Source organism: Pelosinus fermentans DSM 17108, assembly GCF_000271485.2.
Lineage (GTDB): Bacteria > Bacillota > Negativicutes > DSM-13327 > DSM-13327 > Pelosinus > Pelosinus fermentans.
Genome location: NZ_AKVN02000001.1, coordinates 3,929,972 through 4,160,657 on the forward strand (window position 1 = coordinate 3,929,972; position 230,686 = coordinate 4,160,657).

General features: G+C 41.4%; 221 protein-coding genes, 2 pseudogenes and 3 riboswitches (2 of these 226 cut by a window edge). Of the genes and pseudogenes, 59 read left to right on the forward strand and 164 right to left on the reverse strand.

The window, feature by feature from the left end; all coding sequences use genetic code 11:
- From FR7_RS18115 to FR7_RS18125, 3 genes are all read right to left on the reverse strand, one after another.
- On the reverse strand, window positions 1-403 hold the 5' portion of the coding sequence (locus tag FR7_RS18115) for an AraC family transcriptional regulator (RefSeq protein ID WP_007937318.1). The gene continues 398 nt to the left of window position 1, outside the view; the window shows 403 of its 801 coding nt (coding positions 1-403); the start codon lies at window positions 401-403; the stop codon falls past the left edge of the window.
- On the reverse strand, window positions 400-1,596 hold the full coding sequence (locus FR7_RS18120) for an MFS transporter (protein WP_007937319.1): 1,197 nt from the start codon (window positions 1,594-1,596) through the stop codon (window positions 400-402). Before FR7_RS18120 ends, FR7_RS18115 begins: the two co-directional genes overlap by 4 nt.
- A gap of 181 nt (window positions 1,597-1,777) precedes the next feature.
- Window positions 1,778-2,329, reverse strand: a complete 552-nt coding sequence (locus FR7_RS18125) for a cyclase family protein (RefSeq protein ID WP_007937320.1) — start codon at window positions 2,327-2,329, stop codon at window positions 1,778-1,780.
- A gap of 296 nt (window positions 2,330-2,625) precedes the next feature.
- Here FR7_RS18125 and FR7_RS18130 point away from each other — a divergent pair, with 296 nt between their 5' ends.
- Window positions 2,626-3,387 carry a tRNA threonylcarbamoyladenosine dehydratase gene (locus FR7_RS18130; protein ID WP_007937321.1) on the forward strand — a complete coding sequence of 254 codons (762 nt, stop codon included), beginning with the start codon at window positions 2,626-2,628 and terminating at the stop codon, window positions 3,385-3,387.
- Between the two features lie 414 nt (window positions 3,388-3,801).
- On the opposite strand, the gene FR7_RS18140 is transcribed toward FR7_RS18130, so the two are convergent.
- Genes FR7_RS18140 through FR7_RS18155 form a run of 4 tightly spaced genes read right to left on the reverse strand, consistent with a single transcriptional unit; the run spans window position 3,802 to window position 7,331 of the window.
- Complete coding sequence (locus FR7_RS18140; protein WP_007937323.1) at window positions 3,802-5,055, reverse strand: 3-isopropylmalate dehydratase large subunit; 1,254 nt, start codon at window positions 5,053-5,055, stop codon at window positions 3,802-3,804.
- 23 nt (window positions 5,056-5,078) lie between these two features.
- Complete coding sequence (locus tag FR7_RS18145; RefSeq protein ID WP_007937324.1) at window positions 5,079-5,573, reverse strand: LeuD/DmdB family oxidoreductase small subunit; 495 nt, start codon at window positions 5,571-5,573, stop codon at window positions 5,079-5,081.
- The gene (locus FR7_RS18150) at window positions 5,570-6,826 is read right to left on the reverse strand and encodes a 3-isopropylmalate dehydratase large subunit (RefSeq protein ID WP_007937325.1); all 1,257 of its coding nucleotides are present in this window, start codon (window positions 6,824-6,826) and stop codon (window positions 5,570-5,572) included. Before FR7_RS18150 ends, FR7_RS18145 begins: the two co-directional genes overlap by 4 nt.
- 13 nt (window positions 6,827-6,839) lie before the next feature.
- Window positions 6,840-7,331 carry a 3-isopropylmalate dehydratase small subunit gene (locus FR7_RS18155; protein WP_036667594.1) on the reverse strand — a complete coding sequence of 164 codons (492 nt, stop codon included), beginning with the start codon at window positions 7,329-7,331 and terminating at the stop codon, window positions 6,840-6,842.
- Between the two features lie 144 nt (window positions 7,332-7,475).
- Between FR7_RS18155 and FR7_RS18160 the strand changes: the two genes are divergently transcribed.
- From FR7_RS18160 to FR7_RS18175, 4 genes are all read left to right on the forward strand, one after another.
- Window positions 7,476-8,369: a LysR family transcriptional regulator gene (locus tag FR7_RS18160; RefSeq protein ID WP_007937327.1), complete on the forward strand. Its 894-nt coding sequence runs from the start codon at window positions 7,476-7,478 to the stop codon at window positions 8,367-8,369.
- Between the two features lie 771 nt (window positions 8,370-9,140).
- Window positions 9,141-10,100, forward strand: coding sequence for a helix-turn-helix domain-containing protein (locus tag FR7_RS18165; protein ID WP_007937328.1), 960 nt, complete (start codon window positions 9,141-9,143; stop codon window positions 10,098-10,100).
- A gap of 179 nt (window positions 10,101-10,279) precedes the next feature.
- Complete coding sequence (locus tag FR7_RS18170; protein ID WP_007937329.1) at window positions 10,280-12,079, forward strand: ABC transporter ATP-binding protein; 1,800 nt, start codon at window positions 10,280-10,282, stop codon at window positions 12,077-12,079.
- A gap of 94 nt (window positions 12,080-12,173) precedes the next feature.
- Complete coding sequence (locus FR7_RS18175; protein WP_237714902.1) at window positions 12,174-13,817, forward strand: ABC transporter ATP-binding protein; 1,644 nt, start codon at window positions 12,174-12,176, stop codon at window positions 13,815-13,817.
- A 194-nt stretch (window positions 13,818-14,011) separates the two neighbouring features.
- Here the strand turns inward: FR7_RS18175 and FR7_RS18180 are convergent, their stop codons facing one another.
- From FR7_RS18180 to FR7_RS18225, 10 genes and pseudogenes are all read right to left on the reverse strand, one after another.
- Window positions 14,012-15,400 carry an MATE family efflux transporter gene (locus tag FR7_RS18180; protein WP_007937331.1) on the reverse strand — a complete coding sequence of 463 codons (1,389 nt, stop codon included), beginning with the start codon at window positions 15,398-15,400 and terminating at the stop codon, window positions 14,012-14,014.
- Between the two features lie 78 nt (window positions 15,401-15,478).
- Window positions 15,479-15,694: pseudogene (locus FR7_RS18185) on the reverse strand (hypothetical protein); the annotation flags it as partial.
- A 75-nt stretch (window positions 15,695-15,769) separates the two neighbouring features.
- Window positions 15,770-16,384, reverse strand: coding sequence for a serine O-acetyltransferase EpsC (gene epsC / locus FR7_RS18190; protein ID WP_007937332.1), 615 nt, complete (start codon window positions 16,382-16,384; stop codon window positions 15,770-15,772).
- A 243-nt stretch (window positions 16,385-16,627) separates the two neighbouring features.
- The gene (locus FR7_RS18195) at window positions 16,628-17,395 is read right to left on the reverse strand and encodes a thioesterase II family protein (protein ID WP_007937338.1); all 768 of its coding nucleotides are present in this window, start codon (window positions 17,393-17,395) and stop codon (window positions 16,628-16,630) included.
- Window positions 17,392-26,034 carry a hybrid non-ribosomal peptide synthetase/type I polyketide synthase gene (locus FR7_RS18200; protein ID WP_007937340.1) on the reverse strand — a complete coding sequence of 2,881 codons (8,643 nt, stop codon included), beginning with the start codon at window positions 26,032-26,034 and terminating at the stop codon, window positions 17,392-17,394. Before FR7_RS18200 ends, FR7_RS18195 begins: the two co-directional genes overlap by 4 nt.
- On the reverse strand, window positions 26,024-28,216 hold the full coding sequence (locus tag FR7_RS18205) for an AMP-binding protein (protein WP_007937342.1): 2,193 nt from the start codon (window positions 28,214-28,216) through the stop codon (window positions 26,024-26,026). The genes FR7_RS18200 and FR7_RS18205 overlap by 11 nt, the downstream gene beginning before the upstream one ends.
- A gap of 33 nt (window positions 28,217-28,249) precedes the next feature.
- On the reverse strand, window positions 28,250-32,626 hold the full coding sequence (locus FR7_RS18210; RefSeq protein WP_007937343.1) for a non-ribosomal peptide synthetase: 4,377 nt from the start codon (window positions 32,624-32,626) through the stop codon (window positions 28,250-28,252).
- A gap of 58 nt (window positions 32,627-32,684) precedes the next feature.
- Window positions 32,685-34,967: a bifunctional Gfo/Idh/MocA family oxidoreductase/class I SAM-dependent methyltransferase gene (locus tag FR7_RS18215; RefSeq protein WP_007937345.1), complete on the reverse strand. Its 2,283-nt coding sequence runs from the start codon at window positions 34,965-34,967 to the stop codon at window positions 32,685-32,687.
- Entirely contained in the window at window positions 34,964-36,055 is a 1,092-nt protein-coding gene (locus tag FR7_RS18220) for a saccharopine dehydrogenase NADP-binding domain-containing protein (protein ID WP_007937347.1), read from the reverse strand. Before FR7_RS18220 ends, FR7_RS18215 begins: the two co-directional genes overlap by 4 nt.
- Window positions 36,052-39,771: an amino acid adenylation domain-containing protein gene (locus FR7_RS18225; protein WP_007937349.1), complete on the reverse strand. Its 3,720-nt coding sequence runs from the start codon at window positions 39,769-39,771 to the stop codon at window positions 36,052-36,054. Before FR7_RS18225 ends, FR7_RS18220 begins: the two co-directional genes overlap by 4 nt.
- Before the next feature lie 802 nt (window positions 39,772-40,573).
- On the opposite strand from FR7_RS18225, the gene FR7_RS18230 reads away from it, so the two are divergent.
- The 5 genes from FR7_RS18230 (at window position 40,574) to FR7_RS18250 (ending at window position 46,820) form a co-directional block, all read left to right on the forward strand.
- Window positions 40,574-41,551, forward strand: a complete 978-nt coding sequence (locus FR7_RS18230; protein WP_007937351.1) for an AraC family transcriptional regulator — start codon at window positions 40,574-40,576, stop codon at window positions 41,549-41,551.
- Between the two features lie 249 nt (window positions 41,552-41,800).
- Window positions 41,801-42,541, forward strand: coding sequence for an energy-coupling factor transporter transmembrane component T family protein (locus FR7_RS18235; RefSeq protein WP_007937353.1), 741 nt, complete (start codon window positions 41,801-41,803; stop codon window positions 42,539-42,541).
- Between the two features lie 70 nt (window positions 42,542-42,611).
- The gene (locus FR7_RS18240; RefSeq protein ID WP_007937356.1) at window positions 42,612-44,126 is read left to right on the forward strand and encodes an ABC transporter ATP-binding protein; all 1,515 of its coding nucleotides are present in this window, start codon (window positions 42,612-42,614) and stop codon (window positions 44,124-44,126) included.
- Window positions 44,127-44,148: 22 nt separating this feature from the next.
- Complete coding sequence (locus tag FR7_RS18245) at window positions 44,149-44,757, forward strand: MptD family putative ECF transporter S component (protein WP_007937357.1); 609 nt, start codon at window positions 44,149-44,151, stop codon at window positions 44,755-44,757.
- A 65-nt stretch (window positions 44,758-44,822) separates the two neighbouring features.
- Window positions 44,823-46,820, forward strand: a complete 1,998-nt coding sequence (locus FR7_RS18250) for a TonB-dependent receptor plug domain-containing protein (RefSeq protein WP_007937358.1) — start codon at window positions 44,823-44,825, stop codon at window positions 46,818-46,820.
- A 363-nt stretch (window positions 46,821-47,183) separates the two neighbouring features.
- Here the strand turns inward: FR7_RS18250 and FR7_RS18255 are convergent, their stop codons facing one another.
- The 8 genes from FR7_RS18255 to FR7_RS18290 all read right to left on the reverse strand — a co-directional run bounded on the left by FR7_RS18255 (window position 47,184) and on the right by FR7_RS18290 (window position 58,083).
- Window positions 47,184-47,720, reverse strand: a complete 537-nt coding sequence (locus FR7_RS18255) for a hydrolase (RefSeq protein ID WP_007937359.1) — start codon at window positions 47,718-47,720, stop codon at window positions 47,184-47,186.
- Between the two features lie 825 nt (window positions 47,721-48,545).
- Window positions 48,546-48,727: riboswitch (cobalamin riboswitch) on the reverse strand.
- Window positions 48,728-48,866: 139 nt separating this feature from the next.
- A complete protein-coding gene (locus FR7_RS18260; RefSeq protein WP_007937360.1) occupies window positions 48,867-50,066 on the reverse strand; it encodes an iron-containing alcohol dehydrogenase in 1,200 nt (399 codons plus the stop codon).
- A gap of 156 nt (window positions 50,067-50,222) precedes the next feature.
- Window positions 50,223-50,810 (reverse strand): YueI family protein, encoded by a 588-nt coding sequence (locus FR7_RS18265; RefSeq protein ID WP_007937361.1) that lies wholly within the window; start codon window positions 50,808-50,810, stop codon window positions 50,223-50,225.
- Between the two features lie 331 nt (window positions 50,811-51,141).
- Complete coding sequence (locus FR7_RS18270; protein ID WP_007937363.1) at window positions 51,142-52,545, reverse strand: hypothetical protein; 1,404 nt, start codon at window positions 52,543-52,545, stop codon at window positions 51,142-51,144.
- A gap of 200 nt (window positions 52,546-52,745) precedes the next feature.
- Window positions 52,746-54,143: an amino acid permease gene (locus FR7_RS18275; RefSeq protein ID WP_007937364.1), complete on the reverse strand. Its 1,398-nt coding sequence runs from the start codon at window positions 54,141-54,143 to the stop codon at window positions 52,746-52,748.
- Between the two features lie 158 nt (window positions 54,144-54,301).
- The gene (locus FR7_RS18280; RefSeq protein ID WP_007937365.1) at window positions 54,302-55,681 is read right to left on the reverse strand and encodes a tyrosine phenol-lyase; all 1,380 of its coding nucleotides are present in this window, start codon (window positions 55,679-55,681) and stop codon (window positions 54,302-54,304) included.
- 269 nt (window positions 55,682-55,950) lie between these two features.
- Window positions 55,951-57,498, reverse strand: a complete 1,548-nt coding sequence (locus FR7_RS18285; protein WP_007937366.1) for a sigma 54-interacting transcriptional regulator — start codon at window positions 57,496-57,498, stop codon at window positions 55,951-55,953.
- Between the two features lie 39 nt (window positions 57,499-57,537).
- Window positions 57,538-58,083 carry a guanylate kinase gene (locus FR7_RS18290; RefSeq protein ID WP_007937368.1) on the reverse strand — a complete coding sequence of 182 codons (546 nt, stop codon included), beginning with the start codon at window positions 58,081-58,083 and terminating at the stop codon, window positions 57,538-57,540.
- A gap of 211 nt (window positions 58,084-58,294) precedes the next feature.
- Between FR7_RS18290 and FR7_RS18295 the strand changes: the two genes are divergently transcribed.
- Window positions 58,295-59,569: a GGDEF domain-containing protein gene (locus FR7_RS18295; RefSeq protein WP_007937370.1), complete on the forward strand. Its 1,275-nt coding sequence runs from the start codon at window positions 58,295-58,297 to the stop codon at window positions 59,567-59,569.
- A 101-nt stretch (window positions 59,570-59,670) separates the two neighbouring features.
- On the opposite strand, the gene FR7_RS18300 is transcribed toward FR7_RS18295, so the two are convergent.
- From FR7_RS18300 to FR7_RS18340, 9 genes are all read right to left on the reverse strand, one after another.
- Window positions 59,671-60,753 carry a cyclic di-GMP phosphodiesterase gene (locus tag FR7_RS18300; RefSeq protein WP_007937372.1) on the reverse strand — a complete coding sequence of 361 codons (1,083 nt, stop codon included), beginning with the start codon at window positions 60,751-60,753 and terminating at the stop codon, window positions 59,671-59,673.
- Between the two features lie 200 nt (window positions 60,754-60,953).
- Window positions 60,954-61,376, reverse strand: coding sequence for a lecithin retinol acyltransferase family protein (locus tag FR7_RS18305; protein ID WP_007937374.1), 423 nt, complete (start codon window positions 61,374-61,376; stop codon window positions 60,954-60,956).
- Between the two features lie 164 nt (window positions 61,377-61,540).
- The gene (locus FR7_RS18310; protein ID WP_007937376.1) at window positions 61,541-62,107 is read right to left on the reverse strand and encodes a lipid-binding SYLF domain-containing protein; all 567 of its coding nucleotides are present in this window, start codon (window positions 62,105-62,107) and stop codon (window positions 61,541-61,543) included.
- A gap of 69 nt (window positions 62,108-62,176) precedes the next feature.
- Window positions 62,177-62,509, reverse strand: coding sequence for a hypothetical protein (locus FR7_RS18315; protein ID WP_017531324.1), 333 nt, complete (start codon window positions 62,507-62,509; stop codon window positions 62,177-62,179).
- Between the two features lie 67 nt (window positions 62,510-62,576).
- Complete coding sequence (locus tag FR7_RS18320; RefSeq protein WP_007937380.1) at window positions 62,577-62,864, reverse strand: sll1863 family stress response protein; 288 nt, start codon at window positions 62,862-62,864, stop codon at window positions 62,577-62,579.
- Between the two features lie 439 nt (window positions 62,865-63,303).
- The gene (locus FR7_RS18325) at window positions 63,304-63,636 is read right to left on the reverse strand and encodes a YtxH domain-containing protein (protein ID WP_007937381.1); all 333 of its coding nucleotides are present in this window, start codon (window positions 63,634-63,636) and stop codon (window positions 63,304-63,306) included.
- Between the two features lie 181 nt (window positions 63,637-63,817).
- On the reverse strand, window positions 63,818-64,018 hold the full coding sequence (locus FR7_RS18330) for a CsbD family protein (protein ID WP_007937382.1): 201 nt from the start codon (window positions 64,016-64,018) through the stop codon (window positions 63,818-63,820).
- Between the two features lie 180 nt (window positions 64,019-64,198).
- Complete coding sequence (locus FR7_RS18335; RefSeq protein ID WP_007937383.1) at window positions 64,199-66,997, reverse strand: PAS domain S-box protein; 2,799 nt, start codon at window positions 66,995-66,997, stop codon at window positions 64,199-64,201.
- A 238-nt stretch (window positions 66,998-67,235) separates the two neighbouring features.
- Entirely contained in the window at window positions 67,236-67,802 is a 567-nt protein-coding gene (locus FR7_RS18340; protein ID WP_007937384.1) for a bifunctional transcriptional activator/DNA repair enzyme AdaA, read from the reverse strand.
- A gap of 196 nt (window positions 67,803-67,998) precedes the next feature.
- Between FR7_RS18340 and FR7_RS18345 the strand changes: the two genes are divergently transcribed.
- A complete protein-coding gene (locus FR7_RS18345; RefSeq protein ID WP_007937386.1) occupies window positions 67,999-68,682 on the forward strand; it encodes a DNA alkylation repair protein in 684 nt (227 codons plus the stop codon).
- A gap of 153 nt (window positions 68,683-68,835) precedes the next feature.
- Here the strand turns inward: FR7_RS18345 and FR7_RS18350 are convergent, their stop codons facing one another.
- The 3 genes from FR7_RS18350 to FR7_RS18360 all read right to left on the reverse strand — a co-directional run bounded on the left by FR7_RS18350 (window position 68,836) and on the right by FR7_RS18360 (window position 72,515).
- Window positions 68,836-70,341 (reverse strand): phosphohexomutase domain-containing protein, encoded by a 1,506-nt coding sequence (locus tag FR7_RS18350; RefSeq protein WP_007937388.1) that lies wholly within the window; start codon window positions 70,339-70,341, stop codon window positions 68,836-68,838.
- A 238-nt stretch (window positions 70,342-70,579) separates the two neighbouring features.
- Window positions 70,580-72,085, reverse strand: coding sequence for an ArnT family glycosyltransferase (locus FR7_RS18355; RefSeq protein WP_017531322.1), 1,506 nt, complete (start codon window positions 72,083-72,085; stop codon window positions 70,580-70,582).
- A 226-nt stretch (window positions 72,086-72,311) separates the two neighbouring features.
- The gene (locus FR7_RS18360; RefSeq protein WP_007937391.1) at window positions 72,312-72,515 is read right to left on the reverse strand and encodes a hypothetical protein; all 204 of its coding nucleotides are present in this window, start codon (window positions 72,513-72,515) and stop codon (window positions 72,312-72,314) included.
- Window positions 72,516-72,803: 288 nt separating this feature from the next.
- Here FR7_RS18360 and FR7_RS18365 point away from each other — a divergent pair, with 288 nt between their 5' ends.
- On the forward strand, window positions 72,804-73,496 hold the full coding sequence (locus tag FR7_RS18365; RefSeq protein ID WP_007937393.1) for a response regulator transcription factor: 693 nt from the start codon (window positions 72,804-72,806) through the stop codon (window positions 73,494-73,496).
- Window positions 73,480-74,901, forward strand: coding sequence for a sensor histidine kinase (locus tag FR7_RS18370; RefSeq protein ID WP_007937395.1), 1,422 nt, complete (start codon window positions 73,480-73,482; stop codon window positions 74,899-74,901). Before FR7_RS18365 ends, FR7_RS18370 begins: the two co-directional genes overlap by 17 nt.
- A 132-nt stretch (window positions 74,902-75,033) precedes the next feature.
- On the opposite strand, the gene FR7_RS18375 is transcribed toward FR7_RS18370, so the two are convergent.
- The 3 genes from FR7_RS18375 to FR7_RS18385 form a co-directional block, all read right to left on the reverse strand.
- Window positions 75,034-75,624, reverse strand: a complete 591-nt coding sequence (locus tag FR7_RS18375; protein ID WP_007937396.1) for a hypothetical protein — start codon at window positions 75,622-75,624, stop codon at window positions 75,034-75,036.
- 325 nt (window positions 75,625-75,949) lie between these two features.
- On the reverse strand, window positions 75,950-79,105 hold the full coding sequence (locus FR7_RS18380) for an efflux RND transporter permease subunit (protein ID WP_007937397.1): 3,156 nt from the start codon (window positions 79,103-79,105) through the stop codon (window positions 75,950-75,952).
- Window positions 79,106-79,117: 12 nt separating this feature from the next.
- Window positions 79,118-80,284, reverse strand: a complete 1,167-nt coding sequence (locus FR7_RS18385) for an efflux RND transporter periplasmic adaptor subunit (protein ID WP_007937398.1) — start codon at window positions 80,282-80,284, stop codon at window positions 79,118-79,120.
- Between the two features lie 322 nt (window positions 80,285-80,606).
- Here FR7_RS18385 and FR7_RS18390 point away from each other — a divergent pair, with 322 nt between their 5' ends.
- Together FR7_RS18390 and FR7_RS18395 are read left to right on the forward strand one after the other, a co-directional pair.
- Window positions 80,607-81,038 carry a MarR family winged helix-turn-helix transcriptional regulator gene (locus FR7_RS18390; RefSeq protein WP_007937399.1) on the forward strand — a complete coding sequence of 144 codons (432 nt, stop codon included), beginning with the start codon at window positions 80,607-80,609 and terminating at the stop codon, window positions 81,036-81,038.
- Between the two features lie 318 nt (window positions 81,039-81,356).
- On the forward strand, window positions 81,357-82,283 hold the full coding sequence (locus tag FR7_RS18395) for a C40 family peptidase (protein ID WP_007937401.1): 927 nt from the start codon (window positions 81,357-81,359) through the stop codon (window positions 82,281-82,283).
- A 145-nt stretch (window positions 82,284-82,428) separates the two neighbouring features.
- Here FR7_RS18395 and FR7_RS23340 read toward each other — a convergent pair whose 3' ends face one another.
- Together FR7_RS23340 and FR7_RS18410 are read right to left on the reverse strand one after the other, a co-directional pair.
- Window positions 82,429-83,172: a mechanosensitive ion channel family protein gene (locus tag FR7_RS23340; RefSeq protein ID WP_237714904.1), complete on the reverse strand. Its 744-nt coding sequence runs from the start codon at window positions 83,170-83,172 to the stop codon at window positions 82,429-82,431.
- A gap of 433 nt (window positions 83,173-83,605) precedes the next feature.
- Window positions 83,606-85,264 (reverse strand): ABC1 kinase family protein, encoded by a 1,659-nt coding sequence (locus FR7_RS18410; RefSeq protein WP_007937406.1) that lies wholly within the window; start codon window positions 85,262-85,264, stop codon window positions 83,606-83,608.
- 503 nt (window positions 85,265-85,767) lie between these two features.
- Here FR7_RS18410 and FR7_RS18415 point away from each other — a divergent pair.
- Both FR7_RS18415 and FR7_RS18420 read left to right on the forward strand, forming a co-directional pair.
- Window positions 85,768-86,337, forward strand: a complete 570-nt coding sequence (locus FR7_RS18415) for a hypothetical protein (RefSeq protein WP_007937407.1) — start codon at window positions 85,768-85,770, stop codon at window positions 86,335-86,337.
- Between the two features lie 11 nt (window positions 86,338-86,348).
- On the forward strand, window positions 86,349-86,915 hold the full coding sequence (locus tag FR7_RS18420) for a CBO0543 family protein (RefSeq protein ID WP_007937408.1): 567 nt from the start codon (window positions 86,349-86,351) through the stop codon (window positions 86,913-86,915).
- Between the two features lie 80 nt (window positions 86,916-86,995).
- Here the strand turns inward: FR7_RS18420 and FR7_RS18425 are convergent, their stop codons facing one another.
- Window positions 86,996-88,456, reverse strand: coding sequence for a protein adenylyltransferase SelO (locus FR7_RS18425; protein WP_007937409.1), 1,461 nt, complete (start codon window positions 88,454-88,456; stop codon window positions 86,996-86,998).
- Window positions 88,457-88,749: 293 nt separating this feature from the next.
- A complete protein-coding gene (locus tag FR7_RS18430; RefSeq protein ID WP_007937411.1) occupies window positions 88,750-89,370 on the reverse strand; it encodes a superoxide dismutase in 621 nt (206 codons plus the stop codon).
- Window positions 89,371-89,639: 269 nt separating this feature from the next.
- Here FR7_RS18430 and FR7_RS18435 point away from each other — a divergent pair, with 269 nt between their 5' ends.
- Window positions 89,640-90,212, forward strand: coding sequence for a hypothetical protein (locus FR7_RS18435; protein WP_007937413.1), 573 nt, complete (start codon window positions 89,640-89,642; stop codon window positions 90,210-90,212).
- A gap of 79 nt (window positions 90,213-90,291) precedes the next feature.
- Here FR7_RS18435 and FR7_RS18440 read toward each other — a convergent pair whose 3' ends face one another.
- From FR7_RS18440 to FR7_RS18470, 7 genes are all read right to left on the reverse strand, one after another.
- Window positions 90,292-90,912: a DNA-3-methyladenine glycosylase family protein gene (locus FR7_RS18440; RefSeq protein ID WP_007937415.1), complete on the reverse strand. Its 621-nt coding sequence runs from the start codon at window positions 90,910-90,912 to the stop codon at window positions 90,292-90,294.
- A 1-nt stretch (window position 90,913) separates the two neighbouring features.
- The gene (locus FR7_RS18445; protein ID WP_007937417.1) at window positions 90,914-91,372 is read right to left on the reverse strand and encodes a methylated-DNA--[protein]-cysteine S-methyltransferase; all 459 of its coding nucleotides are present in this window, start codon (window positions 91,370-91,372) and stop codon (window positions 90,914-90,916) included.
- Between the two features lie 130 nt (window positions 91,373-91,502).
- Window positions 91,503-93,011, reverse strand: a complete 1,509-nt coding sequence (locus tag FR7_RS18450) for a sensor domain-containing diguanylate cyclase (RefSeq protein WP_007937419.1) — start codon at window positions 93,009-93,011, stop codon at window positions 91,503-91,505.
- Between the two features lie 170 nt (window positions 93,012-93,181).
- Complete coding sequence (gene fdhF, locus FR7_RS18455; protein ID WP_007937421.1) at window positions 93,182-95,314, reverse strand: formate dehydrogenase subunit alpha; 2,133 nt, start codon at window positions 95,312-95,314, stop codon at window positions 93,182-93,184.
- A gap of 24 nt (window positions 95,315-95,338) precedes the next feature.
- Entirely contained in the window at window positions 95,339-95,857 is a 519-nt protein-coding gene (locus tag FR7_RS18460) for a 4Fe-4S dicluster domain-containing protein (protein ID WP_007937423.1), read from the reverse strand.
- A gap of 128 nt (window positions 95,858-95,985) precedes the next feature.
- On the reverse strand, window positions 95,986-97,365 hold the full coding sequence (locus FR7_RS18465; RefSeq protein ID WP_237769554.1) for a [FeFe] hydrogenase, group A: 1,380 nt from the start codon (window positions 97,363-97,365) through the stop codon (window positions 95,986-95,988).
- A gap of 3 nt (window positions 97,366-97,368) precedes the next feature.
- Window positions 97,369-97,932, reverse strand: coding sequence for a 4Fe-4S dicluster domain-containing protein (locus FR7_RS18470; protein ID WP_007937426.1), 564 nt, complete (start codon window positions 97,930-97,932; stop codon window positions 97,369-97,371).
- A 265-nt stretch (window positions 97,933-98,197) separates the two neighbouring features.
- Here FR7_RS18470 and FR7_RS18475 point away from each other — a divergent pair, with 265 nt between their 5' ends.
- From FR7_RS18475 to FR7_RS18495, 5 genes are all read left to right on the forward strand, one after another.
- A complete protein-coding gene (locus FR7_RS18475) occupies window positions 98,198-99,100 on the forward strand; it encodes a LysR family transcriptional regulator (protein WP_007937428.1) in 903 nt (300 codons plus the stop codon).
- Between the two features lie 24 nt (window positions 99,101-99,124).
- Window positions 99,125-99,778, forward strand: a complete 654-nt coding sequence (gene mobA / locus FR7_RS18480) for a molybdenum cofactor guanylyltransferase (RefSeq protein WP_007937430.1) — start codon at window positions 99,125-99,127, stop codon at window positions 99,776-99,778.
- Between the two features lie 125 nt (window positions 99,779-99,903).
- A complete protein-coding gene (locus FR7_RS18485) occupies window positions 99,904-101,115 on the forward strand; it encodes a molybdopterin molybdotransferase MoeA (protein WP_007951356.1) in 1,212 nt (403 codons plus the stop codon).
- Window positions 101,116-101,152: 37 nt separating this feature from the next.
- The gene (locus FR7_RS18490) at window positions 101,153-102,169 is read left to right on the forward strand and encodes a molybdopterin-binding protein (protein WP_007937434.1); all 1,017 of its coding nucleotides are present in this window, start codon (window positions 101,153-101,155) and stop codon (window positions 102,167-102,169) included.
- A gap of 69 nt (window positions 102,170-102,238) precedes the next feature.
- Window positions 102,239-104,122, forward strand: coding sequence for a putative bifunctional diguanylate cyclase/phosphodiesterase (locus FR7_RS18495; RefSeq protein ID WP_007944151.1), 1,884 nt, complete (start codon window positions 102,239-102,241; stop codon window positions 104,120-104,122).
- A gap of 517 nt (window positions 104,123-104,639) precedes the next feature.
- Window positions 104,640-104,724, reverse strand: a riboswitch (cyclic di-GMP riboswitch).
- A 152-nt stretch (window positions 104,725-104,876) separates the two neighbouring features.
- On the opposite strand, the gene FR7_RS18500 is transcribed toward FR7_RS18495, so the two are convergent.
- Together FR7_RS18500 and FR7_RS18505 are read right to left on the reverse strand one after the other, a co-directional pair.
- On the reverse strand, window positions 104,877-105,566 hold the full coding sequence (locus FR7_RS18500; protein WP_007937438.1) for a 4Fe-4S double cluster binding domain-containing protein: 690 nt from the start codon (window positions 105,564-105,566) through the stop codon (window positions 104,877-104,879).
- A gap of 92 nt (window positions 105,567-105,658) precedes the next feature.
- A complete protein-coding gene (locus FR7_RS18505; protein WP_237769555.1) occupies window positions 105,659-106,531 on the reverse strand; it encodes a LysR family transcriptional regulator in 873 nt (290 codons plus the stop codon).
- A 429-nt stretch (window positions 106,532-106,960) separates the two neighbouring features.
- On the opposite strand from FR7_RS18505, the gene FR7_RS18510 reads away from it, so the two are divergent.
- A complete protein-coding gene (locus FR7_RS18510; RefSeq protein ID WP_007937449.1) occupies window positions 106,961-108,157 on the forward strand; it encodes an SAM-dependent methyltransferase in 1,197 nt (398 codons plus the stop codon).
- Between the two features lie 74 nt (window positions 108,158-108,231).
- Here the strand turns inward: FR7_RS18510 and abc-f are convergent, their stop codons facing one another.
- Entirely contained in the window at window positions 108,232-109,857 is a 1,626-nt protein-coding gene (gene abc-f / locus FR7_RS18515; protein WP_007937451.1) for a ribosomal protection-like ABC-F family protein, read from the reverse strand.
- An 823-nt stretch (window positions 109,858-110,680) separates the two neighbouring features.
- Here abc-f and FR7_RS18520 point away from each other — a divergent pair.
- The 11 genes from FR7_RS18520 to FR7_RS18570 are packed head-to-tail and all read left to right on the forward strand — an operon-like array spanning window position 110,681 to window position 120,338.
- A complete protein-coding gene (locus FR7_RS18520; protein ID WP_007937454.1) occupies window positions 110,681-111,037 on the forward strand; it encodes an NADH-quinone oxidoreductase subunit A in 357 nt (118 codons plus the stop codon).
- The gene (locus FR7_RS18525; RefSeq protein ID WP_007937455.1) at window positions 111,028-111,549 is read left to right on the forward strand and encodes an NADH-quinone oxidoreductase subunit B; all 522 of its coding nucleotides are present in this window, start codon (window positions 111,028-111,030) and stop codon (window positions 111,547-111,549) included. The genes FR7_RS18520 and FR7_RS18525 overlap by 10 nt, the downstream gene beginning before the upstream one ends.
- The gene (locus FR7_RS18530) at window positions 111,542-112,012 is read left to right on the forward strand and encodes an NADH-quinone oxidoreductase subunit C (RefSeq protein ID WP_007937456.1); all 471 of its coding nucleotides are present in this window, start codon (window positions 111,542-111,544) and stop codon (window positions 112,010-112,012) included. The genes FR7_RS18525 and FR7_RS18530 overlap by 8 nt, the downstream gene beginning before the upstream one ends.
- A 6-nt stretch (window positions 112,013-112,018) precedes the next feature.
- Window positions 112,019-113,116, forward strand: coding sequence for an NADH-quinone oxidoreductase subunit D (locus tag FR7_RS18535; RefSeq protein ID WP_007937457.1), 1,098 nt, complete (start codon window positions 112,019-112,021; stop codon window positions 113,114-113,116).
- A gap of 25 nt (window positions 113,117-113,141) precedes the next feature.
- On the forward strand, window positions 113,142-114,182 hold the full coding sequence (gene nuoH, locus FR7_RS18540; RefSeq protein WP_007937458.1) for an NADH-quinone oxidoreductase subunit NuoH: 1,041 nt from the start codon (window positions 113,142-113,144) through the stop codon (window positions 114,180-114,182).
- Between the two features lie 11 nt (window positions 114,183-114,193).
- On the forward strand, window positions 114,194-114,646 hold the full coding sequence (locus tag FR7_RS18545; RefSeq protein WP_007937460.1) for a NuoI/complex I 23 kDa subunit family protein: 453 nt from the start codon (window positions 114,194-114,196) through the stop codon (window positions 114,644-114,646).
- Window positions 114,643-115,149 (forward strand): NADH-quinone oxidoreductase subunit J family protein, encoded by a 507-nt coding sequence (locus FR7_RS18550; RefSeq protein WP_007937462.1) that lies wholly within the window; start codon window positions 114,643-114,645, stop codon window positions 115,147-115,149. The genes FR7_RS18545 and FR7_RS18550 overlap by 4 nt, the downstream gene beginning before the upstream one ends.
- A complete protein-coding gene (gene nuoK / locus FR7_RS18555; protein ID WP_007937465.1) occupies window positions 115,146-115,454 on the forward strand; it encodes an NADH-quinone oxidoreductase subunit NuoK in 309 nt (102 codons plus the stop codon). Before FR7_RS18550 ends, nuoK begins: the two co-directional genes overlap by 4 nt.
- Before the next feature lie 28 nt (window positions 115,455-115,482).
- On the forward strand, window positions 115,483-117,387 hold the full coding sequence (gene nuoL / locus FR7_RS18560; protein WP_007937467.1) for an NADH-quinone oxidoreductase subunit L: 1,905 nt from the start codon (window positions 115,483-115,485) through the stop codon (window positions 117,385-117,387).
- Window positions 117,388-118,923, forward strand: a complete 1,536-nt coding sequence (locus FR7_RS18565) for a complex I subunit 4 family protein (protein ID WP_007937470.1) — start codon at window positions 117,388-117,390, stop codon at window positions 118,921-118,923.
- Window positions 118,920-120,338, forward strand: coding sequence for an NADH-quinone oxidoreductase subunit N (locus FR7_RS18570; RefSeq protein WP_007937473.1), 1,419 nt, complete (start codon window positions 118,920-118,922; stop codon window positions 120,336-120,338). Before FR7_RS18565 ends, FR7_RS18570 begins: the two co-directional genes overlap by 4 nt.
- An 819-nt stretch (window positions 120,339-121,157) precedes the next feature.
- On the opposite strand, the gene FR7_RS18575 is transcribed toward FR7_RS18570, so the two are convergent.
- The 4 genes and pseudogenes from FR7_RS18575 to FR7_RS24660 all read right to left on the reverse strand — a co-directional run bounded on the left by FR7_RS18575 (window position 121,158) and on the right by FR7_RS24660 (window position 122,462).
- Window positions 121,158-121,364: a PTS sugar transporter subunit IIB gene (locus FR7_RS18575; RefSeq protein ID WP_007937474.1), complete on the reverse strand. Its 207-nt coding sequence runs from the start codon at window positions 121,362-121,364 to the stop codon at window positions 121,158-121,160.
- Window positions 121,365-121,390: 26 nt separating this feature from the next.
- On the reverse strand, window positions 121,391-121,660 hold the full coding sequence (locus FR7_RS18580) for a zinc-binding dehydrogenase (protein WP_007937475.1): 270 nt from the start codon (window positions 121,658-121,660) through the stop codon (window positions 121,391-121,393).
- On the reverse strand, window positions 121,653-121,841 hold the full coding sequence (locus FR7_RS18585) for a hypothetical protein (protein ID WP_007937476.1): 189 nt from the start codon (window positions 121,839-121,841) through the stop codon (window positions 121,653-121,655). Before FR7_RS18585 ends, FR7_RS18580 begins: the two co-directional genes overlap by 8 nt.
- A pseudogene (locus FR7_RS24660) lies at window positions 121,831-122,462 on the reverse strand (class II aldolase/adducin family protein). Before FR7_RS24660 ends, FR7_RS18585 begins: the two are co-directional and overlap by 11 nt.
- Before the next feature lie 362 nt (window positions 122,463-122,824).
- Here FR7_RS24660 and FR7_RS18600 point away from each other — a divergent pair.
- The 9 genes from FR7_RS18600 to FR7_RS18640 all read left to right on the forward strand — a co-directional run bounded on the left by FR7_RS18600 (window position 122,825) and on the right by FR7_RS18640 (window position 129,480).
- Complete coding sequence (locus FR7_RS18600; RefSeq protein WP_007937478.1) at window positions 122,825-123,259, forward strand: DUF134 domain-containing protein; 435 nt, start codon at window positions 122,825-122,827, stop codon at window positions 123,257-123,259.
- Between the two features lie 62 nt (window positions 123,260-123,321).
- Window positions 123,322-123,696 (forward strand): iron-sulfur cluster assembly scaffold protein, encoded by a 375-nt coding sequence (locus FR7_RS18605; RefSeq protein WP_007937480.1) that lies wholly within the window; start codon window positions 123,322-123,324, stop codon window positions 123,694-123,696.
- 66 nt (window positions 123,697-123,762) lie between these two features.
- Window positions 123,763-123,984 carry a DUF5320 family protein gene (locus FR7_RS18610; protein ID WP_007937481.1) on the forward strand — a complete coding sequence of 74 codons (222 nt, stop codon included), beginning with the start codon at window positions 123,763-123,765 and terminating at the stop codon, window positions 123,982-123,984.
- An 81-nt stretch (window positions 123,985-124,065) separates the two neighbouring features.
- Complete coding sequence (locus FR7_RS18615) at window positions 124,066-124,917, forward strand: nucleotide-binding protein (RefSeq protein WP_007937483.1); 852 nt, start codon at window positions 124,066-124,068, stop codon at window positions 124,915-124,917.
- On the forward strand, window positions 124,914-125,831 hold the full coding sequence (locus FR7_RS18620; protein ID WP_007937484.1) for an ATP-binding protein: 918 nt from the start codon (window positions 124,914-124,916) through the stop codon (window positions 125,829-125,831). The genes FR7_RS18615 and FR7_RS18620 overlap by 4 nt, the downstream gene beginning before the upstream one ends.
- A gap of 49 nt (window positions 125,832-125,880) precedes the next feature.
- Entirely contained in the window at window positions 125,881-126,849 is a 969-nt protein-coding gene (locus FR7_RS18625; protein ID WP_007937486.1) for a phenylacetate--CoA ligase family protein, read from the forward strand.
- Between the two features lie 53 nt (window positions 126,850-126,902).
- Window positions 126,903-127,271, forward strand: coding sequence for a NifB/NifX family molybdenum-iron cluster-binding protein (locus FR7_RS18630; protein ID WP_007937488.1), 369 nt, complete (start codon window positions 126,903-126,905; stop codon window positions 127,269-127,271).
- A 43-nt stretch (window positions 127,272-127,314) separates the two neighbouring features.
- The gene (locus FR7_RS18635; RefSeq protein WP_007937490.1) at window positions 127,315-128,523 is read left to right on the forward strand and encodes an iron-sulfur cluster carrier protein MrpORP; all 1,209 of its coding nucleotides are present in this window, start codon (window positions 127,315-127,317) and stop codon (window positions 128,521-128,523) included.
- A gap of 129 nt (window positions 128,524-128,652) precedes the next feature.
- On the forward strand, window positions 128,653-129,480 hold the full coding sequence (locus FR7_RS18640; RefSeq protein ID WP_007937493.1) for an MBL fold metallo-hydrolase: 828 nt from the start codon (window positions 128,653-128,655) through the stop codon (window positions 129,478-129,480).
- Window positions 129,481-129,616: 136 nt separating this feature from the next.
- Here the strand turns inward: FR7_RS18640 and FR7_RS18645 are convergent, their stop codons facing one another.
- The 4 genes from FR7_RS18645 to FR7_RS18660 are packed head-to-tail and all read right to left on the reverse strand — an operon-like array spanning window position 129,617 to window position 132,889.
- Window positions 129,617-131,311, reverse strand: a complete 1,695-nt coding sequence (locus tag FR7_RS18645; protein WP_007937494.1) for an FAD-dependent oxidoreductase — start codon at window positions 131,309-131,311, stop codon at window positions 129,617-129,619.
- Between the two features lie 23 nt (window positions 131,312-131,334).
- Window positions 131,335-131,580, reverse strand: coding sequence for a TIGR03905 family TSCPD domain-containing protein (locus FR7_RS18650; protein ID WP_007937495.1), 246 nt, complete (start codon window positions 131,578-131,580; stop codon window positions 131,335-131,337).
- Between the two features lie 48 nt (window positions 131,581-131,628).
- Window positions 131,629-132,210, reverse strand: coding sequence for a class I SAM-dependent methyltransferase (locus tag FR7_RS18655; protein ID WP_007937496.1), 582 nt, complete (start codon window positions 132,208-132,210; stop codon window positions 131,629-131,631).
- 28 nt (window positions 132,211-132,238) lie between these two features.
- Entirely contained in the window at window positions 132,239-132,889 is a 651-nt protein-coding gene (locus FR7_RS18660; protein ID WP_007937497.1) for a 4Fe-4S binding protein, read from the reverse strand.
- 250 nt (window positions 132,890-133,139) lie between these two features.
- On the opposite strand from FR7_RS18660, the gene FR7_RS18665 reads away from it, so the two are divergent.
- Entirely contained in the window at window positions 133,140-133,409 is a 270-nt protein-coding gene (locus tag FR7_RS18665) for a metal-sensitive transcriptional regulator (RefSeq protein WP_007937498.1), read from the forward strand.
- A gap of 327 nt (window positions 133,410-133,736) precedes the next feature.
- On the forward strand, window positions 133,737-136,355 hold the full coding sequence (locus FR7_RS18670) for a phosphoenolpyruvate synthase (protein ID WP_007937500.1): 2,619 nt from the start codon (window positions 133,737-133,739) through the stop codon (window positions 136,353-136,355).
- A 146-nt stretch (window positions 136,356-136,501) separates the two neighbouring features.
- On the opposite strand, the gene FR7_RS18675 is transcribed toward FR7_RS18670, so the two are convergent.
- On the reverse strand, window positions 136,502-136,843 hold the full coding sequence (locus FR7_RS18675) for a hypothetical protein (RefSeq protein ID WP_007937502.1): 342 nt from the start codon (window positions 136,841-136,843) through the stop codon (window positions 136,502-136,504).
- Between the two features lie 266 nt (window positions 136,844-137,109).
- Between FR7_RS18675 and FR7_RS18680 the strand changes: the two genes are divergently transcribed.
- Window positions 137,110-137,712 (forward strand): hypothetical protein, encoded by a 603-nt coding sequence (locus FR7_RS18680; RefSeq protein ID WP_007937504.1) that lies wholly within the window; start codon window positions 137,110-137,112, stop codon window positions 137,710-137,712.
- 81 nt (window positions 137,713-137,793) lie between these two features.
- Here the strand turns inward: FR7_RS18680 and FR7_RS23960 are convergent, their stop codons facing one another.
- The 8 genes from FR7_RS23960 to cuyB all read right to left on the reverse strand — a co-directional run bounded on the left by FR7_RS23960 (window position 137,794) and on the right by cuyB (window position 143,682).
- Window positions 137,794-137,946 (reverse strand): hypothetical protein, encoded by a 153-nt coding sequence (locus FR7_RS23960; RefSeq protein ID WP_007937513.1) that lies wholly within the window; start codon window positions 137,944-137,946, stop codon window positions 137,794-137,796.
- A 183-nt stretch (window positions 137,947-138,129) separates the two neighbouring features.
- On the reverse strand, window positions 138,130-138,582 hold the full coding sequence (locus FR7_RS18685) for an OmpH/Skp family outer membrane protein (protein ID WP_007937515.1): 453 nt from the start codon (window positions 138,580-138,582) through the stop codon (window positions 138,130-138,132).
- A 298-nt stretch (window positions 138,583-138,880) separates the two neighbouring features.
- Window positions 138,881-139,465 carry an OmpA family protein gene (locus tag FR7_RS18690; RefSeq protein WP_007937516.1) on the reverse strand — a complete coding sequence of 195 codons (585 nt, stop codon included), beginning with the start codon at window positions 139,463-139,465 and terminating at the stop codon, window positions 138,881-138,883.
- Window positions 139,455-141,053, reverse strand: a complete 1,599-nt coding sequence (locus tag FR7_RS18695) for a hypothetical protein (protein ID WP_237714909.1) — start codon at window positions 141,051-141,053, stop codon at window positions 139,455-139,457. The genes FR7_RS18690 and FR7_RS18695 overlap by 11 nt, the downstream gene beginning before the upstream one ends.
- 294 nt (window positions 141,054-141,347) lie before the next feature.
- Window positions 141,348-141,947 (reverse strand): tetratricopeptide repeat protein, encoded by a 600-nt coding sequence (locus FR7_RS18700; RefSeq protein WP_007937520.1) that lies wholly within the window; start codon window positions 141,945-141,947, stop codon window positions 141,348-141,350.
- A 211-nt stretch (window positions 141,948-142,158) separates the two neighbouring features.
- Window positions 142,159-142,305, reverse strand: a complete 147-nt coding sequence (locus tag FR7_RS23965; protein WP_007937522.1) for a hypothetical protein — start codon at window positions 142,303-142,305, stop codon at window positions 142,159-142,161.
- Window positions 142,306-142,527: 222 nt separating this feature from the next.
- Window positions 142,528-142,701, reverse strand: coding sequence for a hypothetical protein (locus FR7_RS23970; protein WP_007937524.1), 174 nt, complete (start codon window positions 142,699-142,701; stop codon window positions 142,528-142,530).
- 279 nt (window positions 142,702-142,980) lie between these two features.
- On the reverse strand, window positions 142,981-143,682 hold the full coding sequence (cuyB, locus tag FR7_RS18705; protein WP_007937525.1) for a cysteate racemase: 702 nt from the start codon (window positions 143,680-143,682) through the stop codon (window positions 142,981-142,983).
- 136 nt (window positions 143,683-143,818) lie between these two features.
- On the opposite strand from cuyB, the gene FR7_RS18710 reads away from it, so the two are divergent.
- Window positions 143,819-144,772 (forward strand): LysR family transcriptional regulator, encoded by a 954-nt coding sequence (locus FR7_RS18710; RefSeq protein ID WP_007937527.1) that lies wholly within the window; start codon window positions 143,819-143,821, stop codon window positions 144,770-144,772.
- A gap of 97 nt (window positions 144,773-144,869) precedes the next feature.
- Here FR7_RS18710 and FR7_RS18715 read toward each other — a convergent pair whose 3' ends face one another.
- Window positions 144,870-145,667 (reverse strand): nitroreductase family protein, encoded by a 798-nt coding sequence (locus tag FR7_RS18715; protein WP_007937530.1) that lies wholly within the window; start codon window positions 145,665-145,667, stop codon window positions 144,870-144,872.
- 175 nt (window positions 145,668-145,842) lie between these two features.
- Here FR7_RS18715 and FR7_RS18720 point away from each other — a divergent pair, with 175 nt between their 5' ends.
- Window positions 145,843-146,412, forward strand: a complete 570-nt coding sequence (locus FR7_RS18720) for a TetR/AcrR family transcriptional regulator (protein WP_007937532.1) — start codon at window positions 145,843-145,845, stop codon at window positions 146,410-146,412.
- A 453-nt stretch (window positions 146,413-146,865) separates the two neighbouring features.
- On the opposite strand, the gene FR7_RS18725 is transcribed toward FR7_RS18720, so the two are convergent.
- From FR7_RS18725 to FR7_RS18760, 8 genes are all read right to left on the reverse strand, one after another.
- Window positions 146,866-147,519 (reverse strand): 3-oxoacid CoA-transferase subunit B, encoded by a 654-nt coding sequence (locus FR7_RS18725; RefSeq protein WP_007937534.1) that lies wholly within the window; start codon window positions 147,517-147,519, stop codon window positions 146,866-146,868.
- A 14-nt stretch (window positions 147,520-147,533) separates the two neighbouring features.
- Window positions 147,534-148,181 (reverse strand): acetate CoA-transferase subunit alpha, encoded by a 648-nt coding sequence (gene atoD, locus FR7_RS18730; protein WP_007937537.1) that lies wholly within the window; start codon window positions 148,179-148,181, stop codon window positions 147,534-147,536.
- Window positions 148,182-148,250: 69 nt separating this feature from the next.
- Complete coding sequence (locus FR7_RS18735) at window positions 148,251-149,648, reverse strand: GntP family permease (protein WP_007937539.1); 1,398 nt, start codon at window positions 149,646-149,648, stop codon at window positions 148,251-148,253.
- 39 nt (window positions 149,649-149,687) lie between these two features.
- Window positions 149,688-150,716 (reverse strand): ketopantoate reductase family protein, encoded by a 1,029-nt coding sequence (locus tag FR7_RS18740; protein ID WP_007937541.1) that lies wholly within the window; start codon window positions 150,714-150,716, stop codon window positions 149,688-149,690.
- A 21-nt stretch (window positions 150,717-150,737) separates the two neighbouring features.
- A complete protein-coding gene (gene kce / locus FR7_RS18745) occupies window positions 150,738-151,667 on the reverse strand; it encodes a 3,5-dioxohexanoate:acetyl-CoA acetone transferase (RefSeq protein WP_007937543.1) in 930 nt (309 codons plus the stop codon).
- A 404-nt stretch (window positions 151,668-152,071) separates the two neighbouring features.
- Entirely contained in the window at window positions 152,072-153,418 is a 1,347-nt protein-coding gene (locus FR7_RS18750; protein WP_007937550.1) for a sigma-54 interaction domain-containing protein, read from the reverse strand.
- Window positions 153,419-153,785: 367 nt separating this feature from the next.
- The gene (locus tag FR7_RS18755; RefSeq protein WP_007937551.1) at window positions 153,786-154,352 is read right to left on the reverse strand and encodes a flavin reductase family protein; all 567 of its coding nucleotides are present in this window, start codon (window positions 154,350-154,352) and stop codon (window positions 153,786-153,788) included.
- Window positions 154,353-154,695: 343 nt separating this feature from the next.
- Entirely contained in the window at window positions 154,696-154,989 is a 294-nt protein-coding gene (locus FR7_RS18760) for a hypothetical protein (protein ID WP_007937553.1), read from the reverse strand.
- Between the two features lie 358 nt (window positions 154,990-155,347).
- Between FR7_RS18760 and FR7_RS18765 the strand changes: the two genes are divergently transcribed.
- A complete protein-coding gene (locus FR7_RS18765) occupies window positions 155,348-155,575 on the forward strand; it encodes a helix-turn-helix domain-containing protein (RefSeq protein ID WP_007937554.1) in 228 nt (75 codons plus the stop codon).
- 403 nt (window positions 155,576-155,978) lie between these two features.
- Here the strand turns inward: FR7_RS18765 and FR7_RS18770 are convergent, their stop codons facing one another.
- Both FR7_RS18770 and FR7_RS18775 read right to left on the reverse strand, forming a co-directional pair.
- Entirely contained in the window at window positions 155,979-156,812 is an 834-nt protein-coding gene (locus FR7_RS18770) for an epoxyqueuosine reductase (protein WP_007937556.1), read from the reverse strand.
- Window positions 156,813-156,896: 84 nt separating this feature from the next.
- Window positions 156,897-157,478, reverse strand: coding sequence for a TetR/AcrR family transcriptional regulator (locus FR7_RS18775; protein WP_007937558.1), 582 nt, complete (start codon window positions 157,476-157,478; stop codon window positions 156,897-156,899).
- 186 nt (window positions 157,479-157,664) lie between these two features.
- Between FR7_RS18775 and sstT the strand changes: the two genes are divergently transcribed.
- Both sstT and FR7_RS18785 read left to right on the forward strand, forming a co-directional pair.
- Entirely contained in the window at window positions 157,665-158,876 is a 1,212-nt protein-coding gene (gene sstT / locus FR7_RS18780) for a serine/threonine transporter SstT (protein WP_007937560.1), read from the forward strand.
- 862 nt (window positions 158,877-159,738) lie between these two features.
- Window positions 159,739-159,987, forward strand: coding sequence for a hypothetical protein (locus FR7_RS18785; RefSeq protein WP_007937562.1), 249 nt, complete (start codon window positions 159,739-159,741; stop codon window positions 159,985-159,987).
- Window positions 159,988-160,040: 53 nt separating this feature from the next.
- On the opposite strand, the gene ltrA is transcribed toward FR7_RS18785, so the two are convergent.
- The 7 genes from ltrA to FR7_RS18820 all read right to left on the reverse strand — a co-directional run bounded on the left by ltrA (window position 160,041) and on the right by FR7_RS18820 (window position 166,559).
- Window positions 160,041-161,450: a group II intron reverse transcriptase/maturase gene (gene ltrA / locus FR7_RS18790; RefSeq protein WP_007937569.1), complete on the reverse strand. Its 1,410-nt coding sequence runs from the start codon at window positions 161,448-161,450 to the stop codon at window positions 160,041-160,043.
- A 464-nt stretch (window positions 161,451-161,914) separates the two neighbouring features.
- Window positions 161,915-162,220, reverse strand: a complete 306-nt coding sequence (locus tag FR7_RS18795) for a hypothetical protein (RefSeq protein ID WP_007937571.1) — start codon at window positions 162,218-162,220, stop codon at window positions 161,915-161,917.
- Window positions 162,221-162,784: 564 nt separating this feature from the next.
- Window positions 162,785-163,270 carry a pyridoxamine 5'-phosphate oxidase family protein gene (locus tag FR7_RS18800; RefSeq protein WP_007937573.1) on the reverse strand — a complete coding sequence of 162 codons (486 nt, stop codon included), beginning with the start codon at window positions 163,268-163,270 and terminating at the stop codon, window positions 162,785-162,787.
- A gap of 46 nt (window positions 163,271-163,316) precedes the next feature.
- On the reverse strand, window positions 163,317-163,631 hold the full coding sequence (locus tag FR7_RS18805; protein ID WP_007937574.1) for a DMT family transporter: 315 nt from the start codon (window positions 163,629-163,631) through the stop codon (window positions 163,317-163,319).
- Between the two features lies 1 nt (window position 163,632).
- Complete coding sequence (locus FR7_RS18810) at window positions 163,633-163,968, reverse strand: DMT family transporter (protein ID WP_007937575.1); 336 nt, start codon at window positions 163,966-163,968, stop codon at window positions 163,633-163,635.
- A 72-nt stretch (window positions 163,969-164,040) separates the two neighbouring features.
- Window positions 164,041-164,138: riboswitch (guanidine-I (ykkC/yxkD leader) on the reverse strand.
- A 117-nt stretch (window positions 164,139-164,255) separates the two neighbouring features.
- The gene (locus tag FR7_RS18815; protein WP_007937576.1) at window positions 164,256-165,116 is read right to left on the reverse strand and encodes a Cof-type HAD-IIB family hydrolase; all 861 of its coding nucleotides are present in this window, start codon (window positions 165,114-165,116) and stop codon (window positions 164,256-164,258) included.
- Between the two features lie 603 nt (window positions 165,117-165,719).
- Complete coding sequence (locus tag FR7_RS18820) at window positions 165,720-166,559, reverse strand: helix-turn-helix transcriptional regulator (protein WP_007937577.1); 840 nt, start codon at window positions 166,557-166,559, stop codon at window positions 165,720-165,722.
- Between the two features lie 140 nt (window positions 166,560-166,699).
- Between FR7_RS18820 and FR7_RS18825 the strand changes: the two genes are divergently transcribed.
- The gene (locus FR7_RS18825; RefSeq protein WP_007937578.1) at window positions 166,700-167,554 is read left to right on the forward strand and encodes an NAD-dependent epimerase/dehydratase family protein; all 855 of its coding nucleotides are present in this window, start codon (window positions 166,700-166,702) and stop codon (window positions 167,552-167,554) included.
- A gap of 283 nt (window positions 167,555-167,837) precedes the next feature.
- On the opposite strand, the gene FR7_RS18830 is transcribed toward FR7_RS18825, so the two are convergent.
- From FR7_RS18830 to FR7_RS18840, 3 genes are all read right to left on the reverse strand, one after another.
- Window positions 167,838-170,174: an ATP-dependent DNA helicase gene (locus tag FR7_RS18830; RefSeq protein ID WP_007937579.1), complete on the reverse strand. Its 2,337-nt coding sequence runs from the start codon at window positions 170,172-170,174 to the stop codon at window positions 167,838-167,840.
- A 202-nt stretch (window positions 170,175-170,376) separates the two neighbouring features.
- The gene (locus tag FR7_RS18835; RefSeq protein WP_007937580.1) at window positions 170,377-171,327 is read right to left on the reverse strand and encodes a bile acid:sodium symporter family protein; all 951 of its coding nucleotides are present in this window, start codon (window positions 171,325-171,327) and stop codon (window positions 170,377-170,379) included.
- Window positions 171,328-171,441: 114 nt separating this feature from the next.
- Window positions 171,442-172,077 (reverse strand): LysE family translocator, encoded by a 636-nt coding sequence (locus tag FR7_RS18840; protein WP_007937582.1) that lies wholly within the window; start codon window positions 172,075-172,077, stop codon window positions 171,442-171,444.
- 138 nt (window positions 172,078-172,215) lie between these two features.
- Here FR7_RS18840 and FR7_RS18845 point away from each other — a divergent pair, with 138 nt between their 5' ends.
- Window positions 172,216-173,115 carry a PhzF family isomerase gene (locus FR7_RS18845; RefSeq protein WP_007937583.1) on the forward strand — a complete coding sequence of 300 codons (900 nt, stop codon included), beginning with the start codon at window positions 172,216-172,218 and terminating at the stop codon, window positions 173,113-173,115.
- A 748-nt stretch (window positions 173,116-173,863) separates the two neighbouring features.
- Here FR7_RS18845 and FR7_RS18850 read toward each other — a convergent pair.
- From FR7_RS18850 to FR7_RS24280, 5 genes are all read right to left on the reverse strand, one after another.
- Window positions 173,864-174,223 (reverse strand): putative zinc-binding protein, encoded by a 360-nt coding sequence (locus FR7_RS18850; RefSeq protein ID WP_007937584.1) that lies wholly within the window; start codon window positions 174,221-174,223, stop codon window positions 173,864-173,866.
- Window positions 174,224-174,276: 53 nt separating this feature from the next.
- A complete protein-coding gene (locus FR7_RS18855) occupies window positions 174,277-175,140 on the reverse strand; it encodes a permease (protein ID WP_007937585.1) in 864 nt (287 codons plus the stop codon).
- A gap of 52 nt (window positions 175,141-175,192) precedes the next feature.
- Window positions 175,193-175,645, reverse strand: a complete 453-nt coding sequence (locus FR7_RS18860) for a MarR family winged helix-turn-helix transcriptional regulator (RefSeq protein WP_007937586.1) — start codon at window positions 175,643-175,645, stop codon at window positions 175,193-175,195.
- Between the two features lie 179 nt (window positions 175,646-175,824).
- The gene (locus FR7_RS18865) at window positions 175,825-176,094 is read right to left on the reverse strand and encodes an ArsR/SmtB family transcription factor (RefSeq protein ID WP_082918272.1); all 270 of its coding nucleotides are present in this window, start codon (window positions 176,092-176,094) and stop codon (window positions 175,825-175,827) included.
- 6 nt (window positions 176,095-176,100) lie between these two features.
- Window positions 176,101-176,265, reverse strand: coding sequence for a hypothetical protein (locus FR7_RS24280; protein ID WP_237715587.1), 165 nt, complete (start codon window positions 176,263-176,265; stop codon window positions 176,101-176,103).
- Between the two features lie 436 nt (window positions 176,266-176,701).
- On the opposite strand from FR7_RS24280, the gene FR7_RS18870 reads away from it, so the two are divergent.
- Complete coding sequence (locus FR7_RS18870; RefSeq protein ID WP_007937588.1) at window positions 176,702-178,153, forward strand: SulP family inorganic anion transporter; 1,452 nt, start codon at window positions 176,702-176,704, stop codon at window positions 178,151-178,153.
- A gap of 41 nt (window positions 178,154-178,194) precedes the next feature.
- On the opposite strand, the gene FR7_RS24665 is transcribed toward FR7_RS18870, so the two are convergent.
- The 22 genes from FR7_RS24665 to FR7_RS18970 all read right to left on the reverse strand — a co-directional run bounded on the left by FR7_RS24665 (window position 178,195) and on the right by FR7_RS18970 (window position 202,353).
- Window positions 178,195-178,272 (reverse strand): universal stress protein, encoded by a 78-nt coding sequence (locus FR7_RS24665; protein WP_081490011.1) that lies wholly within the window; start codon window positions 178,270-178,272, stop codon window positions 178,195-178,197.
- A 26-nt stretch (window positions 178,273-178,298) separates the two neighbouring features.
- Window positions 178,299-178,607, reverse strand: a complete 309-nt coding sequence (locus FR7_RS18875) for a universal stress protein (protein ID WP_007937589.1) — start codon at window positions 178,605-178,607, stop codon at window positions 178,299-178,301.
- Window positions 178,608-178,857: 250 nt separating this feature from the next.
- Window positions 178,858-179,328 carry a Dps family protein gene (locus FR7_RS18880; RefSeq protein ID WP_007937591.1) on the reverse strand — a complete coding sequence of 157 codons (471 nt, stop codon included), beginning with the start codon at window positions 179,326-179,328 and terminating at the stop codon, window positions 178,858-178,860.
- Window positions 179,329-179,526: 198 nt separating this feature from the next.
- Window positions 179,527-180,117 (reverse strand): alpha/beta hydrolase, encoded by a 591-nt coding sequence (locus FR7_RS18885; RefSeq protein WP_007937593.1) that lies wholly within the window; start codon window positions 180,115-180,117, stop codon window positions 179,527-179,529.
- A 35-nt stretch (window positions 180,118-180,152) separates the two neighbouring features.
- Window positions 180,153-180,275, reverse strand: a complete 123-nt coding sequence (locus FR7_RS24490) for a hypothetical protein (protein ID WP_007937594.1) — start codon at window positions 180,273-180,275, stop codon at window positions 180,153-180,155.
- 282 nt (window positions 180,276-180,557) lie between these two features.
- Complete coding sequence (glmS, locus tag FR7_RS18890) at window positions 180,558-182,387, reverse strand: glutamine--fructose-6-phosphate transaminase (isomerizing) (RefSeq protein WP_007937596.1); 1,830 nt, start codon at window positions 182,385-182,387, stop codon at window positions 180,558-180,560.
- A 397-nt stretch (window positions 182,388-182,784) separates the two neighbouring features.
- Window positions 182,785-184,128 carry a phosphoglucosamine mutase gene (gene glmM, locus FR7_RS18895; RefSeq protein WP_007937598.1) on the reverse strand — a complete coding sequence of 448 codons (1,344 nt, stop codon included), beginning with the start codon at window positions 184,126-184,128 and terminating at the stop codon, window positions 182,785-182,787.
- A 22-nt stretch (window positions 184,129-184,150) separates the two neighbouring features.
- On the reverse strand, window positions 184,151-185,746 hold the full coding sequence (locus FR7_RS18900; protein WP_007937600.1) for an NAD(P)/FAD-dependent oxidoreductase: 1,596 nt from the start codon (window positions 185,744-185,746) through the stop codon (window positions 184,151-184,153).
- A 33-nt stretch (window positions 185,747-185,779) separates the two neighbouring features.
- Window positions 185,780-186,703 carry a CdaR family protein gene (locus FR7_RS18905; protein ID WP_007937602.1) on the reverse strand — a complete coding sequence of 308 codons (924 nt, stop codon included), beginning with the start codon at window positions 186,701-186,703 and terminating at the stop codon, window positions 185,780-185,782.
- On the reverse strand, window positions 186,703-187,521 hold the full coding sequence (cdaA, locus tag FR7_RS18910) for a diadenylate cyclase CdaA (RefSeq protein ID WP_007937605.1): 819 nt from the start codon (window positions 187,519-187,521) through the stop codon (window positions 186,703-186,705). Before cdaA ends, FR7_RS18905 begins: the two co-directional genes overlap by 1 nt.
- Before the next feature lie 160 nt (window positions 187,522-187,681).
- Window positions 187,682-188,755: a branched-chain amino acid aminotransferase gene (locus FR7_RS18915; RefSeq protein ID WP_007937607.1), complete on the reverse strand. Its 1,074-nt coding sequence runs from the start codon at window positions 188,753-188,755 to the stop codon at window positions 187,682-187,684.
- A gap of 285 nt (window positions 188,756-189,040) precedes the next feature.
- A complete protein-coding gene (argH, locus tag FR7_RS18920; protein ID WP_007937609.1) occupies window positions 189,041-190,456 on the reverse strand; it encodes an argininosuccinate lyase in 1,416 nt (471 codons plus the stop codon).
- The gene (locus FR7_RS18925) at window positions 190,453-191,667 is read right to left on the reverse strand and encodes an argininosuccinate synthase (protein ID WP_007937611.1); all 1,215 of its coding nucleotides are present in this window, start codon (window positions 191,665-191,667) and stop codon (window positions 190,453-190,455) included. Before FR7_RS18925 ends, argH begins: the two co-directional genes overlap by 4 nt.
- A 131-nt stretch (window positions 191,668-191,798) precedes the next feature.
- Window positions 191,799-192,746, reverse strand: coding sequence for an ornithine carbamoyltransferase (argF, locus tag FR7_RS18930; RefSeq protein WP_017531211.1), 948 nt, complete (start codon window positions 192,744-192,746; stop codon window positions 191,799-191,801).
- Between the two features lie 43 nt (window positions 192,747-192,789).
- Window positions 192,790-193,980, reverse strand: coding sequence for an acetylornithine transaminase (locus FR7_RS18935; protein ID WP_007937613.1), 1,191 nt, complete (start codon window positions 193,978-193,980; stop codon window positions 192,790-192,792).
- A 43-nt stretch (window positions 193,981-194,023) separates the two neighbouring features.
- On the reverse strand, window positions 194,024-194,908 hold the full coding sequence (gene argB / locus FR7_RS18940) for an acetylglutamate kinase (RefSeq protein WP_007937614.1): 885 nt from the start codon (window positions 194,906-194,908) through the stop codon (window positions 194,024-194,026).
- Between the two features lie 12 nt (window positions 194,909-194,920).
- Window positions 194,921-196,126 (reverse strand): bifunctional glutamate N-acetyltransferase/amino-acid acetyltransferase ArgJ, encoded by a 1,206-nt coding sequence (gene argJ, locus FR7_RS18945; RefSeq protein ID WP_007937615.1) that lies wholly within the window; start codon window positions 196,124-196,126, stop codon window positions 194,921-194,923.
- 31 nt (window positions 196,127-196,157) lie between these two features.
- Window positions 196,158-197,189, reverse strand: coding sequence for an N-acetyl-gamma-glutamyl-phosphate reductase (gene argC / locus FR7_RS18950; protein ID WP_007937616.1), 1,032 nt, complete (start codon window positions 197,187-197,189; stop codon window positions 196,158-196,160).
- A 155-nt stretch (window positions 197,190-197,344) separates the two neighbouring features.
- On the reverse strand, window positions 197,345-199,648 hold the full coding sequence (locus FR7_RS18955) for a diguanylate cyclase domain-containing protein (RefSeq protein WP_007937617.1): 2,304 nt from the start codon (window positions 199,646-199,648) through the stop codon (window positions 197,345-197,347).
- Window positions 199,649-199,998: 350 nt separating this feature from the next.
- Window positions 199,999-200,457, reverse strand: coding sequence for a YbaK/EbsC family protein (locus FR7_RS18960; protein ID WP_007937618.1), 459 nt, complete (start codon window positions 200,455-200,457; stop codon window positions 199,999-200,001).
- A 188-nt stretch (window positions 200,458-200,645) separates the two neighbouring features.
- Window positions 200,646-201,503 (reverse strand): AmmeMemoRadiSam system protein B, encoded by an 858-nt coding sequence (gene amrB, locus FR7_RS18965; RefSeq protein ID WP_007937628.1) that lies wholly within the window; start codon window positions 201,501-201,503, stop codon window positions 200,646-200,648.
- A gap of 133 nt (window positions 201,504-201,636) precedes the next feature.
- A complete protein-coding gene (locus tag FR7_RS18970; protein WP_017531212.1) occupies window positions 201,637-202,353 on the reverse strand; it encodes an N-acetylmuramoyl-L-alanine amidase in 717 nt (238 codons plus the stop codon).
- Window positions 202,354-202,571: 218 nt separating this feature from the next.
- Between FR7_RS18970 and FR7_RS18975 the strand changes: the two genes are divergently transcribed.
- Window positions 202,572-203,336 (forward strand): transglycosylase domain-containing protein, encoded by a 765-nt coding sequence (locus FR7_RS18975; protein ID WP_007937632.1) that lies wholly within the window; start codon window positions 202,572-202,574, stop codon window positions 203,334-203,336.
- A 27-nt stretch (window positions 203,337-203,363) separates the two neighbouring features.
- Here FR7_RS18975 and FR7_RS18980 read toward each other — a convergent pair whose 3' ends face one another.
- Window positions 203,364-204,020, reverse strand: a complete 657-nt coding sequence (locus FR7_RS18980) for a hypothetical protein (RefSeq protein WP_007937634.1) — start codon at window positions 204,018-204,020, stop codon at window positions 203,364-203,366.
- Between the two features lie 554 nt (window positions 204,021-204,574).
- On the opposite strand from FR7_RS18980, the gene FR7_RS18985 reads away from it, so the two are divergent.
- Window positions 204,575-204,832, forward strand: a complete 258-nt coding sequence (locus FR7_RS18985) for a hypothetical protein (RefSeq protein WP_007937638.1) — start codon at window positions 204,575-204,577, stop codon at window positions 204,830-204,832.
- Window positions 204,833-205,025: 193 nt separating this feature from the next.
- Here the strand turns inward: FR7_RS18985 and FR7_RS23975 are convergent, their stop codons facing one another.
- Window positions 205,026-205,187 carry a hypothetical protein gene (locus tag FR7_RS23975; RefSeq protein ID WP_007940585.1) on the reverse strand — a complete coding sequence of 54 codons (162 nt, stop codon included), beginning with the start codon at window positions 205,185-205,187 and terminating at the stop codon, window positions 205,026-205,028.
- A gap of 225 nt (window positions 205,188-205,412) precedes the next feature.
- A complete protein-coding gene (locus tag FR7_RS18990; RefSeq protein ID WP_007937640.1) occupies window positions 205,413-206,057 on the reverse strand; it encodes a hypothetical protein in 645 nt (214 codons plus the stop codon).
- 257 nt (window positions 206,058-206,314) lie between these two features.
- Here FR7_RS18990 and FR7_RS23980 point away from each other — a divergent pair, with 257 nt between their 5' ends.
- The gene (locus tag FR7_RS23980) at window positions 206,315-206,458 is read left to right on the forward strand and encodes a hypothetical protein (protein WP_007937642.1); all 144 of its coding nucleotides are present in this window, start codon (window positions 206,315-206,317) and stop codon (window positions 206,456-206,458) included.
- 128 nt (window positions 206,459-206,586) lie between these two features.
- On the opposite strand, the gene rpsI is transcribed toward FR7_RS23980, so the two are convergent.
- The 42 genes from rpsI to fusA all read right to left on the reverse strand — a co-directional run.
- On the reverse strand, window positions 206,587-206,979 hold the full coding sequence (rpsI, locus tag FR7_RS18995; protein ID WP_007937653.1) for a 30S ribosomal protein S9: 393 nt from the start codon (window positions 206,977-206,979) through the stop codon (window positions 206,587-206,589).
- A gap of 21 nt (window positions 206,980-207,000) precedes the next feature.
- Window positions 207,001-207,438, reverse strand: a complete 438-nt coding sequence (gene rplM / locus FR7_RS19000) for a 50S ribosomal protein L13 (RefSeq protein WP_007937655.1) — start codon at window positions 207,436-207,438, stop codon at window positions 207,001-207,003.
- A 180-nt stretch (window positions 207,439-207,618) separates the two neighbouring features.
- Entirely contained in the window at window positions 207,619-208,353 is a 735-nt protein-coding gene (gene truA, locus FR7_RS19005; protein ID WP_007937657.1) for a tRNA pseudouridine(38-40) synthase TruA, read from the reverse strand.
- 136 nt (window positions 208,354-208,489) lie between these two features.
- Window positions 208,490-210,709 (reverse strand): HelD family protein, encoded by a 2,220-nt coding sequence (locus FR7_RS19010; RefSeq protein WP_007937659.1) that lies wholly within the window; start codon window positions 210,707-210,709, stop codon window positions 208,490-208,492.
- A 181-nt stretch (window positions 210,710-210,890) separates the two neighbouring features.
- Window positions 210,891-211,694, reverse strand: a complete 804-nt coding sequence (locus FR7_RS19015) for an energy-coupling factor transporter transmembrane component T family protein (RefSeq protein WP_007937660.1) — start codon at window positions 211,692-211,694, stop codon at window positions 210,891-210,893.
- Between the two features lie 2 nt (window positions 211,695-211,696).
- Window positions 211,697-212,554 carry an energy-coupling factor transporter ATPase gene (locus FR7_RS19020; RefSeq protein ID WP_007937662.1) on the reverse strand — a complete coding sequence of 286 codons (858 nt, stop codon included), beginning with the start codon at window positions 212,552-212,554 and terminating at the stop codon, window positions 211,697-211,699.
- Window positions 212,545-213,378 (reverse strand): energy-coupling factor transporter ATPase, encoded by an 834-nt coding sequence (locus tag FR7_RS19025; protein ID WP_007937664.1) that lies wholly within the window; start codon window positions 213,376-213,378, stop codon window positions 212,545-212,547. The genes FR7_RS19020 and FR7_RS19025 overlap by 10 nt, the downstream gene beginning before the upstream one ends.
- Window positions 213,363-213,587 carry a hypothetical protein gene (locus tag FR7_RS24285; RefSeq protein ID WP_237769556.1) on the reverse strand — a complete coding sequence of 75 codons (225 nt, stop codon included), beginning with the start codon at window positions 213,585-213,587 and terminating at the stop codon, window positions 213,363-213,365. Before FR7_RS24285 ends, FR7_RS19025 begins: the two co-directional genes overlap by 16 nt.
- A 57-nt stretch (window positions 213,588-213,644) precedes the next feature.
- Entirely contained in the window at window positions 213,645-213,983 is a 339-nt protein-coding gene (rplQ, locus tag FR7_RS19035; protein ID WP_007937665.1) for a 50S ribosomal protein L17, read from the reverse strand.
- Between the two features lie 14 nt (window positions 213,984-213,997).
- Complete coding sequence (locus FR7_RS19040; protein ID WP_007937667.1) at window positions 213,998-214,957, reverse strand: DNA-directed RNA polymerase subunit alpha; 960 nt, start codon at window positions 214,955-214,957, stop codon at window positions 213,998-214,000.
- An 88-nt stretch (window positions 214,958-215,045) separates the two neighbouring features.
- Entirely contained in the window at window positions 215,046-215,681 is a 636-nt protein-coding gene (gene rpsD / locus FR7_RS19045; RefSeq protein ID WP_007937669.1) for a 30S ribosomal protein S4, read from the reverse strand.
- 26 nt (window positions 215,682-215,707) lie between these two features.
- Window positions 215,708-216,100, reverse strand: coding sequence for a 30S ribosomal protein S11 (rpsK, locus tag FR7_RS19050; protein ID WP_007937671.1), 393 nt, complete (start codon window positions 216,098-216,100; stop codon window positions 215,708-215,710).
- Window positions 216,101-216,117: 17 nt separating this feature from the next.
- Complete coding sequence (gene rpsM / locus FR7_RS19055; protein ID WP_007937673.1) at window positions 216,118-216,489, reverse strand: 30S ribosomal protein S13; 372 nt, start codon at window positions 216,487-216,489, stop codon at window positions 216,118-216,120.
- A 14-nt stretch (window positions 216,490-216,503) separates the two neighbouring features.
- Entirely contained in the window at window positions 216,504-216,617 is a 114-nt protein-coding gene (gene rpmJ / locus FR7_RS19060) for a 50S ribosomal protein L36 (protein WP_007937679.1), read from the reverse strand.
- Window positions 216,618-216,695: 78 nt separating this feature from the next.
- Window positions 216,696-216,914, reverse strand: coding sequence for a translation initiation factor IF-1 (gene infA, locus FR7_RS19065; protein ID WP_007937682.1), 219 nt, complete (start codon window positions 216,912-216,914; stop codon window positions 216,696-216,698).
- A gap of 24 nt (window positions 216,915-216,938) precedes the next feature.
- Window positions 216,939-217,223, reverse strand: coding sequence for a KOW domain-containing RNA-binding protein (locus FR7_RS19070; RefSeq protein WP_007937684.1), 285 nt, complete (start codon window positions 217,221-217,223; stop codon window positions 216,939-216,941).
- A gap of 12 nt (window positions 217,224-217,235) precedes the next feature.
- Window positions 217,236-217,982: a type I methionyl aminopeptidase gene (gene map / locus FR7_RS19075; RefSeq protein WP_007937686.1), complete on the reverse strand. Its 747-nt coding sequence runs from the start codon at window positions 217,980-217,982 to the stop codon at window positions 217,236-217,238.
- 2 nt (window positions 217,983-217,984) lie between these two features.
- Complete coding sequence (locus tag FR7_RS19080) at window positions 217,985-218,632, reverse strand: adenylate kinase (protein ID WP_007937688.1); 648 nt, start codon at window positions 218,630-218,632, stop codon at window positions 217,985-217,987.
- A gap of 15 nt (window positions 218,633-218,647) precedes the next feature.
- A complete protein-coding gene (secY, locus tag FR7_RS19085) occupies window positions 218,648-219,904 on the reverse strand; it encodes a preprotein translocase subunit SecY (protein WP_007937691.1) in 1,257 nt (418 codons plus the stop codon).
- Window positions 219,905-220,345: a 50S ribosomal protein L15 gene (rplO, locus tag FR7_RS19090; protein WP_007937692.1), complete on the reverse strand. Its 441-nt coding sequence runs from the start codon at window positions 220,343-220,345 to the stop codon at window positions 219,905-219,907.
- A 19-nt stretch (window positions 220,346-220,364) separates the two neighbouring features.
- Complete coding sequence (rpmD, locus tag FR7_RS19095; protein WP_007937694.1) at window positions 220,365-220,550, reverse strand: 50S ribosomal protein L30; 186 nt, start codon at window positions 220,548-220,550, stop codon at window positions 220,365-220,367.
- A gap of 13 nt (window positions 220,551-220,563) precedes the next feature.
- Entirely contained in the window at window positions 220,564-221,064 is a 501-nt protein-coding gene (rpsE, locus tag FR7_RS19100) for a 30S ribosomal protein S5 (RefSeq protein ID WP_007937696.1), read from the reverse strand.
- 18 nt (window positions 221,065-221,082) lie between these two features.
- The gene (rplR, locus tag FR7_RS19105; RefSeq protein ID WP_007937697.1) at window positions 221,083-221,445 is read right to left on the reverse strand and encodes a 50S ribosomal protein L18; all 363 of its coding nucleotides are present in this window, start codon (window positions 221,443-221,445) and stop codon (window positions 221,083-221,085) included.
- A gap of 26 nt (window positions 221,446-221,471) precedes the next feature.
- Window positions 221,472-222,023: a 50S ribosomal protein L6 gene (gene rplF / locus FR7_RS19110; RefSeq protein WP_007937699.1), complete on the reverse strand. Its 552-nt coding sequence runs from the start codon at window positions 222,021-222,023 to the stop codon at window positions 221,472-221,474.
- Window positions 222,024-222,048: 25 nt separating this feature from the next.
- Window positions 222,049-222,447: a 30S ribosomal protein S8 gene (rpsH, locus tag FR7_RS19115; RefSeq protein WP_007937701.1), complete on the reverse strand. Its 399-nt coding sequence runs from the start codon at window positions 222,445-222,447 to the stop codon at window positions 222,049-222,051.
- A 25-nt stretch (window positions 222,448-222,472) separates the two neighbouring features.
- Entirely contained in the window at window positions 222,473-222,658 is a 186-nt protein-coding gene (locus tag FR7_RS19120) for a type Z 30S ribosomal protein S14 (protein WP_007937703.1), read from the reverse strand.
- A 14-nt stretch (window positions 222,659-222,672) separates the two neighbouring features.
- Window positions 222,673-223,212 (reverse strand): 50S ribosomal protein L5, encoded by a 540-nt coding sequence (gene rplE / locus FR7_RS19125; protein ID WP_007937705.1) that lies wholly within the window; start codon window positions 223,210-223,212, stop codon window positions 222,673-222,675.
- A gap of 25 nt (window positions 223,213-223,237) precedes the next feature.
- Window positions 223,238-223,570, reverse strand: coding sequence for a 50S ribosomal protein L24 (gene rplX / locus FR7_RS19130; protein ID WP_007937707.1), 333 nt, complete (start codon window positions 223,568-223,570; stop codon window positions 223,238-223,240).
- 17 nt (window positions 223,571-223,587) lie between these two features.
- Complete coding sequence (gene rplN, locus FR7_RS19135; protein ID WP_007937713.1) at window positions 223,588-223,956, reverse strand: 50S ribosomal protein L14; 369 nt, start codon at window positions 223,954-223,956, stop codon at window positions 223,588-223,590.
- 68 nt (window positions 223,957-224,024) lie between these two features.
- On the reverse strand, window positions 224,025-224,282 hold the full coding sequence (gene rpsQ, locus FR7_RS19140) for a 30S ribosomal protein S17 (RefSeq protein WP_007937715.1): 258 nt from the start codon (window positions 224,280-224,282) through the stop codon (window positions 224,025-224,027).
- A 71-nt stretch (window positions 224,283-224,353) separates the two neighbouring features.
- Window positions 224,354-224,551, reverse strand: a complete 198-nt coding sequence (gene rpmC / locus FR7_RS19145) for a 50S ribosomal protein L29 (RefSeq protein WP_007937717.1) — start codon at window positions 224,549-224,551, stop codon at window positions 224,354-224,356.
- Window positions 224,541-224,996, reverse strand: coding sequence for a 50S ribosomal protein L16 (rplP, locus tag FR7_RS19150; protein ID WP_007937719.1), 456 nt, complete (start codon window positions 224,994-224,996; stop codon window positions 224,541-224,543). Before rplP ends, rpmC begins: the two co-directional genes overlap by 11 nt.
- On the reverse strand, window positions 224,996-225,664 hold the full coding sequence (gene rpsC / locus FR7_RS19155) for a 30S ribosomal protein S3 (protein ID WP_007937721.1): 669 nt from the start codon (window positions 225,662-225,664) through the stop codon (window positions 224,996-224,998). The genes rplP and rpsC overlap by 1 nt, the downstream gene beginning before the upstream one ends.
- Window positions 225,665-225,686: 22 nt before the next feature.
- On the reverse strand, window positions 225,687-226,019 hold the full coding sequence (gene rplV, locus FR7_RS19160; protein WP_007937723.1) for a 50S ribosomal protein L22: 333 nt from the start codon (window positions 226,017-226,019) through the stop codon (window positions 225,687-225,689).
- A gap of 32 nt (window positions 226,020-226,051) precedes the next feature.
- A complete protein-coding gene (gene rpsS / locus FR7_RS19165; protein ID WP_007937725.1) occupies window positions 226,052-226,333 on the reverse strand; it encodes a 30S ribosomal protein S19 in 282 nt (93 codons plus the stop codon).
- Between the two features lie 44 nt (window positions 226,334-226,377).
- Window positions 226,378-227,205, reverse strand: a complete 828-nt coding sequence (gene rplB, locus FR7_RS19170; RefSeq protein ID WP_007937726.1) for a 50S ribosomal protein L2 — start codon at window positions 227,203-227,205, stop codon at window positions 226,378-226,380.
- 30 nt (window positions 227,206-227,235) lie between these two features.
- Window positions 227,236-227,523: a 50S ribosomal protein L23 gene (gene rplW / locus FR7_RS19175; RefSeq protein ID WP_007937727.1), complete on the reverse strand. Its 288-nt coding sequence runs from the start codon at window positions 227,521-227,523 to the stop codon at window positions 227,236-227,238.
- A complete protein-coding gene (gene rplD, locus FR7_RS19180) occupies window positions 227,523-228,152 on the reverse strand; it encodes a 50S ribosomal protein L4 (RefSeq protein WP_007937728.1) in 630 nt (209 codons plus the stop codon). Before rplD ends, rplW begins: the two co-directional genes overlap by 1 nt.
- A gap of 78 nt (window positions 228,153-228,230) precedes the next feature.
- Window positions 228,231-228,872, reverse strand: a complete 642-nt coding sequence (rplC, locus tag FR7_RS19185) for a 50S ribosomal protein L3 (RefSeq protein WP_007937729.1) — start codon at window positions 228,870-228,872, stop codon at window positions 228,231-228,233.
- A gap of 14 nt (window positions 228,873-228,886) precedes the next feature.
- The gene (gene rpsJ / locus FR7_RS19190) at window positions 228,887-229,198 is read right to left on the reverse strand and encodes a 30S ribosomal protein S10 (protein ID WP_007937730.1); all 312 of its coding nucleotides are present in this window, start codon (window positions 229,196-229,198) and stop codon (window positions 228,887-228,889) included.
- Window positions 229,199-229,354: 156 nt separating this feature from the next.
- A complete protein-coding gene (gene tuf / locus FR7_RS19195; RefSeq protein WP_064448915.1) occupies window positions 229,355-230,557 on the reverse strand; it encodes an elongation factor Tu in 1,203 nt (400 codons plus the stop codon).
- 29 nt (window positions 230,558-230,586) lie between these two features.
- Window positions 230,587-230,686, reverse strand: the 3' portion of a protein-coding gene (fusA, locus tag FR7_RS19200) for an elongation factor G (protein WP_007937792.1). Its footprint extends 1,979 nt past the window's final position; 100 of the gene's 2,079 nt are visible here — the last part of the coding sequence; the start codon falls outside the window, past its right edge; it ends in the stop codon at window positions 230,587-230,589.

A 230,686-nucleotide genomic window follows, 5' to 3' on the forward strand; every position in this document is an offset into this window, starting at 1 on the left:
GACTTGCATGTTCCATTAGATTTTCCATCATCTTACTGGTCATTTTAAATATTTCTGGATCAGAGATCGCCTCAACAATTGGATTCTGGAAAAGAAATCTTTCTTTACTATCCATGAAACGATGTACCCATGCTGCATTGATAAACAGCATTTTATATTTCCATTGATCCTCCTGCTGTGGATTACAAGAATGTACTAAATTGGGAGGAATAAAAACAATTGTTTTCGGATTTACGTCTTCCCACTTACCTTCATACCAAAATGAGCTTGTTCCTTTATCTACAATGCCTAATGAATATTCCTCGTGAGCGTGCTTTCTATAGGAAAGCTGGCTGGTATCGCATAACTTTAATTCAAAATACGGCAACTCTTCATCACGGTAAAATTGTACTCCATTCATCATCCTGCCCTTTCCTTCCCTTCAAAACCACCTACCTTTCTCTTTATCACTGCAACAGCGATGGTAGTGATGGCTATGCAGATAGCGATACTATAATAAGAATAATGCACACCAATGGTATCATTCCCTATCCCCATCAGCATGTTGACAACCATTGCAATTAACGTGCCGCACATTAACATCAAACCGGTAACATAGGATGCTGCTTCCTTAAACACTCCATGGGCCGTGGTAATGATCGTGGGATAAATGATGGAATAAAATAAACCTGCAGCAGAAAATATAAGTAATCCTGCCTCTCCTAATAGAATCCCCACGGTAGATAAAAAAGACGCTGCACAGCCAAACAGCAGCATGCCTTTAAAAGCTCCTAACCGATCTACAATAAATCCGCCAAACAATCTGCCCACTGTTTCAAGACCAAAGAACAATGCGGCATAGAATGCCCTGTTATCTGCATCTAAGTTAAATTCTTCTCCCATATAATTCACAAACCAGTTTCCAATGCCATATTCTGAGGCTAGATAAAAACCTAAAGCAATAATATACAGATATAACACTTTATTTCTAAATAAATCTTTTTTTTGATACTGCACTTTTTCACTAGTGGGAGTATAAGGTATTTTAATGATTAGTAAATAGATCAATAAGGCCCCGCAGAACAGCAGCATGAAGACGTAGAATTGAGTCCATGGTATTCCTTTTGATAACAGATTCCCTGCAATTTTTTGTATTGCTGTATTACTGGCACCATAGGAAAAATTCACAAAATTCATGAGGACGGCAGTTGAAGCGACGGTCAATACCGGTCCTAATGTATTGACCCCAACATTAAACATAGCCATACCAACATTTAAGCCAAATAATCCAATGAGTAATATGATGTATGTCTTGCAAGTAATTAAAAGAATCAAAGAGGCCATCCCTACTATGAAACCAAAAACTATGACTTTCTTATAGCCTACCTTCTCAATAAAAATACCGCCAACATACTGGAACACTGCATAGGCCAAAAAACCTGCTGTCAGGACATAGCCAATCTGCGTATTATTAATACCAAAATCATCTTTGAAAAAAGGCACAAAAATACCTTTAAAATTATCGCTCATGGCCACGACTACATACATGAGGACTAATAAGATAATAATAGGAGTATTGCTAAATTGCCTAGTTTGAAGTTCTTTCGTATTCTTCATAAATAGCTCCTTTATTGTACAATTGGCGGATTCCATATTGAAATTTGAGCTTCCTATATCTTGCAAAGATTCTTATATTGTTCTATTTACTATAAAAATACAAACTCCTGCAAGATATCAACAGTCACCTTGCAGAAGTTTGTATTTACATCTTCTATTTTATTCATTACTTGCTGTACAATTAAAACTCTGCTATGACTCTGCAGGATAAACCTGTTGAATCCAAAAGATTTAAAGGAAAGCAATAGACCGTAAAGCTGTTGTTTCTTACCTTTTCATAAAGAGTATCGATGTTGCACAAATTCTCGATTACGAAAATATTATGATCTGCACAATGCTGATCTACTTCCCCATGTTTGGAAGCTTTCTGCAGTCCTGGCGCATCTACCCCAATCAAGCTTACTTTTTTCTCAATCAGAAAATCAATGACTGAATCGGATAGTTCTGCACTTTTTATTTGATACTCTTTTGCTCCATATCCATTTATTTTCAAATGATCTGTTTTAAATATTACAAAATCATTTTTTTCAATTTCAATATTGATATCCGTAATATTGACTTCCCTGTCTTTTATATTACTAATATCAATAATTTTACCCACTCTTTTAATATTTTCCAACAGAAATTCCTTATTCATAACATCACAATGAGTACCAAAATGTCCTAATTTTCTTGATGGATCATCTGTGATAAAATCAGATTTACTCATCTTAAGTGTTAAATCAATCAACATTACTTTCTACCTCCTGAATTTGCAGCGACAAATGAATGTCTAATTCCTTCATCCAATATAAGGATAAAGAGACATTTAAATCATTGTGTATATTCCACACAAACACTCACATTTCCTTGTCAGCATACCATAAAGAAGCTTTTTCTTTACAGATTTTTGCATTTAAATAAAAGCAAATTATATTTAGTTGAATTTTATAAGTATTTTTGATAAGATTTGGTTTGAGTTAAAACGTTTTTTAATAACGTTTACTTTTCCCAGCTGGCTAAATATTAATATGGAAAAAGGGTGACAACATGTTACATCAGTTCTCTAGAACCGAATTATTAATCGGGGCAGAAGCCTTAGAAAAATTGAAACAAAGTAAAGTAGCTGTCTTCGGTATTGGCGGTGTAGGCTCCTATACCGTGGAAGGTCTGGTCCGTGCTGGTGTAGGCAAGCTGGTATTGATTGATGATGACTGTGTGTGTCTTACAAATATTAACCGTCAATTGCTTGCGACTCGAAAAACCGTGGGTAAAGCGAAAGTCGAAGTAATGAAAGAACGAATCTTAGAGATTAACCCGGATGCAGAAGTTACGATCTTTCAAAAATTTTATATGCCAGACACTGCTGCTGAGTTAATCTTTGACGACTACGATTACATTGTAGACGCTATTGACACGGTAACGGGAAAAATTGATTTGATCGAAAAAGCCAAGGCTAACAATATTCCTATTATCAGCTGCATGGGAGCAGGCAATAAGCTTGATCCTACGAAATTCGAAGTAGCCGATATTTATAAAACATCCGTATGTCCTTTGGCAAAAGTTATGCGTAAAGAACTAAAAAAACGCGGCGTGCATTCCTTAAAGGTAGTCTACTCCAAAGAATTGCCTGTAACCCCAATCGAAACAGAAGGTTCTAATTGTGCAACTGGTTGTATCTGCCCCTCTGGCACTACCCGTAAATGCACCATCCGCCGCCAAATTCCTGGCAGCATCTCCTTTGTACCATCAGTCGCCGGATTAATCATTGCCGGCGAAGTCGTAAAAGATATTGCTTTTAAAGTAAAATGAACCCAGGCAGGATTTTTCCCTGGGCAGTTGCATATTTTTATTTCTATGGGTATAATATAAGAAAAGGACTGACGTGCTCGACACACGCCAGCCCTGCAGATTGTCTAACCGAAGGGTTAGGCCTAAAGTAAGAGTTATTAGGAAATAACCGCAGACCTTAGCCTAGGAAGCGGTTATTTCCTATTTATGATCAAAACAACGAGTGTTGCGAATGCTATCATGAGATACATTGCTTCAAACATTGATATCATCATACCACCCCTTTCTACAAGGGAATGGCTAACCACTCCTAGACAATCTGTACGTTTATTATAGCATATATTACCAGATCGGAAATAAGAAAATTTCGTCTCCGGCTTGTTCATTACACCGTGCCACCTTCATACTGAAGGTGGCTTTTATTATTTTTATGAATTATAAATACTTTCTTGGATCAACAATCTTACCTTCTAAAGCCGCTGCAGCAACGGTTGCAGGGGAGGCGAGAAATATTTCCGACTTCGGACTGCCCATTCTGCCTAAGAAATTACGATTGTTAGTGGCGATTACCCGCTCCCCATCTGATACAATCCCACCGCTCCTGCCACAGCATAAACCACAGGCTGGCGGATTCATAATCGCCCCGGCTTCCACTAAGATACCAATAATACCTGCCTTTGCAGCTTCTGCATAAATACTCCGGCTTGCCGGCGTAACAATTAATTTTGTAAAGGGAGCAATCTTGCGCCCTTTGAGAATCTTGGCGGCTACTTCTAAATCTTCAAACCTGCCATTGGTACAGGAACCGATAAATCCTTGATCAATTTTGCTTCCTAACAGTGCTTCTACGTCACTGATATTATCCACATTGGATGGACATGCAACCACAGGCTTAAAAGTGGAAGCATCATAGTTAAAGACTTTTTCGTAACTGGCATCTGGATCACTCTTAAGATCTTGGAATTGACTGCCTTCGACGCCGCTAAAAGCAAAAGTCTTTTCATCAGGCTCAATAACCCCAACCTTAGCTCCTGCTTCTACCGCCATATTGGAAAGAGTCATTCTGGAAGATATACTCAATCCTTTGATCGTAGAACCGCCAAATTCCAGTGCTTTATAAGTACCGCCATCAGCACCAATATCACCAAGAATCCTAAGAATTATATCTTTGGAATAAACACCCTTAGGCAGCTCGCCATTAATTGTAAACTTAAGAGTTGGCGGAACCTTAATCCACAATTGTCCCGTACCAAAAATCGCCGCCATCTCCGTATAGCCAATTCCTGTTGAGAAGGAACCAATGGCACCATAGGTCGTAGTATGGGAATCCGTACCAAAGACGACTTGACCGGGAACTACATAGCGTAACTCAGGCATTAATTGATGACAGACTCCATCTGCACGATGAACCGCCTTTATGTGCTGCTCCGCGGCAAAGGCATCGGCTATTTTATGATGACGAAAATCTTCAATAAAACTGGTGGGGACTAAGTGATCATAGACAAATACAATTTTATCTGGATTCCAAACTTTTTCAAAACCCATCTCTCTAAATTTCTCAACAACAAAGGGAGCAAAGATATCATGAACCATAACCCTATCCACATTCACATTGAGCAATTCTCCGGGTGTAACAGAACTTCTTTTCGTATTTCTCATGATTATTTTTTCAGTTAGCGTATAACCCATACTGCACTTCCTTTCCAGCAAAACTATTTGCCATTGCGCTTTCTCATAAAAGGAACTAATCCTCCCGCTTCTACCATCTGCAACAAATCCGTTGGAATGGATGCCACCTCAAAGGATTTTTCCCCTAGGAGAACTTGGCTGCTCTCTAAATGAACAGAGACATGATCTCCTTCACTGCAATAATCATACAGCTCACTATTCTCAAGCAGCAATAAACCATTATTAAATGCATTGCGGTAAAAGATCCTGGCATAGGACTTGGCAATAATGCAGCTTATCTTCAAAGCCGCCAATATCTCAGGAGCCTGCTCCCGAGACGAGCCGCAGCCAAAATTTTTACCTGCTACAATAATATCTCCTGGCTGGATCTGCGCTGCCAGCTCCGGTCTTAACGGGTTAAATGCATATTTTTTCATATCTTCTACGGTCTTTAAGGCAAGAAACTGCGTCGGAATAATAATATCCGTATCTATATCGTCCCCAAGTTTCCACACTCGTCCTTTGAAAGCTTCTTTCATACCACAAACCCCCTAGGATCGGTTATTTTCCCTGTAAGGGCAGAAGCGGCTACCGTTGCCGCAGAAGCAAGATATACGCTCGAGTTTGGATGACCTGCCCTGCCCTTGAAGTTTCTGGTCCCAGTGGAGATCAGGGTTTCCCCTTCACCAATTACGCCCTGGCAGCTTCCCCAGCAAACACTGCAATTGGGATTCAGCACCATGGCGCCGCTTTCTACAAAAATATCAATCAATCCCTCTGCTAAGGCCTCTAAAAATACTGCCTTTGAAGCAGGTGAAATCAATAGTTTCACATAAGGATCAATTTTCTTTCCCTGCAAAATTTGCGCTGCAGCGCGTAATTCCTCGATCCTGCCATTATTACAGGAACCGATAAAGCCCTGATCGATTTTCACATCCCCAATCTGGGTTACACCGACTACATCATCAACACAATGAGGAATGGCAATCATCGGTTCCAATTCATCAAGGTTATATTGATATGTTTTTTCATATACTGCATCTTCATCGCTTGTAAATAGATTCATGTCATGACGCCCTCTGGCTTCAACATAGTCAATCGCAGTTTGATCCGGCTCAACAAGGCCTGTTTTTGCCCCTGCTTCTACGGCCATATTACACAGCACTACCCGATCATCAACAGTAAATTTCTTCACTGCAGGACCGCCAAATTCCATAATTCTATAATTTGCTCCATTAGCCCCAATATCACCAATGATCTTCAAAATCAGATCCCTGGCATATACTCCTGCTTTGAAACTGCCCTCAATTTCAAACTTTAACGTTTCCGGAACCATCAGCCAAATTTCCCCTGTATGCATGACGGAAGTAAAATCCGTACAGCCTACCCCTGTGCCAAAGGCACCCAGACCACCATAAGAACAGGTATGAGAATCAGCAGCAATAACCAGCTGTCCTGGTACAACGAAATCTTCTATCATAATTTGATGACACACTCCTGTGCCTTCATAAAAGGGAATATCATGTTTTTGCGCAAATATTCGCATTTTTTTGTGTACCTGAGCAGTTTTTGCACTCTCTGAAGGTACGTTATGATCTACAATAAAAATCACTTTTTCAGGATCAAACACCTTTTCTGCTTTCAGCTGATTTTCAAATATATCAATATTCAAATGGGTTGTACCATCGTTGCTCATGCATAAATCAACTTTTGCTGTAATGATCTCTCCTGGTTTCACAAGATCCTTACCGCTGGCTCTGGCCAAGATTTTCTCTCCCATTGTCATTCCCATTATTGTACCCCCTTTACTTTTTATTTAAGAAACCAATTAAACCGCCTGCTTCTAAAATATTCATTACATGTGCAGGAAGTTTTGTAGATGTAAAATTTCGATCCTCTGTAACATTCTTAATCGTACCTTTTAGAACATCAATTTCCAATGTGTCGTTTTGTTCAACAGCATCATACACTTCTTTGCAAATCACAACCGGCAACCCAATATTGATTGCATTTCTAAAGAAGATTCTGGCAAAGGATTTCGCTACTACTGCGCTGATGCCCAGAGCTTTTAAGACTAAAGGAGCTTGCTCTCGGGACGAACCGGAACCAAAGTTTTCGCCCCCTACAATAATGTCACCTGGACACACGGTAGAAGCAAAGTTTTCATCTAAAGGCTCAAACGTATACTGTTTCATTTCCTCAACATTAGGCAGCAGCAAATACTGAGATGGAATGATTTGATCCGTATCCACATCATTCCCAAACTTCCATGCTTTCCCTGTGATCACGTTTATCATCTCTCTTTCCATACTTTCTATTAGAGCCTCTTTACTATGTTGGCTCTTATTTTTTGAAACACGCTCTATCATTATATTATAAAATTTAATATGATATAATAATAATACATATTAATTATACTTACTATAACAAGGAGTTATGTCATGCATGAAGATTTAGAGCTTTATAAAATTTTTCATACGGTAGCCTTCTACAAAAATATTTCTCACGCGGCAGAATCCTTATATATAAGCCAGCCAGCCGTAAGTAAATCCATCAAAAAACTAGAAACCCTCTTAGATGTCAAATTATTTTCCCGAGGCTCCAAAGGAGTTACTCTTACTGCCGAAGGGAAAATCTTCTATGAATATATTCAAAAAGCACTTCATATCATTGCTGATGGAGAAAACGTATTAATCGAACTTAAGAACAAAAAGCAAGGCATGATTACCATTGGTGTCAGCACCGTATTATGCAAATACTTTCTTTTATCACATCTGAAGCCGTTTATGAAACAATATCCTGAAATAAAAATAAAGATCATTAATAACACAACCTTTGATACCCTAAAAAATATTGATCAAGGAATGATTGATTTCGGCATTGTCAGCCGCCCCTTTAACATCAGTCCTTATACCTTTGTTAAATTAGCAGATATCCAGGACATTTTTGTTGCAGAGAAGGAGTATTTAGACTCATTGCAGATCGTAGAACCTAATGAGATCTTTTCCAAAGGTATCTTTATGCTCCTAGAGTCAGATAATATAACAAGACAATATATAGATCAATTTTTATTGGAAAATAATATCTTTATCAAACCAGAAGTCGAAATCAATACGATGGATTTCCTCATTGAATTTGCCAAAATCGGGCTGGGTATTACCGTTGCCATCCGAAACTTTGTTGAGAAAGATCTCGCAGAAGGAACCCTCATTGAAATCCCAGTATCACCGCCCATGCCTGCGAGAACCGTCGGTATTATTTATGATAAGAAAAGAACCTTATCCATCGCTACAGAAACCTTTTTGTCTTATCTACAGTCTCACGTGCTTAACTAATAAGAAAAACGCTACGCGTCCTTTAAAGCATAGAAAATAAACCGAACCGCAGAGGCGCAGAGAACACTGAGAAAAATAGATAAGGTTTAAAAAAAGCCTCACCCTTTCCAGCATTGTGTTCAACATAGGAATATGCGCAATTTACATTATTGCAATGTAAGACAGGCAACGGGTATATTACCCCGCTGCCTGTCTTTGTGCCTGCCACATAGTATATGGCGAAACTAGTATTGACGGAAAGAATGATGAATCTTCCTTCCATTAAGAATTATCTAAAATGGTTTGTTTAAATACATTCAAGTTGAAAATGGGTGCCAGTGCCGCTCCCAAGTTGCTGAACAAGAATAGCACCATCCGTTTCACATTCTGGATTCAAAATCATCAACTGTTAACATTTCAGAAAGCTTCGAAAAAATTTCTTCTAAGCTACTCCTTTGTAAACAATAATGCCAATGATAATTATTGTCAATTATCATTGGCATTATTATTTCCTAATTTTAGCAGATCAATTATCTTACCGCTAACCTAAGCATTGTAAAAATCTACTATTATAGTCAGACAAAAAATTCCCGTCAACAACATAGAGCGCGAAAAACACCTCTGACTATTGAAAATAATAATTATTATTGTTATGCTTAACAAGCAGGAGGGCAAACAAAGACTTAGCTTATGCCAACTCCTAATCTACAGGCAGAAACCTGAGTCGTTCTTACTTGACATCTGAAAATTCCGAAATTTTTATAACGCGACAAAGCAGGGAGATGAGATAACATGGCAATTACATTGGAAGACAGAGTATTTTACGGCAATAATATCACGATGTTTAAAAAAAATGAGGATTGTACCATATATAACATGAAAGATATCAACGGAGAAGGCACCATGACCTGCTACAAGGTGTTCCCCGGCATCGATCTGCTGTACAATGATTTTCACGTTCCGAGCTGCTTTTCAGAGTTTCGGCCAAAAGTAGACATGCTGGGAATCGACCATTGCCGGGAAGGGCGCATTGAATGGGAATTCCAGGATGGCTCATATATGTACTTGGAAGAAGGAGACCTGCAGATCAATGCGAAAGATAACCATGCCCTTGGCTTCGGATTTCCGCTCAGCCATTATCATGGTATTACGGTTGCAATATATATCGATGAAGCATTAAAAACGCTACCTACTCTCTTTGACGGGTTTTCTGTTGATTTGCAAGCCTTACGGGAAAAATTCTGTGCCGGCAAAAGACCATTTATCATGCGCGCCGAGGACTCTATTCAGCATATTTTTTCTGAGCTCTATACTGTACCTGACAAGATTAGGAAAAATTATTTTAAGATTAAGGTGTTGGAGTTACTGTTGTTTTTAAGCGTGCTTGATGTCCCCATAAATAGCAAAGAACGACCATATTTTCCCCAAAAGCAGGTTAAAACAGTAAAAGCAATTATGAAATACATCAGTGGAAATATCGACAGGCACTTCACTCTGAACGAATTATCTGCTAAGTTTGATATACCACTCACCTCGTTGAAGCTTTGTTTCAAAGGTGTCTATGGTACATCCATCAATGCCTATATGCGTTCTTATCGTATGCATGCGGCAGCATTAATGCTGCGCCAAAGCAATGAAAACGTGGCAGTTATCGCCGGAAAGGTGGGTTATGATAATTCCAGCAAATTCGCGGCAGCTTTCAAGACAGTGATGGGCATGTCTCCACTGGAACATCGAAAATCTTCTGTCTAAATGGAGCAAAAAGAGTTATTGCGGAGTAGATGGCGGCAATAAAAACAAATATAATACGGGTTGGTTAGTGATATCTAACCAACCCGTATTATATTTTTATAAGACAAACGTCTTAAAAAAATATTTTCTATAGAGGAAACGGTCTTTAAAACCAAAAAATCTCGAAGAGGTGAGCTAAAATGAAAGAAAAAAACTGGCTGGGAACCGTTTTGTCCTTTGCCACGGAGTGCAGGCTGAAGATGATCTTTTCGGTAATATGCGCCATTATCAGTGTCGCAGGCGGTATTGTGCCGTATATTGGCGTATATCAAATCATTGTTTTGTTTTTTGACGGAAAACAGACGGTAAACGGCATCTTATTCTGGGCGGCAATATGTCTGGGCGGTTATATCGTAAAGTTCGTTTTTTATGCCATATCCACAATGTTAGCGCATTTTTCCGCATACAGCATCTTAGAGAATATGCGGCTGAAGATTGCCGACAGATTAATGAAAGCTCCGCTGGGCACCGTGCTGAACCAGACAGTGGGAAAGCTGAAAAATGTGATTGTAGACCGGGTGGAAACCATCGAGGTGCCGCTGGCCCATCTGATTCCAGAAGGGATTTCCAACCTGCTTTTGCCCATCTGCGTATTTGTTTATCTCATGATGATTGATTGGCGCATGGCACTTGCAGCAATCGTTACGGTGCCGGTCGCAATTGCGGCCTATGCAATTATGATGAAAACGTTTAACAAACAGTATGCTGATTATATAGAATCCAACAACTATGTGAACAGCGTGATTGTCGAATATGTAGAGGGAATTGAAGTCATCAAGGCCTTTAACCAGTCTACCTCATCTTATGAAAAGTTCGAAAAAGCCGTAGAGTCTTTTAAAGAGTATACACTCAATTGGTTTAAAAGCACCTGGAAGCTCATGAACTTTGGCGGATCAGTGCTGCCGTCAACCTTGGTGGGCACGGTGCCGCTTGGTATGTATCTGTATCTGAATGGGTCCCTAAGTCCGGCGGAGCTTACGATGTGTCTGATATTATCTTTGGGCATTGTAGCACCGTTAACCAGCTTCACGGTATTTGTAAATGATGCCAAAGCGATAGAATACGCAGTGAAAGATGCCGATGAATTTTTAAACCTGAAGGAGCTTGAAAACGCGCATGAGCCGGTAGAGCTTAATCAATATGATATTGAGCTTCATAATGTGTCCTTTTCCTATGACGCGGATAAAGCTTCCCATGCGGGTAATATAGAAAACAACGTGCTCCATGACATTAATCTAAAGCTCCCGCAGGGGACTTTTACGGCACTGGTCGGCCCTTCCGGAGGGGGAAAGTCAACCGTTGCGAGGCTGATTGCACGTTTTTGGGATGTCGGGAGCGGAACAATCAGCATAGGCGGTGTTACTATCAAAAAGCTGCCCCTGACACAACTTGCCGACACGGTGAGCTTTGTCACTCAGGATAATTTCCTGTTTAACTGCTCGCTGCGGGAAAATATCCGCCTTGGTAATCCCCAGGCCTCCGATCAAGAAGTAATCGCAGCAGCGAAAGCAGCTTGTTGCGATGGATTTATCGGTAATCTGGATAACGGGTATGATACCACTGCCGGCGAGGCCGGAGGAAAATTATCAGGAGGAGAAAAGCAACGCATTGCCATTGCCAGAGCCATCTTAAAAAATGCGCCGGTTGTTATCCTGGATGAGGCAACAGCGTTTACCGATCCGGAAAATGAAGATAAACTACAACAATCCATTGCCGCCCTTACCAAAGGAAAGACCTTGCTGGTGATTGCCCACAGGCTCTCAACCATAAAAAAAGCAGACCAAATTGTCGTTCTGGAAAAAGGGTGTATTGCCCAGACAGGTTCGCATGAAGCGCTCCTTGAGGGCTGCAAACTTTATAAAGATATGTGGGAGGCTCATATCGGTGCAAAAAACTGGGCAGCTAACAATGAAAAAGAAGAGGTGAAGAGATATGCTTAGATCAATAGCACGAATCATTAAGTGGTCCGGTCAGCGCAAAAAACGCCTGTACCTCGGTTTTCTATATTCCTTCCTTAATGCGATGTTTACAGCGATGCCGATTATGGGCGCCGCATACGGACTGAATCTCATCATCGAAGACATGAACGGCCGCACCACGCTGACAATGGACTGGGTATTCTATATGTTAGGCTTTATGATCTTTACGATAGCAGGCAGATTTTTATTTGCTTATCTGCGTGCTTCCGCGCAGGAGAGTATCGGCTATGAAGTAACAGCGGAACAAAGAATCGTGATTGGCACCATCTTAAAACGGGTTTCACTAGGTTTCTTCAGTAAAAAAAGTGCCGGAGAGATCGCCGCGGCCGTAACAACAGATTTGTCATTTATTGAGATGTTCGGAATGAAGATGATCGATGTTGTCATAAATGGCTATATCAGCGCATTAACAATGGTGCTTTGTCTGGCTTTTTATAATGTGTGGGTTGCGCTGATCGCGGTGGCAGGTATACTGCTGTCTGCCGTGTTCTTAAAATTGCTGGGTAACAAGAGCAACGAGAATGCACCGCTGCATCAAAGGGCAAAGGATAGTATGGTTGCCGCTACAATTGAGTATGTCAGAGGAATGCCTGTGGTTAAGTCGTTTAAGCAGGATGGCGTTGCCAAAGAAGGCGTTAGCAAGGCTTATCGGATGAGTAAGGATATTAATGTCAAAACTGAAAAGAATTATGTTCCATACAACTGCCTCCATTTATTTGCGCTTAAAGCAGCATCAGTCGGAATCGTTCTTGCCTCGGCACTACTGGCGGCCAATGGAGCTATGGATATCCCGACCATGCTGATGATGGCAATCTTCTCCTTCATCATTTTTGGGCATGTAGAGCAGCTAAATAACGCAGCTCATGTATTGAAAATCATTGATGCCACATTAGACAAATTAGCCGGCATAGAAAATGCGGAATTTATTGATAAAGACAGTAAGGATGTGGAATTATCCGCATATGATATTCAGTTTCAGGATGTCACCTTTGCCTATGAAAAACGGACTGTATTAAAGAATGTCTCATTCACCATCCCGGAGAATACGACTACAGCAATTATTGGCCCCTCGGGAAGCGGCAAATCAACAATATGCAGTTTGATTGCCCGCTTCTATGATGCTGATAAAGGAAGTGTATCCGTAGGCGGTGTCGATGTAAAAGCGATGACGTGTGACAGCCTGCTTAAAAATATCAGTATGGTATTTCAAAAAGTATATTTGTTTCATGATACAGTGTTGAATAATATCCGGTTCGGAAAACCCGAGGCTACCTTTGAAGAAGTTGTCGAGACAACAAAGAAAGCCTGCTGCCACGACTTCATTATGAATCTGCCTAATGGTTATGAAACAGTAATCGGCGATGGTGGTTCCACGCTTTCCGGAGGGGAAAAGCAGCGCATCTCTATCGCCAGGGCCATGCTGAAAAATGCGCCAGTTGTTATCCTGGATGAGGCCACCGCCAGCGTTGATCCGGAAAACGAGCATACCATTCAAAAAGCGATCAGTGCTTTGGTACATGGGAAAACGATGATCATCATTGCCCACCGGCTGGCCACTATCCAGAACGCTGATCAGATACTGGTAGTCGATGATGGCTGCATTGCGCAGCGAGGAACCCATGAAAACCTCATAAAACAGGATGGCGTGTATAAGAGATTCTTATCTATACGAAAAACAGCGGAAGGCTGGAGCATTTGAGAATATCCAGGCCGATTGTGTCCCTCTTCCCATAAATAAAGTGGCCGTATTGAAACGTAAAGTTTCAGTACGGTCACTTTATTTATGGCAATGCCAGTCACAGCAGCCGGTTTGCCTTTATCAATAAAAAGGAAGAATGGGTGGTTATTATTTATGAAGTTTCGGTCGGTGATTAAATCCTTACTTTGCTGTCACTAAGCACTTAAAGTGGTTGGTTGATCTTTTGTTCTAAGTCTCGTAAATTCTCTTTTCACCATGATCGAGGTCCATAACACAATAACTGCATCTATCGCCAGTGATCCCCAATAAATGCCGGAAACGCCGATCTTTTGCGGTAAAATCAACATGACCGGTATGTAGAAAATCAGTTGTCTGGTAATACCGATCATGGCGGCCGGTTTGCCTTTATCAATAGAAGGGAAGAATGTCATGGCCATAAAAACTGCTGACAATAATGGGATAACCGCCATATAAATCCAGAAATACATCAGCTGAGTTCCGGTAAATAATTGGTCAGGCAGCATCAGACCCAAAACAAATTCAGGAGCAACCATGGAAATAATCCAGAAAGGCACCGTCAATAACACGGAAGCAACAGTAAATATCTTATAGGAACTGATGACACGCTCATATTGCCCAGCACCATAGTTTATGCCGACGACCGGCTGCATCGCCCGCATTAAACCAATGATTGGCATAAGCAAAAAAGTGAATACCCGGTAGACCACTCCATAAAAGGCAATATCAGACACCGTACCATATTTGGCAAGTACATTAAACACAACCACCCCTTGCACCAGAGTCATCACAATCATAATAAGTGTAGACGCTCCCAGACTAAGAATGGATTTTATCAAGGATGCATCCCGACACAGGGAAAAAGTCTTTGTTTTAAATGAAGCAAAACCCTGACTAAAATAAATCCAGCCAAGCAATGTGTAAATCAACATGCCAATGTTCGTGGCCCACGCAGAACCCTCTACGCCTAAATCAAGGACCACAACAAACAGATAGTTTGCCAAAACATCCGCAATCAGACCGATGCCCATCATAACTGCTGCCGACTTCATTTTTCCCTCGGCTCTGACAATCATATTGGCCGCCAGGCCATAGATCCAGAAAAATGCACCCATGACTGTAATTCTAAAATAGATATCGCCCAGCAGTAACACTTCGCCTGCTCCGCCCATCATCTTTACTAATTGCATGGAAAAAGCCAGCCCTAATACCATATACACAACAGTTACAATCAGCGAAAGAACGTTGACATTGCCCAGCAGCCGTTCCTGGATATTTTTGTCCTGACGGCCAATAGCAATACTTAATACGGCACCGGCGCCAACGCCGATCAGCGAACCCAGGCCTATGCTGATTTGTGTTAAAGGATAGGCCAAGGAAACTCCCGCTAAAGCGGTCTCGCCTACGAAACGGCCGACAAAAACAGCAGAAATGACGGTGTTTAAGCCATAGAGAACCATGGCAATGATAGCGGGCCATGATAGTTCAGCCATAACCTTCCATAGATTCTCATTTAAAATAAAGTGCCTTTGCTTTTCTTTTTCATCTACGATTGTCTGACTCAAATAAAAAACCTCCTAACTCTTCACCATAGTTTTTTTATATTGTTGCCAATGACGGTTGACGATCCGACGCGTCCAGCATTACACTCTGTCTGCGCCCAGACGCCTACTGTAAGATGTTCCCCGTCTTTCCTGCCCCGCCCTGGACAGCGTTAGATCGGGCTGTTGCGCCTTGTACCAGGCAGCGTACATTGCCGGCAGCACCAGCAGCGTCAATACGGTGGCACCGAACAGCCCGCCAGCTATTGCTACCGCCATCGGTCCCCAGAACACATTCGACATAAGGGGCACCATGGCGCAAACCGTGTTTCTTATAGTTTTTTCATATGTTTAGATAGTCTTACACAATATTGGCATCAACCGTTTTCTCCCTTATATTCTTTCCTCTACACCAATCAAATCCCTCTCACTCTGTTCTTGCTGAATGTTGATTCTGCGATAATGCGTCATGGGAAGGGGAAGATCGGTCCTTCTCTCGCATACTTTTATAATGCGCGGCGGTGAACCAACCACCGTGCAGTCACACGGCACATCCCGGTTTACAATGACCGTCTTGGCACCGATTTTACTTCTGCTGCCTACGGTTACCGGTCCCATGATGCTGGCTCCGTGACCGATATAAACACCATCCCCGATGGTCGGATGCCTTTTTCCCTTCTCTTTTCCTGTCCCCCCCAGCGTAACGCCGTGGAAAAGAGTACAATTCCTGCCAATCTCCACTGTTTCACCGATCACCACGCCACTACCATGATCACAGAAAAAACCCGGCTTAATTTTAGCCCCCGGATGAATTTCAATCCCGGTCAAAAAACGTAGTATTTGAGAAAAGAAGCGGGGTAGAAACGGTATTCCCATACGGTAAAGCGGCCATATCAAATATCGATGAGTGATCATCGCATGAAAGGATGGATACAGTAAAAACTCCACATTTTTGCAAGCCGGATCATTCCGATAAATGGCTTTAATATCCTCAAACAAAGCAAACATTTCGCTCTCCCACCTTTATTTATGCAAGTAATCTCTCGCTGTCATGAATATGGTACTTAATGTCGATTAAAACGGGTATTGTTGTAGTAATGATAAAAACCAACAAACTCTTTTAACACCTCCCTTTCATAACAACTCCTGGAGACAGTCGAGCATGAATCAAATCTAAAATAATTAACACCATTACAAGGTAAGTGGAATGACGTAAAAACATCTGCCATGCCATAGAATGTTATCGTTCGCTCAGGCTTCCCTCACGTTATAATCAGCCTGCGAAACTGCCCTGATCAGTTCTGAGAGGTACTCTTCGCCCAAATTCTGCACAAAGAAATGATTGCCGTCGAATTCTTTGATTGCAAATGCCCCATCCGTTACTTGCTGCCAATGCTGCATGACGGCTGCGTTGGCTTCGTGATCGTGCTTTCCCGCATGAGCAATGATCGGAATGCTGAGTTTTTGGCCCTGGTAATTGTAACTTTCGTGAAGCTTGTAATCGCTTCTGATCATTGGCAGTAAAAACTGAATAATTTCCCTGTTCTCCAGAATTTCCCGGGGAGTTCCGTTCAGTCTCTTCAATTCCCATATAAGAGTCTCATCGCTCATATGACTTTTGAACAACGACAGATCGGGGCGATGGGGCGCATGACGTCCGGCGACAATAAGCTTTTCAGGCTGAACCCCGTATTTTCCCTGAAGCTGATAGGCTGCTTCAAAGGCGATCATTGCTCCCATGCTGTGTCCGAAAAAATAAAAGGGACGGTTGTCGATTACAGTTATCAAACTGGAAATCATTTGTTCAATTAAGCAGTCAAAATTCTCCAGACATGATTCGGATATTCGTGCCCCTCTGCCCGGAAGCTCTACGGGGATAAATTCAACCGGCAGGCGGGATACCGCCCAATGTTTGAATATGGAGGAACTGCCGCCGGCATAGTGAAAGCAGAAAACCCTGTTTGTTTTTTTGATATCCCGGTTACGAGCAAAGGGAAACCAGTTGTTTGTAATTTTCATACATCTGAACTCCTCACAGTAAATACTTTGTTCCAGTCTTCCTCGGCTATCAGACGCTCAATCAGACTTCTATATGCGGCGAACATGCCTTCTATCACCGAATCCTCAAAAGCCTCTTCTACAAAATCCCAGATTAGCGACAGCGAACCGTTCCGTTCATAGGCCTGATGATCAATTGCGACCTGTGGCGTCTGGCTTATTGCGTATACTTCCTTCATATCCGGCGGAAAGATCTGTTCAGCGGTTTCAGAGGATTCTCCAAACAGCAGACTCGTAAAAACAACCGGCATCACTGCCTTACCCGGCGAATCTTTGGCAAGCCTGCGTAAAAGATCGAGTCCGTTGTGCGTGCGGTACTCGACTGCTTTCCATAACTGATTCTGTATGTCCCCCGTGTCTTGGACAAATGAACTCCCGCTGTTGTAAAAAAAAGCTATCAGGGTGATATTCGTGAAATCACCGAGAATTCGCGGCACGTCTTTATCCAGCGGCAGACGATTGAATAACGTGAGATTCAAGGTGATGTCTTTCCGGCTGCTCCAGCAGGAAAGTACTTTCATGTAAGCCGTGCAGATAACCGCGGAAGGCGTAAAACGGTATTTTTTTATCCTTTCACCAAGGGTATGCGAATCTTCTGAGGATAAAACAAACTGCAGTCTGCGGAAATGAGGTTGGACTATTTCATCAAAATTTTTCTTTAGGGGAAGTTCCGGAGCGGGCGGTATGTTTTTTAGTCTTTCTTCCCAGTAAAGTCCTGCTTCCTTATGGTAATTTTTAGATTTCAACCAGTTCTCTTCCTGGTTAATATATTCTCGGAAAGTAAAATTAGGCTGCGTAACGGCTTTTCCGTAATAGACCCTGAATATTTCCCGGAACATCATCTCGGCGCTCCAGCCGTCCACGATCAGGCAATCGAAACTGAAGTGAAGTCTCGAAATATTGTCGTTCAGTTGACTGATCTGAACATGAAACATCGGCCACTTGCCAAGTTCATAGCGGTGATGTGACCATTCGCTCCGGATTTCTTCAAGTTTTCGTTTGTCATCAATGTGATGCACCGGAATTTTAAAACGAGGGTTCCCCTGCAATACCTGCTGCGTACCGTTGTCATAAATGACGGTTCTCAGCATTTCGTGTTTTCTGATCACTTCATTTACGGCATTCTCAAGCTGTACCGGATTGATGCTGCTGCATTCGAACTCTGCATAATAATGGGCGCTGGTATTGCCCAGTTGATAGTCCGGCGAACGTCCTAAAACATATGCCAGCTGAATGGGCGTCAGCCGGAACGCCCGGTTGACCTGCAAAGAAAAGTCGCTGCCGGTTTGTCCCGGAGTTTCCTGGAGATACCGGATCAAACCTTCTTTATTTGCCTTCAGTTCCGCCTGTATCTCCTGCGTCATGGTACCCGCGGGAGCTTTGAATTTCAGCCGGTCGCCTTCCAGCCGCAAATAAATCTCCTGCGCACGGCACTTCTCTGTGAGCACCTCCATTTCCCGAAAACTGTCCGTCGCTGAGGCCGAAAGATCTGCTATCATTTTGGCTTTTTCCCGCCTGAAATCAATTTTGCCGGCTGCCATGGAATACAGATAATAATGCTGTGCAGCTAAATCGAACAAAACATGGTTTTTTTCAAACTCATAGGCGCCGACCTGCCCGCAACCTATGTCGAAAAGTCCGGCATGAGTTTCAAGCAGTTGGCAGATTAAGCCGGTTTCGATGAAACACAGCTTCAGTGAATTTCTTTCATGAATCGGATAAACAACATCGAGGTCGCAGACAAAATGCATGAGAAAAGCGGCATTTTTTAGCCCGTCGTAGCCTGATTCCGGACTACCGGGTGACAGCATTTCATGCCGGTGCAGTTGAACCAGTGAGTGTTCTCTGACATCAAGATAATAGCTGCCTTCTGCTATGCCTTCAATGCCGTTTTTGAATACCGACAGATAAATCTGGACGGGATATATTCCTCCGGCTGATCCGTAATTGAATCTTTTGTCTTTATGTGTAGTTTTTTGCAGGCAAAGCGCAAGAAACTGTTTAAAGGAAATCTGATCGATCTGAGCCGGCAGAAACTCCTGATCGCTTTTGTGCCAAAAGCAATGATCCTTTTTGAGGCTCAGCTCATCAAATTCCAGCGGAATTCTTTCGTTTGCCAGCAGCTCACTTCGCTGAGCGCTTATCGCTTTCCGGAAATATTCCCGTTCGTCGGGATTCTTAATAGGTTCGATCTTGCTGAGGTATTTAATCTGCTCCTGTGAAAACATGCAAAACCTGGCATCCGGTACGAGCTGTTTTGCGTTTTTATCTGCCAAACCGATATTTTTCTGCCTGTAAAAATCAATCAGCTCGGATACTGACCGGTATCTCACCATTTCGCCGACAGAAGGTCTGTCGGCATAAGCAGTTTCCAGGTGATTGGCAAGCCTGATAATGTCGACGGATGAAACGCCCATATCGCCGAAATTATCTGCGGGTTTTAATTCCGGCAGATTTAGTATTTCACGAACCGTCTGCAGAACCTGATGATATTCTGCTATGCCGTAATTAGCGGACGAAGAAGCTAGTTTGGTCAGATCGCCTAAGTTTTCAAGAAGCTTTTGCCGGTCAACCTTACCGTTAAAAGTCATCGGAAAGTCTTTAACAGCAATGATTCTTTCCGGGATAAAATAACTGGGCAGATAGGCTTTAAGACTGTTTTTCAGATCCGACTCAGAAAATGACGCCGGATCTCCTTTAACATAGGCGATCAGTTTTTTGCTCTCCATCCGGTCGCCAACAGGCAAAATAACAGGATCTCCGGTAATGCCGCATTTTCCGAAAGCCGACTGAATTTCTCCGGCTTCTATCCGGTAACCGTTGATTTTAAACTGATTGTCTTGTCTGCCGAGAAACTCAATCACGCCGTTTTGCATATAGCGCCCGTAATCCCCTGTATCATACAGTCTTTGCTTTAAAGCTGCATGCTGGAAAAAGACTTTATTGGTAAGTCCCGGTTCGTTCAGATAGCCGTCGGCCAGTCCTTGCCCCGCGATATGCAGTTTCCCCTTTACCCAGTCAGGGCATGGTCTGCCGAATTCGTCAAGGATATGAAAAGACTGATTGGCAAGCGGATAGCCGTAAGGCACGGATCTCCATTCCGGATCAATGCCGGTAACATGATAATAGTTTGACCAGATGGACGCCTCCGTCGCTCCACCCATGGCAGTCAGTTGAGCGTTGGGTAATGCCTGTTTGATTTTGTCAAACAAGCCCAAAGGTATCCAATCGCCCGACAGAATGATCTGTCTTATGCAGGTATCTTTTCCGGAATTTCCTCCACCGAGGAAATCTGCATAGATATCCATTAATGCCGGGACCGAATTCCACAGGGTTATATGATGTTCAAGCGCAAGTCTTCGCCAGCATTTGGGATCCATCCGCTCCGCTTCCGTAGGCAGAATCAGTGCTCCGCCTGCAGTCAATACTCCGAAAATATCGTGGACCGAGAGATCAAAGCTTAGCGCAGACACCCCGAGAATACGGTCCGCTGCTGTCACGCCGAGGCGGCTGTTCACATCAATAATGGTATTCATTGCCGCGTGGTGGGAAATGCAGACTCCCTTCGGTGTGCCAGTTGAGCCCGATGTGTAAATGATATACGCCAGATCCGAGGGACTGATTTCAACCTCATGCCATACGCCATCTTTCCCCTCCAGCTCCGAGGAAATAAGCTGCTTTACTGCCTCTTCCCCTAAGCTCAGAGCGTGATCGACAAACAATACAGTTATTTCGGCTTTCCTAAGAATGTCTAGCGTCCGGCTGGCCGGCTGATCGCAGGAAAGGGGCACATAGGCGGCACCGGCTTGAACGATACCGAGAACAACGGCTATTTGTTTAAAGGATTTACCCATTTGCAGCGCGACCCTGTCGCCTTTTTTAACGCCCTGTTCCTGCAGCAATTGGGAAACCTGATTGGCCCGGGCAATAAGCTGTTGGTAACTGTATTGCTGATTATCGAACACAACGGCTGTTTGATCGGCATCGGTAAAGGCTCTGTGCCGGATAATTTCATGCAGAAGAGTATCTTTAAATTCCCTTACCGTGCTATTCGCGTTCTCATGGGTTTGTCTCTGACGTTCAGTGCGCAGATCCACCAAAGTTTCCGACCAGAAATTTTTCCCCCTGGCCGCTCTCATGACAAGCTCAACATACTTCTCGAACATGGAATTGACCACATCCGGCTGAAAAACATCATCTAAAGCATCCCAAGAAAGGGTCACGCCGCCTTTTTCATTGTAAACCTGATGATCCAGCCAGACCTGAGGGGTAGATGATACCGACCATCCCATATTATCCAAAAACCCGCCCAATCCCGCGTTGTCATTCAGATTTTCCATACCAAGAGCACTTGTAAAAACCACGGGATACATTCGCTCCTGAGCGTCATCCCTTTTGTTCAGTTCTTTCACGAAATCAATCGCGGAATAATTGCTGTGTTCAATATCCGCCTGCATTTGTGACTGAATCGCGGCCGCGTTCAGGGCTGCGGCGATATTGTCCCGGCGGATTTCGACAAGCATTAACTGCGTAAAGTCGCCGATGATCTGATTGATCTGAGGATGGACATCTTCCCTGTCAAAGACGGTCAGCATAAGGGCAAAATGGCTGCCGGCCCCCCATGCCGAAAGAATTTCCACATAAAGGCTGAGCAGTGCGGCTGATGGTGTCAGGTTTTGCCCGGCTGCCGCCTGAACGAAACTGAGCCAGGTGTCGCGGTCAAGCAGTTTTTTCCGTCTGACAAATTTCCTTTTGACCGCTTGTCCCCCAGACAAATTTACGGGAAATTCCGGAGCTGCCGGAAATCCTTCTGCCCTGTCCAGCCAGTACTTCTTATCTAATTCGTACTGCCTGCTTTTCTTGCGTTCGAAAGTATAGCTCAGATAATCTTTGTATGAAACTTCCAGAACAGGCAACCGTCCGCCTGAGTAAAGGCAGGCCAAGTCTTTCCAGAAAATAAAGAGACTCAGGGCATCGGCAATCATGAAATCGATACCGAAATGAATACGCCATTGGCCCTCGTTCATTTCGGTCAGACGAATATCAAACATCGGTGTACCAAGCGGAATCACTTGTGTGGAAATCTCTCCTCTCACTACTTCGAGATGCGTTTGCAGGTCCGGAACCGCTTCCCGGTGATAAACGGTCAGTGGCGGCTTGATCTCCGGCATGATTTGTTGTGTTCCATCCACAGAGATAATGTTTCTCAGCATTTCGTGCCGCTGCAGCAGAGCATGCAAAGCCTGCTCAAACCTGGCAGGATCAAGTTCGTTCGTGTCGATTTCAAAACTCGCATAGCAGCCAACCCCACCCCATTCCAGCTCGGCATTTCTTCCCGCCCAATAGGCATACTGAACTTCGTTCAGCGGAAATGGTTCATAGCTTTTGTCAGGATAGGAATGGAATGGTATTTTCTCCTCAAAACCCGTTTCCTGATTTCTCATTTTTCCACAAATTATTTCTGTCCATTTGTTGATAGTGCAGTTACTTAGAAAGATTCCCGGATTCAGGGGAACCGCCAGATCGCTTTTCCATGACGCCACCAGCCTGGTGGTGACAATAGAGTTCAGGCCGTATAACAGCAGGTTTTGATCGTCCAGCAGCTCGTCTTCTGCCGTTTTCAGTTCACGAATCAGCGCTGCACGGATATATTTCTTCACTTCATCCGGGTTTGAAAATGCTTGCCCGGACAGAGGATCGCCGGGAAAGGCGGTTTTTTCTTCTTTTGTATCTTTCCAGGAACCGTTACGGATAAGCCTGAATATGGCTGGAGCGTGTTTTTTCTCTTCCTCAGTCAAAGAGGATAGATCTAAACCGCCCGGTGAATCCACCTGGTCGTGTTCCGTGAGGAACCAATGTTCTCCGCTTAATCCTGCAAGCCCGAAATGTTTTTCGCTAAACCGATAGTTCGGTATGGCGACTTTTTTGCAACCCGCTTCCGCATAGTATTTCTTCCATTCGATGTTGACGCCGCGATTGTAAAGATGAAAAACGCTTTTTTCAATCTGATCCGCCGTTTTTACATCCGGATAGTTGGAAGCGATACAATCCGCCTTATCACCGCAAATGCATTCCACCATGGAAGTCAGGACAGGGAACGGGCCTATTTCCAGAAACACATATTCTTCGGGGTTTTCTATTGACTTGACGCTTTCATAGAATCTGACTTCCGCCGGAATGTGCCGGCTCCAGTATTCCCATGAAGCTATCCCGGCACCGATCTGGCTGCCTGTCACATTGGAAATCAGCACTTTCGACGGGACGAAATATTTCACTTGCCGGGCAACGGCTTCAAAGCGGGCGACTATCGGTTCCATCAGCGGCGAATGAAAAGCGTGAGATACCTGCAGAGGCACTGTTTTTATTCCGTCATTTTCCAGTGCAGCGCAGACATCTTTCACTTCCTTTTCATCACCTGAAATGACGGTTTGTTCGGGAGTGTTGGCAGCGGCAATGGAAACGGATTTTTTATCTTTCAGTATATTTTGGACAATTTTCTTCCCGGTAAGAACTGCCGCCATCTTGCCGTTCTGAGGCAGCGAGTACATAAGCTCGCCCCTGGCAGTAATCAGTTTTACTGCATCCGCAAGATCAAACACACCGGCCAGACACGCTGCTGTATATTCTCCGACACTGTGTCCCATCATAAAGGCAGGTTCGACCCCGTATTCCAGCCACATCTGCGCCAGAGAATATTCAACGGCAAAAAGCGCCGGCTGCGTGTAACGCGTTTCGTGCAGGAAGCTGCCGGAGGAAAAAATAATCTCAATAAGATCCTTTCCTGTATTTTCTTTATAGTATGTATTGCATTGATCCAGGCAGGATCTGAAAATACGGTTTTCGCGGTAAAAATCCCCAAACATCGCCGGATACTGTGAACCCTGTCCCGTGAACAGAAAGATGACTTTTTTGTCCGTATTCTTACGGCTGACGTCAAGGTTTGTTCTGCCCGCGAGAGCTTGTTTGATGTTTGCTTTCAGCTCTCCGGCAGATTTGGCCCAGACGACTATCCTCTCCTTCAAATCGGCTTTCGCAATATTCTGGCTGTAGGATAAATCCGGAAAACTGATTTCTGCTCGCTTTGGGATTTTTTCCAGATAAGTTAAAAACCCTTCGAGCTGATCGCGCAATCCTCTTTCGGTGATAGAACTGAATTTGAAAGGCAGGACCTTTTCTTTATCGCAGAGAAGGGAATTTCCCCGTTCACGCGGCGACTTATTGCAATACTGTTCAACCACTACATGAGCATTGGTGCCGCTAAGACCGAAAGAATTGACTCCGGCAATTCTCGGTTTGTCCATACTGTTTTCCCATAAAAGCGTCTTCCTGGGCACGTCCACGTGAATATTCTGCCAGTTTATATGAGGCGAAGGGGTTTCAAAATGCAGATTACCCGGTATCTTGCCGTTCTCAACGGCAAGAACCGCCTTAATGAGCCCGGCAATGCCTGCAGCCGCTTCGAGATGACCAATATTGGTTTTTACAGTTCCCACATAAAGCGGAGTAATTCTGTCCTTGGCAAGAACATTGCCCAGTGCGGAAATTTCGATTGGATCGCCCAGCTCCGTGCCTGTGCCATGAGCTTCAAGATAGCCTATATCACGGGGATCAAGCTTGCAGCGTTGCCATACATCCGTGATTAGTTTCTCCTGAGCAGGCCCGTAAGGAGCGGTCAGTCCGGAACTCAGTCCGTCCTGATTTACACCGCTTCCTCTGATTACTGCGTGGATATGATCTCCGTCTCTTACAGCGGCTGAAAGCTTTTTCAGCACAACAACGCCGCAGCCCTCACCCCGGACAGTGCCGTTCGCTTTAGCATCAAAACTACGGATTACGCAGTCGGGGGATAATATATTCAATGTCGACAGTAGTTCCGTGGTTTCCGGTGAATACAGCAGGTTTACACCGCCGGCAATTGCCATATCGCAATCACCGGTCATTAATCCCTTACATGCCTGATCCACGGAAACAAGTGAGGAAGAACAAGCGGTATCCACCGTAATACCGGGTCCCTGAAAACCGAAGAAGTAGGAAACCCTTCCGGATAAGAACGAGAAACCACTGCCGGTTACATCACCAGGTTCAAGTGAAGCATTGATTTTTTTATCAAGATATAATTCATTGATGTAGTCCGGTAAAGTGACACCGGCATAGACCCCCGTTTTGGAACCTTTCAGTTTATCCGGGGCATAGCCGGAATTCTCCAGAGCTTCCCAGCAAACTTTGAGAAAGATGCGCTGCTGCGGATCCATTCTTTCTGCTTCTTTCGGTGATAATCTGAAAAGTCGGTGATCAAATGCTTCAATGTCTTCCGACAAAAAGCCCGCTTTTTTTATATAGGGATTATCTAAAATATTCTTACCACGGTATTTTTTCCATCTCGTGTCCGGAATGCTGCAGATCATATCTTTCATTTCAACCAGAATTTCCCAGAATTTTTCCAAATCCGTAATGCCACCCGGAAAACGGCAGGCCATACCGATGACGGCAACCGGCTCGTAATGGACGTTCTGTTGCGTATTTAACTCCTGTTTTAATCTTTGTATTTCCATAAGTGCTTTTTTTATAATCTGGCTCTTAGCTGTTGTTTCAGTATGCATGATCCGTTTCTCCTAATTCCTTTTTCAAAAGTTCAAAAAGCTCATCTTCCGAAAAATTATCGAATTCCGATTGTGCGAATACGGTGTGATCTGCAGCTTTTTTAGCTTGGACCGGCTTGTTGAAACTGATGTTGCAGAGAGAATACAGATGTTCACTCATTTGCTGTACTGTATTATAATTAAACAACGAAGCTGCTGGAACAATGAAACCCATAGCCTGTTCAAGGGAATTGCGAATAGATAGTGACATCATTGAATTGATGCCCAGTTCCGCAAAAGGTATGTTTTGATCAATTTCAGCCGTGGTAATGGCAAGCTGCCGGGCAACAAGTCCGGCAATAAACTCCGCCAGAGCTTCTCGGCTGTTGATTTTTTCACTGGAAACGCTAAAACTGCTTCTGATTTTATCCAGGGAAGAAGTTCCCACAATTTTGCTCCATTCGCAGTTTAAGTACATTAACTTTGCTTTGTTCCGCTGGATCTTGCCGCTTGTTGTGCGGGGAATATGCATCGGCGGAATAAAGATGATAATTTCCGCCGGGATGCCGTGTACCTTGAGGACATCTTCCCTAATTATTTTTGCCCATTTGTCGCATTGAGGATTTCTGACAGCCGAGCGGTTAACTTCCTGGATTAGAATCAGCTTTTCTTCTCCCTCCTGCGGGACAGAAAAAGCGGCAGCACCGTCTATACGGAGATCGGAGCCAGCATTGAATGCCGTTCTTTCAATGTCCTGCGGATAATAGTTCATACCCCGGATAATGATCAAATCCTTAATTCTGCTGGTGATATAAAGTTCGCCATTTGTATCCTTAAAGCCAAGATCGCCTGTTCTCAGATAAACCTGTCCGTTTTTTTCATCGGCGGGAAATGTATTCTTTGTTTCCTCCGGACGGTTCCAATAGCCTTTTGTTACAGAAGGTCCCGCAAAGCAGATTTCGCCTATTGCCTGCGCGCTGAGTTCTGTACCGTCTTCCGGATTTCTGATTGACAATTGATGCTCGTCCACCACAAAACCGTTGCCAACCAGATAGGTTTCTCCAATCGCTGCTTCATCTGTCATTTGCTGAGAAAACCCAAGATACCCTTTGTCAATTACCGAGATAGAGCCGCTTTGGAGATCCTTTCTGTTTAGTTTCAGCCAGCCGGCCTCTTGTCCTGCTTTATATGCCGACACAACCAGAGAAGCTTCGGCCAGTCCGTACCCCGGCGATAATGTATATTCTCTGAGCCCGAAATGTTGGGCCGTTTTATTGAATTTGAGCAGTGTATTCATATTAACCGGCTCGGCGCCGCAAATAGCTCTTTCCAGAGATTTAAGTGAAATACTTCCCGCTTCGGCATAAGTCAATTTCTCCAGTTTGTCAGCCGCCAGTTCATAGGCGAAATTGGGCGCTGTGGTATGAGTCGCTCCGTAGACTGAAATGGCCTTCATCCAGTTCATAGGCTGTTGCATGAAATCAGCAGGGTTCATTAAAATTACTTTGTAACCGGAATAAATTCCCTGAAGAATACCGAGAATCAAGCCCATATCATGGTAAAAGGGAAGCCAGCTCACCATAACGCTGTCTTCGTGAAACCTAAATTTGTCTTTAATCTGCTTCAGGTTATTCATCAGAGCGGAATGGGTGACCATGACCCCTTTGGGATCTCCGGTGGAACCGGATGTGTACTGCAAAAAAGCCAGCTCATTAAAACCTGAAATAGTTTCGGCAAAAACATCTTCCTGCTCCGAATATACAGGCAGCGCGGATAGCGTTTCGGAATTTTTCAGCATGTCTTTAAGTGAAAAAACACCGGTTTTGTCGGTAATAATGCAGCGGGCCTGAGAATTCATGGAAATATTTTCCCATTTCGCAAGGGACTTATTCCGGCCCGGCATATTTATGGGAACAGGAATTGCGCCAATACGGTTGCAAGCAAGAAATGATACGATGAAATCGATTCCCTGATGAAACATCAGTATACAACGATTGCCTTCGGCAATCTTAAGAGCAGAGAGACTAGAGGAGAGAGCCGATACTCTTAAAAATAATTCCGAATAGGTGATTTCCGATAAATTAAAGGCTGCATCGAGCATTCCGTAAGCGGTTTTATCTGGAGTGTGCTGCGCTCTGAAATTCAGAATCTGAACAACGGATTCAATATTTTTTCTTACTTTTGTATTTCCATCGTTTGTCATATCTTTCTCCTTTTCAAAAAGTATGAACACCCTTTATCTACATTGTAAATCTCCTATCACCCTGGCAAGATCACTTGCATTCGGTTCGGCTACAATGCAAGTGAAGTGATTGCCGGCAATTTTTTGCACTGAAAATTTACCAAGACAAATTTCCTTCCAGAAACCAAGCGTTGTTTCATTCGTCCACGGCATTAAGGCAAAAGGCTCACGCGCCAGAAGAAACCGGATGTCTCCCATATACGGCTGGGGCGTGAAATGGGCGGACTTCAAACTTTGGCGAAAAACCTTAAACATACCCTCAGCCATCTCTACCGGCATTTTGTCGCCAGTAACTTTAGCTACCGCCTCAACATAAACCGTGAAACGATCTCTCGTGGAGAGAACCGAGAGTCTTCTGAACAAATCACCCACCTTATCGAGCCCCTCATCACCGCCTATAGCCAGCGATGCTCCTGCAGGTATACTGTGATTATTGACTTCAAACATGTGCCGCAAACCGCGTACAAATTCATCCTGATTTACGCTGCTGAAACCCGCCTTCTCAAGTGGAATGTGGAGGTTCTGTATAAACAATGATTCAATAACCAAATTATCGTCTATATCATAAAGAACAGGCGGACTGTCAATCAGAACCAGATCCAGCAAATGTATTCCTTTCTCCAGCAGACGTCTTGCCACTTCAACAGCAATCAACCCTCCCAGGCTGTAACCGATCAGCTGCATCTCTTTATGACCTGTTTCAATAAGCCGTTCGGCGTAATCATCCGCAAGATGCTCAATAAGACCCGAATGATCTAATGAACAATACAAATCCGTATCCGCTACAGTTATGCCGATAACAGGACCGCTATTCTGTTCATCCAGATGAGTAAGCAGTTGACGAAAACAATTCATCGTACCAAGACCGGCATGAAAAACAACTCTGAGGGCTCCCGTTCCGCCTCCATAAGAGGTAAGCACCGCATTGCTTGAATTGTTTTTTTGTTGTCTGATGGAATCATCAACAGAAGCGTGTCCGGTCTTATTACTTTGCAAACGCACAAATTCAGCAAGTGCCGCGACAGTCGGATAATTGAGCATCTGTCTGAGCAGAGCATCAAAAGGAATATCAAGCATTAATGACTCACCGGCAAAAATTTCCCGCAGCTTTCCTGCAACCTGAGCCATAATGAGCGAATCCGCACCGTGATCGTAAAAATTCTGCAGTCTGCCGATGACCGGCATACCCAGTGCTTCCGCCCATATCCGCAACAGTTGTTCCTCCAGAGGATCCGAAATTCCGGCTATGGATTCCATAACAGAATCATCCGTTATGGATTGGATTTTCCATTTTGCAAGCTCCCGCCGGTCTATTTTTCCGTTACCTGTCAATGGTAACGCGTCAACAATTTGTATGGCAGCAGGAATCATATAAGCGGGTAGGCGCTGTGATAGAAAATCCGCCAACGTTGCTGCATTTACCGGTATGCTGTTCTGTTTAAAGCAGACCGTCTCCACGATGCCGATCAACGCCTTATTATCACCTGAGCTATCTACCACAACCGCCGCTGCAGCAACAGCAGGGTGTTTCTGCAGTGCCGCTTCAATTTCACCCAGTTCGATCCGGTGCCCCTTAATTTTGACCTGATTGTCTTCGCGACCAAGAAATTCAATTTCGCCGCCGGGCATGTAGCGTCCCATGTCCCCGGTGTGGTAAAGCCTTTGCCCGTCAACGTGATGAGGAAAAAACCGCGCCTCAGTAGTTTCTTTATCTCCGAAATAGCCTTTGGCAAGACCGTCGCCGGTAATATACAGCCCCCCCATCACCCATACGGGGCAGTCCCGCAGCCTTTCATCCAGAATACGGAAACCCTGATTGGCAAGCGGACGTCCGTATGGGATACTGCTCCAGTCCGGCTGCAATCCCTGATAAACATGGTAATTTGACCAAATTGATGCTTCAGTGGCACCACCAAGACTTATAACCTGTACGGAAGGCACTCGTTTTATCAGAGTATCAGGCAGAGTCAGCGGTATCCAGTCTCCGGACAGCATGGCAAGCCGGAACTTCGCCAGGTCTATTTTAGATTCAGAGTTCAGGTAGGCAACCAGCATCTGCACCAACGCCGGCACGGAATTCCATACCGTAATTTCATGTTCAGCCATCAGTTCCACCCAGTGAGACGGGTCTGTCTGCCTGTCAGCGGAAGGATAGATCAGCGTTCCTCCGGCAGACAAAATGCCAAATATATCATAGACGGACAAATCGAAACTCAACTGCGCCAGTCCCAGAACCTTATCATCCCGGCCGACTTTAAAGCGGCTGTTGATATCTGTAATTGTATTGGCGGCCGCACGGTGTGTGATTACGACGCCCTTTGGTTGTCCAGTTGAACCCGAGGTATGAATGATGTAAGCCGGCATATCAGGATCATAGTCAGCCACAAGAGCATTCTCCCGATGTGGCGTCAGCTTATCCACTTCAATCACCGTAATGTTTTCCGGCCATTTTATCCCGCTTGTTGAGCATGTCAAAACATGAAGAACATTTGTTTTTTTTAACATAGCCGAGCGGCGTAATTCCGGCTGCGTGGTGTCAACCGGAACATAAACTGCGCCAGCCGACAAAGCGCCCAACACCGCCGCTACCTGATGTACGGACTTGTCCATAATTATCGCGACTCTGTCTTGTTGTTTGCAGCCGGTTTCTTGCAGTTTTCCGGCCACTGCCGATGCTATCAACATGAGCTCGCCGTATGTCACCTGTCCTTTGCTATCTAAAACAGCAGGCCGGTCCGGGGTGGCCGCGGCCTGCGCCAGTATCCCGCTGTGCAGCAAACCATCCGGTAACGTCATTTTTGTATCGTTAACCCGCTGTCGCTCGCTTAACTGCCACGCAGGTAAAGCCGCAGTTTCGCCTGCATCCCAAACTTGCTGCATTCCACCCAGCAAGCGCAGCAGCGACTCAAATGCATCGAACATATCATCCGTCATTCCTTCAGGGAAAACGCCTTCCCGGATATCCCAGTTAACCTGAAGACCGGACGAACTATCCATCGCCTGACAATCAATAAAAACCTGTGGCGTCTGACTGATTCCCTGACCTTCGACTTTTCCTTGCAGGCAGTTTCCTTCTGTCGGCTCGACAAGCCCAATAGCGCTGGTAAACACGATTGGCATCAGCGCGGCTTCCCGGCCGCGTCTGCGGGAAATCTCCCTTAACACTTCGACCCCGGAAAACAGGCGGTGGTCCAGATCTTCAAACAGTTGTTTATTCATTGTTTTTGCCCGTTCAGTAAACGAATTGCCAGTATACCAGTCCACGGCAAGCAGACTGACCGATGTGAAATCACCAACTATATCATTAACCTGGGAATGCAGAGGAAGCCTGTTGAGTACGGTAAGATTCAGACAAAACTTTTTGTTGCGGCTCCACCGCTCAAGTACGGCAGCGTATGCCGTCATCACTGCAGCCGTCGGCGTCAGACCACGCTGCTGTGCTTTTTGCTTCAATCCGTTCCAGCTTTGGGCATCCAGCTTAAGAAAACGACGGCTGAAACGTGCCTGGCCGAAATTAGTCTGAAATCTTGCCATCGGCAGATCCGGTGCCAGTGGCAAATCATCAATCCGGCGGAACCAGTAATCTTTGTCCTTTGCATATACGATACTTTCCCGCAAACTGCGTTCGGCTATAAGATAATCGCGGAAACTGAGCTTAAAATCTGGAAGCATTCGCTCCGGCTCGTAGTACAACGCCTCAAATTCCGAAAGCAACAGCCAGATGCTTGCCCAGTCGGCGATGAGAAACTCAATGGAAAAATGCAGCACGGCCCGATCTGGAGTTTTCGTCACCGCCACACCGAATAAAGGCCAGCAATCCGTATTGTAAATGCGATGACCCATTTCCTCTCGGATGTCATCAAGCTGTGCTGATACTTTATCTGTCTCCCATGCACCTGCATCAGTATAGGCCACATCCAGTCGCGGCACCTTCTCCATGACCTGCTGATAGCCGTTCTTGTTAATGACGGCCCGCAGCATATCATGACGCAAAACCAGTTTATTCCATGCTGCCTCGACACGTCTGCGCTCCAGCTCTGGATAGTTAAGTTCAAGGTAAATGTGGCAGGCGACACCCCCATACCCGAATACTTCACTGCGGCCAAGCAAATAAGCAAACTGTACATCCGTCAACGGGAAAGGCTCATATCTTGATTCGGGATGATATTCCACTGTCACCGGTTTGGCTTCCGACTGAAGCAGGCTCAGAATATTCGTCTTGTAGTCTTTCAGCGACTGCAGATCGCTGCCGGCCAGCATTCCCTGCGGCGCTCTGTAGCGCAGCTTACCATTCTCTGCCCATAAAGACACGCCTTCGCCGCGGAGACGTGCCACCAAACTATTAATATTTATTTTGCAGTTCGGTATCATAACTTTATCCCTCCAGCTTTACTAATCTTGTTTATCCTGCATATTAACGTGACTGCACTTAAGCATGCTTCTTCTTCCTCACTGCAAAAAGTTTCTGTCCCAGAGGAGCGAGGGGATGGTCCTCGTTGGGAAGTGTCAGAACTTCCGCGGCTCCTGTTTTCTGAAAAACATCCTGCCATTGCTTGACGGACATAAATGTTGTGTTTGTATTCTTTCTGTCGTCTTCCGGACGGGTTATCATAAAAGCCTGAGAAATCAGCATTTCCGGAAATTCACGTGTAGGTTCGGTAATAAGTATCCATCCTCCGGGAACTAGAATCTGCATAAGCCTATCTACAGTTTCGTTTATATTGAAAGCATTATTCATGACTCCCGCCGCAATGATTATATCTGCACTTTCGGTCTGCAAGCCCTGCTGAATAAAGTCTTTGTCAATATTCGCAATCCGAAACCTCATCCATGGGCAGTCTTTAAATCGTTCACGTGCGGCCGAGAGAAAGAAATTTGAAACATCCGTGAACAAGTAATCGGTTTTAAGAACTCCGGCGGATACTTTTAGCCTCGGAACTACTACGTCTGTGGTAGCTCCCGTACCTGCGCCTATCTCAAGAACCCTCAGCGGTTCTTCGGACTCCACATCCGGCGCAACCTTTTTGGCAGCGCCGATGCGGATAACCGCTTCCGACACCGCTTTATTGAGATAACGGGCCGTTATCGTCTCACGATACAAGGCATTGGCATAGTCCATTCTGCCTTCGGGGAATAACAGGAGCGCAGCCTGCTGTTCTCCGCTCATCAGTTGCGGAAGCTGTTCGGCATTGCTTATCAGATAATCCATGGTGAGTGGTGAACCAAGTCTGCCGTCCCATATTTTCCTTACCGCATTCCAGTGATCTTGCAACATTTCTTTGGTCACAACACCGGCATCATAAAAATAATCCCCGCGGTGTTTTAGATATCCACGTTCAGATAACAATTCAAGCCAGCGCATAATAAGGTATTGATGCTGGGGTGCAGTATTCGAAACGGACAAAATCTCTCTTATGCTGTATTCCCGTTCCCTATTTGTCAGAACACCCTGTGTTTGCAGAGAGTATAGCATCGAACTGAAAACAGCTTTATCCAGCTTCCCGACAAACAAATTCACACAATCCGAATCTATGCCGCAAAGCTGACTGTCAGCATATTCCGTGCATGAAGAAATATTTGTTTCCCTGTTAAAGCAAAATTCGAATACATGATGTTTCACGTTGTCATCCGGCATTTCGGCAGCGGCTTCCCTTAAAATATTGACTGACAGCGGCTGATGACTGCATCCGGGGCGCAAAACCGGATATCCTAGATTGGCAGTCATTTCCTGCCACTGACTGGAACATAAAAGTTCCTGCTGGGCTCTCATAGCTGCGCCGGGACCTCCCAGAATCCTTTCTCTCATCGTCGACAAATCGCGGGCAATGGCGTGGGGCCACTGCTTCGTGAGAATATCCTTGTAATTCACAGGAGCCGACGGGCCCAGCGTCTCTATGCTGTTTTCAAGCAGATGTTCCGGATCAGCGCCCGCAAAATCGCCGAACGTATTCAGATTCTCAGGAATATGCAGACGGGGCTGCCAGACAACGGGGCCATGAGTATCGGTAAGGGAGAGGCTTCCTCCCTCGGAACCAATTGTAATTCGGTGCAGCAAATGCAGATAGTTATCCGGATCATCGGGATCTACTTCATTATGGACTCTCAATATGGCCGGAATTTTGCCTAACGTTCCGGTCATAACATGAAACGGTCCTCCATCCCGGCTTACGGTACCGGTCTTCCACGGGCGAATTGACGGCAAAGCCTCCGAAAAAATGTGCATCATCGGATAAGAAACCTGAGAAGCGAATGCCGCGTCGATATACAGCGCGTTTTGCCGTTCCAGCAGGGCTTGTGCACAGGCAATAAACCGTCTAACAGCAGGTAAATGAACATAAAGATCGCCTGTCTGAAAAAACACGTTTTGCTGCCGCGCTGCTCTGAGACACGCCGCCACATCTTTGTGATGCACAGGCTGTTCCTGAATAACATGAATACCCCGTTCAAGAAGCCTCAGGGACATATCCGTTCCTTTACCGCCCATAACTCCCGAGCGCAGCACGACGCAGGCAAGATCAATGTCATCCGGAAGCTGACCCGCTTCCGTGTATAGATTTATCCCGTAGTATGCCGCACATTTTGCCGACCTCTCGCTCCCCCTCGCGAGCAGACCGGCAAGTTCAAACTCTTCAGGCAACGTTTTTAACGCTTCAAGGTAAAATTGTCCAAACGTAGAACCGCATACCACCGTACGTATTTTTTTTCTTTTCATATTTCACCCTCCACCACCTGTAACAGATCGTCAACCGAACATTCTATAATACTCAAGTATTTTGTACTGCCCAGCCGGGCAATCACTTTGGCCGGGTCAGGGATTTCAGCAAGCGGGCGCACTCCGAAAGGTATTTCTCCCTCCAGCACGGCGATACCCGCCGCCGCAGCGGTCGAACCGGTCAGAATTGAAGGTCTGTCGGCCTGAAGAACTAGTGTCCGTATTATTCCGGCCCCGTTTTTTATTCCAGTAAGTTGTATAATGAAATTTATATACTTTTGACGCCCTGCCGCGTCAAGCTCGGTCGCCGTGCAAAGGCGCTTTACCGCACTCTTCCAGTCAGTCAAAAACAGTGGACGTATTTCTTCAAGAACCGGCGGTACATACTCTCCGTCAATCGCGATGTACCACTCGCCGTCGCGGAGCGATAAGGTCGTCGCCACGAATTCCGCTTCGGCGTCGAAATACGGATATAAAGCCACTTCCCGCGGGAAAAAAGGCAGTGCAGTTCCGGGTCTCCGTCTCAGAGCCGCTGAGCGGCGGGCGCCATTTTTCCATGCCGCCAGAGGTTCGTTATCTTTGCCCGCAACACCTGTAAGATAGTCTTCAGCAGCGGCAGCTGTGAATCTGTCCAAAGCGCCAGTATAATAAACCATCGAATCCACTTTATCAAAAGATGTAGCCAGCCATCGGGGCAACAGTCCCGATAATCCGGGAGTGGCACCTGCGGCATATAATACGGCAGTGCTTTGCGGTGTGCCGCGCATCATTTCCAGAGCTTCATCAATACCGGCATCCACATGATGACAACCCATTGACAAACACATCCCGGCAACACGTGCTGCTATCCGGTGAGACGGCCCGGCGCAGTTGACGATCAGTTCGCATCCGTGCAGAAACGATTTCATACTCTTTTCGTCTTCAATATCAACCTTAACCCATTCCGCATGCGGGAATTCGTCTGCGAGCTTTGTCTGTGCCAATTCCGGATTCCTGCCACCTATCCGCAGCGGATGTTTTCCCCATTCTTTAAGCATTCGCGCCGCCTGCAGTCCGACATCCCCGTAACCACCAATGATACCGATCATATTTCACCCTCTTCCATTGATTCCATAGTTTGCTTCATTTCCATTAATTTGCTTTCAAGAACAGAGGCAACCTGAAACAATGCGGGCAATTCAAACATCTGTCTTAGTGACAACTCGACGCCGAATTTTTCCTTTACACCCGCAAGAAAACGCGTTGCCAGCAGACTATCCCCTCCGATTTCAAAGAATCCTTGCTTACGTCCGATTGCACCACTCGATAGAAGCTTTTGCCACATTTCGGCAACCTCCTGTTCCATTCCGGCATGCGGCTTTTCGCCGCCGCGTTCTTCAGCGCGGAATGCAAATACTGCGGTAACAGCTGCACGGTCCACCTTACCATTTGCGCTTAACGGCAGCCACGGCAATATTTCAATTTTTTCCGGCAACATGTGTGGCGGCAGATGATCTGCGGTAAATTTCAATATACAATCCAGATCCAGCTCCGGCCTTGTTGCTGGGCAATCAGCCTCGATAAATTCAGTGAAGGAGTCTCCTACGGGCATAAAACTTGTCTTATTAAAACCGGCTTTCTTGAATAGATTTGCCCACTGCTGAGCCGGCAGCATTGGGCTATATGCCTGACGGCGGTCATGATCAAAATCCGCGAAGCCCCTGTCAAGTACCGCCGATGTTACTGCTGCAAGCGGCATAATCTCACAATGTTCCAATGCAAGTATTTTTCCGCCGCACCGTACCAGTAATGAAGCAATGGCCACACCCTGATACGGATCATGATAGCGATGAAGTGCGTTTACGGCCAGAACCAAATCAAAGGAATAACGGAGCTGATCCGGAACGCCGTATTCCGGCAGTCTTTTGCAATTGACAGAATGCGGCAACGAAGACAGATGGATTTTTGCAGTCTCAACCATTGACAGAGCAGAATCAAGAAGCGTGAAACTAATATCCTCCGGATCAAGCATGTCCAGAAGCTTAGCTGCTATGATGCCGCTTCGTCCGCCAATAAGTGCAGTTTCAACCGGTTTGCCGGCAGCTTTCGATATGCACTTTATTTTTTCAGCAATCAGTTCGATTCCCGCAATGGTTCCGGAATCCCTGGAGGATAAGCTTTCAGGAGAAAGAATATCATCATCAAGAAGAACCACTGACGAAATCTCTCCGCTTAGAATTCCACGGTAATCATCCAGGCGCTGAAATAAACGCCTTGCTACGCTTGAAATCAGGGGATCATCCGCTATTATTCCGTTACTATTTACCGCACTCCGCTGAAGAGTTTTGGCATATTGAAGGACTTCCTCAATTCTCGGTCCGCCATGTAAAACACCATCATAATCTGTTATAACATTGCGTCCGCCAAGCCAGCGGAGCCACATCTGAAGCAACGACTGATTCTCATCAGTTATCCGCAGCTGCCGCCCGGGATGCAGATTTTTTCCGGTATCATTCTGTAATTCAGCAAGATTAAGGATTTCAGCAATTAAAGCTTCAGCAATCTTTGACTGTATTTCCCTTGAAGAATTTCTGAAAGAGTCTGAATTTGAGGGCACAGACGAAACGGTATGAACCTGCACCGGAGCGCAGCCGGCAACAACAGCGGCCACCAGATGCTGCGTCCCGGTACCAGAGGATATGACCGCGACAGCCTGACTTATTCCTGCATATTGCCGTAAAACCGCCTCAATTTCGCCGAGCTCAATGCGGTATCCTCTTAATTTCACCTGCTGATCGGCTCTGCCGAGAAATTCAAGAATGCCATCAGACCAATAGCGTGCCAGATCGCCTGTACGATACCAGCGATTCTCCCCTGTATTAATAAAACTCTTTGAAGTTAATTCGGAATTTCCGAGATAGCCGCGGGCAACCCCCATACCGCCAATCCACAGCTCACCGGTCACCATATCCGGACAATCACGGCCGAACCGGTCCACAACACGAAAACATTGGTTGGTCAAAGGCGCTCCGTAGGGAATCGAACTCCATGAAGGATCAACGGATGTAACTTCGAAGTAATTCGACCAAATGGAAGCTTCGGTCGCTCCTCCAAGAGCAATAAAGCGGCAGTCCTGGGATTTTTTTATTAAGCGGTCATGCAAATCAAGCCCGACCCAATCGCCGGAAACAAGAGCAAGACGCAACGAAGGCAATAAACCATACTCGCCGGCAGCAATCATCAACATATCTAAGAGCGCCGGTACAGAATTCCAGACTGTCACATTCATTCTACGGATGAGTTCAAGCCAAACGAGCGCTTCCCGTCCGGTGCTTTCATTAAGCAATACAATCCCGCCTCCGGCTGAAAGAAGACCAAACAAATCATAAACGGAAAGATCGAAGTCCAGAGCCGAAACGGCAAGAACTCTGTCGGATGCACTGACCGAAAATCGGGTATTTATATCCAGAATCGTATTATAAGCAGCTCTGTGAGGTATCTGCACACCTTTCGGCTCTCCTGTCGATCCCGAAGTGAAGATTACATACGCTAGAGCATCAGTATTGACAGAAACGGGGCGCGGCAGAGGAGAAACTTTATCCGCTTCATCTGTCATGATCACGGTAAGTTTCTCCTCAGTAGATAAGACGGCAAATTCTGTCTTATCCGTTACCAAGCGGCTGATTCCGCCTATCCGGTATATTCTGTCCCGGCGCCCTGCGGGCTGGTTCACGCCAATCGGAACATATACTGCACCTGCAGCCAGTACGGCCAACACAGCAATAACCTGATTCGGCCCCCGCGGCAGGGTAACAGCGACAGCCTCTCCCTGTTGAACACCTTTTTCGCTAAGAAGTGCAGCCAAACGCAGAGCTTTGTCGGCTAGTTCACCGTAAGTCATCATCCGGTCAATTCCGTTCTCATCCCACAGCAAAGCCTCCTTTTCGGGGTTCTCCTGTGCATGAATAAAAAATTCCTGATGAATTAATTTTTCTTTAACTGGGACAAACGTGGCATTTACTTTCTCACGTACCGCCCGCTGCAACTCGGGAAGAAAATCCGGCGCCTGCTTTGCCCAGGCTTTTTCGGATGACCAGTTCAACAGACAGATGTACACTTCAAACATGGCATCGGGCAAATTCAGCGGAAAAAGTTCTGCAAGTACATCCCAAGTAATCCCGATTTCTTCATCGTGCTCAGAAACATGGCAATGCAGGCAAACCTGCGGCATACGCATCTCCTGTGGGTGATGTTCATCACATACAGAACCACTTGCATTGTTAACCATATTTTCGTCTGTTCCGGCAGAATCATGAAACGCTGGCAGTACGCCGGAAAAGACAACGACTACTTGCCGATCATCCTGACCAGAATCTTTTGCAATATTCGGAAAAATAGACGAAACAGTTGCCGGGCATCGGTTTACCGAATCCGCGAGCTGAAGTTCTGTTCTGCGGCATATTTCAATCCGGTTCTCATCCCGTACGGGTTTGAATACTACGGGAATTGCCGGCTGTGAAGCCATCCTGTTAAACAAGTCCTCCGGAGTAGCATGTCCGCTGGAATCATTCAGTAGAATTACTGTCATTTCCGAACCCGAACTCCATCTGCCCAGCACTTCGCCAAAGGCTGATAGTAACACCGACAGAGATGAAAAGCCATGTGCAAGTGCGGAAGCCTGCAGCTTATTCCACTTATCTCTGCCAATTTCGTATTCCCTGCGAATGAGAAACCGTTTATCGGTTACCGTAGCAGTACTGGACTGGAACGGCAATTGCGGTGGCGGAGGGAAGATTTCAGAATTCTTCTTACCAATTTCAATCATTGCAAATCACCTCTTTTATAAAAAATAACAGAATACAGCAAAAAGTATTATTGAGGCAGCGTCGACAGGCCAAAACACCCTGGAAACTGGGGAGAGCCTTTGTCCTATCTGTAAATAGAAACACCCTGCCTGCATTGAGCAATATCAGAGCGATTCGCAAACGAACGATTCAAAGCTCTTTTCAAGATTAAATGATAACGATAATCAATGTCAAAGATAATCAGAGGTCATATTTGCTAAATTTTCGCAAATAAGGATGATATTTCTTTGATTAGCTTCCAAAATCTCCTATATTTTCTTATTTTAGAAAAAAAAGGATATAGCGACCTATTATGCAGGAAAGGAAAATATGCCCTCGCTGTCTGTGCTACTGAGACAACGGGAGCATATTCACTCAAATGAAAGAAATCTCTCCATTTTCAATTATCAACTTGCATGATCACCCCAAAATTGATACAATTGATAATGATAATCGTTTTACCCATTTACATCTTATATACAGATATCTTACGCACTCAATGGACACGACGTATCTTTTATTTAACATTCCAAGCGGTTAACAAATCCACAAATTCCGCAGACCTATTCAATCAACGTATGAGCCGGGCAGAGCATCTGCCGGCGAATACGGACTGCCGATCAGTCAGATTTCGCAAATTGCCGGTCACAAAAATGCGGGTAGCTTGGCGGAAACCTTCCGGAAAAATACAGGATTACTGCCTAACGAATACCATAATTAGCCCTGTTAAAATAGATAAATATATGATAAGGGATAAATATTGCTTATCAAAGGGAGAATGTTATGGATTGGAAAACGGAAAAAAGTAACGAATCAGAAGAGCACTGGGTGTTATATAATAACAGGAAATATGTGTTATATTCTTCCCAGAACAGCATGAATTGTGCCCAAGTGACCAACAATTTTGGCAGTGGGCATGTGAAGCAGCTGTTTTCCTGCCCTTTTGCCCAAATCAAAGACTCTGAAATAATATTTTGTGATAGCATATGCGGAGGCGCCAATTTCAGCATGCCACGCATTATGCTATATTTTTGTCTAACAGGGGAATTGGTTCTGGAGGAAAACGAGCTTGTTGTAGATACGGCTAATTTTTTAGCCTTTAACGCAGCCAATCTAAGGCGCGTAAGGTTCCAGCCCAACCTTCGTCATCGGATTATCACTGTGGAAATCTATCCCGATAAGCTCAGAGATTTTGGCAATGATTACTTGCAAAGAGCTGTGCTCCGTAGTTTTCACGCTCACAACACAGCTTTTTCCACACATAAGCTATCACCGGCGATGAAAACCGTGCTGCATCAACTGGTCAATTGTCCATATCATGACTCTGTAAAAACGATTTACATGGAGGGAAAACTGCTGGAATTCCTGGCGGTTTATCTGAATGAGACCATCTATCAAGATGAACCGGTGCTAGGTCATTGCCCAAACCTCTCCCGGCAGGATGTAAAAAGTATTTATCAGGCAAAACAAACACTAGATCAAAGCTTTGTCTCGCCACCGACCCTTGCGGTGTTGTCGAAACTGATTTGCCTGAACGAATTCAAATTGAAAAATGGTTTTAAGCAATTGTTCGGTCAGACAGTACATACTTATGTTGTCGATAAAAGACTGGAGCTGGCAAGGCAGCTATTTGAAGAAAAGAAGCTGAATGTGGGTGAAGCCGCTTCGCATATCGGCTATTCGAATGCCAGTTATTTCGCCCTGGCTTTCCGCAAAAAATTTGGCGTTAGCCCGAGTGAATATCTGGCGCAGAATAAATAATAAAGGCTCTGCTTGCGACTGTATCATTTTAGATACAGTCGTTTTTGTATGTTTAAGCTCATTTTTGCTAAAGCAGTATTATCCGATTAAGCTGTCAGAACTTTTTAACACCGTAAATGGGAAAAAATCCGTTTACTGTTCAATAAATCCTTTTACAGGTAGAAAAACCCTGAATCTTTTTAGTATACTTCATTAGTGAAATAGATAATCATTCTCAATTTGTAACATTAATGGATTGGAGGTGAAATAGTGAATGATACGATTGACTTTAAGGCGTCCAAGCCCGATCCCAGAGTATGGATGTTTCTGCTTGTTGTCATATCCTTATTGACCTTCCTCTGCGGAAGCCTCCTTGAACTTTTCATCTTGTTTGCCGCGCTTGCCGTGATCATGACCTGGCAGAAAATGCTCGCAACGGTCATTTATTTTGTGGCATTCTATACGGCATTACTGGTACTCAATGAATTTCTTTGTCTTATTTCCATACCACCGGTCAGTATGGTAGTGGGCATGCTGGTTTTACTATTATTCAGGCTGATGCCGGTTTATATGGCCTACATAATCCTGTTGGAGAAAACGTCCATCAATGAATTGATTATCGCGTTGGAGCAAATGCATGTTCCTAAAATACTGATTATCCCTTTAGCGGTAGTCTATCGCTATATCCTCACAGTGAAGTACGAAATCTTGTATATTAAAGATAGTTTGAAAATGAGGGGACTGAATCCATCGTTAACCGGGATGTTTTTACAACCGGTAACAACGGTCGAGAAATTCATGATTCCTTTGCTGATTCGCAGCGGCAAGCTGGCCGATGAACTGTCGGCGGCGGCGCTGTGCAAAGGGCTTGATGCCGAGCACCCAAGGACTTCCTGCACCGGCGTCCGGTTTGAGCAAAAGGATGCCGTCTGTTGCGTAATATTTGCAGTGGCGGCGGCGACACTGATTTTTTTGCACTATTATCCAGGCTTTGGCAATTTGGTTCTATAGAAAGGAGTACGACGATTCTGAAAAGTACAACACAGCCAATCATGCCCGGAAAGGGTTGGAATATGGCATTATGACGGAAAACTTACTGCAACAACATTCCACTATGCAGAAAAAAACGATAATTGAGTTCCACGATGTGCATGTAACGTACCGCAATCGTAACCGGGAAAGCCTTACCGGTTTTAGCCTGAATGTAAAGCAGGGCGAATTTGTGGTCCTGACCGGTAAAAGCGGCTGCGGCAAAACAACGGTAACCCGCTGCATCAATAGCTTAATCCCAAATTTTTTTGACGCTGAACTGCGAGGAGAAGTCTTCGTTGGCGGCCTGGATATAAAAACAGCCTCAATGAGGGACATATCACGCAGGGTGGGATCGGTTTTTCAGGACCCCCGCTCCCAGTTCTTTACCTTGCATGTCAGGAGCGAACTTGCTTTTCCCAGTGAAAATTATGGGATTGAAAGGCACCTAATGCAGAAGCAAATCAAAAAAACCGTGCAGGATCTACACCTTAATACACTGCTAACACGCTCCATCTTTACGCTTTCCAGCGGCGAAAAACAAAAAGTCGCTGTAGCATCCGTCTATGCCCTGGAACCGGATATTTATGTTTTCGATGAACCCTCTGCCAATTTAGACAAAACAGGCACGGATCAGCTGCTCGCTGTACTGAGCATCCTTAAAGCCAAAGGTCATACCGTTATTATCGCTGAACACAAGCTTGCCTATTTAAAGGAATTGCTTGACCGCGTGGTTTTTATCGAAGACGGACAGGGAAAAGAGGAATTTAGCGGTCGGGATTTTTTTGCCAAACCCGACCGGTGGTTTCGGGATAAGGGGCTGCGCCATTTTGACGGATCGGCCCTGCGGCCAGCAGCTAATGAACTGCCTCAAAAGGCAGAAACCCAGGCACCTTTGCTGCAGGCAGTGGCTATATCCTTTGGCTATAAAAGAGGAAAACCAATTCTGAACGGCATATCCTTAAGTGCCTATCGCGGTGAAATTACCGGGATCATGGGTAAAAACGGCGTGGGGAAAAGTACCCTGCTGCGAGTACTGATGGGGCTGGAAAAACAACACCGGGGCGAAATCCTTCTTGAAGGCAAACCAGCTGGTACGAAGGTGCGTATGCAGAATTCCTTCTATGTTATGCAGGATGTCGATTACCAGCTTTTTGCCCCCAGCGTGTGGGAAGAGATGCTGCTGGGATGTAAAGAGTCACCAAGCATCGTGGCGAAAGCAGAAGAATACCTGCGGTTCTTTCACCTGGAAAGCTATAAAGAGGCCCATCCCGCTGCTCTTTCCGGTGGGCAGAAGCAGCGTCTGGCCATTGCATTGGCCGGCATGCGAAACGCCAAAATTTTATTCCTGGATGAACCAACCAGCGGCCTGGATGGAGAAAACATGGCAAAAGTCAGCGAACTCATAAGAAAGCTGGCGCAAGAAGGGCGGTGCATTTTTGTTATCTCCCATGATTATGAATTCGCAATAAATACATTTGATAAAATTTTCTCTCTGGAGGAAGACGGTAGGCTTACCCACCTCTCCTTCGACAATAATGCAACAGAATGCTCTACTCAGAAATAAGGAATAAAAAGGATGTTTTGTTATGGCTTCTTTAAAAACAAATAACAACCAGACTGTCCGGCATTTGATCACAATTGGCATTTTCAATGCATTGATTATTAGTATTTTTATGCTGCTGGGGTTTACCATTGGGCTGATCCCCGTGATTTTAATCTTCATGCCGGTTATATTAGCGATACCGGGAGGAATTATCTTTATGCTGATGCTGGCGAAAGCACCGTTGCGTGGTGTGTTTGTCATCAGCGGCGCTTTGCTGGGTTTGGTTCTCTTTAACATGGCACCGGCCGGTGTGTTTGGACTGAGCATCTTTGTAGGGGGCGTGCTGGGCGAGATTGCCTTTGGTTTTATCGGTCGGGAAAAATTTATTGCGAAGGTCACCGGTTTTGCCTTTTACATGCTGGGCTTTGCCGTGGGAGAAAGTTTTCCGCTTACCTTTATGAAGGAAGCCTATATAGCGCAAGAAGCGACCAAAGGAACAGAGCAACTGGCTATCCTGCAACAATGCCTGGCGTTAATGAACCCGGCAATGCTGGCGGTAATCTGCCTGCTTACGGTGATTATGGCCTGTGTGAGCAGTTTATGGGGCAGACGGCTGCTGCGCACGCATTTTGAAAAAGCCGGCATTGTATAACGCTACAATCGCCATCAGCAAAAAGTTCATTCAATAGTCTTTCAATAATATAATGAGGTGAAATTGTGAAAAAAAAGCAAAAACAGCATTTGGTCAGCCTCCTGGTGAGCGGGGCCGTATTAATGGCCGGACAAACGGCCTTTGCCGACGAACAAGAATTCAGCATGGACGAGTATGTGGTGACGGCCAGCCGGATGCCGGTAAAAAAGACAGAAACTGCGGCCAGCGTGACTGTCATTACCCGTGAAGAGATTGAAAAAAGCGGCGCAGTCAGTGTCCCGGATATCCTCAACAGAACCACCGTGACGATGCAAAATGACACTACTGCCAGTGTGCCGACCATCAACGGCGACGTGCGGGTGCTGGTTTTGGTTGACGGCCGCGAGGTCAACTGGAAAGGCGGCGGGATGCATATGGGCCAGTCCGGCGCCAATCTTGACTATTTACCCAGTGTCGACAGTATTGAACGGATTGAGATTGTCAGAGGGCCTGCCTCCGCCCTGTATGGCAGTGACGCGGTGGGCGGCGTCATCAATATCATCACCCGTAAAAGTGCCGAACCAGTCACCCGTTACTCGGCAGAAGCCGGCAGCTGGGGCCTGCGCCGGTACAACCTGACTACCGAGAACAAGGTCGGCGATTTCAGCTACCGCATCAACTTTGAACGGAAAAGCCAAGATGACTTCCACTATAACAGCGGCTACAGCGGTAACAGTGACGCAACGGCCAAAAATACAGCCCTTGACCAGGATAAAATGAATATCCGTCTGGACAAAGACCTCGGCAACAACCGTTCCCTGTCCCTGACCGTCGATCATACCGACGGCCGGAAAGGCTTTAATGTCATGCCGGATTACCAAGCCCATGTCGACTCCGGCGGCAATACTAATTATTTTACCCACTCTGTGCAAACCTATGTAGAGAATAATGTTAGTTTAACCTACAATTGGAACCAAGGAGACAAAGCCAATAGCTTTGTCAGATTGTACCGTAATTACTTTACGTATAATTATGATAATCATCCTGATGACTATCAGATTCCTGATTATTATTTTAATGGCCGCTCATATACCAATCAGGCCGATGGGGCGGAATGGCAACAAACCTGGCAAATCAATGAGAGATATACACTGCTGGGCGGCGCTTCCTGGCGTCAGGTTACGGCCGACTCCGCAGAGTATGATATTGATGTTCCGGCCTATGGTTACTATCAAGCAGGATACAACTACACCGACAAAAAGATATCCAACCGGGCCTTCTTTTTGGAAAATAACTGGCGGCTGCCAAAAAACTGGTCGGTAACAGCTGGGGTGCGCTATGACGATTACACCCTGTTCGGCGATAAAACCACGGCCCGCATCACGGCAAACCGCGAGCTCAACCAGACGACCAATGTGTATGCGTCCTGGGGACAGATCTTTAAAACCCCGTTTATCGCTGATGTCTATGGAGGCGGTTTTATGATCCCCAATCTGAACCTCAAGCCGGAAACCGGCGATGTGGTCACGCTAGGGCTGAACACCCGGTTGGCCGAAGGGACCGAGCTCCAGGCCAGCATGTTTAGCAGTCGTCTTAACGATGCACTGGATTATATTGTGGTTGGTTATAATCAATATCAGTGGCAAAACGTAGCTGAACTGAAAAGAAAAGGGCTGGATCTGAGCCTGAAACGTCGGTTATCACCGCAGTGGCAGGCATTGCTCGGGTATTCCTATGTTAAAGTGGAGGAACAGGGGGCTACCCAGCGGGAAGAGATCAACAACAATGAGCCGCATGGTTACCGGCTAGGCCTGCAGTACGAACAGGACAAATGGAATGCCAACTTTACCCTCCGGGGCGCAACCGGACGTGATACGCGGGCATTTACGTCGTCGGACTACTGGGTGGCTGATCTGGGCGTAAACTATAAGGTAAATCCGGCTACCCGTGTTTATCTGAAGGTATACAACCTGACAAACGAAGCCTATGAACTGCATGGCTCCTACGGAGATGCCTCTAACCTTACAGGGCTCTATCCGATGGCGGGCAGACAGGTTGTCTTTGGCATCGATCAGCGGATATAGCACTAAATTAAAGAATTTGTTCATACAGTCAGTTAACCTCTAGTGATGGTTAATGGACTGTATGAATTTTTTTCCTTCATTATGTATAGAGAACAGATTTCGACTTTACCGACGATGGCAATAAAAACGGCGAAGTGTTACTCCCCTAGTACCTTGACCATATTAGAATTTAGTTTTAGGCGAGGCAAACAAAAATAACTTTCCCCTTATATGCTTCTTTATCCAGCGTACCGCCAAATATAATATATTTGAACATTCAACATTACAACTAAAGAAAGGCTGTATCACCACGTAAGAAACCGTGGGTAGACAACCTTTTATGATCAACAAAAAAATGACATTATGAATTAACTGTATTTCTAACTACTTTACTAGTCGCGAAATCGTCCTAAATGCATCAGAGCCAGCTTGATAACAAAGTTCAAATAAAATGGATTCTACGGTGGTAAGAATAGCCCCTTCATATTTCATTCGTTCCAATGCGATTTCATAATCACTTCTAGTACGGGAACCTATTGCATCTGCCACCACAATCGGCTGAAAACCAAACTCTTTCAAATCAATTACCGTTTGCAGTACACAAATATGAGCTTCAATCCCTGCAATGATAACATTTTTACTATCCCGCTCATGAAGTTCCTTGACTAACGCCTCATTGCCACAACAACTAAATGTCGTTTTGTCATGGTATTCTGAAAAATATGGACGCAATTGTTCAATGGTATTTCCCAATCCTTTTGGATATTGCTGAGCAGCCATGATCGGAACCTCTAATGCTTTTAATCCTTCTATAAGAATCGTTATTTTTTTAGCTATAATCTCACCGCCAACAATATAAGGAAACAGTTTTTCTTGCACATCCACCATCAAAAATTGAGATTTTTCTTTTTCCAAGCGCATATATTTCCCCCTCTTCTTTATTAAAATGATAGAAGACTACCATAATACTGCAACAAAATCTTATTCTCCTATTTAGCTATTATTTGAAGAAAATCCTTTATTATACCGCTTGACGTAATGCCTCCTTAAAATTTAGCTTTACATGTTAATTATGAAGCTGAACTATCCAACAATCCATGACTTATTATCCGACATACATGCCATAATTTTTGATTTAACGACCTCTTTCATAGCCGATCCATCATTTCTTACTACCGCCTCATGGAGAATTACACATTCAGAATATGATGATATTCTTTCCTCTTAACATTTACCAAATAAGAATAAAAATCCTGCACAGGTTTATATGTAATCATTCACCTGATCTTTCTTATATAAGAAAAACGCTTCGCGTCCTTTAAAACATAGAAAATAAACCGAACCGCAGAGGCGCAGAGAACACTGAGAAAAATAGATAAGGTTTAAAACCTCTGTGTTCTCTGCGAACTCTGTGTCCTCTGCGTTCAACGTTCCCCTAAACTTATAAATTGTTATCTTACGAAAAAAAAGTTCCGTTTTCACGGAACTTAGCTGCCCTTCCCAAGACAACTCACAACATAGCAAAGGATAATGAAAGTTTGGATCATATGTTAGCTATTCCGTACCCAGATACGAAACAGTCACATAACAAGTAAAAATCTCCCGACCACTGCTGGTCGGGAGAAACAATTAAGAGCATCATAGCTATACTTATAGAAAATCCTAGCGAAAAATTGCGCTAGGATATAAGTACAATACAACATTTGCTGTGCACTTAATCCCCTCCCCATCTCTCGTGGGTAAAAAACGGTGATTGTCAAATAGGCAGTTCTCCTGGCTCTGGATCATTGCTTACCCAAACCTTCCCAAGACAGTTGTCTCAGTGGTATACCTTGGGTTCACTCCTCATTACAGTGGCGGGACCGCGCCGGCATTGGACCGGACTTCCCTATTAAGCCCCTTGGGGCACCTATCTCAACATATGGAATTTTATAACATTCATATTAGTAACTGCTTATATAATAACACTTTATTTTACTATGCACAAGTCTATAATTTATATTTATTACATTTTCGAATCGATAGGATGCAAATTTACCATAATGAAAAATTCGATTCAATTCTTCCTTATAACGAATCCAGGTAAATGGCAGCAACGGTTTCCCGACTTGCCTCAATTGGCGCCATACTTAAAAGCAGTTCCAAACTAGGAGTTTCAAAAGCAAGATCTGTCAATCGGGCTACATCACTGTCAACAAAGCCTTCTTCTCGCAAGCTTTGCTTCATGCCATGTTTCTTAAGCCACTGTTTTAAACCAATATATGCTGCCTCTGCTTCCGTTGCTTCCCCTTTTAAACCAGGCACAATAGGTGCCAAGATATTCGCCAAAATCGCGGCTTTAGCCGGATAGATGTGTTTTACTACTGCGGGCAATAATACTGACAAGCCCGACCCATGAGGCAAATCAGCTTTGATACCGCTAAGAGGATGCTCCATGGCATGAGTAAAGTGCAGCAATCCATTATCAAAAGAAGCCCCTGCAATCATCGAAGCATATAATAAATAATAGCGGGCTTCCAAATTCTTAGGATCTTCTTGCGCCAATGGCAAGTAATGGGTAACAAGTGAGATGACCTCGCGAGCCAGCGTTACAGCATATATATTCCCCAGCTTCGTGGTAGCTGCTTCAATAGCATGATTTACAGCATCAATGGATACATAGGCAGTCTGTTCTGGCGGCAAAGTAGTCATAAGTGCCGGATCATCAATGGAATATAGAGGATATAAGCATTCATAGGCAAGAACCGGCTTATACTCTTTCTCCGGTATACTGACAACAGCAAAGCGATTAGCTTCCGTTCCAGTTCCATGTGTCAAATTAATGGCAATAATCGGTACTGCCTTTTCTGGCAAAAAAGTATATTCATACAACTCTCGTGCAGTTTTTCCTGGATTCGCTACTAAAGCAGCCACACTCTTTCCTGCATCAATGGGACTTCCGCCGCCAATGGCGATAACAGCTTGCGCTCCAAATTCCAGTGCTGCACTTGCCGCTTCGTCAACTTGATCAACGGTTGGATTGGATGTGACTTTACTATACAGCACTGGCAGGATACTGGCAGCATCCAATGCTTTTTTCACATGCTCCCAAGCACCAGATTTGATGTGAGATCCCCTGCCAGTAACCACAATCACCTTACTAATTCCTTTTTCAGATAAAGTTTTTGCAATGTCGGTCATTTTAGTAATGGCGCCAATACCAAAATATACGGTTGTTTTAGTACGAATTTCAACAATTTGTGCTAAATCAATTTCTTTCCCCCACATGTACATCCCCGCCTTTTCTGATTTTTCAGTTTATGTATATTGCTAGTATAGCGTACCCCCAATGTAAAAACAATCCTTTTGTGTGAAAAAAATAACAATTTTAATGTAAATAGAACCCTTCATCAAAATGACGAGGGTTCCATTTACATTGCTATCTTATTTATGACCTGGGCAGGTATCACCAGTTAATCGGTCTATCCATGTCAGCTGCCGGTAATTAATTTTTTCATATTCATCTGCTTCGGCGATTTGCTCCATACAGTCCTTACATACCTTTTGTCCAGCTGCCTCAATGAGCGCTGGCGGTATTCCCAAACGTCTTAATCGGCTGCTCCTGTCTTCTACTTCAATATCTTGTATATCTACAGCCTCATCACTGATCACGATGAGTCCTGTATCCCCCTGGAAACTAGGGTCGCTGCGCACAGTACTAATTTTCTTGCAACGCGCTGCCAAAGATTTATATTTTTCAATAACCCGATAGTCTATGCTTCCGTTGATAATCAGCTTGTCCGCTCTTGGGTCTTCAAGAGCCTGAAGGATCTCGGAATAAATCCCCTTTTCTCGTACTTGGGCTGTGGTTAATTTCTTTATGATTCGTTCTCGAAATTCCCCCAAATACTGTACTTTTTCATCATATTTTAATTCAGGTGCTCCATGCAGCCCCACTAATAAAGCCTGCTCGACTTTATCTTTTTGCACCATTCTGCTAATATCTTTTGATTGGTCTTGGCTATCGATCACAATCCCTCCTAACGCTGCTGATATAATGCTATAGAAAACTATATCATATATTTGGTTTCATTTCCAATCGCAGAAGAGGGATAAAACCCTTTGAACCGCGAAGACGCGAAGAATCTGAAACAATCGGGGGCTAAAAAGGAACCGCAGAGGCGCAGAGAACACTGAGAAAAGATATAATTAGGGCTAAAAACCTCTGTGCTCTCTGCTAACTCTGTGTCCTCTGTGTTCAACGTTCCTTCTAAACAAGATATTTATATTTTTTGTGTTCTCCTTTGTGTGCCGCGAGTGGCGGCATTGTGCCTTTGTGGTTCGTAGAGAAAAACCGTTACAATCAAATTAAGAAGATGGCAACGATCGTTGTTACAAAGAGGCCTATCATTACTGGCAGCAGATTACGCCGTGCTAATTCGAAAGGACTCACATTACAAATGGCCGCAGCGGCGATTACACTCCAAGGAATTAAAGTTCCCCCACCAGTAAAAATTGCAGCAATTTGCCCTAATGCAGTCAGCGTTCCTATACCTGAACCAATGGAAACTGAAAAAAGTTTCGCTAGGGATCCAACAAGAGATATCCCCGAAAAACCAGAACCATCAAGACCTGTTATAATCCCCACAATCATGATCGTAAATGCCCCAATTGCCGGACTAATGGAAACCATTTGAGCCATAGCCAAGCCTAAATCATTGACTAATCCTTGTGACCCTAAAGGCAGTATTTTGCCAAATATAGAAGTAAAGCCGCTATCACCTAAGTAGAAAAATGCAGCAATCGGAATAATCGGTCCAAAAACCGTGATGCCAAACTTCAATCCCTCTAGCAAATAGGCAGTCGTTTTTTCAATGCCGTTATTGCGATGCGCTACAAGAGATATGATAATCATAATGAATATCGAGGTTCCGCCAATCAAAGCCGTTGCATCTGATCCTCGTAAATTAAAAGCATATAGTGCAGCCACATCCAAGCCAAAGAGGATCGGCACCATAGCTGCAATCCATCCTTTCGTTTTAGCAGAAAGGGAAGGATGAACAGGCAGATCTTCCTGCTCACTGCGCTCACTTACTACAACCGTTTCGTTTTCTACTGTTAACTTCCCAAGAGCCATATCTCTTTTCAATAACCAATAAGCAGCACTTACCGTTACCACTCCCATTACAATCAACAAGGGGATACTTGCATTTACTACCTCCTGGACTGGAATACCTGCGGCTGCAGCTGTCAATTTGGGTGCACCTTGAATCACTAAATCCCCGGATAGAGCAATTCCATGTCCAAACAAGTTCATAGCAACTGCAACCCCCATAGCTGGTAAGCCTACCCGGCGACTGACAGGCAGCAATACAGCACCCATAAGTGCTGCTGCTGGTGAAGGCCAGAAAAAGAAGGAAATAATCATCATGAACAATCCGATGATCCAATATGCCATACCAGGAGTGCGAATGATCCTTGCAAAAGGTTCTACCATAATTTCGTTGACCCCTGCATGAAGCAGGGCTTTGCTCATAGCTACGATGAGAGAAATAATCAAAATCGTACCGGACAGTTCATTGATTGCATACACAAAGCTATTAAATATCCCAATCACAGCTTGATTCAATGTTCCTGTTGCCACATAGCCCATTAAGAATATCCCAATAATGCAAATCAAACTTGTATCTCTGCGCATTGCCATCGTAAGGATAATCAAGAGAATAAAACTAGTGAAAATCCAATGTAAAGAAGTCAGTTCAAACATGAAACTTCCCCCTCTAAATTCAGTACTATGACAGTGTATGCAAATGATAGGAAAAGAGCTACTAAAAGACTGCTGCCACCAAACATAAAGCTCAGTTCTGCCTATTGCAAAACTGAGCTTATACGATATTGATTAAATTATTGTCTGCATTGAAAAATGCGACATAACCACTCCACAAGCAAACAATAAAATCACTTTATTTACTTTTGATTTGGTTTGTTATTCTCATGCAAGTTACTATGAGAATAACCATACATCCCATAAATGACTAAACCAATCGCACTCCAGATAAAGAACCGAATCCAAGTTGCAAAGGCCAAATTATACATGATATAAAAACAACAAAGTACTGCTAATGTAACAACAATATTTACTGCAGGACAGCGGAAGGGACGTTCCATATCCGGCTTGGTTTTACGAAGAACAACGACTCCAATCGTGGCTATGACAAAGGCAAACAAAGTACCAATGCTACACATCTCAGCAACAATGCCAATCGGGGTGAAACCGCTGATGAGGGCAACACCAACACCCACTATGATGGTAATTACATGAGGAGTTCGGTATTTCTCATGAATTTTTCCAAGAACTGATGGGATGAGTCCATCCCGAGACATGGTGAAAAACACCCTGGTTTGTGCATACATCATAACTAATAATACCGTAGAAAGTCCGCAGATTGCCCCTGTACCAACTAATGCCGAACCAAAATTATAACCTAGATTTCGCAGAACATAAGCTACCGGTTCTGCATTATTTAATTGATAATAGGGCACAACTCCTGTCATAACGGCAGCTACTGCAATGTATAAAATCGTACATACGACTAAGGACCCTATAATCCCAATAGGCATATCCCGCTTAGGACTACGGGTTTCTTCAGCAGCAGTAGCAATCGAATCAACACCAAGATAGGCAAAGAATATAACTGCCGCCCCTGCAGAAACACCAGCAAAACCAAAAGGCATAAATGGTGTCCAATTCGCAACATCCACCTTAGGACCAGCCATTAGCAAAAATATAAAAATCGCACCCAGTTTTATAGCTACCAATACCCGATTTACTGTTACACTTTCTTTGACTCCAAGCACTAATAAAAACGTCATAAACAACGTGACTAAAACGGCGGGCAAATTCACAATACCTCCATCTGCCGGAACCGCTGTTAATGCCAAGGGTATATCAATTCCCCCTGATTTGAGCAGCCCAACGGTATAAGCCGACCACCCACCGGCAACAGCACTGGCTCCTACAGAATACTCCAATACCAGATTCCAGCCAACCAGCCAGGCAATTCCTTCACCTAAAGACGTATAGGTATAAGTATAGGCACTGCCGGCAATCGGAACCATGGAAGCAAGTTCCGCATAAGCAAGACATACAAAAGCACAAGTAATCCCCGATATAACAAAAGATAGCATAATACCAGGTCCAGCATATTTAGCAGCTGCTACACCAGTTAAGACAAAAATCCCTGTACCAATAATTACACCAATCCCAATTAATATAATATCTAAGGCTCCCATGGTCTTTTTAAGAGAATGTGTCTTGGCTTCGTGCTCCATGATCGTAATGCTTTTCGTACGAAAAATATCCATTGGTCATCCTCCTACTAAATAAAATTCTTCTAAAAGATATAACTTCCAGGTTTATTGATCCTTTCCTGCATTTCTTTTCCATCCTAAAATTAGCTCTATTTGGAAAAGTAATACTTTTTCAAATAGAGCTATAAAATGGCTAGACTAATTTCTTTTTATTATGAAAGGGGTTTAAAGCGGGCTGTAAAGAAACGCAATACCGGGGGTTCATAAATCATCTCTAATCCAGCAATTTGATTACGATTTTGATACAGTTCAATTACAGAATCCGCGACTACATCCATATGAGCGTAGCTATACACACGGCGAGGAATGGTTAAGCGCACGAGTTCTAATTTGGGATAGTAATGATTCCCTGTTTTAGCATCCCGCCCTGCTGATATAATCCCGCGTTCCATAGAGCGTACTCCTGAAAGAATGTAAAGCTGAGCAGCCAAGGCCTGAGCCGGAAATTGATCCTGAGGAATATGGGGTAAAAATCGTTTCGCGTCAAGGAATACTGCATGACCGCCAATTGGCTTTACAATGGGTACGCCAGCCTGATCTAATTTTTCACCTAAATAGCGAACCTGTTCTACACGGTGTTTAATATAGTAATAATCGATGGATTCGCGTATACCGCGAGCCATTGCTTCCATATCCCGACCAGCCAGACCGCCATAACTGGGCATTCCTTCGAATAGTACAACCAGCTGCGTAGCTTTTTGAAATAGTTCTTCATCATTTAGTGCCAAGAATCCGCCAATGTTTACTAAGCAGTCTTTTTTACCGCTCATGGTAGCTCCATCACCATAGCTGAACATTTCTTTTACAATTTCTCCGATGGATTTATCCTTGTACGCCTCTTCTCTTTCTTTAATAAAGTACGAATTTTCGATACAGCGAGTAGCGTCAAACATGATTTTTATGCCATGTTTTTTGGTAATCTCTCGTACTGCACGAATGTTTTCCATACTGACTGGCTGACCGCCTGCCAGGTTTACCGTTACCGCTACGCAGATGTAAGGAATTTTGTCACCGCCTACCCGATCGATTAAATCTTGCAGTTTCTTCAGATCCACATTGCCTTTGAAAGGATCTTCATTCTGGGAATCATGAGCTGCATCGACAATCACATCCACAAAGGTAGCACCATTTAATTCTTGATGAGCACGAGTAGTGGTAAAGTACATATTTCCAGGGACATAATCACCAGGTTTAATTGCTATTTGCGATAAAATATTTTCTGCACCCCGCCCTTGGTGAGTAGGTACCACATATTTAAAACCATACACTTCACGAACTGTTTTTTCTAATTCAAAGAAATTAACACTACCGGCATAGGCTTCATCTCCAAGCATCATACCAGCCCATTGATTATCACTCATTGCATTAGTGCCGCTGTCAGTCAATAAATCAATATAACATTCCTTGGAATTTAATAAGAATGTATTATACCCGGCGCGTTCAATTGCCGCTTCTCGTTCTTTTCGAGTCGTCATTCGAATGGTTTCCACCATCTTGGTCTTGTACGGTTCTGCCATAAATTTACGTTCCATAATCCAATCATCCCCCTTGAAATCATTTCATTTTTTAGTAATACCTCATCTGCATCTTTGCTCTTTCTTACTCTCTAAAATAGCGGTTAGCCCACTATAGTTAAATGCAAAAAGTGTGCCAAGTTCCAAAGCACGATGGTACTTGGAGTGGCACACTCAAGATTCTATGATTTGGCAATCTTTTGTTGTAAGAAAGTTTCCAATAGTGCAAAAAGTTTCCGCTTGTTTCTCCTAGTCTGTGTTAAATGCAAAGGGAATGCCAACATGATTTATTCATTGGCTAAATTATATTTGCGCAGCTTCTTTAATACCGCCGTATGAGATAAATCCAAGACAGAACCAACCCGCCGGGAAGAACGATATCTTCTTAGCGTTTCCTTTAAAATAGCGCGTTCCGCCTCAGCCAAGCGTTCTTTTAAACTCTGATAGGTCTCAAATTGTATGGTTGATAAGGGATTGGCTGTCGCTGCAATTCTCCCCAGACAGATGTGTTCCGGACGAACCTTAGAACCTTCTACCAGATTTACTGCCCGCTCAATCACATTCTCCAGTTCCCGTACATTGCCAGGCCAGTTATACTGCTCCAGCCGTTCTAACGCCTCTTTACTAAAACCATTCACTGAACGACGCATTTTATCCGCAAAACGCTGTAAAAAATACTCAGCTAACAAGCCAATATCCTCTGGACGCTCCCGCAACGGAGGAATCGTAAGAGGAATTACATTTAAACGGTAATACAAATCTTCCCGAAATGCTCCACGAACTACCATATCCTCCAAATTGCGGTTGGTAGCCGTAATGACACGTACATCTACCGCGACTTCACGAGAACTGCCCAAACGTCGTACTCGCCGTTCCTGAAGTACTCGCAGTAATTTTACCTGCAAATGCACTGACATTTCTCCTATTTCATCTAGAAATAGAGTACCGCCATTGGATAATTCAAAAAGTCCTGGCTTTCCCCCTTTGACTGCTCCCGTAAAAGCTCCTTCCTCATAGCCAAATAGCTCACTCTCCATTAATGTTTCTGGAATGGCAGCACAATTAATCGGTACGAAAGTGCCTTGGGATCTTCCAGAGCCGCTATGCAGTGCCCTCGCAAAAAGTTCCTTTCCAGTTCCCGTCTCTCCCCGAATCAAAACCGTGGAATCACTTAATGCATATCTGCGGGATTGCAGAATCAGTTCTTTCATGACCATGCTGTCACAGGTAATATCACCAAAATCCACAGGCAGGGACGCTGTCATCTTTTTCACCAGTTCTCTGACATCCCCAATATCACGAAGCACTATTACGACACCAATTACCTCATGATTCGTATCCTTAAGAGGAACGGTACTAATCACACAATAGCTGCTGATGCATTCAATAAACATTTCTTGATCTTTATAGGAGCAGCCAGTTTTTAACGTCTCTGCCACCAATGCATTCCAGGAGGAATTCTCTATGGATTGTCCGATCATTGTTCCTGGAGAAATCTTTAGGATGCGGGCAGCGGCAGCATTACATTGAATAATACTGCCATCACAATTCACTACTAAAATTCCATCCCGGACGGAAGTTAAGACAGCATCAAGCTGTTCCCCCCGTTCTTTTGAAGGCATAAAACGGGTTATCTCCACACTATGTACATCATCTACCCTTTCGAGTGCCTCAATCAGTTCTTTCGTGTCCTTTTGAAGCATACCCTGGCACTCTAAGAACACAGCCCCTTGCTCGACTTCAATGGTTACGATGTTAATTTTACGTTCTTCCAGAATGATGCTAATATCGCGAACTAACCCAATACGGTCACTACAAGGCATGCGCAAACGCAAGCTTCTCACTCCCTTTTATCACATGTAGCTGGATCGGTATTAGCTGATTTCAATAAAATTTTTACGCCAGAAATCAAGTATTTTTTTATTCTTCAGCCAGTTTTCATCGCAATTAATAATTACTACATTACAGATTTCTAACATCCCCTTGACGTCTTCGTCATAAGAATATAATCTTTTCTCAATATTGCTGTCACTCCGACTATATATTCTTTGCCTGCATTCATCTTTCGAAGCAAAAACTCCCACTAATAAAACCTTTTCATCAAAGTGCTTTTTCAATTGTCTGGCACCATGAACATCGACTACAATTGACCTCATTTGCTGGTTTTCTACTACTTCATGGATAGTCTTCAGATTGGATGCATACAGATTTCCGCTATATTCAGTAACTTCCAGCAACTCCCCCTTCTCTTTCATCCCAAGTATGTTTTCACGAGTAGTAAAATGATAATGCACACCGTCAACTTCACTCTTTCTTGGTTTTCTCGAGGTAAAAGTAATAATAGGGGCAGCGCCCACATATTTTTGTATCGTTGTTTTCCCTGAACCACTAGGGCCTGTAAATGAAATAATCGAAAACATGATTCACCCCCGGATAGTATAAACTCATCATACTTTATATATATTCTTTGAGAATGGAATATATATTTTTTTATGAGAAAAACACTTCAAGATGTCTCCTTCTATACCAAAAGGTAGAAGGAAGATTCTTTTTTATTATCGAACTATATTAAGTCATTATAATACTATTTTTGACATTCTGCCTAAATCCAGTCTACCTAGGAGGAAACTCATGCCAAGAGCCTACAAAAAAAGAGTTCGTAAAAATGATAAAGTGAATAAGGCTATTTGGCCTCAAATAAACAGTAGTACTGTTGCTGCCAGAATACTGTCTGCGATTCGCACCACCCCATTGGGAATTATACTGATCGCCGGAATCGCATTCTTTCATCTTGATGATCTGCCAGGTTCCTTTCTCTCTGCCATACCTACCATCTCTTATATGATACTTCTTTTCGGAATTGCAATTACCTCCTGTTTTAATCGCAGTCGTGCATTTTTTATCTTATTGATTCTATTTTTAAGCCAGTTAGGAATGTCCATTCCAATTCCCACACATTTAGATCATGTTTTTGCCCTGCATGGTATTTACTTAACAGTTAGTTTGCTGCTTCCTTTAAATTTGCTCTTTTTTGCCTCTTGGTCAGAACGAGGAATTTTATCAAGCTGGGGAAAAAGATGCTTTTTATTCATTTTTCTTCAAGTGGTTTTTGTTATGGGTTTGGTGTTATCAGGAGATAGAGAGCTTTTCAACGAAATCGGTAAAAAACTGTTTGCTTTTTCTTTTATGCCGGAGACACCCATTCCTGATGCTGCTCTAGCTGCTTTTTTGCTGTCAGGCATTTTACTATTGGCCAAGCGCCGAAGAAATAATATCCACTTTAGAACCACTATTTTGGGCGTCTTAGCAGCAGTCGCATTTGCCCATCATTTTCATGCCGCCCAGATTGCAATTCCCTTCTTTTATACTGTTGCCGGATTAATGATCATCGTGTCTGTGATTCAAGACTATTATGCTAAAGCCTATTTAGACGAACTTACAGGTTTACCCTCACGCCGCTCCCTAAACGAAGACATGCTGAAACTTGGCAGCCACTATACCATTGCAATGGTCGATGTCGACTTTTTTAAAAAGTTTAATGACACTTATGGACATGATGCAGGTGATGATGTCCTTCGCTTAATTGGTAAGGTTATGAAGAACTTTAAAGGTGGTAAAACCTTTCGATACGGCGGTGAGGAATTTACAGTATTATTCCCTGGCAAAAGCCTCAGTGAAGCAATCCCTTATTTAGAAGCGCTGCGAGAGGAAATCGCAAAAAGTAAATTTGTATTGCGCCAGGATAGTAAACGTAAAAAAGATACCAATAAAAAGCTAAGTGTTACCGTCAGCATCGGCGCAGCAGACTCTAATCATAAAGAAATCAGCCCTGATGAAGTCATTAAATTAGCAGATAAAGCCTTGTATCGAGCTAAAGAAAATGGCCGTAATTGCGTCAGTCAATGACAAAACACAGACTTTTCTTTTTTGTCATTATTAAGAAAAGCCCTCCTGGATGTAAAATCACTTCTACATCTAGGAGGGCTTTTCATCACTTCCGATATTGATTACATGACAAGCCCGACAATTTTTATTTCCTTATCTTTTATCATATCTATAAATTCATCTTCAACCTGCAAAATAGGATATGTGGGGGTTACATTCGGCAGGAATGCGACCTTTGCCTTGCGCCCATCTTCGAGGATTACAGAACTACTAAGCAGATAGTCATTAATACGACGGGAAAAAACATCACATACCGTTGGATCCAGCTTTGTGAACATTTCCAGCTTAATTGCCTGCAAAAGCATAAACGGATTAATGCTTTCCGATTCTGCTATCATGTTGCTTAAATGATTCACGACTCCGATCACTCGGGCAAAGCCATGAATATTTTCTCCAGATAATTGCTGGGGATATCCGCTGCCATCCATATATTCATGATGTTGGACGATTGCTGTTAAAATCGTAGGGGAAAGTGCTCTGCTGTCTTTCAATAATTTGAACGTTAAAAGTACATGAGTTTGTATCTTTTCCGAATTTGCCGCAACCGAATCTTTATCTATAAATAGTTCAAGAGGAAGCTGGGTTTTCCCCACATCATGCAGCAATCCTGCAAAGATAATTTCCCTAATATCTTTAGAAGAAAAATTCATCCACTCCGCAAGCATGCCTGATAAAGCTGCCACCATAACCGAATGGTAAGCCAATGAATTATGAGGCGTTAAGCTAAATAACAAACGATTTACTGCCTCTGATGGATAAATGAGATGCTCAAAAATCCCCGACGCTATTTTATGAAAATGTTTGATATCAATCTTTTTATTATTTCTAATACTATTAAATAGTGCATCTACCTGCTCTACAGAATCTTGCAAAGTATGATCAAAATCCATTGCTTTTTGAATTAAGATTGGGGGCAATTCAGAGAGGGAAGAAGCTTCTTCGGGTTCTTCTGTTATGATCTCATCCACTGTATCCCCATGGTTTTCGATTCTAACATAAGCAATATCCCAATTTTTTATATTCTGAATGGTTTTATTGGTTAAGGTTCCTCCCTTTGGAAACAAAATTTGTTTCCCATTCAGAGAGTGAATCGCTTCAGCTACAATCATACCCGGCTGCAGATCAGTAATAGCTATTTTTTTCATAAATGAATTCCTCCAATGTTTCCATGTCTTGACTAAGAATTTGGTTTCTTATAAACAGACAATAAAGTGGCACTATAATCTCTTTATCTATCTATAGGATAATGGATTTGAGAAATTTATACGACTACCAAAAGGTATAGAAACGTATATTTATTTTTATAACAATGAAAACCGCTTCTCTAATGATGCTTACTTTCATCTTAGAAAAGCGGTCTGTTCTTATCATCTATTTTTCCACTAATCTTTGCAAGGAAAGATCGGTGTTTTATGACTTGCGTTGATTGTCTCACTCCTATAGCACACCATTTCGCAAAATGCTCACAATTATTGGTAAGAAAATTGAAGCCCCCAAAATTATCGCCCAGTTTACTACTGGCTCGTTCCACAATTTCATCAGGGGAAAAAATCTTTATACATGGATCGATTTCCACTGTTCCGCCCATTGCAAAATCCTTAAGCAGTGAATAGTGTATAAACGCTGAGTCCGGTGTTAAACCATTAAAGTGAAATACTCCGCCATAGCCATCATATACACCATAATGCAATGGTCCAAAGCCTGCAGGTCTTATAACAGATACGTATATTACATCACCTTTTTTAAATTCTTTTACGTCTTCGGGCATATTATCACCTATAATCGTTTTTAGATTCTTTCTTGGTCTACAGGGCATCTATAGAATTGCAAAGTTTTCATGATGATTACCGCAAGAATCACAGCTATGATTGTATAAATCATTTTTACGACCCCCTTACTATCTAGTAACCTCCACTAATAAGATTCACAAATTCAATTTAAATCTTTATCTTTAAAGTAACGAATTCCCCTGATGGTCAAACTGGCCTCCAGCCCCTTATCTGTCAATTGATACATCCAAGTGTCCTTACCTGCTGAAACAGCACCTTCCAAAGCTCCTCCGCTTACACTGTCTGTTGCTGCCACGGTAGCCTGTCCACCTACGACCCATCTGTCATTGATAAAATCCATATACGCTTCTTGCGTTTGGAATCCTAGAACTACATCAAATTTTTTTATGCCAAGTCCAAATCCAACCTGTACATCACCAGTTCTCATAAAGGTTTCTTCCTTGGTAGTATTATGAATAGCCACCCCTTTGCCACCCCCGCCTCCTAAGAACACAACTTTGACGTCAGTAATACGAAATACAGCATATCCTACAGCATTTTCAACGGCTTGTCTGGCCCCGGGATGAATCGTATAAAGTTTATCCAAGGTTTCCTGGGCAGAACTTCGTATGGATTCACGTTTTTCTTCCTGACTCGCCGCGCTTACTACAGAAGCCGTCAAACCTAAAATAAGCATTAAAATCGTAACCGTTCTCGCAAATTTATTCATACTCTCTTCCTCCCTCATCCTGATAATTCTTTTTAAGGTCCATATATTTTGCTGCTGCAAATTATGTATTTACTTACCTTTAAAGAAAATAGCTCTTACAATCTGGCCAACAGCCTTTGCATAGATGATTAATGTTTCCCACTCAACTTTCACATCATACATCACATCATTAGCCTGACTAGCTGTTTCCTTTACACTTGCTGCTATTTGATTGACATTTTCTAATACAGTAGGCAATAATGATATTGTTTCTTTTAACCCCATCTCATTGGCATTGAGAATTCGTTTAACATCATCAAGTATGAACAATATTCTTCGTATGACATGAATCAAATAAATACCAATCGTCACCGCAATCAGAAATACAATTGTAATTCCTATATCATATATGGATATATACATGCTTATCCCCGCTTTCAAATGGTTTATTCCACCATCTACTTCTTATTGAAATTGATCATACTACTTATTACTTATATTTTTTTATCACCTGGTCAAAGGAGTGCGCTAATTCCCGCCAAACTTTATGAAGCACGTCTTGCATCTGATCCTGCTCACTTTCATTGCCTTCCTGCACTTTTCTGTAAGAAGCCTTAAAGCGATTTTGCTCTTCCTCAAGCCGCTGGACTTGTCTAAGATAATCTAACTTCTGATCAGGGGGAATGGCAGAGGATTTTTCTTTCATCTCCTGGAGTATTTGATTATATTGCATTAAATACGAATCCACCCATTCCCATTTATAATTCTCACTTTTCATCCATATCCCCTCCGCATTTTAGAACGGATAGGTCACCAATCCCTTTTTGCTAATTTCCCCATACCCCAAAAAACAGAGAACAATAAAGCTGCTACTATTACTAAACCCACTGCTCACTCCCTCCTTTAGCATTACGCTCCATCCCCATCTTTCACCAGTATACTACACCCAATTTCGACACAACTTGTCACTTGCATGACCTATATTTATGTATTTCACTTAAATACCCTTTTTTTCCTTCGATATATACAATAATTTTTTCCATATAAAGAAGAATTATTTTATAATAATTGTATAAAATTCCTTTATTTCTCTTCTGCATGCCATGTAAATCAATAACCATGCAGCGGATTGAGCCCTGATAGAAACTACATATAAAGAACCACGACTGAGCATCTCTACCTAGCCGTGGCTCTGCATCTTTATGTGTACTCTTGTCTTACTTTGTAGCCGAATCTTCATTTTTTTCCTTTTTTATGTCAGAAATTTTTTCTTTTACATCACTCATGATTTCATGTGATTTTTCAGAAAGCCTTTCTTTGGCCTCGTCTACCAGATCTTGGGTCTTAACCGATATTTCTTTAATTGTCTCCGTTAAATCCTGCGCATTTTTTGCAAGATCAGTTCTAGTGTCTTTGCCAGCCTTAGGTGCCAGCAGTACTCCAGCAACTGCTCCAATTGTCATCCCTAGAGTAGCACCAATTGCCACCTTTCGGCGTACTTGTTTCTCACGTTTTCTTTTACCCTTCTGCAATAAATCCAATATAGACATAGCCTCGTCCTCCCATCTTAATCATTAATTAGTAGATATGATATAAAATTACATCTTAGCTACTTTTTTTCCTGCGATAACTGCAATAAAGATTATTATGAAAAAAGATATACTTTTATTAAAAGTATATAAAATAAATGCAAAAATACGACCAGGCATCTGTGCCTAGTCGTACTCTTATTTACTTAAAGCGACTTACAAACTTTTTATATTCGTCTTCCGCTTTATCTTTGGTATAACCATATCGTTCTTGAAGAATCCCAACCAACTTTTCTGTTTTGCCTTCAAGCTGCGTAATGTCATCATCAGTAAGCTTACCCCACTGCTCTTTCAGCCCGCCTTTTAACTCTTTCCATTTACCTTTTAAAATGTCCTGGTTCATTTTAATTCCTCCCCTGTTATTTAATGGTAAGGATCTTACCTATATATTCCTTAAATCCTTTGCGATCTCCTTCGTTATAAGCAACAAGATCTATCACAAAAAACATCACTATTTTTATACACATTAGATAATAATTCCATTCCGTCTTAAAATCTAAGCATGTATCACAATTATCACGAGTCAGGATTCAACACCAGAGGAAGTCGTTTCCAATAAAGATAACAATTTTAACGCAACGGATAGATCCATGCGAACCTTTAATGAATCTAAATCAACACCCAGCATTTTTTCCAAATTTCTTTTACGAAAAACAACGGTTTGTGGATGCACAAAAAGCCGTTTGCCGATTGTCTGAGCCGATGCTCCAGTTATCACTTCTTTGAGAGTGGCAAGCAATTCACTTTGCTCACATTTGCCCTCAGGATTCAATAGCATTCCCAAATGATAATTAATAAATTGTCTTGCCTGCTGGGAAGAACAGTCATTAAAAATGAACTGATAACACCCTAGTTCTTCCCAATAATGCAGCAGGTTTTCTGGATAAAGCACAGGACTGCAAAGAAGTGACAGACGTGCTTGATCATATACATCTGCAATCAAAGATGTTTGTTCAGAAGAATGAGAGATACCTCCACGAATCTGCATTCCTTGCCAAAAGCGAGTCAGCTGCTCTATGATCTCTTCTGTCACAGCCTTAGCATGTTTTAGCGATATTCGAACATCTTTAACTGGCAGAGGATACAAAATGGCTATCCCTTCTTGGGTTTGCCAAGTTACTCCTCCCACTTGACGATGAATGTTATCAACCAATCGATCGATGGAATACTGCCGCTCCTCCCTTTCCTCTATGGACGTATTTTGAGGCAGCTTCTGCCAGGGAATCGTCAACAAAAGAATCACAAAAGGCGGTTTTATCTTCAATTCCAATTGAGCAGCTCCTGCCACTAATTCTTCCTGAGAAATTCTTCGATGAATCACATCATTCAGCAATTCTCTGCGCTTGCGCCGCTCATAACCATATAATTGCTCTTGTTCAGCCTTTTTCGTGGCAGTAACATCAAATCCAATAGCAGACAGCTGAAAATCACCTGTTGCGGGGTCAATTACAACACGGTTTGTCCAATCAATCCATACTCCCTTGCCTGAAGAAGTCATATTCTCACTTAAGCGGCGCTGAAAGGAGCTATTATTATTTTTTAATCCTTCAAATAGTTCTTCCAGGTCTTTTCCCATTGAATCATAGGCAGGTGCTATCGTATCAAAAACAGACCGTCCAATCAGTTCTTCTTTGGAGAATCCAAAAAACGATAATCCCCATTCATTCATAAAAATAATTTCACCAGAAGAATTAATGATAATCATAATGACTTTTGCAGCTTGAACTAGTTCTTTATACCGTTTATCACTTTCTTGCAGCTTCTTCTCCGCCTCGATTCTTTTGGTAATATCAATATAAAGAATCGCCAGGTGATCCTGAATCGGACTATAGGCAATAACAGAAAACCATTTTTTTAATGGAAAGGAATAGCATTCTATGGTAGTAGGTCCCTCATTTACTACCTTTTCGCACAACTTTGCCCAATTTAATTCAGGCAAGATGTTCTTTAAAGTAACCTCACTTGATTTTTTGCCGATAACATCGTTAACCGATCGGTTTGCCATACGGCAATAGGCAACATTTGCTTCTAAAATAATCGAATCAATAATGGTATGATTATGATCTCTTATCATTCTTTCATAATTGAATCCTTCACTCATGTGCTCAAATAAATTCGTATACTTTAACTCATTGAAGAACATCTCATCCTGCAATTGACGAACTTTAGTAATATCCCGTCCAACACACAGTACAGAAGCGATACTATTATCAGTATGAAACTCTGGCACAAGCTGCAAATGAAAAACCATTCTTTTATTATCAATAAAATGCTCTAATTCCCGTTGAATGGATTGCCCTTTATTCAGTACACCTTTGATGCCCTGCCTAATGATAATACAAAAAGCACGAGGCAGCTTAAGCTCTTCATTTGTCTTACCAATGAATGCTTCTTTGGGCATTCCTGCAATCGGTTCAATTGCCGGATTCACATACAAATACCGGCATTCCCCATCATAACGGGCAATAAGGTCATTGGAGTTCTCCGCAAGGGCCCGGTACTTGTTTTCACTGGCGAGAACACCTTCTTCCCACAATTTTCTTTCCGTAATATCCATACAAGTTGACAAACTTTTATAATAATGACCACTATCATCTCTAACAAACAACGTACTGATCAATATAGGAAAAACGGAGCCATCTTTACGAACCATTTCTAGATCGGTCTCACCAATCTGCCCTTTTTCCATCACTCCGGCAACATATTCTTTATATATAGCACGACTCTTTTCTGTCAGTATATCCTGAAAGCAAAGTGTGCCAATTACTTCTTCTCGCCTATATCCCAGCCACTTTAGCTCCGTATCATTGATGTAAATAAAATTTCCATCTAAATGCAAGGAATGATATCCTCCAGGAGCATTTTGAAATAAATTCAGCCAATCTTCGGCCAATTGATTCCGCTCGTAATTACAGGTTTGAATCGCATCTTCTAAATCATTCACTTCTGTGATATTCCTGACACTAATGATGAATACAGTGTCATTTTGAAATTCCATACGTCGACATTTCATTTCGACAGGAAATTCATTCCCCTCTTTGTGCAAATGAATGGTACGATAAACCAGAGGACTTTGATCCGCCGCAAACCATTTACTCTTCACGGTTTCCATTATGTCTTTAGCATGAAGGTCCTGAATATGAAGAGCTAGCAGCTCTTGGGCGGAATAACCGTAAGTATAGGATGCTAATTCATTTGCATTCCAAATACGGCCATCTGAACGGACTACCAAAATAATATCGGGAGCTTGTTCCATTATCATTTTATAAAACTCATTATCGAATGGATTTATACTGTTGCCTTTCAAGTTACTATGCGTCATCTTGACCTCCTCTAAGCTTTTCATTTTTCAACTTTATGAGAAGTTATATGCTTTATTGGAGTTTATTTTAGTTTACATATTGCACGATATCATTATTGTATAAATTTGTCAATCCTTCTTTATTTTTGCCCGTTCAGCTCTTTTTTTCATCAAAAAACCATCCCATACTAACAACTAATTAGGATGGAATGGTCTACTATTCTTACCTGTACATTTTGTAATATCGATTTCAATGCAGTTACCCTTTATCAGTACTGCATTGTTTTCGATATTTCTTAGGAGGTAATCCGACTTGCTTTTTAAAAAATTCATAAAAAGTCGAAAGGCTTCCAAATCCGCATAGCAATGCAATGTTTACTATCGTTAACTCTGTATTGACAAGCATCTGCTTTGCATTTTCCACCCGCAGCCGGTTAATGTATTCTACAGGTGTCATCTGAAATTGCTGGCGAAACAAATGGATAAAATGATTTTGACTGATTCCCAACTCTTTAATTTGGGCAGTAAGCCTGCCGCCGTCAGCAAAATGAGTATCAAAAATATGTTTGGCTTTTTCAATTACATCCAGCATAGGTCGAAACGCAGTCAAATCCGGCCGGCATCTTTTGCAAGGCCGCAATCCATAAGCATAGGCTTCTTTGATTTCATCAAAGAATTCAACGTTATTTCGTATTGGTTCTTTCGATTTACACGATGGGCGGCAAAAGATACCTGTTGTTTTCACGCCATAGAAGAATATGCCGTCATAGGAATGGTCACAATGAACAACAGCATTCCACTTTTCATCTTTAGTTAGTGCTGTCATATCGTTACCCCCATCGCTTATTTTTCATAACGTACTCTTATTATATCAAAAATATCCTTCCAGTCTTACGGTATTTCACTTTGTAATTTTAGGTACATTCACACCAGGATATCAGTGTGATAAAATAAATCGGCAGCTATCGAAATTTTGTCATCTACGATTTTCATCAAACGTTTAAACAGAAGAAGGAGAATGTATGGAGAAGACGATAAGAGAGCGTATTTGCAGTCTGGCAGATGACGAATATCGGCAGTTTCAAAGCAAATTGGTACCAGGTGTGGACAACATTTTGGGAGTACGCCTTCCAAACTTGCGAAAACTTGCCAAAGAACTTGCCAAGGGAGATTGGCGCAAGGATATAGCCCTAATGCAGGACAAGTATTATGAGGAAGTTATGCTGCAAGGCTTGATCATCGGCTATGCAAAGACGGATATCGAGGAAATCTTACACTATGTTGCAGCTTTTGTGCCAAAAATCAACAACTGGGCAATATGTGACTGGTGCTGCGGCAGCTTTAAAATCACCGAAAACCATCTGGCAAGGGTTTGGGGGTTCCTGCAACCCTACCTGCTGTCGCAAAAAGAATATGAACTACGGTTCGGCATCGTGATGCTGCTGACTTTTTACATAGAAGATGAGTACATCGATCGGGTTTTGCTGCTTTTAGATACTGTAAAGCATAAGGGATATTACGTTAAAATGGCAGCAGCTTGGGCCCTTTCCATCTGCTTTGTCAAATATCCCGAAAAGACGATGGCCTACTTAACGAAAAACACGCTGGATGACTTTACCTACAACAAAACACTGCAAAAAATCACCGAATCCTTCCGTGTGAACAAAGAGACAAAGATCATCATACGCAATATGAAACGCAGCTAAGAACACTGCGCATTCTGTAAAACATAGCCGCTTACGCGGACATAAAGGGGAGGACCATTAAAGAAACTTAACTTTCCAGGCGTAAAAAATAGGCATTACTCTATATGAGTAATGCCTATTCTAAACGTATTCAATTTGGTTTTAAAGCTGCATTTAGTTTAACTTTAATACATTATAGCCCTTTAAAATTGGCAGTAATATATCTAACATATTTTTTATTCCGCCCTCGACGTCGGACTCAATATTCAGTACTAACAGGGGCTCATGCAAGGATATTCGCAGCATAAACCATCCATTACCACTGGATTCATCAGTCGATACTCGGATGCCATCATAATTCTCGGCAACAAGGCTCCATCCTTTTACTTTCTCTACCTGCTTTTCTAGATCTTCCAGAACAGCAGCTCCTCCTGCCCGAAAATCCTTATCAAGAATAGGAATTCTAATTTCATCACTCTCATAAGGAAACTGTAAGGTTTCGATCACACTTTGTATTTCTTTGTTGTCCTGACGTAACATCGCCATTTTGATTAGTATTTTGGCAATCAGATAAGCACCATCATCCAAGAAATAATTTTCTTTGCAGGCAGCATGACCGGAAGTTTCAATCGCCAAATGGCAGGGCTCTCCCGTGGCATTAAGCCGTTTTGCTTCGTTTATTACATTCTTATAACCTCGTTTAAAGCGACGCTGTCTCCCCCCCTGCTCTTCAATAAACCTGCGTAAGCCAGTAGAGGTGATAGAGTCCGTGACGATCACCGATTGAGGGTGCTCGTCTAGAACAATAACAGAGAGTAAAGCAATCAAGGCATTGCGATTGATTTCCACCCCATTGCTGCTGACAATGGCAGCTCGATCCACATCGGCATCAAAGATAATCCCCAAATCAGCCTTGGTCTTAAGCACTGCCGCTTTCAGTGAATCCATGGCAGCCTGATTTTCTGGATTAGGAGAATGATTGGGGAAAGTTCCATCTGGTTCTAGAAACTGACTTCCCGTCGTATCCGCTCCTAATGGCTCCAAAACCTTTGCCGCGAAGAACCCTCCTGCACCATTGCCGGCATCGACAATAATATGGCAGCCTTGCAAAGGCTTTTCATAATTCTGCTGAGAGTTAACGCCCTTGCGAATCGTATGTACTAGCAGTTCAGAATACTCCGCAATCAAATCCTTCTCATCGACGATGCCCTTACGCTCACTACAAATAGAATCAGCTTGCGATGCATTCTCTAAAATGGCTGCAATATCTTCCTTTTCACAACCGCCCTCTTTGGTAAAGAACTTTAGACCATTATGATAAAAGGGAAGATGACTGGCTGTTATCATGACAGCCCCATCACATTGGTAATTTTCTAAAATAGTCGTCATGAACATGGCTGGTGTTGTACTCATACCACAATCATAAACATCACAGCCTAATTCAGCTAATCTTTCAATCAAAGCCGTTTTTAATTCCGGACCTGACAACCTCGAATCCATACCAATCGCAATCTTGCAGCTAGCTGCCTGTATGTTCTTTACCTCCAGCAGCCATTGCCTAAACCCAAAACCGATCGCTCTTACCATCGTTGACGTAAGAGTCACTGCATTCTGTGGTGTTGCAATGGCAATCCCTCGTATATCCGTGCCATTTTGCAGCCGTTTCCAACTTTCCATCATAATTGACACCTACCTATTCTTTAAAATATCCTAAATAAAAACATACTTGCCTGCCTTTAAATTACCCTAGAGTAAAGAGATATCCAGTATGCCAGCATGAATGTCCTGCTTCCTATATATTACCCATCAGAAAGAATATAGCTGGTCTTATCTTCATGTCCTCTCATCCAGAAACCTCTTAAACTATTACTTAGCCATAATGAATCCAAATTCCTGCAGGCGCAATATTACTGTACTTTTACAATACAAAATACTTATCTATAAAGTAATTTTTGCTCATCGGCAGCCACTCTGGAATGTCGTAAAATTTATTTTTAATCGGTCGCAGAATTTGTTCACGATAAACATCATACTTAAAATCTTTGCCTTCTACTAAGTAAAATGATATACCATCTAACTTTATTTCTTCAATAGTAACCTCTTGAAAATAAGGAGTGTATAAAGCTTTATCCGCCGGTTTAGTACGGAAAATAACTATATTCTTCCCGTTAAAATTCCTGAAATCAGTGTACATATCATCATGTCGTGCGTGATACGATCCTTTGCCAAAGACACTTACATATTCCTGCGTATAATAATACAGCACTGCTGATTTTGAATAACTTTCAGTGGCAAAAATGTAATCCTTAGAATATGGTTTTAGAATATTAGCCATTGCCTGTGGTTTAATATAGAATAAACTTTGCTGATAAATCCTGCTTTGCGCTATTTGAGCAGGGGGTGAAATCAAAATATAAGATAACAAGATATTGAAAGTAAAAGTAAAAACAGCCACAAGCAATGTGGATTTCTGGAAAGTGACTTCACTAAAATGAAAGAAAGTCAAAATGAAGAGAAATGGTAAGAACGCCAGCGGCCAATGAAGTCCAATTGGCTTTGTAAATGACAATATCGCAAATATGCCTATTGGAACTATAAACAAGACAGAATAATATTGTCTGAGGTGGTCCGAACCAGTAATTCTCATTGCTGTTTTCGAGTCTCGGAGCAAGTAATAAATCACAACAGGCGTTAGCAAAAGCAGCAGTTGTCCTAAATAAGATAAGAAATATAAAGGCTTCAAGGCGCCCATATCTTGATTCCGATTATATACGTTAAACATAATATTCGACCAACCATGAGTATAATTGTAGTATACGTTTAGTAGACCAAATGGCATGGCACAAATAGCCATTATGGAAAGTGCTCTAATCCCCCATCGATTACGTTGATAAATCAGCACATATACTACATAAGCAATTACGAGAACTGCTGAAAAATATTTTGATAAGAAAGCTCCGCCAAGAAAGACACCTGCTGCAATTAAGTAAAGTGGCTTATTCTTGTGCAGACCATGATAAAAACATGCAGACGAAAGGGAGACAAATAACATAAGTGGAGTGTCAGTTGTAACTAAAATATTAGCCATATTAAGTGGTGATACCAAGAATAAGATTACTGTCCAACTAGCAAGGTTCTTATTTTGGCTCTGTAACAAGATATAAATGGCAGCACCAATGACATAAGGAAAAATAAGCGGTGGAAGGCGAAGTGCATATTCACTAGAGCTAAATTTTAAAATGACGGCAAGCAGCCAGCCGACCATTGGCGGATGATCATAATAACCAAAGTCGAGGAATGTTCCCCACGTGTAAAAATAAGCCTCATCACCAGTAAGCGGAATCCCATAGGCTAGAAGTGATTTCAGAAGAAATGTCACGCCTATTGTAATATATAACAGTTTTTTACTATCCAAATTTTTCATCCCTTCTTAACCAATTAGTACCACCTCCATAGTAACCTACTATTATTACAGGACTCTTAAACAACGATTAGAATTGGATTAAAAAGTTCAAATTTCTCTTCCTATCTGTAAAAAAATGTTCTTATATACTTAAGAGGTTTGATTAAACGATAAGGGATAGTATTCATGCCGACGAAAGATACAACTATATTGATTGTAATTGAGACCAGTGGACGTCAGCCTCTGATTATTTATTAGGAAAAAATTGAATTGACGGTTTTTCATAAGAGCAGACATGAACCCATTTTCCATCACAAATCAACTCGATTTTTCCGAGTTGCCTGCCTTCCCAAATCCAGGACTTGATGACTTCTGCTACAATTATATTGGTTTTTTTCTGCGACAAGGTTGGATCCGCTACTACTGGGATACCATGAATGATTGTACACATTATATAAGCCTCCTATCACTTATTTGCTAAAGAGTTGAATGATTCATTTCTATTAATGGATATATTTTGCTAACCAAACTCTGGTAATATATAAAAGTTCTTTACTATCCAAATTTTTCATCCTTTGTTAACAATTAGTACTACCTCCATAGTAACCTACTATTATTACAGGACTCTTAAACAAAGATTAGAATTGGATTAAAAAGTTCAAATTTCTCTTCCTATCTGTACAAAAAAATGTTCTTATATACTTATAGATATTTGATTAAACAATAAGGGGTAGTATTCATGCCGACGAAAGATACAACTATATTGATTGTAGAAGATGAGTGGAAAATCGCCCGATTTATACAAATGGAACTGGAACACGAAGGCTTTAAAACCGTAATTGAGACCAACGGGCGTCAGGCTCTGGATCGAATTGTCCAAGAAAACTTTGACCTCATTTTATTAGATATTATGCTGCCGGAGATGTCAGGCATAGAAGTCTGCCGCCGGGTTCGAGAGATTTCTCAAATACCGATCATCATGATTACCGCCAAAGGTGCAATTGAAGATAGAGTCACGGGGCTGGATATTGGTGCAGATGACTATCTAACCAAACCATTTGCAATACAAGAACTTCTGGCCAGAATCCGTGCAGCTCTGCGTAAAAATAAGGCGAGTAAGTGCCAGCTCGACCAAGGAAATTTACGCGTAAAAAATCTCGTTTTATTTTCAAAGCGTTTTGAAGCACAGGTCAACGGGCAGCCTATCGAATTGACTAAAAAAGAATATGGTCTCCTCGAATATTTGGTACGTAATAAGCACATTGTATTAGATCGCGAACACATTCTACAGGATGTCTGGGGTTATGAATATGCAGGAAATACAAATGTAGTGGATGTTTATATTCGCTATTTGCGCAGCAAACTTGATGAACAGTTCGGGGAAAAATATATACATACAGTTAGGGGAATCGGCTATGTGGTCAAAGATTAAAAAATTCACCATCTCAATGTCGATTCAATTGACAATATTCTACATTGGTATTTTGTTCTGCATTCTGTTCATCATGAGCTTTTTTACTGTCTGGGGGGTACAATATATCTTGTTTATGCAGGCAGAAAATGACATTATTGCCAGTGCCAATAACATTACCAGCTATCTAGCAGCAGGTCATCCTATAGATCAACAATTATTAAGTGAAAATTTTCTTGAATCCGATATTATTCTCAGGATCTATGACGAACAAAGCAACCTAATAATAGATAATGCTCCTTATACGATTAGCACAAACAAACCTCAGATGAGAGAGCAAGAAGGCATTCAGCTTATTGAAAGTACTTTACTAAGAGAAATTCCACGCCATCCCTACGAGGTAAACCATACTCATTTTTATTACTTACAGCAATTGGTGCAACTAAATGGACATTCATACCAATTGCATTTCATGAAAATAATCTCGGAGAAAAATGCCGTTCTAAAGACCTTATCCAATATTATGAAAGCAAGCAACCTCATCGCCCTATTTTTTATCATTACGACTGGTATCTTTATCATTCGCAATATTCTGCGCCCCATTCGAAATATAACAGCAATTGCTAAAGAGATTGAGATTAATGACTTAAGCAAACGTATCCATGTTAAAGATAGCAATGATGAACTCCATCATTTGGCAAGAACATTTAATCATATGTTAGATCGGCTTCAGACGGGATTTGAACAACAGCAGCAGTTTGTCGCAGATGCTTCCCATGAACTGCGTACTCCCATCACGGTTATTAGCGGTTATGCCAATATGCTGGATCGTTGGGGTAAACAAGACGAATTTGCATTACAGGAAGGAATTAGCGCAATAAACTCGGAAGCAGCTAATATGTATGAGCTTATTGAAAAGTTGCTCTTCTTGGCGCGAACGGATCAGAGTAATCAGATGATCAATAAAGCTAACCTTGATATGCAAAGCCTAATTGAAGAAATAGTACAGGAAACTCAGCTTATCGCTCCAAACCATCAAATATTTCTAACTAAAAATGATTCTGCCATTATTTATGCAGATTCTGCTTCTATCAAGCAGATGTTACGAATTTTCATTGAAAACAGTATTAAATACACACCTATCGGCGGTACAATTCGTATCGCTTCACACCAAGTAGATACTTACTTGCATATTACTATTCAAGATACTGGAATTGGCATACCGAAAGAAGAGCAATCTAAAGTTTTTGACCGTTTTTACCGGGTTGATGCATCCCGTTCAAAACTAACAGGTGGAGCCGGTCTCGGCCTTTCTATTGCACAATGCATTGCTCAGCAGCATGATATTGAGATTCATTTGACCAGTATACTAAGCGAAGGTACTACAATTACACTGCAGTTTCCCCTACCTTCCAAAAAGCAATGATTAACTGATGCAAACCAGCCCTCCTAGTGATATCCGTCAATTCGTCAAGCTTTCCATACAAAAGCTCTCTCAATAAACAACTGGACGTTCATCCATCTTGTCTACTAAGAGAGCTGCCTATTTCCTATATCTTCAAGTAAATATTGGGTCACTGTCCTCTTTAGGGGGAGCGTTTGAATCTGCGATACTCTGATTAATCGTTTTAATTCCAGCATCTGTTGCTTTTCTCACAGCTTCCTTCACTGGGGATTTCTTACCAATGGAGGTATAGGGGAGCCATGTAGTGTTAGAGCCACGACCTGTAACATCTTCAATTAAAGTATATTTCTGGGTAATGGCATTATATAAACGAACTCTAAGTGTAGCCACCGTTTTGATATTTTTATAATATAATACATCACGATAATCGGATTTTACAGGAAGAATTTCCACAGTAAGTAAGGAATTGGTTCCTAATTCTTTAGCCAAACTGTTTAAATCTTGCTGATCTTCTAGTTGTAGTTTTTCCAGCGTATTCTCCCTTAAATCCTTACTTACAATTTCGCCACCTGGCATGTGTTTGTCTAACTTCGCAGTAATTTCACTTTTCAGTTCACTTCCATACGATTCTTTAGAACTATCCATTACTATAAACCTTATATCTTCGGGGTTTGTAGAAGATGCATGAACTGGGAATGTCAGCATAACAAACATTGTTACAAGTATACACAAACTCTTATACATGTATATTATCTCCTTTATTGCCATCTTTAAATTATTTTGATTATCATTACAATTGCTCTGAAGCTCAATTATGGGCCCTAAAGTAATTTTATTTATTCTCTCCTCTCAGTTAATCTTACCATTATAATAGCCCTCCATTATTACACGATCATTAGACTAAGATTAGAATTAGATTAAAAATGATAGCGCGTTCAGATCGTAAAAATAAAAAAGTATGTTCCTTTGGTTTGTTTAGCGATTAAACAATACCATAAAGGAGACATACTTTTTTTACTATGACCATCGCGCAGCGATTTCGTTTTTGGGAGACGATTCTACAGAATAATTACCTAGTTACATTCTTTGAAATCTGTATGTCTACAGATTTTCCCTTACTTTTGCCGGACAGCTTAATTTTTTCTACCACTACAAACAGAACAGGAATTAAGAATATGCCAAGAGCCGTAGCTGCAAACATACCACCTACCACTGCTGTTCCCATAGAATTTCTAGCACCTGCACCAGCACCCGTAGCAATTGCCAACGGAACGCAACCGATAATAAAAGCTAATGATGTCATAATGATGGGACGCAGACGAATCTTTGCTGCTTCAATGGAGGCTTGAACAATATCCATACCATTATCCACTCGTACTTTTGCAAACTCTACAATCAATATGGCATTTTTTGCTGCTAAACCAATGAGCATAACTAAAGCGATTTGCATATATATGCTATTTTCTAAGTTCCGTGCATATTGAGTTAAGAAAGCACCAAATATGCCTACCGGAACGGTAAGTAATACTGCAAAAGGGACACTCCAGCTTTCGTACAAGGCAGCTAAGCACAAAAATGCGAAGGCAATCGCCATCCCAAATACAATGAGGGTTTGACTCCCTGAAAGTCTTTCTTCACGACTTTGACCGGACCATTCATAAGAATAGCCACTAGGCAGCGTTTTAGCAACTTCTTCCAGAGCGGCCATTGCCTGACCCGAACTATATCCAGATGCCTGAGTGGCGCTGATTTTAACGGCTTTAAGGCCATTATATCTTGTAATGGTCGCCGGAGCATTGATGCTTGTCGGTTTTATCAGCGTATTTAATGGCACCATTGCCCCACTAGAACTTTTCACAAACAGGTACCGTGCCGCATTAATATCTTTACGATAGGATGTTTCAGCTTGCACAATAACCTTATACGTACGACCAAATTCATTAAAATCATTAACCTGAGATCCACCAAGAAATACCTGTAAAGCCGAAAATACATCTTCAATGGCGACTCCCATGTTTTCAGCTTTTTCCCGGTCAACCTCAAATTCATAGCTGGGTGTATCAGCTTTAAAATTTGAAGAAATCGACCCAATCTCAGGACGCGCTTTTGCTGCAGTAACAAAAGCCTGGGACATGCTATCCAGGGCTTCCAAGGATCCCCCTTTTTGATCTTCCAGCATTAAAGTTAATCCACCCACAATTCCAAGTCCTGGTAATGCCGGAGGTGCAAAAGCAATGACTGTTGCTTCAGGCAAATGAGCGCCGGCCACAAAGGTTTGACCAATTTGAGCTTGTACAGCTAATTCAGGGCTGGTTCTCTCTCCCCACGAATCCAAGGAAACAAACATGGTTGCTACATTGGGCTTAGATCCTCCACCTAATAAATCAAACCCAGTTATAGACATAACATCGGAAACACCTGATTGAGAACTCACCTTGCCTAAAAGTTCAGACGTTGCTGCCTTCGTACGATTGGAACTGGCTGCTTCAGGTAAAGAAATAGAGGTAAGGAAGTATCCCTGATCTTCATCAGGCACAAAAGATGTAGGAACGATCTGTGATAATCCCACAATTGAAAGACATAAAACAACCAATGCAATCATACATAAATTTGCTTTGGAGATAGCTTTAGATAAGCCATTTCCATATCTTTCAATGTTTGTTTCAAACCAGTGATTGAACTGGTCAAAAAATTTACCAACCTTTCCACTATGAGCATTTGGATCATAAGGCTTAAGTAATAATATACAAAGTGCCGGTGTCAAAGACAAAGCGACAACAGCTGATAGAGCCATCGATACCGCAATCGTTAAGGCAAATTGCTTGTATAAAATCCCCATCATGCCACCAAAAAAAGCGACTGGAATAAATACAGAAGCCAGGACAAAGGCAATCGCAATTACGGGTCCCGTCACTTCACTCATGGCTCGCCGAGTGGCTTCTACTGGAGTAAGTCCTGAGTAACGCATGTGATGTTCCACGGCCTCAATAACAACAATAGCATCATCAACGACCAGCCCAATGGCAAGTACCATGGCAAATAAAGTTAAGGTGTTAATCGTAAATCCTAATACAATGAAGGCACCAAACGTTCCGATTAATGATACTGGAATGGCTAGCATGGGAATCAATGTGGCACGCCAGCTTTGCAAAAAAAGAAAGACGACAACTAAAACCAGAAGCATTGCTTCGGCAAGGGTTTTAATAACTTCAGTCATTGATTCACTAACAAATTTAGTGCTATCCACAACAACTGTATATTGCAAACCAGCAGGGAATGTTTGTGACGCATTCTCAAGAACTGTCTTTACATTTCCAATTGTCTCCAAAGCATTGGCATCACTGGTTAACTTAACAGCAAACCCTGTACTAATATGACCATTTACCGTGCTGTCGCTCGCATAAGATTTGCTGCCCAGTTCAACCCGGGCTATATCTTTTATATGAACAAACGAGCCTTCGCCTGTCGAGCTAACAATGATATTCCCAAATTCCTGGGGAGTTGTTAGACGTCCTTTTACTCTCGTACTATATTGAAATTCTTGCTGAGAATCATCAGGCATTTGTCCAATAGCACCAGCAGGCGCTTGAATATTTTGCTTTTTAATAGCATCAGTAACTTGGCTTATAGAAATGCCCATTTTTGCCATTTTTTCTGGCTGCAGCCAAATTCTCATACTATAATCCGAACCAAATTCTGATACTTCCCCGACACCTTTGACACGTTTTATCTGATCGAGAAGATAAATGCTGCCATAATTTTTTAAGAAATTCCCATCATAAGTGTCATTTGGCGACCAGAGTGTGAAAATCAGGGACATATCTTGGGATGATTTTCGAGTCGTAACACCGACTGTCTGAACATCACTTGGTAATGAAGAAGTTGCCTCTGATACTCGATTTTGAGTCTGCACCGCTGCAGTATCGGCATCAGTTCCAGACTCAAACTGAACACTGAGGGAATAAGAACCTGAATCTGTACTGGTGGAAGACATATAAGACATTCCCTCCACCCCATTGACTTGTTGTTCAATGATCTGAGCTACAGTTTGATCGATGACCTCAGCATTAGCCCCTTGATAGGCTGTACTAATGGAAACGGTTGGCGGAGATATCTGAGGATACTGGGCTACAGGTAAATTAAATGCAGCGGTTACGCCTATTATTGTTATGAAAATCGATAAAACAATCGCAAAAATAGGGCGATTAATAAAAAAATTAGACATTGAAAATCCCCCTTATTGCTTCGCCGGAATTTGCAATGCATCCGGTTGTATCATCGTTACTTGTAATGCTGATCCGTCTTTAACTTTATTGATACCTTCCACGATAATGCGATCATTCGCCGTCAGCCCATCCTGCACTAACCACATATTTCCAATTCGTGGCCCCATAGTCACAACTCTGCTTTCCGCCTTATTATCTTCTGTTACTAGGGTAACAAATGTCTTGCTCAACAATTCCGTTACTGCTCGCTGAGGGATGAGTAAAGCCCCTTGATGTACTTCTCCCTGTGTTACTACCCTGGCAAACATACCCGGCATTAGAATGTTTTGCGGATTACTGAAAGAAGCTTTTAGGGTAATTGTACCTGTTGTATCACTAACGCCCCTGTCGATTTGCTCAATATGACCGAGTACTGGATATTGGGTTCCATTGCTCAGCGTAAGTTTCAGATTATCCTTAAAAGTGCTTGGTAAAGTACCTTTTCCTAACTGGGTAAGGTCTAAATATTCATTTTCGCTCATACTAAACTGAACCCATACTGGATCAATGGATGAAACTGTAGCCATTGTCGTCGACCCGGCGGCTACATAATATCCAATGCTGACATCATTCACATCAATACGGCCATCAACAGGTGAGAGTATTAACGTATCTTGCTCATCCTCTGTTGCCTGCTGCAGACTCGCTTGATTCACTTCAACTTCCGCGGCAGCTTCAGCTGCTTGGGATACCTGTGTATCTAAAGTTTGTTGTGCAATACCATTAACAGCTGCTAATTGCCTGTATCTTTCCACATCTTTTTGGATATTATTAAGTGTTGCTTTCGATTTATTTAACTGCGCTCTAGCTGAATTTATCCCGGAACGATATTGTTTATTATCAATTCGAAACAATGGCTGTCCTTTGTAGACTGTATCGCCACCATTCACCATCTTATCTACAATATTGCCAGATACTTTCGACATGATTTTGACTTCATTTTTTGATTTTATTTGCCCCACAAATTCATAGCTCATTGGAGCATCCTGCTGAATTACCTGCATAGCTTTCACTTCTACTGCCTGGGGCTGGGCTTCTTGATTTTTTGACAACCAACCGTTGCGAACAACAATCATTCCTATCAAAATAACCACAATTATAATTCCTATGTACAACTTCTTTGAACGTTTAATATTCACTTACTCTTCCTCCCGTATTCCAAAGCTACTCGATTATTCCTGTTATATATTAACCATTTAATTAGTTATGGTTTACATCTAGATTACCGGTAAACCATTGTGCCAACCTTATAGCGTGTTCTTTGAGTCAATCATTCTATGTCAACAGTTAATGTCTTGAACCCCTATTTATTTCATGCTATACTGTAAACAAATAAATACTGTATCTTTTTATTTACAATTCACAATTATGAATTGTAAATATTTATGTACTAAATGGTAAGCTTTATGATAAGCTTTTTACTCTCTCATGTCAATCTAAATAATAAGGAGTGTAATTCTTTTGAGCTCTACAAATACCGCTGAAACCATTCTTAAATTACTTCCTCTTCTTAATAAAAAATTTATCCGCTCAATGAACCTGGAACTTAGAACAATCCTCACTTCCATGCAAATTAATGTATTAGTTGTTTTAGTAGAAAAAAAAGCTACAATGACAGAACTCTCCAATGAAATACTTATACCAAAGCAGCAAATGACACCTCTTATCGATAAATTGGTGTCCGAAGGTTTCGTCCAAAGAGAATATGATGCGATCGATAGAAGAATTATCAGGATAAGCATAACTCCACTAGGATTGGATATACTTGTTAAAATTAAAGAAAAAGCCCTTGCAGTGTTAGAGACTAAACTAAAAAAATTGGATCAGAATGACTTGTTATGTCTAAATAAGGCTTTAACCGACATCTGTAAAATTATCAATAAGATCACTTAGTCTAATGGACCAAATCAGCGTATTTTTGTGTCTACTGTACACCTGTAGAAGACCGTTATCGCTGGGGGACAGGGGACAAATTGATTGTCCCAAAGCGATTAAATTGCCCCTTATTCACTACTAAATTAAAGGGAAGCTATCGATAATCACCTTATAACAGATTATCGATAGCTTCCCTTTAATATTTTCTAAAATCTGCTCCTTTCACTAAGAATATGCATATTATGTAATATAGTCTCTATAAATGATATTTAAATAGGAAGACTCGTATGCAGTCTTATAGACTCATTCAATTCTATATCAAAGGAAAGTGACAATATGGAACAATATGCAAGGCAGATGGCCTTTGGTGCTATTAATGTACCGTTGGCGATCTTTTGGACTAATCCAGATGTTCAATATCGAAGGATCAGCTTAGCTGCTGCTGCTAATCCTGCGTCATGGTCACAAAGCCTGGATGTACAGCAAAGACTATGGCTGGTTAATAAAGTAAATACCATGGCAATATACGGCGAAAGAGTCGCAATACTAGATGCACAAAAGAACTGGCTGCAAGTAGCCGCAATAGGACAACGCACCAAAGATAATAAATGGGGCCAAGCCGGCTGGGTACCGGAAAACCAGATCAGCTATAATAGTAATTATCTCGCAGAGCAATCCTGTTTACCTCAGGCTGTAGTATCTGTACCAAAGACAGCGTTATTTTGGGATACAACCTGTTGGACCCAGCCCATTAACGAACTCAGTTTCCAAGTCCGATTGCCCATCCTTTTAGAAAGGGAATCTGTTTTTAAAGTTCGTCTACCAGACGGCGGCACAGGTCATGTCTCCCGATTAGAAACAAAAAAAGTCTCTGAACTTTTCTTTTCTAGAGAATGTATTGTGGCGCAAGCCAGGCAATTTTTAGGGTTGCGCTATTTGTGGGGCGGAACTTCCTGCTATGGGTTTGATTGCTCTGGCTATACCTTTCGGCTATATCAGTCCCAAGGCATATCCCTTTACCGCAACTCTAGACAACAATCACAAGAAGGTATCCCAATAGAGGAAAATAATCTTTTGCCCGGTGATCTCGTTTTTTTTGCAAGTGAAGGCGGTAAAGGCAACATTCATCATGTAGGCATGTGCGTGGGAAATGGCATAATGATTCATGCTCCATCGAGCAGATCTGCAATAGAAGAGAGTCGATTTGATATTGGTCACTATCATGAGGAATACTGGGGCGGTAGGCGTTATGTCTACTGCTGAAACATGAGCATGATGTATCTCCTTCGTATATATAAAAGAGTACCACCAGCTATCATTGGATAACATTGGTGATACTTTTATTGTTTAAATCAACTACCCTTGGCGAATTCCTCCAGCAAGGGGTTACCTGCTCCAAATTGACTGCTCATTGCGGTAACTGAATGATTATTCCTTCTTGTTTGTAACGCGCATAAATTCTCTTGATGAATTCGTGGCAAATGAGCTGCTGATCCGTTACAGCTTTTATCCGCAAGATAACATTGAAGCTAATACTGGTCCCGTTGAAACCACCGTACCGGATATAAGGTTCAAAATTTTTAACGCCGCCCTCGGTTTCTTGAAGAATTTCTTTTGCCACCATGCAAGTAACCTTTTCCACATGATCCAAATCACTTTCATAACTGACTCCTATGGGAATGGAGATAAAACATTCTGCAAAGGGCTGAGCATAATTAGTGATGATAGCAGAAGCAATTGTTTTGTTGGGTACGACCGCCATGTTCTCAGTAGGAGTTTTTATTGTGGTATTACGCCAGTTCATATCCACTACATGGCCTTCTTCGCCGGTCGACAGTTTAACAAAGTCACCCATCTTGATTTGCCTGGACACCAAAATGTTGATTCCGGAAAATAAAATCGCCAAAGTGTCCTGCAGCGCCAAAGCTGTAGCCAAGCCGCCAACGCCCAAAGCGGTGATCAACGGAGAGATCGAAACTCCAAAAGATTCAAGCAAAATCAATATGCCGATGGCATAAACGGTCAAGTCGATTGCTGTGGCTATAATCGAAGTGGAAGCGAAGTTTTTGGATGCTTTCCCAAGCTTATGCTTAAGGTATTCCCTTAAAGGTTTGCTGCAGCAGGGGATAAGAGATTTTTGTTTTTGCTGCAATTATTTTGAGCAGTTTAGAAAACACCAACCGGAGTATGATGATGCCTAACGCTAAACTAATGAAGAAAACTGCTAAATGCGATTTGAAGCCGCCGTTTGTGATTCTGATTCCTATTTCATTGAAAATTCCAAGCATTGTTTCCTCCATAATACAAAAAAAACATTTACATACTATATATATTGTTTCGTTAACTATTTTCTTTTTTCCCTGCCATTGCACATTACCATTATTTGTATATAAGTATATAAGATGAAGTGATTGCTCATTTATTTGCCCATATAACAATTTTTATTTTCTCTACTGTCCGCTCCCGCTCCCACTTCTTTATATTTAAATCGTCTATTAGGTCAATCTAAAAGGAATGAGCCCTGTATTCATTCCTTAAGAAGGACAAAATTAATCTCCCTTTTTATCATCTTTTTACGAATCTCATCACCGACGAGAATGACGGTGCCAATGAAGCACTCTTTCAGCCCGTTTGCGCAAATTATTTACCAATAGCAAGGCAAGAACCCCCATAATATACAGTAATAAAACGGCTATGTCTTTATGCCCGCTGCTCCAAAGCACAGCCGCTCCGATCCCTGTGCCTGTCAACAAAATAGTCCACACTAGTCGATTTGCCAAAGTCTCCTGAAACCGTAACTGTCTCAAAACAGGTCCCATTTCCACCTTAACTTGGACATCCCCGGCACGAAGATCCCGTAAAGTCTGCTCCAGTAATGGCGGAACCTCCACCCCCGCTAAAACTACTTTTTTGGTCTTCTGCCAAACCAATTGCAGAAGTGAAAATTCTTGACCAAGAACCTGTTTTGCGTAGGGCTTAATCACTGCCAAAATATTCATATTCGGATCTAACCCTGTGGCAATCCCTGATAGGGTCCCCACAGCTCTGCCCAAAAAGGTGTAATGTACGGGAATTTGAAAGGGCTGAGAGTAAATGAATTCACGTAATTCTTCTAAAAGCCCATCAATTTTTAGTTTTCCTAGCTCCTCCAACTGCATATCTTGCAAGCCAGCCAATAACAAGGAAATTGCCTTTTGCAAACTTAAAAGATTGGCAGCCGGCTTAATAAATCCCAATTCTTGCAAAGCATGAGACACTTCTTCAGCATTACTGTTGATTACTCCACCAATCAGTTTACGGACAGCCTTTTTGTTATGGTCTGTAATCCTGCCCACCATACCAAAATCAATAAAAATAATGCCACCATCCGGTCTCACAAATAAGTTACCGGGATGAGGGTCGGCATGGTAAAACCCGTGTATTAAAGCTTGCTTAAGGTAGGAATCGACTACATTGCCCGCCACGTTTTTTGGGCTAATTCCTGCTGCTAACAAACCGGCACGATCTGTCACCTTGTACCCCGAGACGAACTCCAGAGTCAACACCCGCTGCCTTGAATATTTCGGATAAACAGCTGGCACAGAAATCATCGGATCGTCTTGAAAATTCCTCCGGAACCGTTCAAGATTAGCCAGTTCCTGCCGATAGTCAAGTTCTTCACGAATGGTAGCACTAAATTCAGCATAGATAGCATCAAAATCAGCATACTGCTCCCATTTAGTAAAGACCTTTACCATCCAGATCACAGTTCGAAAGGCTGTGAGATCGATTTCAATAATCTTCTCAATCGATGGCCTTAATACTTTCACCGCCACCACTTCTCCAGACAGCAAGACAGCTTGGTGTACCTGTCCAAAGGATGCCGCAGCAATGTGATTATCATCAAACTGGGCAAATAGCTCTTCCACCTTGCCCCCAAGTTCCAATTCAATTACTTCTTTGATCTTTGCACTACTCACAGGTGGTACTTGATCTTGCAGCAGAGCCAATTCTGTAATATATTCCACAGGAAGTACATCAATACGGGTACTAAAGAACTGCCCTACTTTTATCATCAATCCCTGTAGAACTAAAGCAGTCTCCCGAAAGCGAATGGCCTGATTACGATAAAGTTCAGGTAGTCGGGCCTCTATTTTAGGACCATATATTCTACGCAAAAGATTATACCAGGCAATCTCTATGAGAAATCCTGCAAACAGCTTGAAAACGGCCCCTGTCCGTCGTATTTTAGAGTGAGTTATCATATTTTCAACTCCTATCCAGCATCAGCTATTTTTATCTTATTGTAATAACGAGACTGTCTTTTATGTCCCTTTCATCAATCATTTTGACAATCCCTTTAAATGCCTATTAAAATATTTAGCATACACAACTTTTTTGCTCTTACATACCATTATTATTGAATGCAATAATTCATCCGCATTACAGCTGCGCTGAGCCTATGGGCTACTATAAGGATCGCAGAATCTTAAATAGTTTGTCCAGGGATGCTTGAATATAATGCGCAGTCTCCTTATCAATTAGTAACAGTTTCAAAGCTAATCAATAGTCAGCAACTTCAAAATAAAGACAAGGAAAAAATTTGTAGGAATAATGGTCCTTATTTCAAAAATTTTTAACAAAGTATGGTGCAAAAAGCGCTATCAGTGAACGTTTTGATAGTTTGAAGACACACCCTCGGATGCAAGGTCCTCTCTTGTGGCATAATAAAAACAATTCAACTGTGTATTGATTAAGGAGGCAACATATGTTACTTGCGGTAACAGGCTCTGCAGCTGAGATAGAAATACAAAAAATGCTTACTTCTGTTCATATCGAGAAATGGCTGCAGGAAGATGTATTTCAATTTAAGTGGTGGCTTCTGCTAGGATTGTTTACGTTAACCATCGCCCTGTGGTGGAGAATGCTTAATAAGGCAAGAATACCGGAAATCCTGCTATATACTGTTTTAACAACAATTGTCATGATGAGCATCGACGAATGCGGCGAAGAATTAATTCTATGGGTCTACCCAATTTATTTACTTCCGGTATTTCCGGTTATAACAGCTATTAATTTATTATTTGTATCTCTGGTATTATCCCTTACCTACCAATACTTCCCGACTTGGAAGAGTTTTAGCTCGGCTGCTATTATCATTTCCGGCTTACTGTCTTTTATCTTTGAGCCCGCTCTGGCGTGGGCTGATTTCTATCGATTGCTGAACTGGAACTATGGCTATAGCTTCCTGCTATACATCGCTGTGGCGCTGTTCATCAGAGGAGTAGTTGTTCTTATCTTTTCCATTGCCGAAAATGCTCAAAGACATTCTAGTTAAGGAGGCAAGCTATGTTTTTCGATACCGGAATAGCTACAGCTGTAGAATTGCAGAAGCTGTTAACTTACTTGCGTATTAATGAGTGGCTGCAGGATGATCTTTTTCACTTTCGATGGTTCTTTTTGCTAGGTGTCTTTGCTTTTTCTGCCCTCGTTTGGTGGAAATTGGTGGATAAATCCCGACTGCCGGAAATCACCTTGCATGCCGGTTTAACTGCCATCATTACTCTCGTTCTGGATGAAATGGGGGAAGAGCTGACCCTCTGGGAATATCCTGCTGATATTATTGCAATATTTCCGCCTTTATCAGCAGTAGACCTGGCTAGCTTACCAATGATCTACTCTCTTATTTACCAGTATTGCAAGACCTGGAAAACTTTTTTGTGGGCAACACTGCTAATGGCGACCATATTCTGCTTTATATTGGAGCCGCTGCTGGTGTGGAGCGATTTTTATCTGATCCTTAAGTGGAAATATTATTATGGCTTCCCCATCTATATTACAATGGCAATATTCATTAGATGGATGGTTCTTAAAATATATGCTATTGCTAGGAAAAGCAAAGAAAAGCAAGTATGACCAACTCGGTGCAAAGCTAAGCGGCTTTGCACCGAGTTGGTCATCAAATTTCTCTTTTGCTCTACGCTTATGTTCTTATATCAAGTACCGCAAAAAGTTTGGTAAGGATGAGTAGATGGCCCAGGCAATTTGGAGTAATCAGCCTGTTCGGGGGAGTGGGCGTAGGGGCTTGAAAGAACAGCAAGAAGCCGCTCCATCACGCTGTAATCACCTTGCACTGCGGCTTCTAGTGCGGCTTCTACCCGGTGGTTGCGAGGGATTATCCCGGGATTGCTGTTTCGCATCAATTGATGGGAAGCTGCTTTCGCTTCCTGCTGCCTGCCTAATCTTGCCTGCCACCGCTCATTCCACTGAGAAAATTCAGCGGTTCCAAATAGTACCATATCTTCTGCAGTATCAAAAGTTAATGCGCGGAAAGTATTGGTATAATCCTCACGATACTTATGCATCATATTGAGGAAGTCTTCAATAAGGGATTCATCCTGTAATTCTTCATTGAATATTCCCAGTTTTGCCCTCATTCCCGCGAGCCAATTACAGCGATATAAGCCAGTAAACTCTAAAATTGCATCCTGAGCTATTTTGACAGCCTGCTCCTCATTGTCATGCAGCAGCGGCAACAGAGTTTCAGCAAATCTTGCGAGATTCCACCCGGCAATATGCGGCTGATTGCCATAGGCATAACGGCCCCTCATGTCAATAGAACTGAATACGGTTCCCGGATCATAGGCGTCCATGAAGGCGCAGGGACCATAATCAATTGTTTCGCCACTCAGAGCCATGTTGTCTGTATTCATCACCCCGTGTATAAAGCCAACCAGCTGCCATTTGGCAATCAATGCCGCCTGGCGCTTGATCACTTCCTGCAGAAGAAAAAGGTAAGGATTATCAGCAGCCTCAGCTCCCGGAAAATGCCGCTGCAATGTATAATCTGCTAAGGACTTGAGATCTTCAACTGTTCCCCATTCCGAAATGTATTGAAAGGTACCGACACGCAAGTGACTGGCAGCCACGCGGGTCAGGATGGCACCGGACTGTTCGCTTTCGCGGATTATTGACTCACCGCTTGTCACCACCGCCAGGCTGCGGGTGGTTGCAATATCAAGTGCATGCATTGCTTCACTAATGATATATTCTCGAAGCATCGGTCCCAATGCCGCTCGACCATCACCACGGCGGGAGTATGGCGTTCTGCCTGAACCCTTGAGCTGAATATCAAATCGTACACCCAGGGGAGTGATCTGCTCACCAAGCAGCACAGCCCGCCCATCCCCTAACATGGTAAAATTGCCGAATTGATGCCCCGCATACGCTTGAGCAAGAGGCAAGGCACCTTCAGGAATCCGGTTGCCAGCGAGTACCGCAACGCCCTCTTTGCTTTGCAGCACCTGGACATTCAACCCCAGATCTGCTGCCAGTTGATCATTGAGAATGATCAACTTCGGCGAATGTACAGCCGTTGGATTCTGTTTGGTAAAAAGGGATTCCGGCAGACGGGCATAACTGTTGTCTAGATTCCATCCTGTTACCATCTTTGTCATCATATCTCCTTTCCTTTTGGTATCCCAGTTTTATATAACAAAAAGCATAAGCATTCTATGCTTATTAGCTTACCTTCTACACCAGCATAAGGTAGACCCTTTTAGTGTCTGCTGCTGCCAATTTTATTATACTCAATCAATGAGATCTTCCACACTGCCAACATTTTTAATCATATAACGAAATCGTTATCCAGGATCATCCTTGACCTATTTAAAAACAAGACTCCGTGCTCAGAAAAGCAACGGAGCCTCACAATTACTGGAATCGTGTTATTTATTTGTCTGCAAAGCCATTATGTAATAGACGCTTCGTATAATCTAGCTACCTCTTTCCAGTCAATTACTTGAAAGAAGCCTTCGATATAATCCGGACGCAGGTTTTTGTACTTTAGATAATAAGCATGCTCCCATACATCAATAGCGAGAATGGGTATCCATTTGCTGCCCGGTTCCATAAAAGGATTGTCTTGATTGGGAGTAGAGCTGATTGCCAGATTTCCTGCAGAATCGGTGGAAAGCCACGCCCATCCTGAACCAAATCGGCCAATCGCTGCAGCTTTTATTTTTTCTTTAAAATCTGCAAAACTTCCGAATACTTTCTCGATTTGTTTTGCTAAAGCCCCTGTCGGTTCTCCGCCCCCTTCAGGTGACATAATTGTAAAATAGAGATTGTGATTATAGTATCCGCCTCCATTATTCTGGATAGCAGTTCGCAGCGCTGTATCGGAAATAGCAGGAAGATTTGCCAAGATTTCCTCCACAGTCTTGCCGGATAGCTCTGGGAGTTTTTCCAATGCTGCATTAAAATTATTGGTATACGTTGCATGATGCTTGCTATAATGCGTCCTCATGGTAAGTTCATCAATATGAGGCTCCAATGCCTCAAATCCATATTTTAATTCTACCTGTTTCATCTTAGAAACCTCCTTTGATTATCTGTTTGTATTTATATCATACTATCCTAGTAGGAAATAGTCAATATGTTTTAGTGATTTTAATTATTTAATAATTATTATCATAGACTTTTATTGCTGATTAGCGATGCAGCATACACACCTATTATTTACTTTTACATATCACAACTCCCTCAGACTGCAGCTATAGGCTTTCTTTTTATGTTATGCAGGAATACTCAGTTATTTGTGGTAATAATAACTTTAATAATAAAATGAGGAGTGACATTGTGGTTGACATATTTTTATTAACTGCCCTTGGGGCTATTGGGGCTTTGGCTTATTCAATCTTAAAAAGCAATAAATTAAAAAAGAGAGTCCGTACTTTAGCTGTCCAGTCAGATGCTATCGTCGCCCAGATTGATGGTTTTAGAGCTTCAAGTGCGTGTACAATTGTCAATGGTATGGATTTGTCGGGATTTCTGTATGTTGACGTAGAGTCAAAACGATTTTGCATTGTATCAACCAATATGTCATATAAACTATTTGAGCCTAACGATATTCTAGATGTTTCAATCGTTGAAAATAATCCGGCAATTATTACCGAAACACAAATTACTGATAAAATTCGCAAGGCTTTATTGGACGGTTTAAAACCTGTTAGCGGCTTGATTCGTAATAAGAAAGACTCCAATGTAAATAATATACATGTTGTAATGCATGTAAAGGACTCCGACCATAACACGGTCATGATCAATTGCCTTCCCGTTAAGACCCAGAGGAATACTCCAGCATATGAAAATGCAATCCATATAGCTAATAGCTGGCAAGAATTATTAAAAGCATTGATGCATTCCGCTTAAAAATTGCATAGGAGATGAAAGAACGCCTGCCGAATCTGCATAGATTCTGACAGGCGTTTAAAGTTGATTTCTTTGCTCATTATGATTCAAAGGATAATTTCCAGAGATAGATAGACGCTACGGAGCCGTAAGGAGAATATTGTTTCTTATATTTCTCAAATTGTTCTTTTGTAATCGTTGTTAGATTATAGAGGTTCATCATGCCCCGTCTTATGGCAATATCGCCCCAGCTAACAATGTCAGGGCGTTCCATTGAATTAAGAAGCAGCATTTCTGCTGTCCAGACACCAATGCCATTTATTTGTGATAGGCGCTTGATAACCTCTTCATCTGGCAGGTCATATAGTTCTATAAGGTTCAAACGGCTATGCATCACTGCTTCACCAATATTTTTAATATAAATCGCTTTTCTTGTAGACATACCGCATTGCTGAATTTCCTCCACTGTGGCCAAAGCAATCTGCTGCGGAATCATCTCTTCAAAGTGGAGCTGCATTCTATGCCAGACCGTATACGCTGCCTTAACGGAAATCTGTTGTCCAACAATAGCGTAGATCAGAGCTGCAAACAGGTCCGGAATAACCTCACGATCAATCTTTCCCAATCGCTTCATCGCAGCTCCGAGTATTGGGTCGACATTTTGTAAATACTCAATTTCTCTTTGACCATATGCAAAAAACTTTGTCTTTACTGTTTCCATACTATTTTTCCAACTTCAAAAGATATTCTTTAACCTGGAGCCCGGCAGCATAGCCAACCAAATTTCCATTTGCACCTATGACTCGATGGCATGGAATCAAAATCAACATGGGATTTTTGTTGTTAGCCATGCCAATGGCACGAGAAGCCTTTGGCTGGCCAATACTCCTTGCGACATCTTTATAGCTTCGTGTTTCACCACAGGGAATTTCTTGCAGCGCTTTCCAAACTTTCTTCTGAAATTCTGTACCTTCTGGAGCAAGAGGAAGCGTAAAGGATTTACGTTTTCCTGCAAAATATTCCATTAGCTGCTTACCTGCTTCTTTTAGCACCGCTGTTTCTTTTACAACAACCTCCTGGGGAATGTGTTCATTTTTAATAAACAAATTTGTAATTGCACCTTTGTTTTCCGCAATTCCAATTTCCCCAATATTGGTTTGATAGAAGAATATATGTTTCATGGCCCTCTCCCGCACTTTTATAAATTACCCATTCATTCCGTATCTTTATTGTACGTTATACAAGCTTTAATTGTCTTGCGGAATATCACTTTTCAATTCTCACAATAATTTCTCGACATTCAATACTTCTTTATACCATGTCAGCTGGATACTCTGTTACTTTATTTCTAGTTTCCTTACTCATATAAAGTGCTTTATCAGCGAAAGCTAGCAACTCATCTATGGAATCACCATTTTTAGGATAAGCTGCAACACCAATACTTACGGTACAGCCACTTAGTTTCTTGGCACACTGCAAGCGTATCTCTTCCGCATAAGAAATAACCATTGTATCGGAGACATTCCGCAAAATAATTGCAAATTCGTCTCCGCCAAACCGAAATAAGGATCGAAATCCTACAATAGATTGTGCGATAACCGTAAATTCTTTTAAAATATCATCACCGGCTAAATGACCAGAAATATCATTTTGCTTCTTAAAATTATCCAGATCCAATACCATAACACCTAATGTAGTAAGAGATCCAGCTTGCAGCTCTCCTCGCAGTAATTCCACTATTTTATCAAAAGATCTGCGATTATAAGCTCCAGTCAATGCGTCAATATCTGCCGCTCCTTTTAAGGTACTATGAACTTCTTCTAATTTTCGAATCGTATCATTATAGCTTTGAATCATTTCTCCGAATTCAGCCGCATAGCCAGTTAAGGCAATCTTCTTATAGTTTCCTGTCCTGACAGAGCCAAAAGCTTCTATTAATGTCTCAAAAGGCTTCATATATCGGCGCACCGTATACGTACCAATGATGACAACTATAAAAAACGTAAATATTGACACGGCCAATATCTGGTAAAGCATCATATTACGATACTGTGTTATCTCGGCAGTAGGTGTACCCACAATAACATACCAATCCAATTGAGGCACCTTGCTGTATCCAATATAATTTTCAATTTCAGAATAATTCTTCATAATGGTTGAACCTGTCATGCCTTGTAAACTTTCAATGATTCCCCCTTTCTTACCAATACGTTCCTGAAGTGAATGATATACTACAATCCCTTGCTGATCAGTAATTGCAATATATCCGTTTCGGCCAAAGGATTTATTATCAAACATCATTGCCAGTTTATTATCGTACAGCCAAACAGTCGCCACAACCACACCAACTACAGTACCATCCTCAATAATAGGGGTGGAAATCGCAACTACTTCACGACCTTGAGCACTTTTATAAACGCCGCTGATGTATGTCTCTCCCTTTATTCCATGCTGAAAATAGTCTCTTTTTGATAAATTTACTCCTGATGTCTTTTCAGGCTGACTCGAAACAGAAACATTCCCTTCTTTATCAATAATAAATATCGTATTGACTTCGGGAATCACTGCATTTATTTTATCAAGAAGCTCTTTATCCTTTCTAAGAGAAGGATCGGATGCAATGATTGCCATGGAAGCCTCAATATTTTTAAAATAGGCTAGTAACTGCTCACTAAGATTATTTGCAGCTTTTTCGTTGGTAGCCAATAACAACGAACTGGTATTTGCAAGGAAAAATCGATCAAAAGCAATAAATTGAATAAAACTGCTAATAATGACTAATGAGCAGAGTAATAGTATGAATTTATGCAAAAATCGCATTGAATCTGATCCTCCTTTCAAAAACCGTATTATTTAAGACATTATTCTGCTTTTTTCAACAAAAACCTGCTATTATCTAGGAACTGCTCCAATGGTAAAATCTAGGGACAGAGTACTATTCTATAAAAAAATGGCGTCAGCAACATTTGCGACGCCATTTTTTTATAGAATTAACAAAACATCTTTTTCTTCAGTTTGCTATATTCACTTTGTACATAACCTTCTGCCCAATCCTGATCTTCAATAGGTTCAACTTTTACAGCACAGTATTTATACTCTGGCGTAAAAGAGATCGGGTCAAGATGATCGATGGTTAATTCATTACAAGCACCAATCCACCAATGATAGGTCATATACACGGCACCTGTATTTACCCGCTCAGTAGAAAGTGCTCTTGCTATGACCTTCCCACGCCGGGAAGATACCCACACCAGTTCCTGATCCTTAATATTCAATGCTGCAAGATCCTCAGGACTCATTTGTATATAACCTGGCTCATCTGCCAAAACCTGTAAAGCAGCGCAGTTTCCTGTCATTGTCCGAACCGAATAATGACCAATTTCTCTTACCGTACATAATACCAATGGATATTTCTTGTCAGGCATTTCTTTCGGTGAGCGGTATTCCGATGCAAAGAGAAGTCCTTTTCCACTTGGAGTATCAAATTTATTGCCTTCATATAGATATTTTGTCCCCACGGAATCTTCACTGGTACAGGGCCACTGGATGCTCCCCAGCTCCTCCAGACGCTTATAGGTAACTCCAGCATAAATGGGACACAGCGTTCTTAGCTCTTCCCAAATTTCTTCTGTCTTACTATATTTCATAGGATATCCCATAGCAGTTGACATCAAGGAAATGATTTCCCAATCGGGCTTCACATCGCCTTTCGGCTCAATTGCCTTATTGAATTTCTGAAACCCCCTGTCTGCTGAAGAATAAACTCCCTCATGCTCTCCCCAAGAGGTAGCTGGAAAAATAACATCTGCATGCAGTGCCGTTTTATTCATGAAAATATCCTGGACGATAACAAGTTCCATACTGGCTAATGCTTCTCTAACGCCTGCTGCATCAGGATCGCTTTGCACAGGATCTTCACCAAATATATAGTACGCTTTCACTTTGCCTTCTTTTGCCAGATGAGGAACTTCTGTCAGGCGGTAACCAGGCTTTGCCGGTAAGGATACGCCCCAGGACTTTTCAAACTTACTCCGGATTGCGTCATCCTCCACTGATTGATAACCCGGAAATAAGTTAGGAAGTGCCCCATGATCACAGGCCCCTTGTACATTATTCTGCCCCCGCACTGGACCTACGCCTACATTCAGACGTCCTAGATTTCCTGTCAGCAAGGCTAGGGAAGACAACCCTTTTACAACATCCACGGCTTGACCAAATTGAGTAACTCCCATTCCCCAGAGAATAGTCGCACTAGGAGCTTTAGCATAGGTCCGTATGGCCTCTCGAATATCCTTCGCAGGTATTCCTGTAATACTTTCAGCATATTCCGGTGTATACTTTGCGACATTTTTTTTGTATTCTGCAAAACCTTCTGTAAAATTTTCTACATACCGCTTGTTGTATAAACCTTCTTGAATCAAGACATTTCCGAAGGCATTTACAAGAGCCATATTCGTACCATTCTTAATAGGCAGCCATAGATCGGCAATTTTAGCCTGCTCCGTAAAGCGGGGATCGGTAACAATCACCTTTGCCCCTTTTTCCTTTGCTTTAACGATGCGGCGCGCAACAATCGGATGGGATTCTGCCGCATTATAGCCAAAAATAAAGACGCATTTTGTATCTTCAATTTCAGGAATGGAATTGGACATTGCCCCATTTCCTAAGGTAGCTTGCAAACCTGATACCGAAGATCCATGACAGACCCGGGCACAATGGTCAATATTATTCGTTCCCAGGGCTGCCCTAACAAATTTCTGCATAATATAATTGGCTTCATTTCCAGGGCCGCGAGCCGATCCCGTAGCCATAATTGCATCAGGACCATACTTTTCCTTAATCGCCTGCAATCTGGTTGCAGCAAAATCAATTGCCTCTTCCCAGGACACTTCCTCAAATTCATCGGTACGGCTGCGCCTTAATAGCGGTTTCATTAAGCGGGCAGTAAGGCGCTTTGAATTCTTAAGAAAATCCCAGCCATAATATCCCTTCAAACATAATTCACTTTCATTTGTACGGCCATTTCCAGGCTCAGCGCCTATAACTTCCCCATCTTTTACCGTTAAATAGATTTGACAGCCGCTGCCGCAATAAGGACATATCGTTAAGACTTTATTAGCCATTTGACACCCTCCATTCTTTTCCTATTATCTGCTGCTCGTTACTCCAAGAGCCGCTCGTTTGCGTCTATTTTGCATCTGTTCCACCATTTTAGAACCACGGACTTCATAAAGAGCCTTTGTTGGGCAAACTTTAATACAGGAGGGGCCCCCATCTTGTTTGCGGCACAAGTCGCATTTTAGTGCCTCCACTTTACTTTCACCTTGTGCAGGCGCCGCAGTGAGCACCAAATCCATCGCACCATAAGGACACGCCATCAAACACGCCTTACAACCGATGCACCTCCCTTGAATCACTTGCACAGACTGATCTTGCTGCACGATCGCTTGAGCAGCACAAGCCTTAGCACAGGGTGCATCTTCACACTGGTGGCATTGAATCGGCGTAGTCACTTTTGCAGTCTTTACAACCCTTAGTCTTGGCGAAAAATTTTCTACAGTCAGTTTTTCAAGAGCTTGCTCCTTTTGATGCGCCATTACACAGGCAACTTCACACGTACGGCAGCCAATACATTTCCCAGGATCTGCTATTACAAAGTCATTCATATTTCTACCTCCTAAGTCTTCTTTATGTATAATATATAGCCGTAAACAGGCAAAGGATGAGCATAACTATAAGCGTAGGTTAATTAGAACGGCGAAGCGTTAGTTATGCTCATCCTTTGCCCTAAACCTCATCGACTAGGCTTATAGTGGGTATGCAAAAGTTTGTGGGATTTATGACCCAGGGGTTCTCCCAAAAACTTTTGATAAATATCTTGTATTTCTGGATTTTCATGAGACTTTCGATAGCGCTGCTCTTCATCATGCTGATAGGTGCTGGATTTACGATTTTCATAGGCTTTTCTTCCATCGACGGGCAAGAGCATTTTCGGTTGACCACCACCGCTGATACAGCCTGCCGGACAGGTCATGACCTCCATAAAGTGAAAATCAGCCTTTCCTCTTTGTATATCTTCCAAAATGGGAATTACATTTTTCAATCCTGAAACCACAACGGTTTTAAGTTTTAATGCACCAGTATCCAATGTGACCTTCCTGACACCTTGTTCACCTCTGACACTTGTTACGTTCACATTTTCAATCGGTTCTTTGGTTATCAGTTCATAGGCAGTACGAATCGCTGCTTCCATAACACCGCCTGTTACCCCAAAAATCGTACCCGCTCCGGAGTACATGCCTAAAGGTTTATCAAAGCTTTCTTCAGGCAGAGCATTAAAATCAATCGCCGCTTCCTTAATAAGATAAGCTAATTCCCTTGTGGTTAAGACTGCATCCACATCCTGATAGCCGCTAGATTTCATCTCAGGCCGATTAGCCTCAAACTTTTTACAGGTACAGGGCATGATCGCAACGCTATACACCTCTCGGGCATCGACCCCATCAACACTCGCACCATAGGTCTTAAACATGCTTCCCGCCATTTGCTGCGGTGATTTACAGCTTGATAAATGATCAATCAGCTCAGGATATTCATTTTCCACAAACTTTACCCATGCTGGACAACAGGAGGTAAACATCGGCAGTGATCCGCCCTCTGTAATCCTCTTAACCAATTCACTGCCTTCTTCCATGATGGTTAAGTCAGCAGCAAAGTTCGTATCATATACTCGCGTAAAACCCAAACGCTTTAAGGCTGCAACCATTTTTCCTGGTACCAGGCTGCCAAGGGGCATTCCAAATTCTTCGGCAAGAGAGACTCTGACTGCCGGAGCGCATTGCACCATGGAAAATTGTTTTTTGTCTGCTAATCGCTTCTTTACTTTAAAAAAGTCACCATGATAATAAGCAGCAAATAGTGGTTCTTTCACAATAGGCATATTCCGTTCTTTCAGTCTTTGGCTGCGAGACGTCGCATACTGTTCAAAAGGAGAATCATAAGCGCTGCATATTTGCACACATTGCCCACACATGACACATTTAGCCACATTAACAGACTGAGGCTTACCTTCTTCACCTTCAATCGCATCTACAGGGCAGACTTCCGAGCATCGACCACATCCTGTACAAAGTTCTGCATCTATTTTAATATTTTCTTGTAGTTTTTTAGCCACCACTTATCCCTCCCTGACCATGAATTCGTTGTGGAATCCACTCATCTTATTGGCCGCCTCAATACGCCGCTGTGTTCGTTCTTTTACCATATCAACATATTGAAGGGCTTCACGGGGACAAGCTTTTACACATGCGGGCGCTCCCCCACATAGATCACATTTACTAGCAACAACCTCTGGTTCATCTCGCAGACGGTCCTCTTCATCTCCTACACGTTCTTGGCGAGAAACAATCAGTTCAATGGCTCCAAAAGGACAAGCCATTATACAGCTTTTACAACCAATACAGCCTGCTTCATCAATTACAATCCGATTGCTCTGCTCTTTAATCGCTGACACTGGACAGCTCTTTAAACAAGGAGCATCTTCGCAATGGCGACATTGAACAGGCATTGTGATCTCAGGAGTTTTGACGAGATACAACCGTGGATTCAGGGAAAAATTCATATTCCCTACGGTCTTAATTTCTGTATCCAAATGAGCAACAGCACAGGCTACTTCGCAGACGCGACAGCCAATGCATTTTTTAGAATCTGCCAAAACAAATGAATTCAAATTACGGCTCAACTTCAAACGCCTCCATTCTTTACTTCTACTTAACGATAAAGATTTAAACACGAAGACACGAAGAGTTTGAAGAACACTGCTTATTCCCTTCGTGTTTTCTTCTGCTCTTCGCGCTTTTTAGTATGTATGCGAAAATAAATTATGATTTGACTATATAAGTCTTTCAGATTACAATTATATCAAAATTTATTCCATACTAATAATACTAATAAGATTCATCTTCCATACTTTTTAGGTATTCGTGCTTTATAGGAGAGTGCTTTTTATGATAAGTCTACGTGAAATACAATATTTTCTTGCCATTGCACAAGAAGGCAACATCACAACAGCCGCTCAGCGCTTGCATATGGCTCAGCCTCCTCTTAGCCGGCAAATGAAACAGCTGGAAGAAAATTTAGGTACAAAGCTTTTTGAACGTGGTCATCGAAAAATTCAACTTACAGAAGCAGGACGTTTGCTGCGCAATCGGGCAGAACAATTACTTAAGCTGATGGATACAACGGTAAAAGAAATCAAAGACATCGATTCTGGTGCCTATGGAACACTATCCATCGGTACAGCCTCCTCCTCTGGAGTAACCATTTTACCAAAAGTAGCGCGTATCTTTCGCAATCACTATCCTGATTTAAAGTTTGAGCTATGGGAAGGAGAGTCAATTCGCATTATTGAACTCTTAAATGCAGGATTAATTGAAATCGGTTTAGTACGTTTCTCTTTTGATACGGATACCTATGAATCCATCGAGCTGCCTAAAGAACCTTTAGTGGCTGCCATTCATAAGGATAATACTGGACTTCTAGAAGAAGAAGGCGATTCCATCCCTTTGCAAAAGCTCATGGATCAGCCATTAATGATCCATCGTAAGTATGAAATCATTATTACAGAACATTGCCAACAAGCTGGTTTTAACCCGTATTTACTTTGTAAGAGTGATGATATCATGCCGATTTTAGCCTGGGCTGACGCGAATGTAGGCATAGCAATTGTGCCGCGGGCCGCGATTGGTCTTATTCCCAATACCAACCTGGTATTTAAGACCATTAATGATCCTTGTATCAATATTGCATCAGCCGTTATCTGGATGCGTAATCGTCACCTGTCGGCTGCTGCCCGTCATTTTCTTACTTTATTCACAAGCATTACCCAAGACCCCTCTCCTCTGCCCTAAACTTAAAAAAGGAGATATAAAACCTTGAATCAGCAGCAAATCAGTGCCGTTATCTTAGCGGGAGGCAACAGTACGCGAATGGGTCAAGACAAAGCCTCCCTCCCCTGGGGCGATCATGATATTCTACACAGTATTATTGAATGTATGGAGAAGATCTCACAAGATATTCTTGTCATAAGCAATCAGCCCCGCAGCTTGCCTTCCTCTGTCCGGGTCTTAAGGGATATCATTCCCCAATGCGGCCCTTTAAGCGGAATACACGCCGGTCTGCATTATGCTCAGTATGCTACTGCTTTTGTTATTAGCTGTGATATGCCTTTTGTTATACCAGAAGCTGTGCAAACGATTTTAAACTACGCAGCAGCTAACAAAGAGCGAGATGCGGTACTGCCCCTATATCACGGTAAAATACAGCCACTCTTTGCCTCTTACCAAAAAAGTTCCCTCCCAGTCATTGAACAAGCTTTGTGCGCAGGTCATTACAAAGTGTCATCTCTTTGCAGCTTGCTGAATTGCTTCTATCTATTAGAAGAATTCTGGCCGCCCACCATCAACTTGGAACTCTTATTTAAAAACTTGAATTCTTTCCCTGACTATCAACAAGCCTATATGTATAAGAAAAACGCTTCGCGTCCTTTAAAAATAAGACCTTTTGAACCGCGAAGACGCGAAGAATAGGAAGAACACGAAGTAAACATACTCGACCTATTAACTTCGCCTCTTCGCGCCTTCGCGGTTCCGTGTTTTTGCTCCAAAAAAGCTTATAAATTCTATACTATGATAACAAAAGCAGGTGATTTAAAATGATTGTACTAGAAGATGCCCTTACCCTTTTATTAAACCATGCACCACTGCCTTGCAGTACCACGAGATACCCTCTGGCAGAGTGTTTTGGCCGTATTTTAGCAGAAGATATTACTTCCACCATGGATTTTCCCCCTTTTAATCGTTCCCCGTTAGACGGGTATGCGGTACAACTGAAAGATATTGTCCACGTGTCCCCAGAACATCCTGTCCTGCTCATGCAAATCGAATCCGTACCTGCAGGATCAGTTCCTTGCAAAATTGTCACTTCCGGACAGGCAACACGAATCATGACGGGCGCCAAAATTCCTGAAGGTGCTGATGCCGTCGTTCGCCTAGAAGATACTCGCCTAGTCAATGATCAGATTGAAATACTGACTGCCGACAAAGCAGCAACCAATATTTGTTCTCAAGGTGAAGAAATTCGTATCAATGAGAAAGTATTAACAACAGGCACTCTCTTAGAAGAAGGAGCACTTGGGCTCTTGTCCATGTTAGGACAGGCCAATCCACTGGTCTTCCATAAACCAAAGATTTGTATCCTTGCCACAGGCAGTGAACTTTTGTCTCCTTCTGCTCCTATGAAACTTGGCAAAATTCGCGATTCCAATAGTTATATGCTATTGGCAAAAACCCTTAAGGCTGGAGGAGAGCCTGTTTTACTTGGACATGTAGAAGACAATTTATCCTCTATCATTACAAAGCTTTCTGAGCTGCCTGATCTGCCTGTATATATTACAACAGGCGGCGCTTCTGTTGGCGATTATGATTTAATGGAAAAACTATTTCAGGAACTGCAAATCCCCCTTCTCTTTAAAGGCGTAGCAATGAAGCCGGGCATGCCTGTTTTAGCTGGGGTTTGGAAAAACTCCTTACTCATTGCTCTATCTGGCAATCCCGCAGCTGGCAGTGTTTCCTTCGAGATGCTAATCAGCCCGCTGATTCGTAAAATTACAGGATTACGGAATTGGAACCACAAAAAGACGATTGTAAAGCTTTGCGGTACCTTTACGAAAACTTCGCCAACTCGCCGTTTTGTTTGGGCACGCTGGTTTATGAAACAAGGTTTCATCTTTGCAGAACCATTGTCTCATCAAGGTAATGGAATGCTGAAATCTGCCTTAGAAGCCAATGCATTACTTGAAATCCCAGCTCATAATTCCCCTATAAAAGACGGAACAGAGCTAGAAGCAATCCTTTTACATCTATAAAACGGGTACCATTCTTCCTAAAGGAGCGTTATTCTTAATGAAAACCATACATGTAACCAATGCTGTCGGCTTAGTGCTTGGTCAAGATCTAACGAGAGTTGTCCCTGGAGAATTCAAAGGAGTAGCTTTTCACAAAGGACATATTATTCGTTCTGAAGATATTCCAGTAATGATGAACATGGGCAAGGATCATGTCTATATTTTGGAACTTGGTCCCGGAGATGTTCACGAAAATGCAGCAGCCGAGCAGCTTTCACTGCTGTCAGCAGGCGCTAATATCATTCAGGAACAAGCCAGTGAGGGCAAAGTCAAGATGCTGGCTGATACCTTTGGCTTATTGGATATTCATATCGATAAGCTATTACAAATTAACGAGATGACCGGAGTCGCTCTATCCACTCTGCATTCTGGCACACTCGTCAATAAGGATGAAGTCGTTGCTACTGCCAAAATCATTCCATTAACGCTGCCACAAGACACCTTGGATCATATTGAAAGAATCTGCGCCTCTGAAAAAATCATTTCCATTAGACCCATACCAGCAAAAAAAGCTGGCTTAGTTGTTACTGGCAATGAAGTTTTTTATGGTCGTATCAAAGATCGATTTGAAGAAGTCATTCAGAAAAAAGTATCAGACTTAGGCAGCTGCCTGTCACAAACTATTTTTGTGCCAGATGATATCGAGAAAGTTTCTGCCGCAATTAAAGAACTTTCTCGCGAAAATGATTTGGTCTTTGTCACTGGCGGCATGTCTGTCGATCCTGATGACGTCACGCCCCTAGCAGTACGTCAAACTGGTGCAGAGGTTATTGTTTACGGCAGCCCCGTATTGCCGGGTGCTATGTTTCTATTCGCCTATCTTAATGATACACCCATTTTGGGTATTCCTGCTTGCGGTATGTTTAGTAAAATTACTGTTTTAGATGTCATCCTGCCTAAAGTTCTTATTGGAGATAAAATTACGTCCCGCTTCATTGCTTCCTTAGGTCATGGAGGCTTATGCCGCACCTGTAGCGAAGGATGTCATTATCCTAATTGCTCCTTTTGCAAATAATAAACGATTGCTAAACAAGACTAGAGCAAAGAAGTTGTTTGTACCTATCTGCAAACAGCTTCTTTTTCTGTGCGAAAAAACGCTGACGAATCCCTTAAAGCAATAAAAGGAATCGAAAAAAATACTTTTCAAATTGCAGGTATCAAAATGAAAGGCAGCGAACTATTATTTAATAACATTATTCGCTATTTTTCGACTTATTTTTCAAAAACTCCATTTTTTTACATTCAACTCTTGCATTGGGGTGAACCAGTTTTGAAAACCTTCGTCCATAGAATTCGCAACTTCATTTTATTCATTTCCATATGGAAGATACTCTTACTCCCTGCTGGCGCATCTGCTCAAGAGATGCCCTTGCAATTAAAATGGATACACCAATCTCAGCTTGCGGGTTATTATGCTGCTATTGAAAAAGGATTCTACCAGAACGATGGTTTGGGTGTTATTATGAATGAGGTTGTGCAAGAACAATCCTTTTTGGGCGTGGACAATTCTTCTTTAATTCGTCGACTCATTTACATTATTGGAGTTTTAACATTGGGTTTGATCTTATTTATCATTTTTAATATCAAACTTAAAAATATGGTACGTAAACGGACATTTAGCCTGGAGAAAAAGTTTGATGAGCTCAAAGAGAAGGAAGAAATAATCCGTCACCTGGCATATTATGATACATTGACTAATCTGCCAAACCGTCTATACATGCAAGATATGATTTCAGCAAAAGCAGCCGCATCGCAAAAAGATGAAAATGGGTTCGCTGTTGTATTTGTTGACCTGGATGATTTTAAGCGAATTAATGATGCTATGGGTCATGCTGTCGGTGATGATTTTTTAAAAATAGTTACACAAAGAATACTGAGTTGTTTAAGGGATAATGATACCATTGCTCGTATCGGCGGTGATGAATTCTTTCTGTTATTACCCAACTTGGACAAAGAAAAAACAACATTGGCAGTGGAGAAAGTAATAAATGCAATTAAGGCACCATGCCTGTACCGGAAAAACCTTTATTATCTTTCAGCCAGTGCTGGGATTGCTTTTTCTCCCCAGAATGGTCAGCAATTTGATGACCTTATTAAAACCGCTGCTATGGCACTTTATGAAGCCAAGCGTCAGGGTAAAAACCGTTTTGATTTTTTCACTGAAAAAATGCAGCTCCAATCCATCAACCGTCTGGAAATGGAAATGGATTTGCACCAGGCAATCAACAATCATTCTGGATTGGTATTGCACTATCAACCTCAGATCTCTTATGACGGCAGCATTGTGGGTGTGGAAGCTCTTGTACGCTGGAACCATCCAACGAAAGGGTTGCTGTATCCTGATTCCTTTATTCCTTTGGCGGAAGAAACGGGACTTATTATTCCCTTAGGCGATTGGGTAACTCTTACTGCTTGCAAGCAAAATATACAATGGCAGAAATCCGGCTATCCTCCCATGAGGATTTCAGTAAATTTATCAGTGAAACAATTTCAAAATCCCCACCTTCTGCAGAACATCCAAAGCATTTTACAAAAAACAGGCTTGCCACCTCATTTACTGGAACTAGAGATTACCGAAACGGTTGCAATTAGTCATGCGGATCTTACTCTATCTTTACTGAATTCGCTGCGCTCCATAGGAGTTCGCCTAGCCCTAGACGACTTCGGCGTAGGGTATTCGTCTTTTATGTATTTGAGAAGTTTCCCCATTGATATTTTGAAAATTGATAAATCCTTTATCCGTGATATCACTTTAAATCAAGAAAGCCAAGCTATTATCCAGGCCATTTTACAAGTTGCCAAAAGCCTGCGCTTCAAAGTAGTGGCAGAAGGGGTAGAAACCTCAGAACAGCTCGCTTCTCTAAAAAAGCTTGATTGCCCTATCATGCAGGGTTATCTATTTAGCAGACCCGTACCTGCGGACAAAATCGATATCTTTTTGCAAGGCAAAAATCAATGGAATTATTAATACCCGATCTAAAACTGTTTTATATTGCTATTATCTTATACCCATTATGCAAAATACCATTCACCTGCTTCTGGTAAGCAAGTGAATGGTATTTTAAAGGAGAATAAAACGGCTCCGTTACATTCTTCTCCAATTTTTATTTGATTCTTTAATCATGGCCGGGACTACTCTGACTGGGTGAACAGTTACAAAAAGGTATGCATCTTCTGAATGTGTTCTTTTTCTAAAGATAAATGGCAGGAATACCAATAACACAATTGCACCCACAATATATATCTCGGGCAAACTTAATATGAATAGACTGCTGATAAAAAGAATAACCGTGATGATATACATACAAATGAACATTATAACTTTTTCACCTCCGATACTTCTAAACTAGTATTATCTACACTTGCTATGGCACCTAATCATCATACTCTGCTTTACTTCTTTCCATGATTCTCTACAGCTCCATATACTTATAAAAGTGAACGATCAGAGATATACCCTGACCGTTCACTTTTAATTAAACTAAAACGGCAACCTGGCAATCATAGACCTCTGTCCTTAGACCCATAGCTTTGCGTCCCCATCTTTCGACAGGTTTGCCAAATATTTACTTACTTTCATCATAATAATACTAAAAACTACATAAGTCAAGCATTTTTTAGGACTTAAACCCCATGATTCGAGATATAAGTCCTATTGCTCATCTATAAAAAAAGCCGTCTATCTCTCAATAAACAAGTCGAAGCCTCTTATTCTGATCCATTTAGGCCTTCTTCCTTCCATGTGGACAAACCGCAACACAAATCCCACAAACATGTCCATGGAATTGAGAGTAGTTATTTATTTTCCATAAGTCACATTTTCTAACATCAATTAATTTTTCCCTTGGTAAACTCTCATCCCAGAGATTGCCGACAATTGCACCCGCAGGGCATGCACCGACGCATTTTTTACATGTTCCACAATAATTTGTTCCAACTAAATCATTCGTCTGAAATGGTATGTCCGTTAATACCGTAGAAATCCTAATCCTTGGACCATATTTTCTCGTTATTAAAAGAGAGCTTTTGCCGATCCACCCCAACCCGCCCCTTACGGCTGCGGCTTTATGAGGAAATTCACCTTTAATATTGACAAAATCAGTTCTCTTGGAAGAGGGTATGGCATAAGCAAGATACCCCTTCTTATCGATTTCATTTTTTAACTGCTGTGTTATCAAATCAAGTTTATCATTTACATTACAATATTCGTCATAATACACTTGATTCGGTCCAGTTATAATCTCATCAACTATGGTTGGCGAAAGAGGCAGTCCAATTGTTATTGCATATGGAGTATTCTTAAATTTACAGGAAGAAATATCACCTATATAAGCAAATCCATATAATAGATTTTCAAATGTATCTATTATTTTTATTATATCATTTTGTATTTCCAAATCAGTTGTTTGCATTGTGTTCCCCTCCCAGCTGCTATTGCTTTTATTATACTGGAGAGCGAAGTTTCTTTGAAATTGAAAAGGATTATGAATCATATAAAAAAAGCCTATATCATAAACGAATTTTCCTGAAGTCTTTGAATCAGAGTGTGTACTGTGGCTGAAAGATTTTTATCTTTACGAGTAATCGCAAACAGCGGGATTTTTAATTCACTCCGTTCGTTAAATAGATGAAAATTTTCATTTTCTGTATTGAGATTCTCTACCACACTTCGTGGAAGAAGCGCAATCCCTAATCCCTCCGTCATCGCATTTTTTACCGAATCAAAATCGCTATATTCAAAAGTCGAATTCAGTCTATGTTTTTGCAGCAATTCATCACACAACATACGAAAGGTACAGCCTTGTCGAAAATTTATCACTGGATAATCATCAAGCTGTGGACACTTCTTATCTTTCATCAGCTTTTTATGTCCCGCCCAAACAAGTTCTTCCGAATGAATCATAACTGTATTTAAGTATTTCTCAGAAATAAAGTCATGGACAATACCGATATCATATTGATTATTATTAAGTCCATTAAGCACGCAGCTTGAATTTAAGCAAATTTCTACGTTAACTTTTCCTGCATTACCGTTTATTTGTAGTTGTAGTAATGCGGGTGAAAGCAGCGAATTGATATAGCTGGTTGATATACCAATTCTCATATCCTGAACTTCTGAAAAACAATTCATGTTGATAACTGTTTCACCATAAATTTTGAGAATTTTTTCTGAAGGGCCAATTAGATACCTGCCAGCATCGGTAATATACAGTTTTTTACCAATCCTTTCAAATAACTGCACCCCAAAATGCTCTTCCAGCGTACGAATTTGGGTTGAAACAGTTGGCTGTGTAAATGTAAGCAGCTCTGCAGCTTGCGTAATGTTCTCAAGTTTGGCAACTACGCAAAAGGTTTTCAATAAGCGAATATCCACCATACACCTCGAATACTAGTTTTATTCCTACCTGTAAATCATCCATTTTATCTATTATATAGGCAGCTGGATGATTGATTACCTCATATTTATTTTTAGTTCATCTGATTGAAAACGCTCTCACTCAAAATTAAACTTTGTATATTTGCGTTTACCGCATTACTCTTACTATACCATTAAAAAACAAATTCCTGCAAAATTTCTACCTCTTGATTAGAGACTTCATCCTATTTTTTTCGATTCTAATACTGCCTATTCAAAAGTTCCCTTACTTTTGTCCTTAATTTTCGCTTCAGCCCTCATATTGAGCCGTTTATCAGCATTTTTCCAAAGAAAAGTCGTGATTCTTTATATTTTGCACCTCTCCAATATTTGACATTTGCTTTTAAAAGGAAGAAAATGAAAAGAAAGCTTAATGGTTGGTGATTTTTTATGAAAGCAACATCGCTTTTAGAAAAACAACTGCTAAATACCATCTTTGGGAAAATTGAACACGGCAGCCTTGGTGTCCGCTACTGGGATGGGGAAGAAATTGCTTATGGCCAAGCAAGAGGGAACATCAAACTTATGTTTAAAACGGTGCCGCGATTCAATTTTGCCAAGGATCCTGTCCTTGCCCTGGGTGAAGCCTATATGAACGGAGATCTTGATTATGAGGGGCATTTGGAGGATTTCCTTCAGTTACTCGATGCCAATCCCCAGGTTTTCGCAAAGAACGGTGTCTTAACAAAAACGGTTCAGGCAATGAGTGGGCTAACCAGTCGATTTCAAGCCAAACAAAATATTCAACATCATTATGATCTTGGTAATGATTTCTTTTCTTTATGGCTTGATAAAACGATGAGCTATTCCTGCGCCTACTTTAAACATCCCGACGATACGCTGGAACAAGCTCAGTTGCAAAAAATCGACTATATCTTAAAGAAGTTGAATCTAAAACCGGGGGAAACCTTGCTCGACATAGGCTGCGGCTGGGGCTGGCTCATTATTAAAGCCGTGCAAACCTATGGTGTGAAAGCGGTAGGTATAACCTTGAGTGAGGAACAATTCCAAAAAAGCCAACAGCGCATTGCCAGTTTAAACCTAACCGATCAAATAACTGTTAAACTGTTAAATTATCTTGACCTGGACGAGAAAACGTACTGTTTCGATAAAATCGTCAGCGTGGGCATGTTTGAACATGTAGGTAAAAAGAACATCCCTAACTATCTTGAGAAAGTATCCAGGCTGCTGGCGCCAGGAGGTTTATCACTGCTTCATACAATTACCGATACCACTGAGAGCAAACCGGAAAATTCATGGATCAAGAAATTCATATTCCCCGGCGGTTATGTTCCTTCCTTGCGCGAAGTCGTATGGCAGCTCCCGGAATATGATTTTCATCTTCTCCATGGAGAAAGTCTCCGCATGCATTATGCCAAGACTCTTGACTGCTGGTATCATAATTTTTCTGACCACATCGATGCCGTCAAAGAGAAATTTGACGACCAATTTGTCCGAATGTGGAGCCTCTATCTCCAAGGCTGCGCTGCTGCGTTCCGTGCTACAGGGCTGGATATTCATCAGCTTCTTTTTTCAAAAGGCTTAAATAATAATCTGCCGCTAACTTATGATCATCTACATAACTAATGCTGTTCTTCAGCTTTTATAAAATATCCCCAGCGAAATTCCTTTTGTAAATTTTGCTGGGGATATTTTTTAGGCTATTTCAATTTTACGATTAGTTCACGATACTCCTTGTCTAAATGCTCTATGGAGTTTCTGTCTTTAGCAACAGATAATTTACTAAGCACTTCAGCCAGACGATGCTCTAGTAAAAGTTGCTCCTCTTTAGCTGAATCTCCCTTCTGTTCCTGCTTATACTGGAGATAGTCTTCATAATTTCCAGAAAAAAGCCGAAGCTTTCCAGAATCAAATAGCATGAGATGGGTAGCGATGGAATTAATAAATTTCCGGTCATGAGAGGCGAACAGTATCGTCCCTTTATACTCTGCCAACACAGCTTCAAGTGCTGCTAAAGATGGTAAATCCAAATAATTTGTTGGCTCATCCAATACTAGAACATTTGCTTGGCTCACCATAATTTGGGCTAGAGCGACACGTGTTCTCTCGCCTCCGCTCAATACGGCAACTTTTTTATATACATCATCCCGGCGAAATAATAACTGTGCCAGCAGGCTTCTCACGAAGTTCTCATCATAGATACTATCTGTCATCACATTTGCCAGTATTGATGTACCTGGATCAAGCCCTTCAATTGCCTGGCTGAAATGCCCAAAGCGTACTTTAGGTGCGACATAGATCCCTTCAGGATATGACAGAATCATATTCATTAACGTTGTTTTTCCGCAGCCGTTATCGCCGACCAGAGCTACCTTATAACCGCTTCCAATGCTAAATTCAGCCTGATCATACAATCTGCGACTGCCAAAGACTTTGCTTATCCCTTCTGTCCGCAGCACCATTTTGCTGCATAGATCATCGGTATTCACCAAATCAAATACCACCTTAGGATTACTTTTGGGTTTATCCTTGATCTCTAGCTGACTCATTCGTGTTTCCATGGCTTTTACGGCTTTATCCAAGTTCGCTTTTGCTTTTTGATTCCCCATTTTGTGCAGTCGTGCTTCCGAATTTCCCATCCGGCTTGGAGTTTTTCTCATAGTCACTGCCTGCTGTCTGCGGTCGGCTGCCCCCGCCTCTAGTTTTTTCTTCTCTGCAAGATAATTTTCATATTCGCGGGCTTGCTGTGCTTTCTTCACCTCTTTTTTGGCAAGGTACTGTCGATAATTACCTGTATAAACCTTGATTTCTCCCTCTTGTATCTCCCAGATACTAGTACAAACCATGTCAAGCAATTCCCGATCGTGGGAAACAATGACAAAGGCACCTTGAAAATCTTGCAGCTTTTGCTGCACAAGTTCATTCCCCTTAATATCCAGATTTGCTGTTGGCTCATCAGCAAGCAAGAAAGCAGTGTCTTTACTAAATGCTAAAGCAAGCCGGTAGCGAGTCTTTTCTCCCCCGCTCATTGTCTTATCGTACTGCATACCAATTTGAAATTGCTGGGCAATCCCTGGATTCATGCCATCTTTCTGCTCATAACTTTCATCTAGCTGAGCAATATAAGAAGGGGAGCGATGCTGGACGACCTTCCCCCCGTCAGGCTGCATTAAACCTGCCATGATTTTTAGCAGAGTCGTCTTCCCTACTCCATTGGAGCCGACAATGCCGATACGGTCTTTTGAATACACCTTCAAATCGTCAATTTTAAATAAACAGCGATCTCCAGCGGATTTCACAATATTTTTTAATTCTAATAATAACAAAAAAACCTCTCCTTTTTGCCAAGAGAGGACATACGTACAGAAAAAAGAGCGCAACAACACGCACCTATACATAATCCTCTCTAGAATTCAAATGAGCGCATGAACAGAATCCTGTATATTAATACAGAAATACTCTCTCATTTGATTTACTAAAAAAGATTAATTGCGCATGTTCGTAATACCCTTTTCCTTCCGTTATATTCTGTGGTTCTAAACGTATTTTACCCAATACATCTGCAAATAGCAATAGAATACTCTTCCAATTTATATTGTGAACGATTAACTACTTTGACTAAGACGCTTTAACCATAAAGCAATTACTATCTTATGTTGATGAACATAAGGCAAAATACTTCTCATATTTAATTATTCATTCAAGATCGCAACAGTTACATATTAATTCGTAAATCATTTTCTTTTTTGTGCAAAAGTTACATTTAGTTCACTGCTGAACTACCAATGTAACGAAAAACAAATACTTTATTGCTAATAACTAAAAAATATGATAAAATCTGACTATAAATATTTTTTTCTTAATTAATAAAGTAGAATCTGGTAGAGACGATTTCGATTATCAACGAATATTTTTCAGGTTTGAGGTTAATTTAATGAAACATCAAGGCAAATTCACTCTGTTTAATTTGGAATATCATATTAAGCTGTTGACAGTTCGCGTCAACAGCTTTTTTACCTACAGACGTGATGTAAAAGATTATACAAACTCGTAACTGGATAAACTATAAAGGATTGACAGATTGTGGCTTTGATTTACATAGCAAGTCAACAGTTAAATTGCTAAATTACCCAAAGGGAGGAGATAATCATGTTGCAGGATTATGGCCATATTGGGCTGCTACTAGTCATTGCACTAGTGTTTCCCTTTATCGCGTTAGGAACGTCGTATGTCATTCACCCGCGTCGTCCAAGTATTGAAAAATCATTGCCTTACGAGTGTGGGGTAGATACAGTCGGTACGACATGGGTTCAATTTCGGGTAAGCTATTTTTTATATGCATTAGTGTTTGTGGTATTTGATGTAGAAACTATTTTTTTATATCTTTGGGCAGTGGAATTTCAGCAGTTAGGAACATTTGCCTTTATTGAAATGTTTATATTTGTATCCATCTTAGTATTGGGACTGGGCTATGCCTGGAAAAAGGAGGCCTTAGAATGGAGGTAAATCATACTGGGACAAATGAGCAGCAAAACAGTGAATTATTAAAAAAGAACATTCTTTTGACCAGCATGGAAACCGTGCTGAATTGGGCAAGAAGTAACTCACTGTGGCCGTTATCTTCTGGATTAGCTTGTTGTTCGATGGAGATGATGGCTTCAGCTGCGGCTCGCTTTGATATATCGCGATTTGGTTATGAAGTTTTTCGGCCATCCCCCAGACAAGCTGATTTGTTGATTGTAGCTGGTACGTTGACTTGGAAAATGGCGGGGCCTCTCAAACGTTTGTATGAGCAGATGCCTGAGCCCAAATATGTCATCGCAATGGGAAGTTGTGCCAATGCTGGTGGACCTTTTGCCGATTCTTATTCCGTCGTTCCGGGTGTTGATCGCATTTTACCAGTCGATGTGTATATTCCAGGCTGTCCCCCACGTCCTGAAGCTTTAATTCAGGGCATGTTAGAACTAAAACGCAGGATTCAAAATCCTGAAGTTGCAAGGATGGATAAGCATGAGTAAGCAAATGATCAGCAGTGAGTTGTTTCTTAGACTACAAGCACAGTTTTCACCAGGGGTGACTATTATTGGCGAACATTTTCAGCAGGCTTTATTGGTTGAGTCAGAGGAATTGATAGAGCTTTTAACCGTGCTTAAGACCGATCCCAACTATCAATTTAATCTATTAAGCAATCTGACGGCTGTGGATTATGTAGAATACTTTGAAGTAGTTTATCATCTTTACTCATTGCCGTTAAAACAATCGGCCACCATCAAAACACGCTGTACAAATGACCATGCCTCTGTTCCTTCGGTAACAGCCATTTGGCCGTCTGCTGATTTTCAGGAACGAGAAGTTTATGACTTGTTAGGGATTAGGTTTACTGGTCATCCCAATCTGCTGCGTATTCTAATGCCTGATGACTTTCCTGAACATCCGTTACGTAAAGCCTATCAATTTACTCCAGACGGAGAAAAGGGGTGATAAACCTTGCCAAAAACAGAAACCTATACGTTAAATATGGGACCTCAGCATCCCAGCACCCATGGTGTCTTACAGGTAGTACTGGAATTAGATGGGGAAAGAGTTGTTAAAGCGATACCACAAATGGGCTATCTTCATCGGGGGATTGAAAAACTAGCGGAAAGTCGTACTTATACTCAGTTTATTCCTTATACAGACCGCTTAGATTATGTTTCGTCTATGGGAAATAATTTGGGCTATTGTCAAACAATTGAGAAACTTATGGCGATCTCAGTGCCTGAGCGCGCCGAATATTTGCGGGTTATTATGACGGAACTTAACAGGATTGCCAGCCATTTGATTTTTATGAGTTCAGTAGCTATTGATCTGGGAGCTACCACGGGAATGATGTTTGGATTTCGTGATCGTGAACGAATTTTGGATTTGTTTGATATGGCCTGCGGAGCAAGGCTGACTTACAGTTATATTCGTTTTGGCGGAGTCAGGGAAGATGTGCCTGCTGAATTTATAGAGGCGACCCGTCAATTTCTAGCTGATTTCCCAGCCATGTTAACCGAACACCATACGTTATTATCTGGAAATGAAATTCTGCACCACCGCTTAAAGGGCAGTGGCATTATAAGCGGACAACGTGCTGTAGAAACTGGTCTGACCGGGCCGACCCTGCGTGCATCCGGAGTTGATTATGATATTCGCAAAATAGAGCCTTATGGGATTTATGACCGTTTTTCCTTTTGTGTACCATTAGGAACAGTTGGTGATAATTGGGATCGTTATATGGTAAGGATGGAAGAAATGCAGCAAAGTGCTGACATTATTGCCCAGGCGTTAGACCAGTTACCCCCAGGACCGGTGATGACCAAGATACCAAAGGTCTTGAAGCCGTTGCCTGGTGACGTTTATCATCGCATCGAAAACCCCCGGGGTGAATTAGGTTATTATGTTGTCAGTGATGGCTCGACTAAACCCTACCGCATTCATGTGCGCCGCCCCTCATTTATTAATCTTCAAGCGCTTAATGAGATTTGTCAGGGATCATTAATTGCCGATGTGGTTGCCATATTGGCTACCTTAGACCCTCTTATGGGGGAAGTCGATTGTTAATTTTAAGGAAGGGGGTGGGTAAAGCGTGCAAGAAGTAACAGGTTTGTTTATGGTTGCAACTATGTTGCGGAACATACTCGGTAAATATTTACCCAATCCTCAGTGGGTAGATATTGTTATTACATTGATTAATATTGGAGCAATTTTCACCGTTATTTCATTATCTGCTGTCATCTTAGTTTACGCTGAACGTAAGGTGAGCGCTTATATGCAGATGCGAATAGGTCCTAACCGTGTTGGTCCTTGGGGAATCTTGCAAACTGTGGCCGACATGATTAAACTAATGTCCAAAGAAGATATTATGCCTGTTGGTGCTGATCGGTGGCTATGGATACTGGCCCCGGTGCTATTATTTATTCCTTCTGCTGCTGTGTATGTTGTATTTCCATTTGATAATCAAGCCATTTTTGCTGATTTAAATATTGGTATATTTTATTTTATTGCCGTATCTTCCCAGGCTACTTTGCCCTTTCTCATGGCTGGGTGGGCTTCTAATAGTAAGTATGCTCTGATTGGGGGTATGAGGACAGTAGCGCAAATGCTGAGCTATGAAATTCCTTTGGTTTTCTCAATTTTAGGAGTTGTTATGATTGTCGGTTCCATGCGGATGAGTGATATTGTTGCTGCCCAACAGCAAGTTTGGTTTATTGTGGTTCAGCCATTAGCCTTTATAATTTTTTTGATTGCGGCAACTGCCGAAACCAACCGGGCTCCCTTCGATTTGGTTGAAAGCGAATCAGAATTGGTCGCTGGTCCTTTTACTGAGTATAGCGGTATGCGCTGGGCCTTGTTTTTCTTGGCTGAATACGCCAATCTATTTGCCGCTTCGGCCATCGCTGTTACCTTATTTCTTGGCGGCTGGAATGGTCCTTGGCTGCCAGGCTGGTTATGGTTTCTCTTAAAAACTGCACTTATGATTTTTGTGTTTATGTGGTTACGCTGGACTTTTCCTCGCCCACGGGTAGATCAATTGATGGCCTTTGGCTGGAAAATACTCCTGCCATTATCATTGGTTAACGTTGTTCTTACCGGTATCGGCATTTATACCGTTAAATATTTCAGTTAGGAGGTGCAGGTATGCAAGGGAAAGGTTTATTAGCTGGAATGAGAATTACCCTGAACCGTTTGTTTGGTAAAAAGATAACCGTTCATTATCCGGAAGAAAAAATACCCATGTCACCGCGCTTCCGAGGCGGCGAATTGGATTTGGCTCATAATAAATGTATTGCCTGTGGCTTGTGTGCTATGGCTTGTCCGAATCAGGTGATCGAATTAACTACCAGGACAGACGAACATAAGAAACGGCACTTAACTTCTTATATTTATCACTCAGGACGCTGTCTGTACTGTAACTACTGTATTGAGGTCTGTCCGACTGATGCGATTTGCTGGGACAAGAATTATGAAAACTCCCGTTATTTCCGGCATCAATTAGATGTTGACTGCTTAGCCATATCACGGGGAAAATCGCCAAATGCGGTTGTGGGTACAAATCCAGACGACACGGATAAAGAGGAGGGCACTACATGAGCGAGTGGGGTCTGACAGTCGCCTTTTATAGCTTAGCCACCATTACCGTTGCATCAGCGATTGGTGTGGTAAGAAAAAGTAACTTAGTGCATAGTGCCTTATTATTGGCCTTGTGTTTTGTCGGTGTCAGTGGTTTATATGTATTGCTGCATGCCGAATTCTTAGCAGCAGTGCAACTGTTAATTTATAGCGGGGCGGTTGCAGTTATTATGGTCTTGGGTATTATGCTGACGCAGCGGAGCAATATGAATGACACTAATCCCAGCAATGATCGCTCGCGCTGGGCAGTTGCCATATGTGGTATGTTCACTCTGGTTACTCTGAGTGTAATTGCTACAACACCGTGGCATTATTCCATTGCCATGACCATTGAAGACAGTGCTCCAGTCATAGCCCGAGTTTTATTGACGGAATATATGATTGCTTTTGAAGCGACGGCAGTACTGCTCTTGGCAGCTATGGTAGGTGCAATTGTATTGGCGAAGGGGGTGGAAGATAAATGATTGGCTTAGTCCATTATTTAACAGTTGGGGCGTTACTTTTTACCATTGGATTATATGGAGTTCTGACTAAACGCAATATTGTGGCTATGTTAATGAGTATTGAGCTGATGCTTAATGCTGTGAATATTAATTTAGTTGCATTCTCACACTTTATAACTCCAGAACTATTAACGGGACAGGTCTTTGCGTTGTTTACCATTAGCGTAGCCGCATCCGAGGTGGCTGTGGGTCTAGCTTTGGTCTTTCGTGTTTATCATGACCGTAACACCGTGTACGCTGATCGTTTGAATTGGCTGCGCTGGTAGTAATGGCAATAGGAAGAAGGTGAAAAATATGTTTAGTGAATATGCGCTCCAGCATGCCTGGCTGATTCCTTTATTGCCGGCATTATCCTTTATCGTTATTGGTTTATTACTGCGCCGAGTGCCATTATTGTCAGCGGCGGTAGCAATCAGTGTCAGTAGTCTCAGTCTGGTTTTGGCCTTTGGTGTCTGTCAGGCAGTGCTGCTTCAGGGTATTACGGTTGACAATCCGTTGATCTACCGTGTCCCATGGGTGAATATTACTGGACTTGCGATTGATATGGGGGTCTATATTGATCCAATCTCAGCCATGATGCTGATGGTAGTTACCTTAGTCTCCTTGATGGTTCAAATTTATTCCCTTGGCTATATGCAGGGTGATCCCGGATTTGGACGATTTTATGCCTATCTGTCTTTATTCGTCGCTGCCATGCTGGGCTTAGTCATTGCTGTCAATTTTGTACAAATGTTTATCTTTTGGGAACTGGTGGGCTTATCTTCCTATTTATTAATTGGTTATTATTTTTATAAAGTGTCAGCTCGTGAGGCCGCTAAAAAAGCTTTTATTACCACACGAATTGGTGATTTCGGGTTACTTCTTGGCATTCTTTTGCTTCAGATTATTTTTGGCACACTGGACTTTCAGCAACTTGATCTGAGTATCCCCGCCTATATACAGCAGAGTGGCACAGGACTATTAACCATAGTAGGCTTTTTGATTTTTCTCGGTCCCATTAGTAAATCAGGACAGTTTCCTTTACATGTCTGGTTGCCGGATGCGATGGAAGGTCCGACGCCTGTGTCCGCACTGATTCATGCCGCTACTATGGTGGTGGCCGGAGTGTATTTAGTGGCCAGAGTGTTTTTCTTATTTGACTTGCTTCCCCACGTACTGGACGTAGTTGCCTGGGTAGGAGCCATTACAGCCTGCTTTGCCGCCAGTATTGCTTTGACTCAGCGGGAGATTAAGCGGATTTTAGCTTATTCTACTGTTAGCCAGTTGGGCTATATGATGCTGGCACTTGGGGTCGGTAGTGTTACGGCGTCCATGTTTCACTTGATGACTCATGCTTTTTTTAAAGCGCTGCTGTTTTTGGCAGCCGGAGCTGTTATTCATGGATTACATGATAAGAATGATATTTTTGAAATGGGCGGGTTACGTCATAAAATGCCAGTGGCCTTTGCCGCTATGACAATTGGTGTGCTTGCAATTTCAGGGATTCCACCCTTTGCAGGTTTCTTTTCAAAGGACGAAATTCTCTTGGCAGTATCAGAAGTGAGTTTGCCCTTATATGTGATCGCTGTCATCACTTCTGCAATGACAGCCTTTTATATGGCGAGATTATTGATTATCGTTTTTTTCGGACCTGAGAAACCGGATAATCATCCTCATGAGGCTCCCTTATCCATGTGTATTCCCTTGGGAGTGTTAGGAGTTTTGGCTATCATTGGCGGGTATATACCCTATAGCTATCATTTCGGTGACTGGGTGCGCTTTGGTGCCGCACATCACGCCGAGCTAAGCTGGAACGTTGCCGCCCTCTCTACGGTTTTAGCCATATTGGCCATGGCATTGGCTTGGCTTATCTATGGCAGCGGCCGGATTTCATCCGATCAACTGGCCTGGCGTTTTCTTATTTTATATAAGTTAAGTTATCACAAATACTATATTGATGAAATATATCAGTGGCTTAATCAAACCGTAGTGGATGGATTGGGCAAGCTGTTATACTGGATTGATCTTTATATTGTGGACGGTATTGTTAACGGACTGGCTAAATTGACGCTATATTTAGGGGATGAATTGCGCAAATGGCAAACAGGGCAAGTACAACAATATGGAATGGTGTTATTGGGCGCAATTTTGCTGCTAGTGGTTTGGTTAGTAATGATTGAACCAGCGTTTAAAAGAGTCTTGCTGGGAGGTGCTGGTTAGATGAGCGGTTTTCCTTTGTTAACAGCAATATTATTGATCCCGATTTGTGGCATTCTAGTGATGGCGTGCCTGCCGCGTGAAGCAAATAAAACCATCAAGCTGGTTGCTGCCACAGCAATGAGCATCGCCCTTCTCTTATCGGCTTATGCTTATTGGGCTTATGATTTTAGTCTGGGAGGGATGCAATATACTGAGAATATAGCATGGATTCCTGACTTAGGCGTAAACTATGCTTTAGGTGTGGATGGTATTTCTTTACCCCTGTTATTTTTAACTATGCTGGTCGGCGTAGCAGCGGTGTTTGTCTCCTGGAATCTGGATAGGCGTCCTAAAGAATTCTTCATACTCTTACTGATTTTGCTCACCGGGGTAGCGGGAACTTTTATCACCCGGGATTTGTTTATCTTCTTGTTATTTTATGAGTTGGTAGTCATACCCATCTATATTATGGTTATTATTTGGGGCTCCAGCAAGCGGGTAACCAAGGAATATGCCGGGATGAAACTGACTATCTACCTATTACTGGGGTCAGCGTTCATGCTGGTTGGGGTAATGGCCGTATATCTTAATGCTTATCCGCCGGGCTTACGAACCTTTAGTATGGAGGCTTTAGCCCAAGCCCACAGGTTAGGTCATTTATCAGAGAACTTTCAAATCTTTGCTTTTTTCCTTTTGTTGTTAGGGTTTGGTTCCCTATTATCCATGTGGCCATTTCACAGTTGGTCTCCAGATGGTTATGCGGGCGCTCCCACTGCTGTATCGATGATTCATGCCGGTGTCTTAAAAAAAATTGGCGGTTATGGTTTAATCCGGTTAGGACTGCTGGTATTGCCGCTTGGTGCTAAATTCTGGGCACCAGTCATTGCTATTCTGGCAGTTGCCAATGTACTGTATGCCGCATTTATCGCCTTGGTTCAGAAAGATTTGAAATATGTAATCGGGTATTCGTCTGTATCTCATATGGGCTATGTATTGATTGGTTTGGCCGCATTAAATGTCATTAGTATCAACGGGGCGATTGCCAATATGTTTGCCCATGGAGTAATGAGTGCATTATTCTTTGCCATGATTGGTCATGTATATGAAAAGACCCATACCCGGCATATTCCAGACCTGGGAGGTTTAGCGCATCAAATGCCGCGGATTGCTACCGGATTCATGCTGGCAGGTATGGCTTCCTTGGGACTGCCAGGCTTAATCGGATTTATTCCCGAATTTACCATCTTCGTCGGTACCTTCCCTGCCTATCCTTGGCAGGCAGTATTGGCTATTTCGGGTATTGTATTTACTGCTTTATATATTCTGCGAGTTTTGGCCAATGTGTTATTTGGACCACGGCGCACTGAATTTGATAACTGCCCGGATGCCCGTGGCGTAGAATTAGTACCTTTAATTTTGCTAGGCACAGTTTTAGTTGTTTTTGGAATATTTCCACAAATCCTTATGGGTATGGTAAACAGTGGTGTTGAATCTATGGTGCCAATTCTTGAGGAGTTGCATACAGCACCGTCAATGCTGGGAGGGGTTTTTAAATGAATATTTCGATCTTGACCAGTGAAATCGCTATTGTCCTGTTAGCGGTGTTGATCATGTTGTTTGACCTGGTACTGCCGCGTCAGGAATCGCGCCGCAGTTTAGGCTATTTGGCGGCCTGGGGAGTATTTGCTATATTCGTTTATACCTTTACCCAGTACGGCATGTCTGCCACCGTATATAAAGGATTATTTATTGTTGATAATTTCGCTGTGTTTTTTAAGCAGATATTTCTAATCTCGACTCTGCTGCTGTTGTTATTTTCCTTTGACTATGTTCAAGGGCTGTCCCGAAATCAGGGCGAGTTTTATGCCTTAATGCTGTTTGCAGTGGCCGGCATGATGATTATGGCTTCAGCCAATGATTTATTAACCATCTTTGTTGGACTGGAACTTATGACAGTAATCTTTTATATCTTAGTTGGCTTTAATTTTGCAAGTGTCAAATCCAGTGAAGCAGGAATGAAATATTTGATTCTTGGTTCCGCTTCCAGTGCCGTACTGCTCTATGGCATGAGCTGGGTCTATGGAGCTACCGGGAGTATTGCCTTACAGCAAATTAGTATGCAGGTTACTGAAGAAAATCCAGCCCTGCTCTTGGGGTTGGGCTTGATGTTAGCCGGTATTGGGTTTAAATTGGCCATTGCTCCTTTTCATATGTGGGCACCTGACATCTATGAAGGTGCACCAACGCCCATTACTGCAATGCTGGCAATGGGCTCAAAAGCGGCTGGTTTTGCAATCTTGCTCCGAATTTTCATTGCTGCTTTTTCAGCACTCCAGAGTTATTGGCTGATTGCCGTCAGCTTCATGGCTGTGCTGAGTATGGTAGGTGGTACGGTTGTCGCTATGCGCCAGACTAATATTAAGCGTATGATTGGCTATTCTTCCATTGCTCAAGCCGGTTATATGCTGGCAGGCTTACTGGCGGCCGATGTTGCCGGCGTACAAGGTATGTTGTTTTATACCATGCTCTATGTTTTCGCCAATGTGGGAGCCTTTGCAGTGATTGTTGCTGTGGGTAAGCATGGTGGTTCGGATGAAATTGAGGACTTGTCGGGACTGTCCCAGAAGTCTCCCTTCTTAGCATTGTCTATGACTGTTGCCCTGCTGTCTATGGCCGGAATACCACCGATGGCAGGCTTTGTGGGGAAATTCTATATCTTTATGGCAGTCATAGAGCAAGGATATCTGTGGATGGCCATCATTGGTTTTGTCATGTCGATGATTTCCGTGTACTATTATTTGCAGGTTGTAAAAACCATGTACATGAAGGAGCCTAAAGATGAGCAACCACTTGTGATTTTGGTTCCCATTGGGCTTGCAGCCAGTATTAGCATCTTAGTTACACTGTTTTTGGGAATCTATCCTGCACCGTTAGCCAAGCTGGCCAAGGCTGCCGCTCAAACCTTGTGGTAATTTACCATCCATCAAGGAATAACGCGCAACAAAAGTTCCAGGGTATCTGTCCCTGATGTTAAACTGCATAAAAATTTCATAAACTAAGAAACCGTATACTATAGCAATAATAGACTTCCCATTATGGAAAGTCTATTATTGGGATCACCTTTTCCTTGTTGCTTACACCTCACGTCACCTACAACAAATGAGACTACTGTAGAAACAGCCATACCAAGAATGATGGGAAGATAATCAGAAGAAACTGCTACTGCTAATACTGAAAAGTAACTTCCCGGTGAGGTGTAACGACTAAGCCTGCATGGAAGGCTTGAAAGACAAAAGCACCTAAGACGCCGCCTGCAATAGCAGCTAAAATCATAATCGGTTTCATTAATATATAAAGGAAATATGGCCCAATAGAATTATGCTAAATAAAGGCACACAGTTAGCCTAAATTAAATTTATGTTTCTAAATCTTAACCTAGAGTGCGATTCTATTATATGAGTAAATTCTTCTCATATCAATACATATAAACATATACAAAAAATTAAGCGAAGAAATACTATATAAGGGTTTCACTAATGCATTACCACATAAGCGTATGGCCTCTTCCCAATTTCTTGCTTCACCTTCAATAGCAATATATCTAACTACATCCAAAAAAATCACCTACCTTATAGTATAAATGCAGCTATCTTCGCCAATGGTATGATATGAGACAATTAACATGGATACACTTGAGCACATCAAACTTCTAAACAAATTTCCCCTGCTGGCCAAGACACACATGATAGTGACATAACAAACAACAATTAAAAGCCTCCCAAGGAAATATGTCATACCCGGAAGCACCAAATCCCATTCGGAAAACGACACCTAAAATACATATCATAATTGGTAACATGACGACAGCACCCATGCTGAGAATGCCTTGCACAATCTGCAGCAATATCTCCACAATAAGCACCTCCTATTTTTATTGCTTCTTGAGCAACCGTCGACATAGCTATGCCACTACCACAAGCAACTAATATCTTTACCATAAAACAACCTCCTTTCCATTTTAAAATTATTCGTTGGGCAGCAATACAACTTTTATGGCCTCACCGGATTTAGTTAGCTGAATACCCTCATTAATTTTACTAAGCGGCAAAACATGTGTTAGATACTTTGTGCTTGCGCAGGCTGTGGAAGGGTTGGCAGAAATCACTTTATCAGCACCTTTACCGTCAGTAATTCTTTTGACAGCTTCAATAAGATCTTCTTTCATACTATTGATCGTATAATCTACGTCAAATGTTTTTGCCAGCTCCAAACGATAATCATTTATTTCAATCATAATTACGATTTGTGGAACCTCTTAATTTAGCCAACTGCGAATGAAAACATCCTATTGGTCCAGCCCCAATAATTACGATCGTATCCCCAAACGTAATGCCAATATTTTCTTGATAGGCGTATACAGCTGATAATGGTTCGCCTAAGGTTGCACTTTCAAAACTGACATTCTCAGGAATCATAAAAACAGCATCTCGTTCTATTTGCTGCTTTGTTATGGCAATATAACAGCAAATCCACCTTGCCTATCCGTATAATTACCAGGATTCTCACTGTGACCGCTGCAGCATGCTTCACATGATTTGCTAATAAAACAAGTTCGTGTTCTTTCATTGCGTCTTCAATACCATCTGCAATATGCTTTGTACCTGGTTCTCCATATGGCAAGCAGGGAATATCTCCAAAAAGCAGACCAAACGTTGTCGAGCATTTGATAGCTATACTTTTATTACAATACGCATATGCTGTTAGATATGGCGCATGGGCATGTACTACAGCATTACAATCAGGACGTGCACGCAAAGCTGCTTCATGCAACAGATATTCACTTGATCTTTTAATGTCCCCCCAATTTGACTGCCATCCTTCATAACAGCAATCATATCTTCTGTAAGAAACGCTTTTCTAGTGCCGGATGGAGTAATATAAAGTTCTCCTGCTGTTCTGTCTAACATTGATAGATTGCCTTCAAGAGAATTTACCAGACCCTTGCCCTCTAAAAGTTTTGCATAATAAATAATTTCTTTTTTCAGATTATTTGAATTACTATCCATATTCGTACTCCCTATCAGTGATTTAAGCATTCATGAATTACCTATGCCCTTATTATAGTAAACGGTATAACAGCTAACAAGAATAAGCTATTGCAGAACTATTGGCAAAGAATTTTACTTAGTATAATCTCGAGACTCTTTTTAGGAGTTATATTTATCTTTCTCATCCAGCAGTTCTCATCACTGGCAATATAACGAACCCGTAAAAGAACTAGGGGTATCGCCAACATTGTTAATATAAAAATCTGAGCTTTAAAACCATGCTCTGCCATCACTGAATGCCGGAAATGGCTGCTACCTTGAATTAAATAAGCCCACTTTCCTTCTTGACATTTTCCTTTGAATATTATACATTACTTATGAAATATATTTCACAATTGGAAAGGAGTACTATGGGTCGTCCACATAAAGAACGCCGAGTTGAACAACTGCCTCCTACCACCCACTATAAACCTGTAGGGATTCCCCTGCGTGACATAGAGGAAGTCATATTAACCATTGAAGAAATGGAAGCTATCCGTCTAGCAGATATCGAACAACTAGACCAAGCATCAGCCGCTGAACGTATGGAAGTATCGCGGCCCACTTTTCATCGCATTGTCAATAGCGCTCATCAAAAAATAGCTGCTGCCTTGTGGCAGGGACATGCGTTACGAGTAGATGGTGGTAACTTTCGCATCGCTCACCGATTTCAAGCAGATCCGCGTCATTGTATTTGCCATACTTGTGGTCACAAATGGTCCTTACCCCATGGTACCGGACAACGTTGCCATGATTTATCCTGCCCTCAATGTCAAGCTTCCACTGTTAGTCGTGTCGATCGCTAAGCATATTTCACATAATGATGAATATGCTTCAAATAAGTAATTATAATAAGGGGGGGTATTCAATGTATTCCAATACAGTGATTGATCATTTTATGTCACCCCGCAATGCATGGCAAATGCCAGATGCTGATGGAATCGGAACCATAGGTGAGCCAGACTGCGGCGATCATTGCATGATGTTTATTAAGGTTCGGGAAGAAATCATTCATGAAATCAGTTTTCTCATTTTCGGTTGTGGTGCCGCAGTTGCCTCTGGCAGCATGACAACAGTACTGGCCAAAGGAAAAAGTATTAAAGAAGCTCTAGAACTTACGGAACAAGACATCATTAACGCTCTAGACGGCTTACCCGAAGCGAAACAACACTGTTCTAATTTGGGCGTGGCTGCTTTACAAGCGGCCATCAAAGATTATCTAGCAAAACAGGGAGAAAGTTAGGTTAAATAACTTTTTTTAGCCTAGTTATGAAATATATTTCATAACTTTCGAAAGGAGGTGAATACTATGCCAAGAAGAGATGGAACTGGTCCGTTGGGTAATGGACCAATGGGCCGCGGTCTCGGCAGCTGCCAAGGCACAGGTTTAGAACGCAACATGCAAGGTGTCTTTGGTTTTGGCGGTAATAATGCTATGAATCAAAAATCATTAGAAGTTCAGGCAGCTCACCTAGAAGAACGAGCTGCTAGCCTACGGAACATAGCAAAACAGAACCGTAAAGCCGAGTAATTCTAATCACCACATCTACAAATTTGCCTGTTTCCCAGGCAAGAGTAATCTCAATTTAGCTATACCAAAGGAGGAGTCCATGTGCTTATCAGTATTGCCAGTGGCAAGGGTGGAACAGGTAAAACTACGCTAGCCCTACTACTCGCCTCCATTCATTCAGATATCACCCTGATTGACTGCGACGTGGAAGAACCAAACTGTCATTTATTTCTCAAACCAGAATGGCAAGACCAAGGGCAAGAAGTTGCGGTCATGATACCACAGATTAATATAGAATTGTGTAATGGATGCGAAACTTGTTCAACTGTCTGCCTATTTAATGCCATTGCAATTTCTGGCGGAGCAGCGCTATTATTTAACGAATTATGTCATAGTTGTGGCGGTTGCATTCTAGCTTGTCAGCAAGGTGCCATTACAGAAGATAAGAAACTTATTGGCACCATCACGACTGGAACTTCACCAATCTTTCCTGCTATTCAATTCCTAAGTGGCTCATTAGACATCGGCACCCCCAGTGCTGTGCCTCTTATTAAAGCCATAAAAGAAAAAGTCTCTCATCTTGCGGGTGATATCCTACTTGATTGTCCGCCTGGTACCTCCTGCTCTATGGTTACTGCCATCAAAGATAGTGACTTTTGCATTCTGGTCACGGAGCCCACCCCCTTTGGCAAGCACGATCTGGAATTGGCAATGAATATTACCCATCTGCTCAATATACCTACAGGTGTAGTTATTAATAAAAGTGACGAAAATATCGGCGATGAAAGTATTGAATCTTTGTGCCACATTCGCCAAATTCCAGTATTGGCAAAAATACCCCATAGTTTTTCCTTTGCCAAAGAATATGCTGCCGGCTTCATACCTGATGAATTTCAAGCTGTCGCCGCTACTATCTGGAGCCAACTAAATGCCAAAGGGAGTGAGGGAATATGAAAGAATTAGTCATTGTCAGCGGCAAAGGCGGTACTGGCAAAACTAGCATCAGTGCTGCCCTCGCCTTTCTGTCGCCACAAAAAGTGCTAATAGATTGTGACGTAGACGCCGCTAACCTTCACTTAGTCAGCGGTGCCATCATCCGTGAAACCCATGAATTTAAAGCTGGTTTTGAACCAAATGTTGATGAAAACAAATGCACTTCTTGCGGCCAATGTACTGACTTATGTCGTTTTGGGGCCATTACTGCAGGTGTCATCACTACACCCTTTAATTGTGAGGGATGCGGCGTATGTGCCTTCAATTGCCCTGAACATGCCATTTCCATGCTGGAAAAACAAGCTGGTCATTGGTTTTTAGCTGATACTCATTTGGGTCAGTTAATCTATGCTGAACTTGGTCTATCGGTGGAGAACTCAGGAAAACTGGTTAGTAAAGTACGGCAAGAAGGCAAAAAAATTGCAAAAGCTAAGAAATTCCCTCTCATGATCACGGATGGTCCTCCAGGTATCGGTTGCCCAGCTATCGCCGCCTTATCGGGTGCCAGTTTAGCACTGGCTGTGGTAGAACCCTCCTTATCCAGCATACATGATTTAAAGCGCTTAGTCGATTTAGTTGCCCATTTCAAAATCCCCTTAGCAGTGTGCATCAATAAGAGTACACTGCATCGGGAAAATACCCGAGAAATTATCGCCTGGTGCCACAGTAAAGCCATTCCTATCATGGGCCAACTTCCCTATAGTGATGCCTTTCGCATCGCTGTCCAGTCCGGTAAAACCGTGCTAGAAATGGAGGATGCCGCTGTCATAGAAGAGATGACAAAACTATGGCATAACCTTGCAAAACGTTTAGAGGTTTCCATAACTGAAAGTAATATTGGCTTTTTTCGGAGAAAACTCCATATTTTTCAGTAAAAGCCTCTTTATAGAATGAAGTAAACAAAAGCATCTGGAGGTACTCTATTTGATATTAAACACCGGCATTGAATCTATGACTGAATCGGAAAAAGTACTACTACAAAGCCAGCAACTACAAAAGCTAGTCGAGCGATCTTACGAAAAAACAAGTTTTTATCAAGAACGTATGCAAGCTATAGGTTTGACACCTAATGAAATTCAAACTATCAATGATATCAGCAAATTGCCCCTCATGACTTCAAAAGATTTAACCAACAACTATCCTTTTGGGCTGTTAACCATTCCAATAAGTGGTATTGCTCGATTTCAGCAAAGAAGCGACTTCAATACCGCAGTGGGATTTACCCAACAAGATATTTCTCACCAAGTCGAAATGCTCTGCCGCACTTTAGTTGCCTGTCATATAATCACTAGTTCAGTGATTATGATTGCGCCCCAATCCTTAGACACTGACAGTATTGTATCATTACAACAAGCTGCAGAAAGTATTGGAATTACAGTCATATCCAGTCCATTACCTAATGTAACCTCCCAAATTAAAACCCTATTGGATTTTGGTGTTACGACTATCTTTTCTACTCCTGACATTCTTTTTCAATTAGCAGATTTCTTGAAAAATGCAGGTTTTTCTACCCGCGACCTACCTCTCATGAACATTCTTTGCGAAGCACACCACTGCTCTGCTACAGTACGCAAAAGCCTGGAAGAACAATTTCAAATTCCCGTTTATACAATCTATGGGCTGGCAGAGTTAATGAATCTAGGAATCGCTGGTGAATGCCATAAGCAAAATTGGTTACACATCCACGAAGATCATTTTTATCCAGAAATAATTGACCCTCACACTGGTTCTATTATTTCTAATAACCAACCCGGTGAATTAGTGCTTACCACCCTTTCTAGAGAAGCCATGCCCCTTATTCGTTATCGCACTGGCGACATGGCTCTATTGGAACATAAACCATGTACCTGCGGCAGAACATCGGCACGGTTAAAACTAGTTACTGCTAAATAAGCTGCTTGATTTAGCAAATGATCTATAAAAAACGAAAGTGAGGAAAACAGACTATGAAAATTGCCATTACCTCTTACGGTGAAGACCGTCACGCAGCGTTCGATTCTCGATTTGGTCGAGCCGATTTTTTTATGATCTTCGATCAGGAAAGAGACACTTGGGAAAGCTTTTCAAACAAACAAAATCTAGAAGCTTCCCATGGAGCTGGTATCCAAGCCGGTCAAGCCATAGCCAAAACTGGAGCTAGCGTACTCATCACGGGGCATGTCGGCCCTAAAGCCTTCAAAGTACTAGAAGCAGGGAAAATCGCCATGTATTCCATAGGAGATATGAGTGGTAGCGTAGAGGATGCGCTAGCGGCTTTCCTTGAAGGAAAACTTGCAGTGATCGACGTGCCAGGTGCTATGAATCACGGTAAATAATATACTCATTTTTACAGCAAAATCAAAGGAGATGGATGTTAGAATGTCTTGTAACTCAACTACTACAGATCATGATTTTGAAGCACAAAGCCAAAAAATAAATAATTTCTTGCAGAATGTCGACCACAAGATCGTTGTCATGAGTGGTAAAGGCGGCGTCGGGAAAAGTACGATTGCCACTAACTTAGCCGTATTTCTTAGCAGCCAGGGCTATAAAGTCGGCCTATTGGACGTGGATGTACACGGTCCAAGTGTTGCTGGTCTTTTAGGACTTACTGACCTAAAACTAAATATTATTAACAATCGAATACAACCTTATTCTTATACCGATAATTTAAAGGTAATCTCTATCCAAGGATTATTAAATCACCCAGATGAACCGCTCATCTGGCGAGGTCCAATGAAAATCGGCATTATCCGCCAATTTCTAGGCGATGCAGATTGGGGTTCCTTAGATTTCCTCATTATCGACAGTCCACCCGGAACTGGCGATGAACCTTTGACAGTAGCTCAAACAGTAATTGACTGCCAAGCTGTTATCGTAACAACTCCTCAAGAAATTTCGCTGGCAGATGTACGCAAGTCTATTCAGTTCTGTCAAAAGGTAAATATGCCAATTTTAGGTCTAATTGAAAATATGAGTGGATTCGTATGCCCCTCTTGCAATAGCCTACATGCCATCTTCAAAAGCGGTGGTGGCGAAAAATTGGCAACGGCTGTGAATATTCCATTCCTAGGTCGCCTACCCATTGATCCTAGCGTGGTCACTGCTGGCGATGCTGGTCAATCCATTGATAGTTTGAACAATCCTAGCAAAGAAAAACTGCAAGGGATTGTCGAACAAATTATTAACCAACTTCCCAATAAAAAGAAAGGTGCTGATTCAACTATGAAAATTGCGATTCCATTAGCTGGAGGTAAACTTGCTACCCATTTTGGTCATTGCCAAGAATTCGCCATTATGACTATCGATAATGGTAACGTTATCAAACATGAAACTTTGACCCCACCTCCTCATGCTCCTGGTGTCATTCCTAACTGGGTGGCTGATCTAGGATGTACTGACATTTTAGTCGGCGGCATGGGTGAAGCGGCCCAGGTCATTTTAAAAGAACGTGGCGTAAAAGTCTCGTGTGGTGCCCCATCGGATACTCCTGAAAACTTGGTTGCCCTCTATCTGCGCGGCGAACTTGTCGACTCTGGCAACGCCTGCGACCATGACGCTCACGGTCATGACTGCGGCAGTCATTAAGTAAGTCTTTCAGACGCATCTAGAACGATATTCCATCATTCTAGATGCGCCTTTATCTAAAGTACATCTTACTCTGCATGAAGCCATTTATTATTGCACTCGCTGATCACCAAAAGGAGGTCTTACTTTATGCGACTTACTATCCTCATTGATAATACAGCCAATATGCGAGACCTGAAAGCTGAATCTGGTTTTTCCCTCTACATTGAAGATCAATCAACTAAAATTTTATTTGACACTGGCTGTTCTGCTCTATTTATGGAGAATGCCCATAAACTTGGCATTAATTTACGGGAAGCAGATTACATCATATTATCCCATGGTCATTATGACCATACTTGGGGCCTCAAACACCTACTCCATTTGTACTTCACTGCCGACACGCCTCATAGCTCTAAGCCTATATTATTAACCCATCCATTGTCCTTTAGTCACCGGACAAAGGACGGCAAAAACATGGGTTGCAATGTATCAGAAGAAGAACTGATGAGCTCCTTTACGATCCACAAGAGTAAGACTCCATTGTGGATTAGCAAGCAACTCGTTTTCTTAGGTGAAATAGAACGTAAATTCCCATATGAAGGAAATCACACGATTGGCCAAATTATCAAAAACGGCATTGCTGTCAATGACTCCATGGAAGACGATACTGCGCTCGCCTACAAATCAAGCCAAGGGCTTGTCATTATCACAGGCTGCTCCCATTCGGGCATATGCAATATCGTGGAGCAGGCTAAAGAAATTTGTCAAGATGATCGAGTGCTATCCATCATCGGCGGACTGCACCTACGAAAACCATCAATCGAACAACTTAATGGTACCATTACCTATCTACGCCAAACGAATGTCAGAAAGCTGTATGCCTGCCACTGCACAGATCAGCCTTCACGCATTGCTTTGGCACAACTAGGTAACCTTTGTGAAACAACCGTCGGACTGACTCTGGAATATCCATAATATCTTTTATAGAAAATCCGTTGTAAAATGAATCATTCATAAAAGAAATATAATGCATTCAATAAAAAGATGGCAGGCGCATGTTTGACAACTATAAGTATCAAACATGCGCCTGCCATCTTTTTATTATTCTACATCAACAATCATTTTTTTTATCACAGACAAAGGGCCAAGATACAATGCCACCTTCCAATACCTTGACGTTCTCAAATCCCACGCCTTCCAAAATACCTTCTGCTTCATAGCCTCGTAAACTTATTTTGCAAAAAGCTATAATTTCATCATTTTTATTCAGTTCAACTAATCGGCTACGCAGTTGTCCTAAGGGAATATATGTAATATTTTCGTAATCAGCCAAACGTATCTGCTTGCATTCTTCTGGACTACGTACATCAAGAAAGACCGTATCACCAGACGTCATTTTTTCTTTGGCTTCCAGAGATGAGATACCCTTGAACTTGCCTGCCAGTTTATTCATAAGGGTATTGGCAGCCACTACTACGTTATCAATAGGAGAATTATAAGGTGGAGCATACGATAGATCAATATCAAACAAATCCTCAATACTTCCACCTAGCGTTAGCACTGTTGCCACAACGTCTATCCGTTTAGATACGTCGCCTTCACCGACTGCTTGCATTCCCAGTACTTTACTAGTGTTAGCATCAACGATCAATTTTACAGTAATTAGTTTTGCCCCTGGCATATAATGAGGTTTGTCATGCCCCGCCACCATAGTGGTGATGTAGTCATATCCAAGCTGTTTGGTATCTCGCTCTGTCAGACCCGTTTTGCCAACGCTAAGGCTATGTATTTGAGCTACCGCAGTAGTAAGGACACCTTTAAATTTAAGATGCCCACCGCACAAGTTTTCACCAATAATCCGGCCGTGCTTATTAGCCGTCGAACCCATAGGCGCAAATACTTTTTTCCCAGACATTACATTTACATTCTCCACGCAATCACCGCCAGCATAGATATCGGGATCACTGGTGCGCATTTCTTCGTCTACGACGATGGCCCCTGTTGAACCTATGACCAGCCCAGCTGCTTTGGCTAATTCTACATTGGGACGTGCGCCGATTGCCAATATCACTAAGTCAGCAGGAATACTACGCTTGTCAGTCTCCACCGCTGCTACAGAGGTATCACCAGTAAAGCGTACAACTTTTTCATCCAGCAACAGGGTAATACCTTTATCCTGTACATATTTACCCACAATCCCGCCTATTTCAGTATCCAAAAAGGCAGGAAATACTTGGTTTTTCATCTCTACAACGGTAACTGGGATTTTCCATTTAGTCAATGCTTCAGCCATTTCCATACCAATCAGCCCTGCACCAATAATAACAGCACTCTTGAACTGATTGCCTTCTAAGCCTTGTCGTACAGCTTTTGCATCATCTGGATGCCAAAGTTGATAGATATTAGAAAGTTCCACTCCAGCCAGCGGTGGTTTGATAGCTGATGCTCCAGTGGCAATGACCAGTTTGTCATAAGGAATTACCTCTTCTTCCCCTGATACTCGCTTCTGAACCTTTACCGTCTTGGCCTCCCTGTCAATAGCAGTAGCCTCTGTTTTCGTCAGCACCGTAATATCCTTAACGTTTTTAAAAAATGTCGAGTTACGCATTGCCCCCACCGGGGTTTTCATCAAATCATCAATATCCTTTACGTCACCGCTTACATAATAGGGCATGCCACAGGCACCGTAGGAAATAAGTTCTCCTCTTTCCAGCACTATAATGCTGGCTTTTGGATCACAGCGTCTGGCTTTAGCAGCCGCCTTCAGCCCAGCAGCAACACCACCAATGATTACAATTTTTTTCATACTCTTCCCTCCCATTTTATTATCTATGATTTATTCTGTAGTTCTTCCAGGGCCCTTGCCAATTGATCAGTGCAAGAAGTTTGATTACGACAAAGATTTCCTTTGAATTTTTGAATCACCTCGTCCACCGGCATTCCCTCAATCAATTTGCTGATAGCATTGAGATTTCCCATACAACCGCCATCAAATTTCACATTTTTTATCCTGCCATTTTCCACTTCAAATTCAATTTTCTTCGAACATACTCCCTTGGGAATGAATGTAATCATTGTGCTACCTCCTCCTACTATATTTTAGAATACTATATAACAACTGTTTTATTCCCTCTGTTTTTTCCCTATGATTCCATAAAACTCGTCACCAAGATCTATTTTACTGATATCTTGAAACTCCATATGTTTTAGTGTTTCAATAAGTTCCGCTTCCGCAATTCTATGGCTAATGGGAGGACCCATATGACTCTCCTGTTTCTTCCATTCTATAATTGCCACTTTGCCATCCCATGCTAAGATCCTTTTTACTTCCTGCAAAAAGCTGCTTAAATCATTGGTCTCATGAAGTACATTGCAAATAAACGCATAGGTAACACTTTCATCATCAACTATTAAGCTATTTTCAACGGTTTTAACTATTTCAATATTGCCTACATTATTCTCCGTTGCTCTTACATGTACTTCACTCAGCATCTCAGTGGAAATATCCATTGCATAGATTTTTCCTATTTCGCCAACGATAAGAGCGGCAGGAATACTAAAATATCCGATTCCACAGCCCACATCTGCTACAATATCTTCCTTGTACAACTGTAGTTTTTCTAACGTAGCTTCTGGAGGCAATAGTTTTCTTCTTTCAGGATTATCCAATTTTTTTTTATCTTTTACTGAAAATTTATGAGACATGTGTATACCATCCCTTCTAAGTAAGAATTTAAAAATTTTTAACAACTAAATTCTTTTCAAATGACAGAGATTTCTTAGGACAAACATGAATGCATTCTTCACATTTAATGCAATCTGAATCGATAAACTGTGATCCTTTTGCTTTATAGGGTTCAAGCTGCATAGGACATTCTTTCGCGCATAACTTACAACTTACGCAGGTATTCGCCACTGACATGGGCTTTTTACCGGCTGAAACCCAGGATGCTAAGGTTCCCATCGGGCAAAAATTACACCAGGTACGTGGGCTATATAGTAACGCAAGAGCCCCTCCAAAAAGAGTGGTGATTAAAATAATTCTGAGGAACACTAAACCAATGGCATCTAAGTTTGGCCATGCATAGTACATCTGACCCCCAAAGACGATAAAAATAACCAATAACATGAAGCTTCGAAACCAAGTTGATTTAGCCCATTGCGGGACGTGCTTACGAGAATTTATTTTAGTGAAAACGTTATCCCAAAGACTTCCTCTAGGACAATAAGATCCACACCATTCCCTGTCCCTATATAATGCTACAACTACAGGTGCTAACATACAGATTAGCGCAACCACTCCGAGAACTGGCCAGACGAAAAAGCCCACAGAAAGATATAGTAATAGAATGCTGAACCCATACTTTTTCCAAATCACTTGCATCAATCTCCTCCTCGCCCCCCAGGGGAGGGGTATAATGATATTATATATTTTTCTATTTAATTTGTATATCCATCTTTTATAAAACTTATGAAATAATTCTATTATTGCTCTTTTGGCAATTTGTTTGCCGTCTTTTCATAACATAATTGTATTGTACATCCATTTTACTCCACCCCCTTGACATAACTTACCGTTTCATGCAAAATAAATTTACGCCCCCCTCCCATAGGGGCACCACGGAGGTGATATCATGCCAAATACTAGCACCCAAAAAGAAGTACTGAACCGATTACGTAATGTTAAAGGCCATGTTGCTGGAATTGAGCGTATGGTTGGTGAAAATGCTCCTTGTAAGGATGTTCTTCTGCAGCTATTGGCTATACGTTCTTCAATAGAAAAGATAGGAATATTTATTTTAGAAAACAATGCTGCCGAATGTCTCATCTCCGACAGCATACCACCAGAGGAAAAAGAAAAAGTAAATCAATTAGTCAAAGACATAGTTGCTTTCTTAAAGTGATTTTCTTGGTTTATGATAGGAACATGCATAAATCATAAAGCTCAGGAGGTTATTACTTTGAGTAAAAAAGTACTAATTATTGGTGGCGCAGCAAAAAGATGTGACAATCCCGGGCTTAAAGATTCCCTCTTTTGACTCAGTAGTTGTTGCGTACGTTCTCAGGAAATAGGTTCTTATATTCGTTAATAAATTCGAACAAATGGGGTCAGTCTTGCTTAGTGAAGAGTGAAAACGAATCCTGCAAACAGCAATGAATAGTTAAGAAAGCCAGCGGATAAGATACTTGTATTGAATATAACCGATAAGGATATGCAAGGAGCATTGCTAATGACACCGTATGTACTTTTTTTTGAACAAATCGATCATTTAAGTCTGCCTTATGTTGGCGGTAAAGGAGCGAACCTGGGGGAACTGACCAAAGCAGGTTTTCCCGTACCCGATGGATTTTGCGTAACGACTTACGCTTATCGAGATTTTATCGCAACAAGTCCGAAAATGGATACGTTGTTTGCTGCGCTGAAGGCTATCGACCCCACCGACTTAAACCTCATTAGGGAATTGGGAGAACAAATTCGGACACATTTACAGCAGTTGGCGATACCCACGCAAATTAGGGACGAAATCATACAGGCCTGGACGAAGCAGGGAGCGAATCATGCGTATGCAGTTCGTTCCAGTGCAACGGCCGAGGATTTACCCAATGCGTCCTTTGCTGGTCAGCAGGATACGTATTTAAACATCAAAGGTCAGGATGAACTTTTGCAGCATGTCCGTAAAGGCTGGGCTTCTTTATTCACAGATCGGGCCATTGCCTATCGAGCCAAGAACGCTTTCGATCACTCTGAAGTCTATTTATCAATCGTTGTGCAGCAAATGGTCATGCCTGATATTTCAGGAATATTGTTCACTGCCGATCCTGTTAATGGAAATCGTAGTGTTGTTTCCATTGATGCGAGCTTTGGCTTAGGGGAAGCTCTTGTTTCCGGTTTAGTGTCGGCTGATTTATACAAAGTAAAAAATGATCGTATCATTTACAAGAAGATATCACAAAAGAAAGTAGCCATTTATTCTTTACCCGAAGGTGGTACAATTACCCAAGAGCTGCCAGAGGCACAGCAAGGGCAGCAAGCTCTGACCGATCAGCAAATTATCGATCTTGCTGCATTAGGAAAACAAATTCAGCAGCACTACGGTACACCCCAGGACATTGAATTTTGTATGGTAAAAGAGAATTTCTTTATCGTCCAGAGCCGCCCCATTACTACGTTATATCCTTTGCCGGAAATTCCCGAACAACCGCTGCGGGTGCTGCTGTCCTTTGGTCATATTCAAATGATGCCGAATGCGATAAAGCCATTAGGCAGATCCGTATTACGCACGGCATTTCCCCCACAGGTATTTGTCGAGGCGGGCAGCAGAATCTATATTGATCTTACGGATTTTCTGCTGTCTAAAATAGTGCGCATCTTCTTTCCAAAATTATTAAAATTAGCAGACGAGGCTATGAGCCGTTCCCTGCATTCTGTCGTCAAACGACCAGGAATTTTCGCAGGAAACCTTCACTCAAATACTCCAGGTACTGCGTGCAAAATAGCAGCTCCCATTCTAAAAAAGGCCTGGAAGATTCTGCGTACTGGTGATCCCCGTCTGGCTAAACCTAGAATTGAAACCTTCATGCAGGAAAAAATGCAGCAAACTAGGCAAGCGCTCAGCAGCGTGCAAGGTGCCGAACGGCTAAAAGTCGTTCAACAGCAACTAGACGGTATGCTAATGGACATTATCCAGGAGATTATCCCCTATGTTGTACCTGGTGTGCTTGCCAATAAGCTGCTGGAAAAGCTGCTTATCCGCTGGATGGGAGATGCTGCAGAGCTGCATACGTTAAATAAATCCCTTCCCGGCAATGTTACTACCGAGCTGGGCCTGCAGCTTGGTGATTTGGCAGATCTACTGCGAAAACTTCCCGAGGTAGCAGAGTATTTAAAAACGGCTGATGATCAAACATTCTATACCGGACTTGCTCAAGTTGCTGGAGGTAATACCTTTAGACACGCCTTTGAAAAATTTATTGATCAATACGGCATGAGATGCCCAGGTGAAATTGATCTGACAAATCCCCGCTGGCGTGAAAGGCCAACGCAGTTACTGTCTGCCATATTCAGCCATATGCGAAGTGTAAAGCCAGGTGAACACCGCCAGCGGTTTGCCGAAGGAAAAAAGGAAGCGGATGAAGCCATCCTGCGTATTCTAAGCCATGTGAAAGACAATCGTTTCAATTTAAAACTGGCAACTCGGTTAATTGCTGTATTTCGCTATATGGGTGGACTTCGGGAACATCACAAATATTTAATGAGCGTAATTTTAGACGAATGCCAAAAAGTAATTATGGCCGAAGTCAATGAACTTGTTACAATGGGGAGACTGGAGCAGGCTCAAGACGCCTATTTCCTAAGTTTAGAAGAACTGATACAAATGAGCCAGGACGATTTTAGCGGTAATGCAGCTGATTTGATTGCAAAACGTAAAGAACAGTATCAATGGCATCAAAATTTAAAACCGCCCCGCATAATGACCAGTGAAGGTGAAATAATCATTGTTCCTCCTGACAGAAAGAATGTTCCTGAGGGTACGCTGATTGGCAGTCCTGTTTCCGCTGGTACTGCTGAAGGCATCGCTCGGATTATACTAAGGCCGGAAAATGCTGTGCTGCATGAAGGAGAGATTCTGGTTTCGCCCCAAACAGATCCGGGCTGGACCCCCTTATTCCAATCGGCTAAAGCCATCGTCACTGAGGTTGGAGGATTAATGACCCACGGTGCTGTTGTCGCCCGGGAATATGGTATTCCGGCAGTAGTAGGAGTTGATGATGCCACAACGCTCATTAAAGATGGCGAAACGATACGGGTGGATGGAGATCAGGGCTTTGTGGAGATTCTGAAGCAATAGAATAGACATGCAATCGCTTAGGATTGCATGTCTATTTTTTAGCGGTTATTTATCTTGTTGTAAATTATTACTTCAAATACGATTAAAAACTTTTTACGTATTTATTTCACAGGTTCCTTACATACCTTAGCTGTTACTCATTACAGCTATTGCGGCAAGTTATTGTAATCAATCGTTGTACCAATACCAAAATGAACATAAATTTCTGGATATCCTGTCAAGGGCATCCAATAACCAATAATTTCTTTTTCACCTGATTTGTTTTTGGAGTACGTAGTCTTCTGTGTTGCTAGTGCCTTGTTGGCCAGACAACCTCTATGCTGCTCAGGAGAACCGTTGTCTGAACATTTAGCACCTGCTACGCCGCCAAGATTACGACAGGCTTCATTCACCGCCAGTATTTCCCTGCTTTTATGCACCAGCATAACCGGCTCAGGAAAGTTCCCCCACATAAGATCAAATGCCTCCACTACCTTAGAATCAACCATATTATAAAATCCCCCTTTTTTCTGCTACTACTCTTATGACGAAACTATCTTTCATTTATTGCATCATTTTTTAAAATCACTTTTAAAACCTTCAGTTACTTGCAATGCTAATCCATAAGGGCATCAGAAAAGGACAGTATTAATACTGCCTCTAAGAATAAACTTTATACTGCTTGACGAGTGAAGTAAAATTATCTACAATTATAATCATTTGAAGAACTGCCTTTTGCAAGTAAATAAAACCAAAATGATATGAGGAGCAAACAATGACAACATTAAATGCAATCATTATGGAAGTAGGTAAAGATCCTGCTGTCTACAAACTATCAACGGCGATTGATAAACAACTTGAAGAAATGTCTATTGTATTAGGTGGAAATTTCATTAGTTCTCGCTTGTTCGAAGTCGGTGAAGGCCTATCCTTACACATTTTTATCAACGATATGGCAGTTCCTCTACAACTGACTGCAAATCGTCGTTTCCCTGAACCTGACCAAGATCAAATTATCTTTGGTAATGCTCTTTTTCTCATCATTGATGATGTCAACGGCGATGAAGAAGGTGCATTAGATATTCCCGATCAATATTGTGAGATTTTCATCCGTAAACTCAAAGAGAGTTTTGCGCCTTGCAGTGGTGACGAAAAACCAAATCTGGATGAAGAAATCTTTGTCGAAAACCCAGGCACAAACGAAGAACGACGGTTTAAGTGGGAAGAAGTACAGGCACCTGGCGAAGAAAATGAGTTAAAATTTATTGGAAAAGGCTATGTTCGTATCGTTGATGATGGTACCTGTGATATTCTAGAAATTCGCGGACGTTACTTCAAACAAAAATATCTCAAAGAAAACAATAAAAATTTACAATAGAATGTACAAAAGAACTTCTGCCAATCATAAATTTTTTGGCAGGAGTTCTTTCATTTTTAGAAACATCCCTTGTCCCATTTCTTAATGTAAATCTTTTTTCAGCAGTCCCTGAATTGCTTTTGCCAATTCCTGCACCACTTCCGGCGGCGGCTGTTCTTTGGAGTACTTCTTACCATCTACAATCCAGCCATCTTTTGTCGCATGGAATTCTTGTTTTTTCTTATCCGCTGCCATAATAACACTCCTCCTTCCACGAATACACACAGTCACAAGGTGACTATTCTACCGTCACCTCCCTCTCGAAGGGAGGTTTAATCGGCCTTCACTACAAAAAATCAGTGCCTCCTTTAATTCTGCAAAAACAGAGAGATCAGCGGTTTATGACCGTTGACCTCTTGATTCGTTGGATAACGCTTTTTATTTTGCCACGATCTTTTTCATTACATCATCTGTTATATCCTGTTCGCCATAAACTGCAGCTCCTGTGTCTACGACAATAGTTAAACCTTTCGACTTCGCCACGGCCTTAACAGCATCGTTTACTTTATTTTGAATAGCTTCTAAAAGATTCTGCTGCTTAATTTGAAGTCCTCGTTGTAGCTGCTCATAATATGATTGTTTTTCTTGATCGTTCATATTAACTGATTTTGTGTCAAAGTTGGTTTTTGCTTGCTCAGCAGCATCGTTCATCGCTGTTTGGGCTTTTGCTGAATCGGGATGCTGTTCAACTAGAAGTTGATAGTTTACTATTCCAACTGGAGATGCAGCAGCATAAGCAGTGCTGGTATTAGTAGTAATGGTGATTATACTGAAGAGTACAAAGGCTGCTAGAAAAATATTCATAAGTTGCTTGCTGTTCATTTTTATCATCCAATATTCCTCTTTTCTCATTTGATTTTGAAGGGCAATTATACATTAAAATTATCCTATTTAATCATAATATAAAACTCCAAAAGAAGCATCTATCTAAAGATATAGATTTGTCGATATTTTCATATATTTATCTTTTCCAGTACCATTCTATTAAACGCTCATTAGATAAAGCTGCCTAGATATGACCCCAGCATTTAGAGAAGTGCTGGGGGCGTATCTAGGCAGCCTTATCCAATAAGTTTAACTTTCAATACTAGCGCTCACGAATGATTGCTATTGCCACTTTCCATCTAAGCTACTCGGCCCATAACATACGAACTTCAACCCGCCGATTTTCACTGGCCATTTTGTCCACATTATTTTTCAATCGGGTTTCTCCATAGCCAGCAATGCCAATTCGATTTACATATCCCTCTCCCATGGATTGAAGCAAATATCCCCGTACATTTGAGGCTCTTAATGCTGAAAGTTGTATATTATTCTCAAAATAACCACCTTTATTAACCGTTGCGGTAACAACAGTAGGATCAGTATGACCTTCAATAAGAATTTGCATTTGAGGATTCTTATCCATATTCGCGACTAATACACTAGCAACTTCTTTAATGGCAGGAATCGATTTGTCATTTAGCAGCGCACTCCCTTTATCAAAGGTAATATCCGTAAATTCCAACATTCCACTTTCCATATCCAATTTTACTAACCCATTAACTTCATAATCATGGAGTGCACTTTGTAATTGGACAATGGCTTCTCTCTTTTGAGCTTCTTGGGTAAAACGCGGTACAATAACCGCCATAACAAATAGTAAGAGCAATACCAATACAACACTTGATAATAAATCAGCGATGGGTATCCAGGGATTTTTTTCAACTCTCATCTTTTATTACCACAAAATCAGCTTTTTTATTGCTTGCTGTATCTAGCCGATTTTCCTCAATAGAGATCAAATTATTAGACCACCGTAACTTGGGACTTGTTTCTAAGCTATGGCTTCCACTAACATGTATGACCGGTAATTTTGGCTCTATTATCGCTAATTTTTCCAAAGCAGCCGCGATACCTTTTATTTCCCTTTCTAATTTACCAATTGTCTCATATACTGCGTGATTAGTACTACTAAAATGGTTCGTATAGTCATCTAATTTTGTTAATTGCCGACCTACACTAAGAAAAGAATGATTAATGTTTTGATCTAGCCCATCTATCGCCCCAGTAAACTTATCGATACCAGTACTTGCGCCATCCAGGCATCTTCTAATATCCTCATTTACTTTCCCCAATGCAACCTTGATATCGCTTCCCGTCTCAGCTTGCATCTTATTTAAGCTTTCTACCGTACTATTTATCGTATGATTTAAATTGGAGTCCACATGATCCAGCATTCTATTGATTTGAATCGTATTTCCTTGCAATGCGTCTTTAATGATGCGGATACTGTCTTGTTGCACCTCCATGGATTGTTCATTGACGATGGTTGTTTGGTTTGCGATTTTAACCATGCCAGATAACATTTGATTATTCATTTTATTTATGTTTTCCACAAGAATGTTTCTTGTTTCTACCATTAGATTGTCTACCTGCTTATACATTGCTGCCAACTGATTTTCAGTGGCGCTTTCCATATGGTTCAATCGAATCTGCAACATTTTTCCAGCCTGCTGGTGTGTAGTGAGAGTTGCTTCATTTATTACATTAATCTTTTCTAATTGCTCTTTGAAAACACTCTCAAGGCGTTCCTCAATGATATTCAAGCTTTCTGCTGTCGTCAGGTTAAAGGTATTCACAACATGCTTAAGCGAATCTGTTGTTTGAATAAAACCAATCGCACTCTTGGCAAAACTACTTGAGCTTTGTTCTAATGATCCAACCGAATGATTAAAATGCTGTATTTCTTTTAATTGTGCCTCTAACAGTAAACTTTGCTTTTCCAATAAATCTTCAATTCCTGTCTTTTTATTAGCATATAACGTTTCCAATGCTCTTTGCTGATACTCTTGTTTCAATGTCACAAAATAATCGATAGCAAATTTCTGAAATAGAATGGATAATGTCAAACCCCAAACAGATGTCTGAAACTTAAAGGCGATAATCGCCAAAACGCTATTCAATTTTAATAATTCCACTGTCCCCACACTGCTTAATATCTCAGATGCTTGTTTTAATGCAATACCCAGCCCTAGAAATGTAGCCAGTATCCCAACACTAACCAAAATGTTAGGAATGGACGTTATTTTGTATTCACTAGCCTCGAATTCCTGAAGCTTCATACGTAAAAACACATTCGGGTCTAATTTCTTTGACTGTTTATTATATTCCGTCTCAATAGTCTCTAGACGGACAATAAATTCCTGCTTCAAAAAATTCAACTTCATAATCCCATAAATAAAGATCCCCAGTAACACCACTAAAAATAGTAAGGATACAATTGATTCTGGAACGAGTATAAATAGAACGATTTGTTTCAAAAATTCTCCTGATTGCATGAAAACACCCCTCACTTAAAATAAATTTAAATCATCCTATCGGACTTAAAACCACTATTGTAAATTTATTCTTATATTGAAGTATATTATAGATTGCAAATTTAATTCCAATTCATATTATGGTCAATTTTTTACAATAACCAATTGTTCATCCTTCAAATCTTCGTGTGTTGCAAAAAATAAAGCCATGATTATAATCATAGCTCAACTTCAAAATCTATTTATTTTCTTGCAATTTTTTTAAATGTTCATTGCGACTTGGCGGGCTTGCAGTATTTAAATCGTCCCACCAAGTTCTCTTATTTGTTGTGTAGCTTTTTCCCTATTAGGATCCGCAGCAGGTGCATAGCGTATAAATAAATTATAGGCATCTAGCGCTTCAGAGTTACGTCCTAACATTCTGCAAATAGTGGCCTTGTTAAAATAAGTATCCGCATCTTGTGGGTTTAATTCAATTGCTTTAGTATAATCCATTATCGCTAATTCATATTCACCTTTGTTATCATAAATAACTCCGCGATTAGCATAAGAATCTGCACCTTGTGGATTTAATTCAATGGCTTTAGTATAATCTACCATCGCTAAGTCGTATTCGCCTTTGCTATCATAAATGACCCCACGGTTAGTATAAGCATCCGCATCTAATGGATCTAACTCAATCGCTTTGGTATAATCCATAATCGCTAAGTCGTATTCACCTTGGATGTCATAAATTACCCCGCGATTTGTGTAAGCATCTGGATCGTGAGGATTTAACTCAATCGCCTTAGTATACGCAAAAATGGCATTATCATAATCTTCTTTCATGTCATAATCGTACCCTTTATTAAACCACTGAATGGCTGTAAAAGAATGTTCATTTTCATCCGCAAACATATCAACATACTCCTTTTTCTATAAATATGTATTTACCTAAAAGTATAACCATCTACACATTGATTGAACCAGCTTATATCGCTGATACAGGACAGTTGAAGGACAGTTGGGGACGTTCCCTTTGCCAACATAAAGTTGTCAAAAAAGGAGCGTCCCCACTGTCTTTCTTACTTCGCCAAATTCCTTGGTTTATCAACGTCACAACCACGAGTTACAGATGCAAAAAGCTTGACGCCACAGTTAGTGCAAGTACAGTGGCCAAGGAAATTAAAAATGGCTTCATCGGTGAAGATAATACACTATTAAATTCCCTGTCTTCTTTGTGTTCATAGCAATATCCGCCGTAACAAGTTTTCATAATGATCAATCCTTTCTTATAATCATTATCTCTTATCTAAAATCCCTTTTCAGAGATTAAATGTAGTTGTTTGATTACTTTTATTATATAATGATAATCGTTATCTGTAAAGTATTGTTATTTATATTTTGTTTTTTTAAGGAACATCCCCTTTATCTTCCTTATGGTGTCAATTATATTACCAAACAAAAAAAGGCACCCTTTTACAGAGTACCTTTAGTTCTATTCTTCCGTTACCTTCAACATCTTCAGAAATTCATTCATAGAATACGCTTCTTCCTGATCTGGTTTATCATCGAACCTTACAAAAACCTTAGATCCATCTATATTCGTTATCGTTCCGTTATGACAGGTATTAAAATAGAGAGATACTTTTGAACCAACTTCAATAAGCATACGAATGACCTCCTATTCATTTGCTACAGCTGCCTGTTATAGTATTGCCCTGTTTTAGTTTCTTTAGCATTCAGCATCTTGAAGTTTTTTATTATTTCTCTAAACGTTTATGTAAGGCATTTCTTTATGCTCCGCTATTATGCGCTCAGCGCAGGTCGCAGTTCTATGCAGGCGTCAGATTATTGACACTAACAATCAACCTCTTGTATTGTCAACAACCCATCTTAGCGACATCTTATAAGTAAAGAGACAGCTTGCCAATATCGGCAAACTGTCTCTTTATTTAGTTAATAACGGCTTCTCAACAAAACGGATTGCCGCTGCAGCTAATACTGAGGTGGGGTCAATTGACGGTCTTTCAATATGAAACAGTTCAAATGCAACCGAAAGCTCTGTACAACCCAATACCAATATTTCTGCCCCTTTTTCAAAAAGCTCGTCAATGGCTCCATAAAATTGATTAAGGTTGATATTCCTATTTGACGCCTTTATCCCATTATAAATAATATCCATTACACTCCTCTGCCCTATTGGCGAAGGAATCACCAAATCGATTCCTGCGTCCGCTAAGGCCGTATGATACACTCTTGACTTAATAGTCCCATCCGTTGCCAGTAACCCAATTTTTCTTATTTTTCTTCTTTGTATTTCCTGCACCGTTTCTTTCAACATATTTAAAAGTGGAATATCAAAGAAAGGCGTAATCTTATCATAAAAATAATGCGCTGTATTGCATGGCATTATTAATACATCTGCCCCCATGGACTGCAATCTAACGCCGCTTCTCACCATTTCGGGAATGGGGTCTTTTCCCCCTCCTAAAATGGCTTTTGTCCTGTCAGGAATATTAGTATTACAATCTATACAAATATGGATATGTTCTTGGTCACACTTGGCATCCGTCATATCTATAATTTTCTTAAACAAATCGCATGTAGCTAACGAGCCCATGCCGCCAATAATGCCGATTGATTTTTGCATGATACTTTTCCTCCAGCTTATAACAATGACTTCCATGATTCCTTATTTGATTTCATTATAAATTTCAACTACAATAGAATCAAATACATATATCAGTATAAATAATATAATCATTTAGTTATAGTACGGAGGCGTCATGTTTAAAGGAAAAGAATATATCTATGAAGTATATAAAGAAAAAAGCTTTTCAAAAGCAGCACAAAATCTCTATATCAGCCAACCAGCGTTAAGTGCTTCCATCAAAAAAATTGAAAAACGCCTCGGCTGTTGCATTTTTGACCGAAGCAGTAATCCTGTGCAATTAACAGAAGCCGGCACCGAATATGTAAAATCCGTAGAAAAAATTATGGATATTGAAAATCGGTTTGAAAACTATCTCAGTAATTTAAACCAATTAAAAACAGGGCGCCTTTCTATTGGTGCAAGCAATGTATTTGCTTCCTTTATTCTTCCGGCAATCATCACAAAGTTCACCAATAAATACCCATCGATTAAGGTAAATCTAGTTGAAGCCAATAGTGCTCATTTAGAAGACCAGTTATTTTCCGGCGCACTTGATTTTGTAATTGATAATTACCCCTTGAATGAACTCATCTATGAAAAACACTTGTTTTGCCGCGAATGTCTGATTCTAGCCGTTCCTCAAGAATTTTCTTCAAACTGTCTCGCTCAAGAATATCAGTTATCAATTGAAGATATCCGCCAAGGAATGCACTTAAAACCAACGACCAAACCCGTGCCTTTATCCTTATTTACTCATGATCCATTCATTTGCTTAAGGGCTGGAAACGACACGCGAATGCGTACCGATAAAATTTTCCAGGAACAAGGCATTACACCCAAAATTATTTTGGAATTGGATCAGTTGGCTACAGCCTATAATGTTTCCTGTTACGGCATGGCAATTACCATTATTAGCGATACCTTAGCTCAAAAAGCAAATGATTCTTCAAATATGCTATATTACAAAATAAATAGTACTCACACATACCGCAACGTGTTTTTCTACAATAAACAAAATAAATATATTACCAAAGCCATGGAAGAATTTATAAAAATAGCACAAAATACAGATGGAAAACACCACTAGGAACATTCCTCTTTTGGCAACTTTAGTTACCCAAAAAAGGAACGCCCCTAACTGTCACTATTATGAATTCAGAGTATTGCTTCAGGAAAGAACTGCGTTACATTATGAATGTAGCATCTAGTGAATTTCTATCTACTAATCTCGTATATTGATACTTAGGATAACCAACCATAACTGCACCAACTACCGTTTTTTCTTCTGAAATATTGAATAAATCAGATAGCGGTGAATTTTCGATAGCTGCAAAATGTTCAAAAATACCAGCCCAACAGGTTCCAAGTCCTAATGAAGGGGCAAATAACTCTAGATAGGTTAAGCAGGAAATAGCATTATTTTTAGCATATGGAAAATCCTTGTCTGCAATAGCTATAATTAAATTTGGTGCGCCGCGGAAAACTGAATCAAGTCCTTTTTCCCTGTAACCTATAATCGCTGCTTCTATTAAATGCCTTATAGGGGAATGTTCTGCCATCTGAATAGTGATTTCAGCAGCTTTCTCAAGTAATTGTTTATTTTCTACGATAACATAGGATATACCCTGACTATTAGACGCAGTAGGAGCTAGTCTAGCGATATTCACTAATTTTGATAAAATTTCTCTTGATACAGGCTTGTCATGATAATTTCTTATAGAACGACGAGATCTTAAAAAATGCTCTGCCTGGTGCGGATTTAACTTAGAAAAATTATTAGCATCAACTTGTAGCGCCAGTGGTGCTTTCTCGTTATCGATTGCAGAATTAGGACATATTGCAACACAATGCCCACAGGCATTGCAATTGGTGCTTGCCACTTCTTCCGGCCCTTTTTCTCCCATCTGTAGAACATCTACTGGGCATTCTTTAATGCAAAATCCACATTTAATACACCTTTCGTTGACTGTTATTAAGCTCATTGTAGTCATCTCCTTAATAAAAATAACCCACAAATGTTGAGTTTTGAACATTTGTTTAATATAATAGTAGCAACGCTGTTAACTGAAATCAATGAGTAAAACGGCCACATCTGTTGATTAATAAACAAAATAGATAAAAATGTTCATTTATACAATAGTAAGGAGAAATTTTATTATGGATAGGCGTATTGAAAAATCCAAGCAAGCTATTATGGATGCTTTTACTAAACTGATGTTGGAAAAAGATTTTGAAAAAATTACGATTAACGAAATTGCAGAATTGGCAAATGTAAATCGGGGAACTGTATATTCGCACTATGTAGACATTTTTGATTTATTAAATCAATGCATAGAGAATCATTTAAATAAATTATTTGAAAATTGTCAGCCAAAAGGCAATGATAACAATATTTCTGGTAAAGATTCGCTTTGTAGAACATTTAATTATCTAGAGCAAAATGCTTTTTTCTATTCAAAAATGCTAATGAGTAAGAGTATTACAGCCTTTAGAAACCGATTACATGCTTTGATGGTAAAGAGTGTTGAAGAACAACTTGATATGAATGGCATCAATACAGATGTGAATAGGGAAATCATGGTACAATATTTTGCTTCGGCAACCATCGGTGTAATTGAATGGTGGATTACAAATTCAATGCCCTATTCATCAGAATATATGGCAGAACAATTATTATCGCTGATGGAGAGATATCAAAATGTCACTGAACCCCTTACAAGAAGATAATTCGACCCCACTGTTTATAAATCCCACACAAGCAAAAAAGCCACTATTTATCAAAAACAATAAATAGTGACTTTAATTATTTCCTTATACACAGGATTTTTTTCCTGGCCGGTTGCATAATTTTCAATCTGTGGGTATAATATAAGAAAAGGACTGACGTGCGCTAACACGCCAGCCCCCACAGGCTGTCTAACCGGAAAACGGTTAGCCCAAACGTTAGTTATTGAGAAATAACCGCCGCTTTTGAGCAGGGGCGGTTATTTCTTTTTGGTCGTGACCAATACCATGAGCGTGGCAAATGCGACAGCAAATGTCAATGCTTCATAAATAGTCATCTTACCACCCCCTTCCCTAAAAAGGAAGGGGCTAACCGTCCCCCGAGCATCCTGCATAATTAGTATAGCATATTTTCCCAGAGGTAAAAAAGAATTTTTTTATTCCTGTTTTTGTGGCTTAAACGATTGGCATGATGCACATTCGAGGCCCTATCACAAATTCGGCCACAGTATTGGTCCTCACTTCATCTACCGTAACCCCCGGTGCAGTTTCTAGAAGAAGTAAGCCTGTCGGAGTTACTTCAAATACACACAAGTTGGTAATAATAAAATTAACAACGCCTTTACCAGTTAAGGGAAGAGTACATTTTTTTAATATTTTGGGGCTCCCGTCTTTTGTAGTATGCTCCATAGCGACGATGACCTTCTTGGCTCCCGATACCAGATCCATAGCTCCGCCCATACCCGGCACCAATTTCCCTGGCACCATCCAGTTGGCGAGATTTCCTTCCTGATCAACTTCTAATGCCCCCAGAACAGTCATATCCACGTGCCCGCCCCGAATGATGGCAAACGACATGGCACTGTCAAATACCGCTCCGCCAGGGATAATGGAAACTGCCTTGCCGCCAGCATTCACCAGATCCACATCGGCAACTGGCCCGTCCAAAGGAGCCAGCCCTAAAAAACCATTCTCTGACTGAAGAATAACGCTAATACCAGTTGGCAGAAAATCAGCTGCCAACGTGGGTATCCCTATGCCAAGGTTCACAACATACCCATCCTCAAACTCCTGAGCTACCCGCTTCGCTATAATCGTTTTTGCATCCATGTTTATATCCCCCATTACCCCTTGATAATCCAATCAACAAATATGCCCGGCGTCATCACTTGATCCGGATCAATCTGACCTTTTTCTACAATGTTTTCAGCCTCAACGATAACCACTTTGGCTGCCATCGCCATCAAGGGGTTAAAGTTGCGGGCTGAACGGTAAAATATCAGGTTCCCAGCTGTATCGGCAGTATGTGCCTTAATCAGTGCCACATCAGCTTTCAATGGTTTTTCCAGTAGAAATTCTCTCCCGTCTACTGTTATAACCTCCTTACCCTCGGCGACAATCGTTCCAAGACCCGTTGGCGTGAGTATGCCACCTAATCCGGCGCCACCGGCACGAATCTGCTCAGCTAGAGTACCTTGGGGAATCAGTTCCACCTCAAGTTCTCCAGTATTCATCTGCCTCCCTGTTTCGGGATTAGTTCCGATATGAGAGACCACTGCCTTCTTTAGTTGTCGGCTAACCACAAGTTTGCCGATACCTTTATCGGGCATAGCCGTATCATTCGCAATGCAAGTCAGATTTTTCGTCCCTTTGTTAACCAGTGCATCTATCAAGCGTTCGGGCGTCCCCGCTCCAAGGAAGCCACCGATCATAACAGTCATATTTTCCTGCACAAATTCAAGTGCTTGTTCAATCGTCGTAATTTTAGACATACATTGCCTCCAATTTTATTTTGGCAGAAAAAGTCGGCTGCTCCGGCTTTTTCTGCCAAAAAATCTTTCTTATATAATACCTGTCACCAAATGGATAAAAATAACAGCAAAAGCGGCTACCGTTTTAATGCCAACGATTGCAGCGATATCCCCATATGATTGTTTATGCGTCAAACCACATACTGCAATAATGGTAATCACTGCGCCATTATGCGGCATACTATCCATCCCGCCCGAGGCCATAGCCGCAACACGATGAAGAACCTCTGGGGACATACCTATAGCATTTGCCCAGGTCAGCCAATCTTTGGCCATCAAATCAAGAGCGATGGACATCCCTCCCGATGCAGAACCAGTAATACCAGCTAATGTGGTTATGGTCACAGCTTCGGACATTAACGGCGTGCCGCCTAAATGGATACCTAAGAGTGCATCAGCGATGGACTTAAAACCAGGTAACGAGGCAATAACATTACCATAGCCAACCTCAGAAGCGGTGTTCATAATTGCCAAAAGTGATCCGATAGCCCCTGCATTTAAAGCAGTTGCCAAACCCCCCTTGGGCAAGTTGCGGTAACCTAAGCCAATTGCTAAGATAATTCCAATTACAACAGCGATAATCAACGACCAGATTGCTAAAACATTCTTAACAGCAGGGGCTACCAGTGGTAATTTCATATCAAGAAACGGTGCCAGAATGTTTGGATTCCATTGATAGACGTTAGTCATAATAAAGTTTATAGACAATACGGCAAGCAGTGGTAACATCGCCAGTCTCCAGTCGGGGAGAGCACTAGTATCGGCTTCGTCTGGCTCTAGGATATGACCTTCGCCGTAAAATTCTCCAGCGGCATGGGCTTTTTTAAGACGCCATTGAAAATAATACATACCACCAGCAAAAATCATTATTGACCCGATAATACCCAACAAAGGTGCAGCGTAGACATTCGTACCAAAAAAATTTGCCGGGATAATATTTTGTATTTGGGGCGTACCTGGCAGAGCATCCATGGTATAAGTACATCCACCTAATACAATAATTCCTGGTATCAATCGTTTGGGAACACCAGCTTCCTTGAAAAGCGCCGCGGCGAAAGGATAGATAACGAATACAATGACGAAGAGGCTTACCCCGCCATAGGCCAATACACCACCTGCAATTACTACCGCTAAGATAGCGCGATCTTTTCCTACGATTTGCAGTATCTTATAAGCTATCGCCTTGGCGAAACCTGTTCCCTCCATGAGTTTTCCAAAAACGGCCCCCAGCATAAAGATAGGGAAAAATGACTTTACATAAACTACTGCCTTCGCCATGAATAACTCAGTGTATGAGGGCATCACTGAAAAACCTTGGCTTGCAGCTGCCAGGAGTGCGAAAATCGGTGCAAATAGAATGACGGAAAAACCCCTGTACGCCATGAACATCAGCAAAAACAAACTGAGCAATATCCCAAATACTTCCACAGTAGATTGCCTCCCTATATTTCATTTTTTTAGCGAAACTTATTTTGCACTTTCGATAATTTCATTGAACCGCTCAAGATAATTGAAATCATTTACGCCGCCTCTGGCTTCTGCTTCTTTTACCAACTTGACGACCATGTCATTAAAGGGAGTTGGTACCCCGCATTTTTGCCCTCCCAGGCATACAACACCATTGATATAGTCAATCTCAGTCTTGTTTCCCTTTTCCAAGTCTTGGAGCATACTTGCTTTGTTATTATGCCGACCCCACACTTTTTTGTAAAAATCCATTTTGGATGGAATATCAGCCTTACTACTTAGCTCTAGGAATTCCATATCAGCGCCCTGCATCTCCACCATACGGTATCCCAGAACGTGACATACCTTGATAACCTCGTCTGCAATATGGGCAACGCAGACCATAGCCTTAGGATTAGCCAGAACGTCGCTGAAAGTACCGTTTAGAGCAGCAGACATACCGCTAAACGTAGAATTCATCAGCAATTTGGTATAGCGGATGCCCATCAGGTTGGTTAAAATGGTTGTCCCGCCAGCTGCACTAAGAGTCTCTTTCACTTCTTCCAATCGCGGGCGCAGGACCCCATCAATTTCGCCGATCTCAAAAGCAAATTTTTCCACCGCTTCTAGGGTCGAAGTAAGCTCGGACACACCTGGCTTAAGCCAAGTAGCACCGAATCCAACTGCGCCACCAATGGTTCGTTCCTTTCCAACGTACGAAGCTACCAAATCTTCAGGAACCCCGTTTTGTAGCGTACATACAATACTATCTTTGTGTAAATAAGGCAGCAGCTTGGGTAACGCTGTCGCATTAGCTGTTTGTTTTGTTAATAAAAGGATAAGATCATACGTTCCTGTCATTTCCTCAGGCGTGATTGCCTTTACCGGCTGATGAAGTTCAAGATTACCAGTAACCGTGGCGCCATTCGCATTCAGTGCATTAACATTTTCTTTAAAAGAATCAATCAGCTCAACTTGCTTACCGTTCTTAGTCATCAAAGCACCAATGATAATCCCCAGTGCCCCTGCTCCTAAAATAGCTGTTCTCATATTAATACCCTCCATTCTTAATTAATAATTAACATTTTCTATACCCTTGAGATTAAGGATTTGTCGAGCCTCATCAGAATTGGCAATTTCCAATCCGAGCCTTTCTGCGATTTCTTTAATCTGAATTACTTGTTCAGCGCTGGATTTCGCCAAAACTCCTGGTTTCAAATAAATATTATCTTCCAATCCGACCCGTGCGTTCCCCCCCATTGTCAAAGCAGCAGTAACTATTGGAAATTGAGCCTTCCCCGCTGCCGCGCAGGACCAAACAAAGTCTCCGATTTGTTCACGAGCTGTTTTGGCCAAATAGACGAGATTATCCACAGTCGCAGGAATTCCGCCTAAGATCCCCATTACAAATTGTAGATAAACTGGTCCCGTAAGCAGCCCTTTTTCCTTAAAATAGGCGATGTTATTAATCATTCCTACGTCGTATACCTCAAACTCAGGGCGCATTCCGTGTTCATTCATGGTGTTCAGATAATACTCCAATCCTGTGAAAGTGTTGGTAAACACCAGTTCATTCGTGCGCTTGAGGTAAGGAATTTCCCAGTCGAATTTTGGGTTTTTTATCTTTGCCGCGAGATCAGCAAACACAAAGTTTACCGATCCTGCGTTACAGGAAGCTAACTCCGGTTTCAACTCCACTGCAGCAGCAAGACGTTGTTCTGAAGACATCCAAACTGCTCCGCCAGTGGTAATACAAACGACTGCATTACACTGCTGTTTGATGGAAGTAACGATTTCCCTCATAATATTTATATCAGGGGTTGGACTACCATCCTTTGGATCTCTAGCATGAACATGAACGACTGCGGCTCCAGCCTTATGAGCCTCTACCGCATCCTTAATGATTTGTTCCGGTGTAAAAGGAAAATAAGCACTTAAACTTGGGGTATGGGTTGCTCCTGTAACTGCTGCGGTTATAATGGTTTTGCTTTGCTTTGCCATGTAAACTCCTCCTTGATATAAATCTGTTTCTGATTTTGATATACTGATTCACGTTCGCTATATATTTCTTTTATCAGAACTACCTTGCTATATATGCAATCAGCATGCCAACGTTAAAAAACAACGCAGGCATTGTGCTCTTTGGCGCAAATCAATGGGTTTCGCTAGACTTTCGACTTTCATTTTAAATACCCAAGTGTCAGTATGTAATTACACAATTATTCTGAAATCAATGAATATTGCTATAATAATCTATCACCCAGAGGATAGAGGACTGTATGTAATCGTAAACTTACACTGTCATTCTTTACTTACATTTGACACAAAAAATAAAAAGCACAGAAAACGGGGTAAGTATCGATTTACCCCGTTTTCTGTGCTTTTTAATATGATATAGGATTCCCTTACTGAATGCCGAGACGACGGATTTTTTGGTAAAGCAGTGGCCGAGCAATACCCAGTAGTTCCGCAGCCTTCTTTTTATTCCCCTGCGTCGATTGCAGCGCGTCCAAAATAACCTCTTTTTCGATAGCCGCTTTCGCCTCCTGAATTCCTCGACCAGCAGTGAACTTCCCTTGTTTCTGGATCTTAGGTAGTAACCATTGAAAATGAATCGGCTCAAGAAAACTAGAATTGCAGTGATTAACCGCCCTTTCGATAGCATGTTCTAGTTCTCGAATATTTCCTGGCCATTCATACGCCATTAAAATTTTCACAGCCTCAGGAGCAATAGCCACTTTTCCTAACCCCGCCTGGTCTCCATATCGCTCTATGAAATTTTCTATGAGCAGCGGTATATCTGTTTTTCGCTCTCGAAGCGGCGCAATCTTAATAGGAATGACATTCAGTCGATAATATAAATCAGATCGAAAAGTCCCCTGCTTGACCAGGTCTTCCAAATCATCATTAGTAGCTGCCACAATTCTGATGTTAACGGATATGGGAGCCGTTCCCCCAACTCGCTCGATTTCCTTTTCTTGTAAGGCACGAAGCAATTTGGCCTGGGCGGCCAACGACAATTGGCTGACTTCATCCAGGAATAATGTACCTTTCTCCGCTATCTCAAATTTGCCCTTTTTTCCCGCCCGGCGCGCTCCAGTAAAAGCCCCCTCATCGTAACCAAACAACTCCGATTCAATAAGTTCATTAGGAATGGCTGCACAATTGAGCTTAACAAAAGGATGATGGGATCGCCGGCTTTCCTGATGCAAAGCGTGAGCAACTAACTCCTTGCCCGTACCCGTTTCGCCCTGAATCAAGACAGTGGAGTTAGCACATGCAGCTCTTACTATTATTGTCCGCAATGCAGCAACAGCATCGCTAGAGCCGATAATGTTTTCTAAAGAATACTTTACTCCAGAATTGTTTTTCAGTTTCTCTTTGTAATAGTTCAGTTCACCACGCAATTCTTCTACAGAATAGATCAGTTTGTCAACCCCTTCAAAAACTGAGAAGGACATGGCACCGATAATGACACCGTCCTTAGCCAAAGGAACTCGATTGCAAATCAAAGGTTTACCTTCACTATAGAATATTTCACCTAAAATGGGTTTCCCTGTTTCAAGAACTGCGGGAAGCCGACTTGTTGCCACCACATCCTTGATGTATCGCCCTATAATATCTTCCATTTTCCAGCCTTTTAGCTTCGCATAATTTTCTTCTACAAAAACGATTCGTGCTTTATGATCCACTACTACTAATCCATACAGATGAGTACACACTTGCTTCATGATTTCACTGTGCGTTGCCACTACAACCCCTCCTTACAGATAAAATGAGTCTATTTTATATTTTCTCGATAATGAGCATAACTTTTCTTCAGGAGCTGCACCATCAGCCGTATCTGGGGCAGACGGATTGCATATCACTAAAACCCCTCTCATACTGTAATAATAATAGCACATCTTCATTCTTGCCGCATACGTAAATCAATACCAGTTTCTAACTCTCTGCCATCATAACGTTTGAACTTTTATTCTTTTTTATCCACAAAAAATCCCCTCCAGATTGTTAGTGTAAGTCCATTCTATCAATGGCCTTTTTTACACGGTCAACCTAAAGGGGATAATACCTTATTGTTCTTATTCTATTAATAAACCACTTTTCTATTTTTCCTTTTCAATAGTCTTTTCCAATAGAAAAGGCCTGAGCGACTTGTTTTCCTACACCATAGTAATGGCCACTGTCAGCAGCAAAAATTAAAGGTTTTATTTGTTCAATAACCGGCTGACCGCCTTTTTCTTGTATACTCTCATCCATTTTGACATCCATCACTTCACCTATAAACTGGGTATGCAGGCCAAGCTCAATAACCTGGATAACTTTACACTCCAAATTAATTGGAAATTCCCTGATGTAAGGAGCATCAACAATATCACTTTTTACCGCTGTAAGGCCAGTCTTAGCAAATTTATCCTCCTTATGTCTGGAGGCTATGCCAAAGTAATCAGCTTCTTTTGCATAGTTTTCTGAAGGAATATTAATTGTGAATGCCTTTTTGAGCATTAGGTTATCATACGAATACGTTGCTTTGCGTAGTGAAACGGCAACACAAGGGGGAGCTGAGCAGCAAATACCTCCCCAAGCAGCAGTCATCGCATTAGGATTTCCTTCCTTATCATAGGTACATACGACTAGAATAGGTGCAGGATAGAGCAATGTTTTAGCACCCAAACTTTTTTTCATACTTTTCACCTCTTAGTTATTATCTGCATAAAACCTTACTTTAGATCCTTTAATTGTAATTACAGGCATTGTACATCATCGTACTATAAGTATGGTCGTTTCTCTCATGATATATGTTATTCTTTCAATACAAAAGTATGCACTTTTACGATAGGTGCTATACATTACAGCAGATACCATCCTGCCACTCGGTAAGTTGACTGGAATGACGCAGCTTACCTAGTATCATATGTGACAATCTTTAGAGTTTTCCTAAAAAAACCGCCCCTACCCTCAACATTTTGAGGATAGGGGCGGTACCTATTTACCGATTCTACTGTTACAGACTTCGCCACACAATTTCTTACCGCCTTGATGGTTCCCAGGACAATGCCTGCATAATAAATCGTATCGAGTCAGAAAAACCTTGTCGGTAACTAACAGCCATACTCGCTGCTTCCCTTTCATTGTTTTTGTCGGCTAACCTGCTTAAAATGAGGTGTAAATTTGGGGGCAATGCTGCACGTAATTCCTCTTCATATTCTTTAGCCGCTATATTGGAATAATAATAGTCATTTGATATTTGCTGTAGTGGTATGTTAAGACTAATATCCTCCATAGAATCCATTGCACTTTCAAAAAGGCTTTCTTTTTTCACGATATTCCTCTCCTTAGTATTTAAAATGAACTCCTGCTATGCCCTTAATCGATTGTCCTTAGCCATGTACTCCGTGTAATCTTGTTTTGACAAGCTTTACGAATACGCCATTTATGTTATTGATCTGATTAGACTATATATAGCCATACAAATATGGTTTACCAACTTTTATATGTTTTTTAGAGTATTTTATAAAATCAACTATGAACTATAGTTGGATATGAGTTATAATGAAATACATATGTAGTTATATATCTGTACCGCAAATATACAATTAATGAGTTATTTAATATGGTAAGTATTACTTACTATATTAACAGTATAACGTAAGTGCAACTTACGGTCAAGAGGTTTTTCTATGTTTAAAAAAGAACTTTTTATTGAACGTTTAAATTTACTTATGAAAAAGAATCAAACCTCCAAACAGGCTTTAGGAAATGCGATTGGTGTAAGTCGTCCAGCTATCAGCCAATTTGCGAGTGGTAGCAATCTGCCTTCAATTGAAAAACTAGCGGCTATCGCTGATCATTTTGACGTATCTATTGACTATCTCGTTGGACAATCCGATGACCCGAAGCGAAAATAGTGGCTCTTTATCCTAACAACCAAATCTACCAAAATATAGGTGGAAGGTGACCTGCCCCCGCACAAGACAGGATTAATAGTTAAAATCCAAAAGCCAATTCCCTTACTATAAAGGAATTGGCTTTTTATGTTGTGTGCTAAAAAAGAACTCTTCTATTGATATGTATTGTTTCACGCGGTTTATACAAATATATTGTTCATTGTATTTCACTATTTCCAGAGGCAATCAACCTGTCCCTGGAAGATATTCTAGGCTATTCCTATGAAGTTGTCAAAAAGAAACGTCCCCTTTGTCTTCATAAATTATTTTTCTCTAAAAATTTTGTTTTTTCCTGCCAATCCTTGAAAAAAGGACCATATAATGCAATAATAAGTAAAATTATGATTAAAATGTCCACTTTGACTTATCTTGCTTCGTTTTTTCCCCTTGGATTTTTGAATTCACAGGGTACACGAGTTTGGCAAAGACCACAACCAGATGTCCTTTGACCACCATATTTTTCAGCCAATTGCACTGACTCTTCGCAAAATAAATAATTCCGGCACTTGATCTTATCATGACCGCTCATCGTAATCGCCCCTACGGGACAACGAGAAATACAGGCATTACAATTTAAACAATTGGCACGGTAATCCTGTTCTTTTCGTAAAGTTGGCAGCAGTTTTAGGTCGGTGATGACCGATCCTAATCGTATAGCCATACCAGCTTCCGAGATGAATGCATCATTCATACTGAAAGTTCCCAAGCCTGCCGCATAGGCTGCATGTCGCTCCGACCAATTGGAGGCAATGCCTACTGGTGTCTCTGAAAAACACTGAAATACGCCTGATAGTGTTGGCGCTACCGCCTGATAGCCAAGTCCAGTAAGATACTCAACCATATGACGACGAAGTTCGCAATTAAATTCTTCACCAAAATATCGAGTTAGAGCCCACTCCCGTCCAGGCCACTGCTCCTGCAAACGGTTACTTTGTCTTGCTAGTTCGCTGATAGGCAAGACCCAACAGATTACTGTTCCGACTGCTACCCTGTTATCATCCAAAGTAGCTGCGAAGATTTCGCGTGGCGTAAGATGAAACTCGCCAATACTATTCTTGTACTCCTTGAACAAGGGATCATCCCAAGATGCATAACCCACTAGAGGTTCTGAAAAATATATCAAACCCGTTTCCTCATGCCGATTTCCCAGACTCGTCGCTACGAACCGACGAATTTCCTCCAGAATTTTTTCTTCCATGCCACCATCCCCTTTCGTACTGTTTAGTCCAAAATTATTTTATATCTAGGCATCGATTCAAAAAATCGATGCCTATAAATACCCTCAGTTCAAAACTGTTAGTGCCTCCTTGGCCATATCTTCCAAAACACCGCGGTTACAACGTCGTCTGGCATCTACATTCATGCCAGTAGCTAAAGCCACGAAGAACCTAGCCAAAGACCGAACATCTCGCCCAGCAGCAAGTTCACCACGGTCTTGCCACTTTGCAATGAAAGCAGTCAGCTCGTCTTCCATCTTTTCGGCGCTGCCCCGTATTATCTCACGTGTCTCTTGGTCAGCTGTAACCAATGCCGTAGCCGTATTGGTAAAAAAGCAACCTCCTGGATAACCTTCATGTACAGCTAGATCTATTATCTCTTGCAAAAAGCAAACTATACCTTGTCGTAGAGAAGGTGCCGATGCCAGTATCTCCCTGCGCCGTTGCCTGACCATCGCAGCGTAATACTCTATGGTCTCACAAAACAGTTGCCTTTTGTCACCAAAAGTATCATACAAACTAGACCGACTTATTGCCATTGCTTCTATTAAGTCGGGAATACTCGTACCATCATAACCCTTTAGCCAAAAGACCTTCATGGCTTGAGCCAAGGCTTCTTTTCTTTCAAATTCTTTGGGTCTCGCCATTTTTTTCATCCTCCGAATATTAGTATAACAATTCTGGATCAATCAGTCCATATCTTTTTAAAGGTCCCTCACGTCTTATTTTGACAGTAAACATAAATAATATTATAATAGTGCGGTGCTCTTTTATTATGTGTACTTATATAACCTAACGCAATACAAGTTAGTATAGAAATGGGAGTTGTTATTATGCTAAAAGCCTTGGTTTCTCAAATGAACAAAATCAGTTTAGTCCAGCAGATACTAATCGGTCTTATTCTCGGTCTTATCGTTGCCCTGTATGCACCCGCTGTTGCCAGCAGGGTTGCTCTTTTAGGTACCTTATTCGTTGGCGCTTTAAAAGCTGTAGCGCCCTTATTAGTGCTCTTCCTCGTTATGAGCTCCCTTTGTAACCAAAAGCAAGGTGTCCAAACAAATATGAAATCAATTATTGTTCTATATTTGCTAGGCACCTTTTCAGCAGCGGCAATTGCCGTAGGGGCCAGCTTCCTTTTCCCTGTAGACCTTAAGTTAGTTGCAAAAGTATCAGATGTCACACCGCCAAATGGTATTGTTGAAGTATTACGCTCGCTAGCTTTAAACATTGTTGAAAATCCCATAAAAGCATTAATGACTGGTAATTATATCGGTATTCTCTCCTGGAGTGTAATTTTGGGCGTTGCTCTTCGGAGTGCCAACGAAACAGTAAAAGAAACGATCCAAGGTTTTTCTAATGCTGTATCAAAAGCAGTTCAATGGATAATTAGGCTTGCACCGATTGGGATTTTTGGATTAGTTGCTGATTCAATTTCTCAAAATGGCATCGAAGCTCTTATTGGCTATGGCAAGCTTCTTATACTGCTAATTGGCTGTATGCTTTTTGTTGCTTTAGTTGTCAATCCGCTTATTGTATTTTTGACAATTCACCGCAATCCATATCCACTGGTATTTACATGTCTTCGTGAAAGTGGTGTTTATGCCTTCTTTACCCGCAGCTCAGCAGCCAATATCCCTGTAAACATGAACCTTTGTAAAAAACTTAACCTCGACCCGGATACATACTCTGTATCCATTCCACTTGGTGCAACAATTAACATGGCGGGTGCAGCCGTAACCATTTCGGTACTTTCTCTAGCCGCTGTGCATACTTTAGGTATTCATATTGATATTTGGACTGCTCTATTGCTCAGCGTTCTTGCTACGATCGGCGCCTGTGGCGCTTCAGGCGTAGCTGGTGGTTCACTCCTGCTAATACCTATGGCTTGTGCTCTTTTTGGTATCAACAATGACCTTGCAATGCAAGTTGTAGGAGTAGGCTTTATTATCGGTGTACTGCAAGACTCTGCTGAAACAGCTCTCAACTCCTCTACTGACGTTCTTTTTACAGCGACTGCCGATATTGCCAGCCGCAAGAAGAATTAGTAAACACATAGAAAAATTCCGAATGCAAGAGGATTTTTTTTAATTAGAATCGTATAATTTAGCCGTCTACCTTTTTGGTGAAATAGTCAATAGATGGTAGACAGAAAACTAAATGGAAAGCCACCCATTCTTTTCTAAAAAGAATGGGTGGCTTTCCATTTAGTTTTCTCACACATTTGATTTATTGAAGTACAATACAGCTAAGTAAAAGAGTCAGTGGGGTCAGGCTTGAGTTATTCTTCTAATTGACTTATTTGAATAAAAATAAGTCAATTAGAAGAATAACTCGAAAAAGCTAAACGAATAGCAACTCAAAAGCATAACTCAATCCTGCACCCCAAAACAGCCTTAAATACTTTCCATTGGTGTAGTAAAATTCCCAATAATACACTATTTACCATCAAAATACAAAAATCTGCAAAGGAAAGGAATTCTAAGGATTCTACCTAAATAGCCACAATGTCAAGGGGGCATGTCCTTCGACCTAGTGACTTTCTTATCTACAGCAGAAAGGGTCAATGTTATTATAAGCGGAGGTTAAGTATCAGGTTGAAGCGTTAATAACATTGACCCTTCCCCCTCACAACAATAAAATCCCTTCTAAAAAGAGCACAAACCATAGCTCCCAACGACAAAGCCACCCCTATCCTTAGCGCATTCCGAAGATAGGGGCGGTACTCTTTTACCTATTCTACTCTTACTGACATAGCCTTGGCTTGTCTCTAGCTCAACGAAATCACCCGTGATTCGCCAACCGGAACATTAGAAGCTACATTGTTGCTGTTGCTTTAATAAATTGTACCTGCTATCATATAATCTGTAACAAAAGTACAAAAATATATGATAAAAATGAGGGAATAGAATGGCCCCAGATCACACATTGGATGAGCAAGAGCCAAAACATCAGCGACGTGTTCGCTATAAAGGCACTCACCCTAAGAATTTTAAAGAAAAATACAAGGAACTGCAGCCAGAGCAATATGCTGATGATGTGGCAAAGATTATTCAGAAGGGCAATACTCCTGCCGGTATGCATATTTCAATTTGCGTTAAAGAAATATTGGAATTCCTGCAAATTAATCGAGTAAGAGGCTACCCATTAGTTGAGTAGCCGACTTCTCACACCACCGTACGTACCGTTCGGTATACGGCGGTTCAACAGAATTAGTGTACTAGTGAATACCTTTCACTTATGGTGATGAAGCCGATTTTCCTGAGGTATTCATTGGTTAACGTCCGAGAAAGGATTGGGCTATTGGCTGTGTGCCAGTAGCTCTTTCTTGTATTGGCGTATTCCCACGCTTTGCGGTTATCTATGCCATGAGCAACAAGATTATCGTGCTTCGTCCCAATTTTCTTCCATTGCTTCCACAAGCACATTCGAATCCTTCTTCTCAGCCATTCATCCAATGCTTTAGCTAGGGTTTTCATATCAGCCATTCCAAAGTAGTTCATCCAGCCCACAATGCACTGCCGGAGCTTTTCCGCTCTTTGCTCCATGCTCATAGCATTGCTTCGTCCTGTTATTTCCTTCAGCTTTTGCTTGAATTTCTTTACAGGCTTAGGGTGAACTCTAATTCCTAATCCACCTTTTTTGTGATAGAACGAAAAACCTAGAAATTTCAGCTTCCACGGCCTGTCTACTGTACTCTTTTCTTGATTGACTTTGAGCCTTAATTTTTGCTCAAGAAATCGCGTGATACTTGCCATGACCCGTTCTGCCGCTTTCCGGCTTTTGACGTAAATATTCTGATCATCAGCATAACGACAGAATTTTAAGCCCCGTCTCGTGAGTTCAGTGTCCAGTTCATTCAGCATGACGTTACTCAGAAGTGGAGAAAGATTGCCCCCTTGAGGACAGCCTTCCTCGCTCTCCTGTACCACGCCATTTATCATGACTCCTGATTTCAGATATTTGCGTATCAGCGACAGCACTCGGCTATCTTCGATGGTTTCTGAAAGCAAGCGCATGAGTTTATCGTGATTTACGGTATCAAAATACTTTGCCAAGTCGATATCAACTGTCCAGGTGTATCCTGCCTCGATATATTCCTTGCATTTTACTACCGCTTGTTTTGCACTTCTGCCGGGTCTAAACCCGTAGCTATTTGCCGAAAACTGCATTTCATAGATTGGGGTTAATATTTGAGCTATAGCTTGTTGTATCACTCTGTCAACTACAGTAGGTATACCAAGTAGCCTTTTCCCCCCGTCCGGTTTCGGTATTTCTATCCGTCTGACCGGCTCGGGCTTATAGGTCCCTTCTAGTATGGATTGCCTGAGTTGGTTGCCGTTTTGTTTCAGGAATTGTAAAAGTTCATTTACTGTCATTCCGTCGACTCCATGGCTTCCTTTGTTACCCTTCACTCGCTTATAAGCAAGATTCATGTTATCTCGGTGAAGGATTTTCTCCAGCAATCCACCGGCGTATTCATTGTCACCGTTTCTTCCTCTTTCGGGCATGGGAGAAATGCTCGGCACTCCTACATTACCTCTGAGTTCCACTCTTGTCTCCTGTAGGCAGCCTTCTTTGTGAAGTTGTCTGCTTTCTACGCATTTCTTCGTACCTTTCAAAATTCGGAAACCTCCTATTGTTCGGTCCTTCCCAGAGCGTATATAGCCGCTCTGGTAGTATGACCTCTGCTGACTTCTGACAGCTCAGTCGTACATTACTGCACGGGTTGCCGTTTTCAAATTCATATCCACAGCTTGACTGTCAGATCTCCCCAGGTAAGAACGCTTACTTTCACTCCACCTATCTGCTACATTTACATCGCCCGCTTCGGATAGTTTAGGGCTTCGTTTTGTGCGGCAAACTCACCCAGCTGACATATGCCTTGTATGTAGTTCGTCTTCCTCAGACCGGAGTTTTGCCGCCGACTTCCTTCAGATTCCACCTCGCGATGGACACCCTTGTCTTAGGCTAACGGTTGGCACTATCAACCCCCGTATTGGACTTTCACCAACTAGTAAGCGCCCATGCTGGGCACACCACCAGGAGGGACAAGGGGACAGGTCCCTTGTCCCATTTATAATAGCTATTGTTGTTTTCCTTCTAAAGCTGCAATTTTTGCCTTCATGGTTTCTAAATCCTGTTGTAACATATTAATACTTTCTTGCAGGTCTTGAACTTGCGTAGTTGAGGAACTGTCCGATCCTGTTGATGGAGGATTAGACGATACGATCGCTTGTATTAGCACGATGTTTTGCCCCACTGCTTCCACAAAGTTCCCCAAAATATTTAGTTGGTCTTCGTTAAGCTTATCAGATAATATTATCGCTAGTAAAGCTGCGAGCAGCACCTGCTGCTCAGAGTCAAGAGAAAAGAGAATTGATTCTTCCATGGGCAACCCACCTGAAACATTTTATAAACTATATGATGACACTAAGCAATGGAGAACTACATAAAAAACGGTATAGCAAATAAACTTTTCCTAAAGCGAATGTTTATTAAGAAAAGTCAGGATCTTACCGCCTTGATGGTTCCCAGGACAATGCCTGCATGATAAATCGTATGGAGTCAGAAAACCCTTGCCGATAGCTAACGGTCATACCTGTCCCTACCTAGCAAGACATAAAGGAGCAACGACACATTTCCCTCGCCATCTCAACTAACGTGTCCGAAATTGGCATGCACATTTCCTCCTCAACACCACAGCGTGGACAATATTTGAATGAAATCGGCGCACGCCCGTATGTGCCGTCTAGACTGCGTCCGCACACGTTGCATCGAGTATTGAATGACATAGCTGCTTCCTCCAAAAATAACCTTGTACCTTCTCGGGCATGTCAAGGGGACAGGTACTTCGAACATAAATGCCTTCCTTACCTATACATTTTATCTTTTGTTTACTTCTGTCAATGAACCTGTCCCCTTGACACTTTAGCCCCTATTTGGAAAATAGTTATTATCTTTTAGCGTTGACGTATTCAATGGCTTCCTTGCCAGTTATGTGCTCAACGTCAATTGCAATAATATACGATTGCGTACATCCGGCTATTTCCTTATATCTGGCTTCTTCAGGTTGATCTCCTGAATACTTTTCAACTAAAGTTGCAAAAGCTTCTAGCCATTCATCACCTTCTACAATTCTTGCTTTACCAAAAGCAAGAACGCTACGGAAATAAGTAGTATATTTTTCACTTACTATCGCATCTTCATCTATTACTGAAAAAGATACCTTTGAGTTCTTCGTAATAGCATCGATTTTATGTCCAGCTTTTGCTGAATGAAAATAGATTTTGTCATTGAAATAGACATAGCTAAGTGGAACTGCGTAGGGATACTCTTCATCGCCCAAGCACGCCAGGACACCATTTGTACATCTGTCCATTACAGCTACGGTGTCTTCCTTTGATAATAATTGCTTACTTCTTCTCATTTCTCTAAACATTAGTTATTTCCTCGCTTTCATCACATATTCCAGAATTATATTTTTGTTATCCAATCAGCTTTAAACCAACGGCAGAGCCAAGCACAACGGTGATAGAAATAATCCTTGATAAATTCCGCGGTTCATCATATATGAGCATCCCCAATATTGTTCCTCCTGAAGCCCCAATTCCTGTCCACACTGCATAGGCTGTTCCCATAGGCAAGGTTTGCATAGCAAGCGTCAGAAAGATAAAGCTTAGACCAAAGCCGGTGAGCAGCAAGGTAAGCGCCTTCCAGTCACGGTCTTTGTGCAATTTGTTAATCATTGCAACCCCCACCATTTCGAAAATGCCTGCTACTATTAGGAAGAACCAGTCCATATCATAACACCTCCTGCCTCTTCTGATTGTTTAACAGCTTGAGGCTGACAACTCCACTAAGCAGTGATGCAATTAAGGCGAGTTTAGCAGGTATGACAGGTGCATCGAACCATAGAAATTCCGCCAAGACGATTCCTGCTGTACCAAGCCCGACGAAAACGGCATATACGGTTCCAACGGCAATATCATGCCCAGCCATAACCATCAAGTAAAAGCTGATGATTATGGCAATCACTGTCCCTCCCCATTCCAAGAAGCCCTCCGCGTGCTTCATTCCAATCACCCAGCACACTTCAAAAAGGGCGGCAATAACAACGGATACCCAGGTATTGCTCATATCTGTCCCTCCTCATTTAAGTATTAGTAGAAATAATAAAACCCGGGAAAATAAGCTGCACTATTGCAGCTATTCTCCCGGGTTTTTATCCCTCCGTGAACAGTCACTCGTAGACTGCCGTTTTCTCTCGGACCAGACCAGCGAACTGCGGAACCCTAGAAAACTCATTGAATAACATTATATACAATTACTTCGAGTTGTCAAGAATTCCTGCAGAAATAGTGTGTTTAACTTTTGTGATCATGTCATTTTTGAAAGGTTGAATATTTAGGCATCCATGACTGTCACTAACGTTCTAATATACGATAAATCGCTTTTGCTACACCATGTTCCGCATTACTTGCCGTAATATATTTCGCCACCTCTTTAATTTCTGGTATTGCATTTTCCATAGCAAATGAATTGGGAAACTCTACAAACATAGAATAATCATTAAGCCCATCGCCTAAAATAGCTACTTCGTCTTTATTTATACCCTTTCTTGCTGCAGCTTTTGCTAATATCCGTCCTTTGGTTGCATACCTATCATTAATTTCAATATTCGTTGTAAAACTGGACGATACCGCTATTCCTCCCAATTTATTTAATTTTTCCCATGATCCCTTTAATTCATCAGCTGAATCTGCAAAAGAAATGAATTTGCCTACTTCTACATTGCTTTTCAAAAATCCATCTATATTCGTTATGTATTTCATTTTAACAAAATGGGGGTGATTTAACGCATTTCGATAAATTTCATTTGGATCTGTAATATGCGGCCGGAAGATCTTTGATCGTTTAACCATACTATCTAATATTTCTTCCTTTGTATTTGTTGTATAATATCCATCATTTGTATATATTTCAACTGCTAAATTGTACTCAGATAGTATGCTTATAATTTCAGCTATCAAACTCTTATCAATATAAATTCCTTCAACGATTCTACCAGCAATATCCCGATACTCTCCCCCATTCAAAACCAGACATTCACATGTTAACCCATATTCATCTAAGAATGGCTTAACGTCCTCATAAGCTCTGCCAGTTGCAATAGCAAACTTTATTCCTTTTTTTTGCGCTGTGTGAATCGCTTCTATATTTTCCTGCGAAATTTTCTGGTTAAATATGAGCGTTCCGTCCATGTCAGATGCAATTAACTTTATCATTTAAAATTCTCCAATGTCTATTTTTTTTTGTTTCTTTAGAAAGCTTTTTTATCGTTTTCAGGAGTCCATGCCATATCTTTTAGTAAAATCGCAAGGACGATTCCGACGAGTTCGATCCAATATTAAATCTATTATCATCACTCTATCTTTGTAATATTTCCTATAAACACCAAAAAATCCTGCAACGAACCTTTCAAGCGTTGCGAATTGATGTCAATAAGGAGTTTGAAGTGTTAGATGAATGCCATATCAATAGTCGTGTTTGTTCTGCTAAATTGCGTTGGGCAATCAAATTATAAAGTACAATTACCGCACAACATCCTCGATTCTAGTTTTCCTTGCGTTATAAGATGATGGTTCTGGTAATGTGGTTATGCTTTTTATTATTTATATATTTGCAATAAAAAGTCCTGAACCCTCGAATTTTTCTAAGGTCCAGGATTTTTTTCGCCGTTATAAGTGATATGGTTCTGCGTAACATCCCTAACGGCGAATTTGAAGTGATTGTCATGTATAGAGCATCTCACCCCTGATGAGTGATATGCCGAATTCACTGATAAGCCGGAATAGCCTTCCACTGGATTGGAGAGAACTATGTATTATTCATTTAGTTGTATATGAATATATTTTTTGTTTAAGCTTTTCTGCTGTAGAAGGTGAGGCCGTATAAATCATTAATTTCAAATCAGGACAGTCTGATACCTGCAAATTCACATGATCAAACTCCAATTCTCCAATTCGGGGATCATTGCATAATTTGTGACAGTCCGTAACAGTTTTAACTTCATAGCGAGGCCACCATGAACTAAATAATTCACTTTCTTGCATGAATTTCTCAATCATTTTATTTAACCTCGCATCTTGAGGGTACCGGGCACAATCTGCCCTGAATCTAGCAATCATGATTTTAGCCCGTTCCTCCCAATCTGAGTCCATCTCTTTTCTGAATGGACCTATCAAAAAATGATGCACTAGGTTTGGTTTTGGATTTATGCCCGCAGAATATGGAGGGAATCGAAATACAAATTCTGCTGCCCGATTCCATAATAGTACATCCCAGTATTTACCTATTATATATGCAGGATGAGATTCCAATGCGAAAACAGTTCTTTCCAATCCTTTACTAATTGCTTTATAAATTTCTGATTCTTCCATTTCATCTGATTTCGATAATAAAAAAAGATATCTGCGTTCATCATCAGATAATCGTAATGCAGTAGCCAAACTTTCCAATACTTGATGAGAAGGGTGTACGTCTTTTCCTTGTTCTATCGATGTGTACCAAGAAACACCGACATTGGCAAGATGAGCGACCTCTTCTCGACGAAGTCCAGGTGTGCGGCGGCGCCCATAGGAGGGCAATCCAACCTGCTCTGGTGTAAGGCGTTCCCTGGTTGCACGCAAAAATTCACCAAGCGACTGTTGTACTGGAATCTTTTTCATTTATTTTCCTCGCATCTATCCTACTACTCTCAATCGTAGGATAACCACAATGTGGTTGAAATATTTTAACCCTGTTATATTAGTAATATAACATAAAAATAACTGATAAACAAAATTATCTAGATTGGAGTGATTGATTTATGAAGATATTTGTAACAGGGGCAACAGGCAAGGTTGGAAGTCGTTTCGTACCATATTTACTGAAGCAAGGCCATGCCATTCGTATTCTTGTAAGAAATGCTGAGCGCGCATCCGCGTTGAAAGAAGAAGGGGCAGAAGTAGTCTTGGGTGATCTTTTGGACAATCAGAATCTCACGGAAGCCATACGGGGTGTTGATGCTGTGGTGCATACAGCCGCTCAATTCCGCGGTGGTGTTAGTGAAGAAATAGCTCGAGCAGTGAATCTGGATGCAACGATTACATTAGCAAAAGCAGCGTTGGAAGCAGGTGTCACAAGATTTGTTTTTACCAGCACCAGTAATGTATATCGTGACATGAATGTAAACAGACCATGCAGAGAAGACGATATTCTTATCCCAGCTAAAGAGATCTATCCCAAAACAAAAATTGCTGCCGAAGAAGCTTTACTAAAATTATATCGTGAACAAGGACTAGATCTTCGTATTATGAGACTAGCATTTGTTTACGGTGATCGTGATCCACACATTGAAGAGATTTTGCCTTATATGATTAACTGGAACCCGTTAAAGCAACAATCTATGGTGCATCATGAAGATGTCAGTCAAGCACTACTGCTTGCTGCTAGTACACCCAGTGTTGGCGGTCGCATATACAACGTTGGAGATGATAATCCTATTACTATAGGTGAATTATATAAGCTACACGGGGAACCAAAGCAGGTACCTACTAAAGATGGGTGGCTTATGTCTAACCTATGGGAATTGACAGTAGATACAGAGCGTATTAAAAACGAACTAAATTTCCACCCCAAATATCCTTCTATTTATACCGCTAGAGATATGGGAGCCTTGTAATTTACAAAAAGTGTATATTAAAAAGGTATGCAAGATTGACTATTTCGGGAAGTTTTACGGAATTTAAGAATGTCATCAAAGGTATGAACATTGCCAAAGCACACGTGAAACTCACTGGGACGGGTTCTCTCAAACCAAATTCTGTTACGTTCTATGCGAATAAAATTACCATATAAACACAAAAATTCCTGCAAATATCAATCAAAACATTTGCAGGAACTCTCCAATCAAACTTCTGAATGACATATCGCAACTCTAGGGGACTGTTCGAAGTTTGAATCCTTTACTTATCCCAAAATGACTGAATTAATGCATTCAGCTTACTTCCGTTTCGTACTTCCTTAGGATAACGCCAGTGTGCTGGAAATAGCTTTTTGTAATAATAGCTGGAAAATCTTGCATCAATCAAAAGAACTACGCCTTTATCTTCTTCCGAACGAATTACCCGCCCAGCTGCTTGCAGCACTTTATTCATACCGGGATACATATACGCATATTCATATCCCAGTTCATTTTTCTTTTTAAAATGCTCCATGATAAGGTTGCGCTCTATACAGATCTGGGGAAGTCCCACTCCTATAATAACAGTCCCCAACAGTTTATCCCCTTTGAGGTCAATGCCTTCGGAAAAAATCCCCCCTAACACACAGAAGCCAGCTAACATACGATTACGATTTGGCTGGAACCGATCTAAGAAACTTTCCCGCTCTTCTTCCGACATGACATTGGTCTGTATCATTGTTTCGGTGTCAGGGTACAATTCCGCAAAGACATGATGGACTTCCTGCATATAGTGGTAAGATGGGAAAAAAATGAGATAATTCCCGGTTTTCTGCTGGATCACTAAATGAATATAGTGAGCAATTTCACCATAACTGCTCTCGCGATCTTTGAACTTTGTAGATATTTGGTCAGCTACCAGTAAGCATAAATTCTCGGTCTTAAAGGGCGATGGGAACGCAATTTTTGCATCCACCGTCTCCCCACCCAATATTTCGCAGAAATAATCCAACGGAGCCAGGGTTGCTGAGAAAAATACGCTGGACTTGCCTCTCTTGACTGCTTCGCCCAACAACTTGGATGGGTCAAGACAAAACAGTTTCAGAGTAACCTCTGATGAAGATTTTTCTACGTACGTAATATAGTGATCATCATAGAGCTCTACCATTTTCAAAAATATGAGTACATTAAAATAGAGTTCCAACAATGCATCATAACCCTCTGTTTTATGATTGTCAGTTAATAAAGCAGGCGCTTTGTTAACAAAGGTCCAAAGCAGGGGATAGATTTCCTCCGGTTGCTGCAATTGTGTATAATACCCCTCTTCACTGCACTCCTTTCGCATTCCCAGCATAACCGTATTGATTTTACCCAGGGTCTTGCCAATACTATGGCCTTTAAAGAGGTTCTTCACCTTCAAGAAAGAGCTTTTTGTTAGTTCTGCGGAAAACATCTCTCTTGCTCGATCCACCAAATTATGCGCTTCATCAATTAAAAACGTATAGTCACCCTGGCTCGTCTGAAAAAATCGTTTTAAATACACTCTGGGATCAAAAACATAATTGTAATCACAAATAATGCAGTCGGCCCACATGGATAAGTCTAAGGAAAGCTCAAATGGACACACCATATGCTCTCGGGAATAGGCTTCTATCACTTCCCGTGTAAATGCCCTCTCCTTCAAAAATATATCCATAATGGCATCATTGACTCGATCAAAATGCCCTTTGGCATATTTGCAATGATCCGGATTGCAGATGGCCTTTTCCTGAAAACAGATTTTATCTTTCGCAGTGATCGTAATGGATTTAAAGTCCAAACCACATTCCCGCATGGCGTTCACTGCTTCCTCAGCCACTTGACGAGTAATGGTTTTGGCCGTCAAATAAAAAATCTTGCTCGTTTTATTCTCTCCCATAGCCTTGACGGCAGGAAACAAGGTAGAAATGGTTTTCCCAATCCCGGTGGGTGCTTGTACAAACAGTTTTTTGTTATCGGAAATGATTTTATATACCGAAACCGCTAATTCACGCTGTCCTTGGCGGTACGTTGCAAAAGGAAAATTCAGCTTTTTTATGGATGAATCCCGCATCTCATTCCATTCCTTGAGATGTTTAGCCCAAACTAAATAGATATCCAGCAAGCCGCAAAAGAATGTTTGCAGTTCCTGCAGTGTAACGGTTTCTCTTATTCTTTTTATTTCATCCGTATCAATATTGTAATACGTGAGTTGAATTTCCAGCTGCTCTACATCATTTTGCTCACCATAAATCAGTCCATAGCATTTCGCCTGCGCCCAATGCAGGGGATTAAAGTTCTCATCGATCCGTTCCAAAGGAACAGCCGTTGTTTTGATTTCATCGATCACCACCTGCGGATCCTCGATAATGATCCCGTCCGCACGGCCTTCTACAAGGAATAAGAACTCTTTGTAATTCATTTCATATTTCAATTGGGCTTCTGCCAAATACTTGTCGCCACCAGCCTTTTGAAGCTTTTGGTGTATTCGGGTTCCTTCTACCGCTCTGCTAGTTCCCACAAAGCGAGTATCAATATCACCTGAACGCAAGGTATACTCAACTAAGTTTTTTACTGATATGCGAACTACATCCGTTGTCACGTAAGCTGGCACCTCACTTTCTGCCCAAGTTTAAACCTTTAAAGTGTATCCAATTTTAAAAGTGCTATCCACTAATTCCACGCCAATCAGCCTATCCCTTTAAATGTCTTACAGGCAGAATAACCCATCTAGCAATTCCAATACCCTTAACACAAGTTTAATTTCAAAAAGCCAATTCCCTTACCGTAAAGGGAATTGGCTTTTATGCTGTTTGAAGACGTTTATATAAATGAGATACAATTGTTGCGAGTGGCTGCTGATACAAAATAGCCAGTGTCATAGGAACTGCAACCCTTGGCGGAAAATAGGTGAGTGCAATGACGAGTCCACAAGCGTTATTACGGATGCCCACATTAAAAATCATCGTTAGTATAATGCTCTGCGTTCGTTCTTTTAATGCAAATGATCCCAGGTAACCGACAAAGAAGCTTGCTGATACAACAAATAAGGTAACGAGCAATGTTTTTAGTATGGAGATGTCCCAATTAATTTGTGGCATTACGACTGCTGAATTAATTAGGATGACCAGAAAAAGTGCTCCTTTTGATGTGGCACCCCCAATGCTGTTAGCGAAATTAACACTCTTCCCCTTTGTCCAATCATGCAGGAGCATACCGATGATACTAGGTACTGTAACCATGAGCATAAGGTCGATAACCATTTTACTATAGCTAATGTTGATGGTTTGACCAACAACAAGATGGAAAAATAGCGGTAATACGGTAGGTACAATAAAAGTATCCAATGTTACTGCTACAAAAGATATGCCCAAATCACCTTTGATTAATGAAGTCCAGATGATGGATGTAACCCCAATTGGAATGGAAGAACCGATTAGATAGCCCAGGCGAATGTCAGGATCATTGGGGTAGAAGATCATGCCAACAGCCCAAGCTGTCAAAGGTGTAACAAAATGAACTAAAATCAGCACCCAGATAGGAATCCAGGGCTTCTTTAGCACGGTAGTGAATTCCTTAAAACTTGTACCTAATGCGGTGATAAAGGTCATGTAAGCGAATAAAATCACTACAATTTGCCGTAGAGTCGGGGAATCAGTAATCGTAACGAAAAAGCCTAAGAATAGTCCAGAAAGCACTACAATGAACATGTTTTTGGATAACCAGTCATTTAATTGAATAAAGAAAATAGACATTTAAACCTCCGTATAGGGTTGTAGGCTACATTTAAATATTAATCAAATCTTTTATCTAAAAAGACACTTATTTTACGGTTTCTCTTTTCACAGGTATAGAGTGAACCTTAAAGGTTATTTATTCTCTGGCACCATCAATTTAACTCCTAATCCTATGAATATAGTGCCGGTTATCCAGCGGAAATATCGCTCTAACACTGGTTTGGCCATAAGCCAATGTCTTATAAAGCCAGAGGTTCTTGCATAAAAAACGAGCACCAATAAGCCAAGTAAGAAATATATAAAACCATACATTAGCATCATTAAAGCCGCAGATTCACTGCCGGCATCTACGAACTGCGGGAGAAAGCTCACGAAGAATATTGCAGTCTTAGGGTTTAGCGCCGCAGTAATAAATCCCTTAAGAAACAAATTTCTCGCTAGCTCCTCTTTCGGCAGTTCAGTATAATCAACACTATTCTCATTGCTTCTGATGGTTTTAACCCCAATGTATAATATATATAAGGCACCAACTATTTTGATTATACTATATGCAGCTGCCGACTGTTGAAGAATAACAACCAATCCTAATGCAGTAGATATTGCATATAAAAGCTGTCCTAGGCTTGCACCAAAGGCTGAAATTAGGGCAGCTCTCTTCCCCTGCGTTACCCCACGGGTAATGACATATAACGTGTTTGGTCCAGGCATGATCACCAAAATAAAAGATGCTATTGTAAATAGCAGTAAACTATGCAAGTCTATGTTCATCCATCTATCTCCCTTGTTCCAACTTTGGAATAATTCACCTGTCAGATACTTACATTCATAAATTGTATTTTACTTATCCAGTTTACCACTACTATAATAAGTAAGAAAGGTAAAATTTAGTTTGAGGAGGCATACTTGATGAAAACATATACAGTCTATCAAATTGATGCGTTTACATCTGAAAAATTCAGCGGCAATCCTGCTGGCGTAGTCACAAATGCACAAGGATTATCCGAACTTGCTATGCAGCGTATCGCACGAGAACTTAATAATTCTGAGACGGTTTTCATTTTTCCACCCGATGATATAAGTCACGATGTGAAACTTAGATATTTTACGCCAACTACTGAAGTACCGTCGTGTGGACACGCCACCATTGCAGCTCATTACGCGCGCTCGATAGAAAATCAACTCGGATCGGAAAGGGTCATGCAAAAAATAGGGATTGGTATTTTACCCATCGATATTGTTAAAAATAACGATTATACAATATGGATGACCCAAGGGTCTATCGAATTTTCTGAACCCCTTTTCACTAAAGACCGTGAACTCTTATTATCATCTCTCGGTCTAACAGAAGAAGAAATAGACGAATACTGCCCAATTCAGATAGTTTCTACAGGACACTCAAAAGTAATGATTGGGATTAAATCTATAGCAAAGCTTCATAGTTTATCTCCTAACATGAGTATGTTAAGTAACTTAAGTAAATCCATTGGCTGTAATGGCTATTATGTCTTTACTTTTGCCTCCCGCCCCAGTACTATTTTAACCCACGGCAGAATGTTTGCACCAGCTATTGGTATTTCCGAAGATCCCGTAACGGGAAATGCCATCGGCCCACTTGGAGCCTATCTCGTTAAGCACGGATTAGTTGAATATAACAACTCCTTGTTTTCATTCACGGGGATTCAGGGAGAGGCTATTGGACGTGTTGGAACAGTAGATGTTAAGGTAAAAATTGAAAATGGTGAACCAACACAGGTTCAGATAGGTGGTACTGCAGTCATTGTATTTAAAACGCAACTAGAAATATAATTACTGTACAAAAAAGAATATGACTCTCAATCTTCAAATACAAAAACCGTCCCTACCCTCAAACGTTCTGAGGATAGTGCCTATAATTAAAGCCTACGAACCAGTATTCTACCGTGCTCTTTGCAAAAAATGATAAAAATAGAAGGAACAATATAATTTTCCTTCTACCTCTTATAAAAGTAATAATTTTTCACTAAACACTTGCTGCGCAATAAATCCTTTCAATGCAGTTGAAATCCACCACAATCACAGGAATCTTGCGAAACATAGTCGTACCACAAAAGAATGTGACAATGGGTTTCGACATTCATAACTTTTTAATATTAATTCATGTACAATTGTTTTGAATAACAGAATGGAAATCCATAGGCTCACCTAAACTTTCTAGACGTTTAATACAATGAATTCTTACATACTTCGACAATTGTCGTTCTGTTTCATGATATTCAGGATAATATATAAATCTGTTTCTTTTAACTTTTCTAAATAAGGAAATATAGCTTCAATAAAAGAGTTGCCTTGCAGATTTGAAATTTGGTATTGATGGTATTGATCCTGGGTTATTAAGATAATAATAATGGACTTTGAGTATTCGTCATGAGTAAACTTGAATTAATAACCCACCATTGCGACTGCTCCTTTTGACGGCGCGACTCTCCTACAACAGTAACTGTATAAAATAATAAAACCGCACTGCCAAAGGGTAACCTTTTACAATACGGTTCCATTTATCAAATAACTAATTCCACTATTGTGCCATGATCCGCTGGCAAACACTTGTGATAAAAACTTCCTGATCTTGATCCTCTGAAAATCCCATGTCCATAAGTACATACGACGTTGCTGTAATATTAGCCTTTTTCAACAGCATCTTTGCGCAGGCCATTTTGCATCCGTCAATGGCGATTACTTCGGTAGCCTCCGCGGCTGCTTTTAAAAAACGCGGATACCCTGCACCGATACCGGCCAAACAACTCGTTCCGCAACGTGCATAACCTACCGCCCGTAAATTACGTCCGACCTGATCACTTACCGCTCCCTCGGTACAGCACCCAGAACAAGTATAGAGTATCCGGGTTGAAGTTTCTTCCCCATTATTGCACCCCATATATTTATCCCCTCTCATTTAATTTTACTATTATAGTGTAAGCAATGTTCTGCTTATAAAAAGTAAAACAAAAATCCTGAAATAGTTGACATTAAAACTACCGAGACAATAAAAGCCACTACCAGCCTTTTTTGAAAAATAGAGTTCAACAATACAATTTCTGGCAAACTCGCCCCTGCAGAACTGATAACGAGCGCCATAACAGCTCCCGCGCTCATCCCTTTGGCGATAAGAATTTGGGATACAGGGATCATAGCAGAAAGACGGATATACAATGGAATGCCAACAATAGCCGCCAAGGGAATAAGCCACCAGGAGTCGCCTCCCAAGTAATGGGAGATCCATTTCGTTGGTACAACTTCGTGAATAAAAGCTCCGATTGCTGCACCAAACAATAAATAAGGATATACTGATTTTATAAGCTCAATCGTTTCTTTCCACGCCCCAGCAACACTAAAGCTCGCTGGAGCTGCATCGAGGTCTTGCACAACAACATCCTTCACTGCTCCTTCAAAACCCATCTTTTCAAGAGCAAAGCCGATAATGATGGATAACACCGAGGTGATTAGTGTATAAACCATAGCTACTTTCCATCCTAATGAAAATACCATGAGTGTCAGGATCGTCGGATCTAAAATGGGTGAGGAAAATAAAAAGATCATGACGATACCGAAGCGAACTTTTTTATTTAATAAATTTACAATGATCGGAATGGTAGAGCAAGAGCAAAAAGGGGTCACAAAAGCAAATACAATCGCACCCAATGCACCAACAAAAGAGTTTTTTCCAGAAAGCCACGTATTAATTTTGTCATAGGGAATCCAGATTTGGAGTAAATTAATTAGAAAACTAATTCCTACAAACAATACGGACAATTCAAAAATAAGGGTAGCAAAAGTTTTCAAAATATCATACATTCTTTTCACCTCCTTTTTTATTTGCATTTTGCAAATATATATTTAAAAAAATTCACCGCACTGGCGAACAGCACACACTGGATTGAGCCAAACTTCGATTCAGCAATTGAATGGAGCGAATAACGGTCTCTTTCTCAAATTCTGTCATACCCGAAAATACTTCCTGGAAATAGCTATTCATTTGCTCACTGATTTCTATCACAACGCGGGCCCCTAGCTCTGACAAAGAAAGCATATATACTCGTCTATCCTGAGGATCCTCTACTTTTTCCACCAATTCCAGCTTCACCAGTGTTTGGACTTGCCTGCTAAATGTTGTGATATCCATGCCTAGCGCATCGGCGACTTCCTGCATAGAGGGATGTCGCCTTTTATTAATCTCATACAGAATATGACTCTGAATCACTGATAGATCGGTTTCACTGACTTTACAGCCGCATTTATCGATTAACCCCAGCCGTCTCGTCATCACATGAAATGTTTCTCGGATTTGTTCCATCTCCATTCTTATCACCTCGCCCTCATTTTACCAGCATTACTTGCAAATTGCAAGTAATGCTGAAAATAAAGTCTGCCAAAATTTGATTCTTCTATAAAAACGGTAGAAGACAGATATAAAATCCTCCTTCTACCTAAATTTCTGAACAGCAGTGATAATCAGAACTGCATCATGTTTAATTTCAATCATATAATCGTTGCAACGTCCTTTATTTTCACCTTTGTCTCACAACAGCCGCCCTGCCCTCGGTATTTCTGTAGCCGCGCAAAGTCTTTTTGACAATGGGGCTGCTGCTCCGGTTCCTTTGCTAACAACTCCTGTACAAAAGGATACCGTTCTAGGCTGGTTTTATCCACCCTATAATAAACCCACTGGGCTTGCTTCTCACTGGTAATCAACTTGGCATATTTAAGCTTAATCAGATGCCGTGAAGCATTGGGTTGACTGAGATTCAACACCGCTTACAAATGACCGACGCATAAGGTTTCCTTGTACAATAAGTGCAAAATCCGCAGCCGAGTCCCATCACCCAGCGCTTTTAATATTTCGACTACATCCATCACTGCCACCTCAATCATTATTTGTGCCATCCTTTGTGATATGATGATATGCAATCTTCCATTCATGTATGTTAAGATAATTGTGTACAGCCCTATTCCCGACAGCGCTGTACAATCTCATTATGAACCTCTCTATTACGTACAGTCGACGACAAGATTTGTAGCGAAATGGAGGAGGGCAGTCGGCGGGACGTCTGGCTCCGGTCCAATGAGGAGTAAAAAAACGGAATCACCCGGCTTTTTTAATAATCATTCAGGCTATCTTTTTATTTTTATCTACAGAAATCACAGCATTGATTATAGGACCATAAATGCAAGAGACCATTGACAACTGCACTCCACTAGAATTCTCATTATTCTACTTCTTTCAGAAAAAACTATTAAATTGTATTCTGTAAACAATATATATATAATAATCTCTATTGAAATATCGGAAATCGTCTTTTCTGAAAGTGGAAAGTCACTAGGTATATTTAAAACAAAAACAGGAGGACTATTTTCATTGAAACTACAACTAAATAAATCTTGGTTTTCCAACACTCACATGGATATTCTGGCAGGCATAACGGTAGCCTTTGCCTTGATTCCTGAAGCCATTGCATTTTCTATTATTGCTGGGGTAAGCCCCATGACTGGTCTCTATGCTTCTTTTTGCATCGCGGTTGTCATTTCCATTGTTGGCGGAAGACCAGGTATGATTTCTGCCGCTACAGGCGCTATGGCGCTACTTATGGTGACGTTGGTTAAAGATCACGGCGTAGAATACTTATTTGCCGCAACCATATTGGCGGGAATTTTACAATATGCCATGGGCATTCTAAAACTGGGACGCTTCATCACCTTTGTACCCCATTCCGTAATGACAGGATTCGTTAACTCCCTAGCCATACTGATTTTTTTAGCGCAATTACCCCATTTTATTGGACAAAGCTGGATCATGTATGCACTAGTAGCCTTTACACTGGCTATCATTTATCTTTTACCATTGATTACGAAAGCTGTTCCCTCTGCATTAGTAGCAATTATTATTGTATCCATGACTACGATTGGCTTAGGACTACATGTGAATACTGTCGGGGACATGGGGACCCTTACAAATTCCCTCCCCATCTTTCATTTACCTCAAGTATTGTTTAGTATGGATACTCTCTTAATTATTTTTCCCTATTCCCTGTCCCTTGCTCTTGTAGGTATCTTAGAATCGCTGCTAACAGCAACGATCGTTGATGAAATGACAGATACCAAAAGCAATAAGAATAAAGAAATTCGCGGACAAGGTTTTGCGAATGTCATTGCAGGTTTTTTTGGCGGCATGGCAGGTTGTGCGATGATTGGTCAATCGGTCATTAATGTAAAGTCCGGCGGTCGTACACGCCTATCCACCTTCGTAGCCGGCATTTTCTTGCTATTCTTAATTATTGTCTTGGGTAATGTGGTAAAACAAATTCCCATGGCTGCCCTCGTCGGGGTAATGATCATGGTCTCCATAGGCACATTTGACTGGAGTTCTTTGCAGAATATAAAAAAAATCCCCACTGGGGATGTAATCGTCATGCTTACTACCGTAGCAATTGTTGTCACGACTCATGATCTTTCGAAAGGTGTCATGGCGGGAGTGTTGTTAAGTGCTTTGATCTTTGCATGGAAAATAGCGGAGCTTCGCACTGCTTCTTCTATACAGGTAAACGGTAGTAAATGTTATACGGTCTTTGGTCAGATGTTCTTTGGTACTACCTCTGATTTTGCCAGCCAGTTTACTTACAATGAGGATCCCAACGTAGTTATCATTGACTTTGCTAATTCACATGTATGGGATCATTCCGCTGTAAATGCCATTGCAAAAGTGATTCTCAAATACCAGCAACTAGACAAAAAAATAACCATTATTGGTCTGAATGAAGAAAGCGAAATGCTTGTGGAAAGAATCGGGCTCTATGAACCAAACGGACACTAATAATGAAAATTCACTACTCCATTATCTGGGGTAGTGAATTTTTATTTGATGATCATGACGGGGCACTTAACTGCATGAACGATTTTTTTACTCACACTTCCTATAACGAATTCTTGCATTTTATTTAGTCCTCTACTTCCAACACTCAGCAGATCATAGCCTTCTTAACGATTTCCTCCGCTGGATCACCAAGGCCAACTGCTAAATTATACGGAATTTTCTCTTGCTTAAAAAGACGTTCTGTTTGTATTATGGCCAGGCGTGCCTCTTTCTCAAGGAGTGATTGAATGTCAAAATTGGCTTGAATTAAACTGTTCTTTGATGGAATTTTTAGAGTGACGTGAAAAATTGTGACAGATACATTTCCCAACTGCAATGCAAACTCAACCGTCTTTTCCGCAGCAAGGTGAGCATGCATAGAACCATCTATGGCTAACAGGATTTTCTTAAACAAACCCTATCAGCTCCCTAGTAACAACATTTTTCAGAAAATAGAAATTTTACAAGAATCTCACTACAGCCCATCAATCAGAACGTACGAATAAGAGGACAGACCGCTGGCGGGGTATGTGCCAGTTTTTCAGATACCATGACAGTGTCCTATCCTAAAAATTACTCCTTAGACTTTGTGAATTTACTTTTAAGCCTTTATTGTGGCGAATTACCTATTTTATCTGAGAACAATACCTTCGCTAACCAAACTATTAACATCTTGTTAAATAAGCATTAAAGAACCAGATATATTTTTCAAAAAAACAAATGCCCTCACCTAATAGTCCGCAATCATCATTGGCGTCTTTAGTCATATTTTTAATTTTTTTTAGTAAGCTCACCATACAACAAAAGTCATCTATTATTATTTCAGCTACTCTTTGAGAACTTAAATTTCTATTGGGAAGTTCCTGTATTGTGGCAACTTCAAGATAATCTTGTGTTGAAGCTAGAGGTTGATAACCTAACATTTTAATCCTTTCAGCAACAGCATCAAATTTATCTGCAATTACTTCATAGAGTATTTGTGTTTGTTCATGTAAGTCAAAAAAACCTATGCCTACCACATTCCAATGCATGTTATGGAGTTTCACAAATAGTATATTGAGATTTGCTAAATATATGTTTAGACCTTCAACTACCTCACAAACTTGTTCCTGATCGTGTATACAGTGTTTACTCATTGAGATAAAGCCTCCCTTACTTTTTAGATAGTAACCTTTATAATATTCTATGTAAACAGTAAGAATCTTGCGACAGAGTAAAGCCATCCCCCATACGCACCAAAACCGCCCCTACCCTCAGATGTTCTGAGGACAGGAGCGGTTCATAATTTTATTACTATTCTACTGCTATGGACTTCGTCAAGTTCCTTGGCTCATCTATTTCTCACAGCGGTAAAAAGCACGAGGACAGGGCTTGACTTGAAAAATAGTATCTCCCAGCCACTGTCTAAAATATCTCAATTGTTCGTCCGTATGGAAATAATGTTCCCCATGTTCCAACACATGCAATTTGCAATGATAACGTTCAACAAAATCTGAGACTACATCAAACTCAGAAAGATTGTCATCTGAACCATAGAGAATCGCAGTTGGCTTATCCCATGTGTCGATAGGATTGGATTTTACATAGCAATAATAATCCCAGTAGAGTGTTTGTCCTATTGGCGTTTCAATTTCTTTTTCGACTTTTAATCTTTCCTCACCTACATTGAACCATAACATCATATTATTTATGATGCGCTCCATGTTTAATACAGGCGAAAGAAACAGACATTGTTCGATTGGCAAATCCCGGTATGTAAGTAAGCTGAAATATGCCCCCATGCTACAAGCAAACAAGCTTATATTATTTGAAATAGTTCGTGCATAATCCATGATAGTAGTAAGGTCTCTAACACAGTTTTGAACTTTGCAAGCATAATCTTCATCTTTACGGTCTCCGTGTTCAGGTAAGTCAAAACTCAGCACCTGATATCTTTTGGCAGTTGCTTCTTCTACAAAGACTACAATCGCGTTTTACCATCCTTACTGGACATGTTTCCGTGAACAGCAATAAATAGTTTAGCCGATGGCTCTCCCCACAAAATTGCAGGAATACCTTGAATCATCAAATTCGTCTTTATCATTACGTTCCTCCCCCATAAAACATAGTGTTTGCTTTATTTGAAGTCTTTTTTAAAAAACTTCACAATACGCTCTCTTATGTTGTTGCGTGGATTATTAAGCACGTTTTGTTAAAGGACGTCGGCTGCTGAAACGTCCTGACATCTGATTCAGTACATTTTGCCCGCTGTGTCGTAGATCAGGATCGATACGTTCAAAATGAATAAGGCGTATGCTCCGTATTCAAAAGTAAAATATCACAAATAACGGGGAGTGAAATCACTCCCCGTTATTCAATAACTTTATTATTCTACCGTTACTGACTTCGCCAAGTTTCTTGGTTTATCTACGTCGCAGCCGCGGGTAACGGCAGCGTAGTAGGCCAATAATTGGAGGGGAAGAACAGCGAGAATTGGTGCTAAGAATTTATCAGCTTGTGGGATGAAGATGGTGTGATCCACATATTTTTTGATCTGTTCATCACCTTGCTGAGCGATACCAATAACAATGGCATCACGAGCTTTGACTTCTTTGATATTGCTGAGTGTTTTTTCGTATACATCATGTTGCGTAGCTAGAGCGATAACGGGTACACCTTCAATAATGAGAGCTAATGTACCATGTTTTAATTCTCCAGCAGCATAGGCTTCTGCATGAATATAGGAAATTTCTTTCAGCTTCAATGCGCCTTCTAAGGCTACAGCATAATCTAAAGAACGACCGATGAAGAAAACATCTTCGTTAAAACCATATTTTTGAGCAAAGGTCTTAATGGATTCCACATCTTCTAATATTTCATGCAATTGGGCTGGCAGATTACGCAAACCAGAGATTAGCTCACGACTGCGTTCTGCTGAAATGGTATCACGGAGTCCTGCAATATAAATCGCCAACATGCTCATGAGAACCAGTTGGGTCGTATATGCTTTTGTTGAAGCTACCGCAATTTCTGGACCTGCCCAAGTATAGATGACTTGATCCGCTTCCCGAGAAATCGAAGAACCAACGACATTGGTAATTGCCAGTGTTTTCGCTCCAAGACGTTTTGCTTCTTTCAAAGCGGCTAAAGTGTCTAGTGTTTCACCGGATTGGCTCACCACAATCGCTAAGGTATTTTCATCCACTAGAGGTGAACGGTAGCGGAATTCAGAAGCTACGTCTACTTCTACAGGTATACGAGACAAGGATTCAAGATAATATTTGCCTACAAGACCAGCATTATAAGCAGTGCCGCAAGCTACAACCACTATTTTTTTGATCGCTGCCATTTCTTGTTTGGTCCATTTTAGTTCATCCAAGATGATATGACTATCATCTTTTGCTAAACGACTGGACATGGTTTCTCGAATGGCTCTTGGCTGTTCATAGATTTCTTTGATCATGAAATGTTCATAGCCGCCTTTTTCAGCAGCTTCTGCATCCCAATGCACTTCAAATACTTTTTTGGTAATAGGCACGCCTTGACGATTCATAACCCATACAGAATCTTTGGTAACAACAGCCAATTCTCCATCACTTAAGATATAGGTTCTACGGGTGCGATTAATGATGGCTGGAATGTCAGATGCGATAAAATTCTCGCCTTCTCCTAAACCAATGACCAATGGATTGTCTTGTTTCGTGCAGATAATTTTATCTGGCTCATGTTTTGTCATAAATACTAAGGCATAGGAGCCTTCAATTTCCGATAATACTTGCTTTACTGCCGCTTCGAAGTCACCTTTGTAGTATTCTTCTACTAGATGAGCTACTACTTCCGTATCTGTCTCTGAAACAAAAATATGACCTTTTTCAATAAGTTTTTCTTTTAAGTGCATGTAGTTTTCAATAATACCATTATGCACTACAACAAAATCTCCTGAGCAGTCCGTATGAGGATGGGAGTTTACATCAGAAGGACGACCATGAGTTGCCCAGCGAGTATGACCAATACCTAAGTTGCCAATAAGTTGGTTGCTTTCTAATTTCTTTTCTAAATTCGCTAAGCGACCTACACTTTTTTCTACATGAATTTGTGTTCCATCATATACAGCAATTCCTGCAGAATCATAACCGCGATATTCCAGCTTACTTAACCCATCCATCAAAAATGTTGAGGCCTGTTCAGGGCCTATATAGCCAACGATACCACACATATGGTAATTCCTCCTAAATTTCAAATACAATTCAAATCATTCTGTCAATCTGCCCCAGTCGCTTTGTCCTGCAAGTTACCTTACAGTTTTGTCGCTGTTTAGCGGCCGCAGAGTAGCCGAGAGGTATCCGCTGAATCGTCTCGATAAACCTCTTCCTCGTCTGCTTTACGTCAACACGCCCTTATACAGGCTGCCACCGAGATGTGGTACTATGTCACGCAAGCTCCAGCGCTATAATGAATTACTTTTTGGTTCTGATCTCATGCAAAATATAGTTTCCACCAATCTTCTTTGCTTTATCCATTTCTCACCCCCTATTAATACTATACATATGCAAAGGAGCACAATTGTGCTCCTTTGCATTTACATTGTAATATAAACAATGACTTTGGTCAACTCATCCTTGTTCTTTTTTTACCACAGCAGCGATGTCATGCACAATCTGCTCCAGTTCTGTCATACATGGACCTTCTGCCATGACACGAATTAATTGTTCCGTACCGGAAGGGCGGACTAAGATGCGTCCATTTTCTCCTAGCTGGGCATTGCTTTTTTCAATCGAGCGAGAAATCGCCTCATTTTCTTCCCAGCCATCTTTGCTTGCCACACAAACATTCACCAGTAGTTGAGGATAACGAGTCATAACACCTGCCAGCTCCGCCATGGTCTTACCGCTTTTTTTCAAAGCTGCAATCAATTGGAGGGCTGTTAATACACCATCCCCTGTTGTACTATGCTCGGCAAATATCACATGTCCTGATTGTTCTCCACCTAATATGAATGATTTTTCCCGCATGGCTTCGAGTACATAGCGGTCACCTACTGCTGTTACTTCGACTTTACCGCCTGCTTTTTTCATCGCTTGGTATAAGCCGATATTACTCATCACAGTAGCAACTAAGGTATTATCTTTTAGCTTATTTTCCCGCAGGCGATCTAATGCACAAATGACCATCATTTGATCGCCATCAACAATAGCACCTTTTTCATCTACGGCCAAACAGCGGTCTGCATCACCGTCATGGGCAATGCCAAAATCAGCTTTATAGTGCATTACAGCTTCTTGCAGTCCTTCCATATGGGTAGAACCACAGTCAGCATTGATATTAACGCCTGTAGGTTTATTATTAATGGTAATGACCTTGGCACCCAGCCGTTCATATACGATGGGTCCAACTTCATAGGCTGCTCCATGAGCACAATCCACTACCATTGTTAATCCTGTGAAATCGACATCCACTGTATTTAGTAAATAATCGATATATTCTTTTAGCAGGTCGTGGCGATGCACGATAGTGCCAACTCCATCACCAACAGGACGCTCCATGTCTTCTTTATAGGTAAATACCAGTTTTTCCAGTTCATCTTCTACAGCATCGGGCAATTTATAGCCAGATCCTGCAAAGAATTTGATTCCGTTATCAGGATATGGATTATGAGATGCAGAAATAACAATCCCTGCTTGGGCATTGATTTTTCCTGCCAAATAGGCTACTGCCGGAGTGGGAACCACCCCTAATACTACTGCGTGCCCTCCTGCAGAGCAAATCCCAGCTGCTAATGCAGCTTCAAGCATATGTCCTGAAACCCGTGTATCACGACCAATCACCATGACTGGACTGGTATGATATTCTCTACCAAAATAGGTTGTTGCTGCCCAGCCTAATTTAAAAGCTAATTCTGGTGTTAACTGTGCATTGGCTACCCCACGTACGCCATCTGTCCCAAAAAGTCTACCCATATATTTTACGTTCCCCCTTTTCTTAGACCTTGCTCTTTTTTATTATCGAAATTGCGGAATTAAGGCCGTCAAGTGCGGCACTCATGATGCCGCCAGCATAGCCGGCACCTTCCCCAATCGGATATAACCCTTTCGTATTTAACGACTGATAATCACTGCCACGCAAGATTCGAACAGGAGCTGAGGTTCTCGTTTCTACCCCAATCATAACCGCCTCGGGACTGGCAAAGCCTTTAATTTTACGTTCAAAATCCGGCAATGCCTGTGCAAGGGTATTGGTTACAAAATCAGGCAGGCATTGGCGCAAGTCCGCTGCCCGTACTCCCGGCTTATAGCTGGGCTTCGTTGCAAAAGCGGTACTGCCAGTTGTCCCTGCAAGAAAATCACCTACAGTCTGCAAAGGAGCATGATAATTGCCGCCGCCACAGACAAAAGCCAATTGCTCATATTTACGCTGAAAGTTGATGCCGCCTAAAACTTCTCCGCCAAAATCCTCCGGCGTTACATTGACCACCAAAGCGCTGTTAGCCACTCCTGAAGCCCGATTATACAAGCTCATACCATTGGTCACCACTCCTCCTGTTTCAGAAGAGGCAGCTACTACCAGGCCGCCTGGGCACATGCAAAAAGAATAGGCAGTACGGCCAGTGTCTTTTGCATGATAGACAAGAGCATAATCCGCTGCCTTTAGCTGCGGGTGCCCTGCCGATATACCATATTGAGATGTGTCAATCACTTCTTGAGGATGTTCAATTCGTACCCCCATGGAGAAGGCTTTTGCCTCCATGGTCACTCCTTGCCGGTGCAGCATCTCATAGGTATCCCGGGCGCTGTGTCCAATAGCAAATAGGGCTGCGCAGCAGGGTATGTAAGTAGTCTCATTGACAACGATACCTTTTAGCTGTCCTTCTGTTACATCAATATCGGTAACCTTGGATTCAAATTCCACTCGTCCACCTAAAGCAATAATTTCTTGCCTGATGGATTTTACGATTTCCCGCAGTTTGTCTGTACCAATATGGGGCTTATGCAAATAGGCGATTTCTTCTGGTGCTCCGGCCTTAATCAAAATATCCAGAACTTGGCGCATGAGAGGATCATTGACGCGAGTGGTCAGCTTACCATCAGAAAAGGTGCCTGCCCCTCCTTCACCAAACTGCACATTGGAAATGGCATCAAACTGCCCCGTCTGCCAGAACGTACTTACATCTCGGGTTCGCTGCTCAATATTTCGCCCCCGTTCTAATAGAATTGGCTTATAACCATGCTGCGCCAAGGTCAAGGCTGCCAGCATGCCAGCAGGTCCAAAACCAATGACAACCGGGGGGTGTTCTAATGTATTCTGCCCTTGTACAATCACTTCCGGCACATATTCTTTGGCCACAGAGATATCTTTATCACCTTTCAAACGCGACAGCACTTGACCTTCGGGTACTGCAACCTTCACATCCAGGGTGTAAACAAAACTAATGTTACTTTTTCGACGAGCGTCTAAAGCCCGACGTACAATGACCACCTCAAGCACAGCTTGGGGTGGTATTTTAAGCCTTTTTGCTGCCAACGTATTTAAAGATGTCTCATTATCTAGCAGCACCCGCATATTAATGATCCGTAACAACGATTTTCGCTCCTTCGCATTGCCATATTTCTATCATTGCTGTTTGATTACAGTAATATTCACTTTTATAGTATTTCTGCTATAGGTAACGCCTTCTCGTACCTGCAGTTTTCCTTCCACTTCCACATCTTTATCAATTCCATCCAAGCTAATCGGTTCTGTATACACCGCATCAACTTTGTCTATGATTTGGCGGTCACCGCTGACCTCTATTTTATTTGGGTCCGTAAGTATTTGCTTTAGCGCAACATCTTTTGCTAACTGTCCTGTGATATTTGGTTTAATATCAACGGTCTTTTTAACGATACTGGGGACAAAGAATAAAGAAACGTACATATTATTGGGCTTCATTTCGAGTCCTGCTTCTACGCCCTTACCATTATGATCTAACAACTTCAAGGGAACCCCTAATGTGAAATCCTCACGTTTTCCTGCTACGTCCACATAAGCCACGGCTTTAGCCGCTGTCTCTAACAGACCTTTTGGTCCCACCACAACGACATTCTGAGCGCTGTAGGTTATTTTGTCTACAATGATATCAGCAGGTGGTGCACCGCTTAACTTCACTTCTACAGGAAGCTGCCGGCTGACAATGCTGTCTAAGTGAAAAGTAATAGGATCAGGATTGACTTCCACCACTTCAATGCTTGTGGGAATCGTAGTATGGACTTTGGCGGTATTAACGCCTTCCGATAACCCTTTTAAATCAACGTATGTCTTGATATCTTGTTTTGCAAGTCCGGCAATCACCGTCCTTGGCCCTCGTACTCTGATTCGAACCGAGTCAGGAACATCCACAGCCACAACGGTGCTGGAAAGATTACGCACTTCCAGAGGAATCTCCATATTAATTTCTACAGGAGGATTTTGTTCATTCATTACGAAAATCCATAAAATAATTGCACAAATGAGCGCTATAATTTTTGCTGTCATATTTTTCTTTGGAAGTCTATCCATTATGAATACTGCCTCCAGTTCAAGAAGTTACCGAAGGTGTGATTTTTACTGGTAAACAACGGACGTATTTTTTCTTTTAATGATTCTGCATCCAGATCTCGTACCAGTCTCCCACCCCGGGCTAAGGAAATAATACCTGTTTCTTCACTCACAATCACTACTGCAGCATCCGACTGCTCCGTAATGCCAATCGCAGCTCTGTGCCGTGTACCCAATTCTTTATTCAAACTTCGATCTTCCGTCAATGGCAGTAAACAGCCTGCTGCCATAATTCGACTTCCCCTTAAGATAGCTGCCCCATCATGCATAGGGGTATTCGGAATAAAAATATTAATTAAAAACTCATTGGAAACAAGACCATCTACTTTGATCCCGGTTTCAATATAATCACTAAGACCTGTTTCCCGTTCTAGTACAATAAGAGCGCCAATTTTATTTTTAGCTAGTACAGCTACAGCTTTTCCTAGTTCCTCTAACAGACTTTCTTGTTCCTGTTCATCTAGGAATACACTTTTCTTGAATAAATTTCCTCGACCTAGTTGTTCTAAGGCACGTCTAAGCTCTGGCTGAAAAACAATCGGCAAGGCTACCAGAACGACTGTCATCGTTTTGTTCAATAACCAGTTGATCACATTCAGTCCCAGCCATTTACTGATAACAGTGGCAATTAATAGGACAATCAGCCCTTTGAGTAAAGCCAGGGCTCTTGTGTCGCGGATCATGACATACAGCTTATACAAAACAAAAGCCACTATGACCATATCCAGAAGATCTAATAAACTAATCGTAGAGATAATTCCTTGAATTTGTAGCAACATACGCCAAACTCCTCATCATAATCGTAAGAATAATAACAATAAATATTTAATTTATTCTACCCAATATTACGGAAAACCTTTAATATTTCCCTGATAAATAAAAAAATAATACCTCCGGGTGTCAGAGGTATTATTTTGGACATTTTTTTACATTTTTAATCTATATTTTTGTGACTTCGTCAACCCAGCCAAAGGTATCTTCCACTTTACCATATTGTATGTCTGTCACGGTATCAAATAACTTTTTGGCAAAGTCTCCTGTCTGATTCTGATTAATCGTAATCTTTTTACCTTTCCAGGACAATTCTCCAACAGGAGAAATAACAGCTGCTGTTCCTGTACCAAAGACTTCTTCCAGCTGACCTTTCTCGTGGGCTGCAAAGACTTCTTCCACCGAAATACGGCGTTCTGAAACTTTTACACCCCATGCCTTCGCCAATTCTAATACGGTTCTTCTTGTCATGCCGCCTAAAATGCTGCCGACTAAATCAGGAGTAATCAATTCTCCGTTGATTTTGAAGAAGATATTCATGGTACCGACTTCTTCAATATATTTACGTTCTACAGCATCGAGCCACAATACTTGAGCAAATCCTTCTTTTTTAGCTTCTTCCTGCGCTCTTAAGCTCATCGCATAATTGGCAGGAGTTTTTGCTTCTCCTAAACCACCTAAGGTAGCACGTACGTATTTGTCTTCCACTTTAATGCTTACAGGATTAAACCCGGCAGCGTAGTATGCACCTACTGGTGATAATAAGATAAATAATTTATAGGTATCCGATACTTTTACCCCTACATACGGATCAGTAGCAATAATAAAAGGTCTGATATACAAAGCTGTACCTACTTTTGTTGGTACCCATGCTTTGTCTACTTCAATTACCTTTTTTAAACCTTCTGTCACCACATCTATATCAATATTTGGAATACACAGAGCATCTGCAGAACGATTGAACCGTGCCAAATAATCTTTCGTGCGGAAAACAATAATCCGATCATCTTCCGTACGAAACGCTTTCATTCCTTCAAAAATTGCCTGCCCATAATGAAAAACCATTGCCGCAGGTAAAACAGAATATTCATTATAAGGAATAACTGCCGGATTGTGCCACCCATTTTCAGGATCATAATCCATCGTAAACATATGATCGGTAAAATATTTGCCAAACCCTAGTTGTTCCTCTGGCGGCATTATCCCAAGTGTATTGCTTTTTGTAAATGCGATTTCAGTCATAGTAGAGTGCCTCCTTATTATTTAAGAAAAACGCTGGCAGTCCTTTTCACCACAAAAGCGCATAGGACTGCCAGCATACTCTGCGCCTTTGCAGTTTCATTATTCTTCGGTGCAATAAAACACTAATCATACTTTATTGCGCAAAGAAGAAAGACCTCACAAACATCAACTTCTTAATGCAACAGGCAGACCCTTAGCCGTCTTAATGGAATGTAAGAAAGCAGCTGCTTTCTTACTCCAAAAAACGCTTTACAGGGTCTGCTGCATTGCTCTAATTTATGGTTATTATATATTGCCTTTTGTATACATGTCAAGTACACTTTGCTGCTTCGTCAAGATATCCTGAGCTACCGTAAATTGTTGTTTTACTCCAGTGGACGAAGTTCCGCCATAAGAATTCCGGGCATCTACACAAGTTTCCACTTTTATGGCTTCAAGAATATCAGTTTCAAACAGAGGGGAAAATTCTTTAAACTCAGCTAAGGATAAATCCATCAGCCACTTATTAGCACCCAGGCAATAGGCTACAGACTTTCCTACGACTTCATGAGCCTGACGGAAAGGCAAGCCTTTTTTCACCAGATAATCGGCCATATCCGTAGCATTGGAAAAATCGTTGCGTACTGCGGAGCCCATAACTTCTTCATTTACTCTCATTGCTCTTAGCATCGAGGCGTAAACACTTAAGCTAAATTTTAAGGTATCAATGGTGTCAAACATACCTTCTTTGTCTTCCTGCAAGTCCTTATTATAGGCCAATGGCAGCCCTTTGGCTGTGGTCAATAAGGCCATCAAATGACCAAAAACCCGCCCGGTTTTCCCACGGACCAATTCTGCCACATCAGGATTCTTCTTCTGCGGCATAATGCTAGAGCCAGTACAATGGCTGTCATCTAATTCAATAAAGGAAAACTCTGTCGAAGACCATAAAATAATCTCTTCACTGATTCGGCTAAGGTGCATCATGAGAATGGAGGCAAAAGACAAGAATTCTAAGATATAGTCTCGATCACTCACAGCATCCATGCTATTTTCATATACCTGGCTAAAGTTAAGCTGCTCTGCCACAAAGTGTCTATCAATGGGGAAAGTAGTACCAGCCAAGGCTCCTGCTCCCAATGGCAGAATGTCTGTTCCTTCCCATACACCTTTTAGTCGTCTAAAGTCACGGGTTAACATGGAAAAGTATGCCATCATATGATGAGAGAATAAAATAGGCTGTGCCCTTTGCAGGTGAGTATAGCCAGGCATAACCACACCTTGGTATTTTTGCGCCACTTCCACAACGGCCTGCTGCAAATCCTGCAGCAAGGTACCGATCGCTGCAATTTCATGTTTCAAATACATATGAGTATCTAAGGCAACCTGGTCATTACGACTGCGAGCGGTATGAAGTTTCCCCCCCACTGCTCCGATGCGTTCCGTTAAGCGCTTCTCTATATTCATATGTATGTCTTCCAAGGATATTTCAAAACTAAAATTACCAGCTTCAATATCAGTTAATATGGTTTTAAGTCCTTCAATAATCGTATCTGCTTCTTCCTTGGCAATAATGCCGCACTTGGCCAGCATCGCAGCATGAGCAATGCTCCCTGCAATATCTTCTGCATACATGCGCTTATCAAAAGAAATGGAGGAGGTAAATTCCTCCACCATTACATCTGTATTTTTGGCAAATCTACCGCCCCATAACTTACTCATTTCTTTTCCGCCTCTTTCAGCATTAGTGCTCTGACTTTTAATGGCAAGCCGAAAAGGTTAATAAAACCTTCTGCATCTTTTTGGTTGTACACTTCATCACGACCAAAGGTTACGAATCCTTCATGGTATAAAGAGTATGGAGATTTAGATCCAGCACTCATAATATTACCTTTGTATAATTTCAAACGAACCGTACCGGTTACCGTCTGCTGTGTGGAATCAACAAATGCGTCCAAGGCTTCTTTTAACGGAGAAAACCACATGCCATCATATACAAGTTCTGCATAGCGGATCGCGACTTGTTCTTTATAATGCATCGTTGCCCGATCCAAGGTCAAATATTCTAATTCCCGGTGTGCATAGTACAAAATAGATCCGCCTGGATTTTCATATACGCCGCGAGATTTCATGCCTACCAAACGATTCTCTACGATATCCGTAATACCAATGCCATGCTCAGCACCAAGGATATTTAATTTTTCTAATAGTGCTACGGCACCTAGTTTTTCACCATCAACGGCTACTGGAATACCTTTCTCAAAGCAGATGTCTACATAAACGGCTTTATCCGGTGCATTCTCAGGAGATTTTGATACTAGATATACATCATCCATTGGTTCATTTGCTGGATTTTCTAAATCTGCACCTTCATGACTTAAATGCCAGATATTACGGTCCATGCTGTAAGGACGGCTTTTTGCTACGGGAATAGGAATGTTATGTTTTTCAGCATAATCAAAAGCATCTTCACGGGAACGAATATCCCACAGTCTCCAAGGAGCAATAATTTTCAAATGAGGTGCTAATGCTTTTACGGTAAGTTCAAAACGTACTTGGTCGTTACCTTTACCTGTCGCACCATGGGCGATGGCATCTGCCCCTTCTTTTTCCGCAATGGCGACTAAGGCTTTCGCAATAATCGGTCTCGCAAAAGAAGTTCCTAACAAATATTTTCCTTCATATACAGCACCAGCCTTCAAAGTAGGCCAAACATAACTTTCCACAAATTCTTGTTTTAAATCTTCGATATATACCTTACTGGCTCCAGATTTAAGGGCCTTATCGTGTACAGGTGCTAATTCATCCCCTTGACCGACATCGGCGCACATAGCTATTACTTCGCAGTTATAGTTTTCTTTCAGCCACGGAATAATAACGGAAGTATCCAATCCTCCAGAATAGGCCAATACTACTTTTTTAATTTCACTCATGTTGTAGTCCCCTTTGTTTTAAATTGTCGTTTCTATATTAAGCAGTTTGTAAAATTAAAATGATGTTAGCATTACGATGCTAAGGTCGCGTAGCTTACATAAATCTTTTAACAAAGATTTGGTGCGCTGCTTCATTTTCCCATTAATAATACCATAATTGCTTTTTGTACATGCAAACGATTTTCTGCCTGATCGAAAACAACAGATTGCTTGCTTTCCAGAACTTCCTCTGTAATTTCTTCTCCTCTATGGGCTGGCAGGCAGTGTAAAACGATAGCATCTTTTTTGGCAGCATCCATTACGCTTTGGTTGATCTGGTAATTGACAAACACTTCCCGTCTGTCTTCTTGCTCGATCTCCTTGCCCATACTGGCCCATACATCAGTGTAGAGTACATCTGCATCTTTAGCAGCTTCAAGAGGATCTTCACACAATACAATCTTACTGCCAGTCACAGCTGCAGCGGTTAATGCCTCGGCTACAACAGCAGCATCTGGTTCATAGCCTTTTGGTGTAGCAATGGAAATATCCATCCCCACTTTTGCACAAGCCTGCAATAAGGAATTTACCATGTTATTGCCGTCACCTATATAAACCATCTTTAACCCTTGCAGCCTACCTTTATGTTCTAAGACCGTAAATATATCTGTCAATGCTTGGCAAGGATGCATCAAATCTGTGAGAGCATTAATGACTGGTATCGTAGCAAACTGCGCCAGTTCGATCACTTCATCATGGGAAAAAGTACGAATCATGATACCATCTACATACCGCGACAATACGCGGGCAGTATCTTTGACAGGTTCCCCTCGGCCAATTTGCATATCATTGGCATTTAAAAATAACGCTGCGCCGCCTAGCTGCCACATGCCTACTTCAAAAGAGACTCTGGTACGGGTCGATGCTTTTTGAAAGATCATCCCCAGCGTTTTTCCTTTTAGCAAATGATGCTGTTCACCGTTTTTCAACTGCGTTTTCAGCGTCTTAGCCAAGTCCAATATGTCATTGATCTCATTTGATGACAAATCATGAATAGATAGTAAATCCTTCACCTCTATACCCACAACAATAACCCCCATACATAGTTATATCATCCTTGCAATATAACTTTCTTTTTTATTCTTATAGCTGCCCCAGCACTGCATCCAGCACTGCCAGCACTTCATCCACATGAGCCCGCCCAATGGTAAGGGGTGGCACAAACCGCAATACATCACCTGCGGTGCAGTTGATAATCACGCCTTTTGCCAAGCAAGCATTCACAATATCTCTGCCGGGAAGAGTTAACTGCGCCCCGAGCATCAGACCTTTGCCCCGCACCTGGGTAATCAGCTTAGGATACTTAGCTTGTAAGACTAGCAAGCCTTTTGCAAAGTAGTTTCCTAATTCTTTGGCATTTGCCAGCAATCCTTCTTCCTTAATCGCCAATAGTACAGCATTAGCAGCCGCACAAGCCAGTGGATTACCGCCAAAGGTGGAACCATGGTCACCGCTTGCAAAAACAGAAGCTACTTTATCACTGGCAATAAACGCACCAATAGGCACGCCGCCTCCTAACCCTTTTGCTAATGTGACGATATCAGGGACAATGCCATATTGCTCATAAGCAAACATCGTACCAGTACGTCCCATACCTGTTTGGATTTCATCGAGTATAAGCAGTATTTCCTTTTCATCACACAACTGGCGTACTTGCTGTAAATACGTTTCATCCGGCATGTTGATGCCGCCTTCCCCTTGAATGGGTTCAAGAAGAATCGCACAAGTTTTTTCTGTTACAGCAGCTTTAAGAGCCTCTATATCATTAAAAGGCACATAGCTAAAGCCGCCAGGCAAAGGTTCGTACCCTTTCTGGTATTTAGGCTGGGCAGTGGCAGTAAGAGTCGCTAAGGTTCGTCCATGAAAACAATGCTGAGCACTAATAATCTCGATTTTATCTGCATTTATTTTTTTTGCATACTTGCGAGCTAGTTTTATGGCACCTTCATTGGCCTCGGCACCGCTGTTTGCCATAAATACTTTCCCCAGACCACTGACTTTCGATAAACTTTCCACCAATTTTGCCTGTACTTCTGTGTAGTATAAATTGGAGCAATGAATCAATTTTCCAGCCTGCTGGCTAATCGCTGCCACTAAGGCAGGATGCCCATGGCCCAAGACATTTACTGCAATACCAGCAAGAAAATCCAAGTACTTCTTACCGTCATTATCATACACATACGGACCCTCACCATGTGATAATGCAATGCTATAACGGGCAAATACCGGCATGTAATTATCATCAACGGTTTGAATAATCTCTTGTGTTTTCATATTGTTACGCCCTCCTTCATATAAAAATTTTTCAAACACCCTTTTATTTTACAACCTGTGTACCGATACCCTGAGAAGTGAATATTTCAAGTAATATGGAATGAGGCTGTCTTCCGTCAATAATATGTGTTTTTCCAGTGCCGCCCTGCAGCGCTTTGATGCATGTTTCTACCTTAGGAATCATGCCGCCTCCGATACTTCCTTGTGCGATCATCTGCTGGGCTTCCTCAAGAGATAAAGAGGAGATAAAGGAGGTCTTATCTTGATAATCGCGATAAATCCCTTCTACATCCGTTAACATGATTAGTTTTTCGGCCCCCAGAGCACCTGCGACTTCGCCCGCTACATAATCGGCATTAATGTTGTAGCTTTCACCGTTTTTTCCTACTCCAATGGGCGCAATGACAGGAATGTAACCGCTGTCGATCAAGGTATTGAGTATGTTGGTATTGATTGATTCTACTTCTCCCACAAACCCAATGTCTACCATGCTGACTCTGCCATTTTCATGTACTTCAGCAAAATGTTTTTTGGCGAGTATCAAGTTGGCATCTTTCCCGCTTAAGCCTACTGCTTTGGATCCATGGCGATTTAATAAGTTCACAATTTCTGTATTAATTTTACCAACAAGCACCATTTCTGCAATAGATACCGTTTCTTCGTCCGTTACCCTAAGACCACTGATAAACTCTGTCTTTTTACCGAATTTATTTAAAACACTGGTAATTTCCGGACCGCCGCCATGAACAACGATAGGTCTCATTCCTACATATTTTAATAATGTAATATCTTGAATTACACTATTTTTCAATTCACTATTAATCATGGCATTGCCGCCATATTTAATTACCACTGTTTTGCCATAAAAATCCTGCATATATGGCAAGGTTTCAATTAATACGGCAGCAGTTTCCAAGGAATTTTTCACATTTCTACCTCCTTATGTATGGTATTCTCCGTTAATTTTTACATATTCATACGAAAAATCACAAGTCCACATCGTAGCTTCTGCTTGACCTAAGCCTAAATCCACAACGACTCTAATATCGTGTTCAGCCATAATTTTTTTCAATTCAAGTTCGTCAATTGGAGCGCCTAGACCTTGTTTTACAATGGTCAAATCACCAATAGACAAGGATATCTTAGTAGGATCTGCCGCTGCTTCTGAATAACCTACAGCACATAAAATCCGTCCCCAATTGGCATCTTCACCAAAGAATGCGGTTTTAACCAAGGGTGATTTCGCAATCGCCATGGCAGTCTTTTTCGCATCAGCAAAACTGGCAGCACCTGTTACATTCAGTTCCAGGAACTTGGTTGCACCTTCACCGTCAACAACAATTTGTTTTGCTAAATAAATGCATACTTCTGTTAGTATTTTTGTAAAGGCAGCGTAATCCTCATTCTTAGTCTCAATCTTTTTATTGCCTGCCAAGCCATTTGCCAGTACGGTTGCCATATCATTCGTACTAGTATCTCCATCTACAGAAATCATATTAAAGGATACATTCACAGCATCTGTCAGCGCTTGTTTCAGCAAAGCCGGAGCAATGGCAGCATCCGTTGTAATAAATGCCAGCATCGTAGCCATATTCGGATGAATCATTCCGGATCCTTTGGCAATACCAGCAATGCGTACAGGCACGCCACCTAGCTCAAATTCATAAGCACAATGCTTTTGGAACGTATCCGTAGTCATAATCGCCAGGGTAGAATAATCTTGTTCATCTGGACCTAACTGGGCAACAGCCGCTTTAATGCCTGCTGTTACTTTCTCCATTGGCAGTGTCACTCCAATGATGCCTGTAGACGCTACTAGAACATCTTCCTTTGGTATGCTCAGAAGATCGGCTGTGATTTGAGCCATCGCATTGGCGTCAGAAAGCCCCTGTTCACCCGTACAAGCATTAGCACATCCTGAATTGACAACAATCGCAGAAGCAATACCGCTTTCAAAAGCTAAGCGAGATACCGCCACTGGAGCTGCTGCCATGGTATTGGTCGTACATACTCCTGCCACACTGGCAGGTACTGTACTGTAGATAACTGCTACATCATGTTTACCGCTCTTTTTTATCCCTGCCTGCACTCCAGCAGCCTTAAATCCTTTAGGTGCTGTAATACCGCCTTTAATTTCTGTATACATGTAAGAAACCTCCTTATAATTCCAAGCTACTTCAAGGGTATAAAGCAACTTGCTTTAAACCGCTGTCTTCTTTAAAACCAAACATTACATTAAAGTTCTGTACAGCCTGCCCTGCTGCACCTTTTACTAAGTTATCAATCGCCGATACCACGATTACCCGATTGGTACGAGAATCAATGTGCCAGCCTAAATCACAGAAGTTAGACCCTCGCGTATGCTTTACAGCAGGATACCCGCCCGGTCCTAATAGCCTGATAAAGAATTCTTGACCATACATCTCATGAAATGCCTGATCAATATCTTCCGGCTTTACTCCTTCTTGCAAAGTGGCATAGCAAGTACTCAAGATTCCCCGTGACATAGGAATCAAATGGGGTGTAAAGCTGATCAGCGAATCCTGACCGGAAATCTCCTGCAATGCCTGTTCAATTTCAGGTGTATGACGATGCCCTGCAATGCTGTAAGCTTTCAGATTTTCTGACATCTCTGCCATATGAACGTTCTGACTAAGTCCGCGTCCCGCACCGGAAACACCTGATTTAGCATCTACCACAATATTTTTAGTATCAATTAAATGGGATTTGGCTAAAGGAGCCAAGGCTAAAATGCTCGCCGTAGTATAACAACCTGCATTACCAACAATGCTGGCTGACCTGATTTGCTGACGGTATAATTCGGTCAGCCCATATACTGCACCGGAATTACGGTGCGTATGCTCTACCTTATACCAAGCTTCATATATGGATTCATCACGAAAACGATAATCAGCTCCTAAGTCAATCACTTTTATGCCTTGCTCTGCCAATGGCCTGCCAATTGCCATGGCATGACCATGAGGCAAGCCAATAAATACTGCCTGACTATCAGCAAATTGGTCAAGATCCTTCATGCTCGTTAACTTTTTATCATAAAATCCCGCCAGATGAGGATATATTTCTGTAATGCCCGTCCCCGTGTGACTTTCTGAGGTAATCGCAGCAACCTCTACTTCCGGATGATTGCTTAAAATACGTAATAATTCCGCTCCAGCATACCCTGTTGCACCGATAACGCTTACTTTCATTACCGTCCCCCCCTTATAATGTTATAATTATACATTATACATGCATAATGATGCAATAACTTTTTTACGACACTTACTCATATTTCTTGAATGATTTAGGTTGATCCTGTTGTCCGCCTTATTATTCTCTTTCATTATAAAACAATGATTCGATTCTATTTTTTTTCATCGCAAGCTCCCATGATCTCACAGAACTTTTCAATAAGCACAGGATCAAATTGTGTTCCTGCACAGCGTTTTAGCTCCTCAATTGCTTTGTCATGAGGCATAGCTTTGCGATAGGGACGATCATTTGTCATCGCATCATAAGCATCGGCAATTGCAAGTATACGGCACTCAATGGGAATATCTTCACCTGCAATACCTAATGGATAGCCAGTGCCATCCCACCATTCCTGATGCTTTAAAATCCAATCGGCAATCGAAGTAAGATCCGGTGCGGATAAGGCAATACGCTGGCCGATTTCACAATGCCTTCGCATTTCCATCGCTTCCTCAGGAGTGAGCGGCTCTTCCTTCATTAAAATTTTCTCTGATATACCTACTTTCCCAATGTCATGAAATTGTGCTAAAAGACGCATATCACTTATTTTTCTTTCCGATAGACCAATTGCCCTGGCAAGGCTTGATACCATATCCTGGAGGCGATCTCCGTGACCATCGGTAATAAAGTCCCGAGCTGCCAGCAGATTGACAACTTTTTGTACAATTGCACTCCGTGCTTTTTGTCCGCGGTGCAGCTTTTCCCGATACATATTATTATCCGCTTCTTTAAATAACTCTCTCATTGTCATAGAAGGTCCGCTGCTGATAGCAAATCCGATGGATAAACTAACAGGTACATCCTTATTTGATTCATTATTGATTCGGATTCCATTTTTTAATCGCTGGCAAGCTTCTTCCATGTGCTCTCTTGTAATATTCTCCATAATTACAACAAATTCATCACCACCGACTCTTGATACCACATCACCATCACGAAAGCTATTCTTAAAAATATTGGCAGCATTAATGAGCATTTGGTCGCCGCTTTCATGACCTAATGTATCATTTACTAATTTTAAGCCATCCAAATCACATACCATTAAGCCGACTGCCCCGCTGCGGCGCATATCTAAGCGTCGTATTTCCTCTTCAAAATAGGATCTGGCATATAGCCCTGTAAGTGAATCATGGAAGGTCACATAGCGCAATCGTTCTTCTGTTTTCTTGCGCTCTGATATGTCATGCGCAATAATAAAGAAAAATTGTTTTGTTCGTAAGCCAATGAGAGTCATGCGAACTTCCACATCTCGAATTTCCCCATTGGCTAGTCGATGCTTAAACTCCCACTGTCCGCTTTTTTCCTGAAATGCTTTTGTAAGCACCTCTCGGATTTCAGTTGTGGAAAGAAGATTTAGATGAGTGATCTTCATTTGCTTAAAGGTTTCCAGTGAGTAGCCATAGAATTTTTGAGCAGCTTCATTGGCATTTAGAATGTCGCAGGTCTCTGGGTCCACAAGATACATGATAACCTCTTGTTTGGTAAACATTTGCCGAAACTGCTCTTCGCTTTCTATTAAACTTTCTTCACTGCAATGCAGGGATGTTTGAACTTCTCGAGAATAAATTAAAAACCATACTAAAGCAGCGGAGCAAATTGCCAGGAAACCCCCAATTAGCCAAATCCAGATAAAGGCTGGGCTATATCGTTCCCAGCCTTGAGTCGGTACAGCAGCTAACTGCCAAAGTCCATTAGCAACTTTTACATTTACAATCACTGGATTTTCTAAGAAGATTCCTTCCTCACCCCAAAATACTCCGCCATCTTTACCAAGTCCATCACGACCGCGTACCGCAAACTTCAGCATAGACGACTGATCATATAGTCCGGCTTCTGCAAACAACCGCTCTTGAGACAAGGCCAAGCTAACCTGCCCCCAATAAACCGCTTCGGTTTTACCTTGGGGAGTCCAATAAATGGGCGTACGACTAACAAGTCCTACTCCACCTTCAATCAGCTGAATGGGACCTGCAATGATCATACTTCTACTCTCTATCACCTGCTGCAACGCTCTATTTTGATCTGACAGTAAAGACAAATCAATTCCTATCATCTTTTCGTTACCTTCCAAAGGATAGATATGAGTAATTTTATTGTTCTGAATTAAGGTAAAATTATTTATTCCAGAAAGTTGAGGCATAAATTCCGCACCAAACCGATTCACCTCTTCTTGGGTAATCTTGTGCTGAGGATCCATCTCAAGGTGAGTCAATATAAAAGCAATGAGTCCCTTTTCAAGAAACAGCCTTGCATGCAATCCACCTTCTAATCTAGCCTGGCTAGCTCTCAACTGACCTAACACTTCTGCCCGGACCTTTTCTTGATATTGCTGTTGTTCACTCTTTGTAAAAACATACACGCCAAAAAGAATGGTAGCCATAGTTAGGAAAGCTAAAAAAGAAGCTTTTAGTTTCATCTTCGCCTCCACAACAATTTATAGTCTCTGCTGTCATTTAAATCGAAAGAATAAGGTCACGACATTTAGTAAAATATTGATAGAATGAATAACTGTCACATATATGCTCTATTTTCGACAATTTTCCCTAAAACCCTGCGTTTTTTCAAGCAAAAAAATAGTATGCCATTGGTTTTATTCTCATGAAAATGAAGGAACCACTCTACATGAAGAGTAGTTCCTAAATTGAAATTTATCATATGTGTGTCATACAATAAACTAAAGAATCCTTGCTTCATACTTTATATCAACTACTAGCCATTATTATACAATATCTTCCTAGGCAATGACAAATAAGTGCATAAATCGATTTAACAACAAACGTCGATAATTTTGGCTCCTGTAATCTCACATAAACGATCTGGACTTACAGGCAGGGCAGAATTAGCAGTCCCTGCAGCTGCATACACCGTATCAAAATCCCATAAACTTTGATCGAGATACAAGGAAATATCGCTTATTAACCCGATGGGTGATACACCACCTGGTAAAAAACCAGTAGCATCTTCCACCGTCTTCGCATCTGCAAAACGAATCTTTTTAACCTCTAATTCTTTGGCTAACTTTTTTGTATTGATCTTCTTATCTCCGCAGGTTACTACTAATACAGGTTGTCCATCTGCAAGAAATACCAAGGTTTTAGCAATTTGTGCTGGCGCAACTCCTAATGCCTGAGCAGCTAAATCCGCTGTATGCGTACTTGTATCAAATAAAACTATTTTTAAGTCAGGATAGTGACTTACGAATTCTTTAACACGTTCTAATGGCATCGCTTCTTCTCTCCTTTTATAAGCAGCAACATGAGCAGGCGTCTAAATCATTTTTTAATGATTATAAAAAAAGTTAAATTCCTGCTTTATATTGTATCATATACTTTTATTTTCATTATAGCAAATACTCTATAATCTAAAAGATTATAGAGTATTTGACCGCCATTTCCATATTTTCTTTTCTATTCTCAATGTTTTGCACCGGGTGTCTCTTTTGACTTGTGTTGAAGGGTGATTAAAGATACCCCATAGCCAATGCCAAGAGGTGCCTCATAGGATAGGGTTTCTCCAGTAGCATTAAGACCACCCACCACTCCCATTAGAAAAAAGATCGACCGCATGCTGCATTCTTTTGCAGCGGCTACTACCTCTCGGTCCATTTGTAATAGTGCTTTTATATTTAGCTTTTCAACTGCCTCCATAACCTTGTGATCAAACTCACGCCCCTTAGCATGATCACTTAATGCATTATCGGCTGGTACGCAATGAGACAAGTTGCCAGAGGCAATGACTGCAACCCGTTTATCGACAGAACCAATCGCAGCTTGCACAGCTTTGCCAAAGGTATACACTTCTTCATAGGATAACATCCCCACTGAAATATGTACTAATTGCCCTTTAAACCCGGCTTTCGTCAAGTAGTAGAGAGGTACGAGTGCTCCATGATCTAATTCTAAACGGATTCCATGATTCTTGGCTTCATCATCTGTCAATTCGACGATATTCACACCTAAGCGATCGGCTTTTTTTAGTATATGCCGCACAAGTAATCCATCTGTTTCAAACCCAAGAACAACATCAGGAGCACCAAAAGCGGCAAAGCTCCCTTTAAGCCTGGGATGGACACTGATACTTACCGCATCTTCAAACGCAGGGCCATGGGGTGTAATTAAAATAACCGTTTGAGGATTGCATTCCTTAATCTTTTTTGCGGCTTCCGCAGCAGCAGCAACTGTATTTTTTATTTTATCCAGCTCACCATTCCCCACTTCAGGAATCATACTAGAAGGATGAGGCATAAGAGCACAAATTTCTAAATTTTTCATATAAACGGCTCCTTTTTCGTCTTTAGAAAATACTAATCATCGCGTGAATCTTCCATGCATTTTAACTATCACGTCCAAAGGATACGTGCAGCCGCAACACTGCTAAAATGGATCTCCCCTGCATTACTCTTCTTTATCTTGCCGCATTTTTATAGAAATGATACGCCAATGCCTTTGCAATATTCTCCACCATCTTCTGTTGGTAATGATCATCTGCTAATAAAGATGCTTCTTCCTTATTGGTTAAATATCCTGCTTCAACTAACACACCCGGTATATTGATTTCATTCAATAATAAAATGTGCAAATCCTCTTTTACCTGACGTTTATTTCCTGGGGGAAACTCTTTTAATACATGCTGCAGCCGTGTTGCCAATGCCTTATTCATCTCAAATTTAGGATTATAAAATACTTGTGCACCTGATAAACTAGCTCCTCGATACGCATTGCAATGAATGCTTACATACAGCTCTGCACCTGAATGATTAATGATCTTAGCACGTTCTAATAAATCATTGCGTTTACCGCCCTTGCCTTTCGTATAATAATCCACATCGGCTTCTCTTGTGAGTATAACCTTTGCTCCATATTGCTGCAGAAGACTCGCTAATTTCGTCGAAATGGTTAAGGTAATCTCTTTCTCGTCTACATTATTCGCATTTGCCCCACTATCAATGCCACCGTGCCCAGGATCAATCGCAATCGTATGCCCAGCCAATACTGACATGTCCACATTTTCAAAATCATCACCTATTATATACTGCATTGCTAAAAAATGAAGTACAACCATAGTAACACTTAGCATGATGACTCTCTTCACACTGGCTTTTCGAACCAAAATGAGTCTCATATACACGAACAACTCCCTGCTTTCAAAAACTCCTTTACCCCATGACTAGGCCGCTCTAATTGCGACTAAGATTGGTAATGAAGCATTAACTCCATTACCAGTCAAATCTTCTTTATATCCTTATGCTTCCCTTTTTAGAATTATACAAGGAAAGCACATATAGCCAAACACCATATAGTGAGGTAAAATAACACTAATGAATCATAAGGAGGCTACCAATGAGGTTTCGTAGATTGCTATTACTCTCGATACTATTATTTGCTCTATCCTTTGGATGGGCTGGCGGCACCGATTACATAAAAGGACTTCTTCCTGCGATCCCCTCATCCCAAAGAATCACTACTCATTTAGCAAGTTCGTGGGAGCGCACCTATCGCATGATTGCTCTGAAAAGTGCTGTCAATGAAAAACTCAATAAGACAAATTATATCACCATACAATATATTCCTCTGGCTATGCAGCAAAGTATTATTGCAGTAGAAGACAACCGATTTTACCGCCATTACGGATTTGATATTGAAGGTATCCTAAGAGCCATGCTAGTCAACATGCAAGCAGGCGGCTTTTCTGAAGGCGGGAGTACGATCACACAGCAGCTGATTAAAAACTTATTTCTTACCCAAGAAAAAACCTATGGCCGCAAGGCCGAAGAATTTCTTCTCGCCATGAATATGGAACTGCGGTATTCAAAGGAAGAAATCTTAGAAATGTATTTGAATACGATTTACTTTGGATCTGGTGCTTATGGCATAGGAGATGCAGCAAAGATATACTTTGACAAGGCTCCTGTTAATCTTACGTTAGCAGAATGTTCTCTACTCGCAGGTCTCCCCAACGCTCCTTCCCTTAATTCTCCATATGTAGATTTTAATGCAGCAAAACAAAGACAAGCCATTGTGCTGTCTGCCATGGCTCGCCAAGGATATATCGGCTCCCAAACAGCAGAGGAAACAAGACTTACCCCAATTAAACTGGCGAAGTAACGTAAAAAAGAGGCCAATGGCCTCTTTTTAATTAAAATAATTTTTGATAGGTTTCCAGTCTGGGTTGCCTGCATCCATTTTGTCATGTACTGTCGTGCGGGAAGCACGTTCAATAATAAATTCCCTAATATATGTATCTTCATCAATATTCTCAATATCTTTAATCAGACGACCTTCATCTTGGATGTTGAAGGCAATCAGCGTATAATATTTACCGCCTGACAATTCTCTAATGAGTATACCCATACCTACAGGGGACTCCCCTTCTTGGAAGTTTCGGCTTATTGAACTGTGAGTTGCAAAGAAATTCGCTTTTGGTGCTTTTGTTAAAGCATATACTTCGGGGAAGTATAATTTAAACTCTTTTATTGTAATTGGCATATCTGGGGTAAACCGCTGGGCTGCCACTACTGCATCAGGCTTATTATTTGCATACATGACTTCCATCTGTACGCCTATTCCATGGCGACTAAAGGAATAACGATACGATGCAGCTTTTGCTTTTTTATAACCTTTCGCTTCCCAATCGGCTCTTGTCCACAACTGATTGTCAGAATCAATCACCAAGCGATAGTCTCCATATTGTTGCTGAATCGACTCCCTGTTGTCATCCAAGCTAGCAAAGGCTACACTAGAAAGCATCAACAACATTGAAAAAACTAACATTACTATGATTTTTCTCATAAACTAACCCCTTCCATTCTTATATCATTACTCTTTATTATTATACCTTACCTGTCATATTTCCTGCTACACAGAAGAAAAACACTCCTGCATCCCATTGTTACCAAAGATTAATGAGTTATCACTAATAGGTCAAAAAGAACCGCCTTACTTCATTTTAAAAGTAAGGCGAATTTTACGAATAAGAGCGAATACTGTCTTTAAACGCGATCCGAATGAGTTAGCCAATAGATACACAAAGCAGCAGCGACAATGATAATACATCCTACTTCAAGCGCATCAGGCACATCCAGCCACATTATCTCCCCTCCGTCATTTTGAATACACTTTTTATATACATACTTTATTTATCATTTTTTTATAACATAATTTTCAAATATAAAAGTACCGCCTCACCCAAAAGATAAGACGGAGGTTATATAAATTAAAGAGCCACCTTCGTTAAAAAGGCGATTTTTCACCGATCATTATGGAATATAACGAATCGGTACAAAATCAATCCTCCTGAATATATTAGAAGTGTTAACACGGAAAGATTAGGAGGGGAAAAAACCATGAATTGCAATATAGCCCCTAATGGCATTGCATTTGGAATTCCAAATCTTGAGGAATTAGAAAAAAAGGCTTGTAAAACGATTGAACTTCCTGCATTAGCTACAATTAATGGTAATGCGATTGCATTTTTCACAATGCTCGTGTTAAAAGAAATCCTTAAACAACAGTCTGCTAATCCTATCAACAATTTGACTAATATCATTGCACTCTCCAATAGCATCGCTGGTTTAAACAGCAGTATAAAGATCATTCAATAGAAAAGCAACGCACACGAAAATATTATTACTATCGTATCGCCTCAGACAAACTCCCTCTGCAAAAGGGAGTTTTCCTTTTACCGGAGGACACCCCTAAATCTACCAACAGTGATCATGTTGAATGAAGAATAAAAACCGTTGAGATTCTTATCCTCTAAAAAACAAAAACGCCCTACAGGACGCTTAGTTTACACTATAATTCTGGAAAATCATCAATCTTATCCATATCTTTTAAATGTTGTATTGCTTCAGCTCGTGTTGTTCCAATAATTTTACCTTGCTTTGTTTTTAAATTTAAGAAAAAGAATCCACTATCAGATACAATAATTGCTGCAGTTTTGTCTCTACTAAACATTGGGGTAGCAAGACCATTACGATCATGACTTATGATAATTACCTCCTTTATAATTTCTGATAATTCGGAATATACCTTCTATATTATTCAATAAAAGATGATAATATCCTTCAATATATATTTTTTTTTACAAATTAGTAAGTAATTTGTAAAGATACCAAACATTGTGACTGTAGATTTTTATTTTTGCAACTCATCAAAATGAGGCCACTCTGAAAAGGGTATTTAAAACTTAAGTCCTGCACCAACATAAGCAGCTGATTGGCTGCCTGCCAATTGATAAGCACCAACTTTTCCAATACTGCCAGTGTAACCGATACCCGGCTCTATCTTACCTCTTGTGAACATGGCACCAACTGTAATTACATTATGGCGAGTTAGATCAATTGTAGGAATCTCAGCTTCAATTGTTATTGTGCTGGTTTGTTTTAAATCGATCATATTCTTTTCGAATACAAACTTTTCCTCTTCCGTTTTATCAAACTTGCCTACTCTGCCATTTACCATATAAATAAAACTTTGTTTACCAAGATCAAATTTACCATCTAATTTTACAGGAGTTGCACCAGGTGTCTCTTTATCAACCGGCATTACTAATACTTCCTTCACTTCTCCCGGTAAATAAACGGTTTCTCCTGGAATATACTGAAACTTCGTATCTGTAATCGTTTTAATCGTTTCCTTAATGATCGGAGGCTTATTTTTTTCTACTGCCAATGCTTGTCTATCACCTTCTCCCAAGACATACCCTAACGTTAATCCTGCAGCACTGCCAGTGACCAACGAAATAACGGCAACAATTATGAGCATCTTAAGGTTATATTTACCTTCATCAAGGTTAGAATTTTCTAATTTTTCTTCTTCGTTCATTCTATACCCCTCCCAGCTACTGAGACCAAATTCCCTTACCTTATTATATGATCGTTATCAGCTTTAGCTACTCTAGGGATAAAGCATATCTGCCAACGTTTCCCTGAAATGGGGGTTGCACATCATCATCTAAAAAAATCGATTCGGCTTTTTTACATAATAACAGTACCAATCTTTTTTTAGCATACATACACTATAATATGGAGTCTACGTAATTTGCACTTCATCAGTATTTCACCTCGAAGGGAGGCGATTGTATGATTATTGACTTCGACGAACGAAAATTTAGAAATGAAATTAAAAGTATCGCTAAAAAGTATGGAGCAAAGTCTAGCGATGCTGAAATGGTAGCAACGATGGCTTTGTCAATTGTAATGAAATCAAGCAAACCTGTGAAATAATACGGTTGTTTCAGCGAGCAGAATATTTTTGCTTGCTGTTTTTTTATATATTAAAGTCTTACCTTCCTTTAATGCAGAAAAAAACCCCTGCAAATTCAATATTTGCAGGGGTTTCATTTTTGCTAGTTTTAACGTTTGGAGAACTGAGACGCTTTACGCGCTTTCTTCAAACCATATTTACGACGCTCTTTTTCACGTGGATCACGAGTAAGGAATCCAGCTTTTTTCAAAGATGGACGGTACTCAGCATCAACTTTAAGTAATGCACGAGAAATACCGTGACGAACTGCGCCAGCTTGTCCTGAAGGACCGCCGCCCTCCACTTTAATTAACACATTGTATTTGCCAAGAGTTTCTGTCAAATTAAGGGGTTGTTTTACAATAAGTTCTAATGTTTTGCGACCAAAATATTCTGCAATAGTACGGTCGTTAACTAGAATATTGCCTTCACCCGGAACCAGACGAACTCTGGCAACCGAGGTTTTTCTGCGACCTGTGCCGTAGTAAGTAACCAATGCCATAATATGTTCCTCCTTTCCGGATTATCTTATGTTAAATTCTAATACTTCTGGTAATTGCGCAGCATGCGGATGCTCAGCACCACGATATACTTGCAATTTACGATACATCTGGCGGCCAAGACGGTTCTTAGGTAACATACCCCTAATAGCCAGCTCAAGCACTCTTTCTGGTTTGTCTGCAAGCATTTTACCAGCAGTAACGAATGTAGTTCCACCTACATAACCAGAATGACGGAAATATGTTTTTTGTACTAACTTTTTACCAGTTAATGCTACTTTATCAGCGTTGATGACGATAACATGGTCACCGGTATCAACATGCGGAGTAAATGTCGGTTTATGTTTGCCGCGAAGAACTTTTGCTACTTCGGCAGCTAATCTACCTAAAGTTTTACCTTCTGCATCTACAACATACCACTTACGTTCTATGGTGGCAGCATTTGCCATAAATGTTTTCATGCGATATACCTCCTTGTCACAACATTACAAAAAAAATTGATTTTGTTTCCTTGAGCTCCGGGGCTAACGGAAGTCATGGCATAAATCTCATAAAAACATTGTATTAAATTACCTGGACAATGTCAAGGAATATCGGTATGTAAATTCACTTTTTTTTGAGTTATCCACAGTTTGTTAGATTTAATACCGAACTTCTTTTAAATATAGTCCATGAGCAGGTGCTGTAGCGCCTGCCTTCTTTCGATCCCGTCCCTCAAAGATGGTCTTAAACTTCTCTAAAGAAGTCTTTCCTAGCCCCACATTCACTAATGTACCAGTTATATTCCTCACCATATGATATAAGAAACCATTTCCCCAAAAAGAAAGTTCCAATATCCGATCCTGAAGTTGGCATTCAACTGCCATAATTGTGCGAATCGGACTAACGCTTGCTCCTCCCGAGGCTCGAAAAGCTGAAAAATCATGGGTTCCGATGATTATTTGTGCTGCTTCTTCCATTGCTGAAACATCTAATGTTTGTGGAATCGTCCATACCAAATTCCGAAGAAAGGGATTTGGTACAGTATGCTGATAAATCTTATACACATATATTTTACTTTGGGCGCTGTATTGAGCATCAAAGCTATCAGGAACCTCCTCTGCATCCAGAACTACAATATCGTAAGGCAGTAAACTCCTAGAGGCTATTGCAATACGATCTACAGGAATAGTGCTGGTCGTTTTAAAATTGACGACTTGTCCATAAGCATGAACCCCAGAATCAGTTCTGCCAGCCATATGAATCCTGAATGTATGACCGACAATCTTTGCCAATTTGTCTTCTAGTACTTGTTGTATTCCGATCGCGTTAATCTGGCGCTGAAACCCATGATACGCCGTGCCGTCATAAGCCAATGTTAATTTAATATTACGCATGTTTATACACCTCGTCACTTACTATCTAAAAAAATATGACACATTTAACGAACTAACATATTGAACCACAAAGGCACAAAGGACACTATAGAACCGTCCTTTGTGTGCCACGATCGTGGCATTGTGTCTTTGTGGTTCATTTACTTTTTCCCTTTAACAAGGGTGTAAGATTACCTTGATATAGTATGTGTAAATAATATAAGGGACGAGATAAGGCTACATAGAGCAGTTTGGCATCGAAGCTATTGTTCTTGAATTCTTTATCCGAAGCATTCCATATAATCACACCATCAAATTCCAAACCTTTTGCCAAGCCCACTGGAAGGATGGAAATACCGCCCTGGTAAGAAAGAGTATCACTGGTAATCACATGCAGCTCCAAATTATCGCCTTCTTGCTGCAGAGCATGATATAAAGAAACACTGTCTCTTTCCATTTTGGTAATAATTCCAATGGATTTGCAATCTTGCTCTTTAAACTTTTGAATCGCATCTCGTATCGCCAATACTGCTTCGTTTTCTGTGCTGATCTGCTGATATACGGGATCTTGACCAATTTCATATACGGGAATGGCAGCAGAGTGTCCTCTAGGCATTACCTTGTTAAAACATTCGATAATTTCCCGTGCTGAACGATAGCTGTAATTGACTTCACGATAGATGGATTTTACATCAGAAAATACTTCTTTCATCACGACCTGCCAGCTATCGATACTGCGATAAGCGGTAATTCCTTGGGATAGATCACCCATAATGGTAAAGGAGCTATTCTTTGACAACATTTTAAGAATCATAAACTCTAAAGTATTTAAGTCCTGGGCTTCATCCACTACAATATGTTCAAATTTCACAATATGATTCCAGCCATTTACGAGATAAGAAAGATAGCAAATGGGTGCCAAGTCTTCTCTCTCTACATTTCCCTCTTGTAATATGCTGCTGGAGTATTCTGCGATAAACGCAATGTCCAATTTTTTATTCTTTAAAATTTTAAATATACTTTTATTGCTAAAGACTTCCTTGTAACAAGTCCTAATATCATCGCAAGACCATTTTGAAAAATGACCTGCCAGAAATTGTGTCCCTTGCTGTGAATATTGCTCATAGGTTTTATCTGTACTGCCAATTTTGCGCCTCTGCTCCATTTCTAACACTTCCAAGAAATTTCGCACCCTAAACTTAATATAACCGCTTAACGTTTTTACACGCTCATTATAGGGAGTATTGAGCATACCGCCTTGCATAAAGTTTTCAATTTGCTGTTCTTTTGTAATCAATAATTTCTGATCAAACAGCAGGATGTCTTTTAACTTTAGGCAGAATTTTTCAATTTTCTTATCCATCCAAGCATCTAATATTTTCACAAATTCCAAAGATCCCTTTAATCGGGCAACTGCCTCTAATTGATCACGACGGCTATCTTTTATCTTATTTTCTAAAAACAGATGGGCTTTCTCATCTTGGTGCAAGGAGAATGTCGTCTGCGTTATTTCATGTACTACATCAATAAACGTCTGCTGCCTCACATCATCTGCATCGATCTCTGGAAGCAGTTCACAAATATAATCTAAGAATAATTTGTTGGGTGCAATGACCATCATTTTCTGTGGATCTAATTTTTCATTATAAAGCAAATAAGATAATCGATGCAGACCAATGGTACTTTTTCCTGAGCCCGCAACGCCTTGGATAATAATCACTTGATGTAAGGTTTCCCGAATAATTTTGTTTTGTTCTCCTCGAATGGAAGTTACAATATCTTTTAGCTTATTACTGGTACCTTGCAGCAGCCTTTCCGTTAAAAAGGGGTCAGCAAGTAAGGCTTCCTTTTTAGGATCTGCCAATTGATCAAAAATATAATCGTCGGATATTTTTTGCAAAACGCCTTCGACTATTTTGTATTGTCTCTTTAAGTTCACGTCACCGCTATAATGGTATTTTCCCAAAACATCGTAACTGACACGTCCATCTTGGCATTCATAGAAAATAGTTGCTACAGGGTCGCGCCAGTCAAATACTAAAATATCTTTTACGGTAAGAATGTCCAAACGGCTGATTTTAATTCGTCCTATATAAAAGCTCTCATAGTCCACCGCATCATCATCTTTAAAATCCACACGACCAAAATAAGGACTCCCTAGAGCCTCTTTCATATCATAAATCTTTTCAGCATGATCATGTTTCATCATGGAATGAACATAGGTACTAATTTGATCTTTATGCTCCAATGACACACGCATTTGCGCAGTACGCTTATCAATATCGTCTTCCAAAGATGTAATGATTTGATTCATCTCTTTTAGCGTATAATCCAAGTGCTGTTTTTCTAAAGCATAATCCGGATGATCCTTAACCATATAGCCTCCTATCTTTACTTTACGTATAGTATCATCGTTTAAAAGTCAATTACTAACAAAAGACTTTCAACGCGAAGGCGCGAACCGCTACGCGGTACACGAAGTATCACGAAGGGATTAATTGTATTTCTACTTCGCACCCTTCGCGCCTTCGTGTTTCAAACTGCTTTTCTTCTTTCTGCTACTTACTATATATCCTCACTGCAACTAGCACTCCAATGATAATGCCTAATACTCCATATGCCAGCCAATCTCTCTTTGTAATGTGGAGTTCTTTCATGCGGGTTCTTTGATGCCCGCCTCGGTAGCATCTGGCCTCCATAGCTGTAGCCAGTTCATCCGCACGACGAAATGCACTAATAAACAGCGGGACGAGTAAAGGAATCATGTTACGTGCACGGCGCAATATATTCCCTGATGTAAAATCCGCTCCTCTTGCCATTTGCGCTTTCATGATTTTATCTGTTTCTTCCAGCAACGTTGGAATAAAACGAAGGGCAATTGTCATCATCATCGCCAACTCATGTGCAGGCAGACCTATTTTCTTAAAAGGGTTAAGTAAGCGCTCAATCCCATCGGTCAATGCGATGGGGGAAGTGGTAAATGTCAATAAAGAAGATACAACAATTAAAAAAACAAGTCTGATTGTCATAAAAAGTCCTTGCCGGACACCTTCCTGGGTCGCCGCCAATGGACCAATCTTATAGATAATGCTCCCCGGTGTAGTAAAAATATGAATAAGTAAGGTCAATACAATAATGATCCACAATGGCTTTAAGGAGCGTAAAATCATAGTAGGAGGTATTGCCGCTAAGGCAATGATGAATACAATAAAAGCAGCTAGTATGATATACGCCTGATAGGTATCTGCTAGAAAAATGCTGCTGATAAATAATATCGTACTAATAATCTTCGTACGCGGATCTAGTAAATGAAGTAAGGAATTACCAGGAAAATATTGTCCCAGCATAATATCTGTTAGCAAAGTTAACCCCTCCTTACGGCTTTATATACGTTTTGCGCAGCAGTTGCAATATCGATTACTGCACTATCAATTTCTAAACCCCGTTGTTTAAATTGATTCATCAATAAAGTAAGGGGTGGTACATCCACACCTGCTTCTTTTAACTGGGCCTGATGATTACAGAAAATATCCTTTGGTTTACCATCTAAGAGAATTTCACCTTTATTCATAACAATCAATCGATTCGCCATACGTGCAACATCTTCCATATTGTGAGAAACCAGGACTACGGTAATCCCTGTAGCCTTATGTAAATTGATGATTTGCCCAAAGATTTCATCCCGTCCTCGCGGGTCAAGTCCAGCAGAAGGCTCATCCAGGACTAAATATTTTGGATCTAAGGCTACCACACCTGCAATGGCAACTCGCCTCATTTGCCCTCCACTGAGCTGAAATGGCGTACGTTTTGCAAATTTTTCAAAATCAAGACCAACAAAATCCAGTGCCTTTTTTACTCTGGTCTCAATTTCCTCTTCCTTTACTCCCAGGTTGCGTGGACCAAAGGCAATATCTTCATATACACTTTCTTCAAATAGTTGATGTTCTGGATATTGAAACACCATACCTACACTTCGTTTGGCATTCCTTGCAGTTTCTCCCTTTTCATGTATATTCTGCCCATCTATGTGAACCATACCTGATGAAGGTTTTAATAGACCATTTAAATGCTGCACTAATGTTGATTTGCCTGAGCCAGTATGTCCAATAATTCCAACAAATTCACCTTGTTTTATCTCAAGATCAATCTTTTTTATTGCCGCCTTTTCATATGGGGTTTTAGACATGTAAATGTAAGTAACATCTTGTAATCTTATGGACATACAGCCACCACCAATTCCGCATCTGTAATAATGTCTTCTGGTATTTTCATAGTAAGCTGCCGTAAACGATATGCAAATTCTGCCGCTACAGGAACGTCAAGGCCTAATTCTTTTAAACGATTTACTTGACTAAAGATCGTCTTAGGCACGCCTTCCATAACAACCTTGCCTTGCTCCATAACAATGACACGATCCGCAGCAACCGCTTCTTCCATAAAATGTGTAATATATACGACTGTTATATTCTGTTCACGATGCAGTCTGAGTACTGTCGATAAGACTTCTTGCCTCCCCTGAGGGTCAAGCATTGCTGTCGGTTCATCTAACACTAAGCAGTTAGAACGCATGGCTAATACCCCGGCAATTGCCACTCGCTGTTTTTGTCCACCTGATAATAAGTGAGGCCCATGCTGCCGATAGTCTTCCATGCCTACATCCTTCAATGCTTCCGTTACTCGATTTCGAATTTCGTCTGGCGGCACCCCTAAGTTTTCCGGACCAAAAGCAACATCTTCTTCTACCAGGGTGGCAACAATTTGATTATCCGGGTTTTGAAACACCATACCAACAGTCTGTCTAATTTCCCAAAGATTCTCTTGCTCTTTCGTATCCATCCCATTGATGAGACACTGGCCGCTTGAAGGGGTCAGTAGTGCATTCAGATGCTTTGCCAATGTAGATTTGCCTGATCCATTGGTGCCAATAATAGCGACAAATTCGCCTTTTCCTATGGCTATATTTATATGATCAAGTGCCTGTACCTCTTCGCCCTCATGAGCAAGATACGTATGGCACATATCTTTCACTGTTATAAATTCTCCCATATCGTTACCCCTTTATGTATAATTTTAAAAATTGAACCACAAAAACACAAAGGACACAAAGAATTTCCAAAGGGGTTGTTCTCTAATTCTGTGCTCCCTTTGTGTACCGCGATAGCGGTATTGTGCTTTTGTGGTTCAATTTTTTTATAAATCATTTCAATCATATAGAAATAAAGACGGCCTAAAAGGCCGCCTTCCTTATAAACCACAATAACCAGGCGACGAGGCCAAGTATATGCCTTTGTCACCTGGCCCAATTGCAAACGTTAGACCAATTCCAATATTACCATTGGTGCAGCATCGCCACGACGCGGTCCCAATTTCATAATACGGGTATAACCGCCTTGACGAGTAGCATATTTAGGGGCAATCACGTCAAACAATTTTGTAACTACTTCTTCATCCATGAGGCTTGATAACACTTGACGGCGAGCATGTAAGTCACCGCGCTTAGCCAAAGTAATCATCTTTTCAGCAAGACCATTGATTTCTTTCGCTTTAGCTTCTGTTGTTTCAATACGCTCGTATGCAAAGAAGGAAGTCAAGATGCTGCGAAACAGCGCTTTACGTGCGCTAGAGTCTCGTCCTAACTTTCTATAGCCCATTTTCTTCCCTCCCTTTATTCTTCCTCTTCACTAAGTCCAAGACCTAGTTCGATTAATTTTTTCTTCACTTCTTCCATTGATTTACGACCAAGGTTACGCACCTTCATCATATCATCTTCGGATTTTTGTACCAAGTCCGCCACTGTATTAATTCCTGCCCGCTTCAAGCAGTTATAAGAACGTACAGACAGATCCAGATCTTCAATCGTCATATCCATGATTTTTGAATTTCCTTCTTCTACCACTTCGGTAAAAGTACCATCGATACTATCTTCTTCAGGAATTATGCCTGCTAAATTCTGGAATAGCTTCAAATGAGCGACCATAATACTAGCAGATTTACTTACAGCTTCTTCTGGTCTGATACTTCCATCCGTCCATACTTCCAGAGTTAATTTATCGTAATCAGTAACGTTCCCGACACGAGTATCAGTGATCTGATAGTTAACTCTCTGAATGGGTGAAAAAATGGAGTCAATCGGAATAATACCGATCACATGATCAGGTTTTTTGTTCTTGTCTCCAGGAACATAACCCCGACCACGTTCTACGGTGATTTCCATTTTTAGCGATCCACTAGCATCAACTGTCGCCAAATGTAATTCGGGATTCAAAACCTCAATATCCGGGTCAACAAGAATATCTCCTGCTGTAACTTCCCCTTCAGTCAATCGTTCAATTCTCAAAGTCTTTGGTTCATCATTGTGCATTTTTAGACGCAATGTTTTTAAATTCAGGATAATGTCGGTAACGTCTTCCCGAACACCTGGAATGGTAGAAAACTCATGAAGAACGCCTTCAATTTTAACCGCTGTAATTGCGGCCCCCTGCAGGGAGGACAGCAATATACGGCGTAAACTGTTGCCAAGGGTAGTACCATAACCACGTTCTAGTGGCTCACATACAAACTTGCCATAACGATTGTCTTCACTCAGTTCTACAATTTCAATCTTCGGTTTTTCGATTTCGATCATCTGGAAAAACCCTCCTCTTTGCGTACGATTAAGTTACGCCATACCCACGGTTGAGGGCAAATGCGGATTATCTTCAAAAACATTTTGATTATCTGGAGTATAATTCGACAATCAGATGTTCTTGAACTGGTGTATCAATTTCCTCACGAGTGGGGTAACGCAATACTGTACCATTCATTACCTCTTGAGTTGGTCTTTCCAACCAAGGTGCCACTGTTTTGTGAGCAAGAGATTCTGTAATTTCTTTAATTAATGGTGATTCTTTACTGGATTCATGAACCGCAATAACATCACCAGGTTTAATTAAATAAGATGGAATGTCTACTCTTTTTCCATTAACAGTGAAATGTCTGTGGGTAACCAATTGTCTAGCTTGTGTACGGCTTGCCGCAAAACCAAGACGGTATACCACATTATCCAGACGTCTTTCCAGCAATACCAGCAAGTTTTCACCAGTAATGCCTTTTTGACGATCTGCTTTGTCAAAATAGGAACGGAATTGAGTTTCCAAAATTCCATAAACGCGACGTGCTTTTTGTTTTTCTCGTAGTTGAACACCATACTCGGAAACTTTCTTACGAGTTTGGCCTTGGCCATGCTGACCAGGTGCATACGCACGTTTACCTACTGAACATTTGTCCGTATAGCATCTTTCGCCTTTAAGATATAATTTTGTGCCTTCACGACGGCATTGTCTACAAACAGGTCCTGTATATCTAGCCATGTATATTTAACACCTCCCGAAACTTCTTATACTCTTCTACGCTTAGGTGGACGGCATCCATTATGAGGTACAGGCGTACAATCTTTAATGGAACTTACTTCCAAGCCAGATGCCTGTAGTGATCTAATGGCTGCTTCCCGACCTGAGCCAGGTCCTTTTACAAAAACTTCAACCTGTTTTAATCCATGTTCCATTGCCGCTTTAGCAGCTGTTTCTGCTGCCATTTGCGCAGCAAATGGAGTACTCTTGCGGGAACCTCTAAATCCAAGTCCACCCGCACTAGCCCAAGACAAAACATTACCCTTTGTATCGGAAATAGTCACAATCGTATTATTAAAAGTAGAACGAATATGTGCTTGACCATGCTCAATATTCTTACGTTCTTTTCTTTTTGGTCTAATAGCTTTCTTAGCAACCAATCTTTATCCCTCCTCTACTACTTTTTCTTTTTCGCTCCAACAGTCCGTTTTGGACCTTTACGGGTGCGGGCATTCGTCTTAGTACGTTGACCACGTACAGGAAGACCCATACGGTGACGTTTACCACGATAACATCCAATTTCAATAAGACGTTTAATATTGAGTGCTTGTTCACGGCGTAAGTCGCCTTCTACTCTATGATTCTTATCAATCGCTTCACGCAATTTCACAACTTCTTCTTCTGTTAAATCGCGTGTACGTGTATCAGGATTAATCCCAGTAGCTGCCAAGATTTCCTTGGAAGTTGTAAGACCAATACCAAAAATGTATGTTAAAGAGATCTCAATTCTTTTATCACGCGGTAAATCTATTCCGGCAATACGTGCCATCTATAGTACACCTCCTATCCTTGCTTTTGTTTATGTTTAGGATTTTCACAAATCACCATTACATGTCCATTACGTTTAATTACCTTGCATTTTTCACAAATGGGTTTGACCGACGGTCTCACTTTCATTTGCCAGTCCTCCTTTTCATATATTCACGAACTCGCGCTCTTCGATTGCTACCGAAAGCATCTTACCTTACGAATCCGCTATTTGAAACGGTAGGTAATACGGCCACGCTTTAAGTCATAAGGCGTAAGCTCTACAGTTACTCTATCCCCAGGTAAAATCCGGATAAAGTTCATGCGGATTTTACCTGAGACATGCGCCAATACGACATGCTCATTCTCCAGTTTAACCTGGAACATAGCATTAGGCAAGGCTTCGACAACCGTACCTTCAACCTCAATTACATCTTGCTTGGACACGAGATATCCCTCCTAGTCCGCTTATCACAGATTCTCTGGCTTGTATAAAACCTGAATGGCGTGGCGAACTTCCTCATCCGTAACTTTTATACCAGATTGAATCTTTTCCGCCACACTTTTGGCAATAGAATTAAGAACATTAACATGCCGGATATTTTTGCGTTTAGGGTTCACTAATTTTCGATCTCTGCCGTTGACAAGCAGGAGATTTTTATTACCTTGAATCCCAATCACAAGATACATCTGCATCTCATCTCTTCCGGCAATACTAGTAACAAGTTGCCCCATTGATATATTCACGACTGACACCAGAGCTGCCTCCTATAACTTAGTTAGAATCTCCGGCTTACCGTCAGTGATGGCAATCGAATGTTCAAAATGCGCTGAGCGCTTGCCGTCAAGAGTTACAACCGTCCAACCATCGTCAAGTGTCTTTACTTCATACGTGCCCAGATTGACCATTGGCTCAATGGCCAACGTCATACCAGCTTTTAATCGTGGCCCACGGCCAGGATCGCCATAATTGGGAACCTGTGGATCTTCATGCATACTCCGGCCAATCCCATGCCCAACATAATCACGCACCACACCAAAACCATGTTGTTCTGCGTGAACCTGGACGGCATGAGAAATATCACTTAGACGATTACCTAAAATTGCTTGCTCAATGCCTTTATACAAAGACTCTTCGGTAACATCCAAAAGTTTTTGTACTTCGGCATCAACTTCACCAACAGCTACTGTAATCGCGGCATCGCCATTGTATCCATTTATTACCGCTCCAATATCAATACTAACATTATCTCCAGATTTTAACTTTCTTAATCCTGGAATGCCATGTACGACTTCTTCATTTATTGAAGAACAAATGTTTCCTGTAAAGCCATGGTATCCCTTAAACGCAGGAATCGCACCACGACCCTTAATATATTCTTCGGCTATTCTGTCCAGATCTAGCGTAGTGACCCCGGGTTTAGCGGCTTTTTTAACCTCAACCAACGTTTCTGCCACTATTTTACCTGCATCACGCAAGTAACTGATTTCTCGCTCTGATTTAAGGATGATCATACCTACTCGCCCCTCAGACTGTGAACTATATCAGCAAATACTTTTTCAATCGGCTGACGGCCATCAATTTCGCTATAAAGACCTTTGTCTTGATAGAATTCAATTAAAGGCTTCGTCTGGCTGCTATACACTGCTAAGCGTTTCGTAACCGTTTCTTCCGTATCATCAGCACGCTGATAGATTTCACCATCGCATTTATCACATTTACCATCCTTTGTGGAAGGGTTAAATAGTACATGGAAGGTAGCGCCACAACCTTTGCAGATACGACGCCCCGTCATGCGACTAATTAAATCTTCCACAGGAACATTAATATTAATAACGCGATTTAATTTTATTCCCAGTTCCACCAAGGTACTATCTAAAGCATCTGCTTGTTCAATCGTCCTAGGGAAGCCATCGAGAATAAAACCTTTATGACAATCAGGTTTAGCCAATCTTTCTTTCACTATCCCAATAGTTACACTATCAGGTACTAGTTGCCCGGCATCCATGCAAGCTTTTGCCTGCTTGCCAAGTTCAGTTCCTTCTTTTACTGCTGCACGAAACATGTCGCCAGTAGAAATGTGGGGAATTTGAAATTCTGCAACTAATTCTGCCGCCTGTGTACCTTTGCCAGCTCCAGGCGGTCCCATTAACAGGATATACATTGCGAAGCGACCTCCCTACTTCATAAAGCCTTGATAGTGACGCATTAAAACAATCGCCTCTATTTGCTTCATAGTGTCAAGTGCCACGCCTACCACAATTAAAAGGGCGGTACCGCCAAAATTTAACCCTGGAATATTTGTCACAGCTGCAATAAAGTTCGGCAGTATGGCAATACCTGCAAGAAAAATGGAACCTGCAAGGGTGATTCTGGTCATAACTCGATCCAAATAATCAGCAGTCGGTTTACCCGGGCGCAGTCCTGGAATAAAACCACCGTATTTTTTCATGTTCTCTGCCATATCCGATATGTTCAAAGTAACCGCAGTGTAGAAATACGTGAAGAAAATAATGAGCAGCGCATACAAAAATGTTTGCAGCGGTGTTCCCCACGCAAACCATCCTGCCACAGTTTTTACCCAGGCAATATCAACAAACTGGGCAATAGTTACTGGAAACATCAGCACGGATGACGCAAAGATTATTGGTATAACTCCCGCCTGATTTACTTTCAGTGGGATATGAGTAGAGTGACCACCGTAAGTTTTACGGCCAACTACTCGTTTTGCATATTGCACCGGAATTCTTCTTTGACCTTGTGTAATGGCAATTACCAAAACAATCATGGCCAAGGCAATAATTGCGAATAACAATACATTGAAGATATTAATGGTACCTGCGGTAAGATATTCATACAACATATACAAACCATCAGGTAATCTCGATACAATCCCGGCAAAGATAATCAGCGAAATGCCGTTACCAATACCTTTTTCAGTAATTTGCTCTCCAAGCCACATTAGGAAAGTAGTTCCTGCCGTAAGTGTCAATGCAATCAATAACGTAGAAGCAATACCTGGATTAATAATTGCTGCTTTTAGTCCAATCGCCATACCAATTGCTTGAATAAATCCGAGAAGAACAGTGCCGTAGCGAGTAATTTGCGTTAACTTTTTACGACCTTCTTCGCCTTCTTTAGACCATTGTTCAAAAGTTGGAACAACAATAGTAATCAGCTGCATAATAATCGAAGCATTAATGTAGGGTGTGATACTCATTGCAAAGATAGAAAACTTACTCAATGCTCCACCAGAAAACAAATCTAACAAGCCAAATAAGTTACCGCTGGTAAACATTTGTTCAATAACAGAAACATCGACTCCAGGAACTGGAATATGTGTACCAGCTCTGAATACTAAAAACATGGCTAGGGTAAAAACTACCTTTTGTCTAAGCTCAGTGATCTTTAGTATGTTGGACAGAGCAGAAAGCACTTAGACCACCTCGACTTTTCCGCCAGCTGTTTGAATTTTTGCTTCAGCTGACTTGGTAAAGCCATTAGCAATCACAGTAAGTGATTTAGTCAGTTCGCCATTGCCCAAAATACGTACGCCGTCACGAACATTTTTCAAAATACCACTTTCGATTAAAGCTACAGGGTCAACCACTGCACCGTCTTCAAAACGATTCAAGTCAGAAATATTTACTTCTGCATAGTCTTTTCCAAATTTATTGTAAAAGCCACGTTTTGGCAATCTACGGTAAAGAGGCATTTGACCACCTTCAAAACCAGCGCGAACACCGCCGCCAGCACGAGAATTTTGACCTTTATGACCCCTACCTGCTGTTTTACCAAGACCTGAACCCAAGCCGCGACCCACACGAGTGCGGACTTTCTTTGAACCAGGCGCAGGAGCTAATTCATGTAATTTCATTATTAGCGCCTCCTCTCAATTAGTCTTGTATTTCTTCAACTGTTACAAGGTGCTCCACTTTACGAACCATGCCGCGAATAACTGGAGTATCATCTTGCGTTACAAAAGTATTTGTTTTCTTAAGCCCCAGAGCCTTTACAGTAGCTCGTTGATCTTCTGGTCTGCCGATCAGGCTTCTGGTAAGAGTGATTTTGAGTTTTGACATTGTAAATTCCTCCTTAACCCAAAAGTTCCTGAACGGTTTTACCGCGAAGTGCGGCTACTTCTTCAGCACGTTTCAATTGCTTCAAACCTGTTAAAGTAGCACGTACCATGTTATTAGCATTAGAAGAACCAAGGGATTTCGTTAAGATATCATGAATCCCGGCAAGCTCAAGTACCGCACGTGCTGGACCACCAGCAATAACACCAGTACCTTCTGATGCAGGCTTCATAAATACTTTACCAGCGCCAAATACGCCGAGAATTTGATGAGGAATGGTAGTGCCTACCAAAGGAACATTAATTAAGTTCTTTTTAGCATCTTCCACACCTTTTCTGATTGCTTCCGGTACTTCGCCAGCTTTACCCAAACCAGCACCAACGTGACCATTTTCGTCACCAACAACAACTAGCGCACTAAAGGAAAAACGGCGACCGCCTTTTACTACTTTAGCAACCCTGTTTATGAATACAACTTTCTCTTTCAGATCGAGAGTTGTGTAATCAATTCTGGACATTCATTTACCTCCTTTTGCTTAAAATTCCAGCCCTGCTTCACGCGCTGCCTGGGCCAAAGCTGCTACTCTACCATGATAAATATAGCCACCACGGTCAAATACCACTTTGTTAATTCCTTTTGCCAAAGCACGTGCTGCAACTGCTGCACCAACAGCTTTAGCTGCTTCTATATTACCGCCATAGGTTACGCCAAGATCTTTATCCATAGTGCTAGCGGCAACTAATGTAGTACCAGTAACATCATCAATAACTTGAGCATACATATGACTTAGGCTACGAAATACGTTTAAACGTGGTCTTGCTGCAGTACCTGAAACAAGCTTACGTACACGTAAATGACGTTTTTGCCTAGCTTTATTTTTAATCCCTTTACGAAGCAAAGTGGTCACTCCTTTCACTTAAAATCTTACTTCTTACCTTTACCGCCTGCTTTACCTACTTTACGGCGAACAACTTCACCTTCATAACGAACGCCTTTACCTTTATAAGGTTCAGGTTCTCTATATTTACGGATCTTAGCTGCTAATGCGCCAACTTCTTCTTTGTTGATGCCAGAAACAACAATTTTATTGGGAGCCGGAACATCAAGGGTCATTCCTTCAGGAGCCGCAACTTCTAAGGGATGAGAAAAACCTAATGTTAAAGCTACATTTTTACCAGCTTTAGCTGCTCTGTAACCAACACCGACAATTTCAAGAGTTTTGGTGAAACCTTGGGTAACACCAATTACCATATTTGACAGCAATGTACGAGTCAAGCCATGTAATGATCTATGCTCTTTTTCATCTGAAGGCCGTTTTACAACAAGGGTATTGTCTTCTTGTTCCAATATCATATCTTTATGAATGGCACGAGTCAATTCGCCTTTAGGGCCTTTTACCGATACCTGATTACCATCGCCAATCGTAATGGTTACGCCGGCAGGGATAGCAATCGGCATTCTACCGATTCTTGACATATGTGCACCTCCTTAACTACAAAAATTACCAGACGAAAGCTAATACTTCGCCGCCAAGTCCTTCGCGACGAGCTTGTTTATCAGTCATAATCCCCTTGGAAGTTGAAATAATTGCAACACCAAGGCCGCCCAACACGCGGGGCATTTGATCTTTTCTTGCATAAACACGTAATCCTGGTTTAGAAATACGCTTAATGCCAGTAATTACCTTTTCACGATTAGGTCCATATTTTAAACTTGCTCTTAATACACCTTGTTTATCATCTTTAACAATTTCGAAATCTTTAATAAATCCTTCTGCTTTCAAAAGCTGCGCAATTGCTTGCTTAATTTTTGAGGCAGGAATTTCTACTTTGTCATGATAAACCGAGTTTGCATTACGAATACGAGTAAGCATATCTGCAATTGGATCGGTCATTACCATTTAAACATTACCTCCTTCCTGTAATCTACCAGCTAGCCTTAGTTATCCCAGGAATGACACCTTTATAGCTCAATTCCCTAAAACAAATACGGCACATTTCAAATTTACGTAAATAACCATGTGGACGACCGCAAACTTTACATCTGTTGTACTTACGTACGCTAAACTTAGGTTCAAGTTTCCATTTTTCAATTAACGCTTTCTTGGCCACGAGTGTCCCTCCTTTTACGCACTGAACGGCATGCCCATAAGCTTTAACAGTTCGCGTGCCTCTTCATCCGTTTTCGCAGTGGTTACGATAATAATATCCATACCACGAACTTTATCAACTTTTTCATACTCAATTTCAGGGAAAATCAATTGTTCTTTAATACCCATGGTATAGTTGCCGCGACCATCAAAGGATTTTGGGCTAACACCGCGGAAATCGCGAACACGTGGTAATGCAATGTTTAGTAATTTATCTAAAAACTCATACATACGTTGTCCACGCAGGGTAACTTTAGCGCCAATCGGCATACCTTCACGGATTTTAAATGCTGCAATTGATTTTTTTGCACGGGTTACTACTGGTTTTTGACCGGCAATAATCGTCATATCATTAATGGCAACATCAAGGACTTTAGGATTGCTTACTGCTTCCCCTACGCCCATGTTTAGAACCACTTTTTCAATTTTAGGGATTTCCATAATGTTTTTATAGCCAAATTTCTCCATCAAACCTTTAGCTACTTCATCACTATATTTTTCTTTCATTCTGGACAAGTGTCGTTACCTCCTTTCTGCGTGATTATTTATCGATTATTTCGCCACATTTTTTACAAGTACGAACTGATGCTCCGCTTGCAAGAGATGTTTTCTTAATACGTGTTGCTTGATCGCAAGCTGGGCACACCAGCATTACTTTTGCTGAATGCAGCGGAGCTTCTTTTACAATAATACCACCTTGAGGTAAGTTTTGCGAAGGTTTAGTATGACGTTTTACTGTATTTAGTCCTTCAACTACAACTTTGCTCTTCTTAGGTAGTGCTTGAATGATTTTGCCGGTTTTACCTTTATCTTTACCAGACAAAACTACGATCTTATCGCCTTTTTTGACGTGTAGTTTTTTCGCTTCTGACATCCCGGATACCTCCTAACTTAGATTACTTCCGGCGCCAGCGAGATAATCTTCATAAAGTCTTTCTCACGCAGTTCTCTCGCTACTGGCCCAAATATACGAGTTCCTCTAGGGCTTTTATCTTCCTTAATTATAACTGCGGCATTCTCATCGAAGCGGATATAAGATCCATCAGGGCGACGTAAGCCTTTTTTCGAACGTACTACTACGGCTTTCACTACGTCACCTTTTTTAACCATACCGCCAGGAGAAGCAGATTTTACTGCCGCAACAATAACATCACCAATGTTTGCATATCTACGGTAAGAACCGCCTAATGCTCTGATGCACATGATTTGTTTCGCACCGCTGTTATCGCCAACATTAAGAATCGTTTGTTGTTGAATCATCCTGTTCCCTCCTTTTGAAGGTTAGAGGTCGAGGTTCAATTTTACGAACTGCGAACTCCAAACCTCACTTATTTAGCTCTTTCAATAATTTTTGTAACTCTCCAGCGCTTATCCTTAGACAGCGGACGAGTTTCCATAACTTCGACAATATCGCCAATATGGCTTTCATTGTTTTCATCATGGGCTTTAAATTTCACAGTCTTTTTAATGGATTTCTTGTAAAGAGGATGTTGCACTAAACGTTCTATTGCTACAACAATGGTTTTATCCATTTTATCACTTATTACTTTACCAAATTTAACTTTACGATCATTTCTTTCACTCACGTCCAATTAGCCTCCTTCCGTTCTAACTTACACTTAACGGCACTATTACTTTAAGAACGTTTATCAGAACGCTACGCTTGCTTAATTTCTTGCTCACGTTGAATGGTCTTAACTCTGGCAATACTCTTTTTAACTTCTTTAATCCGCATAGGATTTTCCAATTGACCAGTAGCAAGTTGGAATCTGAGGTTAAATAATTCTTCTTTGAGTACAGCTATTTTTTGGTTAAGTTCAGTTGCGTTCATTTCACGGAAGTCTTTAACCTTCATGTACTTCACCACCCACTTCTTCTTGCGGTTCAGCAACAGCTTCCCGTTTCACAAACTTTGTTTTGATAGGAAGTTTATGAGCAGCCAAGCGCATAGCTTCTTTAGCCACTTCTTCACTAACGCCATCCATTTCAAACATTACACGACCTGGTTTTACTACTGCTACCCAGTATTCGGTTGAACCTTTACCGCTACCCATACGAGTTTCAGCAGGTTTTGCAGTAATTGGTTTATCTGGGAATATTTTAATCCAGACTTTACCACCACGTTTAATGTAACGAGTCATCGCAATACGAGCTGCTTCGATTTGACGGTTAGTAATCCATGCTGGTTCTAACGCTGCCAATCCGAACTCGCCATGACTTACGGTATTGCCTCTAGTTGCTTTACCTTTCATACGACCACGGAATTGTTTACGATGTTTCACTCTTTTTGGCAGTAGCATTATTTTTCGCTCCCTTCAACAGCGGCAGCGGCTTTTTTAGCTTCTGGCAAAATTTCACCTTTATAGATCCATACTTTTACGCCAATTAAGCCGTAAGTAGTATGTGCTTCAGCTGTACCATAGTCAATATCAGCTCTAAGAGTGTGAAGAGGAATACTACCTTCACGGGCAGCTTCACTTCGAGCAATCTCAGCGCCGCCTAAACGACCGCCACACATTACTTTAATACCTTTTGCGCCCATACGCATAGTGCGTTGGATGGATTGCTTCATAGCACGACGGAAAGCGATACGTCTTTCTAATTGAGCCGCAATATTTTCCGCAACCAATTGAGCATCAACGTCAGGCTGTCTAATTTCAGCAATGTTTATATCAACTTGCTTACCAGTAAGCGTTTTTAAATTCTTTTTCATTTCTTCAATACCAGCGCCACCACGACCAATGATCATACCAGGTTTTGCTGTATGAATTACAACTTTAACACGGTTAGCTGCTCTTTCAATCACAACTTTGGATACACCCGCAGTGAAAGCCTTTGTTTTAATAAATTTACGAATTTTTAAATCTTCGTGTAAATTCGCTGCAAAGTCTTTACCAGCATACCACTTAGCATCCCAAGTCTTAATAATTCCAAGGCGTAAACCATGAGGATGAATTTTCTGACCCACTTTGTTTTCCCTCCTTCACTCGTTATCTTTCATTTACGACAACTGTCACATGACTGCTGCGTTTTAAAATTTTAAAAGCTTGCCCACGTGACCGCGGATGAATACGTTTCAAGGTAGGTCCTTGGTCAACATAAGCTGCGGAAACATAGAGTTTATCTGAATTTAAATCGTTATTGTGCTCTGCGTTTGCAATGGCCGATTGGAGTACTTTTAACAGCACTTCGGATCCAACTTTCGGCGTATTTTTCAAAATTGCATATGCTTCACCAACGTTTTTACCACGAATCAAGTCGATAACAACACGAATTTTACGTGGCGCAATGCGAATGTGTCTAGCAATTGCTTTAGCTTCCATACACTAACCCCCTTCCAGTAACTATCACGAAATTACCGTAATGATGTAGATCTTTCTGAACCAGAATGACCTTTATATGTCCGAGTAGGTGCAAACTCACCTAGTTTGTGACCTACCATATCTTCAGTAATGTAGACAGGTACGTGTTTACGTCCATCATGTACCGCAACAGTATGTCCAACGAAATTAGGAAGAATGGTAGAACTACGCGACCAAGTCTTAATTACTTTTTTGTCGCCAGCTGCGTTCATTGCGTCAATTTTTTTCATCACGCTAGGATGAACATAAGGTCCCTTTTTAATTGATCTGGACACTTGATTAGCCTCCCTTCTCTATCCAGTTAGCCCTTAGGCTTTAACTACTTCGTACGTCTTTTTACAATCATCTTGTTAGATGTTTTATTACGACGAGTCTTAACACCATAAGCATGTTTGCCCCAAGGTGTAACAGGATGTTTACGACCTACAGGTGAATGACCTTCACCACCACCATGTGGATGATCAATAGGATTCATCGCAACACCACGGTTAGCAGGACGAATACCAAGCCAACGAGAACGGCCAGCTTTACCAATTGTAATGTTTTCATGTTCCAAGTTACCCACTTGGCCAATGGTAGCTTTACAATTAATGTGCACTTTACGTTGTTCGCCAGAAGGCAATCTTAAAAGCGCATGCTCGCCTTCTTTTGCCATAAGTTGTGCAGATGCACCAGCAGAACGAACCATTTGTCCGCCTTTGCCGATTTTAAGTTCAATGTTATGAAGTTGGGTACCTACAGGGATATTTTTAATTGGCAACGCATTACCTACTTTAATATCTGCCTCAGGACCACTCATAATTTTATCATCAACTTTTAGGCCATTAGGAGCTAAAATATAACGTTTTTCTCCGTCTGCATAGTGTAATAGTGCAATACGAGCTGAACGATTAGGATCATACTCAATTGTAGCTACTTTTGCTATGATTCCGTCTTTATTACGTTTGAAGTCAATGATTCTATACTGACGTTTATGACCACCGCCTTGATGTCTAACAGTCATGCGACCTTGGTTGTTACGGCCAGCACGTTGTTGAAGAGTTTCAACTAGTGAACGTTCTGGTTTATTCGTAGTAATTTCTTCAAAATTAGACCCAGTCATAAATCTTCGACTTGGTGTATAAGGTTTAAAGCTTTTTACTGCCATTATTGCCCCTCCTTTTCAATAAATTTCAGGCTATACGCCTTCAAAGAATTCTATATTCTGACCAGGAGCCAGTTTTACAATTGCTTTTTTGTAATCCGGACGCTTACCTTCTGTTTTACCCATACGTTTAGTTTTACCCATAACGCGGATGGTGTGCACAGCTAGTACTTTTACTTTGAAAATTTGCTCTACAGCTTGACGAATTTCTACTTTGTTAACTTTCAAAGGTACAACAAATGTATACTTATTTTCTTCCATCATAGCAGCAGTTTTCTCCGTAACAAGCGGACGAATCAGTACATCGCGCAAATTTTGCATTAGGCCAGCACCTCCTCAATACGGGTGATTGCTTCTTTTGTCACAAACACTTTGTCATGATACAAAAGATCGTATACATTTAAACTGCTGGAAGCTGGAATTGCCTTAACGCCAGGAATGTTACGAGCTGACTTTTCGACATTTTCTATAACTTCACCAGTAATAATTAAACTCTTTTTGTTTGCTGCATCAAAACCACTCAACATATTGATTACATTTTTAGTTTTTGGTGCATCAAATGCAATGCTATCTACTACTACCAATTCTCCATCTTGAAGTTTTGCAGTCAAAGCAGATTTAATTGCTAAACGACGTTGTTTCCGTGGCATTCTGAATGCATAAGAACGTGGTTGCGGACCAAATGTAGTACCACCACCTACCCAAATTGGGGAACGGGTACTACCAGCGCGCGCACGACCTGTGCCCTTTTGTTTCCAAGGCTTTCTACCGCCACCACGTACTAGACCTCTTGTTTTAGTTGAAGCTGTTCCTAAGCGTTGACTAGCAAGCTGCATTACTACAGCTTGATGCAGTACCGCTTCATTTACTTCCACACCAAAAACGCTATCATTTAATTCTAACTCACCGGTTTTTGCTCCAGTGATATCATATACTGCTACTTTCGGCATATAGCACATCCTCCTTTCGTGGTCGAGGTTCAAGATTTGAAGTAAGTTACACTAACACCAAACCTAGAACCAACGAGATTATTTCTTAGGCTTTACTGTATTCTTAATCATCATAAAGCTTCCTTTAGGACCAGGAATACCGCCTTTTATTAAAATTAAATTCCGTTCAGCATCGACTCTTACAACCGTCAGGCGCTGCACAGTAACTTTTTGATTACCCATACGGCCAGGTAATTTTTTGCCTTTGAATACTTTACCGCCGCCGCCGCTCATCCGAGGTCCCATGGAACCTGGCTCACGATGGGATTTAGAACCATGGGCCATTGGTCCACGTCTAAAGTTCCAGCGTTTGATAACACCAGCAAAACCTTTACCTTTTGCAGTACCAGTAACATCAACGATTTCACCTTCAGTGAATATATCCACGCCAATTTCTTGACCAATTGTATATTCAGATGCTTCAGTTAATCGAATTTCTTTGATCAGTTTAACAGGTTTTACACCCGCTTTGGCAAAATGACCTTTCATTGGGCTAGTAACTTTTTTATCTTTAACAGTGCCAAAACCCAATTGCACCGCATTGTAGCCATCATTTTCAACTGTTTTATTTTGCAGTACAACACTATTACCTGCTTCAATTACAGTAACAGGAACCAATTTACCATCTTGCGTAAAAATTTGTGTCATACCAAGTTTTTTACCTAAAATTCCTTTAGCCATTATTACACCTCCTCCTACAGCTTGATTTCAATGTCGACACCAGCCGGAAGATCCAGACGCATTAACGCATCAACGGTCTTGGAAGTCGGCTCAAGAATGTCAATCAGACGTTTGTGGGTACGCATTTCAAATTGTTCCCGGGAATCTTTATTGACATGTGGTGAACGCAGGACAGTGAAAATATTTTTCTCCGTAGGAAGTGGAATTGGCCCGGAAACCATTGCACCTGTTCTTTTTGCAGTGTCCACTATTTTAACCGCACTTTGATCCAGTGCTTTATGATCATATGCTTTAAGACGAATTCTGATTTTTTGTTGTTTAGCCATTGTATTTCCTCCTTATCGCCCAGTTTCTAGAACGGACATTCTCCGTGAAAATTCCCCCCGCACCTTGCAGGCAACCTTTCACGTCATCGCATGTTTGTAAAAAACTCTAAACCATTTTGATTGGGGCGACTACTGTCAGCCGCCCCAATCATTTTCTTACGCTTCAATCGCAGTAACTACGCCAGCGCCAACAGTACGGCCACCTTCGCGAATCGCGAAACGAAGCCCTTCTTCAAGTGCAATTGGAGTGATAAGCTCAATTGACATTTGAATGTTGTCACCAGGCATAACCATTTCTACACCTTCTGGCAGACTTACTACACCAGTAACGTCTGTTGTACGGAAGTAGAATTGTGGACGATAGTTGGTAAAGAACGGAGTATGACGACCGCCTTCTTCTTTAGACAGTACATATACTTCTGCTTTGTACTTCGTATGTTGGATGATAGAACCAGGCTTAGCCAATACTTGACCGCGCTCGATATCTTTACGTTCAACACCACGAAGAAGTGCACCAATGTTATCTCCTGCTACTGCAGAATCCAACAATTTACGGAACATTTCTACGCCAGTTACTACTACAGTTCTAGGTTTTTCAGTCATACCAACGATTTCAATGTTGTCACCAACTTTGATTTCACCACGTTCCACACGACCAGTCGCAACTGTACCACGACCAGTAATCGTGAACACGTCTTCAACAGGCATCAAGAAAGGTTTGTCTGTTGCACGTACTGGAGTTGGAATGTACTCATCTACTTTATCCATCAGATCAAATATTTTTCCGCACCATTTGCATTCGCGACTTGCACAACCGCAGTTAAGCGCCTGTACAGCGGAACCACAAACTACAGGAATATCATCACCAGGGAATTCATAGCTGGACAGAAGTTCACGAACTTCCATTTCAACCAATTCGATTAATTCATCATCATCAACCAAGTCTGCTTTGTTCAAGAACACTACCATGGAAGGTACGCCTACTTGACGGGACAATAGAATATGTTCACGAGTTTGCGGCATAGGGCCATCAGCAGCACTTACTACTAGAATCGCTCCATCCATTTGAGCAGCACCAGTGATCATGTTTTTTACATAATCAGCATGGCCCGGGCAGTCAACGTGAGCATAGTGACGTTTTTCAGTTTCATACTCTACGTGAGCTGTATTAATCGTAATACCGCGTTCTCTTTCTTCTGGAGCTTTATCGATCATGTCATATGCCATGAATTCTCCGCCACCATGTTTCGAAAGAGTCATGGTAATTGCAGCTGTTAAAGATGTCTTACCATGATCCACGTGACCAATTGTACCAATGTTAATATGTGGTTTATTTCTTTCAAACTTTTTCTTTGCCATTGTATTTTTGCCTCCTTATTTCTCCAGGATTATACGCCTTTTACTTTGGCGATAATCGCTTCAGCAATACTTTTTGGTACTTCATCATAGTGAGCAAAGCTCATTGAGTAGTTACCGCGTCCTTGGGTT

Bases quoted from the DNA above. Each gene is read 5' to 3' on its own strand.
- FR7_RS18490 (WP_007937434.1), top strand. From the start codon at position 101,153: ATGAAAACCATACATGTAACCAATGCTGTCGGCTTAGTGCTTGGTCAA.
- FR7_RS18905 (WP_007937602.1), bottom strand. From the start codon at position 186,703: ATGGATAGACTTCCAAAGAAAAATATGACAGCAAAAATTATAGCGCTC.
- FR7_RS18725 (WP_007937534.1), bottom strand. From the start codon at position 147,519: ATGGATGCAAAAACGATTATAGCGAAGCGGGTAGCTCAGGAGTTTGAG.
- FR7_RS18530 (WP_007937456.1), top strand. From the start codon at position 111,542: ATGAGTAAGCAAATGATCAGCAGTGAGTTGTTTCTTAGACTACAAGCA.
- map (WP_007937686.1), bottom strand. From the start codon at position 217,982: ATGATCATCCTTAAATCAGAGCGAGAAATCAGTTACTTGCGTGATGCA.
- glmS (WP_007937596.1), bottom strand. From the start codon at position 182,387: ATGTGTGGTATCGTTGGCTATATAGGCCCTGAACAGGCCTCAACATTT.
- FR7_RS18915 (WP_007937607.1), bottom strand. From the start codon at position 188,755: ATGACTGAAATCGCATTTACAAAAAGCAATACACTTGGGATAATGCCG.
- FR7_RS23980 (WP_007937642.1), top strand. From the start codon at position 206,315: ATGATTATTGACTTCGACGAACGAAAATTTAGAAATGAAATTAAAAGT.
- epsC (WP_007937332.1), bottom strand. From the start codon at position 16,384: ATGTTTGCTTTGTTTGAGGATATTAAAGCCATTTATCGGAATGATCCG.
- FR7_RS18860 (WP_007937586.1), bottom strand. From the start codon at position 175,645: ATGGAGATGGAACAAATCCGAGAAACATTTCATGTGATGACGAGACGG.
- rplD (WP_007937728.1), bottom strand. From the start codon at position 228,152: ATGCCGAAAGTAGCAGTATATGATATCACTGGAGCAAAAACCGGTGAG.
- rpmC (WP_007937717.1), bottom strand. From the start codon at position 224,551: ATGAAGGTTAAAGACTTCCGTGAAATGAACGCAACTGAACTTAACCAA.
- FR7_RS18620 (WP_007937484.1), top strand. From the start codon at position 124,914: ATGAAAGAATTAGTCATTGTCAGCGGCAAAGGCGGTACTGGCAAAACT.
- FR7_RS18835 (WP_007937580.1), bottom strand. From the start codon at position 171,327: ATGTCTATTTTCTTTATTCAATTAAATGACTGGTTATCCAAAAACATG.
- FR7_RS18460 (WP_007937423.1), bottom strand. From the start codon at position 95,857: ATGAATGACTTTGTAATAGCAGATCCTGGGAAATGTATTGGCTGCCGT.
- FR7_RS18150 (WP_007937325.1), bottom strand. From the start codon at position 6,826: ATGGGAATGACAATGGGAGAGAAAATCTTGGCCAGAGCCAGCGGTAAG.
- FR7_RS18290 (WP_007937368.1), bottom strand. From the start codon at position 58,083: ATGTTTTCGATTATTTCATTTACAGGCCCTAGTGGTTCAGGGAAAACA.
- FR7_RS18795 (WP_007937571.1), bottom strand. From the start codon at position 162,220: ATGGAAGAATCAATTCTCTTTTCTCTTGACTCTGAGCAGCAGGTGCTG.
- FR7_RS18580 (WP_007937475.1), bottom strand. From the start codon at position 121,660: ATGATTGAAATAAATGATTATCGTTTGGAGCTGGCAAAAACATTTGAC.
- FR7_RS18225 (WP_007937349.1), bottom strand. From the start codon at position 39,771: ATGATTGAAATTGGTAAGAAGAATTCTGAAATCTTCCCTCCGCCACCG.
- FR7_RS18685 (WP_007937515.1), bottom strand. From the start codon at position 138,582: ATGATAAAAATGAACAGCAAGCAACTTATGAATATTTTTCTAGCAGCC.
- argC (WP_007937616.1), bottom strand. From the start codon at position 197,189: ATGAAAGTAAGCGTTATCGGTGCAACAGGGTATGCTGGAGCGGAATTA.
- FR7_RS24665 (WP_081490011.1), bottom strand. From the start codon at position 178,272: ATGCAAGAATTCGTTATAGGAAGTGTGAGTAAAAAAATCGTTCATGCA.
- FR7_RS18525 (WP_007937455.1), top strand. From the start codon at position 111,028: ATGGAGGTAAATCATACTGGGACAAATGAGCAGCAAAACAGTGAATTA.
- FR7_RS18300 (WP_007937372.1), bottom strand. From the start codon at position 60,753: ATGAAAAAAATAGCTATTACTGATCTGCAGCCGGGTATGATTGTAGCT.
- FR7_RS18955 (WP_007937617.1), bottom strand. From the start codon at position 199,648: ATGAAACTAAAAGCTTCTTTTTTAGCTTTCCTAACTATGGCTACCATT.
- rplM (WP_007937655.1), bottom strand. From the start codon at position 207,438: ATGAAAACATTTATGGCAAATGCTGCCACCATAGAACGTAAGTGGTAT.
- FR7_RS23975 (WP_007940585.1), bottom strand. From the start codon at position 205,187: ATGTTTAGTAGAGACAAAACTGCAGCAATTATTGTATCTGATAGTGGA.
- cuyB (WP_007937525.1), bottom strand. From the start codon at position 143,682: ATGCAAAAATCAATCGGCATTATTGGCGGCATGGGCTCGTTAGCTACA.
- FR7_RS18600 (WP_007937478.1), top strand. From the start codon at position 122,825: ATGGGTCGTCCACATAAAGAACGCCGAGTTGAACAACTGCCTCCTACC.
- FR7_RS18700 (WP_007937520.1), bottom strand. From the start codon at position 141,947: ATGTTTGCGGATGAAAATGAACATTCTTTTACAGCCATTCAGTGGTTT.
- FR7_RS18305 (WP_007937374.1), bottom strand. From the start codon at position 61,376: ATGCCCGAAGACGTAAAAGAATTTAAAAAAGGTGATGTAATATACGTA.
- FR7_RS18410 (WP_007937406.1), bottom strand. From the start codon at position 85,264: ATGATAACTCACTCTAAAATACGACGGACAGGGGCCGTTTTCAAGCTG.
- FR7_RS18365 (WP_007937393.1), top strand. From the start codon at position 72,804: ATGCCGACGAAAGATACAACTATATTGATTGTAGAAGATGAGTGGAAA.
- rpsE (WP_007937696.1), bottom strand. From the start codon at position 221,064: ATGTCCAGAATTGATTACACAACTCTCGATCTGAAAGAGAAAGTTGTA.
- FR7_RS18320 (WP_007937380.1), bottom strand. From the start codon at position 62,864: ATGAAAAGTGAGAATTATAAATGGGAATGGGTGGATTCGTATTTAATG.
- FR7_RS18985 (WP_007937638.1), top strand. From the start codon at position 204,575: ATGAATTGCAATATAGCCCCTAATGGCATTGCATTTGGAATTCCAAAT.
- FR7_RS18640 (WP_007937493.1), top strand. From the start codon at position 128,653: ATGCGACTTACTATCCTCATTGATAATACAGCCAATATGCGAGACCTG.
- FR7_RS18990 (WP_007937640.1), bottom strand. From the start codon at position 206,057: ATGAACGAAGAAGAAAAATTAGAAAATTCTAACCTTGATGAAGGTAAA.
- FR7_RS18210 (WP_007937343.1), bottom strand. From the start codon at position 32,626: ATGATACCGAACTGCAAAATAAATATTAATAGTTTGGTGGCACGTCTC.
- fdhF (WP_007937421.1), bottom strand. From the start codon at position 95,314: ATGGCTAATAAAGTCTTAACGATATGTCCTTATTGCGGCAGCGGCTGT.
- FR7_RS18610 (WP_007937481.1), top strand. From the start codon at position 123,763: ATGCCAAGAAGAGATGGAACTGGTCCGTTGGGTAATGGACCAATGGGC.
- kce (WP_007937543.1), bottom strand. From the start codon at position 151,667: ATGGCAAAGCAAAGCAAAACCATTATAACCGCAGCAGTTACAGGAGCA.
- rplP (WP_007937719.1), bottom strand. From the start codon at position 224,996: ATGCTACTGCCAAAAAGAGTGAAACATCGTAAACAATTCCGTGGTCGT.
- FR7_RS18510 (WP_007937449.1), top strand. From the start codon at position 106,961: ATGAAAGCAACATCGCTTTTAGAAAAACAACTGCTAAATACCATCTTT.
- FR7_RS18200 (WP_007937340.1), bottom strand. From the start codon at position 26,034: ATGCATACTGAAACAACAGCTAAGAGCCAGATTATAAAAAAAGCACTT.
- FR7_RS18680 (WP_007937504.1), top strand. From the start codon at position 137,110: ATGACAACATTAAATGCAATCATTATGGAAGTAGGTAAAGATCCTGCT.
- FR7_RS18415 (WP_007937407.1), top strand. From the start codon at position 85,768: ATGTTACTTGCGGTAACAGGCTCTGCAGCTGAGATAGAAATACAAAAA.
- FR7_RS23960 (WP_007937513.1), bottom strand. From the start codon at position 137,946: ATGGCAGCGGATAAGAAAAAACAAGAATTCCATGCGACAAAAGATGGC.
- FR7_RS18475 (WP_007937428.1), top strand. From the start codon at position 98,198: ATGATAAGTCTACGTGAAATACAATATTTTCTTGCCATTGCACAAGAA.
- rpmJ (WP_007937679.1), bottom strand. From the start codon at position 216,617: ATGAAAGTGAGACCGTCGGTCAAACCCATTTGTGAAAAATGCAAGGTA.
- glmM (WP_007937598.1), bottom strand. From the start codon at position 184,128: ATGGGTAGACTTTTTGGGACAGATGGCGTACGTGGGGTAGCCAATGCA.
- FR7_RS18565 (WP_007937470.1), top strand. From the start codon at position 117,388: ATGAGCGGTTTTCCTTTGTTAACAGCAATATTATTGATCCCGATTTGT.
- FR7_RS18670 (WP_007937500.1), top strand. From the start codon at position 133,737: ATGACACCGTATGTACTTTTTTTTGAACAAATCGATCATTTAAGTCTG.
- FR7_RS18880 (WP_007937591.1), bottom strand. From the start codon at position 179,328: ATGAGTAAACACTGTATACACGATCAGGAACAAGTTTGTGAGGTAGTT.
- FR7_RS18850 (WP_007937584.1), bottom strand. From the start codon at position 174,223: ATGGGGTGCAATAATGGGGAAGAAACTTCAACCCGGATACTCTATACT.
- FR7_RS19040 (WP_007937667.1), bottom strand. From the start codon at position 214,957: ATGATCGAAATCGAAAAACCGAAGATTGAAATTGTAGAACTGAGTGAA.
- FR7_RS18260 (WP_007937360.1), bottom strand. From the start codon at position 50,066: ATGTGGGGGAAAGAAATTGATTTAGCACAAATTGTTGAAATTCGTACT.
- FR7_RS18715 (WP_007937530.1), bottom strand. From the start codon at position 145,667: ATGAGCTTAATAACAGTCAACGAAAGGTGTATTAAATGTGGATTTTGC.
- FR7_RS18425 (WP_007937409.1), bottom strand. From the start codon at position 88,456: ATGACAAAGATGGTAACAGGATGGAATCTAGACAACAGTTATGCCCGT.
- nuoK (WP_007937465.1), top strand. From the start codon at position 115,146: ATGATTGGCTTAGTCCATTATTTAACAGTTGGGGCGTTACTTTTTACC.
- argF (WP_017531211.1), bottom strand. From the start codon at position 192,746: ATGGGGGTTATTGTTGTGGGTATAGAGGTGAAGGATTTACTATCTATT.
- FR7_RS18925 (WP_007937611.1), bottom strand. From the start codon at position 191,667: ATGAGTGAAATTAAAAAAGTAGTATTGGCCTATTCTGGAGGATTGGAT.
- FR7_RS24280 (WP_237715587.1), bottom strand. From the start codon at position 176,265: ATGAATGGAAGATTGCATATCATCATATCACAAAGGATGGCACAAATA.
- FR7_RS23970 (WP_007937524.1), bottom strand. From the start codon at position 142,701: ATGCTTATTGAAGTTGGTTCAAAAGTATCTCTCTATTTTAATACCTGT.
- FR7_RS18550 (WP_007937462.1), top strand. From the start codon at position 114,643: ATGAGCGAGTGGGGTCTGACAGTCGCCTTTTATAGCTTAGCCACCATT.
- rplN (WP_007937713.1), bottom strand. From the start codon at position 223,956: ATGATTCAACAACAAACGATTCTTAATGTTGGCGATAACAGCGGTGCG.
- rplW (WP_007937727.1), bottom strand. From the start codon at position 227,523: ATGCAAAATTTGCGCGATGTACTGATTCGTCCGCTTGTTACGGAGAAA.
- truA (WP_007937657.1), bottom strand. From the start codon at position 208,353: ATGCGTAATATTAAATTAACATTGGCTTATGACGGCACGGCGTATCAT.
- argJ (WP_007937615.1), bottom strand. From the start codon at position 196,126: ATGTATACAGAAATTAAAGGCGGTATTACAGCACCTAAAGGATTTAAG.
- rplO (WP_007937692.1), bottom strand. From the start codon at position 220,345: ATGAAATTACATGAATTAGCTCCTGCGCCTGGTTCAAAGAAAGTCCGC.
- FR7_RS18665 (WP_007937498.1), top strand. From the start codon at position 133,140: ATGCCAAATACTAGCACCCAAAAAGAAGTACTGAACCGATTACGTAAT.
- FR7_RS18360 (WP_007937391.1), bottom strand. From the start codon at position 72,515: ATGTGTACAATCATTCATGGTATCCCAGTAGTAGCGGATCCAACCTTG.
- FR7_RS18205 (WP_007937342.1), bottom strand. From the start codon at position 28,216: ATGACAAACGATGGAAATACAAAAGTAAGAAAAAATATTGAATCCGTT.
- rplQ (WP_007937665.1), bottom strand. From the start codon at position 213,983: ATGGGCTATAGAAAGTTAGGACGAGACTCTAGCGCACGTAAAGCGCTG.
- FR7_RS18440 (WP_007937415.1), bottom strand. From the start codon at position 90,912: ATGGAAACAGTAAAGACAAAGTTTTTTGCATATGGTCAAAGAGAAATT.
- FR7_RS18785 (WP_007937562.1), top strand. From the start codon at position 159,739: ATGGCCCCAGATCACACATTGGATGAGCAAGAGCCAAAACATCAGCGA.
- FR7_RS18690 (WP_007937516.1), bottom strand. From the start codon at position 139,465: ATGAGAGTTGAAAAAAATCCCTGGATACCCATCGCTGATTTATTATCA.
- FR7_RS23965 (WP_007937522.1), bottom strand. From the start codon at position 142,305: ATGAAAACTTGTTACGGCGGATATTGCTATGAACACAAAGAAGACAGG.
- FR7_RS18195 (WP_007937338.1), bottom strand. From the start codon at position 17,395: ATGAAAATTACAAACAACTGGTTTCCCTTTGCTCGTAACCGGGATATC.
- nuoL (WP_007937467.1), top strand. From the start codon at position 115,483: ATGTTTAGTGAATATGCGCTCCAGCATGCCTGGCTGATTCCTTTATTG.
- rplX (WP_007937707.1), bottom strand. From the start codon at position 223,570: ATGTCAGAAGCGAAAAAACTACACGTCAAAAAAGGCGATAAGATCGTA.
- FR7_RS18585 (WP_007937476.1), bottom strand. From the start codon at position 121,841: ATGATTCCTGAGAATGTCAGTTTTGAAAGTGCAACCTTAGGCGAACCA.
- rpsJ (WP_007937730.1), bottom strand. From the start codon at position 229,198: ATGGCTAAACAACAAAAAATCAGAATTCGTCTTAAAGCATATGATCAT.
- FR7_RS18570 (WP_007937473.1), top strand. From the start codon at position 118,920: ATGAATATTTCGATCTTGACCAGTGAAATCGCTATTGTCCTGTTAGCG.
- FR7_RS18175 (WP_237714902.1), top strand. From the start codon at position 12,174: ATGCCGATTATGGGCGCCGCATACGGACTGAATCTCATCATCGAAGAC.
- FR7_RS18800 (WP_007937573.1), bottom strand. From the start codon at position 163,270: ATGTTTAGAGAAATGAGAAGAAGTAAGCAATTATTATCAAAGGAAGAC.
- rpsH (WP_007937701.1), bottom strand. From the start codon at position 222,447: ATGGTAATGACCGATCCAATTGCAGATATGCTTACTCGTATTCGTAAT.
- argH (WP_007937609.1), bottom strand. From the start codon at position 190,456: ATGAGTAAGTTATGGGGCGGTAGATTTGCCAAAAATACAGATGTAATG.
- FR7_RS18660 (WP_007937497.1), bottom strand. From the start codon at position 132,889: ATGCAAGTGATTTGGAAAAAGTATGGGTTCAGCATTCTATTACTATAT.
- FR7_RS18935 (WP_007937613.1), bottom strand. From the start codon at position 193,980: ATGAAAACACAAGAGATTATTCAAACCGTTGATGATAATTACATGCCG.
- FR7_RS18430 (WP_007937411.1), bottom strand. From the start codon at position 89,370: ATGAAACAGGTAGAATTAAAATATGGATTTGAGGCATTGGAGCCTCAT.
- FR7_RS18520 (WP_007937454.1), top strand. From the start codon at position 110,681: ATGTTGCAGGATTATGGCCATATTGGGCTGCTACTAGTCATTGCACTA.
- FR7_RS18215 (WP_007937345.1), bottom strand. From the start codon at position 34,967: ATGAAAAGAAAAAAAATACGTACGGTGGTATGCGGTTCTACGTTTGGA.
- FR7_RS18805 (WP_007937574.1), bottom strand. From the start codon at position 163,631: ATGGACTGGTTCTTCCTAATAGTAGCAGGCATTTTCGAAATGGTGGGG.
- FR7_RS18650 (WP_007937495.1), bottom strand. From the start codon at position 131,580: ATGATTACATTCATTCCCAAGGGAGTATGTTCGAAGAAAATTGAATTT.
- rplF (WP_007937699.1), bottom strand. From the start codon at position 222,023: ATGTCAAGAATCGGTAGAATGCCGATTGCTATCCCTGCCGGCGTAACC.
- FR7_RS18825 (WP_007937578.1), top strand. From the start codon at position 166,700: ATGAAGATATTTGTAACAGGGGCAACAGGCAAGGTTGGAAGTCGTTTC.
- FR7_RS19025 (WP_007937664.1), bottom strand. From the start codon at position 213,378: ATGGGAGAATTTATAACAGTGAAAGATATGTGCCATACGTATCTTGCT.
- FR7_RS18775 (WP_007937558.1), bottom strand. From the start codon at position 157,478: ATGGCGAGACCCAAAGAATTTGAAAGAAAAGAAGCCTTGGCTCAAGCC.
- FR7_RS18275 (WP_007937364.1), bottom strand. From the start codon at position 54,143: ATGGATATTTTTCGTACGAAAAGCATTACGATCATGGAGCACGAAGCC.
- FR7_RS18325 (WP_007937381.1), bottom strand. From the start codon at position 63,636: ATGTCTATATTGGATTTATTGCAGAAGGGTAAAAGAAAACGTGAGAAA.
- rplV (WP_007937723.1), bottom strand. From the start codon at position 226,019: ATGGAAGCTAAAGCAATTGCTAGACACATTCGCATTGCGCCACGTAAA.
- FR7_RS18765 (WP_007937554.1), top strand. From the start codon at position 155,348: ATGTTTAAAAAAGAACTTTTTATTGAACGTTTAAATTTACTTATGAAA.
- rpsM (WP_007937673.1), bottom strand. From the start codon at position 216,489: ATGGCACGTATTGCCGGAATAGATTTACCGCGTGATAAAAGAATTGAG.
- FR7_RS18815 (WP_007937576.1), bottom strand. From the start codon at position 165,116: ATGATAAAGTTAATTGCATCTGACATGGACGGAACGCTCATATTTAAC.
- FR7_RS18720 (WP_007937532.1), top strand. From the start codon at position 145,843: ATGGATAGGCGTATTGAAAAATCCAAGCAAGCTATTATGGATGCTTTT.
- FR7_RS18710 (WP_007937527.1), top strand. From the start codon at position 143,819: ATGTTTAAAGGAAAAGAATATATCTATGAAGTATATAAAGAAAAAAGC.
- FR7_RS18635 (WP_007937490.1), top strand. From the start codon at position 127,315: ATGTCTTGTAACTCAACTACTACAGATCATGATTTTGAAGCACAAAGC.
- FR7_RS18605 (WP_007937480.1), top strand. From the start codon at position 123,322: ATGTATTCCAATACAGTGATTGATCATTTTATGTCACCCCGCAATGCA.
- FR7_RS18140 (WP_007937323.1), bottom strand. From the start codon at position 5,055: ATGGGTTATACGCTAACTGAAAAAATAATCATGAGAAATACGAAAAGA.
- rpsD (WP_007937669.1), bottom strand. From the start codon at position 215,681: ATGGCTAGATATACAGGACCTGTTTGTAGACAATGCCGTCGTGAAGGC.
- FR7_RS18500 (WP_007937438.1), bottom strand. From the start codon at position 105,566: ATGCAAACAACTGATTTGGAAATACAAAATGATATAATAAAAATAATA.
- FR7_RS18375 (WP_007937396.1), bottom strand. From the start codon at position 75,624: ATGTATAAGAGTTTGTGTATACTTGTAACAATGTTTGTTATGCTGACA.
- FR7_RS18130 (WP_007937321.1), top strand. From the start codon at position 2,626: ATGTTACATCAGTTCTCTAGAACCGAATTATTAATCGGGGCAGAAGCC.
- FR7_RS18575 (WP_007937474.1), bottom strand. From the start codon at position 121,364: ATGGTAAAGATATTAGTTGCTTGTGGTAGTGGCATAGCTATGTCGACG.
- FR7_RS18315 (WP_017531324.1), bottom strand. From the start codon at position 62,509: ATGTATATATCCATATATGATATAGGAATTACAATTGTATTTCTGATT.
- FR7_RS18445 (WP_007937417.1), bottom strand. From the start codon at position 91,372: ATGAAACATATATTCTTCTATCAAACCAATATTGGGGAAATTGGAATT.
- FR7_RS18395 (WP_007937401.1), top strand. From the start codon at position 81,357: ATGGAACAATATGCAAGGCAGATGGCCTTTGGTGCTATTAATGTACCG.
- rplC (WP_007937729.1), bottom strand. From the start codon at position 228,872: ATGGCTAAAGGAATTTTAGGTAAAAAACTTGGTATGACACAAATTTTT.
- FR7_RS18810 (WP_007937575.1), bottom strand. From the start codon at position 163,968: ATGAGCAATACCTGGGTATCCGTTGTTATTGCCGCCCTTTTTGAAGTG.
- FR7_RS18960 (WP_007937618.1), bottom strand. From the start codon at position 200,457: ATGCCATTAGAACGTGTTAAAGAATTCGTAAGTCACTATCCTGACTTA.
- FR7_RS18840 (WP_007937582.1), bottom strand. From the start codon at position 172,077: ATGAACATAGACTTGCATAGTTTACTGCTATTTACAATAGCATCTTTT.
- FR7_RS18505 (WP_237769555.1), bottom strand. From the start codon at position 106,531: ATGGTGGATATTCGCTTATTGAAAACCTTTTGCGTAGTTGCCAAACTT.
- cdaA (WP_007937605.1), bottom strand. From the start codon at position 187,521: ATGTTGCTACAAATTCAAGGAATTATCTCTACGATTAGTTTATTAGAT.
- rpmD (WP_007937694.1), bottom strand. From the start codon at position 220,550: ATGTCAAAACTCAAAATCACTCTTACCAGAAGCCTGATCGGCAGACCA.
- FR7_RS18155 (WP_036667594.1), bottom strand. From the start codon at position 7,331: ATGATAAACGTGATCACAGGGAAAGCATGGAAGTTTGGGAATGATGTG.
- FR7_RS18450 (WP_007937419.1), bottom strand. From the start codon at position 93,011: ATGCGATTTTTGCATAAATTCATACTATTACTCTGCTCATTAGTCATT.
- FR7_RS18125 (WP_007937320.1), bottom strand. From the start codon at position 2,329: ATGTTGATTGATTTAACACTTAAGATGAGTAAATCTGATTTTATCACA.
- FR7_RS18755 (WP_007937551.1), bottom strand. From the start codon at position 154,352: ATGAAAAAAAGTTTGGGTGCTAAAACATTGCTCTATCCTGCACCTATT.
- FR7_RS18340 (WP_007937384.1), bottom strand. From the start codon at position 67,802: ATGACAGCACTAACTAAAGATGAAAAGTGGAATGCTGTTGTTCATTGT.
- FR7_RS18630 (WP_007937488.1), top strand. From the start codon at position 126,903: ATGAAAATTGCCATTACCTCTTACGGTGAAGACCGTCACGCAGCGTTC.
- FR7_RS18295 (WP_007937370.1), top strand. From the start codon at position 58,295: ATGCCAAGAGCCTACAAAAAAAGAGTTCGTAAAAATGATAAAGTGAAT.
- FR7_RS18145 (WP_007937324.1), bottom strand. From the start codon at position 5,573: ATGAAAGAAGCTTTCAAAGGACGAGTGTGGAAACTTGGGGACGATATA.
- FR7_RS18270 (WP_007937363.1), bottom strand. From the start codon at position 52,545: ATGTTTGAACTGACTTCTTTACATTGGATTTTCACTAGTTTTATTCTC.
- FR7_RS19080 (WP_007937688.1), bottom strand. From the start codon at position 218,632: ATGTATATCCTGTTAATGGGACCGCCTGGAGCTGGCAAAGGTACACAG.
- FR7_RS18845 (WP_007937583.1), top strand. From the start codon at position 172,216: ATGAAAACATATACAGTCTATCAAATTGATGCGTTTACATCTGAAAAA.
- FR7_RS18170 (WP_007937329.1), top strand. From the start codon at position 10,280: ATGAAAGAAAAAAACTGGCTGGGAACCGTTTTGTCCTTTGCCACGGAG.
- FR7_RS18485 (WP_007951356.1), top strand. From the start codon at position 99,904: ATGATTGTACTAGAAGATGCCCTTACCCTTTTATTAAACCATGCACCA.
- FR7_RS18280 (WP_007937365.1), bottom strand. From the start codon at position 55,681: ATGGAACGTAAATTTATGGCAGAACCGTACAAGACCAAGATGGTGGAA.
- FR7_RS18220 (WP_007937347.1), bottom strand. From the start codon at position 36,055: ATGATCGGTATCATTGGTGGTTACGGGGATGTCGGACTGCAGGCGGCG.
- FR7_RS18310 (WP_007937376.1), bottom strand. From the start codon at position 62,107: ATGAATAAATTTGCGAGAACGGTTACGATTTTAATGCTTATTTTAGGT.
- FR7_RS18980 (WP_007937634.1), bottom strand. From the start codon at position 204,020: ATGAGAAAAATCATAGTAATGTTAGTTTTTTCAATGTTGTTGATGCTT.
- FR7_RS18120 (WP_007937319.1), bottom strand. From the start codon at position 1,596: ATGAAGAATACGAAAGAACTTCAAACTAGGCAATTTAGCAATACTCCT.
- FR7_RS18230 (WP_007937351.1), top strand. From the start codon at position 40,574: ATGGATTGGAAAACGGAAAAAAGTAACGAATCAGAAGAGCACTGGGTG.
- FR7_RS24490 (WP_007937594.1), bottom strand. From the start codon at position 180,275: ATGATAAAGACGAATTTGATGATTCAAGGTATTCCTGCAATTTTGTGG.
- FR7_RS18335 (WP_007937383.1), bottom strand. From the start codon at position 66,997: ATGACGCATAGTAACTTGAAAGGCAACAGTATAAATCCATTCGATAAT.
- FR7_RS18855 (WP_007937585.1), bottom strand. From the start codon at position 175,140: ATGTATGATATTTTGAAAACTTTTGCTACCCTTATTTTTGAATTGTCC.
- sstT (WP_007937560.1), top strand. From the start codon at position 157,665: ATGCTAAAAGCCTTGGTTTCTCAAATGAACAAAATCAGTTTAGTCCAG.
- FR7_RS18770 (WP_007937556.1), bottom strand. From the start codon at position 156,812: ATGGAAGAAAAAATTCTGGAGGAAATTCGTCGGTTCGTAGCGACGAGT.
- FR7_RS18675 (WP_007937502.1), bottom strand. From the start codon at position 136,843: ATGGTTGATTCTAAGGTAGTGGAGGCATTTGATCTTATGTGGGGGAAC.
- FR7_RS18970 (WP_017531212.1), bottom strand. From the start codon at position 202,353: ATGAGACTCATTTTGGTTCGAAAAGCCAGTGTGAAGAGAGTCATCATG.
- FR7_RS18645 (WP_007937494.1), bottom strand. From the start codon at position 131,311: ATGAAAAAAATTGTAATCATTGGTGGTGTTGCTGCTGGGCTGAAGGCG.
- FR7_RS18355 (WP_017531322.1), bottom strand. From the start codon at position 72,085: ATGAAAAATTTGGATAGTAAAAAACTGTTATATATTACAATAGGCGTG.
- rpsI (WP_007937653.1), bottom strand. From the start codon at position 206,979: ATGGCATTGGTTACTTACTACGGCACAGGTCGCAGAAAAACCTCGGTT.
- FR7_RS18245 (WP_007937357.1), top strand. From the start codon at position 44,149: ATGGCTTCTTTAAAAACAAATAACAACCAGACTGTCCGGCATTTGATC.
- FR7_RS18975 (WP_007937632.1), top strand. From the start codon at position 202,572: ATGAGGTTTCGTAGATTGCTATTACTCTCGATACTATTATTTGCTCTA.
- FR7_RS18255 (WP_007937359.1), bottom strand. From the start codon at position 47,720: ATGCGCTTGGAAAAAGAAAAATCTCAATTTTTGATGGTGGATGTGCAA.
- FR7_RS18350 (WP_007937388.1), bottom strand. From the start codon at position 70,341: ATGATGGAAAGTTGGAAACGGCTGCAAAATGGCACGGATATACGAGGG.
- rplB (WP_007937726.1), bottom strand. From the start codon at position 227,205: ATGGCAGTAAAAAGCTTTAAACCTTATACACCAAGTCGAAGATTTATG.
- atoD (WP_007937537.1), bottom strand. From the start codon at position 148,181: ATGTCTAAAATTACGACGATTGAACAAGCACTTGAATTTGTGCAGGAA.
- FR7_RS18165 (WP_007937328.1), top strand. From the start codon at position 9,141: ATGGCAATTACATTGGAAGACAGAGTATTTTACGGCAATAATATCACG.
- amrB (WP_007937628.1), bottom strand. From the start codon at position 201,503: ATGAAAAATTTAGAAATTTGTGCTCTTATGCCTCATCCTTCTAGTATG.
- FR7_RS18330 (WP_007937382.1), bottom strand. From the start codon at position 64,018: ATGAACCAGGACATTTTAAAAGGTAAATGGAAAGAGTTAAAAGGCGGG.
- FR7_RS18420 (WP_007937408.1), top strand. From the start codon at position 86,349: ATGTTTTTCGATACCGGAATAGCTACAGCTGTAGAATTGCAGAAGCTG.
- FR7_RS18160 (WP_007937327.1), top strand. From the start codon at position 7,476: ATGCATGAAGATTTAGAGCTTTATAAAATTTTTCATACGGTAGCCTTC.
- FR7_RS18345 (WP_007937386.1), top strand. From the start codon at position 67,999: ATGGAGAAGACGATAAGAGAGCGTATTTGCAGTCTGGCAGATGACGAA.
- FR7_RS19010 (WP_007937659.1), bottom strand. From the start codon at position 210,709: ATGGTTAAGGATCATCCGGATTATGCTTTAGAAAAACAGCACTTGGAT.
- FR7_RS18370 (WP_007937395.1), top strand. From the start codon at position 73,480: ATGTGGTCAAAGATTAAAAAATTCACCATCTCAATGTCGATTCAATTG.
- FR7_RS18820 (WP_007937577.1), bottom strand. From the start codon at position 166,559: ATGAAAAAGATTCCAGTACAACAGTCGCTTGGTGAATTTTTGCGTGCA.
- FR7_RS18655 (WP_007937496.1), bottom strand. From the start codon at position 132,210: ATGTCTCATAAATTTTCAGTAAAAGATAAAAAAAAATTGGATAATCCT.
- FR7_RS18545 (WP_007937460.1), top strand. From the start codon at position 114,194: ATGCAAGGGAAAGGTTTATTAGCTGGAATGAGAATTACCCTGAACCGT.
- FR7_RS19020 (WP_007937662.1), bottom strand. From the start codon at position 212,554: ATGTCCATAAGATTACAAGATGTTACTTACATTTACATGTCTAAAACC.
- FR7_RS18740 (WP_007937541.1), bottom strand. From the start codon at position 150,716: ATGAGAACAGCTATTTTAGGAGCAGGGGCACTGGGGATTATCATTGGT.
- tuf (WP_064448915.1), bottom strand. From the start codon at position 230,557: ATGGCAAAGAAAAAGTTTGAAAGAAATAAACCACATATTAACATTGGT.
- FR7_RS18240 (WP_007937356.1), top strand. From the start codon at position 42,612: ATGACGGAAAACTTACTGCAACAACATTCCACTATGCAGAAAAAAACG.
- FR7_RS18380 (WP_007937397.1), bottom strand. From the start codon at position 79,105: ATGTCTAATTTTTTTATTAATCGCCCTATTTTTGCGATTGTTTTATCG.